A 189,710-nucleotide genomic window follows, 5' to 3' on the forward strand; every position below is an offset into this window, starting at 1 on the left:
TCAAGGACACCACGCCGTTCGAAGGCAAGGAATTCGACTTCAAGGTCATCAAGCTCGACCGCAAGCGCAACAACGTCGTCGTGTCGCGCCGCGCCGTGCTCGAGGAGACCATGGGTGAAGAGCGCGAGAAGCTGCTCGAGAACCTGAAGGAAGGCATCGTCGTGAAGGGCGTGGTCAAGAACATCACCGACTACGGCGCCTTCATCGACCTCGGTGGCATCGATGGTCTGCTGCACATTACCGATCTGGCCTGGCGTCGTGTGCGTCACCCGTCGGAAGTGCTCAACGTCGGTGACGAGATCGAAGCCAAGGTCCTCAAGTTCGACCAGGAGCGCCAGCGTGTTTCGCTGGGCCTGAAGCAGCTCGGCGAGGATCCGTGGGTCGGCATCTCCCGTCGCTACCCGCAGGGCACCCGTCTGTTCGGCAGGGTCACCAACATCACCGACTACGGCTCCTTCGTCGAGGTCGAGCAGGGTATCGAGGGTCTGGTGCACGTGTCCGAGATGGACTGGACCAACAAGAACATCCACCCGAGCAAGGTCGTCCAGCTGGGCGACGAAGTCGAGGTGATGATTCTCGAGATCGATGAAGACCGTCGCCGCATCTCGCTGGGCATGAAGCAGTGCATGTCCAACCCGTGGGACGATTTCGCGATCAACCACAAGAAGGGCGACAAGGTGCGCGGCCAGATCAAGTCGATCACCGATTTCGGCGTGTTCATCGGCCTGGATGGTGGCATCGACGGTCTGGTGCATCTGTCGGATCTGTCCTGGAGCGAAACCGGCGAGGATGCGGTGCGCCGGTTCAAGAAGGGTGACGAGGTCGAAGCCGTGGTGCTCGCGATCGACGTCGAGCGCGAGCGCATCTCGCTCGGCATCAAGCAGCTCGAGGGCGATCCGTACACCAACTTCATCGCGACCCACGAGAAGAACGCCGTGGTCACCGGTACCGTGAAGAGCGTCGATGCGCGCGGCGCGGTCATCGAACTGAACGACGAGGTCGAAGGTTATCTGCGGGCTTCCGAAGCCGCTCCGCATCGGGTCGATGATCTGACCACCATCCTCAAGGAAGGCGATCAGGTCGAGGCGATGATCATCAACGTCGATCGCAAGACCCGTTCGATCAATCTGTCGATTCGTGCCAAGGATCAGGTCGAAACCAGCGAGGCCATCAACAAGCTCGCATCCGACAGCGCGGCGGCAAGCGGTACCACCAACCTCGGTGCGCTGCTGAAGGCCAAGCTGAACGAACAGAAGCAGTAACCCGGCCTGATTCGTCATGACCAAATCGGAGCTGATCGCGAGGCTGGCGGTGAGATTCCCCCAGCTCGTCGCCAAGGATGCCGATTTCGCGGTCAAGATGGTTCTCGATGCGATGTCCGACGCGCTTTCGCGCGGAGATCGCATCGAAATCCGCGGTTTTGGCAGCTTTTCACTGAACTACCGGCCACCACGGGTCGGGCGCAACCCCAAATCCGGGGAAAAGGTGCATGTGCCCGAAAAATACGTGCCGCATTTCAAGGCCGGCAAGGAATTGCGCGAGCGAGTTGATATCATTGAATGACCGCGCAATCGCAGGATTGCTGTTGGATTCCTGAAGGCGGCGGCGAGCCGCCTTTTTTTTGCCATCTGCACGGAGATCATTCGCTCATGCGCATCCTGATGTGGATTTTCAGATTACTGTTGTTCTTCCTGTTGTTCGGCTTTGCGGTGAAGAACGATCAACTGGTCATGCTGAAGTTCTTCTTCGGCAGCCAATGGCAGATGCCGCTGGTGTTCGTCATCCTGGCCGCGTTCGCCGCCGGCGCCGTACTCGGTGTGACCGCCACCTTCGCGTCGCTGCTGCGTTACAGGCGCGAGATCGGTCGCCTGCGCAAGACCGTGGGCAAGCTCGAGCGCGATCAGCGCGTGGCCGACACGCATGCGGTCGTCCCTCAGGGCGGAAGCAGCGAGGTCGTCTGACGCGATGGAGATAGAGTTCTGGTGGCTTCTCGCGCTGCCGCTGTTCTTCGGCCTGGGCTGGCTCGCGGCGCGAATCGACATCCGTCAGGTCGTCAGGGAGTCGCGCGCGTTGCCGCGTTCGTACCTGAACGGCCTGAATTTCCTGCTGAACGAACAGCAGGACAAGGCGATCGATTCCTTCATCGAGGCGGTGAAGATCGATCCGCACACGATCGAGTTGCATTTCGCGCTGGGCAGCCTGTTCCGACGCCGGGGCGAGACCGATCGTGCGATCAGGATGCACCAGAATCTGGTCGATCGCGAGGACCTGTCCGATTCACAGCGTCTGGAGGCGGTGGCCGCGCTCGGACAGGACTACCTGAAGGCCGGGCTGCTCGATCGGGCCGAGGCGATGTTCCAGAAACTGCGCGGCACGATCCACAACGACGCGGCCATCGGCCATCTGCTCGAGATTTACCAGCAGGAAAAGGACTGGGCCAGGGCGATCGAGGTCGCCAAGGCGATGCCCGATCACGAGAGCGTGCATTGGCGCAAGGAAGTCTCGAATTTCTATTGCGAGCTGGCGACCGCGGCGCTCGCGGACTCGCGCAACGATGTCGCCCGCCAGCACCTCGACGATGCCCTCGCGATCAATCGACGCTGCGTGCGCGCGAGCCTGATCACCGGCCAGTTGCTGGTCGCCGAGGGGCAGGACGAAGCCGCGATCGACGCATGGAAGCGGGTCGAGAGCCAGGACCCGCTGTATCTTTCGCTGGTTGCAGAGGATCTGATGGCAGCGTTCGGGCGTCTGGGGCGCCATGAACAGGGGCAGACGCTGCTGCGTTCCTGGCTGGCGCGGCACCCGTCGCTGGATCTGCTCGACGAGGTCTTTCGCTGGGAGCTCGAGCGGCAGGGTCCGAAAGCGGCCTATGACCTGGTGCGCGAGGAGTTGCGCCGCAACCCGACCTTGCTCGGTCTGGAAAAGCTGCTGGAGGCCGCGGCGTTGTCGGCGCCACCCGAGCAGCGGGCCGATGTCGAACTGGTGCGGCAGTTGATCCACGGGCATACGCGTCGCGTGGCGCGTTATCACTGCGCCGCGTGCGGCTTCAAGGCACGCCAGTTCCAGTGGCGCTGCCCCGCCTGCGGGGGCTGGGAAACCTATCCGCCCAAGCGCAGCGAGGAATTCGACCTCGTGCCCTGAGCGATCGGGTGCGCCGAGAGGGTGCTGCGCAGATCGGCTTTTACCGGCGCAGCACGCATATACTGCATCGACTTCGATTCAACGAACACGATACGAGCGGACATGGAATACAAGACTCTGGAAGACTGCGTCGGGCATACCCCGCTGGTCAGAATGAAGCGGCTGACCGCCGGGCGCAACAACGTGATTCTCGGCAAGCTCGAGGGCAACAACCCGGCCGGCTCGGTCAAGGACAGGCCCGCGCTTTCGATGATCATGCGGGCCGAGGCGCGGGGCGACATCCGGCCGGGTGACACGCTGATCGAAGCGACCAGCGGCAATACCGGTATCGCGCTGGCGATGGCGGCCGCGATGCGCGGTTATCGCATGGTGCTGGTCATGCCCGAGAATCAGAGCGTCGAGCGCCGTCAGACGATGCGTGCCTTCGGCGCCGAACTGGTGCTGACCGCGCGGGACGGGGCTATGGAGATGGCGCGCGATGTCGCGACCCGCATGCGGGACGACGGTCAGGGCATCATCCTCGACCAGTTCGCGAACCCGGACAACCCCTTGTCGCATTACGAGGGTACCGCGCCCGAGATCTGGGAGCAGACCGGCGGCCGGATCACGCATTTCGTCAGCAGCATGGGCACGACCGGTACGATCATGGGGTGTTCGCGCTTCTTCAAGGAGCAAAACCCGGCGATCCAGATCGTCGGCTGCCAGCCGGAAGAAGGCTCGCAGATTCCGGGCATCCGTAAATGGCCGGAAGCCTACCTCCCGGACATCTACGACAAGTCCGCGGTCGATCGGCTCGAGTATGTCGGCCAGGCCGACGCGGAGGAGATGACCCGCCGGCTCGCGCGGGAAGAGGGCATCTTTGCGGGCATATCGGCCGGCGGCGCGATGCATGTCGCGCTTCGGATCGCCGGCGAGGTGGAGGATGCGGTGATCGTCTCCATCGTGTGCGATCGGGGTGACCGCTATCTGTCGACCGGCGTCTTTCCGGGCTGACCCCCGTACCTGCGGACGGCATCTGGTTTCGTATGCCGTCTGTGCTGCCCTGCTGGTCGGGTTGGTGTCGCTCGCCGCGGCGCGGGCGCTGCAGCTTGATCTGGGCCGGCTCACGCATCCGCTGTTCGTCCTCGACGGCGTGACGGTCTCGATCGGGGCCGAGGCCGGCCCCGCCAGAATCGATGTCGCGCGCGTCTCGATCGGTGGCCAGGTCTGGTCGGGCGTTTTCCTCGAGTGCGGGCGCTTTCATCTCGCCGAGGGGCAGATGCGCTGCGAGCAGGGGCGGATGTCCGTTCCGGGTGTGATCGAGCGCGCGCGGATCGAACTGGGCTTCGACCCCGGAAGGATGACGGGTCGCATGCGTGTGCTGACCGATGCTGGCGAGGCGATCTCCGCGACGCTCGACTCGAACGGTCGTCTGGCCGCCGACTTGTCGGGCCTCTCGCTCGCGCGGGCGGCCGCCTGGTGGCCACGGCTTGCCGAGCTCGGCCTGGCCGGCCGCTTCGATGGCGTGCTCGAATACGGGCCGGGCGCGGCCGGCCTCACCCTGTCGGGTCGTGTCAGCGACGGCGCGTTCGCGTCGGCGGACGGTCTGCAGGCGGCGGAGGCTCTGCTACTCGAGCTCACGTTCGGTGCGCGACCGGCGGATCGGGGGTGGCGCTGGAAGGGTCGCCTGTCCTGGATCGGTGGGGCGGCCTATGTCCATCCGCTGTTCGTCGAGTCCGGGATGCAGGTGGTCGCCAACGGGCGCTTGCACATGGATGATCTGATCGTCGAACGCGTGGATGTCAATATCGACGGTCTCGGTTCGCTCGCGGCGAGCGGGCTGTTCGGACTGAACCCGCTACGGCTCGACCGGGCGGCGCTTACGCTCGCGGATGCCGATCTCGCAGTGCTCGGGCCACGCTTTCTCGCACCGGTGGTCGCTCCTGCGCGGCAGGATTCGATGTACTTCTCCGGGCGTGTGAGCGCCGAGGCGCGCATCGAGGCGGACGAACTGGTCGCGCTCGATGCCACACTGGACGCGGTATTGATAGGACTGGACGATCCGGAACTGGGCTTCGGCCCGCTCAGCGGGTCCGTTCCGTGGCGTGCGCACGCGCAGACCGAGGCCCAAGTGCGGGTGGACGGCGGGCACTGGAAGCGCCTGAGCCTGGGTGCATTCGATCTGGATGCACGCCTTCATGGTCGATCGGTCGAGCTCGAACGGGTCGCGATTCCGCTGCTCGATGGCCGTGTACTGCTGGAGGACGTCACGCTGCGCCGCGAGATGACGGGATGGATCGGGCGCGGGGGGCTGGTCGTCGAGCCGATCTCGATGGCGCAACTGACCGAGGCGGTCGGCCTGCCCCGGATGTCGGGGGTCCTGTCCGCGTCGCTGCCCGGGCTGACGATCGCACCGGGGGAACTGCGTCTGGACGGGGCGCTGGCGATGTCGGTGTTCGACGGCTATCTTCTGGTGAGCCGTCTGCAGTTGCTCGAGCCCTTGGGCGTGGCCGCGCATCTGTACGCCGATGTGATGGCACGCAACCTGGATCTGGCCCAGCTGACCGATACGTTCGCCTTCGGCAGCGTCACCGGCTTCATCGACGCGGACGTGAGTGGCCTCGAACTGGTCCGCTGGCGGCCGGTGCGCTTCGAGGCCAGCGTGCGCAGCAGTCCCGGCCGATATGCCCGCCGGATCAGCCAGCGGGCGGTGCAGAACATCGGGGCACTGGGCGGGGCGGGGGCGGTCGCGGCGCTGCAGCGGGGCTTCCTCGGTTTATTCGATACGTTCGGCTATCGGGAGCTGGGCCTGTCGTGTCGGCTGGAGGGCGGCGTGTGCATGATGCAAGGGCTCGACGAGGTGCGCGCGCGCGATCCCGATTCGGGCTTCGTAATCGTGCGTGGCGGCGGCGTCCCGGCGCTGAACGTCATCGGCTACAATCGGCGCGTCGACTGGGAAGAGTTGCTGGCGCGCCTGAAGCGCGCGATCGAGTCGAATGTGGCACCGGTCATCGAATAGGCCGGTCCGAACGTTCACAGCACATCAGCGCCGTGCAACCGGCCGCAGCGGGCGGGCGGTGCATCGGCCAGGGAGCCCGAATGAGCATGATCAGGACAGGGGCGATGGTGACGGCGATCGCGCTCGCGAGCGCGGGGTGCGTGACCATCAACATCTATTTTCCGGCGGCGGCGGCAGAGAAGGCGGCCGACCGGATCATCGAGGACGTGTGGCAGTTGCGCGAAATGGCGCCGGCGGCCGAGGGCGAGACGACGGGAGAGGCGAAATGAACGTGGTGACGATGTTGCGTGCGGCCGTGCTGGCCCTTGTCTTGGCGTGTGCCGGGCCCGCGTTCGCGCAGGGCAATCTTGAGATCAACACCCCGGCGATCGCCGCACTGCAGTCCTCGATGCAGCAACGCCATGCGCAGCTTGCGCCGCTGTATGCGGCCGGCGCGGTCGGGATCGCGGCCGGCGGGTCGGTGGCGCTGCGCGATGCGTCCAGCGTGCCGCTTGCTCAGCGCGGTCAGGTCAACGCGCTGGTGGCGGCCGAGAATGCCGACCGGACCGCGCTGTATCGGGAGATCGCGCGCGCCAACGGGCACCCCGAATGGGAGGCGGACGTGCGGCGCACCTTTGCGCAACGCTGGATCGAGCGCGCCCAGCCCGGCTGGTGGGTGCAAGGCCCCGGCGGCTGGGTACAGAAGTAATGACCGTCCTGGTATTCGACATCGAGACCGTTCCCGATGTCGCAGGCATCCGGGCGCTCAATCAGCTGCCGGCGGAACTGTCCGACTTCGAGGTCGCCGAGTTCGCCTTTCAGCAACGCAGGGTCGCCAATGGCACGGATTTTCTGCCGCACACGCTGCAGCGCGTGGTCACGATCTCGTGCGTACTGCGCGACGCTGGCCACTTCAGGGTGTTCTCGCTGTCCGAGCCGGACAGCGGCGAGGGCGAGATCATCCAGCGCTTCTTCGACGGCATTGAGCGTTACGCCCCGCAGATCGTGTCCTGGAACGGTGGCGGCTTCGATCTGCCGGTGCTGCATTACCGTGGGCTGATCCATGGCGTCAGCGCGCCGCGCTACTGGGATCTGGGCGACGGCGACTACAGCGATTCGCGCGACTACAAATGGAACAACTACATCAGCCGCTATCACAACCGGCATCTCGACCTGATGGACCTGCTGGCGCTCTATCAACCCCGCGCCAATGCGCGGCTGGACGAGCTGGCGAAGCTGATGGGTTTTCCGGGCAAGCTCGGCATGGATGGCGGGGCAGTGTGGCAGGCCTGGCAGGACGGTCGCATCGACGAGATCCGGGACTATTGCGAAACCGACGTCGTGAATACCTATCTGGTATACCTGGGCTTCCAGCGCATGCGCGGTCATATCGACCGCGCCGGATTCGACGCCGAGATCGCGGAGGTTCGGCAGGCACTCGAGCGGATCGGGGCTGCACACTGGCGAGCCTACCTGGACGCGTGGTGATGCAGTGCGAAAAAAGGTTTTGACAGTCTGCGCCGAATGATTATAATTCGCGGCTCTTAGCAGGCGCGTAGCTCAGTTGGTTAGAGCACCACCTTGACATGGTGGGGGTCGTTGGTTCGAATCCAATCGCGCCTACCAACACCCTGGAGTAAAACGATGTTTCGAACTACTACCGAAGCCGGAAACTGAAGACGTCGGGCTCCGCAGTAGTGCTCCATTAAAAAAGTGCGGCTCCACCGCACTTTTTTTTCGTCTCCAGTTTCTATAATTTCGACCCGAACACCCTTATCCGACGACGACTCCCGCTCAATCGCATCGAGGCCAGGAAATGCCCAATATCACCCTCCCCGACGGTTCCGTTCGCAGCTTCGACCAGGCGGTCACCGTCGCCGATGTGGCGGCGGCGATCGGGACCGGGCTGGCGAAGGCCGCACTGGCCGGCAAGGTCGGCGGTCGTCTGGTGGATCTGTCCCATCGCATCGACGACGATGCGACGCTCGCGATCGTGACCGACAGGAATCCCGAAGGTCTGGAGATCATCCGGCATTCCACCGCTCACCTGCTCGCGCATGCGGTCAAGCAACTGTTTCCGGATGCGCAGGTGACGATCGGTCCGGTGATCGAGAACGGCTTCTACTACGATTTCGCGTACAAGCGTCCCTTCACGCCGGAGGATCTGGCGCAGATCGAGGTGCGCATGGCCGAACTGGCCAAGGCCGACATTCCGGTCGGGCGCGAAGTTTGGGCTCGTGACGACGCGGTCGAGTTCTTCAAGGCGCAGGGCGAGCATTACAAGGCCGAGATCATCGCGTCCATTCCGGCGGCCGAGGACGTGTCGCTCTATCGCCAGGGCGATTTCATCGACCTGTGTCGCGGACCGCACGCGCCCTCCACCGGCAAGCTGAAGGTGTTCAAGCTGACCAAACTCGCCGGCGCGTACTGGCGCGGCGACTCGAAGAACGAGATGCTGCAGCGCATCTACGGCACCGCCTGGGCCCGCAAGGAGGAACTGGCGGCGCACCTGCACATGCTCGAGGAGGCGGAGAAGCGCGATCACCGCAAACTCGGTCAGCAACTCGGTTTCTTCCATTTCCAGGAGAACGCGCCGGGAGCGGTGTTCTGGCATCCGAAGGGCTGGACCCTGTTCCAGTCGCTGATCAACTACATGAGGATGCGCCAGGACGCGGCCGGTTACGTGGAGGTCAATACGCCGGACGTCATGGATCGCGGCCTGTGGGAAACCTCCGGTCACTGGCAGAACTACCGTCAGAACATGTTCACCACGCAGACCGAGGACGAGCGGGTGTTCGCGCTCAAACCGATGAACTGCCCCGGTGCGGTGTCGATGTTCGCGACCGGGCTGAAGAGTTACCGCGACCTGCCGTTGCGCATGGCCGAGTTCGGCAAGGTGCACCGTTACGAGCCGTCCGGCGCGCTGCACGGGCTGATGCGGGTGCGCCACTTCACCCAGGACGATGCGCATATCTTCTGCACCGAGCAGCAGATGCAGCAGGAATGCACCGACGTGGTCGCCCTGATCCTGGACATCTACAAGGACTTCGGCTTCGACAACGTGCGCATCAAGCTGTCTACCCGGCCGGACAACCGGATCGGCAGCGACGAAATCTGGGACAGACTCGAAGGCGCGCTGGCTGCGGCGCTCGACCACATGGGCATGGCCTATGAACTCTTCCCCGGTGAGGGCGCGTTCTACGGACCCAAGCTCGAATTCGTGCTGCGCGACGCGATCGGTCGTGACTGGCAGTGCGGCACGCTGCAGGTGGACATGAACCTGCCGGAACGCTTTGACATCACCTATGTCGCCGAGGACAACACCCGAAAGCGTCCGGTGATGCTGCACCGCGCGCTGTTCGGCTCGCTCGAGCGCTTCGCCGGCATTCTGCTCGAGCATCATGCCGGTGCCTTGCCCCTGTGGCTTGCGCCGGTCCATGCGGTCGTGCTGAACATCTCGGAGGGTCAGTCCGAGTATGCGCTCAGCGTGGCCGCGACCCTGAAGAAAGCCGGCTTCCGCGTGGATGCCGATTTGCGAAACGAAAAGATAAACTATAAAATCCGCGAGCACAGCGTGCACAAGCTTCCCTATCAGCTCGTCATCGGCGAGAAGGAAAAGGACGCAGGGCTTGTCGCAGTGCGCGCGCGGGGCGGCCAAGACCTTGGCCAGATGTCCCTCGATACGTTGATCGAGCGCTGGCGTCGGGAAATCGACGCGAAGAGCGGCTCGCTCTGATTTTTTGGAATTCATGGAGAGGAACCATCGCTCAAGATAAGAAGCAGCGCGTCAATGGCGAGATAAACGCGCCTGAAGTCCGGTTGGTAGCTGATGACGGCGAGCAACTCGGCATCGTGTCCCTGAATGCGGCGCTCGGCATCGCTGAAGAGGCCGGTCTGGATCTGGTCGAGATCGCGCCGATGGCCCAGCCGCCGGTCTGCAAAGTGATGGACTTCGGCAAGTTCAAGTATCAGGAGCAGAAGAAGGCTCACGAAGCCAAGTCCAAGCAGAAGCAGGTGCAGGTCAAGGAAGTCAAGCTGCGTCCAGGCACCGACGAGAACGACTACCAGATCAAGCTTCGCAACCTCAGGCGCTTCCTGATCGAGGGTGACAAGGCCAAGGTGACCCTGCGGTTCCGTGGCCGCGAGATGGCGCATCAGGAGATCGGGATGCGGCAGCTCGAGCGGATCAAGGCGGACATCGACGACATCGCGATGGTCGAGCAGATGCCCAAGATGGAAGGGCGGCAGATGGTCATGGTGATCGGCCCGCGCAAGACGCGCTGATCGCCGGAAGGTTTCGAGCGCCGTGTTCGGAATGAACCCGGCGCTCGAAGACCGGCGCGACGGATGCGCCGGAATACAAGTGGTGTCGGGTGTCAAATGCGCCGTGTGTGGCGCTACCTGACGGCATGCATAAAACAGGAGTTGGAAATGCCTAAGATGAAGACCAAGAGCGGAGCCGCGAAGCGGTTCAAAGTCCGCGCAAGCGGGGGGATCAAGCGGTCCCAGGCGTTCAAGCGCCACATCCTGACCAAGAAGTCGACCAAGACCAAGCGCCAGCTGCGCGGCATGACCGAAGTTCATGCCGCGGATCAGAAGCTGATTCGCGCCATGTTGCCTTACGCTTGATAGGAGACCGCAATGCCCAGAGTAAAACGTGGTGTAACCGCGCGCGCGCGGCACAAGAAAGTCCTCGATCAGGCCAAGGGATACCGCGGCCGTCGCAAGAACGTCTACCGCATCGCCAAGCAGGCGGTGATGAAGGCCGGTCAGTACGCCTACCGTGACCGCCGTCAGCGCAAGCGTCAGTTCCGCTCCTTGTGGATCGCGCGTATCAACGCGGCGGCCCGTGAAGTCGGTCTGACCTACAGCACCTTCATGAACGGCCTCAAGAAGGCCGCAATCGAAGTCGACCGCAAGGTCCTGGCCGATCTGGCCGTCTTCGACAAACCCGCCTTTGCCGCGCTCGCGGACCAGGCCCGGGCCAAACTCGCCGCCTGATTCAGCGCGGCACAAAGAAAGGAGGCCTGGCCTCCTTTTTTTTTCTGAACGCTCAGGCGTATGAACATGGACAAGCTCGAACAAATAGTCGAAGAGGCGCAGGCGGCTTTCGCCGCGGTGTCGGATGCCGCCCAGCTGGAGCAGGTGAAGGCCCGTTTTCTCGGGAAGACCGGCTCTCTGACCGAACGGCTCAAGACGCTTGGCAAGCTGCCGCCGGACGAGCGCCGGACCGCCGGCGCGGAGATCAACCGCGCGAAGAGCGCAGTCGAGGCGGCGCTCGAGGCACGGCGCGAGGCGCTGCGCGAGGCGCGTCTGCTGTCGCAGCTCGCGGCCGAATCACTCGATGTGACGCTGCCGGGACGTGGCGCCGGGCAGGGCGGGCTGCATCCGGTCACGCTGACGCTCGAACGACTCGAGGCGCTGTTCCGGTCGATCGGCTTCATCGTCGCCGACGGCCCCGAGATCGAGACCGACTGGCACAACTTCACCGCGCTGAACACGCCCGACAACCACCCGGCGCGCTCCATGCACGACACCTTCTATCTGGAAGGGCGTGAGGATGTGCTGCTGCGCACGCACACCAGTCCGGTGCAGATCCGCTCGATGCTGGCACATGTGGCGCGCCATGCCGGGGCCGCGACGATGCCCGACGTACGGGTGATCGCACCCGGACGGGTCTATCGGGTCGATTCCGATGCCACGCATTCGCCGATGTTTCATCAGGTGGAAGGCCTGTGGGTCGGCGAAAGCGTCAGCTTCGCTGATCTGAAAGGCGTCGTGGCCGACTTCCTGCGCAAGTTCTTCGAGTCCGACGATCTGCAGGTGCGCTTCAGGCCGTCGTTCTTCCCGTTCACAGAGCCGAGCGCCGAGATCGACGTGGCCTTCATGAGTGGTGCGCTCGAAGGGCGCTGGCTGGAGATCGCGGGTTGCGGCATGGTGCATCCGAACGTGCTGCGCTTCGGCGGAATCGATCCGGAGCGCTACACCGGGTTTGCGTTCGGCATGGGGCTGGACCGGCTGGCGATGCTGCGTTACGGCGTCAACGATCTGCGTCTGTTCTTCGACAACGATCTGCGCTTCTTGAGCCAATTCAGGTAGACGATCATGCAATTTAGTGAACTCTGGCTGCGGAGCGTGTGCGATCCGCAGATCGATTCCGACGAACTCGGTCATCGATTGACGATGGCCGGCCTGGAAGTCGAGGAATGCGAGGCGGTCGCGCCGCCGTTCGCCGGCATCGTGGTGGCCGAGATCCTGGCCACCGAACCCCACCCGAACGCCGACAAGCTCAAGGTCTGCCGGGTCGACGCGGGCCATGGTGAGCGGCTGCAGATCGTGTGCGGCGCACCGAACGCGGCCGTCGGCATGAAGGTGCCGCTCGCGAAGGTCGGCGCGCAATTGCCCGGGCTGGAGATCAAGGCGGCGAAGCTGCGCGGGGTGGAATCGTGCGGCATGCTGTGCTCTGCACGCGAGCTGGGTCTGTCCGACGACCACAGTGGCCTGCTATCGCTGCCAGCCGATTTCGCGCTCGGCGCCGACGTGCGCGAACTGCTCGCGCTGGACGATCGCAAGATCACGATCAAGCTGACCCCGAACCGCGCGGACTGTCTCAGCATTGTCGGCATCGCACGCGAACTGGCGGCGCTGACGGGCGCCCAGCTGACCCTGCCCGGGATCGACGCGGTCGCGCCGGAAATCGACGACCGCCGGGACATCGTGCTCGATGCGCCGGCGGCCTGTCCGCGTTACTGCGGCAGGATCGTGCGTGGCGTGAACGCGCGCGCGCCCAGCCCGGACTGGATGCGGCAGCGGCTGGAGCGGTGCGGCGTGCGCCCGATCAGCGCACTGGTCGATGTGACCAACTACGTGATGCTGGAACTCGGTCAGCCGCTGCATGTGTTCGACGACGGGAAGCTGTCCGGTGCGATCCATGTGCGTTTCCCGACTGCGGGCGAGTCGGTGTTGCTGCTCAACGAGCAGACCGTCGAGCCATCGACCGATACGCTGCTCATCGCGGACGAGGCGCGTGCGCTGGCGCTGGCCGGCATCATGGGCGGCGAGGAATCCGGCGTCACGCTGGACTCGACCGACGTGTTTCTGGAGAGCGCGTTCTTCTCGCCCGATGCGATCGCCGGCCGGGCGCGCCAGTATGGCTTTGGCTCGGATGCGTCGCACCGCTTCGAGCGCGGCGTCGACTTCGAACTCGCCACCCGCGCCATCGAACGCGCGACCCGCCTCATCCTCGACATCTGCGGCGGCAAGGCGGGGCCGGTCGTCGAGGCGCTGGATGCGGCTCATCTGCCGGCCCGTGAGCCGGTGCGGGTGCGCCCCGGGCGTGTCCGGCGGGTGCTCGGTGTCGCGTTGACCGATGCACACATGATCGAACTGCTCGAAAGCGTGCAACTCGAGGTGCGGCGCGACGGTGAGGACCTGGTGGTCGTGCCGCCTTCGTTCCGTTTCGATATCGTGATCGAGGAGGACCTGATCGAGGAGATCGTGCGCCTGCACGGATACGACGCGGTGCCCGCGCTGGTGCCGCGTGGCCGCCTGGAGATGCTCGAGCGGCCGGAGACTTCGCGTCCGATCCATGATGTGCGCAGATTGCTGGCCGATCGGGATTATCAGGAAGTCATCAACTACGCATTCGTCGACGAGGCGTGGGAGCGCGACCTGTGCGGGAACAGCCAGCCTATCCGCCTGGCCAATCCGATCGCGAGCCAGATGAGTGTGATGCGTTCGAGTCTGATTCCCGGCCTGGTCGCCAGCCTGGTCGCCAATCGCAAGCGCCAGCACGCGCGTGTGCGACTGTTCGAGACCGGGCGTTGCTTCGAGACCAAGGCAGACGGCGAACCGGTGGCCGGGTTCCGGCAGCCGGTGCGTCTGGCGGCGCTGGCGGCGGGCGGCGTGGTCGCCGAGCAGTGGGGGGCGCCCGCGCGTGCGGTCGATTTCTTCGACGTGAAGGGTGACCTGGAGGCGGCTTTCGCGCCGCTGGCACTCGGCTTCGAGGTGCTTGCCCATCCGGCATTGCACCCGGGGCGCAGCGCGTCGATCAGGCTGCGGGGTCGGCATGTCGGCGTGATCGGCCAGCTGCATCCGGTGTGGGTCGAGCGCTATGAGCTCGGGACGGCACCGGTCGTGTTCGAGGTCGATCTGGACGTGCTGGAGCAGCGCGAGATGCCGCAATACGCCGAGGTTTCGCGTTTTCCGATCGTCGCGCGCGACCTCGCGCTGATCGTCGATCAGGAGGTCAGCGCGACGCGGGTTCAACAGGTGCTGTCGGGCGGCGCGCCCGCCATCGTGCGGTCGATCGAGTTGTTCGATGTCTACGATGGTAAGGGCATCGAAACGGAGAAAAGGAGTCTTGCATTCAGGGTCTTGATGCAAGATACTCAACGAACGCTTGAAGATGCCGAGGTTGATGCAGCGGTCGCGGCGATTGTGAAAATGGCCGAAAGCACCCTTGGTGCCCGGCTACGTGGATAGTGTGAAATGAACGTGACCCTGACCAAGGCTGAGCTGGCCGATCTGTTGTTCGAGCGTGTCGGGCTCAACAAGCGTGAAGCCAAGGACATGGTGGAAGGCTTCTTCGAGGAGATCCGGCAGGCGTTGGAGCGGGGCGAGTGCGTAAAGCTGTCCGGATTCGGCAACTTCCAGCTCCGTGACAAACCCCAGCGCCCGGGTCGGAACCCGAAAACCGGTGAGGAGATCCCGATTTCCGCACGCAGGGTGGTGACTTTTCATGCCAGCCAGAAGCTGAAGGCCGCCGTGGAGCAATTGAGCGATGCAAGCAAGCAACCCTGACCCGGCACCGGAAAAGCTGCCGCCGATTCCGGCAAAGCGCTATTTCACCATCGGTGAGGTCAGCGAGCTGTGCGCGGTCAAACCGCACGTGCTGCGCTACTGGGAGCAGGAGTTCACGCAGCTCAAACCGGTCAAGCGGCGCGGAAATCGGCGCTACTACCAGCATCACGAGGTGTTGCTGATCCGGCGGATTCGCGATCTGCTGTACGAAGACGGTTTCACGATATCCGGCGCGCGCAACAAGCTGGGCGAGTCGCATATCCGCAAGCAGGAGGACGTGGAGGAATCCGCGCAACTGCGTGCATTGATCGCCGAGTTGCGCGCCGAGATCGAGAGCGTCCTCGCGCGCCTGAAGGCGTGAATCCCGCTGGTAAATGAAGGGAAGGCTGCTATAATGCGCGCCTGTGTCGGGGCGTAGCGCAGCCTGGTAGCGCACTTGCATGGGGTGCAAGGGGTCGCGAGTTCGAATCCCGCCGCCCCGACCAATGGCATCGAGCAATGAGTCAATCCCAAGGGATTGGCTTTTTTTTTGCGTGGTCGCGTGCGGCGACGTGCAAGGTCCGCACGCCCCCCGGCGCGCCCCAGCCGCTGTGCTAACATTCCGGATCCCGGCGGCTGCGCCCGCGATCAGTGAATGGACCCCTCATGCGCATTCTTCTCAGCAACGACGACGGTTATTTCGCCCCGGGGCTCGCGGCGCTCTACGAGGCGCTGCGGGATCTGGGGGATGTTACGGTGGTGGCGCCCGAGCGTGACCGCAGCGGCGCGAGCAATTCACTGACGCTCGATCGCCCGTTGTCGGTGCGAAAGGCGGCAAACGGGTTCCACTTCGTCAATGGCACCCCCACCGACTGCGTTCATCTGGCTGTCACGGGCATGTTCGATCATCTGCCCGACATGGTCGTTTCCGGCATCAATCACGGTGCGAACATGGGCGACGACACGATCTACTCGGGAACCGTGGCGGCGGCCACCGAGGGTTTTCTGCTCGGCGTTCCGTCGATCGCGGTGTCGCTGGTCAGCAAGGGTGCGTCCGATTTCGGTTCGGCCGCGCGCGTTGCGCGGGATCTGGTGAAGCGCTTCCAGCGCACGCCGTTTCTGCAGCCGGTTCTGCTCAACGTGAATATTCCGGACCGGTCCCATGGTGACCTGAAGGGGGTCAGGGTGACCCGCCTGGGCAAGCGACACAAGGCCGAACCGGTCGTCAAGGACACCACGCCGCGGGGTGACACCGTCTTCTGGATCGGGGCGGCCGGGCAGGCGGCCGATGCCGGCGAAGGGACGGATTTCGATGCGGTCGCGCGGGGATTCGTGTCGGTTACGCCATTGCAGATCGATCTCACCCATAATGGGCTGATCTCGGGTGTCACCGACTGGTTGGGCGACTGAGCGCATGCGGTCCCGGGAATCGGTGCAGGCGGCCGGTCGTGCGCTGGCCAGAATGGTCGAACGGCTGCGTCAGCAGGGCATTCGCGACGAGAAGGTGCTCGACGCGATGATGCGGGTGCCGCGCCAGTCCTTCGTCGACGAGGGGCTCGGCTTCAGCGCCTATGACGATACGCCGCTGCCGATCGGTTACCAGCAGACCATCTCGCAGCCGTTCGTGGTGGCGAGAATGCTGGAGATTCTGCGCGCCGGACGCGAACTCGGGCGCACGCTGGAGGTCGGTGCAGGATGTGGGTATCAGGCTGCGGTGCTGTCCTTTCTGGCCACCGAAGTCTATGCGGTCGAGCGGATTCGTCCATTGCTCGACCGGGCGAAGGAGAATCTGCGGCCGTTTCGCTTTGCGAACGTGCGGTTAAAATATGCCGACGGGAGCCTTGGACTGCCGGAGGCGGCACCGTTCGACACCATCGTCGTGGCCGCTGCGGCACGCGAGATCCCGGCGGCGCTCAAGGCGCAGCTGGCTGACGGCGGCCGCATGATGATTCCGGTCGGCATCGCCAGCCAGCAACTGGTGCTCGTGGAGCGCCAGGGTAACGTTTTCAGGGAAAGCCGGTTCGATGCGGTTCGCTTCGTGCCATTGCTCAGTGGAATGGAATGAAATATTCAGTCATGAAATCACGATGCAGCGTAGTCGCAACGATCGCCCTGGCTGGGGTTCTGCTCGCCGGTTGTGCCGCGCAGGCGCCGGCCCCGGTCCGACATACGACGCCCCCTCCGCAGTCCGCCGCGCCGGGCACCGTGCAGCGCATGCATGTCGTGCAGCCCGGCGATACGCTGCTGGGTATCGCCCGCCAGTATGGGCAGAATCTCGACGATCTGATCGTGTGGAACGGCCTGATGGATCCGAACCAGTTGCGGGTCGGTCAGGAGATCCGTGTTTCGCCGTCGGTCTTGCCGGGTGCCGGCACCGCGGTGGCGATCGCGCAGCCGGTTGAGATCCAGCCGATCGTGCCGTCGACCGGCATGCGCGACGCGCGGGTGGTCTACGATCCTCGCGGGGGTACCCAGCCCTACAGCGACCAGGCGTGGGCCGCGATAAGGCCCGACGCCGGTGTCGCTCCGTCTTCGGCGGTGCCGCCACCGGCGCAGGCCATTGCCGACTCGCGCTGGTTGTGGCCCGCGACCGGCCAGCTGATCGCCGGGTTCAACGAGGCGACCAACAAGGGCGTGGATATTGCGGGCAATCCCGGCGATCCGGTCATCGCGTCGGCCGCCGGGCAGGTCGTGTACTCGGGCAGCGGCTTGCGCGGCTACGGAAAACTGGTCATCATCAAACACGATGACGAGTACCTGACGGCATACGCACACAATCAGACGCTGCTGGTGAAGGAAGGCGACGCGATCAGCAAGGGCCAGCGCATCGCTGAACTGGGCAGTACCGACGCGGATCGTCCCAAACTGCATTTCGAGATTCGCAGGTTGGGCCGTCCGGTCGATCCGATGCAGTATCTGCCGCCACGCTGACGAGGAGACCGATGTACGATCCGGCCGAGCAGGACGATGACGCGAATCGTGAGCCGGATCTGCCGCCCGAGGTCGAGGTGCTCGGTCAGCCGACGACGCCGGCCTACGAAAGCGAGTTCCTGAACGACGTCACCCAGATCTATCTGAACGAGATCGGCGCCAATCCGCTGCTCACGGCCGATGAGGAGGGTCGCCTGACCCGGCTGGTCAAGCAGGGTGACTTCGACGCGCGCCAGACGATGATCGAACGCAACCTGCGTCTGGTCGTCAATATCGCCAAGCATTACCTGAATCGCGGCATTCCGCTGCTCGATCTGGTCGAGGAGGGCAATCTCGGCCTGATGCATGCGCTGGACAAGTTCGATCCGGAGCGCGGCTTTCGCTTCTCGACCTATGCGACCTGGTGGATTCGCCAGAACATCGAACGGGCGATCATGAACCAGTCGCGCACGATTCGACTTCCGGTTCATGTGGTCAAGGAGCTCAATCAGGTGTTGCGCACCCAGCGCAATCTCGAGGCGCTCGGAAACGGCGAGTTCTCGATCGACGAGATCGCGGAACGCCTCGGAAAATCGGTCGAGGATGTGCGCGCGTTGCTGGTGCTGAGCGAGCACACCGCATCGCTTGACGCGCCGCTGGACATCGACCCGACGCTGTCCATCGGCGAGTCGCTGGCCGACGACCATGTGGAGACGCCGGACTTCCAGATCCAGCACACCGAGGTCGAGACGCTGGTGCGCGAGTGGATCCTGAAGCTGAACGACAAGCAGCGCATGGTGATTCGTCACCGCTACGGCATCGACGAAAGCGAAGTGATGACGCTCGAGGAACTGGCCGCACAGCTCGGACTGACGCGGGAGCGTGTGCGCCAGATACAGCTGGAGGCGCTCGGGCAGTTGCGGCGGTCGATACGGCGCCGGGGCATTCCGCGCGACGTGCTGCTGTAGCGACCTGCCGGATCCGGCTCCGCCGTGTGACCGGCGTGCCGGGCGGAGTCAGCGCATGGCTTCCTGGAGACGTTCGTAACGCGAACGGATCGTTTCGGCCAGCTGGAAGACCGACATCGCATAGAAACTGCTGCGGTTGTACCGCGTGATCACGTAGAAGTTGCGGTATCCGAGCCAGTGTTCGGTCTGCGCGCCGGGTGTGGGCAGGTCGAACAGCGTTGCCGGTGCGGCATGCAACTGTCCGTTCAGTGCGGTGATGCCCTCGGACATGACCAGCAGGTGATCCAGCGAGGGTTCGATGCCGGCGGCGATCAGCGGGGCCGGATCGCGATCCGCGGGAATCGTGACCTGCACCGCGACCGGCTCGCCGCTTTGCCAGCCGTGCGCGGCGAGATAGTTCGCGACGCTGCCGATCGCGTCGATCGGATCGCGTTCGAAGTCGATCCGGCCGTCGCCGTCGAAATCCACCGCGTAGGTCCGGATGCTGCTCGGCAGGAATTGAGGATAGCCCAGTGCGCCGGCGAACGAGCCCCGATAGCTGAACGGATCGCGCTGCTGCTCGCGTGCGAGCAGGAACAGGTTCTCCAGTTCGCGCCTGAACAGGTCCGCACGGGGCGGGTAGTCGAATGCGAGCGTCGCCAGCGCCGAAACCGCCTGGAAACTGCCGGTGTAATTGCCGTAGTGCGTCTCCACGCCGATGATCGCGACGATGAACTCGGGCGGAACGCCGAAGCGGCGGCTCGCTGCCTCCAGCGTCTGCCGGTGCCGGCGCCAGAACGCAACGCCGGCATCCACCCGCGTATCGCCGAGAAAGCGGCCGCGGTAATCCTGCCAGGATCGGGTGCCGGGCCGGCTCGGTGGACGGATGAGCCGGATCACGCGCTCGTCGTGGCTCGCCCGCGCGAGCGCGTCGAGCACGTCGCGCTGGTCGAAGCCATGCTGGGCCTCCATGTCGATCGCGAACTGGCGCGCGGCCTCGTGGGTGACGAAGGACGCGAATACGGCTGGCGTGTGCAGTAGCGCGACCAGCGCGATGCAGAGCGTGCGAATGTTCGGGAAGGTCATTTCAGTGTCAGATTCCTGATGCGCTTGGTCAGTCGTCGGGTGGTCGCTGCCAGGTCGTCGTCAAACGCACCGTAGCGCAATCTGGCATAGATCTGGGCAATCTCGCGTATGGCGGGGGCGCTGCCCGGGTAATGGTCGCCGACACGTCTAGCGTAGTCGATCGGGCCCTCCCACGGCAATCGCTGCAGGCCCTTGCGTGCAAAACGTGCGCAGAACGCATGCCATGCCCGGTCCAGCGGATCGCGTCTGCGAACCTGCAGCACCGCCCATCCGAACAGCGCCGCCATCACCAGCGCCGCCCCGCCCCCCATCAGTGCGGTCAGCGTGCGCCAGTCGGGCGCCTCGAAGCCCAGTCCTTCGAGCAGCCGGCGCTGACGCTCGATGTTGTAGCCGATCACGCTCTGGTTCCAGGCATTGGACAACGCTTCCCACTGATGACGCATGTCGCGCAGCCAGCGCATGGCCGGGCGCATCATGAACGGTAACGGCTCGCCGCGCGGCAGCGCGGACGCGAGTCCGGTCTCGATGCGTGACGGCGCGGCCAGCGCGGTCGGATCGACCCGAACCCATCCGCGCTCCGCCAGCCACACCTCCGCCCACGCATGGGCGTCGGACTGGCGCACCACCATGCTGCGGTCGACCGGGTTGATCTCGCCGCCCTGATAGCCGGTGACGACGCGGGCCGGGACGTCGGCGGCGCGCATCAGGAAGACGAAGGCCGACGCGAAGTGTTCGCAGAAACCGCGTCCGGTGTCGAACAGGAACTCATCGACCGGTTGCGCCCCGAGCCGCGGCGGTCGCAGCGTGTAGACGAGTGCCATGTTCCGCAACGCGTCCAGCATGCGCTCCAGCGTGTCGGCGGGGCCGGTGCTGGACGCTGCGATCTCGCGGGCGAGGGCCCGCGCGCGTGGGTTGCCGCCCGCGGGCAGCCGCGTCGCCCCCGTCAGCACCGAGCGGTGTTCCGCCAGTCCGACCGGTGTTTCCGGGTACGCGCGCAGCTCGAAGCGGCTGCGGCTTCGCACGGGGGTGCCGCTGAGCACCTGGAAGTCGCTCGCGTGGAACGCGCCCTCCGGCCCCGCGTCGGCGAAATCCAGCGCCAGCAGCCAGCGCTGGTTGTGCGGCTCCAGCGTGAGGCGGTAGTCGTAGGCCGGTCCCTGTACCGTGTAGGTCGGCTGACGATGGACCAGGAAACGCCCCGCACGCCAGGTCCGACCGTCGAACTCGGTGAGTACCGGGCCACGCCAGTAGCGCAACGCGGGCGGCGGTGGCGCACCGCTGAAATCGGCGCGAAATGCGATCGCGTCCGACAGCCCCAGTTCGCTGATCGAACCCGGTTCCATCGTGTCCGAGAGCCCGGTGAGGCCGCTGTATGCGTCGGCCGGCAGACCCCACAACGGCCCGGGAATGCGCGGAAAGAGCAGAAACAGCACCAGCAGCAGCGGCACCGCCTGCACGAGCATCAGCCCGGCGGTGCGCAGGTTCGCCCGCAGCGGCGTGCCCCCGGTCTCCAGCGCCAGCAGCGCGACGGTCGCGAACAGCGTGCCGACCAGCGCCATCGCGGCCACCGGCAGGCTCTGATCGTAGAAGAACAGGCCGAGCTGCAGGAAGAAGCTCAACAGCACGGCCGCGCGGATGTCGCGGCTGGAGCCGACCTCGAGTTGCTTCAGGCACAACAGCACTGCGAGCAGTGCGATGCCCGGGTCCTTGCCGAAGAAATGCCCGAAATGGTGCCGGATGCCGATCGCGGTCACCACCGCGAGCATCAGCACCAGGGCCTTGCGAGTACGGGTGGACGGATCCACGTCGGGCCGGAACAGCGTCCAGCCTCGCCATGCGAGGATCAGCGCGCACACACCGATCAGCCACGGCGGCAGATGGCTGGCATGCGGCGCGAGTGTGACCGCGGCGGTGATCAGCAACCACAGCGACGGAATGAACAGGATGCGGTCGGGCTCAGGCCGGATGTTTTTCATGCGCTCCAAAAAGGGCGAGTTGGCGCAGGCAGTTGCGTACATGTGCGTCACCGACGCCGGCGGGCGTGATGGCATCCGGCAGGCGCAGCCCGAACGGACGACCTTGCGCATGGGCAGTCAGCGCCCATGCGGTGAGCCGGGACAGGCGCGCTTCGTTGCCCAGATCGTCGGGCAGTGCGTGCCAGTCGAGGGCGCATTCGCCGCCAGCCACGCCCGCGAAGCGCTTGGTGAGCATCGGGCCCTCGCGCGCGACCACCTTCCAGGCCACGTGCCTCGGGGAGTCGGACGGCTGATGCGCGCGCAGCCCCGCGAAGTCGTCGTCGCCGCGGTGCTGTGCCAGGCCGGCCGCGACTGGACTGGTCGACTCCGACTCCGGCAGCGGGGGCGGGTGCGGCTCAGGGGCAGGGTAGACCAGGCACGCGACGTCCGGTACGAACACGCTCCATGCGCGCAACAGACCCAGCGGGTAGGTCGTCTCCAGCCTGACCTTGCCGGGCAGTAACCAGCCGCGGCGGGTGGTCGGGTAGCGCAGCTCCACCTCGACATGGTCCTCGGCAGGCAGCGACAGGCTTCGACGGTCGGCGCGTCCGACCAGGCGCAGCGACGGCCGCGGAATGCGTCGGGCGTTGTGCACGACGAAGCTGAAGACGGCCGTATCGCCGGCATGCACCGCCTCCACGCGCCCGGTGTCGATCGACAGATGGAGCAGGTTGCGAAAGGCATGATGCATGCTGACGACGGCCATGCCGGCCAGCAGGAAGACCAGACCGTAGCCGAGGCTCAGGTTGTAGTTGATCGAAGCGATCAGCATCACCAGCAACGCCAGTGCGAAGGCGTAGCCCGCCCCGGTCGGAAGCAGGAAGATGCGTCGATGACCCAGCCTGATCGGCATCGGTTCCGGTCGCCCGAGCCGGAACAGCCAGCGGTCGAGCACATGCCGCAGCGGTCGAAGCAGCGCGTTCGCGGCCTGCATCAGCCGACCGGCACTGCTCGCAGGATCCGCTCGATCGCATCCGGCGGGGCGCTACGGCCGTCGCTGGCCAGATGCAGCCGGTGACCGGCGACATGCGGAAAGATGGCCTGGACGTCCTCCGGCAGCACGTGATCGCGCCCGTCGGTCAGCGCCCAAGCGCGGGCCGCCGCGATCAGCCCCAGCCCTGCCCGCGGACTCAGCCCGCCCGCCAGCTCCGCGTTGCTGCGGGTGTTGGCGAGCAGCGCCTGCACGTAATCGACGAGGCGATCGGCCACCGTGACCGCCGCAGCACCATCCTGCAAACGGGAAAGATCGTCGGGCGCGAGGACCGGCTGCTGGCGCTCCAGCACCGTGCGTCTGTCCTCGCCCATCAGTAGTGCGCGCTCCGCGGCGCGATCCGGGTAGCCCAGATTGATGCGCAGCAGGAAGCGGTCGAGCTGGCTCTCGGGCAACGGAAAGGTGCCGATCTGCGTGGCCGGATTCTGGGTCGCGATGACGAAGAACGGTGCCGGCAGCGCGAAGGTCTGACCGTCGGCGGTCACCTGGTGCTCCTCCATCGCTTCGAGCAGCGCGCTTTGCGTCTTGGGCGTGGCGCGATTGATCTCGTCGGCCAGGATCAGCTGCGCGAAGATCGGTCCGGGGTGGAAGCGGAACGCGCTGGTCTCACGGTCGAAGATCGACACGCCGACGATATCGGCCGGCAGCAGGTCGCTGGTGAACTGGATGCGCTGAAAGTCCAGTCCCATCAGCCGGGCAAGCACGTGGGCGAGGGTCGTCTTGCCGACGCCGGGCAGATCCTCGATCAGCAGATGACCGCGTGCGACCAGGCAGGTGAGGGCGAGTCGGAGCGCTTTCTCCTTGCCCAGGATGATGCGGTTGGCGGCGTCGAGCAGTCGTGTGGCGTGGATGGCGGGCATCGTCGGGGAGGCTGTAAAAAACGTATCAAAGCGGTGATAATAGTCGACAAACATATGACCATGCGCCGGATGCCCGCGGGCTGGGGTTTGCGGCGGTGGATCGGAACAGTTTGTTCGCTTGGAGAGAGGAGGGGTATGACGACCACTGCGTTCATCACGCATCGGGATTGCTGGCTTCACGACATGGGCGGCTTCCATCCCGAATGTCCCGACCGCCTGGCGGCCATCAACGACAGGCTTATCGCCGCAGGACTGGATCTGTACCTGTCCTTCTACGACGCGCCGCAGGCGACCGAAGCCCAGATTCTGCGAGCGCATGACCCGCTCTACTTCAAGGAGCTGCTCGACAACGTTCCGGAGCACGGCATCCGCCACCTCGATCCGGACACCGCGATGAATCCGAACACGCTGAATGCGGCGCTTCGATCCGCAGGTGCGGGCGTGCTGGCGACCGACCTGGTGCTCAGGGGCGAGATCGAGAACGCCTTCTGCGCGGTGCGTCCGCCGGGTCATCATGCCGAGCGCGGCAAGGCGATGGGATTCTGTTTCCTGAACAACGTCGCGATCGCCGCGCGTCACGCACTCGAGGAGCATGGACTGGAGCGGGTCGCGGTGGTGGACTTCGACGTGCATCACGGCAATGGCACCGAGGACGTCTTTCGTGACGATCCGCGCGTGATGATGGCCAGCATCTTCCAGCATCCCTTCTATCCATACAGCGGTGCCGACTGCAAGGCCAAGCACATGGTCAATGTGCCGGTGCCGGCCGGGATGCGGGGCGAGGCCTTCCGCCAGATCGTCACCGACGTGTGGATTCCGGCCCTGCGCAATCACAATCCACAGATGCTGTTCATCTCGGCGGGCTTCGATGCCCACTACGAGGACGACATGGGGTCTTGCGGCCTGGTCGAGTCGGATTACGTCTGGGCGACCGAACAACTCAAGGCACTCGTACAGGAGTGCGGCCACAAGCGCATCGTGTCCATCCTGGAAGGCGGCTACGCGCTGTCCGCGCTCGCACGCGCGGCGGTCTCGCACATCAAGTGCCTGGCCGATCTTTGAGCGATCCATCCGAGCGTCTGCGGGCCGCTCGGGGCGGCCCGCGCGAACCGGACGAGGCGCGACGGCACGATCACGCTTGAGGGCGCGTCGATCGGGTAGAATCGTGGTTTTAATCCTTCGGTTTCCATGTCCATGATCACCGGTTCCATTGTCGCCATCGTCACACCCATGGGTGAGGATGGTAGCCTCGACCTCCCGGGCCTGCGTTCGCTGATCGACTTCCATGTCGCCGAGGGCAGCGACGGCATCGTCATCGTCGGCACCACCGGCGAATCGCCGACCGTCGATGTAGACGAACATTGCGAACTGATCCGGGTCGCGGTCGAACATGCTGCCGGCCGCATCCCGGTCATCGCGGGCACGGGTGCCAATTCCACCAGCGAGGCGATCGAACTGGCTGCCTTCGCCGCCGAGGCCGGGGCGGTCGCGCATCTGTCGGTGGTGCCCTACTACAACCGTCCGACGCAGGAAGGCCTGTACCGGCACTTCCGCGCGATCGCCGAGGCGGTCGAGCTTCCGCTGGTGCTCTACAACGTGCCGGGCAGGACGGTGGCGGATCTGGCCAATGACACGACCCTGCGCCTGGCCGAGATTTCCAACATCATCGGCGTCAAGGATGCGACCGGCAGCATCGATCGTGCCTGCGACCTGATCGAACGGGCGCCCGAAGGCTTCGCGCTGTACACCGGGGACGACATGACCGCGCTCGCGTTCATCCTGCTCGGCGGGCACGGCACGATCTCGGTCACGGCCAACGTCGCACCGCGCGCGATGCACGACATGTGCGCCGCCGCACTCGCCGGCGATGTGGCGACCGCGCGCGGCATCAACGCGCGTCTGGTCGGGCTGCATCGCCACCTGTTCTGCGAGGCCAATCCGATCCCGGTGAAGTGGGCGGTCGCGCAGATGGGTCTGATGCAGTCGGGTATTCGCCTGCCGCTCACGCCGCTGTCGGAAGGCATGCATGCGCGCGTGCGTGAAGCCATGCACGCGGCCGGCATCAACATATGATCATTCAGGCTACGACAAGACTCATGAATTCCAGACTACGTACTTCGGTTTCACTGCTCGCACTCGCAATCGGTCTGGGCGGGTGTTCGTCCAGTTCGCTGCTGCAGGGCGACAAGATCGACTACAGGAGCGCGCGTCAGGTGGAGCCGCTCGAGATCCCGCCCGACCTGACCGGCCCGACCCGGGACGACCGCTTTGCGGTACCGGATGTGTCGCCGCGCGGTGTGGCGACCTTTTCCGCGTACGAGAGCGACCGTGCCACCAGACCGACGGTCGGTACGACCACCGAAGTTCTGGCTCCGGTCGATAACATGCGCATCGAGCGTGCCGGCACGCAGCGATGGTTGGTCGTTTCCGGCAATCCGGATGCCTTGTGGCCGGAGATCAAGGATTTCTGGCAGGAGCTGGGGTTCATCCTCAACATCGACCGACCCGAGATCGGAGTCATGGAAACCGACTGGGCGGAAGACCGTGCCCGCATTCCGCAGGACTGGCTCAGATCCATGCTCGGGCGCGTGATCGAGGGCATGTATTCGAGCGCGCAGCGCGACAAGTTCCGGACCCGTCTGGAGGAAGGCCGCGAGCCTGGTACCGTCGAGATCTTCGTCAGTCACCGTGGCGTGACCGAGGTCTTTGCCGGCTCCGAGCAGGAACAGACGGTCTGGCAAGCCCGCCCTGCCGATCCGGAACTCGAGGCCGAAATGCTGCGGCGCCTGATGCTGTGGCTGGGCGCGGAGGAGCAGCGCGCCGCCACGGTGCTTGCGACCGCCGATGAGCCGCACCGTGCCAGCCTGGAGGTCGGTGACGGTCGCAACCGGCTCATGCTCGATGAATCCTTCGATCGTGCGTGGCGCAGGGTCGGTCTGGCGCTCGATCGCATCGGCTTCACGGTCGAGGATCGGGACCGTTCGCAGGGGCTGTTCTATGTGCGTTACATCGATCCGGATGCCGACGCGCAGAGTCAGCGCTCGGAAGGCATGTTGTCCCGTCTCGCGTTCTGGCGTGGATCCGACACGGGAGCCGCGAGCGGCGGATCGGAGTATCGCATCCGTGTCGTGTCCAGTGCCGGTGGGTCCCAGGTGTCGGTGTTGAGCCGTGAGGGCGGTGAGGATACGTCAACCACAGCGAGGCGCATGCTGGAACTGCTGCACGAGCAGTTGCGCTGAGCCGGCATCAGCGTCGGTCGCCACAGAAAAAGCCAGCGCATGCGCTGGCTTTTTCGTGTGAGCGGAAGGTCGCGATTACTTCAGACCGAGAACCCACTGAGCGAGCTGATTGGCCTCTTCCGCGGTGACTTGCGGGTTGGGCGGCATCGGGACCGGACCATACACGCCTGCGCCACCCTTCTGGATCTTCTCGGTCAGCATCGCGAGCGCACCTTCCTCGCCGGCGCGTTTCTGCGCCACTTCCTGATAGGACGGTCCGACCAGCTTGCGTTCGATCGCGTGGCAGGCCATGCAGTTCTTCGCCTTGGCGAGATTCTCGGCCTCGACCGCGCTGAGTGGCGCGACTGCGCCCACACCGGCGGCAGTCGCGGCGGCCGCGACGGCAGACGCGACTGCCGCCTGAGCCTGTTCGCCGGCTTCGACGACGGCGTCCTTCGCCGCTTCGAGTTGTTCAGTCGCGCTCGCGGCGGCTTCCTTGGTCGCTTCGACGGCTGCATCGGCTGCTTCGGCGATGGCCGCGACCGCTTCCTCGGCCTTCTCTTCGGCCTGTTCGATCACGGGCTGTGGTGCAGGTGCGGCCGGTTGTGCGACAGGTGCGGGCGCCGGTGCGGGTGCCGGTGCCGGTTCTTCTTTCTTGCCACAGGCACCGAGTGCGATGGTGAGCAGTGCGGCAAGCAGCAGGGCAGGTTTTTTCATCTTGACGTCCTTTTCTAAAAAATTGGCAATGCATCCGGATCCGGTCGGGTCATCACGGCAGAACACCCGATGCCGGACTCGAAACGGCTCCTATTCTACCATTGGCGATGCGGCGGCAGGGATCGGTTGTTGCGGCGCAAAAAACTCCGGAGATCGCGTCAGATGCCAAGCGGGGCGCCGGACGGACCGCTTCGTGCGCGCTCCCAAATTGTTTCGAATTGTGCGCGGTACGCAGCAGCAGGCCCTTTGTCGTCGAGGCTGAGCTTGCCGCGGGGGTCGTCGCGATGAAAGCGCAGCAGCGTGTGCAGGCCGTCCGCGACGATGAAGGGGCGATCGAGAGCGAGGTGCTCGCGGGACGCGATCCGGATCCGGAGGCGATGACCGAAGCTCGACAGCAGCGCGATGAGCCGCGGACAGTCCCGCTCGACATGGGTGGCGTCCTGGACGACGATGCGCACGCAGTGCTCCAGCGGGCTCCGGTCGGTGAATTCACGCAGCCGCTCGATCGCCTCGGCGCCCGCGAGCGCGCATTCGTGCAGGTCCGGGTCGAAGATCAGGATCTCGTGTCCGGCCATCGTCAGCAGGGCCTGAACCAGCTCGCGGTAATCGGCGAAGGTGTCGAAACGGCGTTCGTTCGCGTCGCTCATGTTCAGGCTCCGGGTTGTCCGAACCCGTCGCAGTACCACTGGTGCAGCAGCTCCACCAGAGCCTCCGACGGTTCGGTCGGCGGCGCAAGTCTGCGATGGTCGGCAAGTTCGATCAGCGTGGCCCGGTCGGCATCGTCCGCCTCGATCCGTTCGCCGTTCAGATACACTGCGTCGGAATCGAAAAGCAGGATGGACCGCGCATCCAGCGCGAAGCCGCCGCGGACCAGCGACTGCCGGAAGCGCGCCCGGCTGGCCGGACTTTCGGGCGGGTCGAAAAAGACATGCGGCTTGGGCTCGGTCAGGTAATGGCCGAGGAAATCGGCGACATCGCCGCGCGTCCATCGTATTCCGGCGATCATCGCGGCGACCTGGTCGACCATGTCCGCGCCGATCTCGCCCGAATGCGCCGGCACCGTCAGATCGGGGTCCGTGTACAGGCCGTCGAGTGCGAGCCGTTCCTGCATCCAGTCCAGGAACGCGGTGCCGATCTCCTGCGCGGTCGGTGCGCGAAAGCCGATCGACCAGGTCATGCACTCGCCGATCGCGACGCCGTCGTGTGCCCAGTGGGGCGGCAGATAGAGCATGTCGCCCGGTTCCAGCACCCACTCCTGGCTGGGACGGAAATCGGCCAGGATCTTCAGCGGCGCATCCGGCACCAGCGCACGATCGGTCTGGTCCCCGATCCGCCATCGCCGCTTGCCCGCGCCTTGCAGCAGGAACACGTCGTAGTGGTCGAAATGCGGCCCGACGCCTCCGCCATCGACCGCGTAGCTCACCATCAGGTCGTCGAGCCGCGCCTGCGGGATGAAATCGAAGCGGTGCAGCAGCGCATCGCCCTCCGGAGTCCACAGGTTCACGCCCTGCACCAGCACGGTCCATGGGTGCTTGCGTCCCTTCAGCGCGCTGCGTTTCTGCGGCCCGGGTTGCAGCGACCATTCGTCGCCGTTCCGGCGCACCAGGCGGGACTCCACGTCCGGGTCGCAGGCGAGCTCGAACACGCCCTCGCGCGACATCACGCCGGTGAAGCCGGGCACGGCCTGTCGCACCAGCAGCGGTTTCTTCTGCCAGTAGTCGCGCAGGAACTGGTCGGGCGAGAGCTCGCCGAGCAAATTGGTCATCATGCGAGGATTATCCTAGAAACCGCAGTTGACCGCTTGTTGGTTGGTTGGATGACTCATGCATGCTGGCACTCTTAACTTCGACATCGCTCACCGGCTGGGTGAGCGCGCTACGCGCCCGATTGCACGTCTGGCGCGCCGTCTGGCCGTGTTGCTCCTCGTTGCAGGGAGCGACCATGCGGCCTCGTCGCGCCTTGCCAGACGGCGCGCCAGACGCACACTCGGGCACGTCCAACTGCGGTTTCTAGGATTATCCCAAAAAAGCCGGCACGACTGCAGGGTTCGAACGGACGCCGCTCTGGAGCATCGATGCACGCGACCGTGCGGGTTAGAATCGGGCCCTTTCCGGGAACTGCACATGAGCGCTGCCACCATCGAATCGCTGGACCACGAAGGCCGCGGCGTCGCACATGTGGACGGCAAGGTGGTGTTCATCGACGGCGCGTTGCCGGGCGAGCGGGTCGAATACGCCGCGTTCCGGCGCAAGCCGTCCTTCGAGCTCGCAAGCGTCGAGCGCGTGATCCGGCCCAGCGCCCAGCGCGTCGCGCCGCGATGCGAATACTTCGGCACCTGCGGCGGGTGTTCGATGCAGCATCTCGACCCGGTCGCCCAGGCCGCGGTCAAGCAGCGCGTGCTCGAGGACGCGTTGTGGCATATCGGCCGGCTCAGGCCCGGGATCATCCATGCCGCGATCCACGGTTCGCCGTGGGCCTACCGCCAGCGAGCCCGTATCGGGGTGCGACAAGTGCCGAGCAAGGGTGGAGTGCGCATCGGCTTTCATGAACGGCGCAGCAGTTACATCACCGACATGCGCAGCTGCGCGGTGCTGCCGCCGCATGTTTCGCAGATGCTGCCCGAACTGCGCGAGCTGATCGGGACGCTGTCGATCCCCGACAGGCTGCCGCAGATCGAGGTCGCAATCGGCGAGGGTGATGTGACCGTGCTGGTGTTCCGCATTCTGTTGCCGTTGAACGCGGCGGACGAATCGCTGCTGAAGGCGTTCGCGAATGACAAGGACGTCCAGGTGTGGCTGCAACCGGCCGGCCCCGAATCCAGTTACCGCCTGCATCCGTCGGACGCGCCGGGTCTGCGCTACAGCGTGCCCGAATTCGATGTCACGCTGGATTTCCGCCCGACCGACTTCACCCAGGTCAACATCGATATCAACCGGCTGCTGATCCGCCGGGCGGTGCAGTTACTCGATCCGCAGCCGGGCGAGCGCATCGCGGACCTGTTCTGCGGCCTCGGCAATTTCAGTCTCCCGATCGCACGCCGCGGCGCGACCGTCATCGGCATCGAGGGCAGCGACACGCTGGTGCGTCGCGCCGGCGAGAACGCGCGTCGCAACGGACTCGACGCGACGAGCGTGTTCCACGCGGTCAATCTCTTCGACACCACCGAAGACAGTCTCGCCGCGCTCGGGCCGCTGGACAAGATGCTGATCGACCCGCCCCGCGAAGGGGCGATCGCGGTCGTCAAGGCGCTCGGCCCTGCGCAGGCGCCGGCCCGTATCGTCTACGTCTCGTGCAACCCCGCCACGCTGGCCCGCGACGCGGCCGTGCTGGTCCACGAGAAGGGCTACGCGCTCAAGGGCGCCGGCATCGCCAACATGTTCCCGCAGACCTCCCACGTGGAGTCGATCGCGCTGTTCGAGCGGATGACGTAGTGGGGCGCAGTCGGTATACTCCGCGGCGCAAGCGGAGGCGTGGCAGAGTGGTTGAATGCACCGGTCTTGGCGCCAGCCGCGATAGCGGTGCGCTAGCGAAGTAGCCGACGTCAGTCGGGTACGCAGCTAAAACCGGCAGGCCGTCCGCAGGACGGCATCAGCGGTAGAACGGAGGCGTGGCAGAGTGGTTGAATGCACCGGTCTTGAAAACCGGCAGGGGTTTGCGCCCCTCGTGAGTTCGAATCTCACCGCCTCCGCCAGACGATTGCGATGACGCGCCCGAGCAATCCCTTTGGCATTGTTTCTTTGCCCGTGGGTCATGCAGCGAAGGGCCATCCAAGACGATGCTTGGCAGTTCGCCTGAAGCGCGCAGTTCTGGGAGATCGCTGAGTGACGACGATGCTGGCGCTGAACAAGCCCTTTGGCGTCTTGTGTCAGTTTTCCGAGGACGGCATTCATCCCACTCTGATGCGCTTTGTCCCGATCCAGAACGTCTACCCCGCCGGCCGCCTCGACACCGACAGTGAAGGCCTGCTGCTGCTGACCGCCGACGGCGCCCTGCAGCACCGCATCACCGACCCGAAACACAAGCTGCCGAAGACCTACGTGGTCCAGGTCGAGGGCGAACCGGACGAAAACGCGCTCCAGAAGCTGCGTTCCGGCCTGAACATCGGCAATTTTCACACGCTTCCGTGCGAGGTCCGGCGCATCGCCGAGCCCGACTGGCTGTGGCCGCGGGATCTGCCGGTGCGCTTTCGCAAGTCGGTGCCGACCTCGTGGCTGGAGATCGTGCTGCGCGAGGGCAAGAACCGGCAGGTGCGGCGGATGACCGCGGCGGTCGGGTATCCGACGCTTCGGCTGATCCGCACCGCGATCGGACCGTGGTCGCTGGACGGGCTGGCGCCGGGGGAGTGGCGCTGGGCGGAGGTGCCGGCGTCGCTTGCAGTGGCGGCCAAGCCGAAAACCGGGACCTCGCCGGATTCGGTCGCCGCAAGGCGCAAAAGAAGTGTAAAAAATTCCGACACTCGATCCAGAACCCGGTCTCTCACACCCCGGCGCCGCGCCGGCTGAGCATTTCAGGCGCTGCTCCAGATGTGCCACGGCATGGAACACGGAGATCAATGGGGTCAGACTCCATTGATCGCTGCCGCACGGAGATCAATGGGGTCAGACTCCATTGATCGCTGCCGAGTGCGAGCGCCAGACCAGGATGGCGCCTGAGGTTGCAGGGGTCTACCCGGGACTCTTCTGAGCCGCACCGCACCGCACCCGGGCTTCCGGATGCGAGTCGCCGCAGATCCGACGCTCGCGTTAGAATTCGCGTGTAATGGTCGGGATGACCCTGGTGAAGAATTACAAGGGGATTAAGTCTTGCCGCCCAGGCGCCCGAGGCCGCATCGCGCTGTCCAGACACGGATGAGCCAGCGAAGGAGTGTTCGATGCACAATGTTCTGACGCTCGACGAAACGACGCTCGCGAGTTTCTGCGAAGCACATCACATTCTTCGCCTGTCCTTGTTCGGGTCCCAACTGAAAGGCACGGCACGGCCCGACAGCGACATCGATCTGCTCGTCGAGTTCGATCCGGAGCATGTTCCGACGCTGCTGGGGATCGCCGGGATGGAGATCGAGTTGTCCGAATTGCTCGGCAGGAAAGTCGATTTGCGCACGCCTGGTGATCTGTCACGTTACTTCCGGGACGAGGTCGTGCGCACGGCCGAGCTGCAATATGCGGGCTGAGGACCAGATTCGAATCCGGCACATGATAGGCGCTGGCGAGTCCGTGGCGCGGTTCATTGCCGGACGCGATCGGTCGGACCTCGATCGGAATGAGATGCTCGTGCTTGCGCTGACGCGTGCGATCGAAATCATCGGGGAAGCGGCCAGTCGGGTGTCGGTTGAGACGCAGAATGCATTGCCGGATGTGCCGTGGAGGGAAGTGACGGTCATGCGTAATCGGCTGGTGCATGCGTACTTCGACGTGGATCCAGACATTCTCTGGCGAACTGCTAAAGAGGCAGTTCCAGCGCTGCTGGAGGAACTCGTCGCTCACTTGCCTGCCCAGGAAGACGGCGACGGCTGAGCGGCTCATGCGGCCATCACCTGGCCGGCGACAATTAGCCTGACCGCCTGCCGTTGTCCCTCGCCCTGCGGGCATCCAAGCTGAAGAAATGCCTTAGCGTGCCGGTACATCGTTTCTCCGTGTTAGGCTCTTTCACGGCGCTCGTGCGCCGGCACGACGCGACGCAGCGAAGAGGGCACTGGCCCGGCAGGGAGCACGACATGGACGACAGGTTGAGGCTCGACGACTATCCACAACTCGCATTGCTCGCCTGGAATCGAGCGGTCCGCGAGATTTCCGGCGAGGAGGCCTTCGCGCTCTACGAGCGCAACTGGCGCTTTGTCGATCAGGAAAGCCTGACCCCGCGGGAGGCTGCCCTGATCGATCGCCTGACAAGGCGTTACGGGCATGGGGTCCTGAATGTTTAGGCGCCCTCATCACCGCCAGGTGGCGCGCGTCCTCGAAGCAATGAATGCGGATTTCCTGCGGCGCGCGAAATGCTATTTCGGGGGCGGGACGGCGATCGCGCTGCTGCTGGACGAATATCGGGAGTCGGTCGACATCGACTTTCTTTGCGCGGACCAGGACGGGTACCGCATGTTGCGTGGATCGGTGTTCAACCGGGGGCTCGACGAGCTTTTCGTCACGAACGTCGAGGCTTTGCGCGACGTGCGTGCTGATCGGGACGGAATTCGTACCGTTCTTGCCTTGGAAGGGACCCCGATCAAGTTCGAGATCGTAAGAGAGGCGCGCATCGAACTCGAGGGCGCCGACGTTGTGGAGATTCCCGTCCCGTGTCTCACGCGAGTAGACCTGTTCGCCGAGAAGCTGCTGGCAAACGCTGATCGATTCGGTGACCGGAGCGCGATGAGCCGCGACGTGATCGATTTGATGATGATGCAAATGAACTGGGGCCCGATTCCTGATCGGGCCTGGGAGAAGGCGTGCGGCGCCTATGGCGATTCGGTACGGGGTGCCCTCCGCAAGGCACGTGCGCTGCTGAGTTCCGATCCGGGATACTTCGATGTCTGCGTATCGAAGCTGGGCATAGCCGAAGGGCGTGCCGACCAGTTGCGAAAGGCGCTGGTGTAGAAACCGGGGAATCAATGGGGTCAGACCCTATTGATCGCGCGAGCACTGCCCGCGGCCTGCCGCCGAGCGGCTTGCGCTGCTGCGCTGGACCCTCTTCCAGGTACTCATCGGCAACACCGATGCCCACGCAAAGAACGTTTCTTTCTACGTGGGACGCGAAGGGCTTTCGCTCGCGCCGGCCTACGACCTCGTTTGCGGACGCGCCTTCGATGGCGAGAAGCTCCTCGACACCTATGCGATGGCTATTGGCGACGCGTTCCATGCGCAGGAGCTGTCGCCCTTCGAGTGGGCGAACTTTGCGCATGCCTGCACGCTGCCTTTCCGCCAGGTGAGCACGGAACTCGCGCGCATGGCCCGGCGCGTGCGCGAGAGCCTGCCCAAAGTCTGCGAGGATGCGCGGGCCGCCGGGGTGGCGTCGGCGCTCGTCGAGCGGCTGCACGCGTTGGTTGCTTCCGAGTGCGAGCGCCAGGCCGAGATGGCGCCCAACGTGGCACAGGTCGACCCGGGGCTCTACTCAGCTGCACGGCGCAGAAAAAGTGTAAAAAATTCCGACACTCGGCCCGGAGCCCGGTCTTCCGGACGCGATTCGCCGCGGATACGACGCTCGCGCTAGAATCTCGTCTCCTTCGAATCGACGAGGTCGGGTGATGCGGGTCTTTTTACGGATGGCGCTGTTTGCGTGGCTGCTCTCGTTTGCCGGGGCAGCGCTGGCGCAGATGCCGGTGGTGGAGCTTTCGGCCGGCATGTACCGGATCGAGGCTGAGGTCGCACATACCGGCGAGACGCGTCAGATCGGGCTCATGCACCGGATCGCGATGGCCGAGCAGCGCGGCATGGTGTTCGTATTCACGCAGGACGCGCAGCATTGCATGTGGATGCGCAACACGCTGATCCCGCTGTCGGTCGCCTTCCTCGACGAGGAAGGGCGGATCCTGAACATCGAGGACATGACGCCGCAGACCGAGGACAGCCATTGCGCGGTGGCGCCGGCGCGCTTCGCGCTGGAGATGAACCAGGGCTGGTTCGCCACGCGCGGCATCGCACCGGGCATGCGCATCCGCGGCATCGAGCGCCTGCCGGCGCCGCAGTGAGGGACCGCACCGGCTTTGCTAGGCCGCGGCCTTTCTGTCCTTCAATTCTTCCCGGATCACCTTGCGGATTGTCGTCTCCATATCCGCCTGCCGAAGCGACGTTTTCAGTGCCTCGTTGATCAAGGTCTGATAGCCGCGATCGCCGGCCATCTCCTTGAATCGCTCCACCAGGGCGGCGTCGAGGTACAGCGTCACCCGCTTCTTCGGCTGCACCACGCGACCGTCTACCCGCTTGCGCAGGCGCAGGCGGCCGGCGTCGATGTCGTCCTGGCTGATCGGCGCATCGTCAAAGGTTTCGGTAGTAGATTTCTTGCTCATTGCGCTCTGCCTTTCGCATCGAGATGATGCGGATTTCTTCGTCGGTTTCGGCAGTGACAATCACCACCACATCGCTACGCAATATCCCCAGCGTCACGAATCGCTGCTCCCCGTAATCGGCGCGTCGGTCCTCGAACGTGACGCTTCGCTCGCTCTCGATCACCAGTGGCGCGTCGCCGAAGTCATGCCCGTGCTTCTTGAGATTGGCGGCACGCTTGGCCGGGTCGTACGTATAGCGCATGAGTAAATATATGTATAAATATACGGATATGCAAGCGCTGTGGCGGATCCCGAACTTCACCGTCGTCTGCTCGGGTGTGTGATTCGCCGCTTGCAAGTGGCGAATTGAAGGTTTTTCCCCGGCTTAATCGGGCGGCAGGAATTGCCGGTCGATGCGGATAATGGCTCCACGTCGCAGCGGGTCCGCAGTGTTCGCGGGTCCGGCGTGACGTTGCCAGGAGCCGGCGATGGCCGAAGAGAGCGACCTCGAAAAGACCGAACAACCCTCACCACGACGAATCGAGCAGGCCCGCGAGGAAGGGCAGGTTCCGCAGTCGCGCGAGTTGTCGACCTTTCTGGTGCTGATCGCGGGTGTGACCGGGCTGTGGCTGATGGGCGAATGGTTCTCGGGGCGCATGCTGAACATCCTGCGCCAGGGCTTCAGCTTCGAGCGCGAGGCGGTGTTCGATACCGTGCTGATGCTGCAGGGCCTGGACCATCTGTTCACCGAGACGCTGCTGACGCTGTCGCCGTTGTTCGCGCTGCTGATGGTCGCGGCGGTGGCCGCACCGATCATGCTCGGCGGCTTCGTGTTCTCGCCCAAGGCGCTGGAGTTGAAGCTCGACCGCATGGACCCGATCAAGGGCCTGGGCCGGATGTTCTCGGTGCATGGGCTGGCGGAGATGATCAAGGGCATCCTGAAGGCGCTGGTGGTCGGCACCATGGCGGTGTTCGCGGTGTGGCGCGAGCACGAGCACGTGTTTTCGCTGATGAACCAGACGCTGCAGGGCGCCTTCCCGGATTTCATGAACACGATCCTGTTCGCGACCATCCTGATCGTGCTCGGGCTGGCCGTCGTCGCACTGATCGACGTGCCGTTCCAGCTGTGGCAGTACCGGCGCAAGCTGCGCATGACCAAGGAGGAGGTCAAGCGCGAGTTCAAGGAGCAGGAGGGCGACCCGCACGTGAAGGCGCGGGTGCGTAGCCTGCAGCGCGAGATGGCGCGCCGCCGTATGATGTCCGAAGTGCCCAAGGCCGACGTTGTGGTGACCAACCCGACCCATTTCTCGGTTGCGCTGAAGTACGACCCGGCCCGCATGAGCGCACCGGTGGTGGTCGCGAAGGGGCGGGGCGAGATCGCGCTGAAGATCCGCGAACTGGCGGCCGAACACCGCATTCCGCTGCTCGAGGCGCCGCCGCTGGCGCGCGCATTGTTCGCGCACTGCGAACTCGAGCAGTCGGTGCCGGCGGCGCTGTACACCGCGGTGGCCGAGGTGATGGCCTATGTGTATCAACTGAACGACTGGCTCGCGAAAGGGCACGCCGCGGGCGGGCCGGCACCGGTGGCGCCGGCGGCACTGCCGGTGCCCGACAAGCTCGATCCGGGCACGGGCGACCGGGACGATGAGGGACCGAGGCAATGAGCGCAAGGCATGAAGCGACGGGCGGGGTGACCGGATAATGGAGGCGCTGAACCTCAGGGCCTTGCTGACCCCGACCAATCTGCGGCTGCTCGGGGCGCCGATCTTCATCATCATGATCCTGTCGATGATGGTGCTGCCGCTGCCGGCGTTCGCGCTCGACCTGTTCTTCACCTTCAACATCTCGCTCGCGGTCATGGTGATGCTGGTCGCGATGTACACCCGGAAGCCGCTGGACTTCTCGGTGTTCCCGACCGTGCTGCTGGTCACCACGCTGCTGCGCCTCGCGCTCAACGTCGCCTCGACCCGGATCGTGCTGCTCGAGGGCCATACCGGCACGGACGCGGCCGGCAAGGTCATTGAGGCCTTCGGCTACTTCCTGGTCGGTGGCAACACCGCGATCGGCCTGGTCGTGTTCGGCATCCTGGTGCTGATCAACTTCGTCGTGATCACCAAGGGCGCCGGACGCATCGCCGAGGTCAGCGCGCGCTTCACGCTGGATGCGATGCCGGGCAAGCAGATGGCGATCGACGCGGACCTGAACGCCGGCCTGATCGACGAGAACGAGGCCAAGCGGCGCCGCAAGGAGGTGTCGCAGGAGTCGGACTTCTACGGCGCGATGGACGGTGCGTCCAAGTTCGTGCGCGGCGACGCGGTAGCCGGCATCCTGATCCTTCTGATCAACATCATCGGCGGGCTGGTGGTCGGCACGACCCAGCACGGCATGGCGATGGGCGAGGCGGTCGAGACCTATACGCTGCTGACCATCGGCGACGGCCTGGTCGCGCAGATTCCGGCGCTGATCATCTCGGTCGCGGCCGGCCTGGTGGTGTCGCGGGTCGGCGACGAGGGCGACGTCGGCGGGCTGGTGCTGAACCAGGTCTTCTCCAACCCGCAGGTGATGATGCTGACCGGCGGCATCATCGGCGTGCTCGGGCTGATCCCGGGCATGCCCAACTTCGTGTTCATCCTGATCTCCGGGGCGCTGTTCGCGCTCGCGTGGAACCGGCGCCAGCAGATTTTGCGTGCGGCCACCGCCGAACAGGCCGCGGCCGAGGTCGCGGCGCCGGTGCAGCCCGCGGCCGAGGCGGTGGAGGCGAGCTGGAACGACGTGATGCCGGTGGATGTGCTGGGCCTGGAGGTCGGCTACCGGCTGATCCCGATGGTGGACAAGAGCCAGGACGGCGAGCTGCTCAAGCGCATTCGCGGCCTGCGCCGCAAGTTCGCGCAGGACGTGGGTTTCCTCGCCGCGCCGGTGCATATCCGCGACAACCTGGAGCTTCGACCGAATGCATACCGGATCGCGCTGAAGGGCGTCGAGATCGGCAGCGGCGAGGCCTACCCGGGACAGTTCCTCGCGATCGACCCGGGGCGGGTCACCGGTCCGCTGACCGGCCGCGAGACCCGCGACCCGGCGTTCAACCTGCCGGCCTACTGGATCGAACCCGGCCAGCGCGAGCAGGCCCATGCGCTCGGCTACACGGTGGTGGACGCCAGCACCGTGGTCGCAACCCATCTGAACCATCTGATCCTGAGCCATGCGGGCGAACTGCTCGGCCGGCAGGAGACCCAGGCGCTGCTCGACCATATCGGCAAGGAGGCGCCCAAGCTGGTCGAGGACCTGGTGCCCGGCGTGCTGCCGATCGCGGTGGTGCAGCGGGTGCTGCAATACCTGCTCGAGGAGGGGGTGGGCATCCGCGACATGCGCACCATCCTCGAGATCCTGGCCGAGCATGGTGCGCGCACGCAGGATGCGCTGGAGCTCACGTCGCGGGTGCGCCAGGGCCTGGGCCGCTCGATCATCCAGACGCTGTTCCCGGGTGACGCCGAGGTGCAGGTGATCGCGCTCGAGCCGACGCTGGAGCGAATCCTGCTGCAGGCGATGAGCGCCGGCGGCGACGGCGGCGCGATCGAACCGGGCCTGGCCGACGGCCTGCTACGTCAGACCGCCGAGGTCGCGCAGCGCCAGGAGGACATCGGCCTGCCGCCGGTGCTGCTGGTGCCGCCACAGCTGCGCTGGCTGCTGTCGCGCTTCCTGCGCCGCGCGGTGCCGACGCTGAAGGTGCTGTCCAATGCCGAGGTGCCCGAGTCGCGCACGGTGCGGGTGTCCGCAATGGTGGGCGGGGCGGGCGCCTGATTCCCGGCCGTGCGCGTGCGCGACGGCGGCCGAGCGGGGCAGGGCGGAGCCGCCCAGGGTAGGAAAAGACCGGAAAAACCCGGCTTATTCCATGCTGGTGGCACCGCGCATGCGAGGCAGAATGCAGTCATGCTGCCCAGAAGGCTGTCGGGAGAGACCAGATGAACGTCAAACGCTACTTTGCCGCCACCGCCCGCGAGGCCTTGCGCGCGTTGAAGGCCGAACTCGGCGCCGATGCGATCGTGTTGTCCAACCGCGCGGTCGAGGGGGGCGTCGAGATCCTCGCGCTACCGGCCGAGGCGGTCGGCGCGATCGAGGCCAGTGTGCGGGCCTCGGCCCGGGACGCGCTACCCGACGCTGCGAACCCTGCGACGCCGGCCGTGTCGCGAGCGGCGCAGGCGCATGACGACGACTACACGGTGAGCCTGTCGCCGCGCGCGCGTCCGGCGCCCGATTCGGGGGATGCGGCGCGCACGGCACGCGCCGCCACGCAGACGATTCGCCCGTTCGAGCCGCCGCGCATCGATCGACCCGCTGCGGGCGCGATGGGCATGCGGGCCTACCCGGTCGATGATCTGGCGGGCATGGATTTCGGCATGTCGCCGCGCATCGCCGCATCGGCGCCGCAGGCGCGGCCCGGCCGGCCGCCTGTGGACGATGTACCGCCCGCGCACGAATCGCGGTCGCGCGAGCCCGACGCGGCGCCAGCCCCCGCCCAGCGCGCGGCCGACGACGAGCGGATCCGCGCGCTGCAGGACACCAACACCCAATTGATGACCGAACTTGCCGGCATACGCGGCATGATCGAGCGCCAGCTCGCCGGCTTCGCATGGGGGGAGACGCGCCGCAACGCGCCAGCCCGCGCGCAGATCGTCGGGGAGCTGCTGGAGGCGGGGTTCTCGGCGGTGCTCGCGCGCCAGCTGGCCGAGGCGGTGGACGAGCAGGCCTCGATCGACGAAGCGCACGAGCAGGTGCGTGCCGCGCTCGGGCGCGACTTGCGCGCCATGTCGTCCGACGCCGACCTGATCGACCAGGGCGGCGTGTATGCGCTGGTCGGGCCCACCGGGGTCGGCAAGACCACGACCACCGCCAAGATCGCGGCGCGCTGCGTCGTGCGTCACGGCGCCGAGAAGCTCGCGCTGATCACCACCGACGGCTACCGCATCGGCGCGCAGGAGCAGTTGCGCATCTACGGACGCATCCTCGGCGTGCCGGTGTTTCCGGTGCGCGATGCGGCCGATCTGCGCCAGACGCTGGCCGAGCTGCGCGGCAAGCACATGGTGCTGATCGATACGGTCGGCATGAGCCAGCGCGACCGCATGGTCGCGCAGCAGGCCGCGATGCTGACGGGGGCCGGCAACGTGCGCCGCGTATTGCTGCTCAATGCGACGTCGCGCGGCGACACGCTGGACGACGTGGTCAAGGCCTACCGCGGCCCGGATCTGGCCGGATGCGTGCTGACCAAGGTGGACGAGGCGGCCACGTTGGCCCCGGCGATCGGGGCCGCGATCACACACGGGCTGGAGGTGCTGTACGTGACCAACGGCCAGCGCGTGCCGGAAGACCTGCACCTGCCCAATCGCAGCTACCTGATGCATCGCGCGCTGCGCCTGAAGCCCGAGGATTCGCCGTGGCGGTTGAAGGCCGACGAGGCGGCGCTGATGCTGGCCGCGGGCGGAAAGGGGCGCTGACATGATCGATTCGATGGAAGACCAGGCGGCCGGCCTGCGCCGCCTGTTCCGCCGCACGCCGCCCACGGTGGTGGCACTCTACGCGGCCGGCGCGCATCGTGCAGCCACCGCGGTGCAGACCGCGTACCGGATTGCCGGTCAGGCCGAGCGGGTGCTGCTGCTGGACGAGGCGGCCGGTGACGATGCGCTGACCCATGTATTGGATCTGCCCGATGGCGCCGATCTGCTCGGCGTGCTGGGCGGCAGGCTCCGGGCGCAGGAGCTGATCCAGTCGGTGCCGGGCCTGGTCGGGCTGGTGCCGGTTGGTGCCGCCGCGCTGGCGTTGCCCCTGCTCGACGATGAAAGGCGCGCACGGCTGGTCGAGGCGCTGCGCAGCCTGCACCGTCATGCCGGCTTCGTGCTGATCCATTCGAGCGCCGACGCGGCGGAGGATCCGTCGCCGTTCATCTTCGCTGCGCCGCGTCGGCTGCTGGTGGCCGAGGCGAGCCGCACGGGTGCGACCGAGGCCTATCAGGTCATCAAGCGGCTCGCGGCCGCCGGGGCCGGGTCCATGCATGTGGCGGTGTCGCGCGCGCGCGATCGTGCCGACGCGGCGGCCTTCTTCACGACGCTGGACGAGCTGGTGCGCAACCATGTCGGCGTGCCGCTCGCCTGGCTGGGCGAGATCGAGCGCGACAACCTCAGCGCCGGCCTGGCCTGCGACGCGGCCGCGTCGTCGCCGCGCGAGCCCGAGGCCGCCTTTCTGCGCAGGCTCGCGGGGCTCGGCCGGTCGGACTCGAACCTTCAGCCGGGAGGGGCAGGGTAGCGCGGCATGACCATGCTCTATTCGCCTCAGGGCCGCCGCGTTCCGGCTGAACCCAGCTCCGCTTCCATCGTGCATAATGGAGGGGTTCGGCGCACCGGCCGCAAGAAGATTCAGGCGAGATGGATGTACGACTCCGACGGCAATCTTGACAAGGCACATCTGGTCGAAGCCTACGCGCCGCTGGTCAAGCGCATCGCCTACCACCTGATGGCCAGGTTGCCCACCAGCGTGCAGGCGGACGACATCATCCAGAACGGCATGCTCGGCCTGCTCGATGCGATCGGCCGCTACGAGGACGGCCTCGGCGCGCAGTTCGAGACCTATGCGGTGCAACGCATCCGCGGCGCGATGCTGGACGGGTTGCGCGAGGAAGACTGGATGCCACGCAGCGTGCGCCGCGACATGCGCCGCATCGAGACCGCGATCACGACGCTCGAGCAGCAGCAGGGCCGTGCGCCGTCCGAGGCCGACATCGCCGAATCGCTGGACATGCCGCTCGCCGAATACCAGCGCATGCTGCAGGAGGCACGTGGCCATCAGCTGGTCTATTTCGAGGATTACTCCGAATCAGACGGCGAGGGTTTCTTCGAGCGACACCTGGGCGACGAGGACGCCAATCCGCTGGGCCTGCTCGAGGACGCGAACATGCGCAGTACGCTGGTGCGTGCGATCGACGACCTGCCCGAGCGCGAGAAGCTCGTGATGGGCCTGTACTACGACGAAGAGCTCAATCTTCGAGAGATCGGCGAGGTGCTGGGCGTATCCGAATCGCGCGTATGCCAGCTGCACAGTCAGGCGGTCGCGCGGCTACGCGCGCGCATGCGCGACGGCGCCGGCACCCCCGCCGCCACCCCGCGTCGCGGTCGTCCGCCCAAGCGCTCGGCCTGAGGCGGTCGGTTCGGGATCCCACATCCTCCACCTATTCCTCCCCCTTCAAGGGGGAGGCCAGGAGGGGGATGGGTCATGACGACCACCGCCGCACCCCATCCCCACCCCAACCCTCCCCTTGAAGGGGAGGGCGAAACCGGGGGCGCCACTGGCTCACCCATCTCATTGTCGAGTCGATAACCCCTCTGGCTTGATGCTGCGCGCGAGCGCGACGCCCTTGCGGGCACGGCGGTGGCGCAGGCCTTCGCGCTGTGCCGGCTTGAGTTCCAGCTCGACCGCCTTGCCGCCGCGCCCGAGGCCGCTGACCTTCAGCGTCGCGTCGTCGGCCGGCACCGCGACCGCGGCGAGCGCCTCGCCGTCGTCCAGCCCCATCACGATCACGCCGCGTCCGCCCGCCTGCACCTTCATCTCGCTGCGCGGGAACACCAGGATCCGCCCCTTCTCCGACACCGCGGCGATCCAGTTGCCGTTCGCGCGCGCGGGCTCCAGCACCCTCTCGCCCTTTTCCAGCGTCATGAAGGCCTTGCCGGCGCGCTGCCGGCTGGTCGCATTGGCCAGCGCGCAGATGAAGCCGTAGCCGCCCGAACTGGCGAACAGCCATTGGCTGTCCGGCGTGGCCGACACGACGCGGGCGAGCTTGCCGCCGTCCTGGAACTCGGCCAGCGTCGTGATCGGGGCGCCGTCGCCGCGACCGCCGGGCAACTCCGCGACCTTCACGGTATAGGCGCGGCCGCGCGTGTCGATGACGACCAGCGGCCAGGTCGTGCGGGTCTCGATGACCGCGAACGCATGGTCGCCGGCCTTGTACGCGACGCTCTCGGGGGCGATGCCATGGCCCTGGCGGGTGCGGATCCAGCCATTGCGCGACAGGATCACGGTGACCGGTTCGTCCGGCACGCTGATCTCGGCCGGCGCGACCGGCGCGACCGTCTCGATGACGGTGCGGCGCGCGTCGCCGAACTTCTTCGCGTCGTCGCGGATCTCCTTCAGGATCAGCCGGGTCATCGCGGCACGGCTGTCGAGGATGTGCTGCAGGCCCTCGCGCTCCTCGCGCAGTTCGGCCAGTTCCTTCTCGATCCTGAAGCCTTCCAGGCGGGCCAGCTGGCGCAGCCGGATCTCGAGGATGTCCTCGGCCTGCACGTCGCTGAGACCGAAGGCGGCGATCAGCGCCGGCTTGGGTTCGTCCGACTCGCGAATGACGCGGATCACTTCCTCGATGCTGAGGAACGCGATCATGCGGCCTTCGAGGATGTGGATGCGGCGGTCCACCTCGGACAGCCGGTGGCGGGTGCGGCGCTCGACCGTCACATAGCGGAAGTCGATCCATTCGCGCAGGATCTGGACCAGGTTCTTCTGCTGCGGCCGGCCGTCGCGACCGATCATGGTCATGTTGATCGAGGCCGATGTCTCCAGCGCGGTGTGCGCGAGCAGTACCGCCATGAACTCGTCGCGGCTCTGACGGCTGGAGCGCGGTTCGAGCACGATGCGCACCGGCGCCTTGTCCGATGACTCGTCGCGCACCACGTCGAGCACGCCGAGCACCAGCTGCTTCAGGTTCTTCTGCTCCTGCGACACGTCCTTCTTGCCGGCGCGCGGCTGCGGATTGGTCAGCGCCTCGATCTCGGACAGTACCTGCGCGGTCGATACGCCGTGCGGCAGTTGGTCGATGACGACCCGCCACTGGCCGCGCGCGAGCTCCTCGACATGCCAGCGCGCGCGCAGCCGCAGGGATCCGCGCCCGCTCGTGTACGCGTCGCGGATCGCGTCGGCCGTAGAGATCAGCTGGCCGCCGCCCGGGTAGTCCGGGCCGGGCAGCAGCGGCAGGATCTCGTCCAGGCCGGCGTCCGGATTGCGGATCAGGTGGCAGGTCGCCTCGGCGACTTCGGTGAGGTTGTGCGGCGGGATCTCGGTGGCCATGCCGACCGCGATGCCGGAGGCGCCGTTGAGCAGCACGAAGGGCAGGCGCGCCGGCAGGAACTGCGGCTCGTGGAAGGCGCCGTCGTAGTTGGGCAGGAAATCCACGGTGCCGCGGTCGATCTCGGCCAGCAGCAGCTCGGCGATCGGTGTCAGCCGGCATTCGGTGTAACGCATCGCGGCGGCCGAGTCGCCGTCGCGCGAACCGAAGTTGCCCTGGCCGTCGACCAGCGGATAGCGCAGCGAGAAGTCCTGCGCGACCCGCACCATCGCGTCGTACACCGACGTGTCGCCGTGCGGATGGTACTTGCCGATCACGTCGCCGACCACGCGTGCCGACTTGACGTGCTTGGACGTGGCCGACAGGCGCATCTCGTTCATCGCATACAGGATGCGGCGCTGCACCGGCTTGAGCCCGTCCTCGACCTGCGGCAGCGCGCGCGAGCGCACCACGCTCATCGCATAGGCGAGATAGGCCCGCTCGGCGAACTGGTCCAGCGGCAGCGCGTCGTCGAAGCCGTTGGCGGCGGGGGGCAGGTCGTCGGGTGGGGGAGGGGGCCTGAAGTCGAAGAGGCCTTGTGTGTGTGTAGTCATGTGGCGGAAAGATACGGTGCAGGGGGTTCGTTCAGCAGAGGTTGGGCCCAGTCTTCGAGCGGTAGTCCGGGTACCCGTGCGAACTCACGGGTGTTGTTGGTGACCAGTGTGCACCCTCGCTGCAACGCGTGAGCGGCAATCTGGAGATCCATCGCACCAATCGGTGTGCCAGCGCGTTGAAGGTCTGCGCGGAGTTGCGCATAGCGCCAGATCACCGAGTCATCGAACGAGGCGATTTCGAGTGGCAGCAAGAAGGTCTCCAGCGCAGCCCGGTTGCGTGCCGAGCCACTCTTCGCGACGCCAAAGGCCAGTTCGCAGGCAGTGACGACAGAAATGCCGATATCGCCGACCGGGTGTTGTTCGAAGCGTGTGCGCACATGCGCCGGACGCCGGTTGATCAGGTAGATGCAGATGTTCGTGTCGAGCATCCACCTCACGGCAGGATTTCCTCGCGCTCCGCTTGCGTCAGCTGTTCGCGTTCCATGGTGAAGCCGGGTTCGAACTGATCGAGCGCGTCGAACAGCGTGCCCCAGCCGTGACGGGGTAGCAGAACGACCGCATCGCCGACGCGCTTGATGAAGACCTCATCGCCATCGAAGCGGAATTCCTTGGGCAAACGTACCGCCTGGCTGCGGCCCGTGACGAAGAGTTTTGCGGTGTCCATGGGCGTCTCCTGGTGATGACTACCGTGAGTATATATCACGCCGCATATCATTGGTAGGTATCCGTCGCGATCGATTGCCCGAGATCAGACATCCGCCTCGACCGAGTCGCCCTTGGCCTCCATCCAGGCCCGCCGGCCGGACGCCTCGCCCTTGCCCATCAGCAGCGTGAACATGCGCAGGGTGTCCTCGATCGCGTCCGGTCGCACGCGCACCGGCTGCACGCGCCGGGTGGCCGGGTCCATCGTGGTTTCGCGCAGCTGCTCCGGGTTCATCTCGCCCAGGCCCTTGAAGCGGCCGATCTCGATCGCGTCCGGCCTGAAGCCTTCGGCCTCGAAGCGATCGCGCATCGCGGCGAGTTCCCCGTCGTCCAGCGCATACAGGCGCCGGGCAGGGCGCTTCTTGCCCTGGGCGGGCACGTCGATCCGGTACAGCGGGGGCTGCGCGACGTAGATGTGGCCCTGCTCGATCAGTTTCGGGAAGTGCCGGAAGAACAGCGTCAGCAACAGCGTCTGGATATGGGCGCCGTCCACGTCCGCGTCCGACATGATGATGACCTTGCCGTAGCGCAGGCCGGAAAGATCCGGGTCGCTGCCCAGTTCGTGCGCGTCCACGCCGAGCGCGACCGCGATGTCGTGGATCTCGGCGTTGGCGAGCAGCCGGTTCGGATCGACCTCCCACGCGTTCTGCACCTTGCCGCGCAGCGGCAGAATGGCCTGGGTCTCCTTGTTGCGCGCCATCTTGGCCGAACCGCCTGCGGAGTCACCCTCGACCAGGAAGAGTTCGTTGTCGGCGATGTCCTCGGACTCGCAGTCGGACAGTTTGCCCGGCAACACCGCGACGCCCGAGGTCTTCTTCTTCTCGACCTTCTGCGCGCTGCGCTGGCGCGCCAGCGCCTGCCGGATCGACAGTTCGGCGATCGCGCGGCCGGCCTCGACATGGTTGTTCAGCCAGATCTCGAACGGGTCGCGGATGTGGCTGGAGACCAGCTTGACCGCTTCGCGCGAGTTCAGCTTCTCCTTGACCTGGCCCTGGAACTGCGGATCGAGCAGGCGCGCGGACAGCACGAAGCTCATGCGCCCGCACACGTCCTCCTGCTGCAGCTTGACGCCGCGCGGCAGCAGCGTGTGGTGGTCGATGAAGGCCTTGATCGCATCGAACACGCCGGCGCGCAGACCGGACTCGTGCGTGCCGCCGGCTACGGTCGGGATCAGGTTGACATAGGATTCACCGGCGACCGGGGTCTCGAACCAGCCGATCGCCCAGCCTGCACCTTCGCCAGCTGCGAAGCTCGGGTCGTCCTTGCCGGCATAGCTTTCGCCGGTGTAGATCGGCGCGACCGGTTCCAGGTCGCCGGAGACCTCGCGCAGATAGCCTGACAGGCCCTCGGGATAGGTCCAGGTCTTGACCAGCGCCGGCCCGCTGGCCTGCTCGGTCTCCAGCTTGACCGACACGCCGGGCAGCAGCACGGCCTTGCTGCGCAGCAGGCGCTCCAGTTCCGGCGTCGGCACGCGCGGCGAGTCGAAGTACTTCGGGTCCGGCCAGACCCGCACGCGCGTGCCCGACTGGCGCCCGCATTCGCCCTCGTCGCGCAGGGCCCCGATCTGTTCGCCGCCATGGCTGAAGTCGATCCGGTGGATCCGGCCTTCGCGCTTCACCTCGACCTCGACCCGGGTCGACAGCGCATTGGTCACCGCCACGCCGACGCCGTGCAGGCCGCCCGAGAACGCATAGGCGCTGTTGCCCTCGCGCTTGTCGAACTTGCCGCCGGCATGGAGCCGGGTATAGGCCAGCACCACCACCGGCACGCCTTCCTCGGCATGCAGCCCGACCGGAATGCCGCGACCGTCGTCGGCGATCGTCACCGAGCCGTCCAGATGCAGCGTCACATGAATCTTCTTCGCGAACCCGCCGAGCGCCTCGTCGGCGGCGTTGTCGATGACTTCCTGGACGATGTGGGCGGGTGAGTCGGTGCGGGTATACATGCCCGGGCGTTCGCGCACCGGCTCCAGCCCCTTCAGGACCCGGAACGAGGATTCGTCGTAGTGCTTGCCTGTCATGGATGTCCGTTGCGTGAGGGTTGTGTTCTTGGTCGGCGCACAAGGATACCCGCTGAGGTCGGAACTCGCATCCCTTCACGGACCGAGGCGGGTCAAGCGCAGGAAGGACGAAGCATGAAACCGCGGTCCGGGGAGCGGGGCGGCCCGCGCGGCTCCGACGGCCGCTCGCGCTGCCGCTGTAGGGCGCGCTTCGCTGCGATCCCTGAACTCGCGCTTCGCGCTCAGACAGCAGGGATCGCGGCCGCTACGCGCGCCAACAGCGGCATGCGCTCGGGCCGAGTCGCCGCGCGGGCCGCCCCGCTCCCCGGACCGCTACGCCGTGCCGTGTTCATGCGATTGCTGGCGCTCGCGGACAGCCTGTGCCGACCGACGGATGTCGGGGACCAGAAGATCAAAGGCGGACTGGCGCTTTCTCGAAGGGGGTCAGGCGCTGCCGAGATGCCGCCCACGCCCGGTCGGGCGCGCGACGCCGGCCGCGTCGTAGAGCTGGGGCTGGTCGGCGGCGGCGAGCAGTACCGACAGCGCCGCCTGATTGTGCTGCATGCGTTCGACGATCAGTTTGCCGTTGATGTCGTTGCGCGAGCGCGCTTCGCCGGCGAGTTCCAGAATCGTGTCCCAGTTGGCCAGCGTTTCCGGTAGCGATGCGCACAATGCACGGACCGACTCGTCGGAGTTCGCCAGACCCTGCCGTCCGAGCAACTGCGCCCGGGTGTCGTGCTGACGCTGCAGCTGATGATAGAGCTCCGTCTTTTCGCGGGTCAGGTTGAGCAGACCCTCCGTGTCGCCGGCGATCAGCAAGGCCTCCTCGCGCACGAGCAGGGCCACGAAGGCGCGCATCATCCCGACTTCGGTCTCGATCAGATGCGCGAGGCGGGCAAGCAGGTTGGTCGGCAGGGACATGCTCAGGAGCGCCGATCGAGCATGTCGCGCACGCTGTCGATCAGCCCGTCCGCGACGCGCTTGGCGTCGACCTGGAAGCGGCCTTCGCTGATGGCCAGGCGAATCTCGTCGACACGGGCCTGGTCCACGACCGGCGTGGACGCGATCGCGGCGTCGGCCTTGCTGAGGCTGGCCGACAGCGCGGACAGCTCGACCTTGGCCTCCGCGCCGGGTTGCTGCGGCGGGTTGGACTGGGCCCTGGACCGGTTCTCGCCGGCAAGCGGGTTGCCGACTGACTTGACGCCACCTTCGATCTTCACGGTTCTGCTCCCGACAAGGGTTTTCTGACTGATGTTACGGCAGGTGCGCGTGAAACTTTAGCGAATCCGTCACGCCCGCTTCAGAAGCGGATCTCGACGATGCCGCCGCTGCGCGCGGTGCCGGTCACCACCTGTCCATTAGGCAGTCGCACCCGCACCGGTTCTCCGTCGGCCGCGCGGTTCAGTGCCCGGCCCTCGTTGGTGACGGTGAAGCCCGGTCCGCTGCCGAGGATCTTCACCGACTGCCCCTGCTGGACCGCTGGCGGCAGGCGCAGCATGTCCGCGCGCACCGTGTTGCCGGCGGCGACCGCATAACGCGCATGATGACCGATCGCCTGTGACAACTCGGTCAGCACGCTGGATGGCTGGGTCGCGAGGTCGCCGTACTCGGTCCTCAGGTCCTCCGGACCGACGATCTGCCCGGGGCGGATCGGTCGAGCGGTGACCAGGTATTCGTTCATGACCGCCACGCGCCCGGACAGATAGACCGACCAGGCCACCGGAGAATTGCAGCGCACGCCTACGCTGACCGCGCCCCATGCGCGCATGCCGGCCGGGAAGAAGGCTTCCAGCGACGTGCACACCGGCAGGCGGTTGGACGGATCCAGCGGACTCAGCGAGATCTCCACATAGCCCGGCAGACCCGCGGTCTCGCGTTCCAGAAAATCGCGTGCGACCTGCTGGACCGGTTCCGCGGGTTGCTGTGCCGAGGCCGGCGCAATCGTGACGCTCGCGATCAGCGCCACGAACCACAGGCGGAGCATGGATCGACGACGGGTCGGTTTTTTCGTGGGCATGGACGGATTGCATCACGGCAGGGGTGGCGAGGGCAACCTCGTCGTCGGGTTCGATCGTTTCGTCTGCCATGACGTCTCCCAGTGTAGTGCTGCACGCTGAGCCGCATTTGAGTTGGCGCTACACAACTCCCTCCCCTTCAAGCGGAGGGTTGGGGTGGGGATGGGTTCCGAGCAGCGTCAACAACAACCCATCCCCCTCCCAGCCTCCCCCTTGAAGGGGGAGGAGCCCTTTGGTTGCCACGCTCAGGATCAGTTGCATGATGGGCACTTCACTGCACAAGCGACCGGGCGTCCGAATCGCGGCGCATGCGAACGCACGCGCCGGCAAGTTTTGCCGCGAATCGGCAACGCGCGGGGCGGGGCGGCAACGCAAGCGGCGGAAATGGCCGGGAATTTCCGGCTTAATCGGCACCAGAGGCTTGTTTGCACGGGGCTAGCATGGCTGGCATGGAAGGTGCAATGGGTGCATTGACAGCGACCCGGTCGCAGCCATGTGCGGCACGCGGTCAACAGACTCGAGGTTAAGCATGAAAGCCCTGATCGACAACGCATTGAGTTTCCACCAGTCCGCGCTCAACGTTCAGGCGCAGCGCCAGCAACTGCTCGCGTCGAACATCGCGAACGCGGACACGCCGAACTACAAGGCCCGTGACATCGATTTTCGCAGTGCGCTGCAGGGCGCGCTCGGCAACCGCTTCGGCCCCCTGGCATTGGCCAGGACGTCCTCCGGTCATCTGCCCGATGCGGCCACCGGGCCGCTGCAGGGCCACATCGGCTACCGGCGCGAGCTGCAGTCCAGCGTGGACGGCAATACGGTCAACATGGATGTCGAGCGCGCCGCGTTCGCCGAGAACTCGATCCACTACGAGGCGAGCGTGACCTTCATCAACGGCATCCTGCGCGGCATGCAACGCGCGATCTCCGGTCAGTGAGGGAGCAGGCGGCGATGAGCATGTTCAACGTCTTCAACATTGCCGGCTCGGCGCTCAATGCGCAGTCGATGCGGCTGAACACGACCGCATCCAATCTGGCCAACGCCGACAGCGTCGTTGGCGCGGACGGTCAGCCCTACCGCGCCAAGCAGGTGGTCTTTGCTGCGACGCCGGTGGCGGGTCCGAACGCACAGGGCGTGACCGTGACCCAGGTGGTCGACAGCGCCGCGCCGATGCGGCTGGTGTACGAACCGGCCAGCCCTGCCGCCAATGCCGAGGGCTATGTGGAGATGCCCAATGTGAACGTGGTCGAGGAGATGGTGAATATGATCTCCGCGTCGCGCGCGTACCAGAACAACGTGGAAGTCATGAACACCGCCAAGACACTGTTGCAGCGCACGCTGGCCATCGGCCAGTGAGCGCGGCTGGCAGTGGTGACGGCGTCGGGAGCCTGAAATGAGCGTGATCGAGCAAACCAAGAGCGTACTGGCGAGCCTGGGCCGCAACGAGCCGGTCAACAAGAGCGTGAACGAGGATGCGCAGACGCGTTTCCTGACGCTGCTCACGACCCAGTTGCGCAACCAGGATCCCATGAATCCAATGGAAAACGCCGAGGTCACGTCGCAGCTCGCGCAGATGAGCACCGTGGACGGCATCGAGCGGCTGAATGCGATGTTCCAGAAGTTTCTGAATGCGCAGGAGTCAGCCGAGACCCTGAATGCCGCTGCCCTCGTGGGGCGGGGCGTGCTGGTGCCGGGCAGGGGCCTGATCCTGACCGAGGCGGGCGGCGTGGGCGGTTTCGAACTCGATCGACCGGCCGACGTCGTGAAGCTGAGCGTGCGCGATTCGGCCGGGCTGGAGGTCGCGTCGATCGAGCTGCAGGGACTGGACGCCGGCAGCCACAACTACGTGTGGGATGGTTCCGCGATCGACGGCCAACGCGCGGCCAACGGTTTGTACACGGTGTCCGTCGAGGCGCTGGCCGGCGGCGAAAAGACCACCTCCCGGGCCCTCGAATTCGGCCAGGTCACCGGCGTGATGCGCGGCCCGCACGGGGCGGACCTGCAGGTCGGCTCACTTGGCATCTTCCAGTTCAACGACATCAAACAGATCCTCTGATCAGGAGCACGGACCATGTCTTTCCAGCAAGGTTTGAGCGGGCTGGCTTCATCCTCCAAATCGCTCGACGTCACCAGCAACAACATCGCCAATGCGAGTACTGTCGGCTTCAAGTCGGCCAGCGCACAGTTCGCCGACGTGTTCGCGTCGGCACTGAGCGGTGCCTCCACCGGACTGCAGATCGGCATCGGCAGCACCATCAATGGTGTCCGACAGGCCTTCACGCAGGGCAATCTCGCGACGTCGAACAACCCACTCGACCTGGCCATCAATGGCAACGGCTTCTTCCGGCTCGAGCGCACCGACGGCTCGATTGCGTACACGCGCAACGGCCAGTTCGACATCGATCGCGACGGATTCATCGTCAGTGCGAGCGGGGACCGGCTCACCGGCTTCCCGGTGTCCTCGATCGTCAATGGCGTGTCGGTCTTCGAGGGTACGCCGAACACGCTGCAGATCGATACGTCCAACATCGCGCCGAGGGCGACGCAGGCGGGGGTGTCGATCACGGCCAATCTAGACTCCAGGGACCGGCTTCCGACCACGCTGACCCCGCCCGGTCCGGCCTTCGACCCGACGCTGGCCCCCGCGATTCCGGTCGAGAGCTACAACGCGACGACGTCGCTGAACGTGTTCGACAGCCTCGGCAACCCGCACTCGCTTACGCTGTACTTCATCCGTTCGGATCCGCCCGACAGTCTGGAGTGGACCGTGTGGGCCGGGCTGGACGCCGAGGAGCCGGTCGAGGTCACCGCCGGCGCGCCGCTGACTTTCAATTCGCAGGGCGTCATCGCGCCCGGGCAGCCCACCAGCTTCGACTTCGCCTGGGCGCTGGACAACGGTGCGGAGAACCTGCAGTTCCCCATCGATCTGCAGAAGGTCACGCAGTTCGGTAGTCCGTTCTCGGTCACGGCCTTGACGCAGGATGGTTTCACGACCGGCCAGCTGACCGGCATCGTGACCAATTCGGACGGCATCGTGCAGGGACGCTTCAGCAACGGTCAGACGCGGGACATCGGCAGGATCGTGCTGGCCAACTTCCAGAGTCCGAACGGTCTGATCTCGCTCGGCAACAACCTGTGGGGGGAGTCGCCGAACTCGGGGCAACCGACCATCGGCTCGCCCGGAACCGGAGTGCTCGGCGTGCTCAGCGCCGGGACGGTGGAGGAGTCGAATGTCGATCTGACCCAGGAACTCGTGAACCTGATCGTGCAGCAGCGTAACTATCAGGCCAATGCTCAGTCGATCCGGGCACAGGACCAGATCCTGCAGACGCTGGTGAACCTGCGCTGAGCGCTGACGGGCAAGGAGCCACGCCATGGATCGCCTGATCTATACCGCGATGACCGGGGCCAAGCACACGCTCGGACAGCAGGGCACGGTCGCGAACAATATCGCCAATGCCACGACCACCGGGTTTCGTGCGGAAATGAACAAGTTGCGCGCGGTCGAGGTGCAGACCGCCGCACACGCCACGCGTGCCTTCGTCGTCGATGCCAACGTCGCGACCGACTTTACGCCCGGCAGGCTGCAATTCACCGGCCGTTCCCAGGACGTCGCGATCGAAGGGAAGGGCTGGCTGACGGTGCGCATGCCGGACGGATCCGAAGCCTACACGCGCGATGGCAGTCTCGAGATCAGCCCGAATGGCGTGCTGCAGACGCGGGACGGTCGTCCGCTTCTGGGGGCGGAAGGGCCGATCACGCTGCCGCCGAACAACGAGATCACGATCGGACGCGACGGTTCGATCTCGGCCTTCCTGCCGGGCGAGGAGACGGAGATTGCCATCGTCGCGCGACTGAAGCTGGTCGATCCGCCCGAACAGGATCTGGTCCGTGGCGAGGACGGTCTGTTCCGTCGCCGCGACGGGCAGGTCGCGCCGGCCGACGAGGGCGTGCAACTGGCCCAGGGGTTCCTGGAGGGGAGCAACGTCAGCGTCGTGGACCAGATGGTCACGATGATCTCGCTTGCGCGCCAGTTCGAGATGCAGACCCGGCTGCTGCAGAACGCCGAAACCAACGATCGTGCGGCGGCGCAGATTCTGAGCAGAAGTTGAGGTCGACCAGGATGTTCGGCCGATTTGGACGGGATTCGCGGGGCTGTTCGGGCGATCGCGCCGGCTGGTACCGCCTTAGAGTGGAGATGCGTACCCGCAGTCCCGTCTTCCGGCACAGGAGTTCGACATGATTCGCTCGTTATGGACCGCCAGAACAGGCCTCGATGCCCAGCAGACCCAGCTGGACGTCATTTCCAACAATCTCGCCAACGTCTCGACCAATGGGTTCAAGCGCGCGCGCGCCGTGTTCGAGGATCTGCTCTACCAGACGATTCGTCAGCCCGGTGCGCAGCAGACCCAGCTCAACCAGATTTCCAGCGGTCTGCAGATCGGCACCGGCGTACGTCCGGTCGCGACCGAGCGGATCTATACTCAGGGCAGTCTGCAGCAGACGGGCAATGCGCTGGACCTGGCTATTCAGGGCAACGGTTTCTTCCAGATCGAGCAGCCCGACGGCACGATCGCCTACACGCGGGATGGTTCGTTCCAGCTCGACAACGAAGGTAACATGGTCACCGCCAGTGGCTATACGCTGACCGACAACATCAACATACCGCCCGATGCACTGAGCATCACGATCGGAAAGGACGGCACCGTCACGGTGCTGCAGGCCGGTCAGGTCGAGCCGATCCAGGTCGGAGCGATCCAGCTCGCGACCTTCATCAATCCGGCCGGCCTGCAGGCGGCCGGAGAGAATCTGTTCTTCGAAACCGCCTCCAGCGGTGTCCCGACGCCGAGCGAGCCCGGTTTCGACGGAGCGGGTGTCATCAATCAGGGCTATGTCGAAACCTCGAACGTCAACGTCGCCGAGGAGCTGGTCAACCTGATCGTGACCCAGCGTGCGTACGAGATCAATTCGCGGGTGGTGTCGACGTCGGACCAGATGCTCGCCCGGCTGACCCAGCTGTGAGGTGATTCCGATGCTGTTGATCCGAATACTGCCAGTCGTCGCACTGGTGTCGCTGTCCGGTTGTGCGGCGATCTACTCGACGCCGCCGACCGCGGTCCATCAGCCGATGACGGCGCGGCCCGCGTCGCAGGTTCAGGCGCCGATCGCCAACGGCGCGATCTTCCAGACCGCGCAACTAGCCGGTCAGGTGCGACCGCTGTTCGAGGACCGGCGCGCGCGCTACGTCGGCGATACGCTGACCATCAACCTGGTCGAACGCAACAATGCGCGGAAGGCCTCCAACGCGAATGCGAGTCGGGGTTCGAACATATCGGGGGGCATCACGTCGCTGTCCCGCGTCCCGCTGTCCGGCCTGGTGGGTCTGAACGTGGAGGCGGGTGCCGACTCGAGCTTCAACGGCAGTGGAGCGTCGGCCGCGAACAACGCGTTCAACGGCACGATCACGGTGACCGTCATCGAGGTCCTGCCCAACGGCAATCTGCTCGTGTCCGGCGAGAAACAGGTCGCGATCAACCAGGGCGACGAGTTCATCCGCTTCTCCGGCGTCATCAATCCCGAGACGGTGACGGCAGCCAATACGGTGCAATCGACGCAGGTGGCCGATGCGCGCATCGAGTACAAGGGCAGCGGCTACATCGACGAGTCGCAGCGCATGGGCTGGCTGCAGCGCTTCTTCGTCGCGCTGCTGCCGTTCTGACGGAGACCGATGATGACGACCCGTTCCTGCCTGATCCGGATCCTGCTCGTGACGAGCATGCTGCTGATCGCTTCCGGCCCGATGGCCGCCGAACGCCTGAAGGACATCGCCTCGATCGCCGGTGTGCGCGACAACCAGCTCGTCGGCTACGGGATCGTGATCGGTCTGGACAACAGCGGCGACCAGACCACGCAGACACCGTTTACGGTGCAGAGCATCATCAACATGCTAGGCAATATGGGTGTGGCGCTGCCGCCGGGCACCCGGCTGCAACTGAAGAACGTCGCGGCGGTGATGGTGACCGCCAGTCTGCCAGCGTTTGCGCGGCCGGGACAGCAGATCGACGTGACCGTGTCGTCGATCGGCAATGCCAAGAGCCTGCGCGGCGGCACGCTGGTGATGACGCCGCTGAAGGGGGCCGATGGCCAGATCTATGCGATGGCGCAGGGCAACATGCTGGTCGGCGGGGTGGGGGCGTCGGCCGGTGGGTCGTCCACTCAGGTCAATCATCTGGCGGCGGGCAGGATCCCGGGGGGGGCCACGGTCGAACGCAGTGTGCCGAGTTCGCTCGGACAGGGCGAGTTCGTGACGATAGAGCTCAAGGACACGGATTTCGGCAACGCCGGGCGGGTGGTGGATGCGATCAATCGGGCCACTGCCAGCGGCGTCGCGCAGGCTCTGGATGGACGCACGATACAGGTCCGGGCGCCGCTCGATACCAGCGATCGGGTGGCCTTCCTCGGCCGACTCGAGAATCTTTCGATCATCACGGAGCAGCAGACGGCCCGGGTCATCGTCAATTCACGCACCGGATCGGTGGTCATGAACCAGCGCGTCACGCTGCAGAATGCGGCGGTCGCGCACGGCAACCTGACGGTGACCATCGGGGTGGACACCGCGGTCAGTCAGCCGCAGCCGTTCGCCCGCGGCCAGACCGTGGTGACCCAGGACGCCGAGATCGACATCGACATGCCGCAGGCCAGCCTCATCAACGTGCCGGCCAGCGCGAGCCTGGCCGACGTGGTCAATGCACTGAACGCTTTCGGGGCGACGCCGATGGACCTGGTCAGCATTCTGCAGGCCATGCGCGCGGCGGGCGCACTGAGAGCCGAACTCGAGGTGATCTGATCATGGTTGCGCTGAACCAGCTCAACGTGATGGACCCGAACGCCTTCGGTGACCTGAAGCGTCTGGCGCGCGAGGGCAATTCACAGCAGGGCCTGCGCGCGACCGCCGAGCAGTTCGAGGCCATGTTCCTTCAGATGGCGCTGAAGGCGATGCGCGACGCGACGCCGCAGAACGGACTGTTCGATAGCGACCAGACCCGCATGTTCCAGTCACTGCAGGATCAGCAGATGGCGATGCACATGGCGCAGGGGCGCGGCGTGGGGCTGGCCGACGTGATCTTCCGCCAGCTCGGTGGGGAAGACCCTGGCGCGCGGGCGATGCCGCACGCCGGTGCCGACGGCAGGCGAGCGTTCGACCTTGCCAACGTGCCGCGTCGTGCGGCAATTTCTGCCGTGAGCCGTCGCCTGGCGGAAAACGCTGCCGAACAGGCGGCCAGCCTTGCCGGTCGTCCCGGTTTCGGCGTGCAGGACCCGGCGCTCGCGTTACTGACCCGGTCGCCGGTCGCAACAGGCGGGTCGGTCGGTGGAGCGGTCGACGCTCGTGCGCAGGGGACTGTCGTCGCACGTGCGGAGGACGCTCAGCACCGGTCCATCCCCGAGCGCGTCAAGGATTTCGTCAGCCGGGTCTGGTCCCATGCACGCGATGCCGGTCAGGCGCTCGGCGTGCCCGCGCAGTTCATGGTCGCGCAGGCTGCGCTGGAAACCGGCTGGGGCCGGGCGGAACTGCGCAGGCCAGACGGTTCGCCCAGCTACAACCTGTTCAACATCAAGGCCGGCCGCAACTGGACCGGGCCGGTCGTGGAGATGCCGGTGACCGAGTACGCCAACGGGCGCGCTTACACCGAGAATGCGCGTTTTCGCGCCTACGGATCCTACGATGAAGCCTTCCGCGATTACGTCGGCCTGATGCGCGACAGCGCTCGTTACGCCGGTGTGATCGGCCAGCGGGATGCGGCCGCATTCGCGCAGGGCCTGCAGGACGCGGGCTATGCGACCGATCCGCACTATGCCGACAAGCTGACCCGCATCATCGGGGGCCCGACGCTGCGTGCCGCGCTGGAAGGCTGATCGCGGCGGGCGTCGTGTTGCGATGAATTGGCAAGGAACTTGCTGAGCCTCATTCATACTGCAATCGAGGACCGACCATGGCCGGCATGCTCAACATCGGATTGACGGGCCTGAACGCTGCTCAGCTGCAGCTCAACACCACGTCGCACAACATCGCGAATGCGGGCACGCCCGGTTTCAACCGCCAGGGCGTGGTGCAGAGCACCAACGATCCGATGTTCACCGGCGTCGGTTTCTTCGGGCAGGGCACGCGTATTGCCGGTGTGACCCGGCAGTACAGCCAGCTTCTCGAGAACCAGGTGCTGTCGGCAGACAACCGGCGATCGGAGTTCGCGACCTACGCTGCGCAGATCGGGCAGATCAATAATTTGCTTGCGGATCCGTCCGCAGGGCTCGCGCCCACGCTGCAGGCATTCTTCGCCGGTGTGCAGGAAGTCGCGGCCAATCCGACCAATGTCGCGGCACGGCAGGCCCTGCTGTCGAGCGCCGAGTCCCTTGTCGGCCGCCTGCAGGGCATGGACGCCCGGCTGACCGAGATCCGTGCCGGGGCGGAGGGCGAGATCGCTGATTCGGTCGAGCTGATCAACAACTACGCCGCAAGCATCGCCGAACTGAACCAGCAGATCCTGAGGGCGCAGTCGGCCGGCCCCGCGGTGCCGGCCAACGATCTGCTCGATCAGCGCAATCAGCTCGTCGCCGAACTGAACCGGTACATCAGGACCACGACGGTGACCGAGCGCGACGGTTCGTTGAGCGTGTTCATCGGCTCCGGGCAGGCGCTGGTCCTGGGCCAGCAGGTGACCACACTCGCAGCGGTGCCGGACGGAGACGATCCGACCCGGCTGACGGTCGCGTTGCTGGCACCCGGCGGGCAAGCCATTCCGATACCCGAAAGACTGCTGACCGGGGGACAGCTGGGCGGGCTGCTCGACTTCCGCCGCGATTCCCTCGATACGGCCCAGAACCAGCTGGGTCTGATCGCGCTGGCGCTGGCCGAGACCTTCAATGCGCAGCATCGGCTGGGCCAGGATCTCAATGGCGTGCTGGGCGCGGATTTCTTCAGGAGTCCGTCGGTGGTCGTGCGTCCGACCGATGGCGCTGCGGTGTCGGTCGACGCTTCATCCATCGGGGCGCTGACCGGCAGCGATTACCGGCTGGAGTTCGATGGCGCGAGCTACGACCTGGTGCGGCTGTCCGACGGACAGCGCTTCACTGGCGTCACTCAGGGGGACGTTGTCGATGGACTGCGGCTGGATTCGCTGACGCTGGTCGCTGCGGGCGACAGCGCGCTGATCCAGCCCACGCGCTTCGCCGCGCGTGACATCGCGGTCGCCCTGACCGACGTACGCAGCATCGCCGCCGGCAACCCGGTGGCAGTGACGGTGCCGCTCGACAACGCCGGGACCGGCCGGGTCAGCGACATCGTGGTCCGGTCGGTAGAGGGCATGCAGACGACGGCGAGCGACCCGTTCTTTCCGCCCTTCACACTGCGGTTCGACGCCGCGAGCAACACACTCACCGGCTTGTCGGTGCTGCCCGACCCGGTCGATCCGGGTGCGCTGCCTGCGCCGGGTTTCTATCTCGCCGATGCGGGCTATGATCCGGCCACGGAGGGCACGGGCAAGTCGTTCTCCGTGCTTTACTGGAGTGGAAGCGAGCAGGCAGAGACCTTCGACTTCCGGCTCGCCGGCGCGACTGCGGATGGTGACGTATTCGCGTTCGCGGCCAGCGACAGGGGCGTTGCCGACAACCGCAACGCGGTGCTGCTCGGCACGCTGCAGACCGCGCGCGTTCTGTTCTCGGCCGGCGGCGAGCCGACGGCGTCCCTGCAGTCGGCGTATGCGCAGCTCGTGTCGGGGGTCGGCAACAAGACCCGCGAGGTGCAGGTCGGCGAACAGGCCCAGACAACGCTGCTTCGGCAAGCGCGCGATGCGCGCGATGCCTTATCGGGCGTGAACCTCGATGAGGAGGCCGCCAACCTCATACGCTACCAGCAGGCTTATCAGGCCTCGGGACGGGTGATGGCGATCGCGCAGCGGTTGTTCGACGAACTGCTCTCGATCGCCCGATAACGGAGTATGGGAAGATGATGCGCGTGTCCAGCAACATGATCTACGAGAAGGGTGTCGCGACGATTCAGCGACAGACCGCCGAACTGATCCAGACGCAGCAGCAGGTTGCGACCGGGCGCCGCATCCTGACGCCTGCGGACGATCCCATCGGTGCGGCGCGCGCGCTCGAAGTGAATCAGTCCCGGGCGATCAACACGCAGTTCATGACCAACCAGGGCTATGCGGAAGACAACCTGCGTCTGTTCGAGAACCGCCTGGTCGGTGTCGGCGACGTACTGCAGTACGTGCGCGAGCGCTCGATACAGGCCGGCAACGCATCCCTGTCGCCAGACGAACTGGCCTTCATCGCGAGCGACCTGCGCGCGCAGTTCGATGCGATGCTCGCGCTGGCGAACAGCCAGGATGCGAACAGTGAATACCTGTTCGCGGGCTACAAGTCGCAGACCCGTCCGTTCGAGGGCGGGTTCGGCGATGTCAGCTATCAGGGCGATCAGGGCACACGCACGATGCAGGTCTCTGCGTCGCGCTTCATGCCCGTCAGTCTGCCGGGGTCTGACATCTTCGCGACCGGCGCCTCGGCTGGATCGCGCGTGACGGTCGGCGAGACCGCCGGGATCGCGACACTGAGTCCGATGGGCGGCGCACCGGTCAACGACGGGCTTCGCTACGTGGTCACCGCGACGGCGGATCCGACGGTGTTCGACGTGACCCGGCTGTATCCCGGGCGCCCGCCCGAACCGGTCGATGCGGCCGATATCGCCTACTCGGCCGGACCGCCTGCCCAAGTCGCGTTCGATGGGATGAACTTCGAGCTCGGCGGCGTGCCTGTCGCCGGCGAGTCATTCGAGGTGTTCGTCGCGTCCGGCAGCCTGTTCGAGAACGTCGCCGTGTTCATAGACGCGCTCGAACGGCCGGGGCCCAGCGGCATGGCGGGCGGGGCGGTGGACTTCGCGCTGAAGACCCTGGATGCGGGTCTGGACAACGTGCTGCGCGTGCGCGCGCAGATCGGCTCGCAACTGGTCGAGGTAGACAACCTCAGGAACGTTGGCGGTGATCTGGACGTGCAGTTCGCACAGACGCTGTCAAGACTTCAGGACGTCGACATGGCCGAGGCGATCTCGCGCCTGACCCGGCAGCAGGCCTTTCTGGAGGCTGCACAGGCGTCGTTCGTGCGGGTCACCGGCCTGTCGCTGTTCAACTTCATCAACTGAGGACGGATCATGTGGCGTCGCCTCGTCATCATCGCCAGCCTGCCGCTCGGCGTCGGGTGCACGCTGCTGCAGGACTATGGCGGTCCGGTGGCCGGGGCGGTCGGCACCTACCGCATGGCTTCCGAAACCGACTACCTCGGCGCCGAATACTATGCCGGGGCGCTGATCGCCTACGCGATCTACGATCCGCTCGCGCCGACCTGGCGCATGACGGTGACCGAGCTCGATGAAAACCGGCTGCGCCTGGACATGCAGATGAAGCGCCTGGTGACCGGCGGGGAGGGCGAGGCACGTCGGATCTTCGATCGCACCGTCGAGAAGATCGTCGGGGACGGCGGTTTCGCCGGATACGAGATCCTGCGCTATGAGGAGGGCATCGACTCGACGCGGCCGTTCGCGCGGCGCTTCGCCAGCGGCGAGATCAGATTGTCGCGCTCGCAGATCTTTCCGGGCATGTGATTCCGCCAAGGCGCACTAGCCGCATCGCGCCGAACCTGGCGTTTTTAATCAGAGCCGCTACGCGTCTTTCAAGTCAAGGCGCGCAACATTTGGTCGATCGCATCGAATCCGATCTCGAACAGGCGTTGTACGACCGGCGCGAAGAAGCTCAGTCCGACCAGCAACACCACGAACCCGACCGTCAAGGTCACCGGGAAACCGACCGCGAACAGATTCAGCTGCGGTGCGGCACGGGTGAGCACGCCGAGCGCGATGTTGGCGATCAGCAGCGTCGCGATCATCGGCAGCGCGAGCAGCACCCCGGACGCGAACATCACCGACGCGTAACGAACGATGATCAGCCATCCGGCATCCTGGGTCGTCGCACCGACCGGCAGCCATTCGAAGCTCCGGACGAGCACCTCGATCAGCATCAGGTGCCCGTCCAGCGCGAGAAAGATCAGCAATGTCAGCAGGCCCATGAACTCGGCCACGACCGAAGTCTGGCCCCCGGTCTGCGGGCTGAAGAACACCGCGAACGAGAGCCCCATCTGCAGGCCGATCATCTCGCCGGCCAGATCGATCGCGGCGAAGAACAACCGCATCATGAACCCGATCGCGATGCCGATCAGGGCCTGATGCATCAGCACCCCGAGCGCGAGCCACGAGTCGGTCGGGATGGCCGGCATCGGTGGCAGGGCCGGCAATACCGCCATCGCTGCGGCCAGCCCGATGCCCAGCCGGATGCGTGCCGGCATCGCGCGGTTGCTCAGCACCGGTGCCGATGCCATCAGACCGAGCAACCGCGCCAGCGGGAACATCAATGCCGCGAGCCAGGCATCGAGCTGGGCCGCGCTGACGGCGAGCATCGGCGTGAGCTTCCGTCAGCCGATCACGTCCGGGATCGACACGATCAGCCGGGTCGCGAAGTCGGTGATCAGCGTGAGCATCCACGGTCCGGCGACGACCATCGCGATGAATATTGCGACCAGCTTGGGCACGAAGGACAGCGTCATCTCGTTGATCTGCGTGGCCGCCTGGAAAATGCTGACCAACAGGCCGGTAAGCAGGGCTGCCAGGAACAGCGGAGTGGCCATCATCAACGCGATTTCGACCGCCTGACGTCCGATGTCTATGACCATGCCGGGTGTCATGATGTGTTCTCCGTTTTCAGACTGCGAAGCTCTGGACCAGTGAGCCGATCAGCAGGGTCCAGCCGTCGATCAGCACGAACAGCATGATCTTGAACGGCAGTGAGACGATGACCGGCGACATCATCATCATCCCCATCGACATCAGCACCGAAGCGACCAGCATGTCGATGATCAGGAACGGGATGAAGATGATGAAGCCGATCTGGAAGGCGGTCTTCAGTTCGGACGTGACGAAGGCGGGGATCACGACGCGCATCGGCAGGTCTTCGGCCTGCTCGACCGGGGGTGTACCGGACAGGCGCGCGAACAGGCCCAGGTCTGCGTCCCGGATCTGTCTGAGCATGAAGGTCTTGACCGGATCGGATGCGCGGACCAGGGCTTCGTCGAACTGGATGTCGCCGACCGACATCGGCTGATAGGCCTCGGTGTAGACCCGCTCGGCAACCGGCGACATGATGAAGAAGGTCAGGAACAGCGCGAGACCGAGCAGCACCTGGTTGGGCGGCGAGGTCTGGGTGCCCATGGCCGAGCGCAGCAGCGCGAACACGATGATGATGCGCGTGAACGACGTCATCATCAGGATCACCGCCGGCAGGAAGGACAGCGCGGTGAGCAGCAGCAGGGTCTGGATGCTGAGGCTGTAGTTGGTGCCGCCGTCGGTCGTCGGCGTGCTGGTGAAGGCCGGAAGCCCCTGGGCCGATGCGGTGATCGGCACGAGCGCGATCAGCAGGGGCAAAAGCAGGCGGAACCGGTTCATTGGTTCATGCGCCCTGGTCGCGGCGATCGACGGAACGCCTGAGCCAGCGCGCGAACTCCCCCTCGCGGACCTCGCCTGGCACCGGGGCCAATGTGCGGACCACTTCGGCCGCTGGGAGCGTGTGCAGCGTGTTGACGCTGGCCGCGGTCACGCCGAGTACCAGGACCTTGTCGCCGACCTCGACCATCACGACGCGCTCGCGCGAACCGACTGCCACGCCGCCGAGCACCTTCAGGCCGGCCGCCTGGCCGCGCGGCAGCGACAGCCGCTTGATCAGCCACAGGCTGAGCAGCAGCAGACCGATGACCACGCCCAGTCCGAACACCATCTGGCCGAAGCTCGCGGCGAGGCTGGGAACCTCCTGCGACGCGCGCACGGGCAGCGCGGCTGTGCACAGCAGACCGGGCAGTGCGACGTGCAGGGGGAGCGAATGCGCTTTCAAGGCGGTTCCGGACGGGCTTCGTATGCTGCAAGCTTAGTCCCGGACCCGCTGCGATCGCGACCGGATTAAACGGGCAAAAACCGGACTATTCGCGGCTTTGTGACGGTGCTGCGGAAAGGGATGCCTCAGCCACTGCCAGGCGGCTGTCGAAGGCGTCGCCTCGGATCGGTGCAGTGGAGGAGCGGAGCGGTAAGGGGCTAGCCGCGAATCTTGCGCATGCGCTCGGCCGGCGTGATGATGTCGGTGAGCCGGATGCCGAACTTCTCGTTCACGACGACGACTTCCCCCTGCGCGATCAGCGTGCCATTGACCAGCACGTCCATCGGCTCGCCGGCCAGCCCATCGAGTTCGACCACCGAGCCGTGCGCGAGCTGCAGCAGGTTGCGGATCGACAGCTTGGTGCGCCCGAGTTCGACCGTCATCTGCACCGGGATGTCCAGGATCATGTCGAAATCGTTGAGCGATCCACCCTTGCCGGCGGATGCGCCGAAATCGGGAAAGAGCTGACTCGCCGGTTTGGCCTGATAGGGGGATTCGGCGGCGGCCGCGAGTTCGGCGGCGACCCTTTCGGCTTCCGCGTCGGCCGCACCGCTCTCGACCGCGGCCTGCTCCATCATCGCGGCAGCCCAGTCGTCGTCGGTAATCTGGTTTTCGTCAGCCATTTTGATCTCCGTTCGGCGGAACATCGCCGTCCTGGTTCGACACGAATCGCTCGACCCTGACCGCATAGCGCCCGCCGCGGGTGCCGCAGCGCAGTTCCATGATCGGCACGCCGTCCACCTCCCCCTTCAGCAATTCGGGCACGTCCAGCGGCACCACGTCGCCGACACGCATGTTCACGATGTCGCGCAGCGTGACGTCGGCGGTGCCCAGATTGCACACGATCTCGACATGGGCGGTCTGCAACTGCCTGGTCAGCAGCTTGAGCCAGCGATTGTCCTGGGTCAGGTGGTCGCTCTGCATCGTCGAATACAGCAGGTCGCGTATCGGTTCGAGCATCGAATACGGCAAGCACAAGTGCATGTCCGCCTGCGAGCCACCGAACTCGAGCGTGAATGCGGTCGACACCACGACCTCGGACGGGGTGGCGATGTTCGCGAACTGCGAATTCATCTCGGAGCGCACATACTCGAGCTCGATCTTGACCACCGGCGCCCAGGCTCGAGCGTATTCGGTGAAGACCACGCCGAGCATGCCCTGGATGATGCGCTGCTCGGTCGGTGTGAACTCACGCCCCTCGACCCGCGAGTGGAAGCGGCCGTCTCCGCCGAACATGTTGTCCACCACCAGGAACACGAGGTTCGGGTCGAACACGACCAGCCCCGTTCCGCGCAGCGGTTTGACCTGGATCAGGTTGAGGTTGGTCGGCACCACCAGGTTGCGGACGAATTCCCCGTACTTCTGCACCCTGATCGGCCCGATCGAAACGCCGGTGCTGCGATGCATGTAGTTGAACAGCCCGATGCGCAGGTAGCGCGCGAAGCGCTCGTTGATCAGTTCCATCGTCGGCATGCGGCCGCGGACGATGCGCTCCTGCGTCGCCAGGTTGTAAGGACGAACACCATTCTCGTCCTCGATTTCCTCCGGCTCGTCGGACTCTCCGGACACGCCCTTGAGCAGGGCATCCACTTCGTCCTGGGAGAGAAAGTCGGAAGACATTGCGCGCGACCCCTACTGGACGATGAACGAGTTGAACAGCACGGCCTGGACCGGCCCGGCAGCCCCGCCCGGCGGCGCACCGAGCACGCGGTTGATCTCGCTGGCGATCTGTTCGGCGAGATCCTCGCGACCCTGCAGCGTCGCGACTTCGGACGGCAGCTTGCTGGACAGCAACAGATTGATGCGGTGACGGATCTCGGGCATGAAATTGCGCAGATTGTCGCCGGTTCTGGCGTCCGGCACCCGCAGCGCCATGACCACCTGCAGATAACGGTCACCTTCCTCGGGCGACAGGTTCACGACGAAGGGGTCGAGGCTGAGGAAGACGGGCGGTTTGGACAGGTCCACGCCGGCGACGACAGCGGCACCCGCGCCATCGCTGGCGGAGTCCGCGGACCCGCTGCGCTTCATCAGCAGCAGCACCACGAGCGCGCCTGCGATGAGCACGATGACCAGCACGACGACGAGCAGGACGATGACGAGCTTCTTCCCCTTGCCCTTCAGGGGCGCTGTCGCTGCAGGTTCTGTCTTCGCGGGGGCCGGGGCCTTCGCCATGTATTTCTCCTGGATTCCCAGAGTGATTATGCGTCACCGGCACGCTGCGCGAACCTGCGAATAATGAGGCAGAGCCCCCTCAATTCGGCTGCTTCATCATGCGAACGTGTCGATCACGCCCGCACCGGCGCGCGGCCAGTTGTCACCGGTGCCCATCATCGGCAGTGCGATATTGGCCTGTCCGGCGGCGTTACGAGCCAAACCGAAGGCGCGACGTGCCGACGACATGCCCTCGTCGCCAGACGCCTGCCGGTCGCTCGACGTGCTGACATCGGCCTGCCCGAGGTTGATGCCTGCCTGTTGCATCAATTCACGTAGTCTGGGCAGGGCCTGTTCGAGTGCATCGCGTGCAGCGGCGGTCGAGGTCACGAAGTGCGCAGTCGTCTGTTCGCCACTGACCTGTATCGAAATGCCGAGTTTACCCAGACTCGGCGGTGTTAGCACGAGTTCGGCACGACTTTCGCCGCGGCCGACCAGCCACACCATGCGGCTGCCGATATCCTCGGCCCACGCGCGCTGGCCGGCGGGCGTGTGGATCTGCAGCTGCGGGATGTTGGCAGGCTCGCCGCGCAGGCCCGGGATCACGCCGGTGTGGGCGATGCCCGAAGCGGGCTGTCCGTCGGCCGCGACCGCCTGAAGTGCCGCGGCTGGCACGCCGGGTAACTGGGCGTGGGCACCGGTCTGAGCGCTCAGCGTCGTCGCGACCTGCGCGACGCTGCGACCCGGGGCGCCGGCGCCGGGGAGGAAATCGGTCTTCCATTGCCGGACCACGGCGTCCTTCGCGGATCCGTCGTCCGCGCCGTCGGGGGAGGCGCCCGTCGTCGCGTCGCCCTTGAGCAGCGTCGCGAGAACGGTGCCGGGTGGCTTCCAGGCGATGCCGTCGGTGCTGCCGTCGTCCGCAGTGGTCGTCACATCGGTTGGCAGACCCTGGCTGTTCGCGCCCTTGGCCAGCGCGGCAATGATGGCGGTCAGTGCGGCAAGGTTTGCCGGAATGCCGGCCGTGATTGCCGGATCGATCTCGCCGTCATCTGCGGCCGTGGGTACCGCGGCTGGATCCTGCAGTTCGGCAGTCGGCGGCTGCGCGGCGAACGCGGGTAGCTGGGGTGGCTCGTCTCGCGGTGCCTGCGCATCGCCATCCGCCGCCAGGTCCTGCTGCCCGGACGGTTGCGCGGCGGACGCGGGTACCTCGGGCGCCCCGTCTCGTGTTGCCTGCGCATCGGCCGGCGTCGCGTCGCTTCGCTTCGTGCCGGACGCGTGGGGGGCGGCCGAAGCGGATGACGCCTCCGGTGAACCGCTTTGCGGCGAAGCCGCTTGTTCCGCGCCTGTTCGGGCGGGCGGGTCCGAGGGGCGACGCGCATCGCCGGTCGAACCCGGCTCGCCGCGTCCAGCCTCCGGGCGGGCGCTGCGGTCCGGGCCGGGCGGGGCGCTGCTGTGCTGCTGATTGCCAACGCTTTGCTCGAATATTCGCGAGAAACCGGGGCTTCCGGCGGGGTTGCTCGAGGCCGGCTGGATCGCGGCCAGTATGGTGTGCACCGCTGCGCCGGATCCGCGATTCATAACGGGATGGGTCATGACTGATCTTCCGGGTGATGTCTTCAGCGGATGAACAGCAATCCCCGTGCCAGCGAGCGTACTCCCGTGATGGGCTCGTCTCTGTCTCGCGCGGCAGGCGCCGTCGGGTTCCAGGACACGCCGCAGCCGTCGTCCCTGGGACGCTCAGGTGTCCCCGTGCCCGTGCGTTTCGCGGTGGCGTCGCGCGGAATGCTCGTCGAGCAGTGATTGCTCGGCCTTGCCTTCCCGGCGGTGCTCGGCCACCCGGTGGCGGTCATGCAGCGTGTCGAAGGCCTTGACCTTGTTGCGTTGCTGCATCCATGCCTGCCTGCCGGCGCTGGTGTTCTTCTGCGACTGATCGAGCTGGGTTCGCTGCACGTCTATCGCGTCGTCGATCCGCGCGATGAACACGCTATAGTTACGCATCGCCTCGACGCCGATCCCGTCGTTCAAAGCTTCGCGAAAACGTTCCTCGTACTCGGCGCGATAGCGTTGCAGCAATTCGAGCTTCTTCGCGCTCTCCTGCTCGCGGGCCATCAGTTCGCCGAGGTCACGCGTCGCGTCATTGAGGCGATTCCTGCTGAGGTCGAGCAGGGGCTTGAATACGAAGGGTCTGGTCATGGGGCCGAGGTCTTGTCCATACCGCTGCATTGGGATGCGAAGCTTCGCGCGCGAGGGTTGTCCGCACAGGCTTGCGTCGCACTCCCAGGATTGGGCGCTATTATGCAGCGGTCAAGTGCAGGTCGGCAAACAGCTTCGAAAGCTTGCCGGCCGCATCCGGGAAGTTCTCGCGCTCGTCGATGCGCTGTTGCAGATAGGTCTCCAGCGCCGGGTAGGTCGTCACCGCCCGGTCGAGGAGGGGATCCGAGCCTGGTTGATAGGCGCCGACCGCGATCAGGTCGCGCGAGCGCTGGTAGCGCGAAAACAATTGCCTGAACTGCCGTACGGCATCGAAGTGCTCGGCACTGACCAGATTGTGCATCGCGCGTGAGATCGACTGTTCGATGTCGATCGCAGGGTAATGGCCCTGATCGGCGAGCGTGCGCGACAGCACGAAGTGACCGTCCAGGATCGCGCGGGCCGCATCGGCGATCGGATCCTGCTGGTCGTCGCCTTCGGCCAGCACCGTGTAGAACGCGGTGATCGACCCGCCGCCGTCGCGGCCGTTGCCCGCGCGCTCGACCAGCGCGGGCAGGCGCGCGAACACGCTGGGCGGATAGCCGCGCGTAACCGGCGGCTCGCCGATCGCGAGCGCGATCTCGCGCTGCGCCATCGCGTAGCGGGTCAGCGAGTCCATGATCAGCAGGACCTGACGGCCCTGATCGCGAAAGTACTCGGCGATCGTCGTTGCATAGGCGGCGCCCTGCAGACGCATCAGCGGGCTGGTGTCCGCAGGTGCGGCGACCACCACCGACCGGGCCCGCCCAGCGTCGCCGAGGTTCTCCTCGATGAACTCCTTGACCTCGCGTCCCCGCTCGCCGATCAGGCCGACCACGATCACGTCGGCCGAGGTGTAACGCGCCATCATGCCGATCAGCACCGACTTGCCGACCCCCGATCCGGCGAACAGGCCCAGGCGCTGCCCGCGACCGATGGTCAGCAATCCGTTGATTGCGCGAATGCCCACGTCGAGTACCTGCCGGATCGGTGCCCGCACCAGCGGGTTGATCGGCCGGCTCTGCAGCGAGCGGCTGGTTTCGGCCTCGATCGGTCCCAGACCGTCGAGCGGCCGGCCGGCGCCGTCGACCACCCGACCGAGCAGGGATTCGCCCACCGGCAGATGTTTGGCGCGATCGGACGTGCGTCGCCGCGGTTCGATGCCGTCGCCCAGCCGCGGGGCGGCCGGCATGGGTTCGATCGGGAAGACCGGGGCGCCCGGCGACAGGCCGAACACGTCGTCGGTCGGCATCATGTAGAGCCGGTCGCCATTGAACCCGACCACTTCCGCCTCGACTTCGCCACCGCCGAGTGTCGCGATGCGACAGCCGGAGCCGAGCGGCAGCTTGATGCCGGCCGCCTCCATCACCAGACCGTTGATCCGGGTGAGGCGCCCGGACATCTGGAACGGTTGCACCGCGCTCGCCAGGGCGACGCTGTTGGTCAGGTATTTATGCCATATCCGTGCGTGATCGTTCACGCCTCGTTCTCCCAGTCGGTGTCGGTGCGTCCCATCCCCTGCAGCACTCGCCGCCAGCGGGTCTCGACGGTGGCGTCGATCTCGCAGCCGGCCGACTCGAGCCGGCAGCCGCCGCGGTGGATACCGTCATCCTCGACCAGCGTGTGATGACCCTGCTCGAGCTGGTCTTCGAGGTATTCGCGCACCAGCGCTGCGTCGTCCGGATGGATGCGGATGCGGGCCTTGCCCTGGGGCAACTGCTGCAGCGCCTCGCGCACGGTTTCGGAGATCGTGGTCGGATGGTCGGCCAGCGTATGCCGGACGACCTGCCGGGCGATCGCCACGGCGAGCGCCGCTACTTCCTGCGCGATGTCGCCGTCGATCAGGTCCAGCGCTGCATCCATGTTCCTGACCAGTTCGGCCAGCCTGTCCGCCTGCTGCCGTACCTCGGCCTGCCCGTCGGCCAGGCCCGCGCTGCGGCCCTCGTCGAAACCGGCCTGGTAGCCCTCGTCGTGGGCGTGTTCGTACATCCGTTCGATCTCTTCGGCGGTCGGAAGCGCGAACATCGGTTCGGCGGCTGCGGCATGCGGTGGCGGCTCGGCGGCAGGGGCGACGGGCGGGGTGTCCGCCTTCGCCGCAGGTTCTCCCGGCACGGCCGGGTCCGTCTCCGTGCGTTCGTCGAAGGACTCGGGACGCCAGCGCTGGTAGGCGCCGACCGCCTGGTGACGGGTGACGGTCATGCGTCGCTCCGCCGCGGATCGACGTCAGATGAATGCATCCTCGCTTCCCTTGCCGCCCAGCATGATCTGGCCTTCTTCGGCCAGTCGTCGGACCGTCTTCAGGATCTCCTTCTGTTCGGCCTCCACTTCGGACAGGCGCACCGGACCCTTCGCTTCCAAATCCTCGCGCAGCATCTCGGCCGCACGCTGGGACATGTTCTTGAAGATCTTTTCGCGCAGTTCCGGGGCGGCGCCCTTGAGTGCGACCACCAGCGAGTCCGACTGTACCTCGCGCAGCAGCGTCTGGATGCCGCGGTCGTCGATGTCCAGGATGTTCTCGAACACGAACATCTCGTCGAGAATCCTCTGAGCCAGTTCCGGATCGTATTCGCGCACGTTGTCCAGCACCGCGGTCTCGGCCTGGGCTCCGACGAAGTTCAGGATCTCGGCCGCGTGGCGCACGCCGCCCATCGCCGCCTTTTTGACCGACGACGTACCCGACAGCATGCGGGTCAGTGCCTCGTTCAGCTCCTTCAGCGCGATCGGCTGCACGCCGTCCAGCGTCGCGATGCGCAGGATCACGTCGTTGCGCAGCCGTTCGCCGAAATGCTTCAGGATCTCGCCCGCCTGGTCGAATTCCAGGTGGACCAGGATGGTCGCGATGATCTGCGGGTGCTCGCTGCGGATCAGGTCCGCCGCCGTCGCGGCATCCATCCATTTGAGGCTCTCGATGCCGGCGGTGTCCGAACCCTGCATGATGCGCGCGATGATGTGCCCGGCACGGTCGTCGCCGAGCGCCTTGGTCAGCATGTCGCGGATGTGCTCCTCGTTGGCCTCGATCGGGGCGCCCTTGTCGAAGTGTTCCTCGAGTTCGTCGATGACCCGCTCGACCCGGTCCCGCGGCTGGGCCGACAGCGCGGCCATGGCCATGCCGAGTTTCTGGACTTCGCGCGGACCCAGGTGTTTGAGCACCTCGGCCGCCTCGTCGGCGCCCAGGGTCATCAGAAGCAGGGCGCTTTTTTCCACGCCCTCTTCAGCGGAGCTCATTTCCTGCCCTCTTCATTGCCGCCCATCCATTCCTTGATCAGACTTGCGACGACCCTGGGATCGTTCTTCGCCAGGTTGCGCGCCCAGGCGAGCCGCTCGTTGAAGCCCGCCTGCGCGCGGCCGCCCAAGCTGACCGTGAAGTCCTCGCCTTCCCCTGCGCCGGCTGCCTCGACCGCAGCGGCTTCCCTTTCGGCCTGCTGGTCGATCGCGCCGGACACACTCCTGATCAGCGGGCGGATCACGCCGAAGAACACCAAGGCCAGCACCGCCGCCACAAGCAGATACTTGAACACTTCCTTGGCGAGGTCAATGATGGCCGGATCCTTCCACATCGGGGGCTCGGGGAAGGCGTCCTCCTCCCCGGGCGCGAACGGCGCGCTGGACACGTTCAGCGTGTCGCCGCGTGCCGGGTTGAAGCCCATCGCCTCGCGCACCAGGTTCGTGATGCGCGCGATGTCGGCTTCGCTCGGCGCGACTGTCCGGGTCTGTCCGTTGGGCAGTGTCTCGGTGCGATGGTTCACCACCACGCCGACCGACAGTCGCCGGATCTGGCCGGGTGCCTGGCGCACGTGCTGGATGGTCCGGTCGAGTTCGTAATTGAGCGTGGCCGAGCGATTGCTGTTCAGCGGCAGACCGTTTTCACCGGGCGTGCCCGGCACGGCGGGTTCGGTGATCGGTGCGGTGGCCGGCACCGGTGGCTGATTCGTCAATGCGCCCGGGACGCCGATCGGGCCCGGATCGCGCGACAGCTGCTCTTGGGTCTGCTGGCTGCGAATCGCCTGGTCGGGCGACGGATTCGGTTTGAAGGTTTCGGCGGTTTCCTCCACCTGGTTGAAATCCAGATCGGCGGTCACCTGCGCGCGAAAATTACCCGCTCCGACAAGCGGTGCGAGCAGCGTGTCGATGCGCCGTACATAGGTCTCCTCGACTTCGCGCACGAAACCGAGTTGCGTCGCGTCCAGGCCCGCGCTGCGCATCGGGTCGTGGCCCTGCGTGAGCAGTTTGCCGTTCTGGTCGACCACGCTGACCCGGTCGGCCGACATCTGTGGCACGCTGGACGAGATCAGATGCACGACGCCTGCGACCTGCGCCGGCTCCATGGCCCGGCCAGGGTAGAGGTTCACCATCACGGATGCCGACGGATGCTGCACGTCACGCAGGAACCCGCTTTGCCGTGGCAGGGCCAGATGTACTCGGGCCGATGCGACCGAGGAGATCGACTGCACGGTACGCGACAGTTCACCCTCCAGCGCGCGCTGGAAGTTCACCTGTTCCAGAAACTGGGATACGCCGAGGCGCTGGTTCTCCATCACCTCGAAACCGACCAGGCCACCCTTGGGCAGCCCCTGCGCCGCCATGCGCAGGCGGACCTCATGCACCTGGCCAGAAGGGATCATGATCGCGGTGCCGCCCGGCGAGACACGGTACGGAATGTTCTGCTGTTGCAGGGCGTTGATGATCGCGCCGCCGTCGCGTTCGTCCAGATTGGCGAACAGCACCGCGTAATCTGGGGTACGGCTCCACAGCCATGCGCCGATGACCAGCGAGAGCGCGAGCGCGATCGCCGCCGCGGCGGACAGTTTCTGGCGCTGGTCCAGTTCGTTCAGTCGTTGCAGGATCTGCGGCGTTGCGGTCCCGGCCTGTGCTGCTGCGGCGGTGTCGGCGGTGGCCATGGCGATTTCCTCGGATTGCCTGGTGCGTCACAATTTTGGATGACGGCATTGTCTCGCCGGCGCTGCAAGTAGCGGACTGCGAAAAGCGGCAGTTTTTGCCAGCTGTTTGCCGGTTACCATGGATGCCTGAGCAATTAAGCTGCCAGTCGTGAACACACCATCACAATCGCCTTTGTCGTCGGTGACGCCCGGAAACGTGTCCGACGGGCCGCCCCGTCTCGACGCGGCCCAGCTCGCCGAGGCGTTCGAGTTGTTCTCGCGCGCGTCCGAGGAGTTGTCGACCGCCTACAACGCACTGCAGGGCCAGGTCTCGCAACTGACCGAGCGGCTCAACGTGTTGATGGGCGCGCTGCCGGCCGGGGTCGTAGTGCTGGATCGCGTCGGCCGCGTGGTGCAGTTGAACCGGGCCGCGCGCGAGCTGCTGGGCGCGGAGCTGGAGGGCGCGCACTGGGCCGATGTGTCGCGGCGCTTCGGCGTCACCGAGACACCGGGCGAACTCGTGCTCGGCGATGGCGCGGTTTCGCGCCGCCTGTCGCTGTCCGAGGCGGCGCTGGAGTCGGGCGAGGAGTCGATCGTGCTGCTGCACGACATCACCGACACCCACCGCATGCGTCTTCAGGCCGAGCGCCACGAGCGGCTTGCCGCGATGGGGGAGATGGTCGCCGGTCTCGCGCACCAGCTGCGCACCCCCTTGTCGGCCGCATTGCTCTACACGGCCAACCTGCGGCAGGTCGAGATGGCCCCGGCCGACCGCAACAAGGTCGCCGATCGCGCGATCGAGCGGCTGCGCTATCTGGAGCGCCTGATCCGCGACATGTTGCTGTTCGCGCGCGGAGACAGCCTGGGGCGACAGCGGTTCGACGTGTGCGCGCTGGTGAACGAGATCGTGCACACGTTGGAGCCGCTGGCCCGCGCGCGCCGCATTGCGTTCGATGCGCGCTGCGATTGCGGCGAGCTCGCGCTGCTCGGTGACCGCAAGGCGCTCGGCGGTGCGATCTCCAATCTGATCGACAATGCGATCCTGGCCACCGAGGCCGATGGCCGGGTGACGATCGAGGTCACTCGGGATGCGGAGCGGGTGAACTTCAGGGTGTCGGACAGTGGTCGGGGCATCGATCCGGGCATGCAGGCCCGCCTCTTCGAACCCTTCTTCACCACCCGGGCCGAGGGTACCGGCCTCGGGCTCGCGATTGCGCGCGGCGTCGCGCGCGGGCATGGCGGTGACATCGTGCTGGCGTCCATTGCGGGCAAGGGCTCGACCTTTACGCTAAGCTTGCCGATACAGATGGAACCCGGCAGTGCCGACATCAGCGCGGACGGAACGCAGACATGAACGACAGAATCGCCATTCTGGTGGTGGAGGACGACGCGGCCCTGCGCGACGCGGTGTGCATGACGCTGGAACTCGCCGGGCACGATGTCGTCGGCGTCGATGGTGGCACGTCGGCGCTCGACGTGCTGGTGCGACAGGCGTTCAACCTGGTGATCACCGACCTGCGCATGCAGCCGATGGATGGCCTGCAACTGCTCGGCGAAATCCGGGCACGCCTGCCGCAGATGCCGGTGCTGTTGATGACCGCCTATGGCGATGTCGAGAAGGCGGTCGCTGCGATGCGCGGCGGGGCCTGCGACTTTCTGATGAAGCCGTTCGAGCCCGAGAGCCTGCTGTCCCATGTGCGCCGCTATGCGGTGGTACCCCAGTCCGGCGACGACGCGATCGCCGAGGACGTCCGTACCCGCAACCTGCTCGCGATGGCGGCGCATGTCGCCGAGACCGACGCGACCGTGCTGCTCACCGGTGAGTCGGGCACCGGCAAGGAGGTCTTTGCCCGCTACATCCACCTGCATTCTCCGCGTAGTCGCAATCCCTTCGTCGCGATCAATTGCGCGGCCATTCCCGAGAATCTGCTCGAGGCGACGCTGTTCGGATACGAGAAGGGCTCGTTCACCGGTGCCCAGACGTCGCAGGCGGGCAAGTTCGAGCAGGCGCAGGGCGGCACCATCCTGCTCGACGAGATCTCGGAGATGCCGCTCGGTCTGCAGTCCAAGCTGCTTCGCGTGCTGCAGGAGCGCGAAGTCGAGCGGGTGGGTGGCAGGAAAGCGGTCGCGCTCGATATCCGGGTGCTCGCCACCAGCAATCGCGACATGGTCGCCGAGGTTGCTGCAGGACGGTTTCGCGAGGATCTCTATTACCGCCTCAATGTGTTTCCGCTAGAGATCCCGGCGTTGCGCGACAGACCCGGCGACATCCTGCCGCTCGCGCGACATTTTCTGGCGCACCACGGCGCGCGCCTGAAGCGCAATGCGCGCCTGGACAGTGGCGCCGAAGCGCTAATGTTCTCGCATGGCTGGCCGGGCAATGTGCGCGAACTCGAGAACACGATGCAGCGGGCGCTGATCCTCGCTGCGGGCGACACGATCACGCTCGCGAGCCTGTCGCCGTGCATGCCGGAATCGGCCGGTGGCGCGACGGCGACTGTAGCGGGTGCGGCGGGTGCGGCGACGCTTGCCTCCATGCCGGCGGGTCCGGCCCGCGTCCAGCCCTTTTCCGGCAAATCGGCAGGATTTGCCGGCCAGCTACCGACCGCGTCCGAACCCGATGCCGGACGACCGGCCAACATGAAGGATCTGGAGCGCGAGCACATCCTGGAGACCCTGCGTTCGGTTGGTGGTTCACGCAAGCGTGCGGTCGAGCGCCTCGGCATCTCCGAGCGCACGCTGCGCTACAAACTGCAGCAATACCGCGAGGAAGGGCACGAGGTCTGAGCCGGTGGCCGCGGCAGCATCGATGCGGCGCGGGCGCCGGATCGGCCGGATCGCGTCGCCGTCGTCGCGGGGTCGGGCGGGCCGGCATGCCGCGGTCCGGAACTTGAACTTTTGGCATGCGGATTGCTCTGCTAAACTGAATACATCAACGGCAGCGCCCCAGGGGTCGAGGTCATGGACAACCGCGGAATAGAACAGATGATCGGCGAATTGCGCGCAAGCGCGCAGGTCGCACCCGGAAAGCCGGCCGCGCAGGCAGCGGCCGAAGCCGGGGGTGTCGATTTTGCGCAGGTGCTGCAGACCGCCCTGAAGGACGTCAGCGCTGCGCAGAGCGAGGCCAGAGCGATGGCGCGGGACTTCAGCGCTGGTGATCCCAATGCCAATCTGCAGGACGTTATGGTCAATATCGAAAAGGCCAGCTTGTCCTTTCAGCAGATGGTGCAGGTGCGCAACCGCCTGGTGTCGGCTTATCAGGACATCATGAACATGCCGGTCTGACCCGGGAGGATCGGCGCAAGCTGACGAATCGAGCCCGCTAATGCGGGCTCGATTCGTTTCAGCGGTTGGTCTCCAGCATCCGTCGTTCGCGGTCGATCTTGAAGATGTAGCGCTGGATCTGCGTGACGATGCGGTTGGGCAGGTCGATGAACTGGCAGCCTGCGCGCAGGCTCTCTGCGCCGAGACGGTTGTGGATGCGGTACACGTTGCGCAGTTTCAGCACCACGTCGGTGGTGCCGGCGTCCGGAATGTTCAGCACGCAATTTTCGAATACCCTGCCTGCTTCGAAGATCGTCAGTTGCGAGGATGCGATGATGCCGATGCCGTCGTTGCTGATGTCGAGCACGCGGACATCGATCGATTCAGCCGATCCGTCTGCGTGCTGGATCCGGATGCTGCAGGTCACCGGGCTGGACATCGGCACGGGCTGGCGATAGGACTCGCGCCGCTGCAGCCGAAGCATCATGTCGGGCATCGTGCAGCGAATGGCTTCGAGGCCGTCCAGTGGAATGCGTTCGGGATTGACTGCGCTGAACTGGATGCGCACGCCGTTGAGTCGGCCGGTGCATGTCAGTCTGTCGCCGAGCGCCGCACGCTCGTTGGTCCTTGCGTCGGGACTGGCGTCGAGCGTGATCCGGCCGTTGTCGGGTTCGATTCCGAGCACTGCGGTGATGAACGACAGCGGTCCGCCATCGACGTAGGCGTTCAGCAACACCCGCTTTTCCTGCAAGGACTGAATCAGATGCTGGATCTCGCGAGGGTTGCGGATCTGGTAGCTCGCGAACGACTCGGGGTCGAGCAGCGAATCGCCAGATGCGCCTGATGGGATGTCGGTCATGTCTCAGCGTATCGAATTATCGGACCGGTTCATGGGCATCAACACGCGCCTGACCAAGATGGCACCTGCTGCGCGGACAAGGCTGAACGACCCACATTCTAGCCCGTAAAGCCGGACATGACTCCGCCCCGTCCCTTCTGCACGGCTCACAGCTTAAAGCTTACAGCTGTAAGCTTAAAGCTTTAAGCTTACAGCTCACCCCGGCTCGCGGTCCGGCGCAGCGCCTCGCAGACCTTGCATGCCTTCCGCCGCGGTGAGGACATGCTCCGCCTTGTTGCCCTGTTCCACGCTGTAGAGCCAGGCGAGCAGTTCGGCCACCGCCACATACAGCGCGGGCGGAATGCGCTCGTCCAGATCGACCTGCATCAGCAGCCCCACCAGTTCCGGCGACTCATGCACGAATACGCCGGCATCGCGGGCCCGTTCGATGATCTCGCGTGCAATCAGGCCGCGCCCCTTCGCGACCACGCGCGGCGCGGCATCGCCGGCGGTGTAGGTGAGCGCGACCGCTTCGTCGCGCGAACCGTGCTCGGGCAGCTCATTCATGGCCGGCGCGCTCCACGATGAAGCCTGTCAGGGCGACACCGGCTGCGGCGAGGGCCGACTCGAGCTGTGCCCGGGCCGACTCGAGTGCGGAGGCACTCGCGGCGTCCTGCGCGGCAAGGCGCAGGGCCACCCCGGCCGCGGTCAGGTGGATGCGCGCCTCGACGCTGCCCAGCCGCGGCATCGTCAGTCTGAGCGTGGTGTTCCATTCGTCGGGCGTTTCGTCGCCTTCCCGGCGGCCTTCCTGCGCAGGATCCTCGATCTCCCATTCGAAGCGCTGACCGGGCCAGGCCTGGACGTACAGCAGGTAGTGCTGTGTGGCCATCGAATCGAGTTGCTGATGCACCAGCGGGGTCAGTCGCTCCGGAATGGTCGGCTGTTGAATCCGGGTCGCGTCGCGCAGTGCTTCCGACAGGCGCGCGCTGCGCCCGTCTGCTTCGGTCGCCTCGTTGATACCGGTGATCGCCGCCTGGGTCGACCCCATCCGCGCGATGCCGGACTGCAGTCCGGCCGCCGGCGCCGATGCGGGTCCGCCCGCGGGGCGCGGGGCGCCGCGGGCTGTCTCGGCCTGACCGGATCCCGAGGGCAGCGTGCCCGCGCGCGGCTGTGCAAACTGGTTCTGCGGTTCGCGCATCAGCATCGTCGTGTCCATACGCCCGGAAAGCCAGCGCAGCTGATGGGATTCGTAGAAGAGGCCGCTCTGCCCGAGCGCCTGCTTCAGCAGCGGGGCCAGCGCGGCGGCGGACGGAGTCGTCGCAGCAGCGGCTGCCGCGGCGAGCGTCGGACTGGCGGGGCCCGATGCACCGGCAGGGCCAGGGGTGGGGGTCGCGGTAGCGCCCGGGTTGAGTGTGGCGGCGGGGCCGGGTGTTGCGGCAGCGGTGGAAGGGGCTGTCGGCACTGCCTGCAGGGCGGGCGACGCACTTGCGCCCGCGCTTTGCGCCGACCGTCCGGGCGCAGCGTTTGCCGGACCGACTGTCGGCGGCGCCGACAGGAGCGGTCGTCCAGCGGCCAGTTCGAGCGGCTGTGGTGTGGGCTGACCGGTGAGCAGGAAGCTGATCAGTTGTCCGGTCGGACTCAGCGCCGGTCGGCCCGCGACTTCGGTGCCGGCGCCGGTCGGGGCCGTATTCGCGAGCTGCGCGAACACGGCCCGCGGTGTGTTCTGCGTGACCACCAGCTCCAGCGAATCGCCGGCCTTGGCCGCATGATTCAATGCCAGCGTGTATTCACGCCCGGCGACGACCGCCTGGAAGGTGCCGTCCGGCAGGGGGCGCTGTATGGTCGCGGTGAATTGCTGGCCGGGGAGCAGTTGCGGCAGCCGCGCCTGGATCTCGCGAACCTTCGCCGTGCCCTGGACCGGGGGTTCGGAATCGAAGAAGCTCGCTTCCGTCAACATCCTGAGGCGGGCGGCGAGATCGGCGGGGATCATGATCGTGGCTTCGGGCATCCGGCCGGCGGGCCGGATCCGCGTCGCTACCTCGGACCGTGCCCGCCGTAAGCGGCACGTACGCGCGCCGCCGCGCGCCCGCGCGCGCCGCCTGCGAGCAACTTGCGGGTGCTGTCCATCCAGGGTTCGACCAGCTGGCGGATTTCGGAGTCGTGCGCGAGCATGTCGCGCAGAAGTTCGGCCTTTCGCGCGAGCGCGGCGGGCTCGGTCGGCTCGGGCATATCACCGCCGACCTGCGCTGCGATCAGGCGATCGCGTGCCGCGGCCAGATCGCGCTCGTACGCGGCCAGCGCATCCCAGTCGTTTTCGCGCGCGGCCTGCACCATCGCGTGCGACAGCGCGTGCAAATGCTCGAAGGGGACGAGGGATCTGGCGGGTTTCATGTCGGTTCTGCGCGTGGTCGGCAGGATCAGGCGGATTTCTTCGTCGCCGGCGCGATGCCCTGCCAGGCTTCCCGCAAGCCTTGCAGCAGCGACGACACTTCGTCGAACGCGGCCGCATTGTCGTGCAGGTTGGCATACAGCAGGCGTTCGCCCATGTAGTCGTACAGCGCCGCCAGGCGCTCGGCCAGTTCGCCACCGGCATTGACGTCGAGACTGGCCTTCAGGCCGTTGGTGATGATCTCGATGGCTTTCGACGCCGCCTGGCCCTTCGCGGCGATGTCTTTCTGCGCCATCGCGGTCGAGGCGGCTGCGACGGCCAGGATCGCACCGTCGAACAGCATCAGGATGAGCCTGTGCGGGTCTGCGGCACTGACGCCGGTCTCGACACCGACCTTGGAGTACGCAGCTGCGCGGTTGCTGGAATACGAGCCGAACATATGATCATGCTCCTCAGTTCTGCCGGGTCAGGCCCTGCAGGTTGGACAGTTGCTGGCTCAGAAACGTGCTCGTCTGGGTCATGCTCGCAATCATCGTATCGAGCGCGTTGAACTGGCGGCGGAAGCGCTCTTCGATGCCCTCCAGGCGCCGGTTCAATGCGTCCCGCTGGGCCTCGATCTGCCGGATCGAGGCTTTCAGGCCATCGCTGCGACCGGTCAGCAGGCCATTGCTGCCGATGAAGTTTCCGAGCGCGGCCGAGACCCTGTCGGCAAAACCCTGCTGCCCTTCGACCCCGGTGAAGAATGCGGCCACGTTGCGTTCCGGATCGGACAGGGCGGTGCCGAGCTTTTCGCCATCGACGACCAGCTGGCCGTCCACCTGGAAGGTGATGCCGATGTCGGCCAGCCGCGCGGTGCCGCCCGTCCCGCCGAAGGCCCCGCCGACGACGTTGCGCAACTGGCTCTGCAGGTTACGCGCAGTCGAGTCTCCGGTCAGCGCGGCGGCCTGACGGGTCTCCGCGTTGAATGCGGTGAGGTTGCGGATGCCGGTGATCGCGTCGTTGTAGGCCTCTACGAAGACGTCGATCGCCGCCCGTGCGCCGGTCCGGTCGTCGGCGATGGTGAGAGCGGCGGTGACGCCTTCCTGGGCCCGGGTCAGCGTCAGCGTCACGCCGTCGATGACGTCGTCGAAGGTGTTGGTGCTGCGGGAGATGGTGAGCCCGTCGATCGTCGCGATCGCGTCCCGGGCCGTCTGCGTGGCGAAGACCGCGTCGCCCGGGGCGCCCGGCGCGTTCGGATCGAACGCGAGGCCCAGGCCGGACAATTCGAAGGCCTGCGCCGCGCCGGTCTCGCTGCCGGACACGACCAGCCGTTGCGCGCTGCCGTCGTTGATCACGCTCGCACGCACGCCCAGTCCGGCGTCGTTGATCGCATCGCGCAAGTCTTTCACCGACCCGCCGGCGAATGCCAGCGTTCGCGTGGTGGCCGGATTCCCGTCGGCGAGATCGCCGAGGTCGCCGAAGCGCAGGTCGAGCGCGCCGGCCGCGATCCGGGACGGGTCGTCGGCGTCCTTGGCGAAGGCCGCGACGTCGATCGCGACCCGCTGTGCCTGGGCGAGCTGCCTGATTTCGACCGAAAAACTACCCGCGACGGCGCCGCTGGTCGAGGTCGCGGTGAAGCCGGCGTCGGCGGCCACCGTCGCGCGGGTGGCGGCAAACCTTGCCGCATTGCCGAGGCCGCCGGCAGCGGACTGCAGCGACGCGATCAGGCTGGTCAGCTGACCGAAGGCCGAAATGCGCCCCTGCACACTCGCCTCGCGCTGCGCGAGCGCGGTCAGCGGGCGTCGTTCCAGCGTCATCAACTGCCCTACCAGGCCGTTGATGTCCAGTCCGGAACCGATGCCGGGTGCGCTGAGCGCCATGTTGCTCTCCTTATGCTTCCTGCCTGATCAGCAGCCCCTGCAGTTTGTCCAGCGCCCTGGACATCGCGAGGAACTCCTCCGACGGGATCTGCCTGATCACCTCGTCGGTGCTGCTGTCGATGATCTTGATCACCGTCTTGTTGGTGTCTTCATCGATGGAGAAAAGCAAGTTCTGCGCCACCGGACTGATCGCATTGCGAACCTCGTCGACCGCCTGGCGGATGTCGGCCTGGGATGCGGCGGGCGGTGAGCCAGCGGGGGCCGCTGCGCGCGACACAGACGCTGCGTCTCCGGCCCGAGCCGGCGCCGGGCGCGCTGCCGGGCCGTCGCTGCCGCGCAGCGCGGCGCCGGCCGCGGACACCAGGGACGACGTGGTGGACGGAATGCTCATGATGCATTTTCCTCATGATGCGCCGGCGCGGGAACCGCTTCGGTCCCGCGCCGCGCGACAGCATACGACGGATTATCGCTCAGCGCAGCAGCGTCAGCACGTTCTGCGGCAGCGCGTTCGCCTGGGCCAGCATCGCGACGCCGGCCTGCTGCAGGATCTGCGCACGGGTCAGGTTTGCGGTCTCGGCGGCGAAGTCGGTGTCCATGATGCGGCTGCGCGATGCGGACAGGTTCTCCGAGGTCGTCTGCAGGTTGGCGATGACCGATTCGAAGCGATTCTGCAACGCACCGAGATCGGCGCGCGAGCCATTCACGTTGCTCAGCGCCACATCGACGCGGGTCAACACGTCATCGGCGGCTGTGGGGTCCAGCACGTTGATTCCAGCAAGCGACAAACCACCTGTACTGGCGTCTGCGATCTCGGCGATCTCGATCGTTTGTCCCACATTTGCGCCGACCTGGAAGGCCTGCGCAACGAAGCTGCCATCGAGAAGATTCAGTCCGTTGAACTGCGTCTGGGACGCGATGCGGTCGATTTCGGCGACCCGTTGCTGAACTTCCGCATCGAGTGCCTCGCGGTCGGATACGCTGTTGGTCGCGTTGCGGGACTGCACTGCGAGTTCGCGAATCCGCTGCAGGTTGTTCGATACCTCCACGAGCGCGCCTTCGGCGGTCTGGGCCAGCGAGATGCCGTCGTTGGCGTTGCGCACCGCCTGGTTCAGGCCGCGGATCTGGGTCGTGAAACGCTCGGAGATCGCGAGACCGGCGGCGTCGTCCTTGGCGCTGTTGATGCGCAGGCCGGAGGACAGGCGTTGCAGCGAGGTGTTCAGCAAACTCTGCGAGGTGTTGAGGTTGCGTTGCGCGTTCAGGGACGCGACGTTGGTGTTGATGACTTGCGACATGGTCGATCTCCTTGAATATCGAATTAGAAGCCTGCCCGGCCGCACGACCTGTTGGTGTTCTGAGGTGCTGCGCGATCTGCTTGCCGTTGGAAGCATTTACGGTCGGCTTCGCGGAATCTTTAGCGGATTTTCGCGGTCGTTTAGCCAGTATCATCGAGGTCCCGCAAGCCCCTGCCGATTTCGCCCGCGTCGATGTCTTCCGAATCCCTGTCAACCGATGCCGCATCCAGCCTGCTCAGCTTCGACGCCGACGCGTTGCGCGAGCGCTTTCTGCATGGCACCGCGACGGCGCCGGTGGTCGAGGACGGCAGCGCCGCCGATCCGCAGTATCGGCCCGCGGCGGTGCTGGTGCCGCTGGTTGCGCGCGCTGCCTCCGTGACCGTGTTGCTGACCAAGCGCACCGACCACCTGCACCACCATCCGGGCCAGATCAGCTTTCCGGGGGGACGGGTGGAGGCGCACGACATCACGCCGGTGATGACGGCGCTGCGCGAGACCGAGGAGGAGATCGGGCTGAATCCGGACCGGGTGGAGCTGCTCGGCGAGCTGCCGGAGTATTTCACCGGGACCGGGTTCAGGGTGACGCCGGTGGTCGGCCTGGTGCATCCGCCCTTCGAGCTGAAGCTCGACAGCTTCGAGGTGGCCGAGGCCTTCGAGGTGCCGCTGGCGTTCCTGCTCGATCCGGCCAATCACAAGCGCCACCGCATGGAGTACAAGGGTCGTATGCGCGAGTACTACGCGATGCCGTGGCAGGGTCATTACATCTGGGGCGCGACCGCAGGCATGCTGGTGACGCTGGCGCGCTTTCTCGGCCGGGTCTGATCGGCATTCGGACACACGCATTCAATGCCGGGTGGCGTCGGGTTTGCGCCCGTCCTGCAGGATGCTATGGTGTCGCCCGTTGCGCCGCGGGTGACGGCGCCTTCCGCTTTCCGATGCCATGACCTTGTTTTCGCTGATCTGCGCGTTGCTGATCGAGCAGTTCCGCCCGCTCGCTGCGGGCCGCTGGGTGACCGGCCCGCTGGAACGCCTGTCCGAAAAAGTGTCCCGACGGTACGACGAGGGCGGCGAAGGCGCAGGACGTACGGCATGGTGGCTGCTGGCGGGCGGGCTCGGCGTGGCGGCATGGCTGGCCTGGCTGGTTCTGGGCTGGATCCATCCGCTCTTCGCGCTCGCGTTCAACGTGGGCGTGCTGTATCTGGTGCTCGCGCACCGCAATCAGAGCCGCTTCTTTGCCGACATCGTGCTCGCCTTGAGCACCAGCGACACCGAGCGTGCGCGGAACGTGTTGGGCGGATGGTGCGGCAGCGACCATTCGGGCGCGAGTGCCAGCGAAGTCGCGCGCCTGTCGATCGAGCGCGGACTGGTCGTGTCGCACCGGGCGGTGTTCGGGCCGATCGTGTGGTTCGTGCTGCTGCCCGGTCCGATGGGCGCCGTGCTGTATCGGGTGGCACAGCACCTCGCGGAGGCCGGGAGCCGGCCGGGCGCCGACGCGTCGCAGACCGGCTTTGGTGCGTTCGCGCACCGGGCCTTCGTTGCGATCGACTGGGTGCCGGCGCGGCTGACCGCGCTGGCGTTTTCGGTGATCGGCAATTTCGAGGACGCGATCTACTGCTGGCGCGCGCAATCCATGCTATGGGCGGACAACGCATCGGGTATACTCATCGCCTCCGGTGCGGGTGCACTGGGCGTGCGATTGGGTTTGCCGATCCACGTGTCCGGTGGCGTTGTCGATCGTCCAGAAATGGGGATGGGCGACAAGGCCGATGTCGGTCACATGCAGGCGGCCGCCAAGCTTATCTGGCGGGTGCTGGTGCTTGTTCTGTTGTTACTGGCTCTGCTGAGCATCGCCAGCTGGGTCGGGCGTTAATCCTTTGAGGAGGGAGCAAAGATGGCTAATCGTGAAGTTATGGTGCTGAGTGCGGTCCGTTCCGCGATCGGTACTTTTGGTGGTTCGCTGAGCACGCTGGAGCCCGCCGATCTGGCCGGCACCGTGATGAAGGAGGCAGTGGTCCGTTCGGGCGTCGATCCTCAGCAGATCAACTACGTGACCGTTGGCAACTGTATCCCGACCGAATCGCGTTTCGCGTATGTCGCACGGGTCGCGGCCATCCAGGCGGGCCTGCCGATGGAGTCGGTTGCGATGGCGGTGAACCGCCTGTGCTCTTCCGGTCTGCAGGGCATCGTCAGCACGTCGCAGGCGATCATGCTCGGCGACTGTGACTTCGGTGTCGGCGGCGGTGTCGAGGTGATGTCGCGTGGCGCCTACATGTCGACCGCGATGCGCAACGGCGCCCGCATGGGTGACACCAGTCTCATCGATTCGATGGTCGCGGTGCTGACCGACCCGTTCGGTGCCGGGCACATGGGTATCACCGCCGAGAACCTGGCCGAGAAGTGGGGCATCACCCGTGAAGACCAGGACGCTCTGGCGGTCGAATCCCAGCGCCGCGCGGCTGCCGCGATCGCCGAGGGGCGCTTCAAGTCGCAGATCGTGCCGATCACGCTGAAGACCCGCAAGGGCGAGGTCGTGTTCGACACTGACGAGCACGTCAAGGCGAGTACGACGATGGAAACGCTCGGGAAGATGCGTCCGGCCTTCAAGAAGGATGGCACCGTCACCGCCGGCAATGCGTCTGGGATCAACGACGGCGCGGCGTTCTTCGTGCTCGGCGAGGCGAACGCCGCCGCTGCGGCAGGCTACAAGCCCGTCGCGCGTCTGGTCTCCTACGCCCTGGCCGGGGTGCCGAACCACATCATGGGCGAGGGTCCGATCCCGGCCACGAAGATCGCGCTGAAGCGCGCCGGCCTGACGCTGGACCAGATGGACGTGATCGAGTCCAACGAGGCGTTCGCCTCGCAGGCGATCGCGGTGGCCAGGGCTCTGGAACTCGACATGGCCAAGACCAATCCGAACGGCGGCGCGATTGCGCTGGGTCACCCGGTGGGATGCTCGGGTGCGTTCATCGCGACCAAGGCGCTGTACGAGCTGCAGCGCACTAACGGCCGTTACGCGCTGGTGACGATGTGCATCGGCGGCGGTCAGGGCATCGCCGCGGTGTTCGAGCGCGTCTGATCGCACCTCATCGAGAAGTGGCTGCATCCAGGAACCCGCCGAAAGGCGGGTTTCTGCTTTTCGGGCGTCCGAGCATGCACCAATTGCTTTCGCACGGAAGCGGTGCATGCACCATGAGAGTGCGTCAGTCGCGCAGATACGCCTCGAAACGCCCCATTCCGCATGCGTTTCGAGGCGTGGACGCTGGCATGGTTTTCGCTGAAGGCTTCGTATAACGGCTGGCTGCAGGGCCGAGAATCGATAGCGTGGTCAGGGAGGACGGTGCGGCATCATGACGGTCACAAGCTTCTACGACGAGATGTACGAGCCGGATCGGCAGATCCGTCCGCACTACGCTGCCTATGATGCGTGGCTGTCCGAGATGCCCGGGGAGCGCATCGCGCAGAAGCGGGCCGAGGCAGACGCGTTGTTTCACCGCTATGGCATCACGTTCGCCGTGTACGGCGAGGATGAAGGGACCGAGCGCCTGATCCCGTTCGACATCATTCCGCGCATCATCCCAGCCCATGAATGGAAGCTTCTCGCCGACGGTCTGCGGCAGCGGGTCCGCGCGCTGAACGCGTTCATGAAGGACATCTACCACGACCAGGATATCCTCAGAGCGGGCAGGATCCCGGCCGATCAGGTGCTGAACAATTCGCAGTATCGGAAGGTCATGCAGGGCGTGGATGTGCCGGGCGATGTGTATGCCCATATCGCCGGCGTGGACGTGGTGCGCGCCGGCGAGGGCGACTACTACGTGCTGGAGGACAACCTGCGCGTGCCATCGGGCGTGTCCTACATGCTCGAGAACCGCAAGATGATGATGCGTCTGTTTCCACGGCTGTTCTCGCGCTATCGGGTCGCACCGGTGGATCGTTACCCGGACATGCTGATCAACATGCTGCGCAGCGTGGCACCGGTCGGCGTCACCGATCCGACCGTGGTGGTGCTGACACCGGGCGCCTACAACAGCGCGTATTTCGAGCATGCATTCCTCGCCCAGCAGATGGGCGTGGAACTGGTCGAGGGCCAGGACATGTTCGTCGACAACGACCATGCGTACATGCGCACCACGCGCGGCCCGAAGCGGGTCGACGTGATTTACCGACGGGTCGACGACGACTTTCTCGATCCGCTGGCGTTCCGGCCGGACTCGGTGCTCGGCGTGCCCGGCCTGCTGGGCGCCTACCAGCAGGGCGGGGTCACGCTCGCGAATGCGATCGGAAGTGGCGTGGCCGACGACAAGTCGATCTATCCTTACGTGCCCGACATGGTGCGCTTCTATCTGGACGAGGAACCGATCCTGCACAACGTGACCACCTACATGTGCCGCAACAAGGACGACCTGGCCCATGTGCTGGACAGGCTGCCGGAACTGGTCGTGAAGGAGGTCCATGGCGCCGGCGGATACGGCATGCTGGTTGGCCCGGCATCCACCAGGGCGGAGATCGAGGCCTTTCGCGAGCGACTGATCGCGCACCCGGAGCGATACATCGCGCAGCCCACGCTGGCGCTGTCGGCCTGCCCGACTTTCGTCGAGTGCGGTATCGCGCCGCGTCATCTCGATCTTCGGCCGTTCGTACTGTCCGGCGAGCAGATCCAGCTGATCCCGGGCGGGCTCACGCGGGTCGCGCTCAGGGAGGGGTCGCTGGTGGTCAATTCGTCGCAGGGCGGCGGAACCAAGGACACCTGGGTGCTGGAAGGCTGACGGAGAGCGGAACATGCTGAGTCGTACTGCAGACCATCTTTACTGGATGGCCCGTTACATGGAGCGGGCCGAGAACATCGCGCGCATGCTGGATGTGAACCACCGCATGTCGCTGATGCCTCAGTCCGAGGTGCAGGCGGAGCAGGCCTGGGGCGCGACGCTGCGCATCATGGGGCTGGAGAACGCGTTCGCCAGGTGCTTCGACGAGGTCAGCGCCGATGCGGTGCTGGAGTTCATGATCTTCAATCCGGACAATCCGACCAGTATCCGCAGCTGTCTGCGCGCGGCACGCGAGAACGCGCATGCGGTTCGCGGCACATTGACATCCGAGCTGTGGGAGACGACAAACAGCACCTGGCTGAAGATGCGCGACTTCAACGGCGACAAGCTCAACGACGAAGGCGTCAGCAACTTCTTCGAATGGGTGAAGTTCCGCTCTCACCTGTCCCGCGGGGTCACGCTCGGCACGATGCTGCAGGACGAGGCCTTGCGCTTCATCCGTATCGGCACCTTTCTGGAGCGCGCCGACAACACGCTGCGCATCCTGGACGTGAAATATCAGTTGCTGCTGCCGGCCGGCGAGGTCGAGGGTGGTTCGGCCGACTTCTATCAGTGGAGCGCGCTGATGCGTTCGGTGTCGGCGTTCGAGATCTACCGGCGGATCTACCGGGATCTGATCACGCCGTCGCGGGTGGCCGAGATGATGCTGCTGAGGGTGGATATGCCGCGCTCGCTGGCGCGCTGCATGAAGGAGGTCTACAGCAACCTGCGTGCGGTCTCCAACGAGCATTCCGCCGAGACCGAGCGCCGTGCAGGCTTGCTGGAAGCGAATACGCGCTTCGGCAGGATCGACGACATCGTGCGCGAGGGCCTGCACAACTACGTGGTGCAGGCCCTTGGCCGGATCCAGGACCTGGGCAACCGGATCGCCGACGATTTCCTGGTGCCGGTGAGCCGGCAGGTCGAGACGGCCTGACCCGCCACAATCCAGCCACCGTCATCGTCGGTGACGCTTACCAGCCTCGCCGTTGTGCGCCGGCCTGTTCGATTTCGGAGCGGATCAGCAGGAAATGCTCGAAGCGCCGCCGCTCGAGTCGACCGTCCGCCAGCGCCTGCGTGATCGCGCAGCCTGGTTCGGCTTCATGGCGACAGTCGCGGAAGCGGCAGTGGCCGTGGTATGGACGCAGTTCGGTGAAGGACTGCAACAGTTCGTCGGTGCCCACGTGCGCGAGACCGAAGGCCTGCAGGCCGGGGCTGTCGATGACCCAGCCATTGTCATCCAGCGGATAGAGCCGCGCGAAGGTGGTCGTGTGCTTGCCGGTGTCCAGCGCTTCCGAGATCTCGCGGGTCGCCGCGCGCGCGCCCGGGATCAGCGCGTTGATCAGCGTCGACTTGCCCATGCCCGATTGCCCGACCAGGATGCTGCGCTCGCCGGCGAGGGCGGCCTTCAAGGCGTCGATGTCCTGATGGGCACACAATTCGACGATGCGATAGCCGAGCGCAGCGAACGGGGCGAGCAGCGCACGTGCGGCCGGCAGGCGGTCGACCAGATCCACCTTGTTTAGCACGATCAGGGGCTTGATCTGCTGATGCTCGGCGGCCGCGACGCAGCGCGAGATCAGCAGGTCGGAAAAGCCGGGCTCGGTCGCGACCACGATGACGATCTGGCTGAGGTTGGACGCGATCAGTTTCTGCCGGAACGCATCGGAGCGCCACAGCAGGTTGCGGCGAGGCTCGAGTTCGAGGATCACCCCCTGCGCATCATCGCTGCGCGCAATGACGACTTCGTCGCCGCAGGCATACACGCTCTTCTTGCCCCGTGGTACGCACTTGAGCGTGGCCGGTGTGTCGTCGGGCATCGGGCCGCTGCGATCGAGCCGGACTTCGTAGTGCCGTCCAAAGGCGGCGGTGACGATGCCGCGAAGCCGGCCGGGGGAGGGGGCGGGCGTGGTGTTCCGGGCGCGGGATGGTGATTGATTCAAGCGCTCAGTCGAACTTGTAGAAGTGCTTGTTCAGGAAACCGGCGATGTGGTGTTCGTCCTCGGGAAAGAGGTCGAGGTTGAGCATGGTGGTGCATGCGGTCAGTTGCTGCGCCAGTCCGCTCGGGGTGTTCACGCGACGATCGGCGCGCGTGTAGGCGTTGGACCCCTGGTCGCCCCCGAAGCGCTCGACATGACAGGCGACGCACAGGTCCATGTGCATCTCTTCGCCCGCATCCAGATCGGCATCGGGAAACGGATTCGCGACGGCGCTGCCGCAGGCGAGCAGGGCGGCGATCATGACGGGCCGGGTCTTCATGGTGGTCTCCTCAGGAAGTCATCGTGCGCAGCCGCGCGACACGCACCGCGGCCGGCGGGTGGGAGTCGAAGAAGCGCGAGTAGAGTGGGTCGGGTGTCAGCGTGGAGGCATTGTCGCGATAGAGCTTGACCAGCGCGCTCACCAGGTCCTGAGCGCGCGTCTGGCGCACTGCATAGCGGTCCGCCTCGAACTCGTGTACCCGCGACCAGTGACTGAACAGCGGCGCGAACGGGAACGTGAAAGCCGGCAGCGCCAGCGAGAACAGGGCCAGCGCGGTGGCGGTTCCGGCCTGTTCGACGCCGAGTCCGGCGAAGAACCAGTGCTGCTGCATCAGCCAGCCGAGCAGCCACAGCAGTGCAAGCGTGCCGGCCGACATCACCGCCAGCCGCTTCCACACATGGCCGTGCGTGAAATGTCCGAGTTCATGGGCAAGCACGGCCTCGACTTCCTCGGGTCGGAGTTTGTCGAGCAGCGTGTCGAAGAACACGATGCGCTTGGCCGAACCGAAACCGGTGAAGTAGGCATTGCCATGACTGGAGCGGCGTGAGCCGTCCATCACGAACAGCCCGCGCGAGCGGAACCCGCAACGTGAAAGCAGTTGCTCCACCCGCGTTTTCAGGGACTCGTCCGCGAGCGGAGTGAACCTGTTGAACAGGGGTGCGATGAAGGTCGGCCAGATGAAAAGGGCCAGCAGATTGAACGCGAGCCAGAACAGCCACACCCAGAACCACCACAGGGGACCCATCGCTTCCATCAGCCACAACACCGCGAACAGCACCGGCAAGCCGATCAGCGCGGCGATCAGGGCGCTGCGGGCGAGATCGAAAACGAACAGGCGGGGCGACATGCGATTGAAGCCGAACCGCTTCTCGGTGACGAAGGTGCGATAGATCGCGAAAGGCAGACCGACCAGCCAGCCGATCGCCCCGAGCCCCGCGAGCAAGGCCACGCCATGCACGATGCCGCCCGGCGCCAGTCCGTCACCCAGCCGTTCGAACAGCCATTGCAGCCCGCCGCCGAGCGTCAACAGCAGCACCAGCAGGGTTCCGGTCATCGCGTCCACCAGACCCAGGCGCATCCGCGCGACGGTATAGTCGGCCGCCTTGCGGTGAGCCGAAAGCTCGATCACGTCGGCGAAATCGGCCGGCACGCTATCGCGACATGCGCGCACATGGCGCATCTGGCGCCACATCAGCAGACCGCGCACCGAGAAGGTGAGCAGGACCGCGAGCACGAACAGCATGGAGAAGGTTTCGGGGGCCATGAGCCTTTCCGGGGTGGTGGGCGCTGCGGTCACAAGTGCTTCTGTGACACAATTGCGCCCCTATCGTTTCTTGTTTTGTTCGGAGATTATGGCACAGGATCAGAACTACCTGATATGGCTGGACATGGAGATGACCGGCCTGGAGCCGGATGCCGACCGCATCATCGAAGTTGCGATCGTCATCACCGATTCGCACCTCGACACGGTGGCCGAAGCTTCGCCGCTCGCGATCCATCAGCCCGATTCGGTGCTCGACGGCATGGACGAGTGGAACCGCAACACGCATGGCAAGTCGGGCCTGATCGAGCGGGTGAGGCGATCCACGCTGTGCGAGGCGGATGCCGAGGCCCAGATGCTCGCGTTCGTGCAGCAGTATGTGCCGAAACGGGCCTCACCGATGTGCGGCAACTCGGTGTGTCAGGACAGGCGCTTCATGGCCCGCTACATGCCCGCGCTCGAGGCCTGGTTCCACTACCGCAATCTGGACGTGTCGACGCTGAAGGAGCTGGCCCGGCGCTGGCGCCCGGCCGTGTATGACGGGTTCAAGAAGGCGGGCAGACACGAGGCGCTGTCCGACATCCACGAATCGATCGGCGAGCTGCGCCACTATCGCGACACCTTCCTTCGGCTGGACGCCTGAGTCAGTCGGCGGCGGCCGTCTTCCGACGCATCCGGGCTGCGGCCTCGAGCAGGCCAGTGGTAGACGGGTCGTGCGTGCCAGCATCGCCCGAGGCCAGCGAACGCGCCATGTCCTTGCCCAGCTCAACGCCGAACTGGTCGAAGCTGTTGATGCCCCAGATCCAGCCCTGTACGAAGACCTTGTGCTCGTACAAGGCCATCAGCTGACCCAGCCGATACGGATCGAGCCGGGGCAGCAGCAGCGTGGTTCCGGGCTGATTGCCCGGGCACACCAGATGGGGCGCGAGACGCGCACAGTCGTCGTCGGAGACGCCACGCGCCCGCAGCAAGCGCAAGGCGGCATCGAGGTCGCGACCGCCCATCAGGGCCGCCGATTGCGCCAGCGCGTTGTGTAGCAAGGCCTGTTCGCGCGGATCCGTGCCGCCGGCCAGGGCGACGAAGTCCAGCGCGGTGCGCCGCGTGCCCTGGTAGAACAGTTGATGAAAGGCGTGCTGCCCGATGGTGCCGGCGCCGCCCCAGACGATCGGTGCGGTGTGGACCTCGCTGGTTGAGCCATCGCGCAGGCAGCGCTTGCCGTTGCTCTCCATGTCGAGTTGCTGCAGCCACGCGGGAAAGTCGCGCAGGCCGTTCGCATAGGGCAGCACCGCCAGCGTCTCGATGCCGAGAAAGTCGGTGTTCCACAGCCCGATCAGCGCCATCGTGACCGGCAGGTTCGCGTGCAGCGGAGCCGACCGGAAATGCGCATCCATGGCGCGGGCGCCTGCGAGAAAGGCGTCGAACGCCGGTACGCCGATCGCCAGCATCAAGGGCAGGCCTGTCGGCGACCAGACCGAGTAGCGCCCGCCGACCCATTCGGGCAACGGGAACACCCGCTCCGGCGCGATGCCGAAGGCCGTGGCCAGCTCGACCGCGTTGCTGACCGCCGCCAGATGCGGCGTCAGGTCGGCGCCTTGACCCAGCGCGTCCCGCAACCACTGTCTCGCCGCGTTCGCATTGGCCAGCGTCTCGGCGGTGGTGAAGCTCTTGGACGACACGATGAATAGCGTGGTCTCGGCACATGCGTCGGCGAGCGCATGCTCGAGCTCGTTCGGGTCGATGTTGGCGACGAAGCGCACGACCGGGCCGCTCGCATGTGAAGCAGCCAGTGCCTCGGTCGCCATTCTGGGGCCGAGGTCGGAGCCGCCTATGCCCAGATTCACGACATGCCTGAAGGGCTTGCCGGTGCAGCCGACATGACCGCCGGTCAGTAACGCGGTGGAGAAGGCACGCAGGCGCGAGCGGGTGTCGGCGATGACGTCGGCATCGCGCGCCGGCATCGGGCAGGATCCCCGCATCGCCATGTGCAGTGCGGGCCGACCTTCGGTGAAATTGACCTTTTCGCCGTCGAACAGCCCACGCACACCGTCGGCGACCCGGGCCTGTTCGGCCAGCCGCATCAGTTGCGCGAGCGCGTCCGCATCGATCGCCTGCTTGGAAAAGTCCAGGAGCAGCTGGTCGAAGGAAAGGCTGAATCGACCGAAGCGATCCGCGTCCTCCCGGAACAGCGCGTCTATGCGCGTCGGGCGCAGGCGGCGTGCATGCTGTTGCAACGCATCCCAGGCGGGCAGGTGCCGCGGAGATGCCGGGCGATCAGTCACGTCGGTAGAGGCGGAATACTTCAAGCCTTCGTCCTCCAGCATGTCGGAATTCCCAGATCTGCTGCCACTGTGTGGCCGGTTGCAGGCCGATCGACAGTCGATCGTCGTGTGCGAGTAGGAAACGGCAGGCAGTCTGGTGACTGTCGACCTCGACGACCCGAAGGCCGACGAAGTAATCGAGCGCCGCGCGATGAGAGTCGGACAGGCCGAGCGACACGACGCAACCAGACGCCTCCCCGGCCAGTGCGATCTGCGCCGATTCGGCCATCGGCCGGTAGTTCCGGCTGTGGTCGAACCACGGCAGCAGCAGCGTCACGGCCAGGCACCACAGCATTGTCATGCCCATCGCCCAGTTGGCAGGGCCGCGGTTGGGCGAACGCGGCAGATGCCAGACCAGTGCGATCCAGACGGCGCAGATCAGCGTGCCCAGCGCGACATGCCAGTGGGCCCCCTCCAGCAGGAAGTCCGGGGCCAGACGTTGGACGCTGCGCGCGAGACCTGGTGGCCACGCGAGCGTCTGTGCGGTCCAGGCGAGCCAGATCAGAACGCCAAACACGACGAAGGTCATCACGCCGAACCAGTCGAATGCATTGGCCGCGCCACGCCGCAGGCTGGGTACGCCGCCCGCCGCCAGCAGCGCGAGCGGCGGAATCAGGGCCAGCATGGATGCGGCCTGGGTTTTGCCACTGACGTAGATCCAGCTCATCGCGAGCAGCAGTCCAAGCAGTGGCAGCAGCCACGGGAGCCGGTGAATCTGCCTCCTCGCCCGCCACAGGGCCCACAGCGCGATCGGCCACAGCGGCCACGTGAACCAGCCCACCAATTCGGCGAGCTTGGGCAGCGTCTTCCCGTCGAAGGTGCTTGCCAGCGTCTGCAAGCCGCCGTTCCACCATTGCGCGAACAGTTCCGGCGCGTGATGGTTGAGCAGGCCCGGCCAGATCGTGCTCGCCGCGAGCGCGAGGCCAAGGCCCAGCGTCAGCGCACCGCTGGCGCGTGGGCTGCGGCACTCCGGACAGGCGATGGCGACGACCAGGAACATCGGTACGGTCAGAAACAGACCCGCGAGCCCGCCGGCGAGAAAAGCCAGTACGACCCCGACCGCTGCCTGCATGCTGCCCCTGACCGGATGGGTGGGTACGAGCGACAGACCTGCCAGCGTGCACGCCTGCATCGCCATCAGCGCGATCAGTGGTTGGTGCTCATGCGCATGGACGACCAGACCGAGGGTACCGAGGGTCAGCAGCGCAGCCGCGGTGCGGGTGTGCTTTCCGTAAAGGCGTGACGCCGAGCGCGCGATCCAGAAGATCGCCAGGCCAGCGAAGAACGGGCTGGCCAGGCGGCTGGCGTCATGGATCGGCAGCAGCCAGCCGAGTGCGAGCGCAAACAAGGCCCCGACCCAATGAAACAGCGGTCCGACCCCGGTCAAGGGTTCCCCGGCGATGCCGGGCAGCAACCAGCCTTCGCCGTTGAGCAGGCTGAAGACCGCGCTGAAATGAGTGATGTCGTCGCCCCGCCAGGGCTCATGCCCGATCGCACCCGGGAGCAGATACAGCAGGATCAGCAGCGACAGCCCGGTTGCGCCATAAAGCTGACGCCTGAACGGGGAGAGAGGTTGAGCGTACTCGGGCATCAGGTTCTTGTTCGGGTTGGTGCGAAGCCGTAGCGGCATTCTAACAGGCAAAAAAAAAGCAGCCTTGGCTGCTTTTCTTCCGGGCCTGTGCATGTTCAGCCGAGGCGCTGCACGTTGCCGTATTTCTGGCGGAAGCGCTCGACGCGACCGGCGGTATCCACGATCTTCTGCTTGCCGGTGTAGAACGGATGGCAGGCGGAGCACACTTCGACATGCATGCTGGGCTTGGTGAGGGTCGAGCGCGTAGTGAAGGAGTTGCCGCAGGAGCAGGTCACCTGCACGTCGCCATACTTAGGGTGAATGTCGGCTTTCATCGTGAATCCTTGATTTATGCGGGCGGCGGATGTGGCCACCCTCGGTGCTGTTCGGAAACACGAAATTATCGTGGAGCCGGAGGTTTTTTGCAAGGGGAGGAATCGGCGCATACGGGTGCGTCGCCGCTGAAATGCGATCCCTGCATGGCGGCTGCTTGTAGAATGGCGCGCCAGACGAACTCGGCGGGCGTCGCCCGACGGGTCCAAGGTGTTCATCTGCGGTCCGCGCCGGGTCGGCGGACAGCGCCGACGACATGCGATGGTGGGTCCGTTCCGCCGCCAGGAGTCCAGTCGATGAGTTATGCCAACTCCAGAATTCCATCGAGCGCGCAGCAAGGGGTGCATGCGCAGTTGCCACGCCTGGTCGCCCGCCATCTGGCCGAGCCCTTCCGCAAGCCCTACGCGCAGTACAACCGCGATGCATTCGAAGCGGGCCTGGCCGGCTGGGACGGGCGGGCGCCGCTGATTCTGGATGCGGGCTGCGGCGTCGGTCACAGCACGATCGAACTCGCGCGTCGCTATCCGGATCACTGGGTCATTGGCGTGGATCAGTCGGAGGACCGCCTCAACCGGCGCAAGCCTTATCCGGACGCCCTGTTGCCGAGGAACATGGCGTTCGTGCGCGCCGACCTGGTCGACTTCTGGCGGCTCTGCGCGGATGCCGGGTTGCGCCTCGCGCGCCACTACATCCTGTACCCGAACCCGTGGCCTAAAGTCGGACACGTCGGGCGTCGCTGGCACGCGCATCCGGTATTCCCGTTCATTGTGCGCCTTGGCGGGGTGCTGGAGTGCCGCAGCAACTGGGATGTCTATGCGCAGGAGTTCGCGTTGGCGCTTGCGCTCGTGTGCGGACGTCCGGTGACCCCGGATGTCTTCGAAGCGTCGGTACCGCTCACACCGTTCGAGCGCAAGTATCGGGATTCGGGGCAGCGCCTGTATCGGGTCGTGCTCGACCTGGACGGCGGTGTGCGTGCCGAGGGCGGTCCGGCGACGGCCGAGGGCCCCTGATGACCGCCGCCGATCTCGATCCGTGCCAGCGCTGTGGTGCCTGTTGCGCGGCCTTCAGGGTGGACTTCCATGTATCCGAACTGGCCAGTCGTGCGCCCGCGGGCGTACCCGATGCGATGACGCTGCCGGTCATCGCGACGACCGTGCGCATGCGCGGCACCGACGACGCGCAGCCGCGATGCTGCGCGCTCGAGGGGGACCTCGGCCGGCAGGTGGCCTGCTCGATCTATGCGGCGCGCCCGTCGCCATGCCGGGAGTTCGCGCCTTATGCTGCGCTCGGTCTCGGTGACCCCGCCTGTGATCGGGCGCGTCGCCGCCATGGTTTCCCGCCGCTCTGATCCGTTGCAGTGTTCGCGAGACGTGGTCAGGCCGCGACTTCGGCCAGCAGGCGCAACGGGCCGATCTCGCGGACCAGCTCGATCTGCGCAGCTTGGCGTACGAACAGCGATCCGGCGAATCCCAGCGCATTGATCGAGATGTCCCGATAGCGCTCGCGGCTTCGAGGTACGACCAGCATCCAGTCGCGATCCACGATCAGGTTGTAGGGCGGCATCGGGTCCACGTCGGTCGGCAGATCGAGCTGACGACATGCGATGGTGAAGGCTTGCTGCAAGGGATTGTCGGCCCGGGGCGTGTCGCTCGCCGACGCCGGTGGGATGCCGCCGTGGCGGACGAAGGCGTGCCGCCATGGGAGCCCCGGGTGGCGGGTGACCTCGCGCGCCGGCTGGTCGGCACGCAGCCCGCTGGTCAGGCGCGCGAGGTTCGCTCCGTCGCTGCGGTCCGGGATCCATTGCAGATGTTTATGGCGCTGGCTGGCGCCCGCCTCGGTGCCGCCGTTGTAGAAGCCGATTCCGCCCAGCGTCTGCATGACCCTCAGCAGCGCGGCGAAATCCGCTCCGGTCAGGGGTGCAGTCTGTTCCTCGAAGCTTCGCGTGACGATCAGCAGGTGCTGTGCGATCACCGGATATTTGTTCAGCAGGATCAGATGTGCAGCCCCGACGCTGGCTATCAGCAGATCCGGTTCGGGTGGCAGAAACGGGTTGAAGTCCGGGTCTCGGCGGCCGGCGGCAGCGACCCGCGCAGCGTCGCGACGTGCGAGCGACGATATCCAGCGGACCATGAAGCTGACCCCTGCGTCGGATACGGTGGTCTGTTCGGTGGTGATCGGCTGCAGTGCACCTGTCGCGACGGCGCGCGCGATGACCTGATCGATGCTGTCGCTCGAAAGGGGCGGGGGCGGCATGGGGGGCGTGGGGACGACCGACATGCGTTCTATTGTAAGCTCGCGCTTCGATTCATTTCATGTGCGCAGGAGCGAGGACGGTGATCAGCTTCGAGTTGCGGGGAGAGTTCATCCAGCTGGATCAACTTTTGAAGGCCGCCGGTCTCGTCGGAACCGGCGGCGAGGCGCATGCGGCGGTCGAGGCCGGGCGGGTGCACGTCGATGGCCGGGCCGAATCGCGCAAGCGCGCGAAGCTGCGTGTCGGTCAGCGGGTCACGATGGCGGGGCAGACGGTGCAGCTCGTTTCGCCCGCGGCGGATGCCCCGGGCTGAGCGGCAGAGCGGGCTGTCCGAACAGCTTGCGTCCCAGCCAGCTGCGGGCCTGCTCCTCGCCGGTCAGCACATAATGCAGCGCATACTCGTTGCTGAGGGTCAGCAGCAGGTCGCTGCGCGCACTGGCCGAACCGACCAGCAGCAACTCGTCGCCGGCACGAAGTGCGGTGTCGTCGCGGGGCAGGATCAGGTCGTCGTCGTCGTCCCGCTCGAGCAGCAGGATCTCGCATTCGAGCAAGAAATTGCGGTCGTGCGCACTTCGGCGGAGGTCGTGCAAGGTGACGGACTCGCTTTTCATCAGGCGTCGGTAAAGGGCCGGCGCGCGCGACAGATTGATCCGCTCGCTCCAGACCGTGGGCACCTCCCAGCCGTAGGTGCCGGTCAGGCGCTCGAGCAGCGCGCGACACCATTGCTCGTCGCGACGCTTCATGTCGTTCAGGAAGGGCATGAGCAAGGGCGTGGTCAGCACCGCGAGGCATTCGTGCGCGATGATCTCGCTGGGCACGACGTTCACGTCGGATTCGAAGGCGTCGAACAAGGCGTGATTGACATACTTGTTCTGGCGCAGGATCACGAACAGTTCGCGGTTGAGCTCGCGCGCGGTCACCGCGGCCGACAGGTTGTCCACGTCGCTGCTGGTGCACGCGATGATGCCGACCGCGCTCTTTATGCCGGCGCGCTCGAGCGCATCGGCGCCGGTGCCATCGCCCTGTATCCACGCGTGCTCCGCGTCGGGCGGGGCGTCGCGATCGATGATCGTGACCGGTACGGCCTCGCGGTCGAGGGCTTCGGCCATGTAACGGCCGAACCGTCCATGGCCGCACAGCACCCACGGTCCGCGCGGCGGGTCGCGCTGGCGCTCGACGGTGGTGCCGGGCAGGCCGGTCAGCCATATCAGCAGCTGCCATGCGGCCGGGGCATGCAGCGCCAGAGACAGGTATTCGCTGAACTTCTCGAACGGGTTGATGATGTGCCGGGTGCCGAAGGAGGCCATGTTGGCACTGGTTTCGCGCGTGCTCGCCCGGCACAGCGACGGCACCGACGGCGCGAGTAGCCGCGCCGCGATCGCGACCGCCAGATTGGCCTGATCGTCATTGGTCAGCGCGAGTACGCCGGCGCAGTGTCGACTGGTGAGCCCCGCGTATTTCAGCGTTTCGGGGTTGCGCGCATCGGCCGCCAGCGCCGGCACGTCTGCGGCGTAGTTCTGCAGTTCGGTCTCGCCGATCCGGCCTTCTTTGACCTCGAGCACGACGACGCGGTAGCCGAGCCGGTCGAGGGCGCCGCAGATCAGCTTGCCGGTCTCGCCATAGCCGCACACCAGATAAAAGGGTTCGTGCAGGTTGCGCACTGCCGTGATGAACCGCTGGGTGCTGATCGCCTGGCGCAGGTTGCGGTCCGACAGCAGCGCGAACACGCTGCCCAGCGTGTAGGCCCAGCCGACCACCGACATGTAGATGCAGATGATGACCCACAGGCGCTGCTGGTTCGAGAAGGCGTCGGGAATTTCGCCGAAACCGATCGTGGTCGCGGTGTAGCTCATGAAATACAGCGCGTGGAAGAAGCTCATGGAGACCGGGTTGCCGTCCTCGTCCGGCACGCCGGGCGCAAGCGTGAGCCCGAGTACCGAGATCGCGATGATCACGATCAGCATGATCAGCGGCGCACGCATGCGCCGCATGATCAGGAAGAAGATGCTGTGATGGCGTGCCAGTGGGCTCATCGTCCGCCCCGGGACGGTCAGCGGCGCTGCATGATGGTCTCGGCGATCAGGAAGACGACCGACACCACGTTGGCGAACAGCGCGCCCGCCGACAGCGACACGATGCGCGAGGTCATCTCGGGTGTGAGTCCGGCCGCCGAAACATGTACCGCATAACCCCACACCATCGCGGCCGCGATCAACTGCAGGTCCGCGACCAGACTGGTGGACAGATGCACGGCGCCGATCTGTGTCCGATCGCCGAGCTTCAGCACGGTCGCGATCAGGCTCACCACCAGCGCGGCGAACAACTCGTAGATGTCGTGATGCGCCGGGTTGTCGATGTCGCCGACGAAGAAACCGAAATTGAGCGTCGCGGCCAGCACGATGAAAAAGCCGAAGAACACTTTCTCGAGGTTCATGCGTGAATCGTCCTGTGCGGTGGCTAATGCCCGATTATAGCCGGCAGAAAGCGGTGGTCCAGCGGTGTGCGGCGCGATGGCCCGGGTGGCTGTTTCAGGCATCGAGATCACCGTCCAGATCGGACCGCGGCACCGCTCCGGCAACGCCTGGTCCGCGTTGCCGGGGCGGTGCCGCGGATCAGCCTAGATTGCGATAGTCTCCTGGCTTTCAGGCTGCGCCTGCGAGGATCTCGCGCAGCACGAAGGGCAGGATGCCGCCATGGCGGTAATACTCGATCTCGATCGGCGTGTCGATCCGGCACAGCACCTCGACCTTCCGGGTGCTGTCGTCGGGCCCGTGGATGACCAGTGTCAGATCCTGCTGCGGCTTCAGGTCGGCGCCGACCCCGATCACGTCGAAGCGCTCGTTGCCGGTGAGCTTGAGCTTCTGCCACGAGTCGTCGCCCTTGAACTGCAGTGGCAGCACGCCCATGCCGACCAGGTTGGAACGGTGGATGCGTTCGAAGCTCTTCGCCACGACGACCTTGATACCGAGCAGCAAGGTGCCTTTCGCAGCCCAGTCGCGGCTGGATCCGGTGCCGTATTCCTCACCGGCGAGCACGATGGTCGGAATGCCGCGCTTCTGGAACGCGGTCGCCGCATCGAAGACCGTGCTCTGCTTCTTGTCCAACAGCGTGAAGCCGCCTTCGACCCGGCCGCCGCTGTCGTCGGTGGGCAGCATCATGTTGCGGATTCGGACATTGGCGAAGGTGCCGCGCACCATGACGTCGTGGTTACCACGCCGCGAGCCGTAGGAGTTGAAGTCCTTGCGCTCGACCCCGTGGGCTTGGAGCCATTGCCCGGCAGGCGTGTTCTCACCGAAGGCGCCGGCCGGCGATATGTGATCCGTCGTGACCGAGTCGGCAAGCATCAGCAACGGGCGGGCGCCGAAGATGTCGCCGATCTTGCCCGGCTGCATGTCGAAGTCGTCGAAGAAGGGCGGCTTCGCGATATAGGTCGACTCGGGCCATTCGTAGACCTGGCCGGTCGTACTCGGGATCTCGTTCCACAGATCGTGATCGCGGGTGAAGTCCGAATACAGACGCTTGAAGGTCGCCGGGTCCATCGCGTAAGGCAGGATTGCGTTGATCTCGTCCGAACTCGGCCAGATGTCCTTCAGATAGACATGGTGTCCGTCCCGACCGGTGCCGAGTGGCTCGTTAGCGAGGTCGATGTTTGCACGACCGGCGATCGCGAATGCGACCACCAGCGGCGGAGAGGCCAGGTAGTTGGCACGGATGTTGGGGTGGATGCGCGCCTCGAAGTTGCGGTTGCCGGACAGAACCGCGGCAGCGATGACCTTGTTGTCATTGATCGCTTCGTTCAGTTCGGGCGCGAGATCGCCTGCATTGCCGATGCAGGTGGTGCAGCCATAGCCGGCCAGCGCGAAACCGAGCTGGGCCAGGGGTTGGAGCAGGCCGGCCTTTTCAAGATAGTCGGTGACCACGCGCGATCCGGGTGCTAGCGAGGTCTTGATGTGGGGTGCGACGCCGAGCCCCTTGTCGACCGCCTTCTTGGCCAGCAGACCAGCCGCGATCAGCACGGCCGGGTTGCTCGTGTTGGTGCATGAGGTGATGGCTGCGATCAGGACGTCGCCGTTGCCCAGCGTCACGCCCGGCAGGCCGGTCGGAAAGCGTGTGCCCAGCGCCGCTTCGGGCTGACCGAAGCCGTCGTCGACGACCGGGGTGGAGAACAGGCGGTCGAACACGTCGCCCATGTCCTTGAGTTCGATCCGGTCCTGCGGACGCTTGGGCCCGGCCAGTGACGGCACGATGGACGACAGGTCCAGTTCGATCACCCGGGTGTAGTCGATCTCGCCGGCACGCGGCACGCCGAACAGGTTCTGCGCGCGGAAATAGGCCTCGAAGGACTCGCACTCCTGATCCGTTCGACCCGTGCCACGCATGTAGGCCACGGTCTTCTCGTCCACCGGGAAGAATCCCATCGTCGCGCCATACTCGGGCGCCATGTTGGCGATCGTGGCCCGGTCGGTCACCGACAGGCTCGCGGTGCCCTCTCCGAAGAACTCGACGAAGGATCCGACGACCTTCTCGCTGCGCAGCAGCTCGGTGACGGTCAGCACCAGGTCGGTGGCGGTGATGCCTTCGTTGAGCCGACCGGTGAGCTGGACGCCGACGACATCCGGCGTCAGGAAGTAGACCGGCTGGCCCAGCATGCCGGCCTCCGCCTCGATACCGCCCACGCCCCAGCCGACCACGCCCACGCCGTTGATCATCGTGGTGTGGGAGTCGGTGCCCACCAGCGTGTCCGGGAAGAATACCCGACCGGCGTCGGTTTCCTGGCTGCGCACGCCGCGGAACAGGTACTCGAGGTTCACCTGGTGCACGATCCCGATACCGGGCGGCACGACCTTGAATGTGTCGAAGGCCTGCATGCCCCATTTCATGAACTGGTAGCGCTCGCGGTTACGCTGGAACTCGAGTTCCATGTTGCGCCGTAGTGCGTCCGGGGTGCCGTAGGCGTCCACCTGTACCGAATGGTCGACGACGAGATCCACCGGCACCAGCGGTTCGATCAGCTTCGGATCGTGGCCCATGGTGGCCGCGACGTTGCGCATCGCGGCCAGATCGCACAGCAGCGGCACGCCGGTGAAGTCCTGCAGCACCACACGCGCCACGACGAACGGAATCTCGTCGGTGCGCGGTGCGTTCGCCTTCCAGCCAGCGAGCTGGCGCACATGCGCGTCGGTGACCTTGCGGCCGTCGCAATTGCGCAACACGGCCTCGAGCACGATCCGGATCGAAACCGGCAGCCGCGATATTCCGCCGAGCCCGGCATCCTCCAGGGCAGACAGGGCATGGTAACGGCCAGTCTGTCCGGACGCAGTCTCGAAGGTGCGAAGGGTGTCGAAATACGGCTTGTTCATGACGGATCTCCTGGTCGGTGTTGGCAGATATCGACGGCTCGCAAGCTGGCGAGGGAAGAGCGTACAATTTGCGCGCTGCTTGAGCAAAGCTTTACGACCCCGTGCGAGGCGTGTCGTTCGCAGTCGCCGTACCGCTCCATGTTGCATTGCACCGCAAGTCTTATAAAAGACATATAATTACTTTCACTGCCCGGTGACGTGATCCGGGTTCTCTGCCACTTCAACAATGGAAGGAAACCGCCGTGCTTGAAGCTTACCGTGCCCATGTCGCCGAGCGTGCCGCCCTCGGCATCCCGCCGCTGCCGCTGGACAAGCAGCAAACCACTGAACTGGTCGGTCTGCTGAAGAATCCGCCCGTCGGGGAAGAGGATTCTCTGGTGGAACTGCTGACTTATCGCGTTCCCGCCGGTGTGGACGACGCGGCCAAGGTCAAGGCCGAATTCCTCGCCAAGGTTGCCAAGGGCGAGGAGGCCTGCGGTCTGGTTTCGCGCGCGAAGGCGACCGAACTGCTCGGCACCATGCTGGGTGGTTTCAACATCAAGCCGATGATCGACCTCCTCGGCGATGCCGAGGTCGGTGGCATCGCGGCCGAGGGCCTGAAGAAGACGCTGCTGATGTTCGACTACTTCCATGATGTCAAGGAACTGGCCGACTCGGTTGACAATCCCGCCAACGCCAATGCGAAGGCGGTGTTGCAGTCCTGGGCGGACGCCGAATGGTTCACCAGCCGCCCGGAAGTCCCCGCGTCGATGAAGGTCACGATCTTCAAGGTGTCCGGTGAAACCAACACCGACGATCTGTCGCCTGCTCCGGATGCGTGGAGCCGTCCCGACATTCCGCTGCATGCGCTGGCCATGCTGAAGAACCCGCGCCCGGGCATCACGCCGGAAGAGGCCGGCGTGCGGGGGCCGGTGAAGTTCCTCGAAGATCTGCGCGCGAAGGGCAACCTGGTGGCCTATGTCGGTGACGTGGTCGGGACGGGTTCCTCGCGCAAGTCGGCGACCAACTCGGTGTTGTGGTTTACCGGCGAAGACATTCCGTTCGTGCCGAACAAGCGTTTCGGCGGCGTGTGCCTGGGCTCCAAGATTGCGCCGATCTTCTTCAACACGATGGAAGACGCCGGTGCGCTGCCGATCGAACTCGATGTCAATCAGATGGAGATGGGTGACGAGGTCGAACTGCGCATCGATCAGACCACCGCCAAGGTCACCGCGCTGAAGAACGGGGCGGTCATCGCCGAGTCGCAGCTCAAGACCGCGGTCATTCTGGACGAGGTGCGGGCCGGTGGTCGCATCCCGTTGATCATTGGCCGTGGCCTGACCACGAAGGCGCGGGAAGCTCTCGGCCTGCCGGCATCCACGCTGTTCCGCCTGCCGCAGGATCCGGCCGACTCCGGCAAGGGCTTCTCGCTGGCGCAGAAGATGGTCGGCCGCGCCTGTGGCCTGCCGGAAGGCCAGGGCATCCGTCCGGGCACCTACTGCGAGCCCAAGATGACCACGGTCGGAAGCCAGGACACCACCGGCCCGATGACCCGTGACGAACTGAAGGACCTGGCCTGCCTCGGCTTCTCTGCGGATCTGGTGATGCAGTCCTTCTGCCACACCGCGGCCTATCCGAAGCTGGTCGACGTTCGCATGCACCGCGAACTGCCGAGCTTCATCAGTACCCGGGGTGGCGTGAGCCTGCGTCCGGGGGACGGCGTGATCCACTCCTGGCTCAACCGCCTGCTGCTGCCGGACACGGTCGGCACCGGCGGCGACTCGCACACCCGTTTCCCGATCGGCATTTCGTTCCCGGCCGGTTCAGGCCTCGTCGCGTTCGCCGCGGCCACCGGCGTGATGCCGCTGGACATGCCGGAATCCGTGCTGGTGCGCTTCAAGGGCAAGATGCAGCCCGGCGTGACGCTGCGCGATCTGGTCAACGCCATTCCGTACTACGCGATCAATCAGGGCCTGCTGACGGTAGAGAAGAAGGGCAAGAAGAACATCTTCTCCGGCCGCATTCTCGAGATAGAAGGTCTGCCCGATCTGAAGGTCGAACAGGCTTTCGAACTGTCCGATGCGTCCGCCGAGCGCTCGGCTGCCGGCTGCACGGTGCATCTGAACAAGGCGCCGATCGTCGAGTACATGAATTCGAACATCACGCTGATGAAGTGGATGATCGCCAACGGCTATGAAGACAAGCGCACGCTCGGCCGCCGAATCAAGGCCATGGAAGACTGGATCGCCAACGGCGAACTGCTCAAGGGTGATGCCGACGCCGAGTACGCCGCGCTGATCGAGATCGACCTGGCTGACGTCAAGGAGCCGCTGGTCGCCTGCCCGAACGACCCGGACGACGTCAAGCCGCTGTCCGCCGTTGCCGGCAACAAGATCGACGAGGTCTTCATCGGTTCGTGCATGACCAACATCGGCCATTTCCGTGCCGCCGCCAAGGTGCTGGAAGGCAAGTCGGACATCCCGACCCGCCTGTGGATCGCGCCGCCTACCAAGATGGATGCGATGGTGTTGAACGAGGAGGGCTATTACGGGGTCCTCGGCAAGACCGGCGCGCGCATGGAGATGCCGGGCTGCTCGCTGTGCATGGGCAACCAGGCGCAGATCCGCAAGGGCAGTACCGCGATGTCGACCTCGACGCGCAATTTTCCGAACCGGCTCGGCATCGATACGCAGGTCTATCTCGGATCGGCCGAGCTCGCGGCGGTCTGCGCGTTGATGGGCAAGATTCCGTCGGTGGATGAGTATCTGTCCCAGGTGCAGATGCTCGGTGCGAAGGCGGGAGAGGTTTACCGCTACATGAACTTCGACCAGATCGAGGCGTTCCGCGAGGTCGCAGACACCGTCGAGGTCTGATCCGGGTCCGGGGGCGACGAAGGCGTCGCCTGCGCCAGTCAATGCCCCTGTCCGGCAATCCGGCGGGGGCTTTTTTTCGGGTGAGCAGGGACGACAGGCGCCGTGTGGCGGAGAGGTGGGTCGTGCGGCTCGAGGGGCCGCGCATCCGGCCGCTGGCGCGCCTGCCCGCGCGGGCCCGCCGAACGGCCCGCCGGCCGAGGCTTCAGATACAGACGAAACTGATCGCGTTCGGGTTTCCGATGCAGCTTCCGCCCAGGGCGATATGGCCCTGACCCCGCAATACGGCTTCCTCGCGGGACAACAGGAACTCCTTCTCGCCTTCAAACCATACGAAAGTGCCGTTGCTGCTGCGATCGACGAGCACGAACTTGTCGCCTCTCAACTCGATCTCGCAGTGGCGGCGCGATGCCCGGCTGTCACTGACACGCAGATCGGATCCGGCATCCCGACCCAGGCGGGCGATCGGTTTCTGGTCATTCAGCACCAGCGTCTCGTCGTTCAGATACAGCCTGAGTTCATGCTCTTCGTCGATATCGAAGCGGTCCATCTGCAGCAGCGTGATCTCGCCCACGCTCTCGCACTGCAGTTCGAACAGTTCGAACGGACGCGAGGCACCACGGAGCACGCGTGATTGCAGTGGGCTCAAGGCGCTCTTCCAGTCCCCAGACAGTTTCAAGCGGGTCTCGCCCGTCGTGATCGCGCGGCCGGGCGAGGCGAGTTCCACCAGCCGTGCGGCGAAGTTCACCGTTTCGCCGAATACGTCGTGACCACTTTCGATGACCGGGCCGTGGTGGAAACCGATGCGAACCGCGAGCCGCTGTCCGGCAGAGTGGGGGAGTTCCCGGACCAGCGAATGCAGTGTCTGCGCGGTCTCGGCGGCGAGGTCCGGATCGGCCAGGACCACCATCAGGCCGTCGCCGGTGTGCTTGACGACGCGACCGCCCTTTTCCTCGACGGCGCGTTGCATGGACTTCAGGCAACGGTCGACAAGCTTGAAAGCCGAAGAATCGCCCACCCGCTCGTACAGTTGTGTGCTGCCGACCAGGTCGGCGAACAGCACCGTGCATTCATGCGGCAGGGACGATTTCTTTGACATGTAAGCAATTATAAGGAATCGCCGGCGTTATGGATATTCGGCAGCCATTGCTGCAACCGTATGCGGGTTCTCGCGGCACACGGCGTGCGCGATTACCAGGGCCAGGTGCGTCAGGTGTGGCCCGGGACTGCGTCTTTTGGGGTATAATCAAACGCTGATCATGTTCGATAACTGCTCTGGCCTGCGTTTCGCGAGTTCGCATTTTCACTGACTGCGCGTCTCGTGCCTTCGATCGCATGCGCGGCGTTCGGGGTGTCCGTAGGCTCTGCCGCTGGGTGCGGTATCGTCGGCCCGCTGTCCGTCCCTTTCCGTCCGGATCGCTTTCGCGAACTCGAGCATCTCCAATCGCTCGCCATGCCCGCTCGACGTTCGTGTGGCCGCGCAGACAGGCGCAGCGGCCGGATTCGGCGCCTGGCAACTTGTTTTGAATGAATTTTGTCGTCCTGGAGGATTTGTATGGCTAAGGAAGAACTGCTGGAAATGGAAGGCGTCGTGGATGAGGTACTGCCGGATACTCGCTTCAAGGTGACGCTCGAGAACGGGGTCGCCGTGTCCGCGTACGCGTCAGGCAAGATGCGCAAGCACCGCATTCGTGTGCTTGCCGGTGACCGTGTCAGCGTCGAACTGTCGCCCTATGATCTGACCAAGGCGCGCATCCGGTTTCGCCACAAGTAATACTCGCTGCGGTCCCGTGGGTCGGCGTTCTTTCGCCCTGTCACCCCGCATTCATGGGTTGGCGGACCGGAAGGGGTAAAGACTCAGGCGGGCGGGAAGAAGCGTTCGCGCGCCTGCTCGGGGAGCGGCATACCGGTCGCGTTGGCGCGTTCCAGCAATTCCCAGTAGTAACGGTAGGATGCACGATCGTGCAGCCGCCCCGCGTGCTGTATCGGACCCCAGTGGGCATCTGATGCAGTCACCAGAATCTCGCTCGCGTCCTCGACCTCGGTGAAATCCGGCCGCATCGCTTCGACGATGGCCTGGATCTGGTTGGGATGAATGCTCCACATGCGCAGGAAACCGAAGTCTCGCCGCGCTCGCAGCGCGTCGTCGCGGATGGTGCCGACGTCCCTGAGCTCGGTGGTGACGTTGTGCGATGGCACGACACCGTTGGCCAGCGCGGCGGCCGCGATCTCGCATTTGGCGCGGACGATCAACGGGTGCGTGAATTGGCCGGGGCTGTGCATCGCGCTGCCCGGTATCGCGCCATGATGGGCCGACACGAAATCCATCAGCCCGAAATCCAGTGATTCGACACCGTCGAGCCCCGCGATATCCCAGACCTCGCGCAAGGCGCCGTGCGTCTCGATCAGCACGTGCAGCGGTATCGGGCGCGGGAGCCCGGCTGATGTCTCCAGCGCCCTGAGCGCCTCGATCTGAATGCGCGCGTCATCGACACCGCGGACCTTCGGCAGCGTCAGAAATGCGAGACGGTGACCCGCCCGTTCAACCAGGATCTCCAGATCCTGCAGCCAGTGCGCGTGGGTGATGTCGTGAATGCGCGCGCCCACCCGTCCGAATCGATTGTCGTTGCCGGTCACGATCTCGGCGGCCATCATCGCGTGCTCGGTTTCGCCGCCCGCCCGGGCGCCGTCCTCGCAGTCGCAGGTCAGGTCGAATACCGGTCCGAGGGTGTACTGCAGGGCCAATGCCTTGCGCATCAGCTTCTCTGAGCCGGCATAGTGATCGACTGCCGGCAGCGCCGGAAACGGCTTCTCGCCTTCGAAAAGCACGGTGCGCGGATGCTTGGCTGGATTCATGTTCATCGTGGGGGAGCTCTCTTCGCGTTTTCCGGACTTCAAGGTCTGTTCAGGCAAAAAAAAGCGCACAGCCTCGGCCGTGCGCTCCGCGTCGTCGTCGCGGGATCAGCCGAGCAGATCCTTGACGCCGTCACGTTCTTCGAGCAGTTCGTTCAACGTGTGGGTCATGCGTTCGCGTGAGAACTCGTCGATCTCGAGCCCCTGAACGATCTTGTACTCGCCATTTTCGGTGGTGCAGGGGAAACCGTAGACGATGCCTTCCGGAATTCCGTAGGAGCCGTCAGACGGGACACCCATCGTCACCCACTCGCCGTTCGAACCCAGCACCCAGTCACGGATATGGTCGATCGCGGCGTTTGCGGCGGAGGCCGCGGAGGACAGGCCCCGCGCTTCGATGATCGCCGCGCCACGCTTGCCGACGGTCGGCAGGAAGACGTCACGGTTCCACGCTTCGTCGTTGATCAGCCCCTTCACGTTGTCGCCGTCGGACGTGACAAGGCGGTAGTCGGCATACATGGTCGGGGAGTGGTTGCCCCACACGACCAGGCTCTTCAGGCTGGACACGGCGCGGCCGGACTTGGAGGCGAGTTGCGACAGCGCACGATTGTGATCCAGACGCAGCATGCCGGTGAAGTTCCGGGACGACACGCGGCCGAACTTCTCGGCGGTCTTCATCGCGATGTAGGCGTTGGTGTTGCAAGGGTTGCCGACGACCAGAACCTTGCAGTCCGGGGCGGCATGCTGGCCGATTGCGGCGCCTTGCACGGTGAAGATCTTTGCGTTTTCGGTGAGCAGGTCCTTGCGTTCCATGCCGGGGCCGCGCGGCCGCGCGCCGACCAGCAGCGCAACCTGGGCATCCTTGAAGGCCACGTTCGGATCGTCGGTCGCGATCATGCCGGCAAGCAGCGGGAAGGCGCAGTCCTCGAGTTCCATCATGACGCCCTTGACCGCTTTCTGGGCCTGGGGCAGGTCGAGCAACTGAAGAATGACCGGTTGGTCCTTGCCCAGCATTTCACCGCTGGCAATTCGGAACAGCAGGCTATAGCCGATCTGGCCGGCGGCGCCGGTTACGACAACGCGTACGGGGGACTTGCTCATGTGTGATTACTCCCTCAAAAGCGACAAAGAGACGTCAGATATGGTTCGAAATCGCACCCGGCGGTAGTTCGGCGTCAGGCGGCGGCGGATTCGGACTGCCTGACCGGAATACACTGAGATACGGGCTGAACGATGTTAGAAGCAACCAGGCCGGATGTCAATTGCTGTCTTATATCTTATATAAGATACAAGACGACTGATAGACGTCTTTGGAATTTTATGCTGAAATAGCGCGATGATTCCCGAAGCGCCCACCTTCAGTCCGCTTTACCGCCAGATCAAGGACCTGATGATGCAGGCCCTCGAGGCAGGCGAATGGCGTCCCGGACAGGTGATTCCCAGCGAGCAGGAACTTGCGGCACGATTCAGCGTTTCGCAGGGAACGGTGCGCAAAGCGGTCGACGAAATGGCCTCCGAGAACCTGCTGGTGCGAAAGCAGGGCAAGGGTACCTACGTGGCCTCCCATCACGATCCTCGTGCCTTCTTCCGCTTCCTGCGCCTGGTCCCCATGGGCGGCGACATCACGTCACCCGAGAGTGTGCCACTGGACTGCTGGCGCGCCAAGGCCGGTCAGGAGGCGTCGCGTATGCTGGACATCCGGCCGGGCGACCCGATCATCATCGTGCGACGTCTGTTGAAATTTGCCGGAAAGGTGGTCGTCGTCGATGAAATCTATCTGCCGGGCGGAGTGTTCCAGGGGCTCACGCTCGAAGTCCTGCAGTCCTGGAGCGGATCCCTCTACAGCCTGTTCGAGACCCGCTTCGGCCTGCGCATGATCCGCGCCCAGGAGCGTATCCGCGCCGTAGCGGCCGACCGTTCGGTCGGTGATGTGCTGCACGTCCCCGAGGGGCATCCGCTGCTGTCGGTTGAACGGGTGACCTACACCTACGGTGACAGACCGGTCGAATGGCGTCGCGGCCTTTACCTGACAGACGATCATTACTATCTGAATGAACTGAATTGATGTCGAATCGATGTTTTCGCGCTCGGTTCGGACGCAAAGCGTGTCTATAATTCGCGTTGTTTTTGCAGTTGGGAGAAACGCGGCTGTACCGGCCGCACATCGAGGGGTGTAAAGATATGTCAGAAGCCACAGTGCGAAAGCCGCGGCCGAAGTTCCTGGCGTTGAACGAGATTCGCTTGCCGTTGCCCGGTATCGTCTCGATTCTTCATCGGGTTAGCGGAGCCGGCCTGTTCCTGTTACTGCCGTTCCTGCTGTTCCTGTTCGATCGCAGTCTCGGTTCTCCGGAGACCTTCGAGGTCTACAAGTCGTATGTTTCCAACTGGTTCTTCAAGTTGATCCTGTTCGGCCTGCTGTGGGCCTATCTGCACCATTTCTGCGCGGGTATCCGTTTCCTGTTGCTGGACCTGCATGTCGGCGGCGATCTCGAGGCCGCCCGCAAGAGTTCGCGGATCGTGCTTGCAGTCAGCATTGCGCTGACCCTGATCATTGGAGTGATGCTATGGTAAAGCGTATCGTCGTAGGCGCGCACTATGGGCTGCGTGACTGGATCGGTCAGCGTGCGACCGCGGTCTATATGGCCATCTTCACGGTGATCTTCGCGATCGCCGCGCTCGGCCTGCCGGAAATGAGTCATGCAGCCTGGTCCGGGCTGTTCTCCGGCGGTTTGATGCGTTTTCTCACCTTCCTGTTCTTCCTTGCGCTGTTCTATCACGCGTGGATCGGGGTGCGTGACATATTCATGGACTACATCAAGCCGACCGGCATCCGTCTCGCCTGTCATGCGGTGGTCCTGTTCCTGCTCATCGGCTATGCCGGTTGGGCTGCCCAGATTCTGTGGAGGCTTTGAGCGTGAGTGTAGCCAAGCGTACCTTTGATGCAGTGATCGTCGGCGCGGGGGGTGCGGGTCTGCGCGCCGCGCTGCAACTGGCCGAGTCGGGGATGAAGACCGCCGTGCTCACCAAGGTCTTCCCGACCCGTTCCCACACCGTGGCAGCGCAGGGCGGCGTCGCCGCCTCGCTGGGCAACTCGACCGAAGATAACTGGCACTGGCACATGTACGACACCGTCAAGGGGTCGGACTGGCTCGGCGACCAGGATGCGATCGAGTTCATGTGCCGCAAGGCCAATGAGGTCGTGGTCGAACTGGAACATTACGGCATGCCCTTCGATCGCACGGACAGCGGCAAGATCTATCAGCGCCCGTTCGGCGGCCATTCGCAGAATTATGGACAGTCACCGGTTTCGCGCTCCTGTGCCGCGGCCGACCGGACCGGTCACGCGATGCTGCATGCGCTCTACCAGCGCAACGTGCGCGCGAACACGCAGTTCTTCGTCGAATGGATGGCGCTGGACCTGGTTCGTGACGGTGAAGGCAATGTGCTCGGCGTGACCGCCCTCGAAATGGAGACCGGCGAAGTCACCCTCTTCCATGCCAAGGCGACCGTGTTCGCCACCGGCGGTGCCGGCCGGATCTATCACAGCTCCACGAACGCGTTCATCAATACCGGCGACGGTGTCGGCATGGCTGCGCGCGCCGGCGTGCCGCTGGAAGACATGGAGTTCTGGCAGTTCCACCCGACCGGCGTGGCCGGTGCCGGCGTGCTGATCACCGAGGGCGTGCGCGGCGAAGGCGGCATTCTGCGCAATTCCAGCGGGGAACGCTTCATGGAGCGCTACGCGCCGAACCTCAAGGACCTCGCATCGCGCGACATCGTGTCGCGCGCGATGACCACCGAGATCAACGAGGGACGTGGCTGTGGCCCGGACAAGGATTACGTGCTGCTCGACATCACCCATCTGGCGCCCGAGACCATCATGAAACGCCTGCCGGGCATTCACGAGATCGCGATCCAGTTTGCCGGCGTCGATCCGATCAAGGAGCCGATCCCGGTTGTGCCGACCTGCCACTACCAGATGGGCGGCATTCCGACCAACTACAAGGGACAGGTCGTGGCGCCGAAGGACGGCAACCCGAATGCGCCCGTGGTCGGTTTCTATGCGGCTGGTGAGTGCGCGTGTGCGTCGGTGCATGGTGCGAACCGTCTCGGTACCAACTCGCTGCTCGACCTGCTGGTGTTCGGCAAGTCGGCCGGTGAGACCGTCGTCGAGGACCTGCAGAGCGGCAATCTGAGTCTGCGTCCGCTGCCTGCCGATGCGGCTGACTTCTCGCTGTCCCGAATCGCGCGACTGGAGTCACAGACCGACGGCGAAAGCGTGTTCGACGTGGGTCTGGAGATGCGTCGCACGATGCAGAAACATGCGGGTGTGTTCCGCTTCGACGCGCTGCTGAAGGAAGGCGTGCAGAAGATCTCCGAGGTTGCGGAGCGGGCCAAACGGACCGAGATCAAGGACAAGTCCAAGGTCTGGAATACCGCGCGGGTCGAAGCGCTCGAACTCGACAACCTGATCGAGGTGGCGCGCGCCACTATCGTTTCGGCCGAGGCGCGCAAGGAGTCGCGCGGAGCGCATGTCCGTGACGACGCACCGGATACGGCGGAGTTTCCGAACGGCCGTAACGACAATGAATGGCTCAAGCATACCTTGTGGTACAGCGAGGGCGACCGTCTGGATTACAAACCGGTCAACCTGAACCCGCTGAACGAAGGTACCGAACCGATCGCGCTGGCCAAGCGCACCTACTGATCGTGGGAGATTCATCGACATGACCAAGCGCAGCGTTCAATTCAAAATCTATCGCTACGATCCGGACAAGGACGAGAAGCCATACATGCAGGACATCACCGTCGAGCTGGAGCCTTCCGACAAGAAGCTCCTCGATGTGCTGGTGCGACTGAAGGGTCAGGACGATTCCCTGTCCTTCCGTCGTTCCTGCCGTGAAGGCGTGTGCGGTTCGGACGCGATGAACATCAACGGCAAGAACGGGCTGGCCTGTCTGACGGCGTTGGACGACCTCCCGCAGCCGGTGGTGCTTCGCCCATTGCCGGGGCTGCCCGTCATCCGCGATCTGATCGTGGACATGACCCAGTTCTTCAAGCAGTACCATTCGATCAAGCCCTACCTGGTCAACAACGATCCGGCACCGGAGCGCGAGCGGCTGCAGTCGCCGGAAGATCGCGAGGAACTGAACGGCTTGTACGAGTGCATCCTGTGTGCATGCTGCTCGACCGCCTGCCCGTCGTTCTGGTGGAATCCGGACAAGTTCGTCGGGCCGGCCGGCTTGCTGGCTGCCTATCGGTTCCTGGCCGATACGCGTGACCAGGCGACCACCGAGCGGCTGGACAACCTGGAGGATCCGTATCGGCTGTTCCGCTGCCATTCGATCATGAACTGTGTCGATGTCTGTCCGAAAGGGCTGAACCCGACGCGGGCCATCGGCAAGATCAAGGACATGATGGTGGCGCGGGCGGTATGACGATCGACAGGGGGCGTGTGCGCTGGCAGTGCCGTCGTGCTCTACTCGAGCTCGATCTGGTGTTCACGCGTTTCCTCGAAAGACATTTCGATTCTCTGACCGAGGATCAGTTGGCGGACCTGGACGATCTGCTCGGTGGCGATGACTACGACATCTGGGCCATGGTAAATGGCAGCAAGCCATGCGAAAAGGAACGCTGGAGGGAGATGGTTGCACTGCTGGCCGAGCACTGAGCGCAGGCCGGGACCATTGGAGAGAGAGTTGTTACCACGGAAAAGTAAATAAGGGGTGACCTATGAGTACTGAACGCATCGCAACGCTGACCATCGACGGGAAGTCCGTCGAATTTCCGATCATGGTCGGGACCCATGGAAACGATGTAATCGACATCCGCACCCTGGGGGCAAAAACGGGCCTTTTCACCTACGACTCCGGTTTTCTCTCGACGGCGAGCTGCAAGTCGACGATCGCCTACATCGACGGAGACAAGGGTGAACTGCTGTACCGCGGCTACCCGATCGAACAGCTCGCGGACAAGTGCAACTTCCTGGAAGTCGCTTTTCTGCTGAAGAACGGCGAGCTGCCCAACGCGGAGCAGAAGGTCGCGTTCGAGAACACCATCAAGAACCACACCATGGTGCATGATCAGCTGACCCGCTTCTACAGCGGTTTCCGTCGTGATGCCCACCCGATGGCCATAATGGTCGGTGTGGTCGGCGCGTTGTCTGCCTTCTACCATGACGCGATGGATTTCTCCGATCAGGAACATCGCAACATCTCGATGCACCGGCTGATCGCGAAGCTGCCGACCATCGTCGCTATGGCCTACAAGTACAACACCGGCCAGCCGTTCATGTATCCGCGCAACGATCTGGACTACACCGCCAATTTCATGCACATGATGTTCGGAACCCCTTGCGAGGAGTACAAGCCGAACCCCGTGCTGGTGCGTGCGCTCGACCTGATCTTCACGCTGCACGCGGATCACGAGCAGAACGCGTCGACCTCGACCGTGCGCCTTGCGGGATCCTCGGGTGCCAACCCCTTTGCCTGCATCTCGGCCGGTATCGCGTGCCTGTGGGGCCCGGCGCATGGCGGCGCAAACGAGGCCTGTCTGACCATGCTTGAGCAGATCGGCGACGTGTCGCATGTCGGCGAGTACATCAAGCGTGCCAAGGACAAGAACGACAACTTCAAGCTGATGGGCTTTGGTCACAGGGTCTACAAGAACTTCGACCCGCGCGCCAAGCTGATGGGTAAGGTCTGCGCCGACGTGCTGGGTGAACTGGGTCTCGAGAACGACCGGCTGTTCAAGCTCGCCAAGGAACTGGAGAAGATCGCGCTGGAAGACGAGTACTTCGTCGAGAAGAAGCTCTACCCCAACGTCGACTTCTATTCCGGCATCGTGCAGAAGGCGCTTGGCATCCCGACCTCGATGTTCACCTGCATCTTCGCGCTGGCGCGAACCGTCGGGTGGATCACGCAGTGGGAAGAGATGATCACCGATCCCGAGTACAAGATCGGCCGGCCGCGTCAGTTGTATGTCGGCGCCGCGCGTCGTGACGTGCCGTCGCTGGGCGAGCGCGCATAAGCGTCGATGGACAGAGAGGGGCAACTATCCCGTCCGTAGGAGCCGCGGGATGATCGCGTCGAGCGATCATCCCGCGTTTTGCTTGACGCGTTTCCGGGCAGGCTGGTTTACCGGACAACTCAAAGCTGGAAGTCAGCAGGTGGCACTAACATGATGAAAGAGCAAAGATCCACATCCCTATTGTTCGGCAGTAATGCGCCGTTCGTGGAGGAACTCTACGAGAGCTATCTCGCCGACCCGGGTTCGGTCCCGGATACGTGGCGGGATTATTTCGATTCACTGCAGGCGCAGGCAGGCGCGGCGGTGCGTGACGTCGCTCACAGCCCGGTCATCGAAGCCTTCGCGCAGATGGCCAAACAGGGCAGGGTTCGCACCGTTTCCGCCGGTGAAGACGACAAGCGTCAGGTCAGCACGCTGCAACTGATCAACGCATATCGTTTTCTCGGCAACAGATGGGCCAACCTCGATCCTTTGAAGCGGACCGAGCGCCCCGACATTGCCGAACTTGAGCCATCCTACTACGGTTTCACTGAGACCGACCTGAACAAGAGCTTCAACGTCGGGTCCTTTCATGGCTTCTCGACCGAACACGCGACCTTGCGCGAGATTCTGGAAGCTCTGCGCCAGACCTATTGCGGTTCGATTGGTTCGGAATACATGTACATGTCCGACATCCGGCACAAGCGCTGGATCCAGAGCCGGCTCGAAAGCATTCGTGCCACGCCGCGCTTCTCGGTGGAGATGAAGAAGCGGACCCTGGAACGGGTCACTGCGGCCGAGTCGCTCGAACGCTACCTGCACACCAAGTTCGTCGGCCAGAAGCGGTTCTCGCTCGAAGGCGGCGAGTCGGCGATCGTCGCGATGGACGAAGTGATCCGTGTCGCCGGCAGTCTCGGCGCGCAGGAGATCGTGATCGGCATGGCGCACCGAGGCCGTCTGAACGTGCTGGTGAATACGCTTGGCAAGTCGCCGAGCATGCTGTTCTCCGAGTTCGAGGGCAAGTCGGCCCAGGAACTGTCGTCGGGCGACGTGAAATACCATATGGGTTTCTCCAGCGACGTGATGAGCCCGGGCGGTCCGGTGCATCTGACCCTCTCGTTCAACCCGTCGCACCTCGAGATCATCAACCCGGTGGTCGCGGGTTCCGTCTATGCGCGCCAGGTGCGGCGCGGCGACGAGGCCAAGAAGGAGGTCGTCGGCGTGCTGATTCACGGCGATGCGGCGGTGGCCGGACAGGGCGTGAACCAGGAGATGCTGAACTTCTCCCAGACCCGCGGCTACGGCACCGGCGGCACCGTTCATATCGTGATCAACAACCAGATCGGTTTCACCACGTCCGATCCGAGGGACTATCGTTCTTCGCTTTACTGCACCGACATCTTCAAGATGGTCGAGGCACCGATCTTCCATGTCAACGGTGACGACCCGGAAGCGGTCGCACTGGTGACGGCGCTGGCGGTCGAGTTCCGCAACGAGTTCAAGAAGGACGTCGTCGTCGACATCATCTGCTACCGCAAGCTCGGCCATAACGAGCAGGACGAGCCGATGGTGACCCAGCCACTGATGTACCGCAGCATCGCGAAGCATCCCGGCACGCGCCAGATCTATGCCGATCGTCTGGTCGCCGAGGGTTCCATCGCAGCCGCCGAGCCGGAGAGGATGATCGCCGAGTATCGTGAGCACCTCGATCGTGGCGAACTGCTCTACAACCCGGTGCTGTCGGGACACAGCAGCAAGTACGCGGTCGATTGGTCGCCGTTCCTGAAGCAGCCCTACACGGATGAGGCCGACACGTCGATTCCGATCCAGGAAGCGCGTCGCCTGTCCGAGCGCCTGACGACCCTGCCGGACGATTTCGTGCTGCATTCGCGCGTGAAGAAGATCATCAACGACCGTGCCGCGATGGGCAAGGGCGAACTGCCGCTCGACTGGGGCATGGGTGAAAACCTTGCCTATGCGGCGCTGGTCGCGCAGGGCTATGGTGTGCGTATCTCCGGCGAGGACGTGGGTCGTGGAACCTTCTTCCACCGTCACGCGGTGCTGCACGACCAGCGGCGCGAGAAATGGGACCACGGCATCTACCTGCCGCTGAAGCACATCCAGGAAGGTCAGGGTGAGTTCCACCTGTACGACTCGGTGTTGTCCGAAGAGGCGGTGCTGGCCTTCGAATACGGCTATGCAACGGCGGAACCGAATCAGCTCGTCGTATGGGAAGCGCAGTTCGGTGACTTCGTCAACGGCGCACAGGTCGTTCTCGACCAGTTCATCAGCTCGGGCGAGGCCAAGTGGGGTCGCGTGTGCGGGCTCACGTTGATGCTGCCGCACGGCTTCGAAGGGCAGGGGCCCGAACACTCTTCGGCGCGTCTGGAGCGCATCATCAACAACGCCGCCGAGTTCAATTGGCAGGTCTGCATCCCGACCACGCCGGCGCAGATCTTCCATCTGCTGCGCCGTCAGATGATCCGCAAGGTCCGCAAGCCCCTCGTGATCATCACGCCGAAGTCGCTGCTGCGTCACAAGGAAGCGATCAGTTCGCTCGAAGACCTTGCCCATGGTCGCTTCCAGACCGTCATCCCGGAATACGAGTCGCTCGATCCCAAGAAGGTCAAGCGCGTCGTGCTGTGCCAGGGCAAGATCTACTACGAGTTGCTCGCCTACCGGCGCGAACAGGGGATCACCAACACGGCGCTGGTGCGCCTCGAGCAACTGTATCCATTTCCGGTCGACACCTTCGCGGCCGCGATGGACCAGTTCCCGAACGCGAAGGAAGTGGTGTGGTGTCAGGAAGAGCCGCGCAACCAGGGTGCCTGGTACTGGCTCGCGTCGCGCCAACACCTGATGAACGTGCTCGGTTCCAAGCGCAAGCTGTTGCTGGTCAGCCGGCCTGCCGCAGCGGCACCCGCGGTCGGTTACTACGCAAAGCACAACCAGCAGCAGAAAGAGATCATCGAAAACGCATTCGGTCCGATCCAGGACTGATCCAATCAAGAAAATCTGGATACACGGGGAGAGAATTCCATGCTGATTGAAGTAAAAGTGCCGCAATTGTCCGAGTCTGTGTCCGAAGCCACGCTGGTTTCCTGGCACAAGCAGGAAGGCGACGCGGTCTCGCGCGACGAGAACCTGATCGACATCGAGACCGACAAGGTCGTGCTCGAGACACCGGCCCCGGCCGATGGCGTGCTGGTCAAGATCATCAAGGCCGATGGAGACACGGTGACGTCGGGCGAACTGATCGCGCAGATCGATACCGAAGCCAAGGCCGCGGCCGGTGACGCGAAACCGGCCGAGCCGGTTCCGGCGGTCAAGGCACCGCCGGCCGCCGCTCCGTCGGCTGCCGCGGGCAGTGCCAGTCCGGCCGCCCGCAAGATCCTGGAAGAGAAGGGCGTGGCTGCGTCGGACGTGGCAGGCAGCGGTCGCGGCGGTCGTGTCACGAAGGAAGATGCGGTCGCGGCCTCCGCCCCGGCCAAGGCTGCTGCGGCGCCGGCCGTGGTCGTCAGCGGCGATCGGCCCGAGGAGCGTGTGCCGATGACGCGTCTGCGTGCGCGCATCGCCGAGCGTCTGCTCCAGTCCAAGAACGAGAATGCGATCCTGACGACCTTCAACGAGGTCAACATGGGTCCGATCATGGCGTTGCGCAAGCAGTATGGCGACAAGTTCGAGAAGGCTCATGGCGTGCGTCTGGGTTTCATGGGCTTCTTCGTCAAGGCTGCAGTCGCCGCGCTGAAGAAATTCCCGATCATCAACGCCTCGGTCGACGGGAACGACATCGTGTATCACGGCTACATAGACATCGGCATCGCGGTCGGGTCGCCGCGCGGTCTGGTGGTGCCGATCATTCGCGACGCCGATCAGATGTCGATTGCGGACATCGAGAAGAAGATCGCGGAGTTCGGCGCCAAGGCCAAGGACGGCAAGCTGTCCATGGAAGAACTCACCGGCGGTACCTTCTCGATCTCGAATGGCGGGGTGTTCGGTTCCATGTTGTCGACCCCGATCATCAATCCGCCGCAATCCGCGATCCTCGGCATCCATGCCACCAAGGACCGCCCGGTGGTCGAAAATGGTCAGATCGTGATCCGCCCGATCAACTATCTCGCGATGTCCTATGATCACCGCATCATCGATGGCCGCGAAGCCGTGCTGGGCCTGGTCACGATGAAAGAAGCGCTGGAAGATCCGGCTCGCCTGATTCTCGACGTTTGATGGAGAAATCAATGTCCAAAGAATTCGACGTTCTCGTCGTCGGTGGTGGCCCCGGCGGCTACATCGCGGCGATCCGCGCGGCGCAGCTCGGTTTCAAGACCGCCTGCTGCGAGTCCAATCCATACGCCGACCCCAAGGGTGAGCCCCGTCTCGGCGGGACCTGTCTCAATGTCGGCTGCATCCCGTCCAAGGCCTTGCTGCATACCTCGCACATGTTCGAGGAGGCCGGTCATGCCTTCCCGGATCAGGGCATCACGGTCGGCACACCCAAGATCGATGTCACGAAGATGTTGGGGCGCAAGAACAACATCGTCGACCAGCTCACCGGTGGCATCAAGGGCTTGTTCAAGAAGAACAAGGTCACGCTGATCAATGGCCATGGCAGCTTCGTCGGTCAGAAGGGCGAGGGCTGGGAAGTCAAGGTCGGCGACGAAACCGTGGTCGCCAGGCAGGTCGTCATCGCGACCGGTTCGAAGGCGCGTCACCTGCCGGGCATTCCGGTCGATAACAAGATCGTGTGCGACAACGTCGGGGCCCTCGACCTCGAGGCGGTGCCCAAGAAGCTGGCAGTGATCGGAGCCGGCGTGATCGGTCTGGAGATGGGTTCGGTCTGGCGGCGTCTTGGCGCGGAAGTCACCGTGCTTGAGGCCTTGCCGCAGTTTCTGGCAGCGTGCGACAAGGACGTGGCCAAGGAGGCGCTCAAAATCTTCACCAATCAGGGCCTGGACATCAAGCTCGGGGTGAAGATCGACGAAGTCAAGGCGACGAAGAAGAACGTGTCGATCACCTATACCGACAAGGACGGCGCGGCGCAAAAGCTCGATGCGGATCGGCTGATCGTGTCGGTCGGCCGTATTCCGAACACCGACGGCCTGAACGCGGATGCTGTGGGACTGAAGGTGACCGACCGCGGCATGATCGAGGTCGACGACCACTGCAGAACCAACCTGCCGGGCGTGTGGGCGGTGGGCGACGTCGTCCGGGGCCCGATGCTGGCGCACAAGGCCATGGAAGAGGGCGTGATGGTAGCCGAAGTCATGGCGGGTCAGGCTGGCCACTGCGATTTCAACACGGTGCCATGGGTGATCTACACCAGTCCCGAAATCGCATGGGTCGGCAAGTCCGAGCAGCAGCTCAAGGACGAAGGCGTCGACTTTCGTGCCGGAAAGATCCCGTTTGCGTTCAATGGACGCGCGATGGGCATGGCCGCGCCCGAGGGTTTCGTGAAGATGCTTTCGGATGCCAAGACGGATCGGATCCTCGGGGTGCATATCGTCGGTGCGAACGCGTCGGAGATGATCGCCGAGGCGGTGGTCGCGATGGAATTCGCCGGCAGCAGCGAGGATCTGGCGCGGATCTGCCATGCGCATCCGACCATGTCCGAAGTGGTGCACGAGTCGGGTCTGGCCGTGCTCAAGCGTCCGTTGCACGCCTGATTCGTCCTGTAGTGTCAGGAGGGGTGAGTGACGCGGGCCGACTCGCGCCTCACCCCTTTTTCGATTCCGGCCTGCAGGACGCGGTGACGTCCTGCAATGAGTCTGTAAATCGGTGCGGGGATGCCGTACGATCCGCGTGTTTCGATCCAGTCCTGGTTACGCTGCTGACAGAAGATGCCTCATCGAGTTCTCAACGTCGCCGAGCACGGCATGATCGACGCCTACGAAGCGCAGCTCAAGACGCGCGGGTTCAAGTCCGATCCAGCCCAGCGGGCCGCTGCGCAACGGCTGCAGAACCTGTATACCGACCTGCTCGGGTTCAAGGCAGCGCGTCGCGGCACGCTGCGAAAGCTGTTCACGCGGCCGCAGGTGCCGCGCAGCCTGTACTTCTGGGGCGGCGTGGGCCGGGGCAAGAGTTTCCTGATGGACTGCTTCTTCGACGCGATTCCGTATGTGCGAAAGCGTCGCGTGCATTTCCATGCGTTCATGCAGGAGGTGCATAACGAACTGAGGCTGCTCAAGAACGAGCCCGATCCTCTGCAGAAGGTGGCGGACAAGATCGCGCAGCATACGCGTCTGTTGTGCTTCGACGAGTTTCATGTATCCGACATCGCGGATGCGATGATCCTCGGCCGGCTGCTCGAGGCACTGCTGCAGCGTAACGTGATCTTCGTCATGACATCGAACTACCCGCCGGACGGACTGTACCCGAACGGGCTGCAGCGAATCAATTTCATTCCTACGATCGAACTGATGAAGCGCCGCTTCGATGTCGTCGAGATCGACCATGGCACCGACTATCGCCTGCGTACGCTGGAACAGATCGAGATCTATCTGATCCCGGCCGACGACGTGGCGGCGCGAAAGATGCGCGAGGATTTCCGGCGACTGTCGGCGACCGAACTGGTCGCCGGAACGGTCGAGATACTCGGTCGCTCCCTGCCAGTGGTAGGCCACGCGCCGGGGGTCATCTGGTTCGGTTTCGAGACATTGTGCGGTGGGCCGCGCTCGCAGAACGACTACCTGGAGATCGCGCGGGAACATCACACCGTGCTGCTGTCCGGCGTGCCGAAGATGTCGGCCGGAAACGCGTCCGAGGCCAGACGCTTCACGTGGCTCATCGATGTACTGTACGACCATCGGGTCAAGCTGATCATGAGTGCTGACGTCGAGGCCTACGATCTCTACACCGAGGGGCACAACGCGAACGAGTTCGCGCGCACGGTGAGCCGCCTGATGGAGATGCGCAGTCGCGATTATCTCGCCGAGGCACACCGGGTCGAATGATCGGCGCCCCGGGTTCATGACGACCGTCGAGCAGGCGTTCTCCATCGATGGGCCGCTTGCGCAGGCGATTCCGGGCTTTCGGCCGCGTGCGCAGCAGCTCGACATGGCGGTGCGGATCTCGGACGCGCTCGCGGGCAATCGGGTGCTGGTGGTCGAGGCCGGCACCGGCACGGGCAAGACTTATGCGTACCTGGTACCGGCGCTGCTGGCCGGCGGCAAGGTCATCGTCTCGACCGGGACCCGTACCCTGCAGGATCAGCTGTTCAATCGGGATCTGCCCACGGTCCGGGCGGCGCTCAAGGTGCCGGCATCGATCGCGCTGCTGAAGGGGCGAGCCAATTATGTGTGTCCTTATCATCTTGCGCGCAATGCGCGGGACGGGCGTTTCCAGAGTGCCCAGGATGCGGCCGACCTGCGCGCGATCGGTCGCTTCGCACTGAGTACGTCCACCGGTGACAAGGCCGAATGCGCCGGCGTCCGGGAGGACTCCCCGGCCTGGATCGCGGCGACCTCGACGCGGGACAACTGTCTGGGTCAGGAATGCCCGAACGTCAAGGAATGCTTCGTCCTGGCCGCACGCCGCAGCGCGATGGACGCCGACGTGGTCGTGGTCAATCATCATCTGTTCTTCGCCGACGTGATGTTGCGTGACGAGGGCCTGGGTGAATTGCTGCCCGCGTGCAACGCGGTGATCTTCGACGAGGCCCACCAGTTGCCCGAGACCGCGAGCCTGTTTTTCGGCGAGAGCGTGTCCACCGCCCAGTTGCTCGAACTCGCGCGCGACACGCGTGCCGAGACGCTGGCCGGTGCCGCAGACTGTCGTGCTCTGATCGATGCGACCCGTGCGCTCGAGAAGGGCGTGCGGGACCTGCGCCTGGCCTTCCCGGTCGAGCCGGGAAAGATGTCGCTCGCGCAGGTCGCGGACAGACCCGGGTTCACGCCTGCGCTCGACGCGCTGGAGGTGGAGCTGACCAGGTTCGCCGCGGTGCTGGACACACAGGCCGAACGGTCGGAGGGTCTGGCCAACTGTCTGCGGCGGTGTGCGGAGATCGTCGAGCGGCTGCACCGCTGGCGCGTACCCGGTCCGGACGCGTTCATCCGCTGGGTCGAGGTTTACGCGCAGTCGGTCACGTTGAACGCCACGCCGCTGCATGTCGCGGGCGTGTTCCAGCGTCAGCTGCAGGCGCAGCCGAGGGCATGGGTGTTCACGTCGGCGACGCTCGCGGTTGGAAGCGACTTCCGGCATTACTGCGACGAACTCGGTCTGTCCGGACTCGATCCGCAGGCCGAGACGGCGGTGTGGGGCAGTCCGTTCGACTATGCGATGCAAGCCTTGCTCTACGCACCTCAGCACATGCCGGATCCAAACCATCCGGATTATCTGGACGCGGTCGCGCGCATCACGTTGCCCCTGCTGATCGCCTCACGTGGGCGCGCGTTCGTGCTGTGCACGTCGCTGCGGGCGATGCGTCGGCTCCATGCGCTGGTCTGCGATGGATTGGTCGCGGCGGGCGAACACCTGCCGGTTCTGTTGCAAGGTGAGGGCTCGCGTACCGAGCTGCTCAAGCGGTTCAGAACGCTCGGCAACGCGGTGCTGGTGGCGAGCCAGAGTTTCTGGGAAGGCGTGGATGTGCCGGGTGACGCATTGTCACTGGTGGTCATCGACAAGCTGCCGTTCGCGCCGCCCGATGATCCGGTGCTCGCCGCACGGGTCGAGCACCTGCAGCGTACCGGACACAATCCTTTCATGCATTATCAGTTGCCGCGCGCCGTGATCAGCATGAAGCAGGGTGCAGGCCGATTGATCCGCAGCGAGCTCGACCGCGGCGTGTTGTGCGTGTGCGACCCGCGCATGATCGCCAAGCCCTATGGCAAGGTCGTGTGGCGCAGCCTGCCGCCGATGCGCAGGACGCGCGAGGAGGCGGACGCGGTCGCGTTCCTGCGTGAGTTGTGAGTGACCGCCGACGCGGCGCTCATGCTGTATCCTTTGACATTTGAACCCTGACAGCAGCGTCACATGATCGTTTTCGGCATCGCAGGCTGGTCGGGCGCGGGCAAGACCACGCTGATCGAAAAACTGATTCCCCGCTTTACCGGCCGAGGCCTGAGTGTCTCGGTCATCAAGCATGCCCACCACGGTTTCGATCTCGACAGGCCGGGCAAGGATTCGTTTCGGCATCGCGAGGCGGGTGCGAGTCAGGTGCTGATGCTGTCGTCGCAGCGCTGGGTGCTTATGCATGAGTTGCGCGACGAGGCGGAGCCGGATCTGGACCGTCAGCTGGCGCTGCTCGGGCCTTGCGACATCGTGCTGATCGAAGGTTTCAAGGCCTCACCGGTTCCCAAGGTCGAGGTCCATCGGGTCGCGAACGGCAAGCCGCCCCTGTGGTCCGAGAACCCGAACGTGGTGGCGGTCGCGAGCGCGGACCCGATCGATTGTCCCGTGCCGGTTCTGCCGCTCGATGACGCAGAGCGGATCGCGAGCTTCATCCTCGAATACCGCACTTAGTTGCAACTCAGGACACTGGATCTTCATGAATACCGAGATGCTCTCCTTCGAAGCTGCGTTGGCCGCCTTGCTCGAAAAGGTGCGGCCTGTTCGCGAGATCGCGATGTGCGACACGATGGTCGCGGTCGGCCGGGTGTTGGCCAGCGATCTGCGGTCTCCGATATCGGTGCCGGCCCTGGACACGTCGTCCATGGATGGCTATGCACTGCGGGCCGAGGACGTACCGGCGCCTGGTTGCCGGCTTCCGGTCCGACAGCGCATTCCGGCTGGCAGTGTCGGCCATGCGCACGACGCCGGAACCGCGGCACGCATCTTCACCGGCGCCCCGTTGCCGGCCGGTGCGGACGCGGTGGTGATGCAGGAGCTGTGCGAGTCGCAGGGCGAGGACGTGATCGTGAATCATGTGCCCAGGCCGGGCGAGACCGTGCGTCGCGCCGGCAGCGAGATCGAGGCCAATGCGGTGTTGCTGTCGGCTGGCGTGCGGCTGCGTCCGCAGGAACTCGGTCTGGCCGCGTCGGTGGGCGTCGCGCAGTTGCCCGTGTTGCGCCGGGTCCGGGTCGCGCTGTTCTCCACCGGCAGCGAACTGGTCATGCCGGGTGAGCCGTTGCCGCCCGGCGCGGTGTACAACTCCAACCGTTTTCAGTTGCGTGCGCTGCTCGAGCAACTCGGCTGCGACGTGACCGACCTGGGCATCGTGCCGGATCGGCTGGATGCGACGCGCACCGCGTTGCGCACGGCGGCCGAGGGACACGACCTGATCGTCACCAGTGGCGGCGTTTCGGTCGGCGAAGAGGACCATGTCAAACCCGCGGTCGAGGCCGAGGGTGTGCTCGAGATCTGGAAGATCGCGATGAAGCCCGGGAAACCGCTCGCATACGGACGGGTCGGGGCAGCCGCCTTCATCGGCCTGCCGGGCAATCCGGTGTCCAGTTTCGTCACGTTCCTGATGATGGTCAGACCCTTCATCCTCGCGACCCAGGGCCTGACATCGGTCGCGCCGCAGGCGCTGATGCTCAGAGCCGATTTCGATTGGCCGCGTCCCGACAGGCGCCGGGAATTCCTGCGTGGTCGGCGCAACGGGCAGGGCGGCGTCGAGTTGTTCGGGCACCAGGGGCCCGCAGCGCTGTCTTCAATCGTATGGGCCGACGGGTTGGTGGATGTGCCCCCCGCTACGCCGGTGAGCGCCGGCGAAACGGTACGTTTCATTCCCTACGTCGAACTGATGTGATGAGATCATGACGGTCAAGATTCTTTATTTTGCAGCACTTCGTGACACGCTCGGCCGCGCGGACGAGTCGATCGTGTTGCCTCCCGGGGTCAGCACGGTGGGCGAGTTGCAGGCCTTTCTGGCCGATCGCGGCGACGCCTGGTCGGCGCTGGCGTCGCGACGCAATGTCAGGGCGGCGGTGAATCACCGCATGGTTTTGGCTGGTGATTCGGTCACGCCGGGTGACGAAATCGCATTCTTCCCACCGGTCACCGGAGGTTGAACGATGTCGGTGAGTGTTCAGCAGCAGGATTTCGACATCGGCGCAGAGACCATCGCCTTGTCGTCCGGTCACCCGGGAGTCGGTGCGGTGGCCACCTTCACCGGAGTGGTGCGATGCGCCAACGACGGGGCGGCGGTTTCGGCGATGACGCTGGAGCATTATCCGGGCATGACCGAGAAGGCGCTCGAAGACATCGTGGTCGAAGCGCGCTCGCGCTGGTCGCTCGAACAGGTCAGGGTCATCCATCGGATCGGGCGGCTCGAGCCGGGGGAGCGTATCGTGTTCGTCGGCGTGTCGAGCGCACATCGTGGCGAGGCTTTTGCCGCATGTGAGTTCATCATGGATTACCTGAAGACGCGCGCACCGTTCTGGAAGCTCGAAGACACGCCCGACGGCTCGCGCTGGGTCGAGGCGCGCGCGAGCGACGATGGCGCAGCCGATCGCTGGGACGACGAGGGCGTGCGCCGCTGACCCGTGAAATGAAGAACGGCGCCGAAGCGCCGTTCTGGATCCCGCGACCGGTCCCGCTTATTTCCTGCCCTTGGGCCCGCCGCTGTTCGACGTGAGCTGATTGAACATCTGAAAGGCCTCGGTCGAGGCACGCGTCATCTGTTCGAAGGCGCTCCGGGTGGTGTCCATCGCCGTCTGGATCGCGGTCATCGCGTTCTGATCGGTGATCGGCATGCCCTGAAACATCTTCTGCATCGCTTCGAACACATCCTGCCCGCCGCTCGACAGCTGCTGACCGACCAGCTTGCCGACCTCGGTCTGCGTGCGGCTGGTGAGTTCGGCCATCTCCCGCGCGCAAGCAAGCATCTTCTCGGTCGAGGACTGTGCGAACTGGGTACGCAATTCGAGGATCGCCTTGGGATCCTTGGCAGCGCTGAGCGCCTTGGCGTTATTCACGCCTTCCTCGAACAGACTCTTCGCGGTCGCGACCTGCAACTCCATGATGCGCTGGGAATTCTCGATCGACATCTGCGCAAGCCGCATCGCCGCCTCGAGATTCTTCTTCTGAAGTTCGTTGAACTGCTCCGGTTTCATCGTTGCCATCGGTTTCCCCTCTCTCAAACGGGTTCGGACTTCGAGTGAGGCGTTCCAGACCGGCCGTCTTGACCCGAATGCGACGGCTTGACCGTTCGACCGATTGTCGTGCGACTGCCTCGCCTTCAACATAGCACAAGCCCATGCTCTTTTGTCCGGTTTGGAACCGATCGAATGCACAGCGCGTGCTCCACACCGGGACCGACCTCGCCCGCCATCTAAGGCGGTGACCGCAGGGTTTGCCTGACAGCTGTTGACATTGACCGCGATGACCCCATCTGCGATGCAGTTCAGCTTACTCAAAGGAAGGCCCCATGCGCTTCGACAAACTCACGACACGCTTCCAGCAGACCTTCGCCGATGCACAGAGCATCGCGGTCGGTCACGACAACCAGTTCATCGAACCGCAGCATCTGCTTGCGGCGATGCTCGACCAGGATGACGGCGGCACGGTGTCGCTGCTGCAGCGCGCCGGCGTGAACGTGCCGCCGGTCAGATCCGCGCTGAAGGCGGCGATCGAGCGTCTGCCCAAGGTGCAAGGGCATGGTGGCGAGGTCCAGGTCGGTCGCGACCTGAGCAATCTGCTCAATCTGACCGACAAGGAAGCCCAGAAGCGGGGCGATCAGTTCATCGCCAGCGAACTGTTTCTGCTCGCGTTGGCCGACGACAAGGGCGAGACCGGTCGTCTGCTGCGCGAGCACGGGCTGACCCGTCGCGCGCTCGAGGCCGCGATCGACGCGGTCCGGGGTGGCCAGAACGTGGGCAGCCAGGAGGCGGAAGGGCAGCGCGAGTCGCTGAAGAAGTATTGCCTGGATCTGACCGAGCGCGCACGCGCGGGCAAGCTCGATCCGGTCATCGGACGGGATGACGAGATCCGCCGTGCGATCCAGATTCTGCAGCGTCGCACCAAGAACAACCCGGTGCTGATCGGAGAGCCCGGCGTGGGCAAGACCGCGATCGTCGAGGGTCTGGCCCAGCGCATCGTCAATGGCGAGGTGCCCGAGACGCTCAAGGGCAAGAAGGTGCTGTCGCTCGACATGGCGTCACTGCTCGCCGGGGCCAAGTACCGCGGCGAATTCGAGGAACGGCTCAAGGCCGTGCTGAAGGAGATCGCGCAGGAAGAAGGGCAGATCATCGTATTCATCGACGAGCTGCATACGATGGTCGGTGCGGGCAAGGCAGAAGGTGCGATCGATGCTGGCAACATGCTCAAACCGGCGCTGGCGCGCGGCGAGTTGCATTGTATCGGTGCGACCACGCTGGACGAATATCGCAAGTACATCGAAAAGGACGCCGCGCTGGAGCGCCGTTTCCAGAAGGTGCTGATCGATGAGCCGAGTGTCGAATCGACGATCGCGATCCTGCGCGGGCTGCAGGAGAAGTACGAGATCCACCATGGCGTGGAGATCACCGATCCGGCCATCGTGGCCGCGGCCGAGCTGTCGCATCGCTACATCACCGACCGCTTCCTGCCGGACAAGGCAATCGACCTGATCGATGAAGCCGCGGCGCGCATCAAGATGGAGATCGATTCCAAGCCGGAGGTCATGGACAAGCTCGACCGTCGCATGATCCAGCTCAAGATCGAGCGCGAGGCGGTCAAGAAGGAAAAGGACGAGGCCTCGCAGAAGCGACTGCAGCTGATCGAGGAGGAACTGGCGAAGCTCGCCCGCGAGTACAACGATCTGGAGGAAATCTGGAAGGCCGAAAAGGCCAAGGTCGAAGGTTCGGCCCACATCAAGGAAGAGATCGATCGATTGCGCGCCCAGATGGCCGAGATGCAGCGCAAGGGCCAGTACGACAAGCTGGCCGAACTGCAGTATGGCCGTTTGCCGCAACTCGAGGCGCAGCTGAAGGCGGCCGAGCAGGTCGGCGACGACGCTCAGCCGAACAAGCTGTTGCGCACCCAGGTCGGCGCCGAGGAAATCGCCGAGGTCGTGTCGCGCGCGACCGGCATTCCGGTGTCGAAGATGATGCAGGGCGAGCGCGAGAAACTGTTGAAGATGGAGCAGCGCCTGCACAATCGCGTGGTCGGTCAGGACGAGGCGGTGCGGCTGGTGTCCGATGCGATCCGCCGTTCGCGGGCCGGCCTGTCGGATGAGAACCGTCCGTACGGCTCGTTCCTGTTCCTCGGGCCGACCGGGGTCGGCAAGACCGAGTTGTGCAAGGCGCTCGCGGAGTTCCTGTTCGATTCGGAGGAGCATCTGATCCGTATCGACATGAGCGAATTCATGGAGAAACACTCGGTCGCACGCCTGATCGGCGCGCCTCCGGGCTATGTCGGTTACGAGGAGGGCGGCTATCTGACCGAGCAGGTGCGGCGCAAGCCCTACAGCGTGATTTTGTTCGACGAGGTCGAGAAGGCGCATCCGGACGTGTTCAACGTGCTGCTGCAGGTGCTCGACGACGGCCGCATGACCGACGGGCAGGGACGCACGGTGGACTTCAAGAACACCGTGATCGTGATGACCTCCAACCTCGGCAGCCAGATGATCCAGCAGATGGCGGGCGACGACTATGGCGTGATCAAGCTCGCGGTGATGGCCGAGGTGAAGAGCTTCTTCCGGCCCGAGTTCATCAACCGGATCGACGAACTGGTCGTGTTCCATGCGCTCGATCAGAAGCACATCGCCGGCATCGCGCGCATCCAGCTCAAGTATCTGGAACAGCGTCTGGCGCGGCTGGAGATGACGCTGGACGTGGATGAGGAAGCGCTCGCCGAGCTCGCCGAGGCGGGCTTCGATCCGGTGTTCGGAGCGCGTCCGCTCAAGCGCGCGATCCAGGAGCGGATCGAGAATCCGCTGGCGACCGCGATCCTGGAAGGTCAGTTTGGCGCGAAGGACAGGATCCGGGCCGAGGTGCGCAACCGCAAGTTCGTGTTCACCAAGGTCACCACAGGCTGACCCATCCCCCTCCTGGCCTCCCCCTTGAAGGGGGAGGAAATCGGACGGGGCGATGCGGTCAGACGGTCGAGCCGGGCGGTAAGCGCTGCTCGAAGTCCGCGACCGAAAGCGGTCGGGAGAACAGATAACCTTGCATGATCCGGCAGCCGCGCGCTTCCAGATAAGCTCGTTGAGCCTCGGTTTCGACGCCTTCGGCGACGACTTCGATGCCCAGATCCCGCGCCATCGACAGAGCCGCCGAAGCGATCGCGGCGTCCTCCCCGACCGGGATGAAGCGGTCCGGCATCTTGCCTGCGACCGTCGCCGCGTCGTCGGCGCGATTCAGGCGGGGCAGCAGCGCGGCGGTCACGTCCTGCACGGTGCCGCGTGACGCGCGGTGCGATGGGCATCGCGCGATTATAGGATGACGTTCTCGTGATTCGGGCGAAGGCCCTTTGCTGTCCGCGGAAAAGATCCTGGATCGGGTGCGGGGGATGACGGCTGGGCTTGCAAGCTGCGGTTGGCCAGCGCGACGACTCAATGCGATAATGCGCGGCTACGCGTCGGCAACACGGCAAGCGCGTCCACTGGCAGGCTTTTACGGAAGACAAGATGTTCGAGGCAGTCCGCAAAAACAAGCGCATTTCGCAGGTGATTCTCGCGATCATCATCGTGCCCTTCGCCTTCTTCGGCATGGACGCATACTTTTCCGAATCGCCAGGCGGCGGAGAGGTGGCCTCGGTCGGCGGCTCGAAGATCACCGTCGTCGATTTCGACCGCGCTCTGCGCGAGCAGCAGGACAGGCTGCGCGAGGCGACCGGGGGCCAGTTCGATCGGGCCCTGTTCGAATCGGAGGCCTTTCGCCGGTCCGTGCTGAACGGTCTGATCAACCAGCGCCTGCTGTCGATGCATGCGATCGACAATCGCATGGTGGTGACCTCGTCGCAGTTGCAGGAGACGATCCTGTCCTTGCCTGCGTTTCAGGAGGACGGCCGCTTCTCGCTCGAGCGCTACGAGCGCGCGCTACGTGCGCAGGGCATGTCTCCGGCCATGTTCGAGGCGAGCCTGGCACAGGACATGCGCGTGCAACAGATCGCGCAGGCCGTCGGCGAGACCGCGTTCACCGGGAGTGCGCCGGTCCGGCGCTTCGTCCAGGCTCAGCTCGAGGAGCGCGAGATCCGTGACATCCCGATTCCCGTGCAGCGCTTCATCACCGAAGCGCGCCTGGAAGACGGCGCAGCGCGGGCCTTCTACGAGGCCAATCCCGCCCAGTTCGAACGCGCACCGCGCCTGCGTGCGGAGTACCTGGTGCTCGACGAAGCGGCCGTGCGCGCAGGGCTGAGCATTCCGGACGAGCAGATCGAGCAGTTCTATGCGGCGAACCAGGATCAGTTCGGCATGCCGGAAGAGAGAAGGGCACGGCACATCCTGATCCAGGTGGGTGCCGACGCGACCGCTGCGGAAGTCGAGCAGGCGCGCGCGCGCGCCGAGGCCATCGTAGCGAAACTGCGTGACGATCCAGCCCGGTTCGAGGCACTGGCCCGGTCCGAGTCGCAGGATCCGGGCTCGGCGGCGGTCGGCGGCGATCTCGGTTTCTTCGGCCGGGGCATGATGGTCGCGCCTTTCGAAGATACGGTGTTCGGTCAGCAGGTCGGGGAGATCAGCAATCCGGTGCGCACCGACTTCGGTTTCCACATCATCGAGGTCACCGCGATCAATCCGGACACGATTCGCCCGTTGGCCGAAGTGCGTGAGGAGATCGTCGCCGAGCTCGTCCGCCAGGAGGTGGCGCGCCAGTTCGGTCTGCTGGCCGAGCAGTTTGCAAACACGGTGTATGAGCAGCCGGACAGCCTGCAGCCCGCGGCCGAGTTGATGGGCCTCGAGATCCGTGCGACCGACTGGATCGATCGTGACAGCGGCAGCGTCGGCGGCTTTCGCGACGAGCGACTGCTGAACGCGCTGTTCTCGGCAGACGCGCACGAGGGACGCGAGAATATCGAGGCGATCGAAGTCGATCGCGGCACCCTGTTATCGGCTCGGGTCGTCGAGTACGAGGACGCGCAGCGTCTTGCTTTCGAGGAAGTGCGCGAGACCATCGAGGAGCAGCTTCGTGCGCAGGAGGCGGCACGACTGACGCGCGAACACGGAGAGGCGCTTCTCGCGCGCGTGAGCGCCGGCGAGGCGCCTGACGAAGAATGGAGCACGATTCGTCGCGTCCAACGCGCCAATCCGACGCTGCCGGGTGTCGCGATGCAGGCCGTTTTCGGCGTGGCGGCGGATGCGCTGCCCGCGCACGTGGGCGTCGCGATGCCCGACGGCGGCTACGCGCTATACAGGGTGGAGTCGGTCGATCGACCCGAACTGGCCGACGACGATGCGCGTCTTGCGCCGATGGTTGGACAGTACGAGCGCCTGATGGCTCAGAAGGACTTCAACGCCTTCCTCGCGTCACTGCGCGATCGCTACCCGGTCGAGATCCGCGCCACGGCGTTGCGCACCGAGTAAGGCCTGACAGGTTCGAGGCCCGCGCAATCTCGGGCCCCGTGGCGCTCAACCCTGTTCCGGGTTGCCCAGGGCGGTGGTGTTGAAACCGCAATCGACGTACATGATTTCGCCGGTCACGCCACTGGCGAGATCCGAGCACAGGAATGCGGCGACATTGCCGACTTCCTCGATCGTGACGTTGCGCCGCAGCGGCGCGTTGTGTTCGTTGAACGATAGCAGCTTGCCGAAGCTGCCGATGCCGGACGCCGCCACGGTCTTGATCGGACCGGCCGAGATCGCATTGACGCGCGTGCCTTCCGGCCCCAGGCACACCGCGAGGTAGCGGACCGAGGCTTCCAGGCTGGCCTTGGCCAGACCCATGATGTTGTAATTGGGCATGGTGCGCACCGCGCCCAGATAGGACAGCGTCAGCAATGTACCGTTGCGCCCCTTGAGCAGCGGCCGGGCTGCCTTGGCCATCAGCGGAAAGCTGGCTGCGCTGATCTCCTGCGAGATGCGGAAGGCCTCACGCGAAAATCCGTCGAGGAAATCGCCTTCGAGCGCATCGGTGGGTGCATAGGCGATCGAGTGGACCAGGCCATCGAGCCCGTCCCAGGCTTGGCCGAGCTGCGAAAACAGCGACTCGATCTGCTCGTCGTCCTGCACATCGCAAGCGAATATGAGCGTACTGTCGAACTTGGCCGCCATCTTGGCGACACGGTCCTTGAAACGCTCGTTCTGGTAGGTAAACGCGAGTTCCGCGCCTTCACGATGCATCGCCTTGGCGATGCCGAAGGAGATCGACCGGTTGCTCAACAGACCGGTGACCAGGATGCGTTTTCCTGCAAGCATGCCCATATCGATATTGCTCCATCCTTTCGGTCGCCGGATTATAGCCGAAGCATTCCCGGCCGTTCATCGGCACGGAGCGGGCGCCGACCCTGCCGCTGCAGCGGCGTCCACCCGTTCTCGAACCAAACGTCTGCGGGCCCGTCTGAAGACGGGTCTGCCAAGCCTTCCTTCAAGAGTCCCGATGACACCCTTTCGCTTCGACAATCGCTTCGTCCGCGAGCTGCCCGCCGACCCCCACGATTCGCCGCAGGTGCGCCAGGTCCACGGCGCATGCTATTCGCGGGTGATGCCGACGCCGGTGCGGAAACCTCGACTGCTGGCGTGGTCGCGCGAGGTCGCCGCGTCACTCGACCTGACCGAGCAGGATGTGATGACGCCCGCGTTTGCCGAGCTGTTCGCCGGAAACGCACTCGCCCCCGGCATGGAGCCCTATGCCGCCTGCTATGGAGGACATCAGTTCGGCCGGTGGGCGGGGCAACTCGGGGACGGGCGCGCGATCACGCTGGGTGAAGCGATCAACGGCCGTGGCGAACGCCTCGAACTGCAGCTCAAGGGTGCGGGGCCGACGCCGTATTCGCGTCGAGCGGACGGGCGGGCGGTGCTGCGCTCGTCGATCCGGGAGTTTCTGTGCAGCGAGGCGATGCATCATCTGGGGGTCCCGACCACGCGCGCGTTATCCGTCGTGACGACCGGCGAAGGGGTCCTGCGCGACATGTTCTACGATGGCAATCCGCGCCTGGAACCGGGTGCGGTCGTGTGTCGGGTGGCGCCGTCCTTCATCCGCTTCGGCAACTTCGAGATTTTCGCGTCGCGCGGCGAGACCGGATTGCTGGAGCGGCTGGTGGACTTCACGATAGCACGCGATTTTCCGGATATCGTCGGCGGCCTGGAATCAAGGCGCGCGGACTGGTTTCGTACCGTGTGCGAGCGTACCGCGACACTGGTTGCGCACTGGATGCGGGTGGGTTTCGTGCATGGCGTGATGAACACCGACAACATGTCGATTCTCGGCCTGACCATAGACTACGGGCCTTACGGCTGGATCGACGACTTCGATCTGGACTGGACGCCGAATACCACCGATGCCGGCGGACGTCGCTACCGCTTCGGACATCAGGCCAGAGTCGCGCACTGGAATCTGCTGCAACTCGCCAATGCGCTCTATTCATCGTTCGACGCGACCGAACCCCTGCAGGCCGGTCTCGACCGCTTCGTGTCCGCGTACGACGATGCCAGTCGCCGCATGAATGCCGACAAGCTCGGTCTGATCGGGTTCGACGACGAGGATGCCGTAGCGGTCGAACGGCTGCACCGGCTGATGGCCCAGGCCGAACTGGACATGACGATCTTCTTTCGAGCGCTGGCCACGCTGGACCTCGACGCTCCGTCGGTCGGGCACTTTCGTGACGCGTGCTACTCCGAGGCCCGGATGGTCGAGCATCGCGAGGCGCTGGACGACTGGCTCAGGCAATATGCGCTGCGCGTGCGCCGGGATGGCCGGCCGGGTCCGGTGCGCAGGGCGGCGATGAATGCGGTCAATCCCCGCTTCGTGCTGCGCAACTACCTGGCGCAGCAGGCGATTGATGCCGCGGAGGAGGGGGATGACGGGCCGGTGGCCGAGTTGCTCGACGTGATGCGCCAGCCCTACGACGAACAGCCCGGTCGGGAGCTGTACGCCGCAAAGCGCCCGGACTGGGCGCGCAACCGGGCCGGCTGTTCGATGCTGTCTTGCAGTTCCTGAGGCTGGACGCCGAGGCTCAGCCGAACGGCGCGATGCCGAACAGCATCGCGTGCAGATAGCGCGCAAACAAGAACCACAGGACCAGACCGACGGTGATCGCGATCGCGTCCTTCGCGATCGCACCCTGGCGTGGTGCCGCACCCTGCAGACGGTCGCGCCTGCGCGCATTCGTGAAACTCGTGACCGCCCAGGCGAGGAAGGCGCCGAACAACAGTATGTCGGCGAGCGTGCCGTTCGCGATCAGATGGGCGAACGCCCACAGTTTGACACCCGCGACCATCGGGTGGCCCAGTTTCGCCTTGATCTGCGTGCCCGGCACGTAGGTTGCAGCCAGCAGGATGAAGGCGGGGATGGTCAGCAGCGCGGCGAGATGCCGGGTCCATGTCGGCGGGAACCACAGATGGACCGGATCCAGGCGCGCCTGTCCATAGCCCCACACGATCAGCACGAGCCCGATGACCGACACGATGGAATACGCGATCTTCCACTTGATCTCGCCATAACGCGCGATGTGGTGCGTGCGGCCTTCCTCGGCGAAGATCCGGATCGAGTGCGTGCCGAGAAAAAGAAAGAGTCCGATGATCAGGGTTGTCATGGGGGCTTCTCCGTTGTTTGGGCCGTCCGTGGTCGCGCGCGTGCGGCGCGGCGCGAAGGAAAGACAGGCTGATCGCCGGGGTGTTCCTCGCCGCCCGGTTCCGCTCGTTCGATGATGAGGTTTCGTGGGCGGATGCCGGTCCGTGTCGGTCAGGTCTTGACCCGCATCAGTCGGGCCTTGTCCCGCTCCCAGTCGCGTTTCTTCTCGTCCTCGCGCTTGTCATATTGCTTCTTGCCCTTGGCCAGGCCGATGGTCGCCTTGACCCGCCCCTTGACGTAATGCAGGTCCAGCGGCACCAGCGTGAAACCGGCGCGTTCCACCTTGCCGATGAGCTTCGCGATCTCGCGGGCGTGCAGCAGCAGCTTGCGGGTCCGGACCGGATCGGCATGAACATGGGTCGACGCGCTGGTCAGCGGCGTGATGTGCATGCCCAGGATGTAAAGCTCGGCGTCGCGAATGATGACGTAGGATTCCTTGATGTTCGCGCGGCCGGCGCGAATGGCCTTGACTTCCCAGCCTTCGAGCGCGAGTCCGGCCTCGTAGGTGTCCTCGACGAAATAATCATGGAAGGCCTTGCGGTTGTCGATAATGCTCATGAGTTTCGGTGTTTCCTGACGCCTTGGGTCCGGGCGGGTGTGGCTTGCGGTAGAATCCGGAAGTTTATCAGCTGGATGTCGCGATCGACCCGCTCATGGCCGAAGTCAAAAAAATCGTATTGATCGAGTTCACGCCGGCGCAGATGTTCGAGCTTGTCGACCGCTGCGAGGAGTATCAGCAGTTTCTGCCGTGGTGTGGGGGTGCCGATCTGCTGGAGCGCACCGACACCGTAACGGTGGCGACGATCCACATCAATTATCACGGCATCAAGGCCAACTTCACCACCGAGAATACAAAGCTCTATCCACTCGAGATGCATATCCGTCTCAAGGAGGGGCCGTTCCGGCATCTCGATGGCAACTGGTTGTTCACGCCGCTCGGGGACACCGCGTGCAAGATCGAATTCAATCTGCACTATCAGTTCGCGAACAGACTCCTCGAGAAGGCGCTGGGGCCGGTGTTCAACCATATCGCGAACACCTTCGTCGATTCCTTCGTGAAGCGTGCCGAGCAGGTGTATCGCAAGGCCTGAGTCGGGATGTGGGCCGCAATGCTGCGCGGGAGGTGTGAGATATGAGCAGCGACATGATCAATGTCGAGGTGACCTATGCGTTGCCGCACCGGCACGAACTGGTCAAGGTGCTCGTGCCTGAAGGCGCGACCGTCGAGGATGCGATCCAGGCGTCCGGCCTGTTGCGGCGTCACGCGGACATCGATCTTGCCGATCGGAACAAGGTGGGCATCTTCGGCAAGCTGTGCAGGCTCGATACTGGGTTGCGGGACCGGGACCGGGTCGAGATCTACCGGCCGCTGATCGCCGATCCGAAGGCCGTCCGCAAGAAGCGGGCCGAAGAGGGCAAGGTCATGAAGAAGGGGGGCGGGGATGCCGGGGAGGGCTGAGCGCCGCCGTCACGTCGGCCTGCGAACCCGCGCTTCGGCGGTCGGCAGAGGACGATCTGACCTTCATGCGGTGGAGCGGGCAGCACCCCGATGATGAAAGCCGTGCCGGGTGCCCCCTCACCCCCGAACCCTCTCCCCGAGAGGCGAGCGGAGCGCACAGAGCCGCTACGCGTCTTTCACCTTAAGGGCAGTTCTGGGCGATGAAGGCCCGCGTCTTCGCGGTCTCTTCCGCACGCGCAGCCCCGTCGAGAATCTCCTGCTCGCCGCGCTCGTTCAGCCGCGCCAGAGGCCGGGACGACTCGAGGTTCGCGAGCTGAGACGTCGCCTGTTCGCAAAGGCGCTGGCGTTCCGCTTCTCTGGCCTGATCGGTGTCGGCCTGCGTGCGCGCCTGCTGACTCTGGGCGCGTCGCTCGCGAAACCCGGCCTCGCGCTCCTCCCAGGTCGCGGGCGGAGGCGGCGGTTCGGCTTCGCTCGCCGACCGGCTGCGGATCACGTGCGCATCGACGCCCGGTGGCGGCCGATCCGAGTAGTTCGGGCGGCCCTGCGCATCGCGCCATTCATACACCTGCGCCTGGCAGGGAAGGGCGACCGTGAGGATTCCCAGCAAAATCAGCCATGAAGCGCGCATGCGGCATCTCCCGCCCTGTCAGACTGCTTACATGCAGTTCGGGCCCTCTGTATAATACGGATTTGGTCGAAAGGAAAAAAGCCATGCGCGTGATTCAGAAGGCGCTGACGTTCGACGACGTCCTTCTCATCCCGGCTCATTCAACCGTCCTGCCGCGCGATGTAAGCCTCAGGACGCAGCTGACCCGCAACATCCGCATCAACATTCCACTCGTCTCGGCCGCCATGGACACCGTGACCGAGTCGAAACTCGCGATCGCGCTGGCACAGGAAGGCGGGCTGGGCATCATTCACAAGAATCTGCCGGTCAAGTCACAGGCTGCCGAAGTGGCCCGGGTCAAGCGCTTCGAGACCGGCGTACTGAAGGATCCGATCACCATACCGCCGACGATGAGCGTGCGCGAAGTGATCGCGCTGACCCGCCAGCACCGCTTTTCCGGCCTGCCGGTGGTCGAAGCCGGCAGGGTCGTCGGCATCGTGACCAATCGTGACCTGCGTTTCGAGACCAATCTCGACCAGCCCGTGTCGGGGATCATGACGCCGGCCGAGCGCATGGTGACGGTCAGGGAGGGCGGCAGTCTGGAAGAGGCGCGTCATCTGATGCACAAGCATCGTCTCGAGCGGGTGCTGGTCATCAATGACGCGTGGGAATTGCGCGGGCTGATCACGGTCAAGGACATGCTGAAGTCGACCGAACACCCTATAGCGGCCAAGGACGAACTGGGCCGGCTGCGCGTAGGGGCGGCGATCGGGGTGGGTGCCGGCACCGAGGAACGTACGCAGGCCCTGGTCGAGGCCGGGGTCGATGTCATCGTGGTCGACACTGCGCACGGTCACTCGCAGGGGGTCATCGAGCGCGTGCGCTGGGTCAAGAAGCACTTTTCCCATGTCGAGGTCATTGCGGGCAACATCGCCACCGGCGACGCGGCGCGCGCGCTGGTCGATGCCGGCGCGGATGCGGTCAAGGTCGGGATCGGTCCGGGCTCGATCTGCACCACCCGCATCGTCGCCGGGGTCGGCATGCCGCAGGTGACTGCGATCGACAACGTGTCCACCGCGCTGACAGGGTCCGGCGTGCCGATGATCGCCGATGGCGGCATTCGCTTCTCGGGCGACATCTCCAAGGCGATCGCGGCCGGTGCGAACGCCGTCATGCTCGGTGGACTGTTCGCTGGCACCGAGGAAGCGCCGGGCGAGACCGTGCTGTTCCAGGGCCGATCGTACAAGTCCTACCGCGGCATGGGTTCGTTGGGGGCGATGCAGCAGGGCGCGGCCGATCGTTACTTCCAGGAGGCCGACAGCGCGGCGGACAAACTCGTGCCCGAGGGCATCGAAGGGCGGGTGCCCTACAAGGGGCCGGTATCGGCGGTGATCCACCAGCTGATGGGGGGGCTGCGCGCGTCGATGGGCTACGTCGGCTGCGACGGCATCGAGGCGATGCGCGCCAACGCCCGTTTCGTCGAGATCACGTCGGCCGGCATCCGCGAGTCGCATGTGCACGACGTCCAGATCACGAAGGAAGCACCGAACTATCACGTGGACTGAACCGCTTCCGCGGTTTTCGGGGCGGCTCCGGCCGCCCTTGTCTTTTGATGCGAGAACATCATGTCCCACCAGAAAATCCTGATCCTGGACTTCGGTTCGCAGGTGTCCCAGCTGATCGCGCGCCGGGTGCGTGAGCAGCAGGTCTATTGCGAGCTGCACCCTTTCGACGTGTCCGATGAATTCGTGCGTGGCTTCGCGGCGGACGGCATCATCCTGTCTGGCGGTCCGAATTCGGTCTACCAGGCGCAGGACTGGCGCGCGCCGCAGGCGGCGTTCGACCTGGGTGTGCCGGTGCTGGGCATCTGCTACGGCATGCAGACCATGGCCTCCCAGCTCGGCGGGTCGGTCGAGAGTTCAAGCAAACGCGAGTTCGGCTACGCCGAGATGCGCGCGCGCGGGCATTCGCGGCTGTTCGACGGCATTCAGGATCGCAGCAACGACCAGGGGCACGGACTCCTGGACGTGTGGATGAGCCACGGCGACAAGGTCACCGGCCTGCCGCCGGGCTTCAAGGTCATCGGCAGCAACGCGTCGACGCCGATCGCGGCGATGGCCGACGAGGACCGCGGATTCTACGGCGTGCAGTTCCACCCGGAAGTCACGCACACGATCAAGGGCAAGGAGATCATCGCCCGCTTCGTGCATGACATCTGTGGCTGCAGCCGCGACTGGAACATGCCCGACTACGTGTCCGAGGCGGTCGAGCGTATCCGCGCCCAGGTCGGATCCGACGATGTGATCCTAGGCCTTTCGGGCGGCGTCGATTCGTCGGTGGCTGCGGCGCTGATCCACCGCGCGATCGGCGACCAGCTGACCTGCGTGTTCGTCGACAACGGCCTGCTGCGGCTCAACGAAGCCGAACAGGTGATGTCGACTTTCGCGCGTTCGCTCGGCGTGAAGGTCATCCACGTCGACGCGACCGAGCAGTTCATGGGGCATCTGAAGGGTGTGGCCGATCCGGAGGCCAAGCGCAAGATCATCGGCCGCGAGTTCGTCGAGGTCTTCCAGGCCGAGGCCGCGAAATTGCCCAATGCAAAGTGGCTCGCGCAGGGCACGATCTACCCCGACGTGATCGAGTCGGCCGGCGGCAAGACCAAGAAGGCGCACACGATCAAGAGCCATCACAACGTCGGTGGGCTACCCGAGACGCTGAACCTGAAACTGCTCGAACCCCTGCGCGAGCTGTTCAAGGACGAAGTGCGCGAACTCGGCGTCGCGCTCGGCCTGCCGCACGACATGGTCTACCGCCATCCCTTCCCCGGCCCCGGGCTGGGGGTGCGGATCCTGGGGGAGGTCAGCCGAAAATTCGCCGACATCCTGCGCCAGGCCGATGCGATCTTCATCGACGAGCTGCGCGCTGCCGACTGGTACGACAAGACCAGCCAGGCCTTCGCGGTGTTCCTGCCGGTCAAGAGCGTCGGCGTGATGGGTGATGGCCGCACCTATGAATACGTCGTCGCGCTGCGCGCGGTGCAGACCCAGGACTTCATGACCGCCCACTGGGCCGAACTGCCGCACAGCCTGCTCGGCAAGGTCAGCAACCGCATCATCAACGAAGTGCGTGGCGTGAACCGGGTCGTCTACGACATTTCGGGCAAGCCGCCGGCGACGATCGAGTGGGAATAGGGGTTGTTTCGCGAACGATCGGGGTCCGTCGAGATCTATCGCCAAGTACGAGCTACGAGCCGAGATGTGGGGTTGACGACGGCGCAGAGTCCGGATGTCAACGAGCTTGGACCCTGACGGCCCCTTTGGGTTGCGGTATCTGCCACTTCGATGGGCTATCAACGCTCCCTGCACGACTGACGTCCTCAAGTGCTCAAGCTGTCCAACGGAAGGGGGCAACCCCAGGTCATGCGCTCGGTTTCAATTTGAACAGGAATTTCGATGCTCTACGTATCCCTCAAGGCTGTCCATCTGCTGTCCATTATCGTGTGGATCGGCGGCATGGTGTTTTCGCACTTCTTCCTGCGCCCCGCCGTCGCTCCGCTCGAACCCGCGCTGCGGCTGCGACTGATGCACGATGTGCTCGGCCGCTTCTTCCAGGCGGTACTTGCAGCCTCGTTGCTGACGCTGGCCACCGGTGTGTGGATGCTGGGTCGCGTTGCCAGGCAGGTGGTGCAATCCGGTGGCAGTTTCGAGATGCCACTGGCCTGGACCATCATGGCGGTGCTTGGCGTCGCGATGGTTGCGATCTTTGCGCACATCCGATTCGTTCTCTACAGGAGATTCGGCCGTTCCGTGGCTGCTGCCGACTGGAGCGCCGGTGCTGCGGCCCTGGCACAGATCCGCAACTGGGTCGCGATCAACCTCGGCCTCGGCGTGTTCGTATTGCTCGTGATGCTGCTGCGCTAGACGACCTGAATCATTTTCCATGGAAGTTCGGCCTTCGAGCGTCGGCTGACGCGAATGTCGAAACGCCGCTCAGGATAGAGAGCACGCGTTGGCGACATTCGTGCCGAACCCGCCGACTGTCTGGTCGTGGCCATGTCGGGCAGCTGACCCGTCGAGGGTGCCGCGCACCCAGCGGGTCCGCTACTGAACCGCTACCGCACCACCTTCACCGGCTGCCCCGGCCGAGGCGCGGTGCCGCCCGCGTAGCTGCCGTTCAGCAGCCGCAGTTGCGCTTCGGCCTGGGGTCCCAGCGGTGACGAGCGCGCCAGTTCGGCGAAGCCACCACGCGGGTAGGGCACCGTCTTCAGCACCCACGGTCGCGCGGCGGCGCGCTCCGACGCGCTGAGCGGGCGGAAGGATCCCTGGGCCTCGGCCAGACCGGACGCTGCGCGGCGCAGCGCGGCGGCGTCGCGGGCGCCGTGGTTCAGCATGTAGTTGCGGTTGTCGGGCCCGCTCACCAGCAGCACGCGCACCGCCTCGGTCTGCCCCCTCTGGTTGCGCCGCGAGCCGCTGAACTGCGTCGCCGCCAGGCCTTGCAGCGTACCCCGCTCGACACGCCCCTCTGTCGGCCTGATCAGGTTGCGTATGATCTCGTCGTGGGTGTTGCCCGCGCCGGGTGGCACCAGCCGTACGATCAGGCCCGCGTCGCCGGCCCCATTCACGACGGTGATCGCTTCGCGCGTGTTCCGGATGCGCCAGCCCGGCGGCGCGGTCAGCGCGATGCCCAGCTCTTCGTGGAAGAAATTCTGTCCGCGTGTCACACCCTGGGAGCGGCTTTCACCGAAGTTCATGCCGTCGATGGCCTGCAGGTAGCGCGCCCGCCCGTCGTCCTCATAGTTTCCCTGATAGCCGGCGGCGAAGCGTCGGATGTCGGCCAGGCGCTGGTCGTTGCTCGGGTGCGACGACAGCCAGTTGGCGCCTGTCGGTGGTGCACGCCCTTCGGCCCTGGCCATGTCGGCGGCAAAGCGCTCCTGGTCCTTCAGTGCGCCGATGACAGCGATCATGTTGCTCGGGTCGTAGCGGTTGCGCGCCAGGTAATCGGCACCCAGCTGGTCGGCCTGAAGTTCCTGTTCGCGGCTGTAGCTCGCCAGCCAGCCGGCTGCGACCCCCTGCGACATCTCTCCGGCGGCACGGGTCGCACCACTGACGCCCTGGCTCTCGAGCACCGCTCCGAGCACCGTGGCCGCGAGCACCCCGAGCCCGGCGTCCTGCTGGCGGGTGGCGCGCTGGGCGCCGTGGCGCGCGGTGACGTGGCCGATCTCGTGGCCGATGACACCGGCCAGCTCGGCTTCGCTGTCGAGGTAGGCCATCAGTCCGCGCGTGATGTAGATATAACCGCCCGGCAGCGCGAAGGCGTTGATTTCCGGGCTGTCGACGACGGTGAAGGTCCACGGCAAGTTGGCGCGATGAGACTGTCGCGCGAGCTTCTGCCCGACCCCGTCTACATAGGCCTGCAGCCGTGGGTTGGCGTAGGTGCCGTACTCGGCCAGGACCTGCTGATGCGCCTTCCTGCCTTCGGCGATCTCGGTGGCCTCGTCCATGACGGTGCGCTCGGCACGACCCGTCACCGGATTGACCACCGTGGTGCCGCAGCCTGCGAGCAGCAGCGCGCTCAACAACACGGTGGAGAGAGTACGGAACCAGTTGCGGTTATGCATGAGCCTGCTCCCTGGCGCTGCCACCGGTCGCTGCGAAAGACTTACTCCACGTCTGGTTCGACCGGAGCGGTCGGGCCGTTACGGCGCTGGTCGACCAGTTTGCCGAAGGTGCTGTCCAGCGAACGTTTCAGCTTCTGCGCCGCGCCGTCGATCGCCTGGTGCAGGCTGTCGGCCTGCTCGGTGACCGCAACCGGCTGGCGACCGGCGATGCGGGCCTCCATCAGGCAGCGCTTGTCGTTGTCGCCGGCCTTCTGGCCATTCACGTCGCTCAGGTGAATCTCGACGCGGGTCACCTGCTCGGAAAAACGGCCGAGGGCCTTGCGCACCACGGCTTCGGCATGGTGGGCGAGCGCATCGTGGCCTTCCACGCTCTCGTCTGTGTTGAATTGAACCTGCATGAATACTCCTGGGTTTGAAACCCGAATCGTTCGGTTGTCGGTTCGAGGTTGAGGCTGGATCTTATCCGCTGTTGGGTGCTCGACACAAATTGGGGTGTCGTGGGTCGGATGATGCGCAACAGGAGATGGATCCGTCTGAGCTCACTTCAGCAGGTTCAGGCTGAAGTGATGCCTGATGAAGGCCTGGAAACGCGCGACGCCCTCGAGCGCGCTGCGCAGCCGGGCCTTCTCCATGCGGTTGAGCTGGGCCAGTTCGATGTGATTGGTCGGCGTGCGACCCGCCTTGATCGCCTCGACATGGCCGCGCAGCCGCATCTGTACCAGGAACTCGAAGCTCTCCTCGACGTCCTCGGCATCGGACTCTTTCAGCACCTTCGCCTCGACCAGCGCGGCGATGCGCTCGTGGGTGCCGCCATCGAGCTTCGCGGCTTCCAGCGACAAGGCCTTGATGCCGTCGGTGATCGCGAAGATTCCGGCCTTCTTGATGTCGATCATGCCGCGGTGCTCGCCGCTCTTTTCCGCCTTGATCCGGCCGAACCAGCCCAGCGGCGGCTGGAAGCCCATCATGTTCTGGGCCATGCGCATCAGGAAGCCGCGATCACGGGCCAGATGCGCGAACACGTGGTCCTTCAGCGCCCGCTCCAGGCCCGGATCGCCGTACAAGGTGCGCAGATCCACGAACATGCTGCCCTTCATGATGTGGTCGGGCGTCGGGGTATCGAACCAGCGCGAGATCTCGCGGTTCCATTCGCCCAGGCTGTGGCGCCACTCCGCGTTCTTCGCCATGATGCCGCCCGGGCAGGGAGGCACGCCGATCGCGATCAGCGAGTCGATGAGTTCCTGCGAGAAGCTCTGCAGGCGTGCGATGTCGGCCTGGTCGAGATCGTCCGCATAGATGATTGCGTTGTCCTGGTCCGTCGACAGGGTCTGCTCGCGCCGCCCCTCGCTGCCCATCACGACGAAGGCGAAGCCTTCCGGCAGGTCGGCGTACTTGTCCGCGCGCAGCAGTCCGATCAGGCGCAGCAGCACCTGGTCGTTCAGGTTCGCGATCAGACGCACCATGTCGCGCGTGGGGATGCCGGTTCCGACCAGATGCAACACCAGCGCCTCGACGCGGCGATGCAGTTCCGCCAGGTCATCCAGGTTTTCGGCCTTCTCGATGTCCAGCACCAGTTGATGCGGCGAATGCGCCTGCAGCTTCAGGATGTCGGTGTCGGTGATGATGCCGCTGAGCTTGCCCTGGCTGTCGACGACACCGAGCCGATGAATCTTGCGCCGCGACATCTGGTACAGCGCCTCGTACAGGAAGTCGTCCTCGCCGATCACCGCGAGTGGCGCGTTCATGACGTCGCTGACCGTGAGGTTCGTTGGATCGCGGCCGTTGGCGACCACCTTGTTGCGCAGATCGCGGTCGGTGAAGATGCCGACTGGCAGTCCATCATCGGCGACCACGACACTGGAGATGTTGCGCTCGCGCATGACCCCGACGACGTCGACCAACGCCGCATCCGGCGCGCAGGTCACGACCTGACGCTGGCAGAAATCCCGGACCGGGCGAAAAAACTGATTCTCTTCAGCCATTGTTGTTCTTGCTCGATGTGAATTGCGTCAATAAAGGCCGACAGCCCGAGGTTTTCGGTTCGAACGCCGGACTGCGGTGCTGCCATCGGCATGACGGGGCGCCAACGCCATGCTTCTCCGACCGGTCGCCCGGCCACCGGGCATCATCGCATGTCGCGATCATTCTGCCATTTCCGCTCCAAAAGTTAAATTCGGCAAGCACCGCTACCGACTCGCTGCGCCGTATGGTGTTCATGCGGTTGCCCTGCGCGGCCGCCTTCGCGCGAACCGACCACTCTAGTAAACTGGGGGCTTGCGACATCGCGCGCCTGATCGGCCGGCGAGCGCGACGAGCGGGGGTGACGGGATTGACGACACGGGACGACGGTTACATGACGGCGGCGCTCGAGCAGGCGCGTATTGCGGGCGGCTGCGACGAGGTGCCGGTCGGGGCGATCGTCGTATGCGGCGACGAAATCGTCGGGCGCGGTTTCAACCAGCCGATCCGCAGTCACGATCCGACCGCCCATGCGGAGGTGATGGCGCTGCGGGACGCAGCCGCACGCATCGGCAACTACCGCCTGCCCGGCTGCGAGCTCTATGTCACGCTGGAGCCGTGCGCAATGTGTGCCGGCGCGATCATGCACGCCCGCATCGCGCGCGTCGTGTTCGGCGCGCGCGACCCCAAGACCGGGGTGGCCGGCAGCGTGATCGATCTGTTCGCCGAGGCGCGCCTGAATCATCATGCCGATGTCACCGGCGGGGTGCTGGCCGAGTCCTGCGGCGGCATGCTGTCGGCGTTCTTCGCCGCACGTCGCACGCGCAGCATGCTCGCGTAAGCATCATGCATATCCGCATCGACCTCTCCAGGCAGACCTTGTGCGTGTTCGACGATGCGGGGCAGATCCTGCGCGCGTATCGCGTGTCGACCGCCGCGAACGGGGCAGGCGAGCGCGAGGGTAGCGGCTGCACGCCGCGCGGCCGTCACCGCATCCGTGCCCGCATCGGCGCGGGCCAGCCACCGGGCGCGGTGTTCCGCGGACGCAGGCCGACCGGCGAGACCTGGACGCCCGAGCTCGCGCGGCAGTATTCCGAGCGCGACTGGATCCTGTCGCGCATCCTGTGGCTCAGCGGTTGCGAGCCGGGGCGCAATCGCCTCGGCGAGGTCGATTCGATGCGTCGCTACATTTACATCCATGGCACGCCGGACGACCAGCCCATGGGCGTTCCCCGATCGCACGGCTGCGTGCGCATGCGCAACGCGGACGTGATCGAATTGTTCGACCTGGTCGAAGCAGGCACCGGGGTCGATATCCTCGAGTCGGCAGCCGATGCGACATGTGCGGAGAAAGCGATGCTCGAGGCGGACATCGAGGTCGTCGTGTCTGGCTGGTTCGAGGCCGAACCGTGGGTGATGCCGGTGCGTGAGGCGGTCTTCGTGCAGGAGCAGGGGGTTCCGCCTGAGCTCGAGCGCGACGCGTTCGACGCGGCGAGCCGCCATGCGATCGCACGCGCCGCGGGCGGCGACGTGGTCGGCACCGGCCGTCTGCTTCCGGACGGTCATGTCGGGCGCATGGCAGTGTCGCGCGACTGGCGTGGCAGGGGCGTCGGCGGGCGGATCCTGCAGGCCCTGATCGCCGAGGCGCGCGTGCGCGGCATGGCAGAGGTCGTGCTGAACGCGCAACTGAGCGCCGAGGGTTTTTACCGTGCCCACGGCTTCGTCGCCGAAGGCGACGTATTCATGGAGGCCGGCATCGCGCATCGCTCGATGCGCAAGTCGCTGGCCGGCTGACCCCCCCCCAGCCCGACCCGGCGCCGGCACGGGTGCGTCAGCGCAACCGGCGCGTTCGATGTCCGCTGACTTGACCGGGTCCGACAGGAGAAGCCATGTCCGATTTCAGAGCAGGGAACGACAGTGTCGATGCAGCGCATCCGCAATGGATGGAAAGCCTCTACGAGCGCCTGGCCGAGGACGACGAAGGCCGCGTGTGCAAGGAGATCAGCGACGAGGCCTGCGTACAGACGCCCGGCAATTTCTTTCGCACGCTGCTTGCGAACACGCTGAGCAACGTCGCCGATCGGCTCGCCAGCGCGAAGACCACGCTGCCGTGGCTGCTGCTGCAGCTCGGCGCCCCGGCGTGGATGCTCAGCCTGCTGGTGCCCATCCGCGAGTCGGGATCGATGCTGCCGCAGATGCTGATCGGCGCGCTGGTGCGGCGTCAGCCGGTCCGGAAATGGGTGTGGGTCTGGGGTGGCGCGATCCAGGGGCTTTGCCTGACGCTGCTCGGCTGGGTCGCGATGGTGCTCGAGGGCGCGATCGCAGGTTACGCGTTGCTGGCGCTGGTGGTCGTGTTCAGCCTTGCGCGTGGCGCGTGTTCGGTGGCCTACAAGGACGTGCAGGGTAAGACCATTCCGAAGACCCGGCGTGGCCGCTTGTCCGGCTGGATCAGTTCGATCTCCGGCCTTGCGGCGCTGGGTGTCGGAGTGGGGCTGGGCGCGATGCAGCAGAACGAGTCGATCGCGCTGTTTGCCGGCCTGCTGTTCGGCGCGGCGCTGCTATGGTTCGCGGCGGCCTGGGCGTACAGCCGCATCGTCGAACTGCCGGGCGCGACCGAAGGCGGCGCAAACGGGGTGGCCGAGGCGTTCGCACGGCTCGCGATCCTGCGCGACGACCTGCCCTTCAGACGCTTCGTCATCGCGCGGGCGCTGGCGATGGGCTCCGGGCTGGCCGCACCGTTCTACGTCGCGCTGGCGCGTGACGACCTGGGCGGAGCGATGTCGTTGCTCGGCATCTTCATCGCGGTGGAAGGGCTCGCCGGTCTGGTCAGTTCGCCGCTATGGGGTCGCTGGGCCGACCGTTCGAGCCGCATGGTGTTCGCGACCGCGTGCTGCCTGGCGGCCTTGCTGTCGATCGGGGTGGCGCTTTGGTCATGGCTGCCGATGCCGCAGGCCGCTGCGATCTGGTTCTATCCGCTGGCGTTCTTCGGTCTCGGTGTCGCGCACGCCGGCGTGCGGCTCGGACGCAAGACCTACATGGTCGACATGGCTCATGGCAACAAGCGCACCGACTATGTGGCGGTCAGCAACTCGGTGATCGGGGCGTTGTTGCTCGGAACAGGCCTGCTGGGCGCGCTCGCGGCCACCGTGTCGGTCGAGGTGACGATCCTGTTGCTGGGCCTGGCCGGCCTGCTCGGCGCGGCGCTGAGCCTGCGCTGGCCGGAGGTTTCGGGTTGACACCGATGGACTCTGCACCCGGACGATGGGTCGCCGCGCTCAGGCACGAGCCGGGTGCGGTGTCGCGACGAACGCGTGCGTGACCGTGCCGGTCGGGTTTCCATCGGCATCCCAGGACCATTCCTGCAGGCGGGCCGCGCCGTCGCCGGCCACCGTGATCACGGTCGAACAGCGCGTGCCGTAGCCGTAGGCGGGTGCGCGGATGAACGCGGGTGACAGCAGCCGCTCCCATTCCGGGCTGACGCCGGTCTGCGGCAGATGATGATCCTCCGCCGGCTGGTCGTCCCGCAGCAGTGCGCACAAGGCCTGTTCGTCGGGCAACCGCGGCAGGGCTGCGCGCAGGCGCTCGCGCGCCGTGCTGACCTTGGGCCAGTCGGTATCGAGCAGATGATTGGACAATCCATACACGCCGGGTGAGAGCATGCGCACCGCGCCGGTGGTGCTTTCATGCACGCCGAGCGACGTGCCGTCGCACACGATCATGTTGAAGCCGGCGTAGTCGCCGCTGACGCTGGCCAGTTGTCGCAGCGAGCGCTCGGCAGAGCCCTCTGAAAGCAGGCAGTCGCGCACCAGCGCCCCCCGCGTGGGCGCGCCCGGTCGATGTCGCGTAGGGTCGCGATAATTCGTCAATGCGGCGAAACGGCCCGAGCGGGTCAGGCCCATCCAGGTGCCACCGGCTTCGAGGTCCCGGCCGGCCAGGATGCAGGGTTCGTCGGTCCACCAGTGCGCGGCTGCGGCGGGTCGTGCGGTGAACTCATCGCGGTTGGCGGCGACGACCAGCGGGTATTTCGGGTGCACGCGCCACGCGAATACGATCAGACACATGCGCTTCGCCCGCGAATGGCGTTCATCGTTGCGCCGTCGCCTGGACGAAACGCTCCATGTGACGGGTCGAGCCGGGTTCGATCAGGGCCGGAACGTCGGCCGACTCTAGCGCCTGCTGCAGCGCATGTTCGAATGGCAGCGCATCGACGACCGGTTCGTATATTTCCATCCATTTGGCATCGTCATCCCGCCGCGCCAGCAGGCGACCGGCCACGCCGGTGCGCTCTTCCAGGGCCTGCTGCATCGCCGTGATGCGCGCCAGCGCCTCCACATGGTCCGCGCCGGCACGGAGGCGATAATAGACGTAGTAACTCATTGGAAGCGCGTGACGGTCGTCGCGCATGTCGATCATTCCATCCGTTCAGTGGTCAGGGCAGGGCATAAGGCAGCGACAGCAGGACCAGGCGCGGCCCGTCAGGACTGCCGAGCCGGACTTCGCCGGTTTCGGCGCAGCTCATCTGCATCACCGCCAGCGCCTCGAATCCGCCGTCCGGCGAGGGGGCGACGTTCACCAGTTTGCCGGCGGACTGGTTGCCGAACCCCGGCGTGAACAGGTCGGCACCCGGCACAGGAGCACTGCCGGCGGGAACCCGGACCCGGTACATGCGTTTCTTGAGCTTGCCCAGATACTGGGTCCGCGCGACGATCTCCTGGCCGGGGTAGCAACCCTTGTTGAAGCTCACGCCGCCTATCAGTTCGTAATTGACCATCTGCGCGACGAACTCTTCCTGGGTCGCAGCGGTTATCAGAGGCAGGCCGGCGCGAATCATCGCGAGTTGCCAGCGTGCGGTGCCCGCCTTGCATGCGCCTGCGTCCAGCAGGGCCTGAAAGACCGCCGCGGCCTCGGCGACCGGCACCGCCAGCATGCAGTTGCTTGCATCCAGCCGGATGCAGCGTCCGTTCGGACCCGAGGACTGATGCATCGGCGCACCCGGCATGTCGATGCCGACCGCCCGCAATACCGTGGGCAACGATGCGCCACTGACACCGATCAGAGCGGTCTCGCCGCTGCGATCCTCGACCTTGACCTTGCTGCGCAGCACGTACATCGACAGCTTCTTCAGCAACGCCGGCAGGATGTCGGCCGACAGCACGAGGTGGTGCCCGCCGTTGTCGCGCCAGATCAGGAAACTGGCCAGCATGCGCCCCTTGGGCGTGTTGAAACTGTTCCACTGTGCCGCGTCGGCGGCGAGCTTCTTTACGTCGTTCGAGAACAGGTTGTGCAGGAACACAGCCGAGTCGTCGCCCCCGCTGTGGATTTGCCCGAGATGCACCAGCGGGACCGCGACGACCGCGTCGGGGTCCGTCGCGCCAGCGTCGAAGGTGACGGTGCCGTCGGTCAGGGTGGCGCCCGATCGGGCGAGGAAGTCTGTCCAGGGGCTGTTCATGTCGGTTGAGCTCGGTTCGGAAGGCGATGAAGTATTATAGGGTCTGGCGCGCCGGCTGAAATGCCGGCGCGCGATGTTGACCCAGACAAACAGGCTCGATGGTCGGTTCCGGATAAGATGAAGTCGTTCCTGCTGAAGATCTTCCTCCTGCTGATCGTGGCTGCGGTGGCGACCACCGGCTTCGCATGGTGGTACGCGAACAGGCCGCTGACCATGGATTCACCGGTAGTCGAATTCACCGTGCAGCGCGGATTCAACATGCGCCAGGCGGCGCGCGCGATCGCCGAGGCGGGGGTCGATGTGCACCCGGAAGCCCTGTACTGGATGGCGAGACTGTCCGGCAAGGCCGAGCGCATCGTCGCAGGAAGCTACGAGGCGCAGCGGGGTATGACCGCGCTGGCCCTGATCGATCGTCTGTATCAGGGTGAGGTATCGATGGGCGAACTATTGCTGGTGGAGGGGTGGACCTTCCGTCAGGTCCGCAATGCGATCGAATCCCATCCCTATATTGCCCGGGACACCGCCGAACTCACGGATCAGGAGATCCTGCAGCGCATCGGGGCATCCGAAACCCATCCGGAAGGCCTGTTCTTTCCTGACACCTACCGGTTCGATCGTCACTCCAGCGCGCTGACGGTCTTGCGGATGGCGTACGACGCGATGCAGCGCAGAATGGCGCAAGCCTGGAACATGCGTGTTCCGGACGTGCCCCTGCAGTCGCCGTACGAGGCCCTGATCCTCGCGTCGATCATCGAGAAGGAGACCGGGCGCGCGGAGGAGCGCGGACTGGTCGCGTCGGTTTTTTCGAACCGGCTTCGGATCGGCATGCGGCTGCAGACCGATCCGACCGTGATCTACGGTTTTGGCGACGCGTTCGAGGGCCGGCTGCGCCGCCGGCATCTCGAGACCGACCACGACTACAACACCTATACCCGCGCCGGCCTCCCACCCACCCCGATCGCGATGCCGGGCTGGAACGCGATGCTCGCAGCGGTCAGGCCGGAAGCCTCGAATTATCTCTACTTCGTTGCACGCGGTGACGGCACCAGTCAGTTCTCGCGCAATCTGCAGGATCATAACCGGGCGGTGAACCGCTATCAGCGAGGGGGCGGCAGTTGAATTCGAGCGTGGGGCAGGGGCGCTTCATCACCTTCGAGGGCATCGACGGCGCCGGCAAGAGCAGCCAGCTCGAGGCGCTGGTCGGGGGCTTGCGCGGGCGGGGTCTCGCGGTCGAGCAGACGCGCGAGCCGGGGGGAACCGAACTGGGCGAGCGCTTGCGCGACTTGCTGCTGCACCAGTCCATGCATCTGGAGACCGAGGCGATGCTGATGTTCGCGGCCAGGCGCGAACACCTGGCCGCGCGTATCCTGCCGGCGCTGGCCGCGGGCCAATGGGTGGTGTCCGATCGCTTCAGCGACGCGACCTATGCGTATCAGGTGGGTGGACGCGGCCTGGACAAGGCAAAGTTCGCCGCGCTGGAGCAGTGGGTGCATCCCGATTTCCAGCCGGATCTGACGCTGGTCTTCGATCTCGACCCGGAGATCGCGGCTGCGCGCCTGTCCGGCACCGGCCATGCGCCGGACAGGTTCGAGCGCGAGCAGCGGGGCTTCTTCGAGCGGGTGCGCCAGGCCTATCTGGAGCGCGCGCAGGCCTCGCCACACCGGATCCGGGTGATCGCGGCCGATCGCGCGCCCGAACTGATCCGGCAGGAGATCGATTCCATCATGACCGAGCGCTGGTTCTCATGAACGACGCCCGCGCGACCGCCGCCGCTTCGCCGACCACCGGGGCGGGCTCGCTGATGCATCCCTGGCTTGCCGGTACCTGGCAGAGGCTGGTCGAACTCGAAGCGCGCCTGCCGCATGCGCTGCTGTTCATCGGACCGCCCGGAATCGGCAAGCGCGATCTGGTCGATGCGCTGGCGGCCCGTCTTTTGTGTCGTTCGCCGGGGGCCGACGGCACGGCCTGTGGCACGTGCGACGGTTGCCGCCTGCGGCTCTCCGGCAACCATCCCGATCTGTACAGGCTGGTGCCGGCGGCGCAGGCCGCAGCCGAGGGGGGGCAGGATGCCGACTCCGGCGAGGAGGCCGCGGTCGGCGCCGGGGCCGACAAGCCGGGCAAGGCCAAGTCGTCCCAGATCGTTATCGATCAGGTGCGCGGGCTGCAGTCCGCGCTCAACGTGACCGGTCATCAGGGCAACCGCAGGGTCGTCGTCGTGGAGCCGGCGCACGCGATGAACACCTTCACCGCCAACGCACTGCTGAAGCTGCTGGAGGAACCCCCGGAGGGCTGCATCTTCCTGCTGGTGTCGTCGGCTCCCAGGCGTCTGCTGCCCACCATACGCAGCCGCTGCCAGGCGTGGGCGGTGGCGCGCCCGGATCATGCGCTGCTGGCGGGCTGGCTGCAGGGGCGCGATCGTGATGGCCGCGCCTTGCTCGCACTGTGCGGCGGCATGCCGCTGGCGGCCGAACGTCTTGCGGACAGAGGGTTCTCACCGTTTTTGTCGCGCTTCGTCCGGGACGTGTGCGGTGCGGCGGCGTCCGATCCGCTGGGGCTCGCGGGCCAGTGGGAGAGCTGGCTCAAGTCGAAGGAGGCGGTGGCCGCGGGTTTCGACATCGCGCAACTGGTCGACTGGATGCAACGCTGGGTGACCGATGTCGCAAGTCTGCGCCTGGGTGGTCGGGTGCGCTATTTCCCGGCAGAGGAGGGTGCGATGTCGGCGCTGGCGGCGCGCAGCAGCGTGGCCACGGTGCTGAACTGCTACAATGACTTCGCCCGTATTCGTCGGGTTGCGCAGCATCCGCTCAATGCGAGACTGATGCTGGAGGACATGCTTTTGCGCTATGCGCGCATCGTTGCCGGAGTTCGACCATGAGCGAAGCAGCCAAACCCGGGGTCGCCCGACCGAGTGTGCTGTCTTTGAACATCAATTCAAAATCCGCACTCTATGCCGCGTACATGCCTTTTCTGATCAACGGCGGGATCTTCGTCCCCACGCCGAAGAAGTACGCGCTCGGCGACGAGATCTTCATGCTGTTGCAGTTGATGGACGATCCGACCAAGCATCCGGTGGCCGCGACGGTCGTGTGGGTGACTCCGCACGGCGCGCAGGGCGGCAAGACCGAGGGCGTCGGGCTGCATTTCAGCTCGGACGAAGCGGGCAAGGCCCTGCGCAACCGGATCGAAACGATTCTGGCCGGCCTGGTCGGCTCCAACCGGCCGACGCACACGCTCTGATCGTCGGCTGCGCTCAAAGGTTTTCCCAACAGATGTACGTCGATTCCCACTGTCATCTCGATTTTCCCCAGCTGGCCGAACGCGAGGACGAGGTCGTCGCCGCGATGCGGGCCAACCGGGTGGAACATGCGCTGTGCGTGAATGTGCGCATGGAGGATTTCCCGCGCGTGCTGGCCCTGGCGCAACGCCATGAGGGGTTCCATGCGTCGGTCGGTGTGCATCCGGATAATGCGGATGTGGACGAACCGGACGAGGCGCGTCTGGTGGCGCTGGCAGCCCATCCAAAGGTGGTCGCGATCGGCGAGACCGGTCTCGACTACCATTGGCACAAGGACGAGCCGGAATGGCAGCGCACCCGTTTTCGCACCCACATTCGCGCCGCGCGCGCGTGCGGGAAGCCGCTGATCGTGCATACCCGTTCGGCCTCGGCCGACACGCTGAGGCTGATGCGCGAGGAGAACGCGTCCGAGGCGGGCGGCGTCATGCATTGCTTTACCGAATCGCGTGAGGTGGCGGAGGCGGCGCTGGATCTCGGGTTCTTCATCTCGTTTTCCGGTATCGTCACCTTCCGCAATGCGACCGACCTGAAGGCCGTCGCGCAGTACGTTCCCCTCGACCGCCTGCTGATCGAGACCGACGCCCCGTATCTCGCGCCCGTTCCCCACCGCGGGCGCACCAATGAACCCGCCTGGGTGGTACATGTGGCAGACGAGATCGCGCGCCTTCGGGGTGAAGCGCTGGAGCGTATCGAAACCGTGACCACCGAGAATTTTTTCAACCTGTTCCAGCATGCGAGGGCAAACTGAGATGTTCATGCGCCGACTGTCGGTCTTCCTGATGCTGCTGTGTTTTGCGGTGCTCGCGCAGGCGAACAGCTACGAAAATTCACTCAGTTCGGCGCGCCTCGGCGACACGCGTCAACTGGTCGATCTGCTCAATCGCGGCATCGATCCGAACACGATCGACGAGCAGGGTAACAGCCTGCTGATCCTGGCCGCAGGCGGTGGACATGCTGCAACGGTCAACGCGATCCTGGAATACCGTCCCAATGTGTCGCACCGAAATCTGGCGGGCGATTCCGCGCTGATGCTGGCGGCGCTGCGTGGTCATGACGAAATCGTCGATCGGTTGCTCGCAGCGGACGCCGAACTGAACCACGACGGCTGGACACCGCTGGTGTACGCCGCATTCGAAGGGCGGTTGGCGATGGTGGAGAAGTTCCTGCAGCGCGGTGCAGACGTCAATGCGCTCGCACCCAACGGTTCCAACGCGCTGATGTTCGCCGCCCGCAACGGGCACATCGACGTGGTGCGCCGCCTGCTGCAGACGGATGTGAATGTCCACCAGCAGAATGACCGCGGCTTCAATGCCGAGCGCTGGGCGTTGTCCACCGGCAATACCGACATCGCCGCGCTGATCGCGCGGGAGGCCCGGCGCCGGCCCGTGCCCCCGCCGCCGGCTTCGCCGGACCGCAGTCTGCGCCTCGAAATCCGTTGATCAGGTCGCGCGGGCGCTGAATCCCGGGCCTCGCGCCAGGGGTTGATCCGCGTTTCCGGACCGGGCACGCAGGACTGACGGGCGTTCGCATCGACCCGTGGTGTCGGCCGCTGCCTCGCCCGGACGGGTGGACGGCTCCGACTACGAATTGCCGTGCGAAGGTGCAGGCACGGTCGCGATCCAGCCCTCGAGCGGATCGAACCACGCTGGCAGGCCGAACTGCGGCGCGCCGGCGCACCCGCCGTGTGCCGCCTGCAGCAGTGCGAGCGCGGCATCCAGGCAGTCGCCGCTTGCGTCTTCGATCAAGGTTTCCCGCATGGTTTCGTCGATCTGCAGGCTCAGGCCGAGCGGGTGATCGCCGCCCTGCAATGCCGTGACGATTCGCCTGCGTGCATCCCGGCGTTCGGGGGTCTGGCGCGAGCGCGTGTCGTTCTTGTAGGAGCGTGTCTCGATTGCGCGGGCGAGGTAGCCGGGGTAGGCCTCGATTGCGATTCGGGCCGGATCGCCGACATGCATGCCGGGCAGGCTGACGCCTGCGTTCAGCAGTCTGGGTGCCCCCTCGAGGAACATCAGCCCCACCGGCGGATTGACCAGCTTCAGCGGGCTGTGTGAAGCCGCTGGTCCATCGGTCGCGCGATGCGCATAGCGGCGACCGACGGGGCGGCTCTCGCGATGACGATCCAGCGTGCTGCGGAACCCTGCCTTGCCCAGCGCGGCGCAATGGCGGACCAGCGCGGCCCACTCGCGTGGCCAGCCCAGGGTTTCGATCGCCTCGCGCGGCAGACCGAACGGGAAATCAAAGGCGCCGAGCCACGGCCCGGGACGATTCAGGAAGGCCTCGAATACGCCCCAGTCGGGCAGGCGCTCCAGTCCCTCCAAAAGGACCGTGCGGCCGTCCAGCCGGCCGCTGGCGACCGTGATCGGCTTGGCGCGGCGAGGCGCGCTGGTGAAATCGATGCCGTGAAGGCGCATGGGCATGCTGGCCCCGCGGCGCGATGCCGCAGCGGCGAACGGCTCAGGCCGGCGTCTTCTTCTGTGCCCGCTTGTCGCGGACATAGAGGTGATTGTTCACCTTCTTCAGCTCGAACAGGCCGATCTCGGTGACCAGGTCGCTCAATTTCTTGTAACCGTAGTTGCGCGGATCGAAGGAGGTCTGATTGCCGATGTGCGATCCGACCGCGCCGAGCGCGGCCCAGCCGTCGTCCTCCGCGCCGGCCTCGACGCCGCTGCGCAGCAGATTGACCAGCTTCGCGTCGCCGCGCAGGTCCTTGCCGCTCTTCTTCTGTTCCGCCGGATCCTGTTTCTCTTCGGTCTGGCTGGGCATGCCGAGGTTCTCGAGATACAGGAACTTGGAGCAGGCATTGACGAACGGGGTGGGGGTCTTCTTCTCGCCGAAGCCGAACACCTTGAGTCCGTTCGCGCGGATGCGCATGACCAGCGGGGTGAAATCCGAATCGGACGAGGCCAGGCAGAATCCGTCGAGTTTCTGGCCGTAGAGCAGGTCCATCGCATCGATGATCATCGCACTGTCGGTCGCGTTCTTGCCCTTGGTGTAGGCGAACTGCTGTATCGGCTGGATCGCGTATTCATGCAACACCTGTTCCCAGCTCTTCAGACCGCTGCTCTTCCAGTTACCGTAGGCGCGACGGATGTTGGTCACACCGTATTTGGCCAGTTCGTCGAGGATCACCTCGATCTTGGCGGCCGGACAATTGTCGGCATCGATCAGCAGCGCGATATGGGTTTCTTCGCTCATGGTTGGAGTCCTCTCCCTGTCGCGGGCCGGGCATGGGTGGTTTCAGGCACCGAACACGCGCAACGCGGTATCGATCGTGTTCGCGTGAATCGTGACGGTGTCCTCGATGTTGCGAGCATAGCCTCCTGCCATCGCGATCGCCACCGGCACGTTGCGCGCTTCGCACTGGCCGAGTACCAGCGCATCGCGTCGCGCGAGACCCTCGATGGACAGGCCCAGCCTTCCGAACCGGTCCTCCTTGTATGGGTCGGCGCCGGCGAGATAGATCACGAGTTCGGGCCGTGCCTCGGCGAAGACGGCCTCCAGCGCGTCGCGCAGCGCGCCGAGGTAGTCGGCGTCGGCGGTCGAGTCCGGGAGTCCGATGTCCAGGTCGGAGCAGGCCTTGCGAAACGGAAAGTTCCGCTCGCCATGGATGCTGAAGGTAAATACGTCGGCCTCGTCGGCCAGGATGGCGGCCGTGCCGTCGCCCTGGTGCACATCACAGTCGACGATCGCGATCCGTGTCGCGAGGCCCTCCGCACGCATGCACAGCGACGCGATGGCGGCATCGTTGAACACGCAGAAACCCGAACCGAAATCCCGGTGCGCATGATGGGTGCCCCCTGCCAGATTGGCCGCGCAACCGTCGCTGATCGCCGCGCGGCAGGCGGCCAGCGTCGCCCCGGCCGAACGGCGGGAGCGCTCGACCATTTCGGGCGACCACGGAAAGCCGATACGACGCACTTCCGCCGCATCGAGCGCGCCCTCGACCACGCGCGCGAGGTAGCCCGGATCGTGGGCGCGCAGGATGTCACGGTCGGCGGCCGCGTCCGGTACGACGAAATCCTGCGGCGCAAAGCGGGCGTCGGCCTGCAGTCGTTGTCGCAGACCGGAGTACTTTTCCATCGGAAACCGGTGACCCTGCGGCAGCGGCAGCACGAAGTGGTCGGCGTAATGGAGCTTCATCGGTGTTCGATGCCCGTCCGGGTGCCGGCGCTGCCTTTGGCGACGTGACCATACCCGGTCGGCTCTGCGCGGCTGAGGGCGTCAGACCCGTCTCGGTCGCTCGGATCGGCGCGCATCGGATCAGGCGTTCGAGATCCGTAGTTCCAGGCTGGGGAGGTCGGCATCGGTATAGAGCTCGGTGAATTCTTCTTCCGGAACCACGGTGACCGCGATCTCGGGTTCGTGCCCACCGCCCCCGAGCAACACGCCGCGCATCGGCGAAATGTCGCTGAAGTCGCGTCCCCATCCGATCGTGATGTGCTCCAGGTCCGGGCGCACCGCATTGGTGGGGTCGAAGTCGATCCAGCCATGGCCGGGCAGGAATACCGAAACCCAGGCGTGGGTCGCGTCCGCGCCGATCAGTCGCTTGCGCCCGGGCGGTGGCCGGGTGAGCAGGTAGCCGCTCATGTAGCGGGCGGAAACACCCGTGGAACGCAGGCACGAGATCATGAAATGGGCGAAGTCCTGGCACACGCCGCGCCGGTTCGCGAAAACCTCGGTGACCGGCGTGGAGATCTCGGTGGCCCCGGGGTCGAACGTGAACTCGTCGAAGATGCGCTGCATCAGATCATTGACCGCAGCCAGCAGCGGACGACCGGGTTCGAAGCTCGAGCGCGCATAGTCGGCGAAATCCCGCTTGATCCGCACGTCGGTGGACTCGAACAGAAAGCCGGTCGCGGACAGCGTCGCAGCATCCATGCGCTTGCCCGCCTGGTAACGCAGCGCGTCCCGCACGCATTCCCACGGCGCGGACGTTTCCGGCTCCGGCATCGGACGGGGCTGCAGTTCCACCCAGCTTTCGCTGCGCACCGACAACAGGTCATGGTCGGCCTCGAAATGCAGCGCACGCACGCTGTTGCCGAAGCTGTCCCTGAAGTCCCGCCACTGGGACGGTTCGGGCGAGATCTCGATGCGATGCGCGATGCATTGCTGCCATGACAGCGTGCGCGGCACGAGCCGCAGCAACTGATGCGATTCGCCCACCGTCTGGTCGTAGCGGTACAGCGTGTCGTGACGGATGTGGTATCGAACCGTGCTCAAGCGACGCTCCTGAGCCGGGATTGCTGCACCGTATGGATAAAGAAGCGATGGTGTACGTCGTCCGACAGCACGTAGGCGGTCTCCTCGGCATCGGCCAGAAGCGACGCGAGCCGCGCACAGGCCTGATCGCAATACTCGGCTTCGAAGGCAGTCATGTCGAAGCGTCCGAGGCGTCGCTCCAGGCCGGCGATCTGGGGAGGCATCGGATGACCGAGATCCTGCGCACTGCGTGCCAGATAGCGCTTCAGCGTCTGCACCTGGAAGATGACCGAATGCGGGTTGGACGGATCGAATACGAGCAGATGCATGACCGGCAGCAGTTCCGGCGTGCGGCGGTAGCGGGCGCGATAGGTGACGATCGAGTTGGCCGCCTCGAGCAGCCATTCGAGCATGCGTTCGCGGTCCCGTTCGGCCGTCTGCAGAACCTCCGACACCAGCGCGGACAGGCCGGCGAGGCGCTCGATGCGACGCCCCAGGATCAGGAATCGCCAGCCCTCGTCGCGGGTCATGTCGTCCATCGCGAAGCCGGCCAGCGAGATGCAGTTCAGCATGACCTGGTCGAGCGCGCCGAGTGCCTGGTCCAGCGTGACCGGCGGGGGTTTCAGCGCGGTCTCGAGCCGGTTGAGCACGTGCCAGTTGTCGGAAGACAGGCGCTCGCGCACATGATTGGCATTGATCGCGAGCGCGCGCAGGTTGGAAGCCACCGATCCCGGTTGGGCGAGGTCCGAGACCGCGGACAGCAACCGGGCTTCGACCGAGGGTTCCTCGCGCACCTCGTCGGTCGGGTCGTCGTCTTCACTCGGATCCGTCAGCGCGCCGACCCGCCGGGCTGCGTGCAACAGTCCCGACAGTTCCTGATCGACCTCGTCGGGGCCGCCGCTCACCCGGGTCAGTGCGGCACGCAGCAGGCGGGTCGACGATTCGACTCGCTCGGAGTGACGCCCCATCCAGAACAGGTTCTCGCCGACCCGCGACGGGATGTCGGTACCGGTGCACAGGAGGTCGATGACGCCGAGCCGCTCCTTGATCAGCGTCGCGCGCTGCACCGGCCCTTCGGCCTGCACCCAAGTGTCCTTGGACATTCCGCCGCGCTGCATCGAGATGACCTCGATGCCGCTGCTCGGTGCGACCCGCGTGAGCGCGCCGGGCATCACCACATAGCCGTCCGGCGTGGCGGTCGCAAACAGGCGAAGTCCGACCGAGCGCGGAGTCAAGCGTTGCGCCGCGTTGCCGGTCCATACCGGCGCCTGTGACAGACGCACCCATTCCTGCGCGACATAGGCATGCGGCTGGGCCTTGATGCTCGCGATCAGTTGCCTGCGCTCCTCCCCCTTGAGCTGGTGCCCGAACACCGCTTCCATGCGCATGCTGGCGAAGGCGGGCTTGATGACCAGTTCGTCGAGATTTCCGAGGACGTGTTCCAGCGCCGGCGCCTCGCCACACCACCAGGTCGCGACCGACGGCATCGCAAGCGGTTCGCCGAGCAGGCGTTGCGCGATGTCGGGCAGGAAGCCGAACAATGCGGCACTCTCGAGCACGCCGCTGCCCAGCGCATTGGCCATCAACACCCGGCCGGCGCGCACCGCACCGAGCAGGCCCGGTACGCCGAGTGCGGAGTCCGCACGCAGTTCGAGCGGATCGCAGAAGTCGTCGTCAAGCCGCCGCAGAATCGCGTGCACACGACGCAGGCCGCGCAGGGTCTTCAGATAGACCGTGTCGTTGCGTACCGTCAGGTCCTGGCCTTCGACCAGCGGAAAACCCAGGTAGCGGGCGAGGAAGGCGTGCTCGAAATAGGTCTCGTTGTACGGTCCGGGTGTCAGCAGCACGCACAGCGGCGAGTCCCCATCGGCGGGCGCCATGCGGGCGAGACCATCCTGGAAGCTGCGAAAGTAGCCGGACAGTTTCTGCACGTGCAGATTGCGGAACGCATCCGGAAAGGCCTGCGACACCACGATGCGGTTCTGCAGTGCGTAACCGGTGCCTGACGGTCCCTGGGTGCGATCGGCTATGACCCACCAGTTGCCATCGGGCGAGCGGGCCAGGTCCACCGCGTACATGTGGAGGTAGCGTCCGCCCGGAGGGGTCGCGCCCTGGCAGGGCCACTTGAAACCCCGCTGCCCGAACACCAGTGCCGGCGGGAGCAGCCCTTCGGCGATCAGGTGCTGCGGTCCGTACAGGTCGGCCAGCACCGCATCGAGCAGCTCCGCGCGTTGCGCCACGGCGGCGGACAGCGACCGCCACTCCTGGGCGCTGATGATCAGCGGCAACATGTCGATCTCCCACGGGCGCTTGATACCCTTGGGGTCGGCATAGACGTTGTAGGTGACGCCGTCGGACTCGATCGCCTCGGCGACGAAGCCCGAACGCTGCTCGAGCGCACTCTCCGGCAGCATTTCCAGGCGTCGTGCGAAGGCCTCCCAGTGGGGACGGGGAACGCCCCTGCCGACCAGCATCTCGTCGAAGCGGTCAGCTGAGAACGGATAGGCGTCAATCAGGCCTGCGGGCATCGAGTGGGCACCAGGTGCCGCACCGGCGGGAGCCGGCGCGCAAGACGAAGATCAGTATTGTCGCAGATCCAGTGTGAATGGGAACTCCGGGTTTACGCGCGGCTCACCGACCTGCATCGGCCCCGGGGTGTGTCCGATGCGGAAGTAGCGCGCCATGCGTCGGCTTTCCGCCTCGAAGGCGTTGACCGGCAGGGTTTCGTAACTGCGGCCGCCCGGATGCATCACGTGATACTGGCATCCCCCGAGGCTTCGGTTCGTCCAGGTATCGACGAAGTCGAACGTGAGTGGGCTGTCCACCCCTATGGTCGGATGCAGGCAGGACGGCGGTTGCCATGCGCGGTACTTGACCCCGGCGACGAACTCGCCGACCGTGCCGGTCGACTGCATCGGGATCGGTACGCCGTTGCAGGTGACGCGATAGCGCTCGGGCGCGACGCCGGTGATCTTGACCTGCAGGCGCTCGACCGATGAATCCACGTAGCGCACGGTTCCGCCGACCGAACCTTCCTCGCCCATGACATGCCAGGGCTCCAGCGCGGTCCGCAGGTCCAGCGTCATGCCCTTGATCCTGTAGTCTCCGATGCGCGGGAAACGGAACTCCAGATGCGCAGCGAACCAGTCGACCTCGACCGGAAAGCCGGCCTCGCGGGTCTCGTCGATGACATCCGCGAAGTCCTGCCAGATGAAGTGCGGCAGCAGGAAGCGATCGTGCAGCTCGGTTCCCCAGCGCACCAGGCGGGGCGGTGCGTACGGCGTCTTCCAGAAGCGTGCGACCAGCGCGCGCAGCAACAGCTGCTGGGTGAGGCTCATGCGCGCATGCGGCGGCATTTCGAAGGCGCGCATCTCCAGCAGGCCCAGACGCCCGGTCGGACCGTCGGGCGAATACAGCTTGTCGATGCAGAATTCGGCGCGATGGGTGTTGCCGGTGATGTCGGTCAGCAGGTTGCGCATCAGCCGATCGACGATCCACGGCGGGCAGCCGTCCCGGTCCTCGGCGATCAGCCGGTTCATCTCGCGGAATGCGATCTCGATCTCGAACACCGCATCGTTGCGCGCTTCGTCGATGCGCGGCGCCTGCGAACTCGGCCCGATGAACAGGCCCGAGAACAGGTAGGACAGGCTGGGATGGTTGTGCCAGTAACTGACCAGGCTGCGCAGCAGGTCGGGTCGGCGCAGGAACGGCGAGTCGGCCGGCGTGTCGCCGCCGAGCACGAAATGGTTGCCGCCGCCGGTACCGGTATGGCGTCCGTCGATCATGAACTTCTCGGTCGTCAGGCGCGAGAAGTGCGCGGCGTCGTAAAGGTGCGTGGTCTGCTCGACCAGGTCGTTCCAGCTGTGGGCGGGTTGGACATTGACCTCGATCACGCCCGGGTCGGGGGTGATCCTGAACTGGCGAATGCGCGGATCGCGCGGCATTTCGTAACCCTCGAGCAGCACCGGCTGGTCGAGCGCGGCCGCGGTCGATTCGATCGCCGAAACGAGTTCCAGATAGTCCTCGACCGCCTCGGTCGGCGGCATGAAGATGTAGAGCACGCCGTTGCGCACCTCGGCGCACATCGCGGTGCGGGTGACCCAGCTGGCCGATTCCTTTTGCGTCGGGGCGCGATGGGCGCCGCTGGCGGGCGCGTGCGGCGTGCTGCCCGCGACCGGGCCGGGATGAAGCGCGGGTGTCCGGCGCGCCGGGTCGATCGCGATGCGCTCGGGTGCGAACCGGGCGCTCAGCTCCGCATGGGGCGGCATCACGCGTTGCTGCTCGAACGGATCCGGTTGATGCATCCACGGATAGTCCTCTTCGCTGACCCAGGGCAGCGAATCCAGCGGCAGGCGGTAGCCCAGAGCGGAATCGCCCGGGATCAGATAGCAGCGCTCCTCGCGCAAGAACCACGAACCACTCTGCCAGCCGCCGCTGCGCGGGTTGCGCCCGATCGGCAGCACGTGCCCGGTCGCCTTGTCCAGGCCACGCTCGAACGACTTGCGCAGGCGTTCGCGCTCCAGCGGATCGTCCAGCCGGGCGTCGAACGGATCGACGTTCGAGGGCAGGCGGCGCTCCCGCCACAGGTAGTACAAGGTGTCTTCGTAGGCCGGAAAGACGTGCTTGCCATCCACGCCCAGGCGGTCCGCGATGCCGGTCAGGAAGCGCGCGGCGGTCGCCTCGTCCACGTCGTAGTCGGTGCGCTCGTCCGCGATCAGGGCCGGATCGGCCCAGATCGGTTCGCCATCCTTGCGCCAGAAGCAGTTCAGCGACCAGCGCGGCAGCTGTTCGCCCGGATACCACTTGCCCTGGCCGAAATGCACCAGGCCCTTGGGCCCGTACCTGTCGCGCATGCGGTGATAGAGATCGGCTGCGAGCAGGCGCTTGGTCGGACCGAGCGCGTCGGTGTTCCACTCCGCGCCATCCGGGTCGTCGATCGACACGAAGGTCGGTTCGCCGCCCTGTGTCAGGCGCACGTCCATCTCATCGAGCTGAGCGTCGATCGCATGCCCGAGCCGTTCGATCTCGGACCACTGTGCTTCGGAGTAGGGCTTCGTGACCCGCGGGGCTTCCCAGATGCGGGCGACCGCCATCCGGTGTTCGAACGACACCTCGCATTCTTCGAGGCCGCCACTGATCGGTGCGGCCGAGAACGGGTCCGGTGTGCATGCGAGCGGAATGTGCCCCTCGCCGGCGAACAGACCCGAGGTCGGGTCCAGACCGATCCAGCCCGCGCCCGGAAGATAGACTTCGCACCAGGCGTGCAGATCGGTGAAGTCCGCTTCAGGGCCGGACGGGCCGTCGAGTGCCTTCACGTCGGCCTTCAGCTGGATCAGGTAGCCGGACACGAAGCGCGCCGCGAGGCCCAGATGCCGCAGCAGTTGAACCAGCAACCAGGCCGAATCCCGGCACGAGCCGGAGCGCTTTTCCAGGGTCTCCTCCGGGGTCTGCACGCCGGGCTCGAGCCGGATCAGATAGTCGATGTGCTCGAACAGCGCATGGTTCAAATCCACCAGGAAGTTGACGCTGGCCTTGTCCTCGCGGTCGATGCCGTTCAGCCACGCGGCGAACTTCGGCGTCAGGGGCAGCTTCTTGAAGTAGGGCGCGAGTTCGTCCTTCTGCCAGCTCTCGTACTCGAACGGAATCGTCTCGGCATAGGACTCGAGGAAGAAGTCGAAGGGGTTGATCACCGCCATCTCGGCGACCAGGTCCACCTCGATCGAGAACTCGGTGGTCTTCTCCGGAAACATCAGCCGCGCCAGGTAATTCGCCTGCGGGTCCTGCTGCCAGTTGATGAAGTGTCCAGCCGGCAGTATTCGCAGCGAGTAACTCAGTATCCGGCTGCGGCTGTGCGGGCAGGGTCGAAGCCGTATCGTCTGCGGACCGAGATTGATCGGACGGTCGTAGCTGTAACGTGTGACGTGATTGAGTGCTACATGAATCGACATGGATGACCTCTTGATCGGAACGGCTCCGCGAGTCGGAGCAAGTCCTGCGCCAGACGCAGCGATGATGCATTCAAGTTCCGCATGTCAGCCGCGAAGCGCGGCATGCGAGGACCGAGGCGAGGTGCGACCGTCGCGCAACGCACCATGTCGGGGCGGCCGCGTTCGTCAAGGCACCGTTGTGGGCGATCGACCTGCCTGAACTTCGTCGCTAAACTGGAATCTTTGGAACAATGATCACACAAAAGGCGACATTGATGAGCGTCATGGACTCGATACGCGCGAACCACGCGCGTCTGACCGACCTGAGGCGGGATATTCACGCTCATCCCGAACTGGCGTTCGCCGAACACCGCACCGCCGGGCGAGTCGCCGACCATCTCGAGGCACTCGGAATCGAGGTGCATCGCAACGTGGGCCGGACCGGCGTGGTCGGTGTCGTGCGCGGCGGACGAGGCCTCAGGGCGATCGGGCTGCGTGCGGACATGGATGCGCTGCCGATGCAGGAGCGCAACACCTTCGCGCATCAGTCGCGTCACGCCGGCTGCATGCACGCCTGTGGCCACGATGGACACACGACGATGCTGCTGGCCGCCGCGGATGTACTCGCGACCCGGCCCGATTTCGATGGCGTCGTCTACCTGATCTTCCAGCCGGCCGAGGAGGGTGAGGCGGGTGCACAGGCGATGATCGACGACGGACTGTTCGAGCGTTTTCCGATGGAGGCCGTGTTCGGCATGCACAACTGGCCGGGCCTGCCGGCCGGACAGATCGCGGTGCATGCCGGGGCGGCGATGGCCAGTGCAGATCGCTTCGACATCACGGTGCTGGGGCACGGCGCCCATGCGGCGATGCCCCACCTGGGCAATGACCCGATCGTCGCCGCGGCGGCGCTGGTGCAGTCGGTGCAGACCATCACCAGCCGCACGCTCGATCCGCTCGATGCGGCGGTGGTGTCGACGACGCTGTTCCATGCCGGCGAAGCCTACAACGTGATCCCTGACCGGGCCCAGCTGTCGGGCACCGTGCGCGCGTTCCGGCCCGAGGTCCAGTCCATCGTCGAGGCGCGGCTGCGCGAACTGTGCGCCGGCATCGCGGCCGCGCATCGCGTGAAGATCGACATCGAATACCGGCGCGGCTACCCGCCGACGGTCAACACGTCGGACGAGGCCGCGCTGTGTGCCGAGGTCGCCGCTGCACTGGTCGGGCCGGAGCAGGTCGTGACCGACGCCCGTCCCAGCATGGGGGCGGAGGACTTCGCGTACTTCCTGCAGCACAGGCCGGGCTGCTATGTGTGGATCGGGAACGGGCCGGACGAAGGGGGCTGCATGCTGCACAACCCGAATTACGACTTCAACGACGATATCATTCCGGTCGGGGGCGCGTACTGGGTGGAACTGGTGAAACGGATTCTGCCGGCCACGGGCTGAACCAAGCGGCCGATCGCCCGTCCACCCACCCATGAAAACCGTACGTCTTGCTTTCCGCATGATGCTGCGCGACCTGCGCGCCGGCGAACTCCATCTGCTCGGTCTGGCCATCCTGATCGCGGTCGCCAGCCTGACCAGCGTGGGCTTCCTGGCCGACCGGGTCGCACGCGGGCTCGATCGCGAAGCGAACCAGTTGCTCGGCGGGGATCTGCTGCTGCGCGCCGATCAACCCTGGGGCACCACGTTCCACGACGAGGCCCGCAGACGCGGGCTGGAAGTCGTCGACACGGTGCTGTTCACCAGCATGGTCAGCACCGAGGAGGAGGCGCAGCTGGCCGGCGTGAAGGTGGTCGAGCCGGGTTACCCGCTGCGCGGGGCGGTGCGGATCGCGCCGGGCCCCAATCAGCCGGATGAACTGGCCGAGCGGGTGCCCGAGCGGGGCGAGGTGTGGCTGGACGAGCGCCTGTTCTCGACGCTCGGCGTCGCGGTCGGCGAAACGGTCGGGCTGGGTCTGCTCGAATTCCGGGTCGGCGGCATGGTCACCTTCGAGTCCGATCGCGGTGCGAACTTCTTCAGCCTTTTGCCGCGCGCAATCTTCAACGTTGCCGATCTGGCCGACTCGGGCCTGCTCGTGGCAGGCAGTCGCGCGACCTGGCGCCTGCATGTCGCGGGCGACCTCCAGTCGGTCGAGGCTTTCGAACGCTGGGCGACCCAGAATCTTGAACGCGGGCAGGCGGTGGAGACGATCGAGAATGCGCGACCCGAGGTGCGCGGGGCGCTCGATCAGGCTCAGCGTTTCCTGCGCCTGGCCGCCTTGCTGTCGGTGATCCTGGCAGCGGTGGCGGTCGGCCTGTCGGCCCGCCGCTTCATGCGGCGCCATCTGGACGGTTGTGCGGTGATGCGCTGCGTTGGCGCTAAACAGTCGCAAGTGCTGCGCATCGTGGTCGGCGAATTCATCTTCTTCGGAATGTTCGCCGCGCTGCTTGGCTCGGCGCTGGGCTGGATGGTGCAGTTCGCGCTGGTCATGGTGCTGGCCGAGCTGATGCAGGTCGAGCTGCCGCCGGCGTCGCTGGTGCCGCTCGCGCACGGGCTGGTGGTCGGTCTGGCCCTGCTGGTCGGCTTCGTGCTGCCGCAACTGCTGCGCCTGGGCAAGGTGTCGACGCTGAGAGTGTTGCGGCGCGAACTGGGCGGGGTGGAGTCGGCCAGCGGCACCGCCTGGGTGCTGGGCGCGGTCGTGTTGTTCGGCATCGTCTTCTGGATCGCCGGCGACTTCAGGCTGGGTGTGATGGTGGCCGTCGGTTTCGCGGTCGCGCTCGGCATGTTCGCTCTCGCCGCGTGGCTGCTGTTGCGCGGCCTGTCACAACTGAAGGGGCAGGGCAGCCTGCGAGGCGGCGGCTGGCGCTACGGGCTCGCTTCATTGAACCGACGCATCGGCGCGAGCGTGATCCAGATCAGTGCGCTCGGTCTGGGCATGGCCGCGCTGTTGCTGCTCACGCTGATACGCGGCGATCTGCTCGAGAACTGGCGTCAGATGACGCCCGCGGATGCGCCGAACCGCTTCATCATCAACATCCAGCCCGACCAGCGCGACGCTGTGTCGAACCACTTCGTCGCCAACGGGTTCGTTGCGCCCGATATCCTGCCGATGATCCGCGGCCGGCTGGTCGCGGTCAACGACCGGCCGCTCAACCCGGACGAATACGACGATGTGCAGACCCGCCGGCTGGCCGAGCGCGAGTTCAATCTGAGCTACGCCGCGCGCTTGCCCGAAACCAACGTCGCCGTCGCCGGGCGGTGGCACGGCGCCGATCGCACGCCGCAGTTCTCGATCGAGAAGGGCCTGCTCGAGACCTTCGGCCTGCGGCTCGGCGACCGGGTGCGCTTCGACATCGCCGGGCGCCTGGTCGAGGCGCCGATCACCAGTGTGCGCGAGCTCGAGTGGGATTCGATGCGTGTGAACTTCTTCTTCATCGCGGCCGAGGGCATGCTCGACAACGACCCGGCCAGCCTCGTGACCGCATTTCATCTGCCGCCGGGCGAGCACGCCTTCACCACCGGACTGATCAACCGCTTTCCCAACCTGTCGGTCATCGATGTCGCCGCGGTGATTGCGCAGGTGCAGGCGGTGACCGACAAGCTGGTGCTGATCGTGCAGTTCGTGTTCGGTTTCGCGGTGCTGGCGGGGCTGACGGTGCTGTATGCGGCGCTGCAGTCCACCCACGACGAACGCGACTTCGAACTCGCGATGCTGCGCACCCTTGGCGCGCGCAATCGCCAGCTTCGCCAGGCCTTGCTGGCCGAGTTCGCGGTGCTCGGAGCGGCCGCTGGTGTGCTGGCCGGGCTGGGCGCGACCGCGATCGGCTGGGCGCTGGCGCACTACGTGTTCAAGATGGCCTATATCCCCAGCCTGCTGCCGATGACACTCGCCACCGCGGTGGGGGTCGCCGGCGTAGTGGCCGGCGGGTGGCTCGGAACCCGCCATCTGCTCGCGCGACCACCGCTGACCAGCTTGCGTGCGCTCGCGTGACGGACTGTTACGGATGGTGGAGCCATGGCAATCTCATGGACGTATAGCATCCTTCCAGCGTCGATATCGCGGCTCACGCCGCGCCCGCGGTGGTTGCTCGACGAACCCGGTGCGCTCGGTTCGTGCGGCAAGCGGGGGTAATTCCGGGCTCGAAGACCGCGCCTATCGAATCAGCGGTGCACCACAACGCCTTCGATCGGGTCGAACGCATCCTTCCATGGTGCCGCGACGATCCGCTGGCGCGCCATGTCATACCCCGCCTGCCAGCGCGCGGCAATGCCCTCCGCGGTGAAGTCGAGGTCCTTGGTGTGATCCTCGCCGGGAAGCTCGGGCACCCGCATTTCGAGTACGTGCATGACGGTGCCGCAGCCCCAATCGAGCAGTCCTTCGGCGGCGCTCCTGGCCTTATCCGGTAGCAGCTTGCCCAGTTCGCGCACGACATGGCGCAGATGGTGAATCTCGCGCTGCTGCTCGATGTGATGATCGGCACGGCTGGAGAACTGGATGTCCTTCAGTCGACTCATGACCTCGCCGATCGACGCTGGGGCCTCGCCTTCCTGTTGCCACAGTCGCGCCGAAAAGATCAGGGAGTCACGACGCGGCTGATCGTCCATCACCGCTTCGATTGGCGTGTTGGAGTAAATGCCTCCGTCCCAATAGGGTGATCCATCAATCATCACTGCCGGGAATGCGGGCGGTAGCGCGCCGGAGGCGAGCACATGTTCCACTCCGACGCGCTCGTGGCGACTGTCAAAATAGCGCATCCGGCCGCTTTGGACGTTCACGGCACCCAGGGTGAGCCGCAGGCCACTCTGGCCTTCGGGGGAAAACTCCATCAGCGAGGCGAGCGTTTCACGCAACGGCCTGGTGCCGTAATACGCGGCGTTGGTCACGCCCAGTGGCGCACCCGTGCTCATCCATGCGGCCGGATTCGGCTCGAAGAAGCCGGGGATACCGCGCGATACGGCGCCCAGGTTGTGCATCAGCGGCCCCAGGCCCAGCGCGTTCCAGTAGCGCGCCGACACCGAGCCGTCGGCCACCAGATCCCAGAACTGGCGCAGGCGCTGCAGACGATTGGCGGGCGTGTTGCCCGCGATCAGTGCGCCGTTGATGGCGCCGATCGACGTGCCCACGATCCAGTCCGGCTCTATGCGCGCCTCGTGCAGCGCCTCATACACGCCGGCCTGGAAGGCCCCCAGTGCGCCACCGCCCTGCATGACCAGCACGACCTGGCCCGGCAGCCCGTCCCTGGGCAGCGCATCGACGCGACATTGATCGGCTGCAGAGCTTTGCGAAGTACTTCTTTTGCGTGTGCCTGTCATGGGTGCCTGTCCTCGGAACCGGATGATCCGGTCAGCAGATAATCGTGCAGAACCCGCCCATAGGGCAGGGTCAGGTCGGCGACGAAGTGAAGACCGCCGAGCGGCTTGCGCACCGGCAGGTCGGCCACAGGCGCGTTCGCGTGCGGCACCAGGTGCAGCCGCGCCGGGCCCGACCAGGCGCCCTTTACGGTGATGTCGGTCAGGTTGTACGCGACGAGCTGCGCGATCGACAGCTCCCCGTCCACTCCGGGAATGAGCTTCAGATTCACCTGGGTCTTGCTCATCTTGGCCACGATGGAGGCCGACGAGCATTGTTTCTGGCCGAGAACGTCGTACAACAGGTGCTGGTGCTTGTAGCCCATGGTACCCACCGCCACCCGCAGCCCGGCGTAGTCCAGCGTGCCGGTGAGGGTGTCATGCACGACGCCGAGCGTAGGCAGTCCGCGCTTTTTCGGGAATCCCCAGATTTCACGTCCGCCCGCGATCGGCGATTCGGCGTCCAGATACATCTGGGCGGTAAAGTTGACATGCTCGCCCTGATGGAGGGCCGGAATCACGACACCGGACTCGGTGTAGCTGCCGAAGCCGGCCGAGTCCGGCATGAGGATAAATTCGTAGAGCACGGTGTTGCTGCCGTCCGGTTCGAGCGGTTCGGGCAATGCGGCGCGGATCGCATCGGGGTCCGACTCGTAGGTGATGATCAGGTATTCGCGATCAATGAAGCGGTATGGTCCGCGCGGATAGGACGGAGAGGCTGCCGGCATCGAGGCCAGCGCGAGAATGTCGTCGTGGTTCACCGATGCGTGCTCATTGCGCCGTCCAGCCGCCGTCGATCGACATCAGCGCGCCGGTGATCGATTCGGCCGCATCGCTGGCCAGGTAGCTGGCGAGCGACGCGATCTGCTCCACCGTGACGAACTGCCGGGTGGGCTGGCCCGCCAGCATCACCGTATCGACCACTTCCTTCTCTGCGATCCCGCGCTCCTTGGCGGTATCGGCGATCTGATTCTTCACCAGCTCGGTCCAGACATAGCCAGGGCAGATTCCGTTGACCGTGATGCCGGCTTCGGCGACTTCGAGCGCAACGGATTTGGTCAGCCCGGCGATGCCATGCTTGGCCGCGACGTAGGCCGACTTGAAGGGAGAAGCGACCAGCGCGTGGGCCGACGCGACCTGGATGATGCGTCCCCACTTTTTGCGCTTCATGCCAGGCAGCGCGAGCCGGATGGTGTGAAAGGCGGAGGTCAGGTTGATCGCGATGATCGCGTCCCACTTGGCCACCGGAAACTCGTCGACCGGGGCGACGAACTGGATACCGGCGTTGTTCACCAGAACATCCACGCCACCGAACTTGGTCTCGATCTCCTCGAACATGGCCTCGATCGTCTCTGGGCGGCTCATGTCGGCGCCGTTGTAGCGCACCTCAACGCCGTATTCCGTGGCCAGTCGCGCGCGAATCGCCTCGATCTCGCCAGCGTCGCCGAACCCGTTGAGCACGATGTTCGCGCCTTCGCTGGCCAGCTTTTCGGCGATTCCCAGGCCGATGCCGCTCGTCGATCCGGTCACAAGTGCAGTTTTTCCTGAAAGCATGTTGAAATTTTCCCCGGTGTTTGCTCGCGAACCGCCGATTGGCCGGACCGGCCTCGCGGTCTGCGGGCATAAGCTATAGACGTCGGCGGAGGTCCGTTCCTTACTGCGGAATGTCCGTCGGCGAGCGCGGAAACCGTTGCGATGCATGGAGTTCGGAAATGGCCATGTCGGTGCCCCGACCGTTCATCATTCTCGCCTGCGCTGCCGCGCTCCGCTCCGACATCGTAGCGGCTCCCGATCGACCAAAAGGTCTTGCGCGGTGTGAGCGGGTCGGCTCATGTTTAGACGCCGGCCGTTCATTGGGTCGCCTCGCTGGTGAAGAGGTGGTTGATGGGAATCCATCAGGGGTCAGTGCAGCAAGGCCAACTGGATTACTATCTTGAATAATTCGTTTTTCGGTTCAATCTTCGTAGCTCAAGGGTACGTGGGTCGCTGTTCTATCGACTCATGGAGCAGGCCGTCCGCACGTCGCCGATTACCTGCGCGGATGTGACCCGGAAAAGAGAATCCAGAGAGAAAAAGGGGCTTGGTGGAGCTAAGTTGAATAGCCCACAATTTCATACAGTATCAACGGATGATCCGGTGCGCGAACGCGCGTTCCTGACGATGGGGTCTGCATGGATTGGTTGTCCCGACTGCCGGCGATCGAGCAGGAAACCTGGCTCGTCGCTTTCGCGCTGCTGCTGTCGCTGGTGCTCGGCGTGCTTGCGATGCTGCTCAGGCTGGGGCGCCTTGAACGCCGGCTCGACCAGCGCATCGGCATGGCGGTCGAGGAGTCGAACGGCGCCCACTACCGCGCCTTCGTCGCCGACCTGCATCAGGCGCTGGAGCGCCAGACCGACCGGATGACGCTGCAGGCCGGGCAGGGCGCCGAGCGGATCGGCGCGACGCTGGAGCGCGGGCAGCAGGCCGACCGCCACGCGCTGCATCAGCTCCACGCCGACCTGCAGGCGAAGTTCGCGGTGCAGCGCGAGGAGGTCGGCGAGCGCCTGCTTGCGCTGGGGGCCGCGGTCAATAACGCACACGAACGTTTTCGTGGCGAAGTGCTGGAGCAGGTGCTGACCCGGCTGTCCATGCATGCGCGGGCGGATCGCGAACTGCTGCAGGACGGCCTGAAGACGGCCTCCGGTCAGCTCGCGACCAGCATGGAGGCCCTGTCCCGCACGATCGACGACCGCCTCGAGCAGATCACCGGTCATGTCAATCAGCGCCTGGACGAGGGTTTTCGCAAGACCAACGAGACTTTCGCCAACGTGATGGCGCGGCTGGCGACGATAGACGAGGCGCAGAAGAAGATCGACGGGCTGACCACCAACGTCGTGAGCCTGCAGGAACTGCTCGGCGACAAGCGCGCGCGCGGCGCCTTCGGCGAGGTGCAGCTCGAGGCGCTGGTGCGCAACATGCTGGCCCCCGAGGCCTTCGCGTTCCAGGCGGTGCTGTCGAACAACACCCGCGTCGACTGCCTGCTGAAGCTGCCCGAGCCGACCGGCCTGGTCGCCGTGGACGCCAAGTTCCCGCTCGAGAACTACCACCGCATGCTCGACGGCAGTACCGGGGACATGGACCGCCGCCTCGCGGCCACCGCATTCCGCGCGGACGTGAAGCGCCACATCGATGCGATCGCGACCAAGTACATCATCGCTGGCGAGACATCCGACGGCGCGCTGATGTTCGTGCCGGCCGAGGCCGTGTTCGCCGAGATTCATGCCTATCACCCGGAGCTGGTCTCGCACGCACAGGCCCGGCGGGTGTGGGTGGTGTCGCCGACCACGCTGATGGCGGTCCTCAACACCGCGCGGGCGGTGCTCAAGGACGTCGAGACGCGCAAGCAGATACACGTGATCAAGGATGCGCTCGGCAAACTCGCGAAGGATTTCGTGCGCTTCGACGAACGCATGAACGCGCTGGCCCGCCATATCGAGCAGGCGAACAAGGACGTGCAGGACGTGCAGGTGAGCTCGCGCAAGATCACCGCGCATTTCCACAAGATCGAATCGGCCCAGCTCGACGAGATCGAACACAGGGACTGATCGTCGCGCGGTTGGCGGGCGCGCGCACCGCGCGGTCGCGTCCCCGACCGGGTGGCCGTCGCGTCAGCCGCCGATGTAGGACATCTCGATCTTGCGTTGCTTGGCAGTGTTGGCGGTGCGGATCTCCGAATAGCGATCGTCGCGCCGCGTCCAGACCACGCCGATCGCGCGATCGATGTCCTCATCGGATGCGCCGTCGCGCAGCAATGCGCGCAGGTCGTGGCCGCCCTGCGCGAACAGACAGGTGTAGAGCTTGCCCTCGGTCGACAGGCGGATGCGGGTGCAGGTGGAGCAGAAGGCCTGGGTCACCGACGAGATCACGCCGATCTCGCCCGAACCGTCACGATAGCGCCAGCGCTCGGCGACCTCGCCGACATAGTTCGGATCCACCTGTTCCAGCGGAAACACCGCGTCGATGCGCTCGACGATGTCGCGCGACGGCACGACCTCGTCCATCTTCCAGCCGTTGGAACTGCCCACATCCATGAACTCGATGAAGCGCACGATGTGACCGCTGCCGCGGAAATGGCGGGCCATGTCCACGACACCCGCGTCATTGACGCCGCGCTTGACCACCATATTGACCTTGACCGGCCCCAGGCCGGCTTCGGCGGCCGCATCTATGCCCTTCAGCACCGACGAGACCGGGTAGTCCGCGTCGTTCATCGCGCGAAAGGTCGGATCGTCGATCGCGTCCAGACTGACCGTGACCCTGTGCAGGCCGGCCCGCTTCAGCGTCCTGGCCATCTTCGGCAACAGTACGCCGTTGGTGGTCAGCGTCAGTTCCACGCCTGGCAGCGTGGCTAGCATCTCGATCAGGTTCTCGACATGCTTGCGCAGCAGCGGTTCGCCGCCGGTGATGCGGATCTTGCGCACCCCGCGTGCGGCGAAGACCCGCGCGATGCGGGCGATCTCCTCGAAACTGAGCAATTCGGTGCGCGGCAGGAACGGGTAGTCCTTGCCGAACACCGAACGCGGCATGCAATAGACGCAGCGGAAATTGCAGCGGTCGGTGACCGAGATGCGCAGATCCCGCACTTCGCGACCCCGCAGATCGGCAAACGGACCCTCGCCGATCGCCGGCTGCGCCTGCGCCGCGTGTAGCAGATCGGTGTCGGCCGAACCGGCGTGTATCGGGATGATCCTCATGTCTCGGTGCCCCGGGGCTCTTGTTGTTGTCGTGTATCGTACGCTGCGTCTGAGTGCTTGACCACGGCTGCGCAAAACGGTTTCCAGGACCGCCGCATGGGTCGCTGTCGACGGATGCTGCGCGAGCTGCGCATGGATGCGCACAAATCCCGTGCCCGCCGGGGTAGGATTATCCGCACGCACGTCATCGGCGCAAGCCACCCGCACCCGGCTGCGCTATCACGCGGACGCGGCGCGCTCACAGCCGACCATGGAGAACAACAACACATGCCACAGATCAACGAGCTGTCCGTGGAAAAACTGCGCACCCGATGCGACCCCGACATGTTCGAATTCGACACGACCGCCAGCCTCGCCGATCTTCCCGAGGGGCTGGAGCAGGCCCGCGCGGACGAGGCGCTGCGCTTCGGCCTCGCGATGAAGCACCCGGGCTACAACGTGTTCGTGCTCGGCGAGTCCGGCACCGGACGCCATGCGATCGTGTTCCGCCTGCTGAAGGAACTGGCCGACCCTGGCGAGGTGCCCCCCGACCTGTGCTATGTCCATAATTTCGACGATCCGCAGCGTCCGCGGCTGCTGACGCTGCCCGCCGGTCGCGGCGGTCAGTTCAGAACCGACATGCTGACTTTCGTGCGCGACCTGGGTCCCGCGATCGACGCCGCACTGGACAGCGAGACCCATGTCAACCGCATCGAGGCCCTGCAGGAGGCGCACAAGGCCCGCGAGGAAGAGGGGTTGCGCGAACTGAAGGAGGCTTGTGCGGCCGACGCCGTGTCGTTGCTTCAGACGCCGGAGGGGTTCGTGTTCGCGCCCACCCGCGAGGGGCAACCGATGTCGCCCGAGGACTTCGACGCGCTGCCGGCCGACGAGAAGTCGGCGATCGAGGAAAAGGTTGGGCACTGGAGCGATCGACTGGCCGATCTGCTGGAGGAGTTTCCTGGCTGGCGCAAGGCCTTGTACGAATCGTCCTGCCGTGCCGAGCGCGAGGCGCTGGCGCCGACCGTCGCCCACCTGTCGCGCGACCTGCGGGAACGCTATGCCGATCTCGAGCAGGTGCTGGCCTTTCTGGACGCGGTGCAGAACGACCTGCTCGACAGCGGTGCGAACTGGGGCAGCAGCGACGGCGACGAAGACGAGGTTCGCGAGGAGGAAGCCAGCAAGCGCTTCCATCGCTATCAGGTCAAGCTGCTCGTCGACAACGCCGACACGCAGGGCGCGCCGGTGGTGTATGAGGACAACCCCGGCTTTGGCAGCCTGATCGGCCGGATCGAGCACGTCGTGCATATGGGCAACCAGGTGAGCCATTTCAACCTGATCCGGGCCGGCGCGATGCACCGTGCGCGCGGCGGATACCTGGTGGTCGATGCCGAACGGCTGTTCGCGCAACCCTATGCGTGGGATGGACTCAAGCGCGTACTGCGCAACCGCGAGATCCGCATCGAGCCGCCGGCCGAGGCACAGCAGTGGAACTCGATCGTCACGCTCGAGCCCGAGCCGGTGTCCTGCGATCTGAAGGTGATCCTGGTCGGCGATCGCAGCGTGTTCTACCTGCTCAACGAGCACGATCCCGACTTCGCCGAGCTGTTCAAGGTCGCCGCCGACTTCGACGACGAGATGTCGCGCACGCCCGGCAACATCCGTTACTACGCGCATCTGCTCGCGATGCTGGGCCGCAACGCCAGCCTGCTGCCGTTCGACCGCAAGGCGGTGGCGCGGCTGATCGAGCAGGGCGCGCGCCTGGCCGAGGATTCGGGCAAATTGTCGCTCTACACCCGCAAGCTCGCCGACCTGATGCGCGAGGCCGATTTTCATGCGCGTTCGGCATCGCGCGAGCTGGTCTCGCGCGAACACGTCGACTGGGCGATCGCGGCCCGCGCACGGCGTTTCGGGCGGTACGCGGAGCGGGTGATCGAGTCCATCGTCGAGGGCACGACGCTGATCTCCACCGACGGCATGCGTGCCGGGCAGATCAACGGCCTGGTCGTGGTTGAACTGGCCGGCGAGCATTTCGGCCATCCGGTGCGCATCACCGCGACCGCGCGGCTGGGCGACGGTGACGTCGTCGACATCGAACGCGAGACCGAACTGGGCGGGGCGATCCACTCCAAGGGCGTGATGATCCTGAGCGCGTTCCTGGCCGCGCGTTATGCGCGTCACCAGCCGCTGTCGCTGTCGGCCAGCCTCGTGTTCGAACAGTCGTATGCGCAGGTGGAAGGCGACTCTGCGTCGCTGGCGGAGCTGTGTGCATTGTTGTCGGCGCTCGCGGACGTGCCGATCAAGCAGTCGCTAGCGATCACCGGATCGGTGAACCAGTTTGGCGAGGCGCAGGTGGTCGGTGGCGTGAATGAGAAGATCGAGGGCTTCTTCGACCTGTGCGCGATGCGCGGCCTGAACGGCGAACACGGCGTGGTCATCCCGGCTGCGAGCGTGCGCCACCTGATGCTGCGCGACGACGTGGTAGAGGCGGCGCGCAAGGGCCTGTTCCGCATTCACACGGTCGACACCGTCGACGACGCAATGTCCATCCTGACCGGTCTGCCGGCCGGCGTGCCGGACGTGAAGGGCGTGATCCCGCGCGGCACGATCAACCACAAGGTCGCTGCGGCGCTGGACGTGATGGCGGCGGCCCAGAGTGCGTTCTCGGCCGGCCACGACCGGCACCCGCGACGCCGACACAGGGGCGAGGCCTGAACGCATCATCTGCTCTCCCTCCCCTTCAAGGGGAGGGCCGGGGTGGGGATGGGTTGCACTGCGGCTCCCGTAACCCATCCCCCTCCTGACCTCCCCCTTCAATGGGGTGGAATCAGGTGCCCGAACGGACCTCACACATTTTGCTGCCGGCTCAGTAAGATGAATGCAGAAAACCTCCGTGGCAAGGTTGCTCCATGACGATCGCTGCCGACGACGCGGAGCGTCCGGCGGCGCTGCGGCGCATTCCGGGAAGCGCCGGGTGCCGCGCGATCATGGCACGGACATGTTCATGGGCTATGAATTCCGCAACCTCGGCAACGATTGCGACCGCGCGGTGTACCGGCCCGACGAGCGCACGATCATCATCAACACCGCCGCGCCGACGGTGCAGCTCTATGTGGATGGTCGCGGCTACTTCCGCGATTCGGCGCGGCTGTTGCTGGCCGAACTATTCATGGACGTGATCTCGGACGAACTGGCGCGACGCATCGTCGAGAAGTCGGGCAGTCAGCACGACGTCGAGGCCTGGCACGCGGCCAAACTGTCGGTCATCCGCCGCTACGGCAGCGACATCCATATGTCCTTTTCCAGCAAATGAGGGGTGCGAACATGCTGATCACGACCACACCGACCGTCGAGGGCAAGACCATCCGCAGCTATCACGGCATCGTGACCGGCGAGGCGATCATCGGCGCCAACTTCCTGAAGGACATGTTCGCGGGCGTGCGCGACTTCGTCGGCGGTCGCGCCGGTTCCTACGAGAAGACGCTGCGGGCGGCACGCGACAACGCGTTCGAGGACATGACCGAAGCCGCCGCGAAGCTGGGCGCCAACGCGGTCGTCGGCGTCGATATCGACTACGAGGTGCTCGGCGAGAAGAACGGCATGCTGATGGTCACCGTGTGCGGAACCGCGGTGCGCATCGACTGACCCTTACCGGGTCGATGCCATTACAGGGGCGTCCGCGGGCTGAAAAGGTGGTGCCGCTCCCACCCGCCCCCGGTCTCAGCGCGACTTCGCATCCCGAGTGAACGAGATCGAGGTCCAGTCCTCGGTGGGATCCAGTTCCAGCGCCGCGCGAAGGTCGTAGCGCACCGCATCGAGAGTCTCCGGATTCGCGTCGCGCTGAGGTGTGGCGTGGTCGCCCCGCAGGTCGATTCCGGCCTAATCCTGCGACAATGGTGCACCAGCGCAACGGACCTAAGCAGGTCGGGGGGGGGGACGGTGAAAGAACTCAGAATCCTGTGGCAACGGCTCGTGACCGATGCGGGAAGCACATGCCCGAGATGTGGCAGCACGCAGCAGGAAATCGAGCGCGCACTCGTCCGGCTGAAGGGCACGCTGGAACCGATGGGTGTCACGCCGGTACTCGCGATTCGCGAGATCGACGAGGCGAGCTTCAAGGCGCAGCCGCTGGAATCGAACCGGGTGTGGATCGCGGGTACACCCTTCGAGGCCTGGCTGGACGGCAGCGTCGGCGCCAGTCCGTGCTGCGACGCCTGCGGCGACTCGGAGTGCCGCACCGTCGAAGTCGATGGGACCCACTACGAGACGATACCGGAGAACCTGCTGGTGCGCGCGGCGCTGATCGCGGCGAGCCAGTTGCTCGATCCGACGCTGTAGCCGGCCGCCAACGGCGTCCAAGGCATGCGGGCTAATGTTCCGCCCGCTCCACCTTGAGCCAGATCGAGCGGTTCTCGCGTTGTTCGGACCGGCCGGTACTGAAGCTGCCGCCCCGCTGGACGAACGCCTCCTCGCGCGTGCCGCCGAGTTCGATCCATTCGCCCAGCGCCCCCTCTACGGTGGTGGTCAGGCGCTGGCTGTCTATCGCCGGAAGTCGTCCCCGCGGTGTCGCCTGCTCGGTCTGCTGCGAGATCTGCACGGTCACGCGGTCGCCGCGCAACCTTGGCTCTGCGTGGAAACCGCTTCCGACATCGCGGTAGGCGATGCTTTCACTGATGACCGCGCCGCCGGGTCCTACCACCACCTCCCGCATCGGTAGCGGCAGCGACCGGCCGACCTGGATGAAGGCCCGTCCGCCATCGATCGTCTGCACCATCTGGGTTGCGCCTGTATTACGCTGGTTGCGCGTGTCCCAGACCCGCAGCTCGCCGCTTGCCTGACGGCTGCCGCCGAGCACGATCTGGCCGCGCGCGGCGGCACCACGATCGGCTTCCATCGTCTGCCGGTCCTGCGCCACCCGGATGATCAATCGCGCCGGGGGTGTGTCGAGGGCCGCCAGTGCCCGCTCGATGTCAGCGCGATTCCGTGGCGAACCGATCATGAAGAGCCGATCGTTCACGCCGGTCAGCGTACCCCCCGGTTCGACCAGCGGCTGCAGCACCGGCAGCACCTCTTCGGCGGTCCGGTGCTTCAGCGGGATGACCTCGAGAGCTTGCGCCTGAGTAATGCCGATCCAGCATAGCAGGCAAAGGCCCAGCAGGGTGTGCAGCGCGTGACGCATGGACTTCTCCTCCGGGGGGAGACGCGTGTATCGGAACGTGATTGCTCGCTTACAGAAGTCATTTTCCAACAGTTTTCCGGATCGTCGCGAACATCGTCACGTAGGCGACGTATTCGTGCGCGGCGAGCGGCAGCGTGCTCGAACTCTGGTGGCAGGCCACGACCGCGTGAGCGACCTCATGTGGGACTGCGCTGCGATACAGGCTGTGATTGGGCAGGGTTCAGGCAGCATGGGTCTCGAACAGTCCGGCCAGCACCGGCGACAGCACGAAGTCGAACTCGGCCGCAAACCGGCGAGCGGTCGGCCGTCCATGTCCAGCACGCGGTCCGACAGGTCGCTGATCTGACCCGCGGCGCGGTCACTTCGGCCCTCCACTCGGGTCAGGTCGTTGTCCTTGTGCAGCGGCGGTGTGACCGGGTAGAAGGGGCCGGCGCTCTGGCTAGGCGTCAGCGCACGCTGCGCTGCGGCGAGTTGCGCGGACAGCAGCGCAGCGCTGCCGCCGAGCACGAGCTGGCGGCGCAGTCGGGAGGGTCGGGACATGGAACAACCTTGGGTGACGGGAAGATGGTCTTGGGACCCACGTCTGGAGGGTGTGTTCCCCGCGGTGGCAGGGATCAGTGGGTGGGTGCCCGTGCCTTCCTATCGTGTTCCGGGCAGCACGCGGTTCACGTGAAGTGCGCTGCCCGGAATCTCCGGAGCAAGCGCCTCGGTCCGCCAGGAGGACGATTCCCGCCCCAACCGTCGTCCTTCTGCCGTAAGCACCTGCATCACCCGTGGATCGAACAGGCGCTCTGTCTGGAGCGGCAACTCGAGGTCGGGTGAAACGGCGACATAGAAGAAATCAGCCTCGGTATCCAGATCCCGTGCGAGCAACTCGACTCCGAACTGCATGTGCCGGAGCGTCACGCGCATCGAATAGCTGGTGAGCACCTCGGCGCTGCGCTTCGCGACCGGCATCCAGGACAGTTTCATCAGCTCCGGATCCACGTCGAGAAAGCCGTTCACGATCATCCAGAAACGCAGCTTCGGCATCGCAGCACCGGGATTCCGCGCGGCGAACGCACGAAACACCTGCACGATCTCGTCGCGATCGAGGCCGACGAATGCCGCCTGGGCAATGGCGCCGTCGGCGTACAGGACCCCGTCGATATCCACCGGGGGAAACGCCGCCGGAATGGCTGCCGAGGATATGAGGCTACGGTGGATCCTGCCCAGGTCCTGGGTTTCGAGCGCCTGCACCGCCATCGGACCCACGTCCCAGATGCGGAAACGGCCGAGATCCAGGTCCGTCGATCCCAGCAGCAGTTTGCGATGCTCGGCGTGCGCTTCGGCAATACCGAGCACGGTGGTCAGATCGATCTCGGATGCGATCCGATCGGCCAATGGCTGACTGTCGAAGAACGACGGTTGCTGCGGAAGGAAGAACAGAAGGCCACGCAGTGTCGCCAGCCGATCGCTGGCCTCCCGATACAACTGGTCGATGCGTTCAATGGAATGATCCGTCCCCAGGAGACTGAACGGCGCGATCAGCGCCCCGGTGCTCACCCCCGTGACGAGGTCGAACTCCGGGCGCTGAAACGACGGATCCTGCACCTCGGACCATCCCTGCAGCACACCGACCCCGAACGCGCCGAACTGCCCTCCACTGGAGAGCATCAGCACCTCATAGGTGAATGGTTCGTCTGATCGGCCCTCGCGCTGTTGTTCGGAAAGGCGATACTCCAGTCGCCGCAGCAGCCGTTCGGCGATTTCGTCCCGCTGTGCCAGTGAATGCGCCTCATGCTCAGCCACGCGCTGCGCGAAGGTCTGTTCCGACATCGCGCGGGGCGCGCCGGCACAACCGACGAGCGCCGACGCTGCCAGGAACAGCGCCAGCACGGGCACGATCATTTTCGCCAACGGCATCGTCAAACTCCTTTCAGTGGTGTTCCTTCCCGCACCGCCTTGGTTGATTGCCCGACATCATAGTCGGGTGTCCGAGACGATCAAAGCGGATGGCGTGACGCTGCTTGGAGGAGTTGCCCGTTCGCCGCCGCCGCCCAAAGCGATACGCCTGCGCCGGCCAGCGAAGACAGAATGCCATGCCCCAGGATGGCATCTTTGCGCGGTGCGTGGCGCCCGAAGATCGAAGGATCGGGCCGCCGATCACTGGCGAGTAGGGCCGTGGTCATGACGTCAGCGACTCCAGTCCACACTGTTCATGCACCCGTGCCGCGGACAATTCCAGTCCGTTGGGCCAGCACAGGGCGCCGGCGTCGATGAAGGCCCGGCGGAAATAGACGGGATCGCGCAGCGTCTCCAGCAAGGGGCCGGAGCGTTGCAGTAGTGCTCCGCCGTCGCCCCTATCGGCCGCCCGGTGGCCACAGCAGGCCCACCACGCTCACCGCGATCAGCACCACGCCAAGCACGCGGAAGAACAGCGGCGTGTCGGCCGACACGATGCGCTGGTGAAAGCGCTCGCCGACGAGATGTCCGACGAAGGCGCAGGGCAGCAGCCACAGATGGTGGATGAGCTGCAGATCGACGCCGGCGACCATGAAGGACACCATCTTGATCACGACGAGGATGAACCACAGCACGAACAGCGTGTCGCGCAGCTGGTGCTTGGCCACGTGTGACGCATAGACCGCGACGATCAGCGGCGCGCCGATCAGCGAGGTGCCGCTGACGTAGCCGCCGAGCATGAGCAGGCCGGCATCGGCGTAGCGGTTGCTGCTGCGGAACGGGCGGTTGAGCAGATAACCGATGGCATAGACGATGACGATGCAGAAGATGATCACCGTCATCACACGGGCAGGCAACGTCAGCAGGCCGATGACGCCAATCAGCTTGGGCACGATCATGATCTTCATCGTGTGCCACAGGTAGGGCCAGTCGATGTTGCTGACCCCGACCTGATCGGGGTTCTCCCGCTTGATCCGGCGATGCCCGCGCCACGCGATCCAGCTCGAGAAGATCATCAGGTGCACCGCGATCAACGGCAGGAAGACCAGCGGGTCGTTGTGCACCAGCAGCAGAAATGGCAGGGCCAGCACCGCACCGCCGAAACCCAGACCCGTTCGTACGAAGCCGCTCCAGACGAAGATCAGACCGATGACGACGTACTGGTACGGGAGCAGTTCGGACATGAAGCGTACCGTTCAGGATTGGCACCCGAGCATAGCGGGACGCACCTTGCCGTGCCAGTGCGCGTGACGACCAGGCGGGCTTTCGGGGCATGGCGCGTGGCGAAACTGGTCGTCTTGCGAAGGATAGGAGATCGCGTCGGGGCGTCTGTTTTGCTCGACTGACGGTGGCGACCCAAAGCTGAAGGAGCGATCCACAGCCCCTACGGCAGCAATGCAGCGATTCCAGCATGACGCGGTGAAGCCATGTCGGCTCGCATCCGATCAGTCGACAATCCCGTTCAACGAGTCGGGGCGAGCTTCCTCGGCGGGAATCGGGTTCTGGTGGCCAACGAAGTATTTCAACTTGCCGGTATTGTCGAATACCGGACGGATGCGCAGCCGATTCCAGAATTTTGTGCCGTCCTTGCGGTAGTTGAGGATGTCGATAGTGATCCTCGTTTCGGCCGCGATGGCGTGGCGTATGGCTTCGATCGCGTTCGGATCGGTATCCGGGCCCTGCAGAAAGCGGCAGTTGCGGCCCAGGACTTCTTGTGGCGGATAACCGGTCTGCTCCTCGAAATCGTCGCTGGTGTAGATGATCGGCGTATCCGGCAGCGCCGGGTCCGAGATGACGACGCTCTTTTCGCGCTCGTCATCGGTGAGCATGGCTACCTTGGAGGTATCGCCGTATCCGTTTCTGGTCATTGCAGATTCTTCCTTTATCTTGACAAGTTCCATGGTGCCGGCAGGTCTCGACGATCGAGTCGCGGTTGAGGATCGCGGACTTGCGGTCGTAAATACGCAGCGCCCTCTATAACGGCTCAGCGTTCCAGAAAGTCCCGTGGCAGGACAACCGGAATTCCGCGATAGGGGTTGAGCGTCAGCAAGTCCTCGTCGCTGCTGACCACGACATCGGCCGAGCAGGCGAGGGCCAAGGCCAGGAACTTGTTGTCACGCGGGTCCCGGCAAGGCTCCAGAAGCATCATCGCGTCGGCCTCGGAGACGCGGAACAGCCGCGCGTGCCGGCGGTAGAGTTCGACGAACTGCAGGCGTACATCGCGGTCGAGGTATCGGTCGAATCTCTCTCGCGACATGACCTCACCGAGTTCGGCAAGCGTCGAGTCGGAGACGCACAATTCGGCTTTCGCGATAGCCTTCAGAAAAGCCTGTCGCGGAATCGATCTGGGTCGAAGGGCTGCGCTGACCAGCGTGCTGGTGTCGAAGACAACCCGATTAACGAAGTTCATTCGCCATCCGCTGTACATCACTGTCGGACAGGTCGAGCGCCTCGGGTTTCAGGCGCGCATCCGCGGAGCGGAAGAAAGCCTCAAAATCGCTCACAACGCGTTCGCGCTGCTCTCGGACGGCCAGCAACTCCTTCATGTCCTCGGGCGACAGGACGAAGGCCACTGGACGGCCGCGGCGAGTGATGGTGACCGGTTCGCGCTGGGCGCTGTCGATCAACTCGCCAAAGCGATTCTGGGCCTCGACGGAGGTTACGGTACGCATGATCAATCTCCTGGCGTAAATAGCTAGTATGGTGATTATAGGCAAAACGGCGTGTTTGCGTACAATCGAGCTTTCACGCGCTCCAAGATCAGCCCAGGCGACCCGGTGTGCAGGCCAACTACGATTTGGCGGACTACGAATTACCGGCGGTGGTGAGGGCCTACTCCAGCAGGCCGGGTTGGCGGCAGGCGGCAAACCTCACCAGAGGCTACCCAGTTCGGCCACACCGAGCATCGACAAGGGGCGGAGCCGGGTCAGTGCCATTCGATCTGCCCAGGGGCCCATTCCCGCCCCGTAAACGCAAAAACGCTACCCCGAAGGATGGCATCGTTGCGTGCGGTGTGGCTCCCCCGAGCTGGGCTCCCCTCCATCGCTTGGATCGGTTCAGTGCCGGGTAAGCTTTGTTGGTCTGAAGAGCTTTGCCGGGACAGCGGGGCTCAGGGCGACTTGTCGAGCGCGTCGAGTTGTTTCTCGAGCTCCGCCGCCTCTGCGGTAAGGCGTGAATAGTTGAGAATGTCGCCGTTGCGCTGGCAATTCATGGCCTCCTCGAGCTTGCTTCTGTATGCCGATTCGAGTTTCTTGCGCGGGTCGGATTTGAATAGTCCAAACATTTATGGGCACCTCGAATAACCCGAGGTTTTGCATGAATCCCGCCGCGCAATGACGCACGCAACCGAACTCGGTTCATTTTCTTCAGCGAACCGCCATTTTGTTAGGCGGTGTCGCCCCGTTTTCTCTGCGAATCGCACGGGGAGCCGGCGATTCGGCCCATTTCGGGCGTCAGAAGGCCTCGATTCCGGCCTTCTGGAAGTACACCAGCCGCTTCAGGTTGTAGCAGGCGGCCATCATCGTCATCGCAAAGTTCGCTCGCGCCTGGCCGATCGTGCGGATCAGCTTGCCACCCATCTGATCGATGGCCGCGAACACGTGCTCGACCCGGGCACGCGTCTTGGCGATACGGTGATTACGCCCTTGCTGGCATTCGGACAGCGGCTTGTTACGAGTGCCTTTGCGCTGGATCTGATTACGGTAACCCTTGTCCTTGAGCCAGTCTTCACGCCCCTTGGACGTGTAGCCCCGGTCCGTATAGACGTCTCGGCTCGTGTTCAGGGTGTAGAACACGCTCTCGAAGTGCTGGCTGTCGTGGATGCTGGCCGTACCTGTCTCGATCTTGCGGATGACCTTGTACTTCTTGTCGACGTTGATCGAGAGCTTGTAGCCGAAGTGACTCTTGCCGTGCTTCTTGGTCCAGGTGGCATCGGTGTCTTTCTGGCGCCGCTTGGCCGGCTTCCAGTCAGCCGGCATCGCGCCATCCTTGACGAGCTTGTTCTCTTCACGGCTGTTGCGTTGCTTCGGCGCGGGCACCAGCGTCGCATCGACGATCTGACCGCCCCGAGCGATGTAGCCGTGCTTGAGCAGTTGGGTCGTGACTCCGTCGAACAGGACCTTCGCGCCGGCTTCGCCGATGCGGTTCTCGAATGTCCACACAGTCGTTCGATCCGGGATATTGACCGCGCTAGCCAACCCGCAGAAGCGCTTGTAGCTCATCCGGTCAAGCAACTGGTACTCCATCTGTTCGTCCGAAAGGTTGTACAGCCGCTTCAACACCAGAATGCGTACCATCGTCTCCGTGGGATACGGCGGACGACCGCCTTGTGGACTCATCGGACGCGGCGCCACCCGATCCACTTCCGCCGCCAACCACCCGAAATCGATGTACGACTCGATCTCGGCCAGCGGATCTCCGAGCGTGTCGATCTTCTTGCGGTGATGCTCGTCGGCGAACAGGTCGGTTTTGATGGCGGTGCGCTTCTTCATGGCTGGCGGCAGAGCACGAAATCAGGACGAAGCAATTCTACCAATCACAGGGGTGTCGAGGTTTTTCGAGGTGCCCTTATGTTTCCTGCCGAGATTGGGGGTGTAGGGCGGCCGGGGCAAAACTCAATAGATCGTGAGTCGCTGGTGTTATCGAGCTGATTGCATCGACCAAAAAAAACGGCTGCGGTTCATCGACCGAATCGAGCTCGTGCTGCCTTGAGTCGCTCTGATGGTGTTCCGCCACACTGTCGCGGTGCGCGCAGGACGTGCCACGCTGGGGAGAGGGCGCGCGACTGTCTCACGTTTGCCCATAGTGGCCCGAGGTTCGGCCGTCGGAGGCGGGGGACGGGGGTGGCCATGGCGCCGGGGGCGGCTGGCAGTGGAGCGCCTACTGACGACCCAAAGCTGAAGTAGCGATCCTCAACCCCTACGTCAGCAAGGCAGCGGTTGGAGTCATTGGCTGGCATGAACTGACTCGGCTCCGCACGGCGGCCTACTGAGGCATTTCGCCGTGACGCTCCGAACGCCGCCTTCTTCTTCAGGTTTGTCGCGGCTACAATAAAGCAATCATCACGAAACTCGGATCCAGCCATGCGTATGACTGTCGAACAAATCGCCGACGAGGCCCTTGCACTGCCCAGCGAGGCGCGTGCGCTCTTAGCCGACCGGCTCGTTGAGAGCCTCGATCCGGCCGAAGACGGTTATATTCGCCAACTCTGGTTGCAGGAAGCAAATCGGCGCATAGCTGAAGTGCGTAGCGGTGCGGTAGAGACGGTTTCCGCCGAGACAGCATTCAAAGAAGTCCGGCAAGCTATCGCCCGATGAGGGTCGAGTTTCACCCGGAAGCCTTGATCGAATTCCGCGCTGCTGCCGAGTATTACGAACAACAGCAGACCGCACTGGGCGAGCGCTTTGTCAACGCTGTCGAAATGGCTATTGCCCATGTCGCTGACGCACCCACGTCGTGTCGCGTCATCGAGGGAGACATCCGTCGCTGCCTGACGAGAGTCTTTCCCTACGCCGTGCTCTACTCGATCGAGCTCGACCATATCCTTGTCGTGGCAGTCATGCACTGCTGCCGCAAACCAGGATACTGGCGCAATCGGAACATCTGAGATACGGCAGTAACCAACTGATCTTTCGACTGCAGTATTTTCGCGAAATTGGCAAGGGCCTCACGAGTATCGCATCGGGCAGCTTTCAAAGCGCGGAAATCGTGTCTGACCCCATTTTCGTGACCCCATTTTCGTGCGAGGGCATCGTGTTCGAGCAGGCGATCGACACCGATCAGTGGCGCGCCAGGCTCGCTCCGTGAGCCACCACGCTCGGCACACTTGCAGCAAACGGATTGGCCCACCGCACGGGCCAGGGGGATTTGAGTCCAGCTTGCGGCCCCCGCCACATCGGCAACGCCGCTAAAGAGGAGAACAGCATCATGATTCGCGAAGAATGGAAGTTCGACTACCGCGCCGATGAACTGGCCGAGGCGGCGCAGCAGAAGTTGCGGTTTCACGACGAGCGGCTCGCCTTCTGGCGCCAGAAGAAACAGGAGATCATGAACACGATCCGGGCCGACGGGCTCGAGATCGACGAGAAGATCGCCGCTGGTTTCAGCAACCCCAAATCTCGCGACTGGCACCTCGGCGCACAGGTGCTGGTCCGCAACGATCTGCAGAAGGGCCTGGAGGAATGCCTCGAGAAGCTCGAGTGGCATACCGCCCGGCGTGACGAGTATGACGGCTGGCACCAGGTGCGGTGCGCCCAGACCGCCAAGCGACTGGAGCTCGATATCGCCGACTGGCTGTTCTTCTTCGAGCGGGTGTGAGCATGGACACCGAACGCGTTTGTATCGGAGACGACTACAAGAGTAGGTCTCCTAATGTGCGTGCTGGGTGGTAACACACGACATGATCCTGTTTACGTGGGCATGTATCACGCTCGATATGGATTTTTAATGTTAGCGTTGAGCCTACCCATTTGATTTGCGATTCAAACAGGACCTCATCTGTTTCACCTGAGAGCAGTCTCTGAAGTCCATGCGTACAGGGCCGTGGATCAAAGTGGCGAGCTAGCCATAGATGGTCATCCTGCTCACGGGCGATCGGCGCTCACAAACAACAAAAACTTAACTGCCTACGATGACAAAATCTTGC

186 protein-coding genes, 3 tRNA genes and 4 pseudogenes (1 of these 193 running past the window's edge) are annotated in these 189,710 nt (G+C 65.2%); 111 read left to right on the plus strand and 82 right to left on the minus strand.

The genetic code is table 11. The features are described 5' to 3' along the window. The 23 genes from rpsA to rpoS all read left to right on the plus strand — a co-directional run. Positions 1-1,262, plus strand: the 3' portion of a protein-coding gene (rpsA, locus tag ACKVEX_RS06725; protein ID WP_473214940.1) for a 30S ribosomal protein S1. Its footprint begins 448 nt before the window's first position; the window shows 1,262 of its 1,710 coding nt (coding positions 449-1,710); its start codon lies beyond the left edge, outside the window; it ends in the stop codon at positions 1,260-1,262. A gap of 16 nt (positions 1,263-1,278) precedes the next feature. Then, on the plus strand, positions 1,279-1,563 hold the full coding sequence (locus ACKVEX_RS06730) for an integration host factor subunit beta (RefSeq protein WP_473214941.1): 285 nt from the start codon (positions 1,279-1,281) through the stop codon (positions 1,561-1,563). Positions 1,564-1,649: 86 nt separating this feature from the next. Beyond that, positions 1,650-1,961, plus strand: coding sequence for a LapA family protein (locus ACKVEX_RS06735; RefSeq protein WP_473214942.1), 312 nt, complete (start codon positions 1,650-1,652; stop codon positions 1,959-1,961). A gap of 4 nt (positions 1,962-1,965) precedes the next feature. Further along, on the plus strand, positions 1,966-3,141 hold the full coding sequence (gene lapB, locus ACKVEX_RS06740) for a lipopolysaccharide assembly protein LapB (protein WP_473214943.1): 1,176 nt from the start codon (positions 1,966-1,968) through the stop codon (positions 3,139-3,141). Between the two features lie 102 nt (positions 3,142-3,243). Continuing rightward, positions 3,244-4,134, plus strand: coding sequence for a cysteine synthase CysM (gene cysM / locus ACKVEX_RS06745; protein WP_473214944.1), 891 nt, complete (start codon positions 3,244-3,246; stop codon positions 4,132-4,134). Between the two features lie 64 nt (positions 4,135-4,198). Further along, entirely contained in the window at positions 4,199-6,139 is a 1,941-nt protein-coding gene (locus tag ACKVEX_RS06750; protein ID WP_473214945.1) for an intermembrane phospholipid transport YdbH family protein, read from the plus strand. Between the two features lie 80 nt (positions 6,140-6,219). Further along, positions 6,220-6,408, plus strand: coding sequence for a hypothetical protein (locus ACKVEX_RS06755; protein ID WP_473214946.1), 189 nt, complete (start codon positions 6,220-6,222; stop codon positions 6,406-6,408). Then, positions 6,405-6,827, plus strand: a complete 423-nt coding sequence (locus ACKVEX_RS06760) for a YdbL family probable chaperone protein (RefSeq protein ID WP_473214947.1) — start codon at positions 6,405-6,407, stop codon at positions 6,825-6,827. Before ACKVEX_RS06755 ends, ACKVEX_RS06760 begins: the two co-directional genes overlap by 4 nt. Next, the gene (locus ACKVEX_RS06765; RefSeq protein WP_473214948.1) at positions 6,827-7,606 is read left to right on the plus strand and encodes a 3'-5' exonuclease; all 780 of its coding nucleotides are present in this window, start codon (positions 6,827-6,829) and stop codon (positions 7,604-7,606) included. Before ACKVEX_RS06760 ends, ACKVEX_RS06765 begins: the two co-directional genes overlap by 1 nt. 61 nt (positions 7,607-7,667) lie before the next feature. Further along, positions 7,668-7,744: transfer RNA gene (locus ACKVEX_RS06770), tRNA-Val, on the plus strand. Positions 7,745-7,934: 190 nt separating this feature from the next. Continuing rightward, positions 7,935-9,854: a threonine--tRNA ligase gene (thrS, locus tag ACKVEX_RS06775; protein ID WP_473214949.1), complete on the plus strand. Its 1,920-nt coding sequence runs from the start codon at positions 7,935-7,937 to the stop codon at positions 9,852-9,854. Positions 9,855-9,880: 26 nt separating this feature from the next. After that, the gene (infC, locus tag ACKVEX_RS06780; RefSeq protein ID WP_473215114.1) at positions 9,881-10,402 is read left to right on the plus strand and encodes a translation initiation factor IF-3; all 522 of its coding nucleotides are present in this window, start codon (positions 9,881-9,883) and stop codon (positions 10,400-10,402) included. Positions 10,403-10,549: 147 nt separating this feature from the next. Beyond that, on the plus strand, positions 10,550-10,747 hold the full coding sequence (gene rpmI / locus ACKVEX_RS06785; RefSeq protein WP_473214950.1) for a 50S ribosomal protein L35: 198 nt from the start codon (positions 10,550-10,552) through the stop codon (positions 10,745-10,747). 12 nt (positions 10,748-10,759) lie between these two features. After that, positions 10,760-11,119 carry a 50S ribosomal protein L20 gene (gene rplT, locus ACKVEX_RS06790; protein ID WP_473214951.1) on the plus strand — a complete coding sequence of 120 codons (360 nt, stop codon included), beginning with the start codon at positions 10,760-10,762 and terminating at the stop codon, positions 11,117-11,119. Positions 11,120-11,185: 66 nt separating this feature from the next. Continuing rightward, a complete protein-coding gene (pheS, locus tag ACKVEX_RS06795; protein ID WP_473214952.1) occupies positions 11,186-12,217 on the plus strand; it encodes a phenylalanine--tRNA ligase subunit alpha in 1,032 nt (343 codons plus the stop codon). Positions 12,218-12,223: 6 nt separating this feature from the next. After that, the gene (gene pheT, locus ACKVEX_RS06800; protein ID WP_473214953.1) at positions 12,224-14,602 is read left to right on the plus strand and encodes a phenylalanine--tRNA ligase subunit beta; all 2,379 of its coding nucleotides are present in this window, start codon (positions 12,224-12,226) and stop codon (positions 14,600-14,602) included. Between the two features lie 6 nt (positions 14,603-14,608). Next, the gene (locus ACKVEX_RS06805; protein ID WP_473214954.1) at positions 14,609-14,920 is read left to right on the plus strand and encodes an integration host factor subunit alpha; all 312 of its coding nucleotides are present in this window, start codon (positions 14,609-14,611) and stop codon (positions 14,918-14,920) included. After that, positions 14,901-15,281 carry a MerR family transcriptional regulator gene (locus ACKVEX_RS06810; protein ID WP_473214955.1) on the plus strand — a complete coding sequence of 127 codons (381 nt, stop codon included), beginning with the start codon at positions 14,901-14,903 and terminating at the stop codon, positions 15,279-15,281. Before ACKVEX_RS06805 ends, ACKVEX_RS06810 begins: the two co-directional genes overlap by 20 nt. Positions 15,282-15,328: 47 nt before the next feature. Next, positions 15,329-15,405 (plus strand) — tRNA-Pro (locus ACKVEX_RS06815). 160 nt (positions 15,406-15,565) lie between these two features. Next, complete coding sequence (surE, locus tag ACKVEX_RS06820) at positions 15,566-16,309, plus strand: 5'/3'-nucleotidase SurE (RefSeq protein ID WP_473214956.1); 744 nt, start codon at positions 15,566-15,568, stop codon at positions 16,307-16,309. A gap of 4 nt (positions 16,310-16,313) precedes the next feature. Beyond that, positions 16,314-16,964, plus strand: coding sequence for a protein-L-isoaspartate(D-aspartate) O-methyltransferase (locus tag ACKVEX_RS06825; RefSeq protein WP_473214957.1), 651 nt, complete (start codon positions 16,314-16,316; stop codon positions 16,962-16,964). 11 nt (positions 16,965-16,975) lie between these two features. Further along, the gene (locus ACKVEX_RS06830; RefSeq protein ID WP_473214958.1) at positions 16,976-17,830 is read left to right on the plus strand and encodes a peptidoglycan DD-metalloendopeptidase family protein; all 855 of its coding nucleotides are present in this window, start codon (positions 16,976-16,978) and stop codon (positions 17,828-17,830) included. Positions 17,831-17,841: 11 nt separating this feature from the next. Then, positions 17,842-18,777, plus strand: coding sequence for an RNA polymerase sigma factor RpoS (rpoS, locus tag ACKVEX_RS06835; RefSeq protein WP_473214959.1), 936 nt, complete (start codon positions 17,842-17,844; stop codon positions 18,775-18,777). Between the two features lie 48 nt (positions 18,778-18,825). Here the strand turns inward: rpoS and mltB are convergent, their stop codons facing one another. From mltB to ACKVEX_RS06855, 4 genes are read right to left on the minus strand one after another with little or no spacing between them, the layout of a single operon-like run. Further along, the gene (mltB, locus tag ACKVEX_RS06840; protein ID WP_473214960.1) at positions 18,826-19,842 is read right to left on the minus strand and encodes a lytic murein transglycosylase B; all 1,017 of its coding nucleotides are present in this window, start codon (positions 19,840-19,842) and stop codon (positions 18,826-18,828) included. Continuing rightward, positions 19,839-21,815 carry a transglutaminase TgpA family protein gene (locus tag ACKVEX_RS06845; RefSeq protein ID WP_473214961.1) on the minus strand — a complete coding sequence of 659 codons (1,977 nt, stop codon included), beginning with the start codon at positions 21,813-21,815 and terminating at the stop codon, positions 19,839-19,841. Before ACKVEX_RS06845 ends, mltB begins: the two co-directional genes overlap by 4 nt. Beyond that, the gene (locus ACKVEX_RS06850) at positions 21,796-22,788 is read right to left on the minus strand and encodes a DUF58 domain-containing protein (protein ID WP_473214962.1); all 993 of its coding nucleotides are present in this window, start codon (positions 22,786-22,788) and stop codon (positions 21,796-21,798) included. Before ACKVEX_RS06850 ends, ACKVEX_RS06845 begins: the two co-directional genes overlap by 20 nt. Beyond that, a complete protein-coding gene (locus ACKVEX_RS06855) occupies positions 22,788-23,705 on the minus strand; it encodes an AAA family ATPase (protein WP_473214963.1) in 918 nt (305 codons plus the stop codon). The genes ACKVEX_RS06850 and ACKVEX_RS06855 overlap by 1 nt, the downstream gene beginning before the upstream one ends. Positions 23,706-23,840: 135 nt before the next feature. Between ACKVEX_RS06855 and ACKVEX_RS06860 the strand changes: the two genes are divergently transcribed. The 3 genes from ACKVEX_RS06860 to bamC all read left to right on the plus strand — a co-directional run bounded on the left by ACKVEX_RS06860 (position 23,841) and on the right by bamC (position 26,944). Further along, positions 23,841-24,767 carry a histone deacetylase family protein gene (locus ACKVEX_RS06860; RefSeq protein WP_473214964.1) on the plus strand — a complete coding sequence of 309 codons (927 nt, stop codon included), beginning with the start codon at positions 23,841-23,843 and terminating at the stop codon, positions 24,765-24,767. Positions 24,768-24,899: 132 nt separating this feature from the next. After that, positions 24,900-25,778 (plus strand): 4-hydroxy-tetrahydrodipicolinate synthase, encoded by an 879-nt coding sequence (gene dapA, locus ACKVEX_RS06865; protein ID WP_473215115.1) that lies wholly within the window; start codon positions 24,900-24,902, stop codon positions 25,776-25,778. A gap of 23 nt (positions 25,779-25,801) precedes the next feature. Next, complete coding sequence (gene bamC / locus ACKVEX_RS06870) at positions 25,802-26,944, plus strand: outer membrane protein assembly factor BamC (RefSeq protein ID WP_473214965.1); 1,143 nt, start codon at positions 25,802-25,804, stop codon at positions 26,942-26,944. A gap of 75 nt (positions 26,945-27,019) precedes the next feature. Here the strand turns inward: bamC and ACKVEX_RS06875 are convergent, their stop codons facing one another. The 3 genes from ACKVEX_RS06875 to ACKVEX_RS06885 all read right to left on the minus strand — a co-directional run bounded on the left by ACKVEX_RS06875 (position 27,020) and on the right by ACKVEX_RS06885 (position 29,408). Next, positions 27,020-27,640: a c-type cytochrome gene (locus ACKVEX_RS06875; protein WP_473214966.1), complete on the minus strand. Its 621-nt coding sequence runs from the start codon at positions 27,638-27,640 to the stop codon at positions 27,020-27,022. A 158-nt stretch (positions 27,641-27,798) separates the two neighbouring features. Then, on the minus strand, positions 27,799-28,287 hold the full coding sequence (locus ACKVEX_RS06880) for a DUF7931 domain-containing protein (RefSeq protein ID WP_473214967.1): 489 nt from the start codon (positions 28,285-28,287) through the stop codon (positions 27,799-27,801). A gap of 2 nt (positions 28,288-28,289) precedes the next feature. Then, the gene (locus ACKVEX_RS06885; protein ID WP_473214968.1) at positions 28,290-29,408 is read right to left on the minus strand and encodes a JmjC domain-containing protein; all 1,119 of its coding nucleotides are present in this window, start codon (positions 29,406-29,408) and stop codon (positions 28,290-28,292) included. A gap of 355 nt (positions 29,409-29,763) precedes the next feature. Here ACKVEX_RS06885 and rlmD point away from each other — a divergent pair, with 355 nt between their 5' ends. The 9 genes and pseudogenes from rlmD (at position 29,764) to ACKVEX_RS06930 (ending at position 35,315) form a co-directional block, all read left to right on the plus strand. Beyond that, on the plus strand, positions 29,764-31,071 hold the full coding sequence (gene rlmD, locus ACKVEX_RS06890; protein WP_473214969.1) for a 23S rRNA (uracil(1939)-C(5))-methyltransferase RlmD: 1,308 nt from the start codon (positions 29,764-29,766) through the stop codon (positions 31,069-31,071). A gap of 170 nt (positions 31,072-31,241) precedes the next feature. After that, positions 31,242-31,331, plus strand: a tRNA-Ser gene (locus ACKVEX_RS06895). Positions 31,332-31,470: 139 nt separating this feature from the next. After that, positions 31,471-32,142, plus strand: coding sequence for a pseudouridine synthase (locus tag ACKVEX_RS06900; protein ID WP_473215116.1), 672 nt, complete (start codon positions 31,471-31,473; stop codon positions 32,140-32,142). A gap of 368 nt (positions 32,143-32,510) precedes the next feature. Further along, positions 32,511-32,810 carry a nucleotidyltransferase family protein gene (locus ACKVEX_RS06905; RefSeq protein ID WP_473214970.1) on the plus strand — a complete coding sequence of 100 codons (300 nt, stop codon included), beginning with the start codon at positions 32,511-32,513 and terminating at the stop codon, positions 32,808-32,810. 43 nt (positions 32,811-32,853) lie between these two features. Beyond that, positions 32,854-33,153, plus strand: a complete 300-nt coding sequence (locus ACKVEX_RS06910; RefSeq protein WP_473214971.1) for a HepT-like ribonuclease domain-containing protein — start codon at positions 32,854-32,856, stop codon at positions 33,151-33,153. A 200-nt stretch (positions 33,154-33,353) separates the two neighbouring features. After that, on the plus strand, positions 33,354-33,560 hold the full coding sequence (locus ACKVEX_RS06915) for a hypothetical protein (RefSeq protein WP_473214972.1): 207 nt from the start codon (positions 33,354-33,356) through the stop codon (positions 33,558-33,560). Beyond that, positions 33,553-34,224 (plus strand): nucleotidyl transferase AbiEii/AbiGii toxin family protein, encoded by a 672-nt coding sequence (locus tag ACKVEX_RS06920; protein ID WP_473214973.1) that lies wholly within the window; start codon positions 33,553-33,555, stop codon positions 34,222-34,224. Before ACKVEX_RS06915 ends, ACKVEX_RS06920 begins: the two co-directional genes overlap by 8 nt. Positions 34,225-34,285: 61 nt before the next feature. Next, a pseudogene (locus ACKVEX_RS06925) lies at positions 34,286-34,837 on the plus strand (HipA domain-containing protein); the annotation flags it as partial. 34 nt (positions 34,838-34,871) lie between these two features. Beyond that, positions 34,872-35,315 carry a DUF192 domain-containing protein gene (locus ACKVEX_RS06930; RefSeq protein ID WP_473214974.1) on the plus strand — a complete coding sequence of 148 codons (444 nt, stop codon included), beginning with the start codon at positions 34,872-34,874 and terminating at the stop codon, positions 35,313-35,315. 18 nt (positions 35,316-35,333) lie between these two features. Here ACKVEX_RS06930 and ACKVEX_RS06935 read toward each other — a convergent pair whose 3' ends face one another. Beyond that, positions 35,334-35,633 (minus strand): BrnA antitoxin family protein, encoded by a 300-nt coding sequence (locus ACKVEX_RS06935; protein ID WP_473214975.1) that lies wholly within the window; start codon positions 35,631-35,633, stop codon positions 35,334-35,336. After that, entirely contained in the window at positions 35,602-35,874 is a 273-nt protein-coding gene (locus ACKVEX_RS06940; RefSeq protein ID WP_473214976.1) for a BrnT family toxin, read from the minus strand. Before ACKVEX_RS06940 ends, ACKVEX_RS06935 begins: the two co-directional genes overlap by 32 nt. A gap of 226 nt (positions 35,875-36,100) precedes the next feature. Here ACKVEX_RS06940 and flhB point away from each other — a divergent pair, with 226 nt between their 5' ends. The 5 genes from flhB to ACKVEX_RS06965 all read left to right on the plus strand — a co-directional run bounded on the left by flhB (position 36,101) and on the right by ACKVEX_RS06965 (position 42,794). Next, positions 36,101-37,276, plus strand: coding sequence for a flagellar biosynthesis protein FlhB (flhB, locus tag ACKVEX_RS06945; protein WP_473214977.1), 1,176 nt, complete (start codon positions 36,101-36,103; stop codon positions 37,274-37,276). A 37-nt stretch (positions 37,277-37,313) separates the two neighbouring features. Then, positions 37,314-39,410 (plus strand): flagellar biosynthesis protein FlhA, encoded by a 2,097-nt coding sequence (gene flhA, locus ACKVEX_RS06950; protein ID WP_473214978.1) that lies wholly within the window; start codon positions 37,314-37,316, stop codon positions 39,408-39,410. 161 nt (positions 39,411-39,571) lie between these two features. Continuing rightward, the gene (flhF, locus tag ACKVEX_RS06955) at positions 39,572-41,101 is read left to right on the plus strand and encodes a flagellar biosynthesis protein FlhF (protein WP_473214979.1); all 1,530 of its coding nucleotides are present in this window, start codon (positions 39,572-39,574) and stop codon (positions 41,099-41,101) included. A 1-nt stretch (position 41,102) separates the two neighbouring features. After that, the gene (locus ACKVEX_RS06960) at positions 41,103-41,906 is read left to right on the plus strand and encodes a MinD/ParA family ATP-binding protein (RefSeq protein WP_473214980.1); all 804 of its coding nucleotides are present in this window, start codon (positions 41,103-41,105) and stop codon (positions 41,904-41,906) included. Positions 41,907-42,029: 123 nt separating this feature from the next. After that, entirely contained in the window at positions 42,030-42,794 is a 765-nt protein-coding gene (locus ACKVEX_RS06965; RefSeq protein WP_473214981.1) for an RNA polymerase sigma factor FliA, read from the plus strand. Between the two features lie 162 nt (positions 42,795-42,956). On the opposite strand, the gene parC is transcribed toward ACKVEX_RS06965, so the two are convergent. From parC to flgA, 7 genes are all read right to left on the minus strand, one after another. Further along, a complete protein-coding gene (gene parC, locus ACKVEX_RS06970; protein ID WP_473214982.1) occupies positions 42,957-45,302 on the minus strand; it encodes a DNA topoisomerase IV subunit A in 2,346 nt (781 codons plus the stop codon). Further along, a complete protein-coding gene (vapC, locus tag ACKVEX_RS06975; RefSeq protein ID WP_473215117.1) occupies positions 45,299-45,730 on the minus strand; it encodes a type II toxin-antitoxin system tRNA(fMet)-specific endonuclease VapC in 432 nt (143 codons plus the stop codon). The genes parC and vapC overlap by 4 nt, the downstream gene beginning before the upstream one ends. 5 nt (positions 45,731-45,735) lie before the next feature. Further along, positions 45,736-45,966 (minus strand): antitoxin, encoded by a 231-nt coding sequence (locus ACKVEX_RS06980; RefSeq protein WP_473214983.1) that lies wholly within the window; start codon positions 45,964-45,966, stop codon positions 45,736-45,738. A gap of 84 nt (positions 45,967-46,050) precedes the next feature. Further along, a complete protein-coding gene (locus tag ACKVEX_RS06985; RefSeq protein WP_473214984.1) occupies positions 46,051-48,024 on the minus strand; it encodes a DNA topoisomerase IV subunit B in 1,974 nt (657 codons plus the stop codon). Between the two features lie 423 nt (positions 48,025-48,447). Next, a complete protein-coding gene (locus tag ACKVEX_RS06990; RefSeq protein WP_473214985.1) occupies positions 48,448-48,924 on the minus strand; it encodes a flagella synthesis protein FlgN in 477 nt (158 codons plus the stop codon). Between the two features lie 2 nt (positions 48,925-48,926). Further along, on the minus strand, positions 48,927-49,223 hold the full coding sequence (gene flgM, locus ACKVEX_RS06995; RefSeq protein ID WP_473214986.1) for a flagellar biosynthesis anti-sigma factor FlgM: 297 nt from the start codon (positions 49,221-49,223) through the stop codon (positions 48,927-48,929). 80 nt (positions 49,224-49,303) lie between these two features. Next, on the minus strand, positions 49,304-50,020 hold the full coding sequence (gene flgA, locus ACKVEX_RS07000) for a flagellar basal body P-ring formation chaperone FlgA (protein ID WP_473214987.1): 717 nt from the start codon (positions 50,018-50,020) through the stop codon (positions 49,304-49,306). A 527-nt stretch (positions 50,021-50,547) separates the two neighbouring features. Between flgA and flgB the strand changes: the two genes are divergently transcribed. The 12 genes from flgB to ACKVEX_RS07060 all read left to right on the plus strand — a co-directional run bounded on the left by flgB (position 50,548) and on the right by ACKVEX_RS07060 (position 61,671). Beyond that, a complete protein-coding gene (gene flgB, locus ACKVEX_RS07005; protein ID WP_473214988.1) occupies positions 50,548-50,952 on the plus strand; it encodes a flagellar basal body rod protein FlgB in 405 nt (134 codons plus the stop codon). A 14-nt stretch (positions 50,953-50,966) separates the two neighbouring features. Further along, positions 50,967-51,371, plus strand: coding sequence for a flagellar basal body rod protein FlgC (flgC, locus tag ACKVEX_RS07010; RefSeq protein ID WP_473214989.1), 405 nt, complete (start codon positions 50,967-50,969; stop codon positions 51,369-51,371). Positions 51,372-51,408: 37 nt separating this feature from the next. Continuing rightward, positions 51,409-52,071 (plus strand): flagellar hook assembly protein FlgD, encoded by a 663-nt coding sequence (locus ACKVEX_RS07015; RefSeq protein WP_473214990.1) that lies wholly within the window; start codon positions 51,409-51,411, stop codon positions 52,069-52,071. 15 nt (positions 52,072-52,086) lie between these two features. Continuing rightward, positions 52,087-53,364 carry a flagellar hook protein FlgE gene (gene flgE, locus ACKVEX_RS07020; RefSeq protein ID WP_473214991.1) on the plus strand — a complete coding sequence of 426 codons (1,278 nt, stop codon included), beginning with the start codon at positions 52,087-52,089 and terminating at the stop codon, positions 53,362-53,364. Positions 53,365-53,389: 25 nt separating this feature from the next. Beyond that, on the plus strand, positions 53,390-54,127 hold the full coding sequence (gene flgF / locus ACKVEX_RS07025; protein ID WP_473214992.1) for a flagellar basal-body rod protein FlgF: 738 nt from the start codon (positions 53,390-53,392) through the stop codon (positions 54,125-54,127). A gap of 127 nt (positions 54,128-54,254) precedes the next feature. Continuing rightward, positions 54,255-55,037 carry a flagellar basal-body rod protein FlgG gene (gene flgG, locus ACKVEX_RS07030; RefSeq protein ID WP_473214993.1) on the plus strand — a complete coding sequence of 261 codons (783 nt, stop codon included), beginning with the start codon at positions 54,255-54,257 and terminating at the stop codon, positions 55,035-55,037. Positions 55,038-55,047: 10 nt separating this feature from the next. After that, positions 55,048-55,734, plus strand: a complete 687-nt coding sequence (locus tag ACKVEX_RS07035) for a flagellar basal body L-ring protein FlgH (protein WP_473214994.1) — start codon at positions 55,048-55,050, stop codon at positions 55,732-55,734. Positions 55,735-55,791: 57 nt separating this feature from the next. Then, a complete protein-coding gene (locus tag ACKVEX_RS07040; protein ID WP_473215118.1) occupies positions 55,792-56,862 on the plus strand; it encodes a flagellar basal body P-ring protein FlgI in 1,071 nt (356 codons plus the stop codon). A gap of 2 nt (positions 56,863-56,864) precedes the next feature. Further along, the gene (flgJ, locus tag ACKVEX_RS07045) at positions 56,865-57,929 is read left to right on the plus strand and encodes a flagellar assembly peptidoglycan hydrolase FlgJ (RefSeq protein ID WP_473214995.1); all 1,065 of its coding nucleotides are present in this window, start codon (positions 56,865-56,867) and stop codon (positions 57,927-57,929) included. 77 nt (positions 57,930-58,006) lie between these two features. Further along, entirely contained in the window at positions 58,007-60,001 is a 1,995-nt protein-coding gene (flgK, locus tag ACKVEX_RS07050) for a flagellar hook-associated protein FlgK (protein WP_473214996.1), read from the plus strand. 14 nt (positions 60,002-60,015) lie between these two features. Beyond that, complete coding sequence (flgL, locus tag ACKVEX_RS07055; protein ID WP_473214997.1) at positions 60,016-61,212, plus strand: flagellar hook-associated protein FlgL; 1,197 nt, start codon at positions 60,016-60,018, stop codon at positions 61,210-61,212. A gap of 9 nt (positions 61,213-61,221) precedes the next feature. Continuing rightward, positions 61,222-61,671 carry a hypothetical protein gene (locus tag ACKVEX_RS07060; RefSeq protein WP_473214998.1) on the plus strand — a complete coding sequence of 150 codons (450 nt, stop codon included), beginning with the start codon at positions 61,222-61,224 and terminating at the stop codon, positions 61,669-61,671. Between the two features lie 68 nt (positions 61,672-61,739). On the opposite strand, the gene fliR is transcribed toward ACKVEX_RS07060, so the two are convergent. The 13 genes from fliR to fliF form a co-directional block, all read right to left on the minus strand. Beyond that, entirely contained in the window at positions 61,740-62,519 is a 780-nt protein-coding gene (fliR, locus tag ACKVEX_RS07065; RefSeq protein ID WP_473214999.1) for a flagellar biosynthetic protein FliR, read from the minus strand. A 15-nt stretch (positions 62,520-62,534) separates the two neighbouring features. After that, positions 62,535-62,804: a flagellar biosynthesis protein FliQ gene (gene fliQ, locus ACKVEX_RS07070; protein ID WP_473215000.1), complete on the minus strand. Its 270-nt coding sequence runs from the start codon at positions 62,802-62,804 to the stop codon at positions 62,535-62,537. A 16-nt stretch (positions 62,805-62,820) separates the two neighbouring features. Next, the gene (gene fliP / locus ACKVEX_RS07075) at positions 62,821-63,561 is read right to left on the minus strand and encodes a flagellar type III secretion system pore protein FliP (RefSeq protein WP_473215001.1); all 741 of its coding nucleotides are present in this window, start codon (positions 63,559-63,561) and stop codon (positions 62,821-62,823) included. 4 nt (positions 63,562-63,565) lie between these two features. Beyond that, positions 63,566-64,003: a flagellar biosynthetic protein FliO gene (fliO, locus tag ACKVEX_RS07080; RefSeq protein WP_473215002.1), complete on the minus strand. Its 438-nt coding sequence runs from the start codon at positions 64,001-64,003 to the stop codon at positions 63,566-63,568. Between the two features lie 197 nt (positions 64,004-64,200). Next, complete coding sequence (gene fliN, locus ACKVEX_RS07085) at positions 64,201-64,665, minus strand: flagellar motor switch protein FliN (protein WP_473215003.1); 465 nt, start codon at positions 64,663-64,665, stop codon at positions 64,201-64,203. After that, on the minus strand, positions 64,658-65,662 hold the full coding sequence (fliM, locus tag ACKVEX_RS07090) for a flagellar motor switch protein FliM (RefSeq protein WP_473215004.1): 1,005 nt from the start codon (positions 65,660-65,662) through the stop codon (positions 64,658-64,660). The genes fliN and fliM overlap by 8 nt, the downstream gene beginning before the upstream one ends. 12 nt (positions 65,663-65,674) lie before the next feature. Further along, positions 65,675-66,217, minus strand: coding sequence for a flagellar basal body-associated FliL family protein (locus ACKVEX_RS07095; protein WP_473215005.1), 543 nt, complete (start codon positions 66,215-66,217; stop codon positions 65,675-65,677). Positions 66,218-66,313: 96 nt separating this feature from the next. Beyond that, positions 66,314-67,789, minus strand: a complete 1,476-nt coding sequence (locus tag ACKVEX_RS07100) for a flagellar hook-length control protein FliK (protein ID WP_473215006.1) — start codon at positions 67,787-67,789, stop codon at positions 66,314-66,316. A 144-nt stretch (positions 67,790-67,933) separates the two neighbouring features. Further along, entirely contained in the window at positions 67,934-68,389 is a 456-nt protein-coding gene (gene fliJ / locus ACKVEX_RS07105) for a flagellar export protein FliJ (protein WP_473215007.1), read from the minus strand. 100 nt (positions 68,390-68,489) lie between these two features. Then, the gene (fliI, locus tag ACKVEX_RS07110) at positions 68,490-69,887 is read right to left on the minus strand and encodes a flagellar protein export ATPase FliI (RefSeq protein WP_473215119.1); all 1,398 of its coding nucleotides are present in this window, start codon (positions 69,885-69,887) and stop codon (positions 68,490-68,492) included. 14 nt (positions 69,888-69,901) lie between these two features. After that, positions 69,902-70,624, minus strand: a complete 723-nt coding sequence (locus ACKVEX_RS07115) for a flagellar assembly protein FliH (protein ID WP_473215008.1) — start codon at positions 70,622-70,624, stop codon at positions 69,902-69,904. Positions 70,625-70,648: 24 nt separating this feature from the next. Next, a complete protein-coding gene (gene fliG / locus ACKVEX_RS07120; RefSeq protein ID WP_473215009.1) occupies positions 70,649-71,650 on the minus strand; it encodes a flagellar motor switch protein FliG in 1,002 nt (333 codons plus the stop codon). Further along, on the minus strand, positions 71,647-73,323 hold the full coding sequence (gene fliF / locus ACKVEX_RS07125) for a flagellar basal-body MS-ring/collar protein FliF (RefSeq protein ID WP_473215010.1): 1,677 nt from the start codon (positions 73,321-73,323) through the stop codon (positions 71,647-71,649). Before fliF ends, fliG begins: the two co-directional genes overlap by 4 nt. 172 nt (positions 73,324-73,495) lie before the next feature. Between fliF and ACKVEX_RS07130 the strand changes: the two genes are divergently transcribed. The 3 genes from ACKVEX_RS07130 (at position 73,496) to fliE (ending at position 76,587) form a co-directional block, all read left to right on the plus strand. Next, the gene (locus ACKVEX_RS07130) at positions 73,496-74,656 is read left to right on the plus strand and encodes a sensor histidine kinase (protein WP_473215120.1); all 1,161 of its coding nucleotides are present in this window, start codon (positions 73,496-73,498) and stop codon (positions 74,654-74,656) included. Further along, the gene (locus ACKVEX_RS07135; protein WP_473215011.1) at positions 74,653-76,089 is read left to right on the plus strand and encodes a sigma-54-dependent transcriptional regulator; all 1,437 of its coding nucleotides are present in this window, start codon (positions 74,653-74,655) and stop codon (positions 76,087-76,089) included. The genes ACKVEX_RS07130 and ACKVEX_RS07135 overlap by 4 nt, the downstream gene beginning before the upstream one ends. Positions 76,090-76,263: 174 nt before the next feature. Further along, entirely contained in the window at positions 76,264-76,587 is a 324-nt protein-coding gene (gene fliE / locus ACKVEX_RS07140) for a flagellar hook-basal body complex protein FliE (RefSeq protein WP_473215012.1), read from the plus strand. 58 nt (positions 76,588-76,645) lie between these two features. On the opposite strand, the gene ACKVEX_RS07145 is transcribed toward fliE, so the two are convergent. The 8 genes from ACKVEX_RS07145 to ACKVEX_RS07180 form a co-directional block, all read right to left on the minus strand. Next, positions 76,646-77,425 carry a flagellar brake protein gene (locus ACKVEX_RS07145; protein ID WP_473215013.1) on the minus strand — a complete coding sequence of 260 codons (780 nt, stop codon included), beginning with the start codon at positions 77,423-77,425 and terminating at the stop codon, positions 76,646-76,648. 195 nt (positions 77,426-77,620) lie between these two features. Then, complete coding sequence (locus ACKVEX_RS07150) at positions 77,621-77,971, minus strand: EscU/YscU/HrcU family type III secretion system export apparatus switch protein (protein ID WP_473215014.1); 351 nt, start codon at positions 77,969-77,971, stop codon at positions 77,621-77,623. Then, positions 77,964-79,394 (minus strand): flagellar hook-length control protein FliK, encoded by a 1,431-nt coding sequence (gene fliK, locus ACKVEX_RS07155; protein ID WP_473215015.1) that lies wholly within the window; start codon positions 79,392-79,394, stop codon positions 77,964-77,966. Before fliK ends, ACKVEX_RS07150 begins: the two co-directional genes overlap by 8 nt. Positions 79,395-79,438: 44 nt before the next feature. After that, entirely contained in the window at positions 79,439-79,795 is a 357-nt protein-coding gene (locus ACKVEX_RS07160) for a flagellar protein FliT (RefSeq protein WP_473215016.1), read from the minus strand. A gap of 26 nt (positions 79,796-79,821) precedes the next feature. Beyond that, positions 79,822-80,232 carry a flagellar export chaperone FliS gene (gene fliS / locus ACKVEX_RS07165; RefSeq protein WP_473215017.1) on the minus strand — a complete coding sequence of 137 codons (411 nt, stop codon included), beginning with the start codon at positions 80,230-80,232 and terminating at the stop codon, positions 79,822-79,824. Positions 80,233-80,245: 13 nt separating this feature from the next. Further along, positions 80,246-81,652, minus strand: a complete 1,407-nt coding sequence (gene fliD / locus ACKVEX_RS07170; RefSeq protein WP_473215018.1) for a flagellar filament capping protein FliD — start codon at positions 81,650-81,652, stop codon at positions 80,246-80,248. A 10-nt stretch (positions 81,653-81,662) separates the two neighbouring features. Beyond that, positions 81,663-82,043, minus strand: a complete 381-nt coding sequence (locus ACKVEX_RS07175; RefSeq protein WP_473215019.1) for a flagellar protein FlaG — start codon at positions 82,041-82,043, stop codon at positions 81,663-81,665. Between the two features lie 79 nt (positions 82,044-82,122). Next, positions 82,123-82,944 carry a flagellin domain-containing protein gene (locus tag ACKVEX_RS07180; RefSeq protein WP_473215020.1) on the minus strand — a complete coding sequence of 274 codons (822 nt, stop codon included), beginning with the start codon at positions 82,942-82,944 and terminating at the stop codon, positions 82,123-82,125. Between the two features lie 192 nt (positions 82,945-83,136). Here ACKVEX_RS07180 and ACKVEX_RS07185 point away from each other — a divergent pair, with 192 nt between their 5' ends. The 5 genes from ACKVEX_RS07185 to ACKVEX_RS07205 all read left to right on the plus strand — a co-directional run bounded on the left by ACKVEX_RS07185 (position 83,137) and on the right by ACKVEX_RS07205 (position 88,686). Then, complete coding sequence (locus ACKVEX_RS07185) at positions 83,137-83,766, plus strand: CoA pyrophosphatase (RefSeq protein WP_473215021.1); 630 nt, start codon at positions 83,137-83,139, stop codon at positions 83,764-83,766. Positions 83,767-83,884: 118 nt separating this feature from the next. Then, positions 83,885-84,814, plus strand: a complete 930-nt coding sequence (locus ACKVEX_RS07190) for a CobD/CbiB family protein (protein ID WP_473215022.1) — start codon at positions 83,885-83,887, stop codon at positions 84,812-84,814. A gap of 21 nt (positions 84,815-84,835) precedes the next feature. After that, a complete protein-coding gene (locus ACKVEX_RS07195; RefSeq protein WP_473215023.1) occupies positions 84,836-86,020 on the plus strand; it encodes an acetyl-CoA C-acyltransferase family protein in 1,185 nt (394 codons plus the stop codon). 271 nt (positions 86,021-86,291) lie between these two features. Beyond that, positions 86,292-87,710, plus strand: coding sequence for a circularly permuted type 2 ATP-grasp protein (locus ACKVEX_RS07200; protein WP_473215024.1), 1,419 nt, complete (start codon positions 86,292-86,294; stop codon positions 87,708-87,710). A gap of 13 nt (positions 87,711-87,723) precedes the next feature. Then, positions 87,724-88,686 carry an alpha-E domain-containing protein gene (locus tag ACKVEX_RS07205; protein ID WP_473215025.1) on the plus strand — a complete coding sequence of 321 codons (963 nt, stop codon included), beginning with the start codon at positions 87,724-87,726 and terminating at the stop codon, positions 88,684-88,686. Between the two features lie 37 nt (positions 88,687-88,723). On the opposite strand, the gene rsgA is transcribed toward ACKVEX_RS07205, so the two are convergent. Genes rsgA through ACKVEX_RS07220 form a run of 3 tightly spaced genes read right to left on the minus strand, consistent with a single transcriptional unit; the run spans position 88,724 to position 91,272 of the window. Continuing rightward, a complete protein-coding gene (gene rsgA, locus ACKVEX_RS07210) occupies positions 88,724-89,692 on the minus strand; it encodes a ribosome small subunit-dependent GTPase A (protein WP_473215026.1) in 969 nt (322 codons plus the stop codon). Positions 89,693-89,696: 4 nt separating this feature from the next. Then, complete coding sequence (locus ACKVEX_RS07215) at positions 89,697-90,008, minus strand: hypothetical protein (RefSeq protein ID WP_473215027.1); 312 nt, start codon at positions 90,006-90,008, stop codon at positions 89,697-89,699. A 10-nt stretch (positions 90,009-90,018) separates the two neighbouring features. Further along, on the minus strand, positions 90,019-91,272 hold the full coding sequence (locus ACKVEX_RS07220) for a M48 family metallopeptidase (protein ID WP_473215028.1): 1,254 nt from the start codon (positions 91,270-91,272) through the stop codon (positions 90,019-90,021). Between the two features lie 88 nt (positions 91,273-91,360). Between ACKVEX_RS07220 and orn the strand changes: the two genes are divergently transcribed. Further along, positions 91,361-91,912 (plus strand): oligoribonuclease, encoded by a 552-nt coding sequence (gene orn / locus ACKVEX_RS07225; RefSeq protein ID WP_473215029.1) that lies wholly within the window; start codon positions 91,361-91,363, stop codon positions 91,910-91,912. Position 91,913: 1 nt separating this feature from the next. On the opposite strand, the gene pgi is transcribed toward orn, so the two are convergent. From pgi to rpmE, 3 genes are read right to left on the minus strand one after another with little or no spacing between them, the layout of a single operon-like run. Further along, a complete protein-coding gene (gene pgi / locus ACKVEX_RS07230; protein ID WP_473215030.1) occupies positions 91,914-93,590 on the minus strand; it encodes a glucose-6-phosphate isomerase in 1,677 nt (558 codons plus the stop codon). Next, entirely contained in the window at positions 93,541-95,217 is a 1,677-nt protein-coding gene (locus ACKVEX_RS07235) for an ArnT family glycosyltransferase (protein ID WP_473215031.1), read from the minus strand. The genes pgi and ACKVEX_RS07235 overlap by 50 nt, the downstream gene beginning before the upstream one ends. 56 nt (positions 95,218-95,273) lie before the next feature. Next, on the minus strand, positions 95,274-95,492 hold the full coding sequence (rpmE, locus tag ACKVEX_RS07240) for a 50S ribosomal protein L31 (protein WP_473215032.1): 219 nt from the start codon (positions 95,490-95,492) through the stop codon (positions 95,274-95,276). 294 nt (positions 95,493-95,786) lie between these two features. Between rpmE and trmB the strand changes: the two genes are divergently transcribed. After that, on the plus strand, positions 95,787-96,500 hold the full coding sequence (gene trmB, locus ACKVEX_RS07245; RefSeq protein WP_473215033.1) for a tRNA (guanine(46)-N(7))-methyltransferase TrmB: 714 nt from the start codon (positions 95,787-95,789) through the stop codon (positions 96,498-96,500). Continuing rightward, positions 96,500-96,838, plus strand: a complete 339-nt coding sequence (locus tag ACKVEX_RS07250) for a YkgJ family cysteine cluster protein (RefSeq protein ID WP_473215034.1) — start codon at positions 96,500-96,502, stop codon at positions 96,836-96,838. Before trmB ends, ACKVEX_RS07250 begins: the two co-directional genes overlap by 1 nt. 26 nt (positions 96,839-96,864) lie before the next feature. On the opposite strand, the gene ACKVEX_RS07255 is transcribed toward ACKVEX_RS07250, so the two are convergent. Then, positions 96,865-97,767, minus strand: a complete 903-nt coding sequence (locus ACKVEX_RS07255) for an ATP adenylyltransferase family protein (RefSeq protein WP_473215035.1) — start codon at positions 97,765-97,767, stop codon at positions 96,865-96,867. Between the two features lie 56 nt (positions 97,768-97,823). Here ACKVEX_RS07255 and ACKVEX_RS07260 point away from each other — a divergent pair, with 56 nt between their 5' ends. Next, on the plus strand, positions 97,824-98,054 hold the full coding sequence (locus tag ACKVEX_RS07260) for an RNA-binding S4 domain-containing protein (RefSeq protein WP_473215036.1): 231 nt from the start codon (positions 97,824-97,826) through the stop codon (positions 98,052-98,054). Here ACKVEX_RS07260 and ACKVEX_RS07265 read toward each other — a convergent pair. The 3 genes from ACKVEX_RS07265 to acnA all read right to left on the minus strand — a co-directional run bounded on the left by ACKVEX_RS07265 (position 97,996) and on the right by acnA (position 103,101). After that, positions 97,996-99,774: a potassium channel family protein gene (locus ACKVEX_RS07265; protein ID WP_473215037.1), complete on the minus strand. Its 1,779-nt coding sequence runs from the start codon at positions 99,772-99,774 to the stop codon at positions 97,996-97,998. The genes ACKVEX_RS07260 and ACKVEX_RS07265 overlap by 59 nt on opposite strands. Before the next feature lie 17 nt (positions 99,775-99,791). After that, positions 99,792-100,175 (minus strand): DUF6394 family protein, encoded by a 384-nt coding sequence (locus ACKVEX_RS07270; protein WP_473215038.1) that lies wholly within the window; start codon positions 100,173-100,175, stop codon positions 99,792-99,794. Between the two features lie 208 nt (positions 100,176-100,383). Then, positions 100,384-103,101, minus strand: a complete 2,718-nt coding sequence (gene acnA, locus ACKVEX_RS07275; protein WP_473215039.1) for an aconitate hydratase AcnA — start codon at positions 103,099-103,101, stop codon at positions 100,384-100,386. 242 nt (positions 103,102-103,343) lie between these two features. Between acnA and acnB the strand changes: the two genes are divergently transcribed. After that, on the plus strand, positions 103,344-105,953 hold the full coding sequence (gene acnB, locus ACKVEX_RS07280) for a bifunctional aconitate hydratase 2/2-methylisocitrate dehydratase (protein WP_473215040.1): 2,610 nt from the start codon (positions 103,344-103,346) through the stop codon (positions 105,951-105,953). Between the two features lie 202 nt (positions 105,954-106,155). On the opposite strand, the gene ACKVEX_RS07285 is transcribed toward acnB, so the two are convergent. Then, positions 106,156-107,049 carry an adenylate/guanylate cyclase domain-containing protein gene (locus tag ACKVEX_RS07285; RefSeq protein ID WP_473215041.1) on the minus strand — a complete coding sequence of 298 codons (894 nt, stop codon included), beginning with the start codon at positions 107,047-107,049 and terminating at the stop codon, positions 106,156-106,158. Between the two features lie 456 nt (positions 107,050-107,505). Between ACKVEX_RS07285 and infA the strand changes: the two genes are divergently transcribed. After that, positions 107,506-107,724 (plus strand): translation initiation factor IF-1, encoded by a 219-nt coding sequence (gene infA, locus ACKVEX_RS07290; RefSeq protein WP_473215042.1) that lies wholly within the window; start codon positions 107,506-107,508, stop codon positions 107,722-107,724. A gap of 83 nt (positions 107,725-107,807) precedes the next feature. On the opposite strand, the gene ACKVEX_RS07295 is transcribed toward infA, so the two are convergent. Both ACKVEX_RS07295 and ACKVEX_RS07300 read right to left on the minus strand, forming a co-directional pair. Beyond that, on the minus strand, positions 107,808-108,806 hold the full coding sequence (locus ACKVEX_RS07295; RefSeq protein ID WP_473215121.1) for an HpcH/HpaI aldolase/citrate lyase family protein: 999 nt from the start codon (positions 108,804-108,806) through the stop codon (positions 107,808-107,810). A gap of 105 nt (positions 108,807-108,911) precedes the next feature. Continuing rightward, positions 108,912-109,904, minus strand: a complete 993-nt coding sequence (locus tag ACKVEX_RS07300) for a malate dehydrogenase (RefSeq protein WP_473215043.1) — start codon at positions 109,902-109,904, stop codon at positions 108,912-108,914. 235 nt (positions 109,905-110,139) lie between these two features. Here ACKVEX_RS07300 and ACKVEX_RS07305 point away from each other — a divergent pair, with 235 nt between their 5' ends. The 16 genes from ACKVEX_RS07305 (at position 110,140) to moaE (ending at position 127,228) form a co-directional block, all read left to right on the plus strand. Next, positions 110,140-110,868: a GntR family transcriptional regulator gene (locus ACKVEX_RS07305; RefSeq protein WP_473215044.1), complete on the plus strand. Its 729-nt coding sequence runs from the start codon at positions 110,140-110,142 to the stop codon at positions 110,866-110,868. Between the two features lie 116 nt (positions 110,869-110,984). After that, a complete protein-coding gene (gene sdhC, locus ACKVEX_RS07310; RefSeq protein WP_473215045.1) occupies positions 110,985-111,374 on the plus strand; it encodes a succinate dehydrogenase, cytochrome b556 subunit in 390 nt (129 codons plus the stop codon). Beyond that, complete coding sequence (sdhD, locus tag ACKVEX_RS07315; protein ID WP_473215046.1) at positions 111,368-111,715, plus strand: succinate dehydrogenase, hydrophobic membrane anchor protein; 348 nt, start codon at positions 111,368-111,370, stop codon at positions 111,713-111,715. Before sdhC ends, sdhD begins: the two co-directional genes overlap by 7 nt. Before the next feature lie 2 nt (positions 111,716-111,717). Beyond that, complete coding sequence (gene sdhA / locus ACKVEX_RS07320) at positions 111,718-113,511, plus strand: succinate dehydrogenase flavoprotein subunit (RefSeq protein WP_473215047.1); 1,794 nt, start codon at positions 111,718-111,720, stop codon at positions 113,509-113,511. Between the two features lie 19 nt (positions 113,512-113,530). Then, complete coding sequence (locus ACKVEX_RS07325; RefSeq protein WP_473215048.1) at positions 113,531-114,241, plus strand: succinate dehydrogenase iron-sulfur subunit; 711 nt, start codon at positions 113,531-113,533, stop codon at positions 114,239-114,241. Next, a complete protein-coding gene (locus tag ACKVEX_RS07330) occupies positions 114,238-114,474 on the plus strand; it encodes an FAD assembly factor SdhE (protein ID WP_473215049.1) in 237 nt (78 codons plus the stop codon). Before ACKVEX_RS07325 ends, ACKVEX_RS07330 begins: the two co-directional genes overlap by 4 nt. A gap of 62 nt (positions 114,475-114,536) precedes the next feature. After that, positions 114,537-115,832 carry a citrate synthase gene (gene gltA / locus ACKVEX_RS07335; protein WP_473215050.1) on the plus strand — a complete coding sequence of 432 codons (1,296 nt, stop codon included), beginning with the start codon at positions 114,537-114,539 and terminating at the stop codon, positions 115,830-115,832. 150 nt (positions 115,833-115,982) lie between these two features. Then, on the plus strand, positions 115,983-118,811 hold the full coding sequence (locus ACKVEX_RS07340; RefSeq protein WP_473215051.1) for a 2-oxoglutarate dehydrogenase E1 component: 2,829 nt from the start codon (positions 115,983-115,985) through the stop codon (positions 118,809-118,811). A 39-nt stretch (positions 118,812-118,850) separates the two neighbouring features. After that, positions 118,851-120,038, plus strand: a complete 1,188-nt coding sequence (odhB, locus tag ACKVEX_RS07345) for a 2-oxoglutarate dehydrogenase complex dihydrolipoyllysine-residue succinyltransferase (protein ID WP_473215052.1) — start codon at positions 118,851-118,853, stop codon at positions 120,036-120,038. Positions 120,039-120,049: 11 nt separating this feature from the next. Further along, entirely contained in the window at positions 120,050-121,474 is a 1,425-nt protein-coding gene (gene lpdA / locus ACKVEX_RS07350) for a dihydrolipoyl dehydrogenase (RefSeq protein WP_473215053.1), read from the plus strand. Positions 121,475-121,648: 174 nt separating this feature from the next. Then, a complete protein-coding gene (zapE, locus tag ACKVEX_RS07355) occupies positions 121,649-122,761 on the plus strand; it encodes a cell division protein ZapE (protein WP_473215054.1) in 1,113 nt (370 codons plus the stop codon). Between the two features lie 16 nt (positions 122,762-122,777). After that, the gene (locus tag ACKVEX_RS07360) at positions 122,778-124,715 is read left to right on the plus strand and encodes an ATP-dependent DNA helicase (protein ID WP_473215055.1); all 1,938 of its coding nucleotides are present in this window, start codon (positions 122,778-122,780) and stop codon (positions 124,713-124,715) included. Between the two features lie 63 nt (positions 124,716-124,778). Further along, entirely contained in the window at positions 124,779-125,267 is a 489-nt protein-coding gene (gene mobB, locus ACKVEX_RS07365; RefSeq protein ID WP_473215056.1) for a molybdopterin-guanine dinucleotide biosynthesis protein B, read from the plus strand. 25 nt (positions 125,268-125,292) lie between these two features. Next, positions 125,293-126,495, plus strand: coding sequence for a molybdopterin molybdotransferase MoeA (locus ACKVEX_RS07370; protein WP_473215057.1), 1,203 nt, complete (start codon positions 125,293-125,295; stop codon positions 126,493-126,495). A 7-nt stretch (positions 126,496-126,502) separates the two neighbouring features. Then, positions 126,503-126,757, plus strand: coding sequence for a molybdopterin converting factor subunit 1 (gene moaD, locus ACKVEX_RS07375; protein ID WP_473215058.1), 255 nt, complete (start codon positions 126,503-126,505; stop codon positions 126,755-126,757). 3 nt (positions 126,758-126,760) lie between these two features. After that, positions 126,761-127,228, plus strand: coding sequence for a molybdopterin synthase catalytic subunit MoaE (gene moaE, locus ACKVEX_RS07380; RefSeq protein WP_473215059.1), 468 nt, complete (start codon positions 126,761-126,763; stop codon positions 127,226-127,228). Positions 127,229-127,285: 57 nt separating this feature from the next. Here moaE and ACKVEX_RS07385 read toward each other — a convergent pair whose 3' ends face one another. Beyond that, positions 127,286-127,810, minus strand: coding sequence for a phasin family protein (locus ACKVEX_RS07385; protein WP_473215060.1), 525 nt, complete (start codon positions 127,808-127,810; stop codon positions 127,286-127,288). 305 nt (positions 127,811-128,115) lie between these two features. Here ACKVEX_RS07385 and clpB point away from each other — a divergent pair, with 305 nt between their 5' ends. After that, entirely contained in the window at positions 128,116-130,704 is a 2,589-nt protein-coding gene (gene clpB, locus ACKVEX_RS07390; protein ID WP_473215061.1) for an ATP-dependent chaperone ClpB, read from the plus strand. Between the two features lie 58 nt (positions 130,705-130,762). Here clpB and ACKVEX_RS07395 read toward each other — a convergent pair whose 3' ends face one another. After that, positions 130,763-131,062 (minus strand): EAL domain-containing protein, encoded by a 300-nt coding sequence (locus tag ACKVEX_RS07395; protein WP_473215062.1) that lies wholly within the window; start codon positions 131,060-131,062, stop codon positions 130,763-130,765. A gap of 233 nt (positions 131,063-131,295) precedes the next feature. Between ACKVEX_RS07395 and ACKVEX_RS07400 the strand changes: the two genes are divergently transcribed. Further along, on the plus strand, positions 131,296-133,188 hold the full coding sequence (locus tag ACKVEX_RS07400; protein ID WP_473215063.1) for a SurA N-terminal domain-containing protein: 1,893 nt from the start codon (positions 131,296-131,298) through the stop codon (positions 133,186-133,188). Positions 133,189-133,233: 45 nt separating this feature from the next. Here ACKVEX_RS07400 and ACKVEX_RS07405 read toward each other — a convergent pair whose 3' ends face one another. Continuing rightward, entirely contained in the window at positions 133,234-134,025 is a 792-nt protein-coding gene (locus tag ACKVEX_RS07405; RefSeq protein ID WP_473215064.1) for an enoyl-ACP reductase FabI, read from the minus strand. A 175-nt stretch (positions 134,026-134,200) separates the two neighbouring features. Here ACKVEX_RS07405 and ACKVEX_RS07410 point away from each other — a divergent pair, with 175 nt between their 5' ends. Then, positions 134,201-135,760 (plus strand): protein adenylyltransferase SelO, encoded by a 1,560-nt coding sequence (locus ACKVEX_RS07410; protein WP_473215065.1) that lies wholly within the window; start codon positions 134,201-134,203, stop codon positions 135,758-135,760. 16 nt (positions 135,761-135,776) lie between these two features. On the opposite strand, the gene ACKVEX_RS07415 is transcribed toward ACKVEX_RS07410, so the two are convergent. Next, positions 135,777-136,355 carry an NnrU family protein gene (locus tag ACKVEX_RS07415; RefSeq protein ID WP_473215066.1) on the minus strand — a complete coding sequence of 193 codons (579 nt, stop codon included), beginning with the start codon at positions 136,353-136,355 and terminating at the stop codon, positions 135,777-135,779. 149 nt (positions 136,356-136,504) lie between these two features. Further along, a pseudogene (smpB, locus tag ACKVEX_RS07420) lies at positions 136,505-136,957 on the minus strand (SsrA-binding protein SmpB); the annotation flags it as partial. An 89-nt stretch (positions 136,958-137,046) separates the two neighbouring features. Between smpB and ACKVEX_RS07425 the strand changes: the two are divergent. Further along, positions 137,047-137,484 (plus strand): type II toxin-antitoxin system RatA family toxin, encoded by a 438-nt coding sequence (locus ACKVEX_RS07425; protein ID WP_473215067.1) that lies wholly within the window; start codon positions 137,047-137,049, stop codon positions 137,482-137,484. Positions 137,485-137,525: 41 nt separating this feature from the next. Further along, complete coding sequence (locus ACKVEX_RS07430) at positions 137,526-137,852, plus strand: RnfH family protein (protein ID WP_473215068.1); 327 nt, start codon at positions 137,526-137,528, stop codon at positions 137,850-137,852. 181 nt (positions 137,853-138,033) lie between these two features. Here ACKVEX_RS07430 and ACKVEX_RS07435 read toward each other — a convergent pair whose 3' ends face one another. Beyond that, positions 138,034-138,480 carry a DUF4124 domain-containing protein gene (locus tag ACKVEX_RS07435; RefSeq protein ID WP_473215069.1) on the minus strand — a complete coding sequence of 149 codons (447 nt, stop codon included), beginning with the start codon at positions 138,478-138,480 and terminating at the stop codon, positions 138,034-138,036. An 83-nt stretch (positions 138,481-138,563) separates the two neighbouring features. Between ACKVEX_RS07435 and guaB the strand changes: the two genes are divergently transcribed. From guaB to ACKVEX_RS07450, 3 genes are all read left to right on the plus strand, one after another. Further along, complete coding sequence (gene guaB / locus ACKVEX_RS07440; protein WP_473215070.1) at positions 138,564-140,024, plus strand: IMP dehydrogenase; 1,461 nt, start codon at positions 138,564-138,566, stop codon at positions 140,022-140,024. 60 nt (positions 140,025-140,084) lie between these two features. After that, complete coding sequence (gene guaA, locus ACKVEX_RS07445) at positions 140,085-141,650, plus strand: glutamine-hydrolyzing GMP synthase (protein ID WP_473215071.1); 1,566 nt, start codon at positions 140,085-140,087, stop codon at positions 141,648-141,650. 261 nt (positions 141,651-141,911) lie between these two features. Then, positions 141,912-142,379, plus strand: coding sequence for a CopD family protein (locus ACKVEX_RS07450; RefSeq protein ID WP_473215072.1), 468 nt, complete (start codon positions 141,912-141,914; stop codon positions 142,377-142,379). A 191-nt stretch (positions 142,380-142,570) separates the two neighbouring features. Here the strand turns inward: ACKVEX_RS07450 and ACKVEX_RS07455 are convergent, their stop codons facing one another. From ACKVEX_RS07455 to ACKVEX_RS07465, 3 genes are all read right to left on the minus strand, one after another. Further along, the gene (locus ACKVEX_RS07455; RefSeq protein ID WP_473215073.1) at positions 142,571-144,076 is read right to left on the minus strand and encodes a M48 family metalloprotease; all 1,506 of its coding nucleotides are present in this window, start codon (positions 144,074-144,076) and stop codon (positions 142,571-142,573) included. Positions 144,077-144,117: 41 nt separating this feature from the next. Beyond that, on the minus strand, positions 144,118-144,474 hold the full coding sequence (locus ACKVEX_RS07460; protein ID WP_473215074.1) for an HPF/RaiA family ribosome-associated protein: 357 nt from the start codon (positions 144,472-144,474) through the stop codon (positions 144,118-144,120). A gap of 141 nt (positions 144,475-144,615) precedes the next feature. Next, complete coding sequence (locus ACKVEX_RS07465) at positions 144,616-146,055, minus strand: putative nucleotidyltransferase substrate binding domain-containing protein (protein WP_473215075.1); 1,440 nt, start codon at positions 146,053-146,055, stop codon at positions 144,616-144,618. A gap of 347 nt (positions 146,056-146,402) precedes the next feature. Here ACKVEX_RS07465 and tadA point away from each other — a divergent pair, with 347 nt between their 5' ends. The 4 genes and pseudogenes from tadA to ACKVEX_RS07485 all read left to right on the plus strand — a co-directional run bounded on the left by tadA (position 146,403) and on the right by ACKVEX_RS07485 (position 149,268). Next, entirely contained in the window at positions 146,403-146,873 is a 471-nt protein-coding gene (gene tadA / locus ACKVEX_RS07470) for a tRNA adenosine(34) deaminase TadA (RefSeq protein ID WP_473215122.1), read from the plus strand. Between the two features lie 5 nt (positions 146,874-146,878). Beyond that, positions 146,879-147,355 (plus strand): annotated as a pseudogene (locus ACKVEX_RS07475) (L,D-transpeptidase family protein); the annotation flags it as partial. A gap of 93 nt (positions 147,356-147,448) precedes the next feature. Further along, the gene (locus ACKVEX_RS07480; protein WP_473215123.1) at positions 147,449-147,826 is read left to right on the plus strand and encodes a GNAT family N-acetyltransferase; all 378 of its coding nucleotides are present in this window, start codon (positions 147,449-147,451) and stop codon (positions 147,824-147,826) included. A 95-nt stretch (positions 147,827-147,921) separates the two neighbouring features. After that, positions 147,922-149,268, plus strand: a complete 1,347-nt coding sequence (locus ACKVEX_RS07485) for an MFS transporter (protein ID WP_473215076.1) — start codon at positions 147,922-147,924, stop codon at positions 149,266-149,268. A gap of 39 nt (positions 149,269-149,307) precedes the next feature. Here the strand turns inward: ACKVEX_RS07485 and ACKVEX_RS07490 are convergent, their stop codons facing one another. Genes ACKVEX_RS07490 through ygfZ form a run of 3 tightly spaced genes read right to left on the minus strand, consistent with a single transcriptional unit; the run spans position 149,308 to position 151,481 of the window. Continuing rightward, the gene (locus tag ACKVEX_RS07490; protein WP_473215077.1) at positions 149,308-150,093 is read right to left on the minus strand and encodes an NRDE family protein; all 786 of its coding nucleotides are present in this window, start codon (positions 150,091-150,093) and stop codon (positions 149,308-149,310) included. Between the two features lie 22 nt (positions 150,094-150,115). Further along, a complete protein-coding gene (locus ACKVEX_RS07495; RefSeq protein WP_473215078.1) occupies positions 150,116-150,436 on the minus strand; it encodes a DUF4936 family protein in 321 nt (106 codons plus the stop codon). A 25-nt stretch (positions 150,437-150,461) separates the two neighbouring features. Next, on the minus strand, positions 150,462-151,481 hold the full coding sequence (ygfZ, locus tag ACKVEX_RS07500; protein WP_473215079.1) for a CAF17-like 4Fe-4S cluster assembly/insertion protein YgfZ: 1,020 nt from the start codon (positions 151,479-151,481) through the stop codon (positions 150,462-150,464). A 117-nt stretch (positions 151,482-151,598) separates the two neighbouring features. Here ygfZ and mltG point away from each other — a divergent pair, with 117 nt between their 5' ends. From mltG to ACKVEX_RS07530, 6 genes are read left to right on the plus strand one after another with little or no spacing between them, the layout of a single operon-like run. Further along, the gene (gene mltG / locus ACKVEX_RS07505) at positions 151,599-152,600 is read left to right on the plus strand and encodes an endolytic transglycosylase MltG (RefSeq protein WP_473215080.1); all 1,002 of its coding nucleotides are present in this window, start codon (positions 151,599-151,601) and stop codon (positions 152,598-152,600) included. Next, positions 152,597-153,229: a dTMP kinase gene (tmk, locus tag ACKVEX_RS07510; RefSeq protein ID WP_473215081.1), complete on the plus strand. Its 633-nt coding sequence runs from the start codon at positions 152,597-152,599 to the stop codon at positions 153,227-153,229. Before mltG ends, tmk begins: the two co-directional genes overlap by 4 nt. A 50-nt stretch (positions 153,230-153,279) precedes the next feature. After that, positions 153,280-154,356: a DNA polymerase III subunit delta' gene (holB, locus tag ACKVEX_RS07515; protein ID WP_473215124.1), complete on the plus strand. Its 1,077-nt coding sequence runs from the start codon at positions 153,280-153,282 to the stop codon at positions 154,354-154,356. After that, positions 154,353-154,718, plus strand: coding sequence for a PilZ domain-containing protein (locus tag ACKVEX_RS07520; protein ID WP_473215082.1), 366 nt, complete (start codon positions 154,353-154,355; stop codon positions 154,716-154,718). The genes holB and ACKVEX_RS07520 overlap by 4 nt, the downstream gene beginning before the upstream one ends. 32 nt (positions 154,719-154,750) lie before the next feature. Continuing rightward, on the plus strand, positions 154,751-155,524 hold the full coding sequence (locus tag ACKVEX_RS07525; RefSeq protein WP_473215083.1) for a TatD family hydrolase: 774 nt from the start codon (positions 154,751-154,753) through the stop codon (positions 155,522-155,524). 7 nt (positions 155,525-155,531) lie between these two features. Then, positions 155,532-156,215 carry an ankyrin repeat domain-containing protein gene (locus tag ACKVEX_RS07530; protein ID WP_473215084.1) on the plus strand — a complete coding sequence of 228 codons (684 nt, stop codon included), beginning with the start codon at positions 155,532-155,534 and terminating at the stop codon, positions 156,213-156,215. Between the two features lie 141 nt (positions 156,216-156,356). On the opposite strand, the gene ACKVEX_RS07535 is transcribed toward ACKVEX_RS07530, so the two are convergent. From ACKVEX_RS07535 to ACKVEX_RS07560, 6 genes are all read right to left on the minus strand, one after another. Continuing rightward, a complete protein-coding gene (locus tag ACKVEX_RS07535; protein ID WP_473215085.1) occupies positions 156,357-157,193 on the minus strand; it encodes a DUF429 domain-containing protein in 837 nt (278 codons plus the stop codon). Positions 157,194-157,230: 37 nt separating this feature from the next. After that, complete coding sequence (locus ACKVEX_RS07540; protein ID WP_473215086.1) at positions 157,231-157,971, minus strand: NYN domain-containing protein; 741 nt, start codon at positions 157,969-157,971, stop codon at positions 157,231-157,233. A gap of 42 nt (positions 157,972-158,013) precedes the next feature. Next, positions 158,014-158,916: a histone deacetylase family protein gene (locus ACKVEX_RS07545; protein WP_473215087.1), complete on the minus strand. Its 903-nt coding sequence runs from the start codon at positions 158,914-158,916 to the stop codon at positions 158,014-158,016. Positions 158,917-159,036: 120 nt separating this feature from the next. Continuing rightward, positions 159,037-159,996, minus strand: coding sequence for a transglutaminase family protein (locus ACKVEX_RS07550; protein WP_473215088.1), 960 nt, complete (start codon positions 159,994-159,996; stop codon positions 159,037-159,039). Further along, on the minus strand, positions 159,993-162,503 hold the full coding sequence (locus ACKVEX_RS07555) for a circularly permuted type 2 ATP-grasp protein (RefSeq protein ID WP_473215089.1): 2,511 nt from the start codon (positions 162,501-162,503) through the stop codon (positions 159,993-159,995). Before ACKVEX_RS07555 ends, ACKVEX_RS07550 begins: the two co-directional genes overlap by 4 nt. 51 nt (positions 162,504-162,554) lie before the next feature. Next, positions 162,555-165,923, minus strand: a complete 3,369-nt coding sequence (locus ACKVEX_RS07560; RefSeq protein ID WP_473215090.1) for a transglutaminase family protein — start codon at positions 165,921-165,923, stop codon at positions 162,555-162,557. A gap of 254 nt (positions 165,924-166,177) precedes the next feature. On the opposite strand from ACKVEX_RS07560, the gene ACKVEX_RS07565 reads away from it, so the two are divergent. Both ACKVEX_RS07565 and ACKVEX_RS07570 read left to right on the plus strand, forming a co-directional pair. Then, complete coding sequence (locus ACKVEX_RS07565; protein WP_473215091.1) at positions 166,178-167,350, plus strand: M20 aminoacylase family protein; 1,173 nt, start codon at positions 166,178-166,180, stop codon at positions 167,348-167,350. Positions 167,351-167,381: 31 nt separating this feature from the next. Continuing rightward, a complete protein-coding gene (locus ACKVEX_RS07570) occupies positions 167,382-169,877 on the plus strand; it encodes an ABC transporter permease (RefSeq protein WP_473215092.1) in 2,496 nt (831 codons plus the stop codon). Positions 169,878-170,047: 170 nt separating this feature from the next. On the opposite strand, the gene ACKVEX_RS07575 is transcribed toward ACKVEX_RS07570, so the two are convergent. The 3 genes from ACKVEX_RS07575 to ACKVEX_RS07585 all read right to left on the minus strand — a co-directional run bounded on the left by ACKVEX_RS07575 (position 170,048) and on the right by ACKVEX_RS07585 (position 172,936). Beyond that, complete coding sequence (locus ACKVEX_RS07575) at positions 170,048-171,094, minus strand: patatin-like phospholipase family protein (RefSeq protein ID WP_473215093.1); 1,047 nt, start codon at positions 171,092-171,094, stop codon at positions 170,048-170,050. Positions 171,095-171,195: 101 nt separating this feature from the next. Next, positions 171,196-171,996 carry an acetoacetate decarboxylase gene (locus ACKVEX_RS07580; protein WP_473215094.1) on the minus strand — a complete coding sequence of 267 codons (801 nt, stop codon included), beginning with the start codon at positions 171,994-171,996 and terminating at the stop codon, positions 171,196-171,198. A gap of 10 nt (positions 171,997-172,006) precedes the next feature. After that, positions 172,007-172,936, minus strand: coding sequence for a 3-hydroxybutyrate dehydrogenase (locus tag ACKVEX_RS07585; protein ID WP_473215095.1), 930 nt, complete (start codon positions 172,934-172,936; stop codon positions 172,007-172,009). Positions 172,937-173,083: 147 nt separating this feature from the next. On the opposite strand from ACKVEX_RS07585, the pseudogene ACKVEX_RS07590 reads away from it, so the two are divergent. Both ACKVEX_RS07590 and ACKVEX_RS07595 read left to right on the plus strand, forming a co-directional pair. Then, positions 173,084-173,290 (plus strand): annotated as a pseudogene (locus ACKVEX_RS07590) (IS1595 family transposase); the annotation flags it as partial. A gap of 116 nt (positions 173,291-173,406) precedes the next feature. After that, entirely contained in the window at positions 173,407-174,819 is a 1,413-nt protein-coding gene (locus tag ACKVEX_RS07595) for a DNA recombination protein RmuC (protein ID WP_473215096.1), read from the plus strand. Positions 174,820-174,882: 63 nt separating this feature from the next. On the opposite strand, the gene moaA is transcribed toward ACKVEX_RS07595, so the two are convergent. After that, positions 174,883-175,968, minus strand: coding sequence for a GTP 3',8-cyclase MoaA (gene moaA / locus ACKVEX_RS07600; RefSeq protein ID WP_473215097.1), 1,086 nt, complete (start codon positions 175,966-175,968; stop codon positions 174,883-174,885). 267 nt (positions 175,969-176,235) lie between these two features. On the opposite strand from moaA, the gene ACKVEX_RS07605 reads away from it, so the two are divergent. The 4 genes from ACKVEX_RS07605 to ACKVEX_RS07620 all read left to right on the plus strand — a co-directional run bounded on the left by ACKVEX_RS07605 (position 176,236) and on the right by ACKVEX_RS07620 (position 180,282). After that, the gene (locus ACKVEX_RS07605) at positions 176,236-178,659 is read left to right on the plus strand and encodes a Lon protease family protein (protein WP_473215098.1); all 2,424 of its coding nucleotides are present in this window, start codon (positions 176,236-176,238) and stop codon (positions 178,657-178,659) included. A 289-nt stretch (positions 178,660-178,948) separates the two neighbouring features. Continuing rightward, positions 178,949-179,257, plus strand: coding sequence for a hypothetical protein (locus tag ACKVEX_RS07610; protein ID WP_473215099.1), 309 nt, complete (start codon positions 178,949-178,951; stop codon positions 179,255-179,257). An 11-nt stretch (positions 179,258-179,268) separates the two neighbouring features. Then, a complete protein-coding gene (locus ACKVEX_RS07615; RefSeq protein WP_473215100.1) occupies positions 179,269-179,589 on the plus strand; it encodes a heavy metal-binding domain-containing protein in 321 nt (106 codons plus the stop codon). 294 nt (positions 179,590-179,883) lie between these two features. Continuing rightward, on the plus strand, positions 179,884-180,282 hold the full coding sequence (locus ACKVEX_RS07620; RefSeq protein ID WP_473215101.1) for a DUF2703 domain-containing protein: 399 nt from the start codon (positions 179,884-179,886) through the stop codon (positions 180,280-180,282). Between the two features lie 31 nt (positions 180,283-180,313). Here the strand turns inward: ACKVEX_RS07620 and ACKVEX_RS07625 are convergent, their stop codons facing one another. The 10 genes from ACKVEX_RS07625 to ACKVEX_RS07670 all read right to left on the minus strand — a co-directional run bounded on the left by ACKVEX_RS07625 (position 180,314) and on the right by ACKVEX_RS07670 (position 187,557). Further along, a complete protein-coding gene (locus tag ACKVEX_RS07625) occupies positions 180,314-181,123 on the minus strand; it encodes a secretin N-terminal domain-containing protein (protein ID WP_473215102.1) in 810 nt (269 codons plus the stop codon). A 58-nt stretch (positions 181,124-181,181) separates the two neighbouring features. Then, a complete protein-coding gene (locus ACKVEX_RS07630; protein WP_473215125.1) occupies positions 181,182-181,340 on the minus strand; it encodes a DUF6639 family protein in 159 nt (52 codons plus the stop codon). A gap of 422 nt (positions 181,341-181,762) precedes the next feature. Continuing rightward, complete coding sequence (locus ACKVEX_RS07635) at positions 181,763-183,028, minus strand: patatin-like phospholipase family protein (protein WP_473215103.1); 1,266 nt, start codon at positions 183,026-183,028, stop codon at positions 181,763-181,765. A 262-nt stretch (positions 183,029-183,290) separates the two neighbouring features. Further along, positions 183,291-183,428, minus strand: a complete 138-nt coding sequence (locus ACKVEX_RS07640) for a hypothetical protein (protein ID WP_473215104.1) — start codon at positions 183,426-183,428, stop codon at positions 183,291-183,293. A 37-nt stretch (positions 183,429-183,465) separates the two neighbouring features. After that, positions 183,466-184,251, minus strand: coding sequence for a sulfite exporter TauE/SafE family protein (locus tag ACKVEX_RS07645; protein ID WP_473215105.1), 786 nt, complete (start codon positions 184,249-184,251; stop codon positions 183,466-183,468). A gap of 261 nt (positions 184,252-184,512) precedes the next feature. Continuing rightward, positions 184,513-184,968: a PAS domain-containing protein gene (locus tag ACKVEX_RS07650; protein ID WP_473215106.1), complete on the minus strand. Its 456-nt coding sequence runs from the start codon at positions 184,966-184,968 to the stop codon at positions 184,513-184,515. Positions 184,969-185,051: 83 nt separating this feature from the next. Further along, a complete protein-coding gene (locus ACKVEX_RS07655) occupies positions 185,052-185,477 on the minus strand; it encodes a putative toxin-antitoxin system toxin component, PIN family (RefSeq protein ID WP_473215107.1) in 426 nt (141 codons plus the stop codon). Further along, on the minus strand, positions 185,464-185,739 hold the full coding sequence (locus ACKVEX_RS07660) for a type II toxin-antitoxin system Phd/YefM family antitoxin (protein ID WP_473215108.1): 276 nt from the start codon (positions 185,737-185,739) through the stop codon (positions 185,464-185,466). The genes ACKVEX_RS07655 and ACKVEX_RS07660 overlap by 14 nt, the downstream gene beginning before the upstream one ends. Positions 185,740-186,176: 437 nt before the next feature. Continuing rightward, positions 186,177-186,350 (minus strand): DUF6435 family protein, encoded by a 174-nt coding sequence (locus tag ACKVEX_RS07665; RefSeq protein WP_473215109.1) that lies wholly within the window; start codon positions 186,348-186,350, stop codon positions 186,177-186,179. Positions 186,351-186,519: 169 nt separating this feature from the next. Next, positions 186,520-187,557, minus strand: a complete 1,038-nt coding sequence (locus tag ACKVEX_RS07670; protein ID WP_473215110.1) for an IS5 family transposase — start codon at positions 187,555-187,557, stop codon at positions 186,520-186,522. Positions 187,558-188,148: 591 nt separating this feature from the next. On the opposite strand from ACKVEX_RS07670, the gene ACKVEX_RS07675 reads away from it, so the two are divergent. The 3 genes from ACKVEX_RS07675 to ACKVEX_RS07685 all read left to right on the plus strand — a co-directional run bounded on the left by ACKVEX_RS07675 (position 188,149) and on the right by ACKVEX_RS07685 (position 189,382). After that, positions 188,149-188,382 carry an addiction module protein gene (locus tag ACKVEX_RS07675; protein WP_473215111.1) on the plus strand — a complete coding sequence of 78 codons (234 nt, stop codon included), beginning with the start codon at positions 188,149-188,151 and terminating at the stop codon, positions 188,380-188,382. Further along, on the plus strand, positions 188,379-188,672 hold the full coding sequence (locus ACKVEX_RS07680) for a type II toxin-antitoxin system RelE/ParE family toxin (RefSeq protein ID WP_473215112.1): 294 nt from the start codon (positions 188,379-188,381) through the stop codon (positions 188,670-188,672). The genes ACKVEX_RS07675 and ACKVEX_RS07680 overlap by 4 nt, the downstream gene beginning before the upstream one ends. A gap of 320 nt (positions 188,673-188,992) precedes the next feature. Continuing rightward, positions 188,993-189,382: a hypothetical protein gene (locus ACKVEX_RS07685; RefSeq protein ID WP_473215113.1), complete on the plus strand. Its 390-nt coding sequence runs from the start codon at positions 188,993-188,995 to the stop codon at positions 189,380-189,382. Positions 189,383-189,710 lie beyond the last annotated feature (328 nt).

This window comes from Denitraticella aggregata (assembly GCF_048158365.1).
GTDB lineage: Bacteria > Pseudomonadota > Gammaproteobacteria > Burkholderiales > Rhodocyclaceae > Azoarcus_F.

Bases quoted from the DNA above. Each gene is read 5' to 3' on its own strand.
- ACKVEX_RS07410 (WP_473215065.1), top strand. From the start codon at position 134,201: ATGACACCCTTTCGCTTCGACAATCGCTTCGTCCGCGAGCTGCCCGCC.
- surE (WP_473214956.1), top strand. From the start codon at position 15,566: ATGCGCATTCTTCTCAGCAACGACGACGGTTATTTCGCCCCGGGGCTC.
- mltB (WP_473214960.1), bottom strand. From the start codon at position 19,842: ATGACCTTCCCGAACATTCGCACGCTCTGCATCGCGCTGGTCGCGCTA.
- fliP (WP_473215001.1), bottom strand. From the start codon at position 63,561: ATGAACCGGTTCCGCCTGCTTTTGCCCCTGCTGATCGCGCTCGTGCCG.
- ACKVEX_RS07490 (WP_473215077.1), bottom strand. From the start codon at position 150,093: ATGTGTCTGATCGTATTCGCGTGGCGCGTGCACCCGAAATACCCGCTG.
- ACKVEX_RS07465 (WP_473215075.1), bottom strand. From the start codon at position 146,055: ATGGCTGAAGAGAATCAGTTTTTTCGCCCGGTCCGGGATTTCTGCCAG.
- moaE (WP_473215059.1), top strand. From the start codon at position 126,761: ATGTCGGTGAGTGTTCAGCAGCAGGATTTCGACATCGGCGCAGAGACC.
- ACKVEX_RS07415 (WP_473215066.1), bottom strand. From the start codon at position 136,355: ATGACAACCCTGATCATCGGACTCTTTCTTTTTCTCGGCACGCACTCG.
- ACKVEX_RS07605 (WP_473215098.1), top strand. From the start codon at position 176,236: ATGCCACAGATCAACGAGCTGTCCGTGGAAAAACTGCGCACCCGATGC.
- ACKVEX_RS06935 (WP_473214975.1), bottom strand. From the start codon at position 35,633: ATGAGCAAGAAATCTACTACCGAAACCTTTGACGATGCGCCGATCAGC.
- mltG (WP_473215080.1), top strand. From the start codon at position 151,599: ATGAAGTCGTTCCTGCTGAAGATCTTCCTCCTGCTGATCGTGGCTGCG.
- ACKVEX_RS07250 (WP_473215034.1), top strand. From the start codon at position 96,500: ATGACCGCCGCCGATCTCGATCCGTGCCAGCGCTGTGGTGCCTGTTGC.
- ACKVEX_RS07665 (WP_473215109.1), bottom strand. From the start codon at position 186,350: ATGTTTGGACTATTCAAATCCGACCCGCGCAAGAAACTCGAATCGGCA.
- ACKVEX_RS07060 (WP_473214998.1), top strand. From the start codon at position 61,222: ATGTGGCGTCGCCTCGTCATCATCGCCAGCCTGCCGCTCGGCGTCGGG.
- gltA (WP_473215050.1), top strand. From the start codon at position 114,537: ATGAGTACTGAACGCATCGCAACGCTGACCATCGACGGGAAGTCCGTC.
- ACKVEX_RS07555 (WP_473215089.1), bottom strand. From the start codon at position 162,503: ATGCCCGCAGGCCTGATTGACGCCTATCCGTTCTCAGCTGACCGCTTC.
- ACKVEX_RS06805 (WP_473214954.1), top strand. From the start codon at position 14,609: ATGAACGTGACCCTGACCAAGGCTGAGCTGGCCGATCTGTTGTTCGAG.
- odhB (WP_473215052.1), top strand. From the start codon at position 118,851: ATGCTGATTGAAGTAAAAGTGCCGCAATTGTCCGAGTCTGTGTCCGAA.
- ACKVEX_RS06825 (WP_473214957.1), top strand. From the start codon at position 16,314: ATGCGGTCCCGGGAATCGGTGCAGGCGGCCGGTCGTGCGCTGGCCAGA.
- ACKVEX_RS07575 (WP_473215093.1), bottom strand. From the start codon at position 171,094: ATGCAGGGCGGTGGCGCACTGGGGGCCTTCCAGGCCGGCGTGTATGAG.
- parC (WP_473214982.1), bottom strand. From the start codon at position 45,302: ATGACTACACACACACAAGGCCTCTTCGACTTCAGGCCCCCTCCCCCA.
- ACKVEX_RS07095 (WP_473215005.1), bottom strand. From the start codon at position 66,217: ATGGCGAAGGCCCCGGCCCCCGCGAAGACAGAACCTGCAGCGACAGCG.
- fliK (WP_473215015.1), bottom strand. From the start codon at position 79,394: ATGATCCCCGCCGATCTCGCCGCCCGCCTCAGGATGTTGACGGAAGCG.
- ACKVEX_RS06875 (WP_473214966.1), bottom strand. From the start codon at position 27,640: ATGAAAAAACCTGCCCTGCTGCTTGCCGCACTGCTCACCATCGCACTC.
- ACKVEX_RS06735 (WP_473214942.1), top strand. From the start codon at position 1,650: ATGCGCATCCTGATGTGGATTTTCAGATTACTGTTGTTCTTCCTGTTG.
- ACKVEX_RS07680 (WP_473215112.1), top strand. From the start codon at position 188,379: ATGAGGGTCGAGTTTCACCCGGAAGCCTTGATCGAATTCCGCGCTGCT.
- ACKVEX_RS07625 (WP_473215102.1), bottom strand. From the start codon at position 181,123: ATGCGTCACGCGCTGCACACCCTGCTGGGCCTTTGCCTGCTATGCTGG.
- trmB (WP_473215033.1), top strand. From the start codon at position 95,787: ATGAGTTATGCCAACTCCAGAATTCCATCGAGCGCGCAGCAAGGGGTG.
- ACKVEX_RS07670 (WP_473215110.1), bottom strand. From the start codon at position 187,557: ATGAAGAAGCGCACCGCCATCAAAACCGACCTGTTCGCCGACGAGCAT.
- flgB (WP_473214988.1), top strand. From the start codon at position 50,548: ATGAAAGCCCTGATCGACAACGCATTGAGTTTCCACCAGTCCGCGCTC.
- fliF (WP_473215010.1), bottom strand. From the start codon at position 73,323: ATGGCCACCGCCGACACCGCCGCAGCAGCACAGGCCGGGACCGCAACG.
- rpoS (WP_473214959.1), top strand. From the start codon at position 17,842: ATGTACGATCCGGCCGAGCAGGACGATGACGCGAATCGTGAGCCGGAT.
- flgA (WP_473214987.1), bottom strand. From the start codon at position 50,020: ATGCCCACGAAAAAACCGACCCGTCGTCGATCCATGCTCCGCCTGTGG.
- ACKVEX_RS06990 (WP_473214985.1), bottom strand. From the start codon at position 48,924: ATGTCCCTGCCGACCAACCTGCTTGCCCGCCTCGCGCATCTGATCGAG.
- ACKVEX_RS06885 (WP_473214968.1), bottom strand. From the start codon at position 29,408: ATGATGACCAATTTGCTCGGCGAGCTCTCGCCCGACCAGTTCCTGCGC.
- lpdA (WP_473215053.1), top strand. From the start codon at position 120,050: ATGTCCAAAGAATTCGACGTTCTCGTCGTCGGTGGTGGCCCCGGCGGC.
- ACKVEX_RS06860 (WP_473214964.1), top strand. From the start codon at position 23,841: ATGACGACCACTGCGTTCATCACGCATCGGGATTGCTGGCTTCACGAC.
- ACKVEX_RS07560 (WP_473215090.1), bottom strand. From the start codon at position 165,923: ATGTCGATTCATGTAGCACTCAATCACGTCACACGTTACAGCTACGAC.
- ACKVEX_RS07585 (WP_473215095.1), bottom strand. From the start codon at position 172,936: ATGCATCGCAACGGTTTCCGCGCTCGCCGACGGACATTCCGCAGTAAG.
- ACKVEX_RS07520 (WP_473215082.1), top strand. From the start codon at position 154,353: ATGAGCGAAGCAGCCAAACCCGGGGTCGCCCGACCGAGTGTGCTGTCT.
- ACKVEX_RS07220 (WP_473215028.1), bottom strand. From the start codon at position 91,272: ATGGCCCCCGAAACCTTCTCCATGCTGTTCGTGCTCGCGGTCCTGCTC.
- ACKVEX_RS07015 (WP_473214990.1), top strand. From the start codon at position 51,409: ATGAGCGTGATCGAGCAAACCAAGAGCGTACTGGCGAGCCTGGGCCGC.
- ACKVEX_RS07400 (WP_473215063.1), top strand. From the start codon at position 131,296: ATGTTCGAGGCAGTCCGCAAAAACAAGCGCATTTCGCAGGTGATTCTC.
- sdhD (WP_473215046.1), top strand. From the start codon at position 111,368: ATGGTAAAGCGTATCGTCGTAGGCGCGCACTATGGGCTGCGTGACTGG.
- bamC (WP_473214965.1), top strand. From the start codon at position 25,802: ATGAATTCCAGACTACGTACTTCGGTTTCACTGCTCGCACTCGCAATC.
- acnA (WP_473215039.1), bottom strand. From the start codon at position 103,101: ATGAACAAGCCGTATTTCGACACCCTTCGCACCTTCGAGACTGCGTCC.
- ACKVEX_RS07405 (WP_473215064.1), bottom strand. From the start codon at position 134,025: ATGGGCATGCTTGCAGGAAAACGCATCCTGGTCACCGGTCTGTTGAGC.
- ACKVEX_RS06845 (WP_473214961.1), bottom strand. From the start codon at position 21,815: ATGAAAAACATCCGGCCTGAGCCCGACCGCATCCTGTTCATTCCGTCG.
- ACKVEX_RS06905 (WP_473214970.1), top strand. From the start codon at position 32,511: ATGCACAATGTTCTGACGCTCGACGAAACGACGCTCGCGAGTTTCTGC.
- ACKVEX_RS06965 (WP_473214981.1), top strand. From the start codon at position 42,030: ATGTACGACTCCGACGGCAATCTTGACAAGGCACATCTGGTCGAAGCC.
- ACKVEX_RS07270 (WP_473215038.1), bottom strand. From the start codon at position 100,175: ATGAACCTCGAGAAAGTGTTCTTCGGCTTTTTCATCGTGCTGGCCGCG.
- ACKVEX_RS06730 (WP_473214941.1), top strand. From the start codon at position 1,279: ATGACCAAATCGGAGCTGATCGCGAGGCTGGCGGTGAGATTCCCCCAG.
- ACKVEX_RS07595 (WP_473215096.1), top strand. From the start codon at position 173,407: ATGGATTGGTTGTCCCGACTGCCGGCGATCGAGCAGGAAACCTGGCTC.
- fliQ (WP_473215000.1), bottom strand. From the start codon at position 62,804: ATGACACCCGGCATGGTCATAGACATCGGACGTCAGGCGGTCGAAATC.
- ACKVEX_RS07435 (WP_473215069.1), bottom strand. From the start codon at position 138,480: ATGCGCGCTTCATGGCTGATTTTGCTGGGAATCCTCACGGTCGCCCTT.
- ACKVEX_RS07495 (WP_473215078.1), bottom strand. From the start codon at position 150,436: ATGCGCGACGACCGTCACGCGCTTCCAATGAGTTACTACGTCTATTAT.
- ACKVEX_RS06960 (WP_473214980.1), top strand. From the start codon at position 41,103: ATGATCGATTCGATGGAAGACCAGGCGGCCGGCCTGCGCCGCCTGTTC.
- mobB (WP_473215056.1), top strand. From the start codon at position 124,779: ATGATCGTTTTCGGCATCGCAGGCTGGTCGGGCGCGGGCAAGACCACG.
- ACKVEX_RS07185 (WP_473215021.1), top strand. From the start codon at position 83,137: ATGTCTTCCGAATCCCTGTCAACCGATGCCGCATCCAGCCTGCTCAGC.
- ACKVEX_RS07100 (WP_473215006.1), bottom strand. From the start codon at position 67,789: ATGACCCATCCCGTTATGAATCGCGGATCCGGCGCAGCGGTGCACACC.
- ACKVEX_RS07135 (WP_473215011.1), top strand. From the start codon at position 74,653: ATGAACGACAGAATCGCCATTCTGGTGGTGGAGGACGACGCGGCCCTG.
- ACKVEX_RS06930 (WP_473214974.1), top strand. From the start codon at position 34,872: ATGCGGGTCTTTTTACGGATGGCGCTGTTTGCGTGGCTGCTCTCGTTT.
- ACKVEX_RS07180 (WP_473215020.1), bottom strand. From the start codon at position 82,944: ATGTCGCAAGTCATCAACACCAACGTCGCGTCCCTGAACGCGCAACGC.
- ACKVEX_RS06830 (WP_473214958.1), top strand. From the start codon at position 16,976: ATGAAATCACGATGCAGCGTAGTCGCAACGATCGCCCTGGCTGGGGTT.
- ACKVEX_RS07200 (WP_473215024.1), top strand. From the start codon at position 86,292: ATGACGGTCACAAGCTTCTACGACGAGATGTACGAGCCGGATCGGCAG.
- ACKVEX_RS06985 (WP_473214984.1), bottom strand. From the start codon at position 48,024: ATGACAGGCAAGCACTACGACGAATCCTCGTTCCGGGTCCTGAAGGGG.
- pheS (WP_473214952.1), top strand. From the start codon at position 11,186: ATGGACAAGCTCGAACAAATAGTCGAAGAGGCGCAGGCGGCTTTCGCC.
- ACKVEX_RS07285 (WP_473215041.1), bottom strand. From the start codon at position 107,049: ATGTCAAAGAAATCGTCCCTGCCGCATGAATGCACGGTGCTGTTCGCC.
- flgF (WP_473214992.1), top strand. From the start codon at position 53,390: ATGGATCGCCTGATCTATACCGCGATGACCGGGGCCAAGCACACGCTC.
- ACKVEX_RS07480 (WP_473215123.1), top strand. From the start codon at position 147,449: ATGCCGGTGCGTGAGGCGGTCTTCGTGCAGGAGCAGGGGGTTCCGCCT.
- ACKVEX_RS07195 (WP_473215023.1), top strand. From the start codon at position 84,836: ATGGCTAATCGTGAAGTTATGGTGCTGAGTGCGGTCCGTTCCGCGATC.
- ACKVEX_RS06765 (WP_473214948.1), top strand. From the start codon at position 6,827: ATGACCGTCCTGGTATTCGACATCGAGACCGTTCCCGATGTCGCAGGC.
- ACKVEX_RS07610 (WP_473215099.1), top strand. From the start codon at position 178,949: ATGGGCTATGAATTCCGCAACCTCGGCAACGATTGCGACCGCGCGGTG.
- fliJ (WP_473215007.1), bottom strand. From the start codon at position 68,389: ATGACCAGACCCTTCGTATTCAAGCCCCTGCTCGACCTCAGCAGGAAT.
- vapC (WP_473215117.1), bottom strand. From the start codon at position 45,730: ATGCTCGACACGAACATCTGCATCTACCTGATCAACCGGCGTCCGGCG.
- ACKVEX_RS07040 (WP_473215118.1), top strand. From the start codon at position 55,792: ATGCTGCTGATCGCTTCCGGCCCGATGGCCGCCGAACGCCTGAAGGAC.
- flgJ (WP_473214995.1), top strand. From the start codon at position 56,865: ATGGTTGCGCTGAACCAGCTCAACGTGATGGACCCGAACGCCTTCGGT.
- fliD (WP_473215018.1), bottom strand. From the start codon at position 81,652: ATGGCGCTCAGCGCACCCGGCATCGGTTCCGGACTGGACATCAACGGC.
- guaA (WP_473215071.1), top strand. From the start codon at position 140,085: ATGTCCCACCAGAAAATCCTGATCCTGGACTTCGGTTCGCAGGTGTCC.
- ACKVEX_RS07255 (WP_473215035.1), bottom strand. From the start codon at position 97,767: ATGTCGGTCGTCCCCACGCCCCCCATGCCGCCCCCGCCCCTTTCGAGC.
- rplT (WP_473214951.1), top strand. From the start codon at position 10,760: ATGCCCAGAGTAAAACGTGGTGTAACCGCGCGCGCGCGGCACAAGAAA.
- ACKVEX_RS07190 (WP_473215022.1), top strand. From the start codon at position 83,885: ATGACCTTGTTTTCGCTGATCTGCGCGTTGCTGATCGAGCAGTTCCGC.
- ACKVEX_RS07305 (WP_473215044.1), top strand. From the start codon at position 110,140: ATGATTCCCGAAGCGCCCACCTTCAGTCCGCTTTACCGCCAGATCAAG.
- ACKVEX_RS06760 (WP_473214947.1), top strand. From the start codon at position 6,405: ATGAACGTGGTGACGATGTTGCGTGCGGCCGTGCTGGCCCTTGTCTTG.
- flgE (WP_473214991.1), top strand. From the start codon at position 52,087: ATGTCTTTCCAGCAAGGTTTGAGCGGGCTGGCTTCATCCTCCAAATCG.
- ACKVEX_RS07160 (WP_473215016.1), bottom strand. From the start codon at position 79,795: ATGAAACCCGCCAGATCCCTCGTCCCCTTCGAGCATTTGCACGCGCTG.
- ACKVEX_RS07300 (WP_473215043.1), bottom strand. From the start codon at position 109,904: ATGAGCAAGTCCCCCGTACGCGTTGTCGTAACCGGCGCCGCCGGCCAG.
- flgL (WP_473214997.1), top strand. From the start codon at position 60,016: ATGATGCGCGTGTCCAGCAACATGATCTACGAGAAGGGTGTCGCGACG.
- ACKVEX_RS07570 (WP_473215092.1), top strand. From the start codon at position 167,382: ATGAAAACCGTACGTCTTGCTTTCCGCATGATGCTGCGCGACCTGCGC.
- ACKVEX_RS06855 (WP_473214963.1), bottom strand. From the start codon at position 23,705: ATGCCCGCCATCCACGCCACACGACTGCTCGACGCCGCCAACCGCATC.
- ACKVEX_RS06980 (WP_473214983.1), bottom strand. From the start codon at position 45,966: ATGGACACCGCAAAACTCTTCGTCACGGGCCGCAGCCAGGCGGTACGT.
- ACKVEX_RS07685 (WP_473215113.1), top strand. From the start codon at position 188,993: ATGATTCGCGAAGAATGGAAGTTCGACTACCGCGCCGATGAACTGGCC.
- pheT (WP_473214953.1), top strand. From the start codon at position 12,224: ATGCAATTTAGTGAACTCTGGCTGCGGAGCGTGTGCGATCCGCAGATC.
- zapE (WP_473215054.1), top strand. From the start codon at position 121,649: ATGCCTCATCGAGTTCTCAACGTCGCCGAGCACGGCATGATCGACGCC.
- ACKVEX_RS06755 (WP_473214946.1), top strand. From the start codon at position 6,220: ATGAGCATGATCAGGACAGGGGCGATGGTGACGGCGATCGCGCTCGCG.
- rlmD (WP_473214969.1), top strand. From the start codon at position 29,764: ATGAGCGCTGCCACCATCGAATCGCTGGACCACGAAGGCCGCGGCGTC.
- fliR (WP_473214999.1), bottom strand. From the start codon at position 62,519: ATGCTCGCCGTCAGCGCGGCCCAGCTCGATGCCTGGCTCGCGGCATTG.
- infA (WP_473215042.1), top strand. From the start codon at position 107,506: ATGGCTAAGGAAGAACTGCTGGAAATGGAAGGCGTCGTGGATGAGGTA.
- ACKVEX_RS06940 (WP_473214976.1), bottom strand. From the start codon at position 35,874: ATGCGCTATACGTACGACCCGGCCAAGCGTGCCGCCAATCTCAAGAAG.
- ACKVEX_RS07205 (WP_473215025.1), top strand. From the start codon at position 87,724: ATGCTGAGTCGTACTGCAGACCATCTTTACTGGATGGCCCGTTACATG.
- fliS (WP_473215017.1), bottom strand. From the start codon at position 80,232: ATGTTCGGCTCGTATTCCAGCAACCGCGCAGCTGCGTACTCCAAGGTC.
- fliN (WP_473215003.1), bottom strand. From the start codon at position 64,665: ATGGCTGACGAAAACCAGATTACCGACGACGACTGGGCTGCCGCGATG.
- ACKVEX_RS06920 (WP_473214973.1), top strand. From the start codon at position 33,553: ATGTTTAGGCGCCCTCATCACCGCCAGGTGGCGCGCGTCCTCGAAGCA.
- ygfZ (WP_473215079.1), bottom strand. From the start codon at position 151,481: ATGAACAGCCCCTGGACAGACTTCCTCGCCCGATCGGGCGCCACCCTG.
- ACKVEX_RS07615 (WP_473215100.1), top strand. From the start codon at position 179,269: ATGCTGATCACGACCACACCGACCGTCGAGGGCAAGACCATCCGCAGC.
- cysM (WP_473214944.1), top strand. From the start codon at position 3,244: ATGGAATACAAGACTCTGGAAGACTGCGTCGGGCATACCCCGCTGGTC.
- ACKVEX_RS07660 (WP_473215108.1), bottom strand. From the start codon at position 185,739: ATGCGTACCGTAACCTCCGTCGAGGCCCAGAATCGCTTTGGCGAGTTG.
- ACKVEX_RS06810 (WP_473214955.1), top strand. From the start codon at position 14,901: ATGCAAGCAAGCAACCCTGACCCGGCACCGGAAAAGCTGCCGCCGATT.
- ACKVEX_RS07215 (WP_473215027.1), bottom strand. From the start codon at position 90,008: ATGAAGACCCGGCCCGTCATGATCGCCGCCCTGCTCGCCTGCGGCAGC.
- ACKVEX_RS07450 (WP_473215072.1), top strand. From the start codon at position 141,912: ATGCTCTACGTATCCCTCAAGGCTGTCCATCTGCTGTCCATTATCGTG.
- sdhC (WP_473215045.1), top strand. From the start codon at position 110,985: ATGTCAGAAGCCACAGTGCGAAAGCCGCGGCCGAAGTTCCTGGCGTTG.
- ACKVEX_RS07360 (WP_473215055.1), top strand. From the start codon at position 122,778: ATGACGACCGTCGAGCAGGCGTTCTCCATCGATGGGCCGCTTGCGCAG.
- ACKVEX_RS07330 (WP_473215049.1), top strand. From the start codon at position 114,238: ATGACGATCGACAGGGGGCGTGTGCGCTGGCAGTGCCGTCGTGCTCTA.
- ACKVEX_RS07235 (WP_473215031.1), bottom strand. From the start codon at position 95,217: ATGCCGCTACGGCTTCGCACCAACCCGAACAAGAACCTGATGCCCGAG.
- ACKVEX_RS07295 (WP_473215121.1), bottom strand. From the start codon at position 108,806: ATGAATCCAGCCAAGCATCCGCGCACCGTGCTTTTCGAAGGCGAGAAG.
- rpmI (WP_473214950.1), top strand. From the start codon at position 10,550: ATGCCTAAGATGAAGACCAAGAGCGGAGCCGCGAAGCGGTTCAAAGTC.
- flhA (WP_473214978.1), top strand. From the start codon at position 37,314: ATGGAGGCGCTGAACCTCAGGGCCTTGCTGACCCCGACCAATCTGCGG.
- ACKVEX_RS07645 (WP_473215105.1), bottom strand. From the start codon at position 184,251: ATGTCCGAACTGCTCCCGTACCAGTACGTCGTCATCGGTCTGATCTTC.
- ACKVEX_RS07635 (WP_473215103.1), bottom strand. From the start codon at position 183,028: ATGCCGTTGGCGAAAATGATCGTGCCCGTGCTGGCGCTGTTCCTGGCA.
- ACKVEX_RS06850 (WP_473214962.1), bottom strand. From the start codon at position 22,788: ATGCAGGCCGCGAACGCGCTGCTTCGACCGCTGCGGCATGTGCTCGAC.
- flhF (WP_473214979.1), top strand. From the start codon at position 39,572: ATGAACGTCAAACGCTACTTTGCCGCCACCGCCCGCGAGGCCTTGCGC.
- fliG (WP_473215009.1), bottom strand. From the start codon at position 71,650: ATGAGCTCCGCTGAAGAGGGCGTGGAAAAAAGCGCCCTGCTTCTGATG.
- flgC (WP_473214989.1), top strand. From the start codon at position 50,967: ATGAGCATGTTCAACGTCTTCAACATTGCCGGCTCGGCGCTCAATGCG.
- fliE (WP_473215012.1), top strand. From the start codon at position 76,264: ATGGACAACCGCGGAATAGAACAGATGATCGGCGAATTGCGCGCAAGC.
- ACKVEX_RS06900 (WP_473215116.1), top strand. From the start codon at position 31,471: ATGCTGGCGCTGAACAAGCCCTTTGGCGTCTTGTGTCAGTTTTCCGAG.
- ACKVEX_RS07340 (WP_473215051.1), top strand. From the start codon at position 115,983: ATGATGAAAGAGCAAAGATCCACATCCCTATTGTTCGGCAGTAATGCG.
- guaB (WP_473215070.1), top strand. From the start codon at position 138,564: ATGCGCGTGATTCAGAAGGCGCTGACGTTCGACGACGTCCTTCTCATC.
- flhB (WP_473214977.1), top strand. From the start codon at position 36,101: ATGGCCGAAGAGAGCGACCTCGAAAAGACCGAACAACCCTCACCACGA.
- ACKVEX_RS07530 (WP_473215084.1), top strand. From the start codon at position 155,532: ATGCGCCGACTGTCGGTCTTCCTGATGCTGCTGTGTTTTGCGGTGCTC.
- dapA (WP_473215115.1), top strand. From the start codon at position 24,900: ATGATCACCGGTTCCATTGTCGCCATCGTCACACCCATGGGTGAGGAT.
- ACKVEX_RS07175 (WP_473215019.1), bottom strand. From the start codon at position 82,043: ATGAGCATTCCGTCCACCACGTCGTCCCTGGTGTCCGCGGCCGGCGCC.
- flgK (WP_473214996.1), top strand. From the start codon at position 58,007: ATGGCCGGCATGCTCAACATCGGATTGACGGGCCTGAACGCTGCTCAG.
- ACKVEX_RS07460 (WP_473215074.1), bottom strand. From the start codon at position 144,474: ATGCAGGTTCAATTCAACACAGACGAGAGCGTGGAAGGCCACGATGCG.
- moaA (WP_473215097.1), bottom strand. From the start codon at position 175,968: ATGAGGATCATCCCGATACACGCCGGTTCGGCCGACACCGATCTGCTA.
- ACKVEX_RS07455 (WP_473215073.1), bottom strand. From the start codon at position 144,076: ATGCATAACCGCAACTGGTTCCGTACTCTCTCCACCGTGTTGTTGAGC.
- pgi (WP_473215030.1), bottom strand. From the start codon at position 93,590: ATGCTGGAGGACGAAGGCTTGAAGTATTCCGCCTCTACCGACGTGACT.
- ACKVEX_RS07265 (WP_473215037.1), bottom strand. From the start codon at position 99,774: ATGAGCCCACTGGCACGCCATCACAGCATCTTCTTCCTGATCATGCGG.
- ACKVEX_RS07650 (WP_473215106.1), bottom strand. From the start codon at position 184,968: ATGGAACTTGTCAAGATAAAGGAAGAATCTGCAATGACCAGAAACGGA.
- ACKVEX_RS07150 (WP_473215014.1), bottom strand. From the start codon at position 77,971: ATGAATGAGCTGCCCGAGCACGGTTCGCGCGACGAAGCGGTCGCGCTC.
- rpmE (WP_473215032.1), bottom strand. From the start codon at position 95,492: ATGAAAGCCGACATTCACCCTAAGTATGGCGACGTGCAGGTGACCTGC.
- lapB (WP_473214943.1), top strand. From the start codon at position 1,966: ATGGAGATAGAGTTCTGGTGGCTTCTCGCGCTGCCGCTGTTCTTCGGC.
- ACKVEX_RS06915 (WP_473214972.1), top strand. From the start codon at position 33,354: ATGGACGACAGGTTGAGGCTCGACGACTATCCACAACTCGCATTGCTC.
- ACKVEX_RS07540 (WP_473215086.1), bottom strand. From the start codon at position 157,971: ATGAGCGAAGAAACCCATATCGCGCTGCTGATCGATGCCGACAATTGT.
- ACKVEX_RS07485 (WP_473215076.1), top strand. From the start codon at position 147,922: ATGTCCGATTTCAGAGCAGGGAACGACAGTGTCGATGCAGCGCATCCG.
- ACKVEX_RS07115 (WP_473215008.1), bottom strand. From the start codon at position 70,624: ATGACCGTCACCCGTCACCAGGCGGTCGGCGCCTACCAGCGCTGGCGT.
- ACKVEX_RS07430 (WP_473215068.1), top strand. From the start codon at position 137,526: ATGAGCAGCGACATGATCAATGTCGAGGTGACCTATGCGTTGCCGCAC.
- ACKVEX_RS07525 (WP_473215083.1), top strand. From the start codon at position 154,751: ATGTACGTCGATTCCCACTGTCATCTCGATTTTCCCCAGCTGGCCGAA.
- ACKVEX_RS07535 (WP_473215085.1), bottom strand. From the start codon at position 157,193: ATGCCCATGCGCCTTCACGGCATCGATTTCACCAGCGCGCCTCGCCGC.
- ACKVEX_RS07035 (WP_473214994.1), top strand. From the start codon at position 55,048: ATGCTGTTGATCCGAATACTGCCAGTCGTCGCACTGGTGTCGCTGTCC.
- ACKVEX_RS06880 (WP_473214967.1), bottom strand. From the start codon at position 28,287: ATGAGCGACGCGAACGAACGCCGTTTCGACACCTTCGCCGATTACCGC.
- ACKVEX_RS07655 (WP_473215107.1), bottom strand. From the start codon at position 185,477: ATGAACTTCGTTAATCGGGTTGTCTTCGACACCAGCACGCTGGTCAGC.
- orn (WP_473215029.1), top strand. From the start codon at position 91,361: ATGGCACAGGATCAGAACTACCTGATATGGCTGGACATGGAGATGACC.
- clpB (WP_473215061.1), top strand. From the start codon at position 128,116: ATGCGCTTCGACAAACTCACGACACGCTTCCAGCAGACCTTCGCCGAT.
- ACKVEX_RS07145 (WP_473215013.1), bottom strand. From the start codon at position 77,425: ATGACCGACATCCCATCAGGCGCATCTGGCGATTCGCTGCTCGACCCC.
- ACKVEX_RS07370 (WP_473215057.1), top strand. From the start codon at position 125,293: ATGAATACCGAGATGCTCTCCTTCGAAGCTGCGTTGGCCGCCTTGCTC.
- ACKVEX_RS07545 (WP_473215087.1), bottom strand. From the start codon at position 158,916: ATGAAGCTCCATTACGCCGACCACTTCGTGCTGCCGCTGCCGCAGGGT.
- thrS (WP_473214949.1), top strand. From the start codon at position 7,935: ATGCCCAATATCACCCTCCCCGACGGTTCCGTTCGCAGCTTCGACCAG.
- ACKVEX_RS07425 (WP_473215067.1), top strand. From the start codon at position 137,047: ATGGCCGAAGTCAAAAAAATCGTATTGATCGAGTTCACGCCGGCGCAG.
- ACKVEX_RS07675 (WP_473215111.1), top strand. From the start codon at position 188,149: ATGCGTATGACTGTCGAACAAATCGCCGACGAGGCCCTTGCACTGCCC.
- ACKVEX_RS07385 (WP_473215060.1), bottom strand. From the start codon at position 127,810: ATGGCAACGATGAAACCGGAGCAGTTCAACGAACTTCAGAAGAAGAAT.
- fliM (WP_473215004.1), bottom strand. From the start codon at position 65,662: ATGTCTTCCGACTTTCTCTCCCAGGACGAAGTGGATGCCCTGCTCAAG.
- ACKVEX_RS07325 (WP_473215048.1), top strand. From the start codon at position 113,531: ATGACCAAGCGCAGCGTTCAATTCAAAATCTATCGCTACGATCCGGAC.
- ACKVEX_RS07565 (WP_473215091.1), top strand. From the start codon at position 166,178: ATGAGCGTCATGGACTCGATACGCGCGAACCACGCGCGTCTGACCGAC.
- flgG (WP_473214993.1), top strand. From the start codon at position 54,255: ATGATTCGCTCGTTATGGACCGCCAGAACAGGCCTCGATGCCCAGCAG.
- moaD (WP_473215058.1), top strand. From the start codon at position 126,503: ATGACGGTCAAGATTCTTTATTTTGCAGCACTTCGTGACACGCTCGGC.